The following is a 227,788-nucleotide window of genomic DNA, read 5'->3' as shown; positions in this document are numbered from 1 at the left end:
GGCGCGGTGCGGAAGGGGCGGCGAGGGAGGGGCGGCACAGCCAGGGAGGCGCGGTGCGGAAGGTGCAGCCCGGGCGGCACAGCCCAGGAGGCGCGGTGCGGGAGGTGCAGCCCGGGCGGCACAGCCCAGGAGGCGCGGTGCGGTCGGGCGGTCAGCCCACCTGCACGGGTGGCCCCGCGATCAGCAGCACCACGAAGACGACGACCACGGCGACGACCAGCAGCACGAGGGCGAGGACGAGGTGCCCGAGCATCCAGCGCAACAGGCGGTCGAGGGGGCGTCGGTCGCGCGGGTCGTCGGTCGCCGTGCGGCGCCAGGCGCCGGCGAGGAGGCCGCGGCGGTCGATCCAGCGCTCGACGGGCAACGAGGCGAACGGCACGACGGCGCTGGCGAGGGCGGCCAGGGTCACCCCGCCCGACCAGCGCTGGTTCACCGCGACGACGACGCCCGCGACGAGGTACGCGAGGAACACGAAGCCGTGGATCGGCCCGGCCACGCTGACCGGCCAGTCGCCGACCCCCACGGCGTACTTGAGGATCATGCCGGCGATGAGCAGCGACCAGGTCACCACCTCGGCGACGGCGAACGAGCGGAAGAGGGTGCGAGGCGACACGAGCTGCTCCTGATGAGGGGCCGACGGGGACGCGTCCATGCTCGCAGCCCCCTGCTGAGCGCCGGCCCTGGCCGGTCGATTCGGCGACCCGGCCACGCGGCCACGCGGCCACGCGGCCACGCGGCCACGCGGTCACGCGGTCACGCGGTCACGCGGTCACGCGGCCCGCGTACCCCTCCGGCTGGGTGCCGCCCCGCGCCTCCTCGGTTGGATGGGTCCCATGACGACACTCGCGATCATCGGTGCAGGCAAGGGGCTCGGCGCTGCCGTGGCCCGACGATTCGGCGCGGAGGGCTTCAGCGTGGCCCTCATCTCCCGCCACCAGGGCAGGCTCGACGCCCTCGCGGCCGAACTCGAGGCCGACGGCGTCACGGCCCAGGGCTTCACCGCCGACGTGCGCGACCCGGCGAGCATCGCCGCCGCGCTCGAGCAGGCGACCGAGCAGCTCGGACCGATCCAGGTCATGCAGTACAGCCCGCTGCCGCAGAAGGACTTCATGCGTCCCGTGCTCGAGACCATGCCCGCCGACCTGGTCGGTCCGGTCGAGTTCTCGATCTACGGACCGGTCGCGGCCGTGCACCAGGTGCTGCCCGGCATGCGGTTCCTGCCCGACGGCGGCGGGACCATCCTCTTCGTCAACGGCGGCTCGGCCGTCACGCCCGGCGCGAAGGTGACGGGCACCTCCATCGCCTTCGCCGGGCTGACCGCCTACGCGCAGCTGCTCCACGACGAGCTCGCCGGCGAGGGCATCCACGTCGGTCAGCTGATCATCCCCGGCGGCATCGAGCCCGAGAGCAGCGACAAGAGCCCTGAGGCGCTGGCCGAGTTGCTCTGGCAGCAGCACGTCACGCGCGGCGACTTCCGCACCACGGCGCCCGAGAAGGGCACGCCCGCCTGACTCCCGGCGTTCGGGTGGGGGCTGGTGCCTCCGCCGGACGGCAGGCGGCCTCAGACGCCGCCGAAGCGCTCGGTCCGGACGCGGGTCGGCGCGTGCCCGAGCTCGACCAGCCAGCCGGCGACGACCGCCACGAACGAGTTCGCCCCGCAGACGTAGACCAACGGATGCTCGGACGCGGGCAGCACGAGCCGCTCGAGTTCGTCGCGGGTGAGTCGGCCCGCCGGTCGCGCGTGCCCCTCGGGAGCCGTTCGGCTGAAGACCCAGTCGACCACGAGGGGCGCTCGAGGCCCCGTCGCGTCGCGAGCCGAGGAGGCGCGCGCGGCCTCGTCCAACTCGCCGACGTACCACCGCGAACCCGGGTCGCGCACCGAGGCGAGCAGACGCAACGGGGGTGCGTCCCGGCCTCGGGCCCGCACCATCGCCATCAGCGGTGCGACGCCCGACCCCCCACCGATCAACTGCACGGGGGCCGCCGTCGGCGGGGTCGCCCCCTCGGGCTCGGGCAGCACCGCGTGGACGGCCGAGTCGGGCTCGAACTCGGTCGGCGGCCAGACGAACCAGCCGCCGATCGGGCCGCGCACCTCGATCGAATCGCCGGGTTCGGCCGCGTCGACCAGGTAGGGCGAGACCTCGCCGTCGTCCAGGCGCTCGACGGTGACCTCGATCTGCGGGACCGGGCCCGCGCCTCCTGCGCCCCGCGCGCCGTCGGGGCCACCGGAGGCCCTGACGTCGCTCAGCGAGTACGACCGCACGGCCGTGTACCCGTCGTCCGCGGTCAGCCGCAGGTCGACGTGCTGGCCGGCTCGCGCGGGCCGAAGGCCGGGCACCGCGAGGGTGAGCGACCGGGCCCGCGGCGTCTGCGCGACCGACGACACGATCGTGGCGGGCAGCCAGGCGTACGGATCACCCGCGGGGTCGAGCCCGGCGACGCCGCCGACCCCGGGGTCGGGAACGTGGTCGCTCACGCGTACCGTTCTTCCTTCCACGGGTCGCCGTGCGGGTGGTAGCCCATGCTCTCCCAGAAGCCGCGGCGGTCGGTGGCCATGGTCTGGATGCCCTGCAGCCACTTGGCGCTCTTCCAGAAGTAGAGCCCGGGCACGAAGAGGCGCGCGGGCCCGCCGTGCTCGGCGTGCAACGGCTGGCCCTCGTAGGTGTCGACCACCCAGGCCTTGCCCCCGAGCAGCTCGCCGAGCGGCAGGTTGGTCGTGTACCCGCCGTGGCTGGTCGCCATCGCGAACTCGTGCGTGGTCTCGAGGCCGTCGAAGAGGGTGTCGAGCGAGACGCCCCGCCAGTGGGTGCCGAGCTTCGACCAGCTCGTGACGCAGTGGATGTCGGTCTCGATCGCCTCGTGCGGCAGGGCCTGGAAGTCGGCCCAGGTGAGGGAGCGCTGCCCGGTCTCGGTGGCGACCTGGAGCTCCCACCGCTTGATGTTCGGCGTGGGGCCGGCCGACAGGACCGGGAACCCGCTCTCGAGGTACTGCCCCGGGGGCAGTCGCGGGTCGGCCGCGCGTCGCCTGCCGAAGCCGGTGAATCCTGCCATGGTGCGCCTCCTCGGGGTGGAGCGGGGTCGTTCGCGGGTGCGTCGTACGCCCGTCAGCCTACGCACGACCCCCGACGGCGCCGGGCCCCGAGGCTGCGTCCGCGCTGGGAGAACGTTGACCCCGGCATGGGTGGAGGTCGTACGGTGGATGCAGGTCAATTCGAAAGGACCCCACATGGCTGAGTACACCCTGCCCGATCTGCCCTACGACTACTCCGCTCTGGCGCCGCACATCAGCGCGAAGATCATGGAGCTGCACCACTCCAAGCACCACAACACGTACGTCACCGGCGCGAACACGGCCAACGCCGCCCTCGCCGAGGCCCGCTCGACGGGTGACCTGGCGAACGTCAACAAGCTCGAGAAGGACCTCGCCTTCAACCTCGGTGGCCACGTCAACCACTCGATCTTCTGGACGAACCTCACCCCCGAGACCAGCGAGCCCACCGGCGACCTGCTCGAGGCCATCGGCCGCGACTTCGGCGACCTCGAGAAGTTCAAGGCCCACTTCACCGCCACCGCGCTCGGCGTGCAGGGCTCGGGTTGGTCCGTGCTCGCGTACGACGTGCTCGGCCAGCGCCTCAGCGTCTTCCAGCTCTTCGACCAGCAGGGCAACGTGCCGTTCGGCCTCGTCCCCCTGCTGATGCTCGACGTGTGGGAGCACGCCTACTACCTCGACTACCAGAACGTGCGCGCCGACTACGTCAAGGCCTTCTGGAACATCGTGAACTGGAGCAACGTCGAGGCCCGCCTCGCCGCCGCGACGACCAAGACCGACGGTCTGATCACGCTCTAGTCCCTCCCGGCACCACCACGCCGACGGCGCGTCCCCACCCGGGGGCGCGCCGTCGCCGCGTCCCCGGGGCCCGACGGCTCGTCCCCACCCCGGGCGCGTTCGTCCTCAAGGATGAAAACCCCGCAGGAGGCGCGCGCGGCCGGTCGACGACGCCTTACGGTCGTCGACATGGACACCATCCCCGACGACCTGCGCACCTGGGTGCCGCGCCTCGCGGCCCCCGTCGGTGCCGCGGTCTTCGTGCTGCTGTGGACGATCGCCGAGGCCGGCCGGGGCGAGATCGTCGAGAACGTCGTCCTGTTCGGGCTCTTCGGCCTGGCCGTCGGCCTCGCGGTCTGGATGCCGTGGACGTCGATCGGCCTGATGGTGACGATCCCGGCCCTGCAGCTCGCCGGCTGGGTGCAGCCCCCGACGGACACCACCTGGCCGACGTACCTCGCCCTCGCGTTCGTGGCGTTCTTCGCGGCGTTCGCCCGCTCGGTCGCCGTGCGGCTCGTCGCCCTCGCCGCCGCCGGCCTCGCGTCGGGACTCGCCGCGATCGCGATGGCCGTGCCCACCCTCGCGCGACCGTACGTGTGGTCGTCGTGGGTCGGCGGCGGCCAGGGCACGAAGACCGACGTGATCACCCTGGCGGCCTCGCTCTTCGGTGCCGCGGCCGCGGCCTGGGCGGTCGGCATCTTCCTCTCGAGCGTGCTGCGGGTCCGCCGCATCGGGCAGGTGCTCGAGCGCACCGAGACGCGCTTCCACGAGACGGACTTCGAGCTGCGCCTCGCCCACGACCGTGCCCGGATCTCCCGTGACGTGCACGACGCCCTCGCCCACTCGCTGGCGGTGATCGTGTCGCAGGCGCAGGGCGCCCTCGCGTTGTCGGCGACCCGTCCCGAGGTCGTCGAGCAGGCGCTGCGCACGATCGCCGACGTCGGCCGCACCTCGTTGGTCGACGTGCGGCACCTGGTCGAGCGCATCCAGCAGGACGCCGACGACGTGACGCCCCGCGAGACCCTCGCCGACCTCGACCGACTCGCGACGACGATGCGCGACGTGGGCATGACCGTCACCCTGCGGCACCTCGGCGACGCCTCCGAACTGTTGCCCTCGCAAGAACTCGCGGTCTTCCGCATCGTGCAGGAGAGCCTGACCAACGCCCTCAAGCACTCCGGCTCGTCGAGCACGGTCGACGTCGCCCTCGACTGGCGGGGGCCCGGCCTCGCCCTGCTGGTGACGTCCTCGGGCGACGACCCGCTCGTCGCCGCCCGCCGCGGCACCGGCCGGGGCACCGGCATCGCCAGCATGACCGAACGGGCCCGGCTCGCCGGTGGCTGGCTGACGGCCGAGCTCGGCGACGACGGCGTCTTCGTCGTCACCGCCTTCCTGCCGACTCCCGAACCGATCGGACTCCTGCAGTCCTGGACGGAGCAACCCGCATGACCGACGTGACGACCGCGACGAGGCGCACCGCGCCTCCCGCCCTCGTGAGGGTGGTCGTCGTCGACGACCAGCCGCTGTTCGCCTCCGGGCTGCAGATGCTGATCGAGGCGCAAGCCGACCTGGTCTGCGTGGGCACGGCCGTCGACGGGGCGGCCGGGGTCGCCCTGGTCGAGCGTGAGCGGCCCGACGTCGTGCTGATGGACCTGCGCATGCCCGTGATGAACGGTCTCGAGGCCACCACGCGCATCGTGGCGGCGGCCGGCACCGACCCCGACTCGGCCCCGCGCGTCGTCGCCCTGACCACGATCCAGCGCGACGAGGCCGTGTTCAGCGCGTTGAAGGCCGGGGCCTACGCGTTCCTCACGAAGGACGCCACGCCCGACGAGGTGCTGACGACGATCCGCGCGGCGGCGGCCGGCGAGCCCGTCCCGACCACGGCCGCCGCTCTCGACGTCGTGCACGCGTTCGCCGTGCCGACCCCGTCGCCGAAGCGGCGGACCGAACCGCTCGAGGTGCTCTCGCCCCGCGAGCGCGAGATCTTCCTGCTCGTGGCACGGGGCCTGAGCAACGCCGAGATCGCCGAGAGCGCGTGGCTGAGCGAGGCGACGGTCAAGAGCCACGTGCGCGCCGTGCTGCAGAAGCTCGGCATGCGCAACCGCGTGCAGATCGTCGTCTTCGCCTACGAGAACGACCTGGTGGGCCCGGCCCGCGACGACGAGGGGGCCACGCGATGACCGACGAGAAGAACGTCCCGACCCGCGACGTCCCGCCCGGCGGCGTCTCGCCTCGACAGCGACGCGCGAAGCGGGTGACGCTCGCAGCCGTGGTCGCGGTGGTCGCCGGCGTCGTCGCCTACGGCATCCCGGCCAATGCGGCCTACGCCCTGCCCGACCTCCCCGAGAAGGACGTCGACGCGTGGACGATGCCACTCGACCGGTACGTGCCGGTCGGCGAGACCTCGTCGTCCTACGCCCTCCTGCTCGTCGCGCAGCAGTGCATGGTCGCGGCCGGTCACGACGACTTCGTGGTGCCGTGGCGGGACGTGGCGGCGGGCGACCGGGCGGGCGAGCTGTCGATGAACGGCTCGCTGCGCCTCCGGGCCTTCGACCTGGCGACGGCCGAGACCCGCGGCTACCACGCCCTGTCGGTCATCGACGCGGGGGCGGCCGCCTGGTCCGAGTTCTCGTCGCAACCCTGGACGGACGAGAGGTCCGCCCGGTTCGACACCTGCGTGCAGCGCGCCCGCGGGACGATGCCGTCACTGGACGACTACTCGAACCGCACCCAGTCGCTCGTCCGCCTGAACAACGCCGCGTTCGAGGGGGCCCGTGACGACCCCACGGTGACGGCGACCTGGGACGACTGGCGCGGGTGCATGCAGGACGCCCGGGTGGGCGACGTGGCCTCCGACCCGTCGGGCATGCCGACCCTCGAGATGGCCGACCGGTTCGAGACGCTCGACTCGAGCACGTCGCCGACCGACGACGAGATCGAGATCGCGACGGCCGACGCCCGGTGCCGTGAGTCCTCCGGCTACCGCGACGCCCTCTACGAGGCCGAGTGGCAGCGACAACTCACCGTGCCGCACGACGACGGCGAGCTGCTCTCCGGGATCGACACGGCGGCCCTGGCCGCGGACAACGCGGAGATCCGGGGGGTGCTGGCCGAGCTCACCCCACCGCGGCCACCGTCCTGACCCGCCCCCTCCTCGAGGGACTGGGAAACCGGTCGGCCAGTATCTAAACTGGGTCCACAGAGGACACGTCGGGGGACGGGGGAACGTCCGACGGCCTGATCAGCGGGGGCAACGAGCTGGTCAGGCCTTCGTGCCCGGGGGCCACGACCGTCGGCAGCACGAACGCCCACATGTCGCGCAGCCGGTCGAAGAGGTCGGCGCGGGCGGTCAGGGCCTGCGACACGATGTGCACGCCGGCGTACGACCCGACGACGAAGCGGGCGACGCTCTCGACGTCGGTGTCGGCCCGGAAGTCGCCCTCGGCGACCGCGCGCTCGACGAGCCCCGAGATCTGGGCCTGCCAGTCGAGGTACGGGTGCTCGACCCGGAGGTCGCGGCTCGGCGACTGGGTGGTCAGACGGATGCCCGCCGTCACGAGCACCTCGGTGGTGAGCTGCGTGGCGAGCGACGCGCACGAGAGCATGAGCGCCTCGGCACCGCTGCCCGCGGTCTCGGACACCCGGTCGGCGTAGGCGCGCGAGAGCGCGTGCTGCTCGGCGATGACCGCGTTCGCGAGGTCGGCCTTCGAGCGGAAGTGGAAGTAGAGCGCACCCTTGGTCACCGTGGCGGTCTCGGCGACGAGGTCGAGCGAGGCCTCGCTGTAGCCGTGCTCGTCGAAGACGACGGCGGCCCCTCGGATGATGGCGGCGCGGGTCACCTGGGCGCGTTTCTGCTGGGGCATCGGGTGGGTCTCTCCTGCGGGTCGAGACGGTGCCCCTGCGAGGCACCGCACGGCCGCCCCCCGCCGGCCGCTGCACACGTTACCGGGACGACCTGCGCCCTCCGACCGTCGCCGGGGTACGCGTGGCGAAGCGTTTCGGGGTACGACCGACCGGTCCGCCTGCGGCTCGTGACGTCGCGTGCCGCGCATGGTCACGGCGCGCTAGCGTGCGGGCATGACGCTCAGCCTCGTGCCCATGCCCACCTCCCGCCTCGTGCCCTGGATGCGACGCTCGACCGCCGAGTACGAGAAGTCCCGCGTGCTCGCCGGCGAGACCCCCGAGCAGGCCGCCGAGGCCGCCCGACGCTCGATCGGCGAGGCCTTCCCCGACGGGGCACCGGCCGAGGGCCACCTCGTCTACGACGTCATCGACGACGCCCGACCGGGTGAGCCCGTCGGCATCCTCTGGATCGCACCCCGCGTGCCCGGCTCGTCGGACTGGTGGGTCTTCGACGTCGAGATCGACGAGGCCCACCGCGGCGCCGGACTCGGCCGGGCGACGATGCTCCTCGCCGAGCAGGCCGCCGCCCGTCACGGCGCCGAGACCCTCGGCCTGAATGTGTTCGGCTACAACGAGGTCGCCCGCCACCTCTACGAATCGCTCGGCTACGAGACGACCGCCGTGCAGATGAAGAAGCCCGTCACCGCCTGAGGGGCGACCCGGGAGGCGCGGTGTCGGTCTCGGGGACGGGCACCGGCTCGGGCGGGGCGACCTGCGCCTCCTCGGGGTCGCCGTCCGCGGCGCGGGCTCTCGGCACCCGGCTGGCGTAGAGCACGCCGCCGACCACCGCGACGCCGGCGACGAGCTCGACCAGGTCGGGCACCTCGCCGAACGCCAGCCACGAGGCCAGCACGCCGACCACGGGCACGAGCATCGAGAACGGTGCGACGGTGGCCGAGGGGTAGACCGAGAGCAGGCGCGTCCAGATGCCGTAGCCCACGACCGAGGCGATCAGCACGAGGTAGAGCAGGCAGAGCACCGACGGCAGCGCCTCGAGCGTGAGGACCGTGCCGAGGCTCTCACCGATGCGCTCGGGGCCCTCGACGACGAACGACAGGGCGAGCATCGGCACCGGCGCGACGATCGACATCCACAGCGTCAGGTGCATCGGGTCGGGCGGCGCGGCCCGTCGGACGGCCACGTTGCCGATCGCCCAGCCGAGCGCGCCGCACAGCGTCAGCACGACGGGGAGCAACGCGGCGACCTGCGACCGGTGCCCCGCGATGACGACGAGCCCCACCACCGCGATGCCGATGCCGATCGCCTGTCGGCGGGTGATGCGCTCTCGCAGCCAGAAGCCGGCGATCACGACCGTGAACGGCGCCGACGCCTGCAGGACGAGCGAGGCGAGACCCGAGGGCATGCCCGCCGCGATGCCGAGGTAGAGGAACGCGAACTGCAGCATGCCGAGCGTCGCCCCCACGAGCAGGAGGCGCGACCACGGGATCGCCGGACGCGGCACCAGCAGCACGGTCGGCACCGCGAGCAACGTGAAGCGCAACGCAACGAGCAGGAACGGCGGGAAGTGCTCGAGGGCGATCGCGGTCACGGGGAAGTTGATGCCCCAGCAGACGGCGACGACGAGGGCGAGGAGGCGGTCACGGACGGTCACGTCTCCATCGTGGCGTGCCGGACCGTTCAGGACCAGCGCAGATCCCCGCGTGCACTTTGTAGGCTGCCTTCATGGACCTGTCCCATCTCGACCTGCTGCGGGAACTCGCCGACCGCGGCAGCGTCACCGCCGTCGCGACCGCCACGCACCGGTCACCCAGCGCCGTGTCACAGCAGCTGAAGACGGTGCAGCGTCAACTCGGGGTCGAGCTCGTCCGTCGCGTCGGCCGGGGCGTCGTGCTCACGGAGGAGGGCCGGGCGCTGGCCCGGGCGTCGGTCGGGGTCGCGACCGCGGTCGCCGAGGCCGAGGCGGCGTTCGACGCCGTCCGCGGAGGCACGGGTGGCGTCGTGCGGGTGTCCGTGTTCGCCTCGGCGGCCGAGCTCCTGCTGCCCGGAGTGCTGCACCGCATGCGGTCGCACCCGGGCATCGAGCTCGACGTGGCCGACCGCGACGTCTCCGAGGACGAGTTCGCCCCGCTGACGGCGGACTTCGACGTGGTGCTCGCCCACCGGTCGGACGGCGTGCTGCCGCCGGGCCGAGGCTCGACGACCGTCGTGTCGCTGCTGCGCGAACCGCTCGAGGTCGCCCTCCCCCTCGGCCACCGACTGGCCGATCGCAGTCGGGTGGCCGTCGACGACGTCATCCGCGAGCCGTGGATCGGCGTGCCCGAGGGCTACCCGATCGACCGCGTGCTGGTGTCGATGGCCCTGCAGTCGGGCGTCGCACCCGAGGTCGTCCACCGCACGGTGCACCTGCCCCTGATCGAGAACCTCGTGGCGGCCGGCCACGGGGTCGCCCTCGTCCCGCGTCACACGTCGGCCTCGCGGGCGCCCGGTCGGTTCCACCTCGCGACGCTCGAGAACGTCCGCGCCGGGCGCCACCTCGAGGCGCTGATGCGAACCGACCGGGCGGCCCGGCCGGCCGTCCGCACCGTCGTCGACGAGATCCGGGCCGAAGCCGCGTCGATCTGACGAACCGATGGACGAGGCGCGCGAAGTCTCCTCGCCGTCTTGTGACACGGACCTCTCGGACGGACAATTTCCTGTACTCAGGAGGAACGATGAAGACACTCACCTATTCCGAGTCGCGGGCGAACTACGCAGCGACGCTCGACGCGGTCATCGACGATCGCGAAGAGGTCGTCATCACCCGCGCCGGGCACGATCCCGTCGTGCTCGTCGCGCTCGACGACTACGAGTCGTTGAAAGAGGCGGCCTACCTCTTGCGCAGCCCGGCCAACGCGCGGCGCCTGCTCGGCGCGATCGAGCGTCTGAGCGAGGGCGGCGGGAGCGAGCGAGAACTGCACGGATGAGGATCGTCTTCGACGACGACGCCTGGGACGACTACGTGTACTGGCAGACGCAAGACCGGAAGGTGCTGAAGCGCATCAACACCCTGATCCGCGACATCGAACGCAACGGGAACGAAGGCATCGGCAAGCCCGAGGCCCTGAAGCACGGCTTCCACGGATTCTGGTCTCGCCGCATCACCGACGAGCACAGGTTGGTCTACAGGGTGACCGAGACGGACGTCCTGATCGCGCAGTGCCGCTACCAGTACTCGAGCTGAACTCGGGTCGTCAGCGGACGCCCTTCGACGCGAGGAAGACCACGGGGTCGGTCGGGACGCCGCCCTGCCGCACCTCGAGGTGCAGGTGGCAGCCGGTCGAGCCGCCCGAGGTGCCGACGCCGGCGATGTTCTGGCCGGCCGCGACCTGCTGGCCGACCGAGACGTAGATGCCGTTGCGTTCCATGTGGGCGTAGGCGCTGCTGACCCCGCCGCCGTGGTCCACGACGATCAGGTTGCCGTAGCCGCTCGACGGCCCGGCGTAGCTGACGCGACCGGCCGAGACCGAGTAGATCGGCGTGCCGCAGGAGGCCCCGAAGTCGGCTCCGGCGTGCAGCTTGTACTCGCCCGTGATCGGGTGGATGCGGTAGCCGTAGGCCTGGTACGAGCCGAACGCGCGGATGGCGGCGACCCACCCGGTGCCCGGGTCGGGCACGGTGACGCCCGGGCCGGGACCGCCCGTGCCCGGCGCGACGGGGCCCGTGCCACCACCCGCGGCGGGGGCGGGACGCGCAGCGGCGGCGGCGGCCGCAGCCGCGGCCGCCTGTGCCTGCGCGTAGGCCTGCTCGAGCGTCATGCGGTCGTCCTCGAGCAGGGCGACCTGGGCGGCGAGGGTGGCCTTCTCGTCGTCGACGGCCGCGAGGTCGGCCTCGGCCGTCACGCTGGCCCCGGCCGCCTCGTCGAGTGCGGTCTGCGCGTCGGCCGCGAGCCGGTCGCGTTCGGCGAGCGCCACGGCGGCCTGGTCGGCCAGCGAGGTCGCGAGGTTGTCGGCGGCCTGGGCCCGCTCGCGGAGGCGACCGACGTTCTCGCCCAGCTTGCTCGACAGGCTCAGCCCCTTGAGCACCTCTTGGGCGCCGTCGCCGGCCGCGAGCAGGTCGCCCACCATGCCCCCGCTGCCGGGGCGGGCCAGCAGGGCGGCGGCCTGGCCGACGACCCGTCGTGAGGAGTCGGCGGTCTCGCGGGCCTCGGCCCGGCGCGTCTCGAGCCGCTCGTGCCGTGCGGTCGCCTCGTCGACGGCGGCCTGGGCCTCGCCCAGCACGCGTCCGGCCTCGTCCGCCGAGGTGCGGGCGGCCTCGGCACGGGCCGAGGCCGCGTCGAGCGCCGTCTGCAGGTCGGCGAGCGCCTTCTTCTTGGCGGACTCGTCGTCGCGGGCGGCGAGGACGGCCTGCCAGGTCGGGGCGGCGGCGATCGCTCGGTCGGGGACGAGGAGCGTGGCGAGCACGGCCAGCACGAGGGCGACGGTGGCTGCCGACGTCCGGCGGCGGAGGGGGCTCGAGAGGGGAACGGGGCGGACGGAGTGGGACATGGCTCTCTGTCTGTCTGGTGCACGCGTCGCGTGCGGTGGTGCAGGGGCGTCCGCGCTCGGGCCTCGCGGAGCACCCACACTACCGAGGCGCTCCGGGACGGAAGCGGCGCGCTCGCCCCGCACCGCGCCTCCTCGGGGCGGTCGCCGGGCTGGGGACGAGACGTCGACGCGGCGCCGTCAGCGATGCCGACGCCTCGGCGACGCGGCGCCGACCCGGCGCCCGCGAGGTACGGTCGTGTCCCCCTTTCGGCCCCTGTGCGTCGGCCGGCATCCGTGGTCGACTGTCCCTTCCACCACCGTCGGGGCAGCTCCCCGAGTGCGCCGAGAGAGGCGCAGATGGCATCGTCCCGACCGGCCCGCACCACCCTCGGCCTGATCGCCGCGGCCGCCGTCGTCCTGCTGACCGCGTGCTCGTCGGGCGACGCCACCCGTCCGACGCCGACGGGCGCACCGGCCACGCCGACGCCGACCCCGACGTCGCAGGCGACCCGGGTGACGCCCGAGACGATCCGCACGGCTCCGTCCGGCACGGTGTTCCACGGGGGCATCGCGCTCGAGCCGAACTCGCTGGCGATCCGGGCCGAGGCCACGCTGAGCGCCGACGGCAAGACGGACGCCGCGCGGGCCGCGGCCCTCATCGCGGAGCGCCCCGTGGCGATGTGGATCGGCGACGGCTACGACGACGCCCAGCTCGTGAAGGTGATCACCGACTACCTGGCCGCCGCCGAGGACCAGGGGGCGACGCCCGTGTTCGTCACCTACGCGATCCCCGACCGGGACTGCGGCAACTACTCGGCCGGCGGCTTGTCCGTCGAGCGCTACCCCGCCTGGAACGCGACCATCGCGGCCACCCTCGCCGGGCACCGGGCCGTCGTCATCGTCGAACCCGACTCGCTCGGCATCCTGAGCCGGTGTCCGCAGCTGGCCGACACGCGCCTCCCCCTGCTGAAGCAGGCCGTCGCCGACTTTGCGGCGGCCGGCGTGCCCGCCTACCTCGACGGCGGCAACTCGCACTGGGTGCCGCCCGAGGTGATGGCCGAGCGGCTCGAGGCGGCGGGCATCGAGCAGGCCCGCGGCTTCTTCACCAACGTCGCGGGCTTCTACCCCGTGGGCGACGAGCAGCCCTACGCCGAGGAGGTCGCGGCGATGACGGGCGGCAGCCGCTACGTGATCGACGTGTCCCGCAACGGCCGCGGCTGGAAGGGGACGTGGTGCAACCCCGAGGACGTCGGCCTCGGCCAGGACCCCCGCGTGGTGTCCGACGACGGCCGCCTCGACGCCCTGCTCTGGGTCAAGACGCCGGGCATCAGCGACGGCACCTGCAACGACGGCCCCCCGGCCGGTGAGTGGTACCCGTCGTACGCCGAGATGCTCGTCGACCGCCGCCCCGAGTGGGCCCGCAGCTGACGCACGGTCGGCCGGCCCGCCTGCCCCGCCACCGCGCCACGAGATGAACACGCCGCCACATCATCGAGTGGCGGCGTGTTTACTTCGTGGCGGCTTGAGCCGAGCGACCGGGCCGGGCCGGGCCGCGCCGGGCCGGGCCGGGCCGGCGGTTTCTAGCCCAGGCGGGCGCGCAGCAGCTCGAGGAACTCGTCCGCCATCGCGAGCTGACGCTCGAGCTTCGCGCGACGCTCGACGGTCTCGTCGATGAACGCCGCCAAGGAGGCGCGGGTCGCCTGACCGCGCCCGTCGCCCTCGGCGCCCGCCCCGCCGTCGTCGTCGACCGCGGCGGCCTCGTCACCCGCCCCGCCGTCGAGTGCGTCGACGACCCGCAGCAGTTCGGCCATCTCGTCGAGGCTGAACCCGAGCGGCTTCATGCGTCGGATCACCATGAGCCGCAGGTAGTCGTCGTGCGTGTAGAGCCGGAATCCGCCCTCGCTGCGGCCCGACGGCGTCAGCAGACCGACCTCGTCGTAGTGGCGGATCGTGCGCAGCGACATCTCGGTGCGCTCGGCCAGCTCGCCGATCTGCATCGTGGCGGTCTCGTCGGGCATGGGATCTCGTTTCATCTCTACCCTCACGTAAGGGTAGGGTTGCATCGTACGGCAGTGTCGCCGACTCCCCATTCTTCCGCACACCCCAGGAGTCCTCCGTGACCACTGCCCACGACTCCGACCGCGCGCGCCCTGAACCCGCCGCGCGGTCGGTCCTCCCCGTCCGCCCCACCGACACGGTGCTGTCCGTGTTGCGCAACCCGCGCCTCCTGACCCGCGAGGCCCTGGCCGGCGTCGTCACGACGCTCGCGCTCGTGCCCGAGGTCATCTCGTTCTCGGTGATCGCCGGGGTCGACCCGATGGTCAGCCTCGTCGCGTCGATCGTGCTCGCGCTCGTCATGTCGGTCCTCGGCGGCCGGCCGGCGATGGTGACCGCGGCCGCGGGCTCGGTCGCCCTCGTCATCGCGCCGCTGGTCCGCGAGCACGGCACCGACTACGTGCTGCCCACGGTCGTGCTGGCCGGGCTCGTGCAGCTCGCGTTCGGGCTCGCCGGCCTCGCCCGGCTGATGCGGTTCATCCCCCGCTCGGTCATGATCGGCTTCGTCAACGCGCTGGGAGTGCTGATCTTCGTGGCGCAGGTGCCGCACATCATCGACCAGCCGTGGGTCGTCTACCCGCTGTTCGCCCTGACCATCGCGATCGTCGTGCTGCTGCCGAAGGTGACGAAGGCCGTACCCGCGCCGCTCGTCGCCATCGTCGTCGTGACGGTCATCGCCGTGGCCGCCCGCCTCGACGTGCACACCGTCGGCGACGAGGGCCCGATGGGTGGCGGCCTGCCCGGCCTGACCCCGTGGCTCGCCCCGTTCACCCTCGAGACGTTGCAGATCATCTGGCCGACCGCCCTCAGCGTCGCCTTCGTCGGCCTGATGGAGACCCTGCTGACCGCGAAGCTCGTCGACGACCTCACCGAGACCCCGTCACACAAGGGCAAGGAGTCCTGGGCGCTCGGCGTCGCGAACATCACGGCGGGCTTCTACGGCGGCATCGCCGGCTGCGCCATGATCGGCCAGACCGTCGTCAACGTGAAGATCGGACGGGCCCGCACGCGGGTGTCGACCATCGCAGCCGGGCTCTTCCTGCTGTTGCTGGTCACCGGGCTGAGCGCCGTGATGTCGACGATCCCGATGGTGGCGCTGGCCGCGGTCATGATGATCGTCGCGATCACCACCGTCGACTGGCACTCGCTGAAGCCGTCGACCCTCCGCCGCATGCCCGTGCCCGAGACACTGGTCATGGTGGTCACGGTGGCGGTGGTCGTCGCGACGAACAACCTCGCCCTCGGCGTCGCGGTCGGCGTGCTCCTCGCGATGGTGCTGTTCGCGCGCCGCGTGGCCCATGTGATCACGGTCGAGCGGCACGTGACGCCGGCCCCCGCGGGCGCCACCGACTCCTCCGACACCTCCGGCACCTTAGGCACCGCCAGCGACACCGTCGGGGTCACCCCGAGCGCAGGAGGCGCGGGTGCCGTCGTCGACGGACCCCCGGCCCCCGAGACGGTGCGGTACGACGTCGTCGGCCCGCTGTTCTTCGGCAGCAGCAACGACCTCGTCGAGCACTTCTCCTACGGAGACGACCCCGCGACGGTCACCGTCGACCTGTCCCGCGCCCAGGTGTGGGACGCGTCGAGCGTCGCCGCCCTCGACTCGGTCGACGAGAAGTTCCGCGCACACGGCGTGACGGCGACGTTCGTCGGGCTGGACGACCGCAGCGAGGCGTTCCACGGCCGTCTCACCGGCCGCCTCGGGTAGCGGGTCCGGAGCACGCGCACGCGACACCGCGGCACGGTGCTTGCCGCAGGGCAGGCGGACGGCGGAGACCCGGAGGCGCGGGCCGTCAGATCAGGACGTCAGAGCGGCAGACGCAGCCGAGCCCGAGGGACGGCTCAGCCGTCGATGCGGACGAAGTGGTGCGCCTGGTTCCAGATCGGGCGGACGTCGACGAAGCCGCCGGGCTTCGGGGCGTCGAGGATCATGCCGTTGCCGGCGTAGATGCCGTCGTGGGCCAGGTTGTCGAACACGACGAGGTCGCCGGGAACCGCCTCGGACTCGGGGATGGTCCGGCCCTCGGTGTTCTGCGTCGGCACGTAGTGGGTCAGCTCGATGCCGAACTGCGCGTAGACGAACGTGATGAGGCCCGAGCAGTCGAACTTCGAGGGGTCTTCGCCGCCGTGCACGTACGGCGTGCCGATGTACTGCAGCGCGACCGCGAGCACCTGGTCGCGGTCGAGTTCGGGGTAGAGCGGGTTCGCGAGGTAGTCGGCCGTGGTCGGCCCCTCGTAGGTCGTGTTCGCCGCGGCCTTGCGGTTCTGCAGGTTCTGCGTCACGACGTCGACCATCGACGTGGCCGAGTAGGCGTCGCGGGCGGTCTCGTCGGACTCGTCGGACAGCGAGGCGGTGTCGACCGACAGCGTCTGCGAACCGAGCGACGACCGCGCCGTCGCACCCGCGGCGACGGCCTGGGCCTCGTCGCCGGTGGTCGCGAGCAGGGGGAGGACGCCGCTGGCGGCGAAACCGACGATCGCGGTGACGATGGAGAGCTTCTTGACGGCGGTGCCGACGCTGCGCGCCGCACCGGGGCGGCCGGCGGCCGCACGGGTCGGCGAGGCGGGACGTGCGGCCACGGCCGCGGCACGGCGAGAGCGGCGTGACAGACGGGCAGGCGCCGGGTGGCCGGTCGGTGAGGAGGCGCGGGCCGCGTCCTCGGGACGAGCGGCGGCGCTGGCCGTGGCGGCGGACTCTTCGAGACCGAGCAGGGGGCCGGCCTGAACCGGCGCGTCGGCGCGTCGGGGTCGGACGCGCGGGGCGACCGAGGCCTCGGCGGCACCGACGAGGGCGGGGCACTCGACGAAGGACTCACGGTGCGAGGTGGGGAGGACGTCCCGTCGGGCACGGCGTTCGCGACGCTCGAGGGCGAGGCGGGCCGAACGCTCTCCGAGCGGACGGACGCCGGTCGGACCAGCCTGACGCTGACCAGCACTTTCGACGTGACCAGCCGTCGCGCCACCCTGATCCGGAGAGGTCGGGGAGGCGGGCTTCGTCACGCGTGCGGTCCTCTCGTCTGGGGGTGGTGCGAACACTCGACCCTAGCGCGCATCATCCTCGAGGTGTAGTTCTCACCCGAAAAAGATCACGAACAGGTCACGAGGCCAGGCGGGCATCACTCGTCGGATGACGGCGGCTCACCCGACCCGGACGACGAGCCCGGGTCGCCTCGGCGCCGCTTGAGCTCGCGTCGCAGGGCCCGCCGTTCGCGCCAGCTCGGGGGTGGTGGCGGCACGGCGGCGGCCTCGGCAGCCCGGCGCGCCTGCCGCCTCTCGTGCCAGAGCAGGACCTCGCCGTCAACGTCCCGCGTGGGCGTCACGACCGGGGGTCCACCGGACAGCTGGCGCCTGGCCTCGACGATGCGCGCGTTGAAGTCCTCGAGGTGCGACCGCACGGCGGCCTCGGAGCGCAGCCGGTCGAGCTCGGCGTGCAGACCCGTGCTCTCGGCGCGCAGCGACAGGGCCGGAGGGGCGAGCCCGGTGAGCCCCTCGCGCTCGATCAGACCGCGGAGCCACCAGTCGGGGTCGACCGTGCCGCCGGCCAGGCCGGGCAGCGGCTTGCCGGCGAGCGGCAGGTCGTCGAACTCGCCACGGGCGATCGCCTGGTCGATGGCGGTGCGGGCCCAGGCCCGCATCTCGGCGGCCGTGCGGGTGTCGCGGGGCGCGTCGTCGCTCGGCACGTCGCCGTCGACCCGGTAGCGGGCCGCGTCGACGCGGTGGTCGCGACCCTGCGGTCGTCGTTCGGGTTCTCGGTCCATGCGCCGCGCCTCCTGCGCTCGTCGTGGGGCGGCGGACGGTGCCCGGCCGTCGCTCCTGCTCGTTCGTGCTCTTCGGGGTTCGTGGCGTCGAGGGTACGCCGCACCACCGACGGTGGCCGGGCCTACCCTGGAGGCCCCGCCCGCCGATCGAGGAGGCCCGATGCGCGACGCCGCCCCACCCGCCCCCCGCACGATCTCGGCGGCGTACGCCCTGTGGATCGCCGTCGTCGCCCTGGGCGTCGTCGGTGCCGTCCTGCTGATGCTGTTCGGCGGGCCGGCCCGGGTGTCGACGTCCGGCGGGGCCCTGGCCGACCCACGCGGAGCCGACATCGCCGGCGGCGTGTTCGCGATCGTGGTCGCCCTGGTGCAGCTCGCGGTCGTGCGGTCGATGCGCGACGGGCGCCGCTGGGCACGCACCGTGCTGCTCGTGCTGACGATCCTGCAGGTGCTGGGTGGCGTGAGCGGGGCGAGCGGCGGTGGGGTGCTCGAATGGGCGTCCGTGATCTGCGCGCTGATCGCCTGCCTGCTGATGCTGCTGCCGCCGTCGACGGCGTTCTTCGAGCGGCACGCCCGCTAGGCGCGTCGGCTGCACGACGCCCCGAGGAGGCGCGGCTCGCCCGGCGAGGAGGCGCGGGTCGCCCGGCGAGGACGCGCCGCTCGTCAGCGGAGGCGCGGGTCGTCCGGTGAGGACGCGCCGCCCGTCAGACCGAGCGGCCCCGACCCCGGGCGCGCAGCACGTCGACGACGACCGCTCCGACCACGGCCCCGGCGCCGATCAGGGCGAGCACGGTGCTCGACCGGACGAAGTCCGAGCGGCGACCGCGGGGCAGGCGACCGGCCGCGAGGTCGTGCAGCAGCTGGCCGGACGCGGCGAGGCAGGCGGACTCGGCCTCGGCGTCGTGCAGCGACCAGTCCGGCACGGAGACGTCGCCGATCACGCTGACGTCCCCGTCGTCCGCGTCGAACCAGACGTCGATCGGCGCCCGCCGTGGGCCCGTGATCGTCAGCACGCGCGACTGCCAGCCAGCACGACGGATCGCACCACCCGGCACCTCGTCGCCGACCCACGAGTGGACGACCCGCAGGCGCCCGCTCTCCTCGGCGGCGGCCAGGTCGAGCGCCCGTCGCAGCCGATCGACGAACGGCGGACGCTCGGGTTCGGGCAACGAGATGGTCGGCAGGCCTCGGTACATGCCGACAGTGTGCCCCGCCCGCCTGGACGCCGCCGCACCTGCACCCGCACCCGCACCCGCCGGCCCGCCAGCCCGCCAGCCCGCCGGCCCGCCAGCCCGCCACGAACTAAACATTCCGCCACGCAAAAAGATGGCGGCTTGTTTACTTCGTGGCGTGATGTCCACTTCGTGGCGGCGAGGGCAGGGAGGCGCGGCGAGCGACGGACGGCTGGGCTCAGCCGGCGTTCGGCAGCCGCACCTCCAGCGTGCCGTCGACGACGCGGGTCTCGAAGCGCGGCTGGGGCGAGGTCGCCGGCCCGTGGACGACTTCGCCCGTCGCGAGCGAGAAGACGCTGTCGTGCCACGGGCAGGTGACGCAGGCCTCGCCGCGTACCGTGCCGACGCGGCCGTCGGCGAGGGACGCCGACAGGTGGCTGCAGGTGTCCGACAGCACCTCGACGCGGTCGCCGTGGCGATACGCCACCACGGGCTGGCCCGACACCTCGAGGGCGGTGAGTTCGCGGTCGGGCAGCTCGTCGACCCGGGCGATCTCGTGCCAGCCGGGCGCGACCAGGTGCGGGACGTCCTCGGCGTGGTTCGCGCCGACGGCCTGACGATAGGCGAGGTGTCCGCCGATGAAGCCGCCGGCCGAGACGGCACCGAGCCCCGCGAAGCCGAGCAGCTTGGCGCTGAGCGACCGTCCTCGCACGCGCTGCAGGTACGAGGCCCCGTACAGGGCCGTCGCGACGAGGTTGGCCGCCGAGTGGACGAGGCCGACGCGCTTCTGCTGCTCGTGCGTCGCGGCCCAGTCGGCGAAGCCGGCGAGCGCGGACGGCGCCACGGCCAGCACGCCCACGCCGACGAGGGTCCGGGCGGCCCGGTCCTGGCCGGGCAGCAGGTCGAGCACGGCCGCGCTGATCCAGGCGCCGGTCGGGACGAGCACCATCACGGGGTGCAACGGGTGGCCGGCGGGGACGCCGTGCAGCACGTCGCGCAGGCTGCGCGGCGCGAGGACCCGGTCGACGACGCCGGCGACGCGGTCGACGAGCGGGTCCAGCCGCTCGGCGTTCTCGAGGGCGGTCAGGGTCCTGACGATTCCGAGTTCTCGCATGACGTGCCTCCAGTGCTGGTCCGGGCCGTGGATTCGTGTTGTCCCGAGCAAACACCCGTTGCGCCCGACCCGCCGTCTCGCCCACCACCACCGCCGCAGCCCGCCGGCCCGCCAGCCCGCCAGCCGTCGCCGCCAGCCCGCCACGAACTGAACACTCCGCCACGAGAAAAAGTGTCGGCATGTTCACTTCGTGGCGGCGAGAGCAGGGAGGTCTGGTGCAGCCCGCCAACCCGCCACGATGTGGTCACGGCGCCACGACCAGTCCTGGCGCTGTGGCCATCTCGTGGCGTGGAAGGCAGGAGGCGCGGTGTCGGCCGGGCGCGGCGAGCACAAGAGGCGCGGCGAGCGCAGGAGGCGCGGTGCCTGCCGGCGACGGAGTCCGCCCCCCGTCACACGCTTGGCACGGAGCCCCGCAGGCAGTTGACTATGTCCACCCGTCCGGCCCGCACCGCCGGCACCCCCACAGCACACCCCTTCCCGGAGGTCCCGCCTCATGTCCGTCCGCCCCGCCACGTCCGCACGCCCGTCCGCACGCCCGGCCGCACACCCCGCACCCGCCCGCCTCGGGGACCGCCCGTCGTCCCGCCTCCGTCACCCGCGCCTCCTCGGGGTCGCCGGGGGCCTCGCCGGTCTCGCCCTGCTCGCCGGCTGTGCCAGCGCTCCCGCCGAGGGAGGCGGCAGCACCTCCGCCGCGGGCGAGGACTGCGCCCGGATGGTGACGAACTCGGGCGGGCTCGACGACCGCTCGTTCAACCAGTCGAGCTGGGCCGGCCTGCAGAAGGCCGAGAAGGAGGACGGCATCCAGGCCCGCGTGCTCGTCTCGACGACCGAGAACGACCTGGCCCCGAACGTCGCGCAGGCCGTCGACTCGGGCTGCGGCTTCGTGCTGACGGTCGGCTACGAGCTCGCCCCCGCCACCGAGGAGCAGGCGGCGGCCAACCCCGACATCGACTTCGCCATCGTCGACGAGACCGTCGAGGCCCCCAACGTCAAGCCGATCCTGTTCGACACCGCGCAGGCCTCGTACCTCGCCGGCTACCTCGCGGCGGGCGTGAGCAAGACGGGCAAGGTGGCGACCTTCGGCGGCGGCAACCAGCCCCCGGTCACCCTGTTCATGGACGGCTTCGCGGACGGCGTCGACGCCTACAACGCCGCGCACGGCACGAGCGTGCAGCTGCTCGGCTGGTCGAAGGAGGCGCAGGACGGCTCGTTCACCGGCGACTTCGAGGACGTCAACAAGGGCAAGCAGCTCGCCCAGGCGCTGATCGACCAGGGTGCCGACGTGATCATGCCGGTGGCTGGGCAGGTCGGCGAGGGGGCGGCGTCGGCCGCGCTCGCCACGGGCGGCGTCGACGTGATCTGGGTCGACAACGACGGCTACGACACGCTGCCCGCCGAGTACCGGCCGATCGTGCTGACCAGCGTCATCAAGGACACCGAGAAGGCCGTCCAGCAGATCGCCGTCTCGTCGACCGACGACTCGTTCACCAACGAGCCCTACGTCGGCACGCTCGACAACGGCGGCGTCGGCCTCGCGCCGTTCCACGACCTGGCGTCGTCGGTCAGCCCCGAGCTGTCGGACGAGCTCGACGCCCTGCGCGACCAGATCGCCAGCGGAGCCGTGACGGTCACCTCGCCCAGCCAGCCGTAGGCCGGTCCCGGGCTCGGGCCCGGCAGCGACCCCTGCCGCCCCGCCGAGTGGGCAGAAGATGCTCTTCAGCGCGAGCCGAGCAGCACCTTCTGCCCACTCGCGGGCCAGGACGAGGAGGCGCGGGTCAGGAAGCGCCGGAGGTCGCCGCCCGGGCGGCCGCGGCCCGGGCGGCAGCCCCGCGAACGGCGGCGACGACGCGGTCGGTCGTCATGCCGCGCTCGCGCAGCGCGTCGGCCGCGGGGGCCGACAGGCCGAACTCGTCGATGCCGACGACCACGCCGTCGGGGCCGGCGACGCCCTCCCAGCCGAAGCTCGCGGCCGCCTCGACCACGACCCGGGCCGTCACCGCGCGGGGCAGCACCTGCTCGCGGTACTCGGCGGGCTCGGCGTCGAACCATTCGCGGCAGGGCATCGACACGACGCGCACGGCGAGGTCGTCGATCTGCGCGACGGCCTCCAGCACGAGGGCGACCTCGCTGCCCGTGGCGACGACGACCACGTCGGGCGCGCCGGCATCGGCCGCGTCGGCATCGGGCGCGCCGGCGTCGGGCGCACCGGCGTCGGTCGTGTCGGCGCCCGCAGCCGCAGCCGCGGCCGCAGCACCGCCGTCCTGCACCACGTAGGCCCCGCGGCGCACACCCGCACGCACCACGTCGGCGGGCGTCGCCGCGACCGGCAGCGGCTGTCGGGCCAGGACCAGACCAGCCGGACCGTCCTTCTCGAGGATCGCCAGCCAGGCGGCGGCGGTCTCGGCACCGTCGGCCGGACGCACGACCGAGAACCCGGGCATCGCGCGCAGGCTCGCCAGGTGCTCGATCGGCTGGTGGGTCGGCCCGTCGGCGCCGAGGGCGACCGAGTCGTGCGACCAGAGGTAGGTGACCGGCAGCTGCATCAGCGCCGCCAGCCGGATCGCCGGGCGCTGGTAGTCGCTGAACACGAGGAACGTGCCGGCGAAGAACCGCGAGCCCTCGATCAGCGCGATGCCGTTCATGGCCGAGGCCATCGCCCCCTCGCGCACGCCCCAGTGGACGTTGCGACCGGCGCGGCCGGTGCCGGGGGCCTCCTCGGGGAGGTACGACGCGCCTCCTGCGATCGCCGTGCGGTTGGGCTCGGCGAGGTCGGCCGAACCGCCCCACAGCTCGGGCAGCGCCTCGGCGAGCGCCTGGATGACCGTGCCCGACGCGTCGCGGGTGGCGAGCGTGTCGCCGGGAGAGAAGACGGGGAGGCGCGACCCGAGGTCCGCGGGCAGGGTGCGCGACCGCGAGCGGTGCAGCTCGGCGGCGGCCGCGGGGTGGGCAGCCTCCCAGGCGTGGGCGGCGACCTGCCAGGCCTCGCGGGCGGCCCGGCCCCGCTCGAGCACGGACCGGGTGTGGGCGAGCACGGCGTCGTCCACGGTGAAGGGCTCGGAGTCGACGCCGAGCTCGACCCGGGTCGCGGCGACCTCGGCGGCACCGAGCGGGGCGCCGTGCGAGCCCGAGGTGTTGCGGGCGTTCGGGGCGGGCCAGGCGATCTGCGACTTCAGCACGACGAGGTGCGGGCGGTCGCCCCGGCGGTCGGTCGTCGAGAGCACCTCGTCGAGGGCCTCGACGTCGACGTCGCCGTCCGGGGCGAGTCCGACGTGGTCGACGCGCCAGCCCTGCGCGGCGAACCGGGCGCCGACGTTCTCGCTCGAGGTGAGGCTCGTGTCGCCCTCGATCTGGATGTCGTTGTCGTCGTAGACCACCGTCAGGTTGCCGAGGCGGTGACGTCCGGCGAGCGCACCGGCCTCGTACGAGAGGCCCTCCTGCAGGTCGCCGTCGGACGCGAGCACGAAAACGCGGCGGTCGAAGACGGACTCGCCCGGGGCGGCGTCGGGGTCGTTGACGGCACGCTCGTGCAGCATCGCCATCGCCATGCCGACGGCTGTGGCGAGGCCCTGCCCGAGCGGCCCGGTCGTGGTCTCGACGCCGGGGGTGTGGCCGAGCTCGGGGTGGCCGGGGGTGCGCGACCCGAACGACCGGAACGCCTTGAGGTCGTCGAGCGACACGTCGTAGCCGGTGAGGAACAGCTGCGTGTAGAGCAGGACGCTCGCGTGCCCGCAGCTCAGCACGAACCGGTCGCGGCCGGCCCAGTCGGGTGCCTGCGGGTCGTGCCGCAGGTGCTTCTGGAAGAGGAGGTGCGCGACGGGGGCCAGCGCGGCCGCCGTCCCCGGGTGGCCGGACCCGGCGCGCTCGACGGCGTCGAGGGCGAGCAGGCGGGCGGTGGTGACGGCGGCGGCGTCGAGAGTGGCCTGATTGAGAGCATGGGTCACGTGGGGGGCTCCGGTTCGGGGAGGGGCGGGCTGGGTCTCCGACGACCGTAGCGTCGGTCATCAGGACGTCATGATGAATCAAGACGACTGTCGACTTGCACCGGTGGTCGGCGAGACGTACCCTCGTCGAAGTCATCATGACGACTTGACGACCTGACGACTCGACGACCTGGCGTCGTCGGGCGGGCACCACCCACTTCAGCAACGGCGCGGAGGCACCAGATGAGCACCACGAGCGGCACGAGCAAGTACGTGGCCGTGCGCGAGCACCTGCTGTCCCGCATCCAGAAGCTCGAGCCCGGGTCGCAGCTGCCCGCCGAGCCCGTCCTCTGCGACGAGTACGGCGTCAGCCGCATCACGCTGCGGCACGCGGTCGACGGCCTCATCGCGGACGGCCACCTGGTGCGCGAGCACGGCCGGGGCACCTTCGTCACCGAGCCGCAGTACCGCCTGCACTACCGCGAGCGCTTCGCCGACGAGGTCAAGGGCTTCCACGCGCAGCAGACGGGCGAGGGCTTCGCGGTCAGCACCCGCGTGCTCGACCAGAAGGTCGTCCGGGCCGGCGAGACGGTGGCGAGCCACCTCGACATCAACTCGGCCGACGAGGTCGTCGAGCTGACCCGCCTGCGCTTCGTCAACGGCTCGCTGCACCACCTCGTCGTGACCTGGTTGCCGTACGCGCTCTTCCCCGAGACGGCGACCGTCGACTTCACCGACGGCTCGCTCTACGGGCACCTCGACCGCGAGCACGGCGTCACGCTCGCCCGACAGGACCTGCTCGTCTCGCTCGACGGGGCCAGCACCCTCCACGCCGATGAGCTCGACGTCCCCCTCGGGACGACCCTGCTGAAGATCGCGTCGACCGTGTTCGACGGCGACGAGCGGGCCGTCGCGTACGGGACCAGCCACTTCACCCCGCAGAACAGCGAGATCTTCTTCGGCCTGCACGGCTGACCGACCGGGCGCGCCTCGTCCGCCGAGCCGCGCCTCCTGAACCCCCTCCCGACCCCCACGACCACCGACGCCCGTCCCGACGCCGACGTCACCGACCCCCACCAGGAACGACAGTGCTGACCGACCTCCTCACCCCCGAGACCATCCTCTTCGCCGACCGCGTCGACGGCTGGCGCGACGCCGTCGAACGCGTCGCGCAGCCCCTGCTCGACAGCGGCGCCATCAGCAGCCACTACGTCGCGGCCATGACCGACTCGATCGCCGCGGGCGGCACCTACATCGACCTGGGCTTCGGCATCGCCCTCGCGCACAGCCGGCCCGAGAACGGCGTCGAGCGCACCGGGCTCTCGAGCCTGCGCGTCGGCGAGACCGTGCTGCTGAACGACGACGCGGCGCACCCGATCGACCTCTTCTTCTGCCTCGCCGCGACCGACCCCCAGAGCCACCTCGACACGATGATGGCCCTCGCCACCCTGCTCTCCGACGAGACGCTCCGCGCCGAGCTGCTCGCCTCCTCCACCCCCGCCGACACCCTGGCGGTCCTCACCAAGATCGGACAGAACGCATGAAATTCCTCGCCGTCTGCAGCTCGGGCCTCGGTTCGAGCTTCATGGTCCACATGAACATCGAGAAGGTCCTCAAAGAGCAGGGCATCACCGGGGTCGACGTCGACCACGCCGACCTCGGCTCGGTCGGCCCGGGTGCCGCCGACGTGATCTTCGTCGGCGCCGACCTGGCCGACTCCGTCGGCGGCCTCGGCGACGTCGTGGTGCTCGACAGCATCATCGACCTGGCCGAGCTGCGCACCAAGGTGCGCGAGACCGCCGTGCGCAAGGGCGTGACCGTGCCCGACGCCGGGGCCAACTGATGGAGGGCGTGCTCTCCGTCCTGCTGGACGTCTTCCGCCAGCCCGCGATCATCGTCGCGCTGATCTCGCTCGTCGGGCTGCTGCTGCAGCGCAAGGCGTTCAGCGACGTGCTCAAGGGCACCGTGCGCACCCTCGTCGGGTTCCTCGTGCTGGCCGCCGGAGCCGGCGTGGTCGTCGCCTCGCTCGACCCGTTCGGCGCCATGTTCCAAGAGGCCTTCAACGTCCAGGGCGTCGTGCCGAACAACGAGGCCATCGTCGGCCAGGTGCTGCTCGACTACGGCTCGGCCGCCGCGCTGATCTTCTTCTTCGGGTTCATCGTCAACGTGCTGCTGGCCGCGACGACGCACTTCAAGTACATCTACCTCTCGGGCCACGTCGCCTTCTACATGGCGGCGATGATCGCCGTGATCCTCGGCGTCGCCGGGTTCCCGGTCTGGGGCGTCGTGCTCTGGGGTGCTCTGCTGCAGGGTCTCGTCACGACGCTGTCGCCGGCGATCGTGCAGCCCTTCATGCGCAAGGTCACCGGCTCGAACGACGTCGCCCTCGGCCACACCGGCGGTGCCGGCGTCGCCCTAAGCGGCCTGGTCGCGACGCTGACCCGCGGCAAGGGCACCCGGTCGAAGTCCACGGAAGACATCACGTTCCCGAAGGGGCTCGGGTTCCTGCGCGACACCACGGTGATCGTGGCCCTGTCGATGGCCGTGATCTACGTGATCGTCGCCCTGTTCGCCGGGTCGGCCTTCGTCGAGACCGAGCTGAGCGACGGCCAGAACTACATCGTCTACGTCGTCATGCAGGCCGCGACCTTCTCGGCGGGCGTCTTCGTGATCCTCGCCGGCGTGCGCGTCGTGCTGGCCGAGATCGTGCCCGCGTTCAAGGGCATCAGCGAGCGCCTGGTCAAGAACGCGATCCCCGCACTCGACGTCCCGATCACGTTCACGTTCGCCCCGAACGCCGTGCTGATCGGGTTCCTCGCGAGCTTCGTCGGCGGCATCGTCGGCATGTCGGTGATGATCTTCGCCGGCACCGCCATCGTGATCCCCGGCGTCGTCGCGCACTTCATGACCGGAGCCGCCTCGGGCGTCATCGGCAACGCCGCGGGCGGTCGACGCGGTGCCGTGCTCGGTGCCTTCGCCAACGGTCTCGCGATCACGTTCCTGCCGCTGTTCCTGCTGCCGGTGCTCGGCGACATCGGACTGTCGAACTCGACGTTCTCCGACTCGGACTACGGCGTCGTCGGCATCCTGTTCGGCCAGATCAGCCTGGCCGGCGGTCAGATCGCCGTCATCGTCGCGATCCTCGCCTCGCTCGTGCTGGTCTACGCGTCGAGCCTGTTCGTGCGGGCCCGTGCCCGCCGGGCCGGTGGCCGCGACGGCGGTGCCGGCGACGGCTCCGCCGATGCTCCGACGGACGCCGACGGCACGCGCGTCGGCGAGACCGCCTCGGCCCGCTAGGCCGACCGGCCGATCTCCTGCCAGGACGGGCGGGTCCGGTGTGAGCGGGCGTCTCCGGACGCCCGCCTCCCCCGGGCCCGCCCGTCCTGCACGTCCGGGCCGCGCCGCTCGTGTCCGGGCCCTCCGTCGGACGCCTGCACCGCGCCTCCTCGTCCCGACTGCTCGGTCGAGTGGTCCCAGATCGTCCTTCCCGGCGGGGTGGAGGACGATCCGGGACCACTCGACGGGAGCGTCAGGGCGTCAAGGCTCGAGGTGTGCGTAGTCGGGCAGGTCGAGCGCGTCGGCCGGCGGGGTGGAGAAGCGCGCGCCGAGCCGACCCGCGACCCGGGTCGACGCGAGCCGCACCCCGGCGTGGAACACCACGACGCCCGCGCGGGACCTCGGGTTGGCGACCCGCGGCACCCCCGGCGGCAGCTGCTGCGCCTGCTCGACGTAGGGCCGCATCAGCCGCTCGTACCCGGCGAAGGCGTCGCGGTGGTGTCGGTGCGAGGCGAGCTCGCCGGCCAGCACGTACGCCCCGGCCAGCGACAGGCTCGTGCCCATGCCGCTCACCGGCGAGGCGCAGTACGCGGCGTCGCCGAGCAGAACGACCCGGCCCGACGACCAGCGCGGCGCCTGCACCTGCCCGATCGACTCGAAGTAGAGGTCGTCCGCGTGGTCGAAGCCGTCGAGCACGCGTCGGGCCTCCCAGCCCGCGTCGTCGAAGATCTCGTGCAGTCGGGCCCGCTGCTCTGCGACGGTGCGGCGCTCGGCCCCGCCCCGCTCACGGGTGCGGTCGGTGACGAACGACATCGCGGCGCGGATCGTGCCGTGTGGGTCGGGCCGCAGGGTGATCGAGCGACCCCCGGCGGCGTTGTACCAGCGCCACCAGTCGTCGTCTGCGGCCGTGCGCGGGATCGTCGCGTACGAGGTCTCGAGCCCCAGCGACCGGATCGTCGGCTCGTCGCCGAACACCAGGCGCCGCGTCGACGAGCCGATGCCGTCGGCGGCGACCACGAGGTCGAAGCGTTCGTCGGGAGCGTGCTCGAACGAGACGACGACGCGCCGCGAGCCGGATCCGGGAGGCGCGGTGCCGGCGAGCGCGGAGGCCGCGGTGGTCGTCGGGTCGCCTCCCGTGGCGGCATCAGCGGCGGCGCCGGCGGCCCCCACCCCGCCGCCGACCCCGACCCCGCCGTCCTCCCGGATGCCGGTGATGCGGTCGCCGAAGCGGTACGTGGTGCCACGACCCCGGCCGTCGCTCGTGGTGCGCCCGACGAGGAGCCGCGCGAGGTCCCCCCGCAGGATCTCGAGTTCGGCGGTCGCGCCTCCGGAGTCCGAGGTGCCGGCCGGGAACTCGGCGACCGTGCGGCCCGTCGGCCCGACGAACCGGGTGCCGACCTCACCCGTGGTGGCGGCGCGGACGTCGTCCTCGAGGCCCGTGCGGCGCACGACCTCGCGGCCCGCACCGCGGACGTCGACGTTCTGCCCGCCGGTCCGCAGCTCGGGGGCCCGTTCGACGATCGTCGTCTCGAAGCCGTAGCGGTCGAGCCAGTAGGCGAGGGCAGGCCCCGCGATGCTGGCACCCGAGACGAGGACGCGGGTGCGCGTGGTGGGGATGGTCACTAATTGCTCCCTGGATTGATTATCAACGATATTGGCAATCTACACGGCTATCGTTGAGTGGTGACCGACATCGACCCCCACGACCGCCCCGATCGCGACGACCGCACCCGGGCCCGGCGTGACGGTCGCGAGCTGCCCGCCGACGACATCCGTGCCCGCGTGCAGCAGGTGGCCGTCCGGCAGCAGCGCTTCGAGCGGCACCTGGCCGAGCGTCTCGGCGTCGACCGGGCCGGGCTCGACGCCATGGACCACCTGATCACGACCGGCCCGGCGACCCCGAGCGAGCTGGCGCGCCGCGTCGAGGTGTCGACGGCCGCGATGACCCTGGTCTTGAACCGCCTCGAGTCGGCCGGTCACGTGCGGCGCGAGCGACACCCCTCCGACGGCCGCAAGCTGATCGTCACGGCCGAGCAAGCCTCGGCCGACCGGGCCTACGAGCAGGTGCTGCCGATGATCGACGGCATCGAGCACCTCGTCGACGGCATGGACGAGGCCGAGCGGGCGGTCGTGCAGGGCTTCCTCGACCGACTGATCGCCGTGTACGACGACGCGACGCCCTGAGGCCGCCCTGAGCTCGTCGACGAGACGTCACGACGTACCGAGGCGCGCGGCCGTGCGCTCAGTGCCCTGCGCCTCCTGACGCACCGTGATCCGCCAGCCACTCGTGGGCCGCCGCGACGAGTGCGTCCACGCCGTTCGTCAGGGTCGGCTCGACGACCGGCGCATAGAGGGGCGAGTGGTTCGACGGCAGCTGAGCCACGATCCGCGGCACGTCCGCGGCCGACGTCGCCTCGGCGAACGACGCGGGGTCGGCACCCCCGAGCAGCCAGAAGCTGCACGGCGCACCGGCCGCGGTGGCGAGGATGCCGACGTCCTCGCTGCCCGTCACCGGCCCGGGAGCGATGACCTGCTGCTCGCCGAAACGACGCACCAAGGAGGCGCGGGTGCGGTCCGCCGCGGACGGGTCGTTCACGACGGCCGGAAAGCTCTCGTAGTGCTCGACGGTGGGCGGCTGCGGTGCGCCGGCCGCCGCGGCCTCGCCCTCGGCGATTCGCGTGACGGCGGCGAGCGCCCGCTCTCGGACGTGCTCGTCGAACGACCGCATGCTGATCAGGATCTCGGCGGTGTCGGGGATCACGTTGTTCTTGGTGCCCGCGTGGATCGACCCGACGGTGATGACGAGCCGATCAGCGGCAGCGGTCTCGCGCGAGACGATCGTCTGCAATCGCAGCACCGCGGCCGCGGCCATGACGATCGGGTCCACCGTCGTGTCGGGGCGTGATCCGTGGCCGCCCCGGCCGTGGAACGTGATGCGGATGCCGTCCTGCGCGGCGAAGGCGGGGCCGGACTGCAGGGCGACGAGACCGGCCGGGAACGGCGCGACGTGCTGGCCGAGGACGACGTCGGGGGTGGGGACGCGGTCGAGCAGCCCGTCGGCGACGAGCGCGCGGGCGCCGGCACCGAGCTCTTCGGCGGGCTGGAAGAGCACCTCGAGGGTGCCCGACCAGGTGTCGCCGGTCGCCAGTCGGCGTGCGGCACCGACGAGGCAGGTCACGTGCACGTCGTGACCGCAGGCGTGCATCACCGGCACGTCGCGCCCGTCGGGGTCGGTGCCTCGGGCCGTGCTGGCGTAGTCCAGGCCGGTGGCCTCGGCGACGGGCAGTCCGTCCATGTCGGCGCGCAGCAGCACGGTCGGGCCGTCCCCGCGGCGCAACACGCCGACCACACCCGTGCCCCCGACGCCGGTGTGCACCTCGAAGCCGAGGGCGGTGAGCTCGGCCGCGACGATCGCGGCCGTCGCGTCCTCGTGGAACGACAACTCGGGGTGTCGGTGGAGATGCCGGTACAACTCGTCGAGCGGGGCGCCCACGGCGGGCGGCCGGACGTCGTCGGGGAGGGGGCGCGGCTGGTCGGTGCCGGTCGAGGTCATGAGGTGCTCCTCTGGTGGTGCGTGGGTGGTTCGTGGCGACGACGCTACCCACCACCCCCGTCACTCGCCACGTGCCACGTGCCCGCCGCCCTCTCGCCGCCCCTCGTGGTCGCCGACCCGGCCTACGCTCGAGGGGTGATCGAGACGACCGACGGCCTCATCCCGCTCGTCGACCGGTGGGTCGAGGGCTGGGCGCTCTCGCGTGGCGCCGCCCGTCACCGCGACGGCGACGCCTGGCGGGTCGACGTCGCCGCCGCGACCCGCGCCGTCGAACGGATCGTGGGCCGGCCGACCCCGGACGAGCTCACCCGCCTCGTCGACGAGACGACCGCGCCCGACGTCTGGCTGTCGGTGATCGGCCCCCTCGACGACGTCGCCCGCGCGACCCTGGCCCGGCTCGACGCCGTGACGCACGCCGAGCGGATGATGACGAGCCAGGTGTCGGCGCGGCCGCTGCCCGCGGGCGTGATCGTCGACGGCGACGGCGACGGTCGGGTCGTGCACGTCCGGGTCGAGGTCGACGGCGTCGTCGCCGCCCGCGGCCAGGCGGCGGTCGTCGGCGAGGACGTCGTCTTCGACCGCATCGCGACCGAACCCGACTTCCGGAGGCGCGGGCTGGGCAGCCGCGTCATGGCCGGCCTCGAGCACGGGGCCGCCGCCCGAGGAGCGACGACGGGTCTGCTCTTCGCGAGCGTCGACGGTCGCCGCCTCTACGAGAGCCTCGGCTGGCGCGAGGTCGCCGAGCTGGGGACCTGGCGGGGTCGCGGCCTCCCGGGGTGACGACCCGCGCCTCCTCGCGAGTGGCTTCGTGGCCGCGGTACCGCGCGGGGCGGCCACCTGCCACGATGACCTCGTGACCGAGCGCGCACCCGATCCGACGGCCCGACCCGAGAAGCCGTCGAGCCGCAGCGCGGCCCGGGTGCGTGAGGTGCTGGCGGCGTTCTCGGTGCTCGGGGTCACGTCGTTCGGCGGCCCGGTCGCGCACCTCGGGTACTTCCGGGCCGAGGCCGTGAGCAGGCGACGCTGGCTCGGCGAGACCGCGTACGGCGACCTCGTCGCGATCGCGCAGTTCCTGCCGGGCCCGGCGTCGAGCCAGGTCGGGTTCGGGCTCGGCCTGCTCCGGGCGGGGCCCGTCGGAGCGCTCGTCGCCTTCGTGGCCTTCACCCTGCCGTCGGCACTCGTGATGTTCGTCATCGCCACCGGCGTCGGCCTGTTCGAGGGTCCGGTGGGCTCGGCGATCGTCACGGGGCTGGGGATCGGCGCGGTCGCGATCGTCGCCCATGCCGTGATCGGCATGTCCCGCGCGCTGGCACCGGACCCGACGCGGGCGAGCATCGCGGTGGCCGCGGCCGTCCTCGCGCTGGCGCTGGCCGGCCCGGCCGGGCAGCTCTCGGCGATCGCGCTGGGGGTGTTGGCCGGGCTCGCCTTCTGTCGGGGGTCCGACCCGACGATCGGAGCGGCGGTGCGCGCCGTCCATCCCGAGCCCCTCCGGTTCCCCGTCTCGCGGGCCGCGGGCGTCGTCTGCCTCGTGGCCTTCGCCTCCCTGTTGGTCGGCCTTCCCGCCGTCGCCGCCGCGACGGGGTCGGGGTCGATCGCGCTCGTCGACGTCTTCTACCGGGCAGGCGCCCTGGTCTTCGGCGGAGGGCACGTCGTCCTGCCGCTGTTGCACGCCGGCCTGGTCGAGCCGGGTTTCGTCGACGACGACACCTTCTTGACGGGTTACGCAGCCGCCCAGGCCGTCCCGGGCCCGCTGTTCACCTTCGCGACCTACCTCGGCACCGTGGCCGACATCGGGCCGGGAGGCGCGCTCGGGGCCGCGCTCGCGACCGTCGCCATCTTCGCGCCCGGGTTCCTCCTGCTCGTCGGGGTGCTGCCGTTCTGGAACGCCCTGGGGAGCCGGGCACCGGTCCGGGCCCTGATGCGCGGGGCCAACGCGGCGGTCGTGGGCCTGCTGGTCGCCGCCCTCTACGACCCCGTCGTCACGACCGCGATCACCGGGGTGGCGCCGTTCTGCCTGGCGCTCGTCTGCTTCGTGCTGCTGGTCGTGTGGCGGACCCCGCCGTGGGCCGTCGTCGCGGTGGCGGCGGCCGGCGGGCTGCTGCTCGGGGCCCTGCCCGCCTGACCCCCCGACCGGGCGGGACCCGGCGAGGCACCCTCGCGCCGCCCGCACCCCGTGTTCTGCTGGAGGCATGCCGTTCGACCAGAGCCTCGTCCCGTGGATCATCGCCGCCGTTCTGCTCGTCGCCCTGATCGTCGTCGCCGTCGTGCTGCGGGCGCGGGCGAAGCGGGCCCTGGCCGCCGCGAAGGCGGCCGCGGACGAGCAGGCCCGGGCCGCCCGCGAGCAGCACGAGGCCCTCGCCGCGGCCCACGACGACGCCCTCGCCCAGGCCGCCGCCGACCACGCCCGCGAGCGCGACGCCCTGGGCGCCGAGCGTCAGGCCGCCCTCACCGAGGCGAAGCAGGCCCGCGACCTCGTGGCGTCCGGCCTCAAGTGGGAGGCCACCTCGCGCGACGACATCGCCGACGCCTGCCGCCAGCTGGGCGTGGACGCGGTGTTGCTGACCAACGTGGTCTTCGTTCCCGTGGCGACCGGCGCCTCCTCGCGGTTCGTCGCGCAGGTCGACCACGTCCTGCTCGCCGAGACCGGCGTGATGGTGATCGAGAACAAGGGCTGGAACGGCATCGTCTTCGACGGCCTGACCCCGAGCAGCGTGTTCCCGGCGTTCGCGGGCCTGTTCGACGAGAGCACCATGACGCCGCCGTTCGCGCTGCAGGTCGTCAAGGACTCGCCCACCGTGCTGACCGTGCGCACCCACCTCGGCCGCGAGGCCCCCGCGTCGCAGGTGCGGCGCCAGGCGCAGCGGCTGTCCGACCGGGTGCAGGCCGAGACCGGCGTCCGGCTCTGGTTCGACACCTGCGTCTTCTACTCGCACCGCGACGCGACGGTCTTCGCGACCGAGCGCGACGCCACCGACGGAGGTGCGGCCACGGTGATCGTGTCGCACCGGTCCCAGCTGGCGGGCGTCGTCCGCGAACTGACCTCGCGTCCGACGAAGAAGCTGTCCCGGGCACGGGTCGACGACCTCGCCCGGCTGTTCGCGTCGTACGGCGCCGACGTGCTGCGCTTCGGCGCCCACGCCCAGGAGGCGCGGGTCGCGTCGGCGCCGGAGGCCACGGCTCCCGAGGCGGCGGCCCCAGCCCGCGAGCCGGAGGCCACCGCCACCGCGACCGCCGCCGCCGCCGCCGCCCAGGATGCCCAGGGGTCCGACCGGACCGAGTGAGTCAGGCGTCGCCTGTGGACGACGCCTCGCCCCCAGGAGGCACGGTGCCGGTTCCGCCCACACCGCGCCTCCCCGGGTCCGCGGCCCGTCGGCCGCACCCTGTAGCGTCGTCAGGAAGACGAGACAAGACGACACCTGTGGTCGACGGGCGATCCAGGGGCGAGGGGACCGGCATGGGACGCGTGACGGAGGGCGCCGACGCGATCGGACGGGCACTCAACACGGCCCTGCGACGCGTGCCCGTCGAGAAGGTGCCGCTGTTCCGGCAGTCGTTCATCGCCCTGCTGATCGCGCTGGCCGCGGTGCTCAGCGCCACCCTGCCCTGGCTGATCGTCACCGACGCGGTCACGATGTGGCTCAGCGTGGCGGTCGCCGTCGCGGCCCTGGCGTTCGCCGCCACGATGGCCCGCCACACCCGGCTCCGGCGGTGGGAGCTGCTGGTGCCCGCGGCCGACTTCGTCGCCGTGGGGCTGCTGCGGTACGGCACGGGTGACCAGCGATCGGTCTTCCTGCCGATCGTGCTGCTCGCGGTCGTCTGGGTCGCGTCCTGGCCCGGTCGGCGGAACGTCTTGCTGCCCCTGGTCGGAACGTCCGTCACCCTGCTGCTGCCGTACCTGTTCACCGCGGACGGTCGGGGCCCGAGCGAGTTGATCCGGCTGGCGTTCGCCCTGGTCGTCTACGCGACCGTCGCCGCGGCGGTCAACGAACTCGCCCGGCAGGCGAAGGCCCGACTCGAGCGGGCGCGAGCCCAGCAGCACGCCCTCGAGCGCGAGCTCAACCGGGCCGCCGTGGTGCAGCAGTCGCTGCTGCCGCCGGACGCCTCGACCCTGCCCGACGCCTTCGCGGTGTTCGGGGCCTGCGTGCCGGCCCGCGAGGTCGGCGGCGACTTCTTCGACTGGTACCCGACCTCGACCGGCATCGCCGTGACCGTCGGCGACGTCATGGGCAAGGGCGTCGGCGCGGGCATGATCGCGGCGGCGGTGCGCTCGGTGATCCGCAGCAGCGTCGACGACGGCGACCCGGCCGAGGCCTTCCACCGCGCCTCCGTGGGGTTGACGACGAGCGCGTACGACACCGAGACGCAGTTCACGACGTCGTTCCACGCGCGCATCGACGCCGACGGCGGCGTGCTCTGGGCCGACGCGGGGCACGGCCTGGCCTTCATCCGTCGGGCCTCGGGGGCCGTCGACCGCCTGAACTCGGCCGACCTGCCCATCGGGGTGGGCACCGGTTGGCACCGGCACCGCTCACAGCTCGACGACGGCGACGTGTTCGTCTGTGTCAGCGACGGCGTGCTCGACCTGTTCCCCGTCGAACTCGAGGCGCTGCACGACCTCGAGCGACTGCTCGCCGCGACGCCCGAGCCGGCGCGCATCGTCGAGGTCGTCGAGCGGCTCGCCCTCGAGCGCGACCGCAGCGACGACGTGACCGTGGTCGCGACGACGCTCGTGCCGACGTCGGTGCCGGCGCGTCCCTGAGCCCCGCGGCCTGGCATGCTGGCCCGATGACCCGCGCCCTGCTCATCGTCGACATCCAGCTGGACTACTTCCCCGGGGGCGCGTTCCCGCTCGTCGAGCCCGAGGCGGCCGCCGCTGCCGCCGGTGACGTGCTCGAGGCGTTCCGGGCGTCGGGTGAGCCCGTCGTCCACGTCTTCCACGTCTCGACCGGCGAGGGCGCGACGTTCTTCCGGCCCGGGACCGACGGCCTCGCGTTCCACCCGGCCGTCGAACCCCACGACGGCGAGCTGGTCGTCGAGAAACACGTGCCGAACAGCTTCGTGGGCACAGGACTCGAGGCCAGCCTCCGCGAGCGCGACGTGACCGAACTCGTGATCGTCGGGATGATGAGCAGCATGTGCGTCGACTCGACCACGCGGGCCGCGCACGAGCTCGGTTTCGCCTGCACCGTCGTCACCGACGCCTGCGCGGCCCCCGACCTCGTGCACGCAGGGACGACCGTCGCCGGCCGCGACGTGCACGCCGCCTTCATGGCCGCCCTCGACGGCAGCTTCGCGACCGTCGTCACGAGCGAGGTGCTGCTCGCCGCCTGAGCGGCCTGGGTGACGCGGGACACCGCGTGACGCTCCCGTCCGTCCCGCCCGCCGTCCGGGCGCCGGACGCCGGACGCCGGACGCCGAGCACCGGGCGCCAGACGCCGGACGCCGGACGCCGGACGCCGAGCGCCGTTCCGTGCCGCTCCGGGTCTTCCCGCCACGAAGTGAACACCCCGCCATCTTTTTGCGTGGCGGGGTGTTCACTTCGTGGCGGGGTGGCGGGGTGGCGGGCCGGCCGGACTGCGGGACGGCAGGCCAGCGGTGCCGGCGGGCCGGCAGCTCGGCGGCGGCGCCGGTGCCGACGCCTGCTACCCCCGACGCCTGCTCGCCACCAGCGCGACCACGAGCCCGGTGATGACGGTGGCGCCGACGGCGTTGGTGACGCGGGCCCGGCGGCGGTAGCGCTGGTGGGCCTGGTCGGTGGCCTCCATCGCGGCGATCGTGACGGTCTCGGCGACGTCGCGCACGGTCTTCTCGGCCCGGTCGGCGATCACCTCGGCGCGGTCGACCAGGTCGTGGGCCGACGACCCGGCCCGGTCGGTGACGTCGCGCACCACGGTCTCGGCCCGGCCCGCGAGGTCGTGCAGGGCACCGCGTGCCACGGGCGGCACGACGTCGGAGGTGTCGATGAGTTCACGGGCCCGTCGTGCGGCGCGGGTGACGAAGTCGTCGGGGTCGGTGGTGCTCATGCGGCTCTCTCCGTTCGCCCGTGCACGGGCGCCACGGGTCCCCGCCATCGTGCTCCCCTCCGGGTGATGAGGGTGCGCACGACCGGCACCGCCGGGCCGCAGGAGGCGCGGGTCGCGTCCCCGAGGACGTCCCCTCCCCCACGCACCACGCACCACGCATCACGCATCACGCATCACGCACCACGCACCACGCACCACGCCAGGATGTGAGCACAGCGCCAGCCCTTGTCCTGGCGTCGTGCCCACAACCTGGCGTCGTGCCCACAACCTGGCGTGGTGCCCACGTCCCGGCGCCGGGCGATCCGCAGCACCCGACCCCACCAGCCGCACCGCACCGCACCGCACCGCCGTCGAGCGCGCAGACTGGCCTCTGACCCTCCGACGGAACGAGCCACTCCCCCATGACCACCACCGTCCTCCTCGCCGGCGCGACCGGCGACCTCGGCCAGCGCATCGCCCGCGAACTGCTCCGCGACACCACGGACGACGTGCGCCTGCGCGTCCTGACCCGCCCCGGCAGCACCGGCGCGACCACGCTGTTCGCTGACGACGACCGGGTCGAGGTGACCCGCGCCTCCTACACGGACGTGCCCGCCCTGACCGACGCCGCCCGCGGCGCCGACGTCGTCGTGTCCGCCGTCAGCGGCACCCGCGCCGTGATCGTCGACGCGCAGCGCGCCCTCCTGAAGGCCGCCGTCGCGGCGGGTGTGCCCCGGTTCGTGCCCTCCGACTACTCGGCCGACTACCGCAGCATCCCGCCGGGCAGCAACCGCAACTTCGAACTGCGTCGCGAGTTCGCGGCCGACGTCGACGCGGCCCCGATCCGGGCGACGTCGGTGCTGAACGGCATGTTCACCGACCTGTTGACCGGGGACGCACCCCTGGTCCTCTTCGACCGCAAGCGGGTGCTGTTCTGGTCGTCGGCCGACCAGGTGCTCGACTTCACGACCAAGGACGACGTCGCCCACGTCGTCGCCCGGGTCGCGCTCGACCCCGAGGCGCCGCGCGTCGTGGAGGTCGCCGGCGACCGGGTCACGGCCCGCCAGGTCGCCCGCACGATGAGCGAGCTCACCGGCACGTCCTTCAAGCCGCAGTGGGCCGGCACGACCGGGACCCTGTCGGCGATGGCGGCCGTCATGCGTCGCACGTCGAAGGGCGACGACACCTTCCCCGCCTGGCAGGGCATGCAGTACTTCGTCAACATGTTCAGCGGCGACGCGCAGCTGAGGCACGTCGACAACGATCGCTACGGTCCCGCACGCTGGACGACCGTGCGCGACGTCCTCGCGACACGGACCGGTGCCGCGCCGCGTTCTTCGGTGTCGACTCCCGCCTGACCAGGGGACGAGGAGGCGCGGGTCGCCGACCCGGGACGCCGCCCGCGCCTGCCCGCCTGCGCCTGCCTGCCCGCCCGCGCCTGCCCGCGCGAGCTTGCCCGCCCGCCCGCGCCTGCCTGTCCGCCCGCGCCTGCCCGCCCGAGCCTTCCCGCGCCGAGAAAACGGTGGCCCTTCCCCCCGACGGGTAGGGCCACCGTTCATCGCCGAGTGGTGAGCAACGGCGGACCTCCACGGTAGGCAGCGACCGAGCCGGGCCACCATCCGCCGGACGCGGGGTCCCGGCCGATTCGCGCGAGGGGCTGTTCTGCCCGCCCCCGAGGGTCGGTAGCGTCGAAAGATGCTCGCGGAGGGTCCAGAAGTGTTCGCCGGACACCGCGTCGCCACGTGTCACGGCGTCGACGAGGCACGACGCGTCCTCGGCGAGGCCTTCCTCCCCGTCGAGTTCCCGACGGCGAGCCCCTCCGGCCACCTCGGGCTCGAACTGAACGCCGTGAGCACGGGCCGGTTGACGCTCGGCTACATGAGGTTCGACCGGGCCGTCCGCCTCCGGACGGCCGAGCCGGACAACTACCACGTCGACATCCCCACGGCGGGTCGGGCCGTCCTGCGCGCAGCCGGCGGGCGGCGGGTCGACGCGACACCCCGGTCCGGAGGCGTCTTCATGCCCGGCCGACCGGTCGACCTCGACTGCGGCGACGGCTTCGCGCAGATCGCCCTGATGATCCCCCGCGCCGAACTGCAGCGCGAGCTCGAGGACCTGCTCGAGTCGACGTCCGTCGCCCGGCTCGAATTCGACGCGGAGCTCGACCTGGCGACGGGCGGACAGGTCGTGCTGCAGGCGGTACGAGTCGTCGACGAGGCGTCCCGGCGAGAGGACGGCGTCCTCCAGCACCCGCTCGCCGTCCGCAACCTCGAACGATCGCTCGTCCACGCCCTGCTCCTCTCGCAGGGCCACAACCACTCCGAGGCGTTGCGGGCTCCCGTGCCGCAGTCGGGCGGCCGGGCGGTCGCCCGCGCGATCGAGCTGCTGCGCGCCGATCCGGGCCGCGACTGGAGCGTGGCCGACCTGGCGGCGGCGACCGCCACGAGCGTCCGCAGCCTGCAGGAAGGCTTCCGCCGGGCCCTCGACACGACCCCGACGGCCTACCTCCGACGGCTGCGGCTCGAACGTGTGCGCACCGACCTGGTCGCCGCGGGACCCGGGGACTCGAGCGTCACCGACGTCTCGGCCCGCTGGGGGTTCACGCACCACGGCCGCTTCGCCGCGGCCTACGCGGAACGGTTCGGCGAGCGCCCCTCCGACACGCTCCGCGCCTCGTCCGGTCGCTGAGCGGGGACGAGGAGGCGCGGGTCGCTACCGAGGGCTGCGTGCAGGCTCGACGACCGTGAGAGACACGGGATCGACCAACCCGACGCCGGGCCGGGTCACCCCGCGGGTCCGACGTTCTCAACCCTCGGGTGGATGCCGGCCCCGGCCCTCGGTCGCCACGATGGCGTGTGCCGTTCACCCCCAGCCATGCCGTCGTCGCCCTGCCGTTCCTCCGCACGCCCCTGCCGTTCGGGGCGGTCGCGGTCGGCTCCATGGCGCCGGACGTGCCGCTGTTCTTCCCCGTCGGCGTGACCTACGAGCAGACCCACGGGTTCCCGAGCCTGCTGCTGTTCTCGGTGCCGGTCGCGGTGCTGCTGTACCTCGTCTGGCGCGTGCTGCTGCGGCCGGCGGCGCGGGCCCTGCTGCCGACGTCGATCGGATCGCGCCTGCCGACGTCGTGGGACTCGCACGGTCCCGTGCCCGGCGACGGGAGCGACCCCGGCACCGGCTCGGGGGCCGGACTCGCCCGCACCGCCCCGTGGACCCTCCTCGCCCTCGTCCTCGGCGTCGTCACCCACGTGCTCTGGGACGCGTTCACGCACCCGGACCGGTTCGGCAGCACGTTGGTCCCGGCCCTGGCCGAACGGTGGGGGCCACTGGTCGGGACGCAGTGGGCGCAGTACGCCTCGTCGCTCGGCGGGCTCGTCGTGCTGGCGATCGCCGCCGCCCGGTACCTCCGGCGCACTCCGCCGGCGCCGCCGAGCAGCAGACCGGCCACCGTCTCGACCCGGCGGATCCGCCTCGCCTTCTGGGTCTCGCTCATCGCGGCCCTCGTCGCCGGCGTCGTGGTCGTCGCCTCGACCCGGGGACTGCCGACCGACGTCCACACGGTGAAGTCGTTCACGTTCTTCGCCGGCACCCTCGCGGGCGCTCTCGTCCTGGTCGCGACGGCCGTCGCGGCCGTCGCCGTGCACCTGATCCGCGCTCGCGCACACCCCCGACGAGCCTGACGCGGTCGGCCTTCACCCCTGCATCCGCCGCCGCGACCCCCGAGGAGGCCGGGCTACCCTCCGATCATGCACTGGCGGCCGCGACGGCACCGAGCAGGGACGCAGGAGGCGCGGGGCGGCCGACCCGCGCCTCCTGCGTCCCTGCTCACCCGGCCCGGCCGCCCGCGGTCGAGGCGATGTCGCGTGGCAGCACGATCCGCGCGGTCAGCCCGCCACCGGGAGTGTCGACCAGGTCGACCGATCCGCCGTCGTGCTGGACGAGTTCTCGGGCGATGGCGAGTCCGAGGCCGGAACCGCCCGGCGTGGTGCTCCAGAAGCGGTCGAACGCGCGGGCCCGGTCGGCCGCCGACATGCCGGGCCCGCGGTCGATGACCTCGACGAGGACCCCGTCCGACTCCGGAGGCGCCGTCGCTCGCAGGGTCACCGCCTCGCCGGTCGGGCACACCCGCAACGCGTTGTCGATGAGGTTGTCGAGCGCCTGCTCGAGCTGCCCCGACGAGGCCAGCGCGACCAACCCTGGCCCGCCCGACCCTGGCCCGACCAACCCCGGCCCGCGCGACCCCGGCCCGCCGAGCCCCGGTCCCCCGAGCTCCACCACGATCCGCGCCCCGACGTCCTCGGCCGACGACGACCAGACCTCGGCCCGCGCCTCCAGGACCGCACCGACGTCGACGGGTACCGGTGTGGCCGAGGCGCCCTGGCTGCGGGCGAGCACGAGCAGGTCAGAGACGAGCCGGCTCAGCCGACCGGACTCGCTCAGGGCGCGATCGACGGCGGCCACGTCGGCGGGGTCGTCGAGCCGGTCCTGCAGGTTCTCGAGGCCGAGGCGCAGGGCGGTGAGGGGTGTGCGGAGCTGGTGCGACGCGTCCGCGGTGAAGGCCCGCTGGGCCGAGAGCAGCACCTCGATGCGTCGGGTGCCGTCGTTCAGGGTGCTCGCGAGACGACGCATCTCGGGCGGGCCCATCGCGTCGAGGTCGGCGCGGGCGGTGAGGTCGCCGCGAGAGATGCGGTCGGCCATCGCGTCGAGCAACCGCAGCGGGCGCAGCAGCGACGTGGCGACGACGGCGCTGGCGATCACCGAGAGCACCAGGACGACCACACCGGCCGCGAGCCGGAAGAGCCAGATGCCTCGCACCTCCTCGTCCACCGGAGCCGTGGGCACCGTGACCCGGACGGCGCCGTCCACCCGGCCGTCGTCGGTCGTCGCGGGCACCGTCACCTGCAGGCCCCGCTCACCGAGCACGGAGTCGTCGAGTGACCGCACGCGCTCCTGCCCCGACAGGGCGGCACCGAAGTCGTCGTCGTCCGCCCCGACGACCGGCCGACCGAGGGCGGGTGACCGGTCGACCTCGATCAGCTCGACACGGCCGTCGGTCTGCTCCTCCATCTCGTCGCGCAGCTGCAGCAGCGCCACCCGGGCGCCGCGGGCCGTGGCGTCGTCCGCTTCGGTGGCGGTGGCGAGCAGGACGGCGATGGTGCGTGCCTCGCGCAGGGCCACCTCGCGTTGATCGCTGCGCAGCAGGTCGGTCAACTGAAGGCCGACCGGCACGGTGAAGGCGACGAGGGCGAGCCCGACGATCACGAGGTACGAGGCGATGAGCCTACGGCGCATCGGCGTGCTCCAACCGGAACCCGACCCCGCGCACGGTCGTGATGGCGATCTCGGGCCCGAGCTTCTGCCGCAGGGCCGACACGTGCACGTCGAGGGTGCGCGTCGATCCGAACCAGTGGCTGTCCCAGACCTCGTCGATCCGCGCCTCGCGGGTGACGACCGACCCGACGCGACGGGTCAGGGCGACGAGCAGGTCGAACTCCTTCGGCGCGAGGGCGACCTCGGCGTCGTGTCGGCGCACCCGCCTCGCCGCGACGTCGACGCTCACGGCGCCGAGGGCCACGGCAGGAGGCGCGGGTTCGGTGGCCTCGGCCGTCGCGTCGCCCGCGTGGCGCCGGGTCACCGCGCGGATGCGTGCCACGATCTCGCGGACGCCGAACGGTTTCGCGACGTAGTCGTCGGCACCGACCTCGAGCCCGGCGACGGTGTCGACCTCGTCACCTCGGGCGGTGATGACGATGATCGGCACGTTCGACCGGGCTCGGAGCCGCCGGCAGACGTCGAGGCCGTCCATGTCGGGCAGGCCGAGGTCGAGCAGGACGACGCCGGGTGGGTCGGCGTCGAGCGCCTCGCCCCCGGTCGTCACCCACTCGACGTCGTAGCCGAAGCGAGCGAGGCCCTCGCGGAGCGAGGCGGCGATGGCGGGATCGTCTTCCACGAGCAGAACGAGCACGGTCGACGATCTCACCCTCGACTGGACGGACGGCGAACGCAGGAGGCGCGCCCCGGCCGACGTGCCACGGTCGCCTAGCCCTTCACCGGCTCCTTCGACGAGTGGTGCTCGACGATCTGCCACTCGCCGTCGTCCTCGGCGTAGACGAACGTGAACCGGGCCGGCACCACGTCGCCGCTCGCACCCATCGTGAACGTGTAGAGGCCGGAGTGCGAGACGTAACCGTCGCCGAGGTCGCGGACGACGCTCTCGGTGATCTCGCCCTGCGGTTCGTTGAGCAGGAAGCCCTCGAAGTACTCGAGGCGCTCGGCGGGGGTGTCGTGGATGCCGGGCGAGACCGTCGGCAGCAGGACCGCGTCGTCGGCGTAGTGCTCGGCGACCTGGGTGGGGTCACCGGTGGCGAGTGAGGCGTTCCAGTCGTCGAAGAGGGCCTGGACCTCGGCCTCGGTCGGGGCGTCGGCCGTCGGGGGTGTCTTCTTGGCCGACGACGAGTCGCGGGCCGGGTCGGGGGCGGCGGCGGTCGCGGCCGTGAAGCCCGTGATGCCGAGGACGGCGGCGGCGGAGACGGCGATGACGGGGAGGGCGATTCGGCGGCGGGTCATGTGCGTGTTCCTTCGCTAGGGGGCCGGTGTGCCGGCCCGTGGTGTGCGGTGGATCAAGCCTCTCGAGAGGCCCGTCAGCACTCGGTCAGCAGGAGGTCAACGCGGGGACAAGATCCCGGTCGGGTGTCGCTGGGGAGGAGACGCGGCTCACGCCGAGGGGGCGCGGCTCACCCCGCCCGCTACCGTGGCCCCATGAGCACCGATGCCTGGGAAGACCGCGTCGCCGCCCTCTGGGCCGACGAGACCGTCGACGACGAGCAGCGCATCGAGCGCATGGCGGCCCTCGCCGCCGACGCTCCGCACCCTGCGCTGGGCGAGTTCGAACTCGGGGGTGCGCACGACTCCGGGGGCCGCGAGGCCGAGGCCCACGTGCACTATGCGGCGGCGACCGAGGCCGGTCTCGACGCCGTCGACCCGACCCGGGCTGCGCAGATGGTCGTGCAGCACGCCTCGACGCTGCGCAACCTCGGCCGGGTCGACGAGGCCATCGCCATGCTGCGCGACGCTCCCGAGCACCCCGCCACCGGAGCCGCGCCGAGGGTCTTCCTCGCGCTCGCCCTGCACAGCGCCGGCCGCTCCGACGAGGCCCTGCGGGTCGCGATCGAGGCCGTCGAGCCGACCCTCCCCCGCTACCACCGCTCGGTCCGCGCCTACGCGGCCGCGCTCACCGGGGACTGACCCGTCCACGGACCGGCCGAGGCACCGACCCGGCGCCGAGATGGCCACCGGCCCGTGCCGCCCGTAAGGTTGTCACGACATACGTTCGGCTGAGGGGACCACATGACCGACGCGAAGCTTCCGGCCGACCACTTCGCCGACCTCGACCGCAGCAGCCCCATCCCGTTGTGGTTCCAGATGTCCACGCGGCTCGAGGCGGCGATCCTCGGGGGCCAGCTGCCGGCGGGCGCTCGGCTCGAGAACGAGGTCGGACTCGGCGAACGTCTCGGCCTGTCGAGGCCCACCGTCCGGCGAGCCATCCAGGAGCTGGTCGACAAGGGGCTCGTCGTCCGGAGGCGCGGGATCGGCACCCAGGTCGTCCACGGACCCGTGACCCGCAACGTCGAGCTGACCAGCCTGTTCGAAGACCTGACCGACAGCGGCAAGGCCCCGACGACACGTCTGCTCGCCCATCAGGTCGTCGCGGCCGACGAGAAGACCGCCCTGGCTCTCGGCATCGAGGTCGGCGACCGCGTCAGCCACGTGCGGCGCCTCCGCCTGGCGGACGGTGTCCCCGTCGCGGTGCTCGAGAACTACCTGCCCCTCGACCTCGCTCCGTTCTCGGACGCCGACCTCGCCGCCCAGGGCCTGTACCAACTGCTCCGGGCCCTCGGCGTCACCATCCGGGTGGCGAAGCAGCGGATCGGGGCCCGGGCCGCCCACGCCGACGAGGCCCAGCTGCTCGAGATCGAGCCGCGCGGGGCCGTGCTGACCATGACCCGCACGGCCTACGACGCGTCGGGTCGGGCCGTCGAGGTCGGGCACCACTGCTACCGGCCCGACCTCTACTCGTTCTCGATCACCCTCGTCGACAAGTAGCCGCCGGGCACCGCGCGCCGCGCACCCGACGGCGGGCGTCAGCGGTTGCGCGGTCCGGGACCCTGCCGCTCAGCCGGCCTGTCCCGCGGCCGAGGGCACCGTCAGTTCACCGGTCACGTACTGGGCCACCCCGAAGCCGAACGACCAGTCCTGCGGACCGTTCTCGACGTAGCCGATGAAGACGTCCTCGCCGGCCACGCCCACGGCCTCGAGGCCTGAGGCGATGCGGGCGTACAGGGCCTGTTTCGCGTCGTCGGTGCGTCCCCGCTGGGTGAAGATCTGGATCATCACGACTCCGCCGGAGCGTTCGAAGCCGAGCCCGGCGTCCTGGGCGATGATGCGACCGGCCGGCAGTTCGTTGATCACCTGGAAGCGGTCGCGAGGCGGGATGCCGTAGACGTCGACGATCGCGTCGTGGACGGCGTCGGCGATCGCGGTGATCTGATCGGGGCTGCGACCGGGCAGGAGGTCGATGCGGACGAGGGGCATGGGCTCTTCTTTCGTCGGGTGTGGTCGGGGATGGTCAGGTGCCGCGGGTGCCGCAGGGGCCGCAGGTGCCGCAGGTGCCGCAGGGGCCGGGCGGATCGGCGGCTCAGGCGCGTGACGCGGCGTCGATGCGCGCCAGGATCTGCTCTCGTTGGTAGCGACTGACGCCGTCGACGGCTTCGTCCTCGGCGAAGACGCTCGAGACGGCGATCGTGTCGTCGCGATCGAAGAAGCCCAGCCCCTGCAGGCCGCCGAAGAAGCCGTCCCAGTCGACGTCACCGTCCCCGATCTTCAGGTGCTGGTGGACGCGGGCCGCGTTGCCGGGCGGATTGCTGATGTACCTCAGCCCGTGCGAGCGGCGGTGGTCGAACGTGTCGGCGATGTGGACGAGGCCGAGTGACTGCCCCGCGGCGGCCATGATCCCGGCCATGTCGCCGCCGTAGTGGAAGGTGTGGCACGCGACGTAGGCGAGACCGACCTGCTTCGTGTTGAGGCCGCGGATGACCCGGAGGGCCTCGAGTCCGTCCTCGACGAAGTCGTCCGGGTGCGGGTCGATGAACACGCGGATGCCCTCGCGTTCGAGGACGGGCAGCAACTCTTCCATCGACCAGTAGAACTGACGCTCGGATTCTTCGGACAGCTCGGGACGACCACTGAACTCGGTGTTGATCACCTCGACGCCGAGGCGGGCGGTGATCTCGATCACGCGCTTCCAGTGCTTGACGGCGGCCCGACGGGACTCCTCGTCGGGACCGGACCAGCGCAGGACGGGCAGGACGGACGCGATCTCCACGCGTGCCTCTCGACACGCCGCCGCGAAGGCGTCGACGAGGTCGTCGTCGGCCTTCGGGTGCCGGAAGAACGGGATGAAGTCGCGGTGCGGGGTCAACTGCAGGTGGTCGTAGCCCAGTTCGGCGACCTTGGCGGGCAGTTCGAGCAGCGAGTGGCTGTGGTGCAGCGGGGTGGGGTCGAGGGCGATCTTCACCATCGGTCACTCCCCCGGCTAGACGACGCCGGGCAGGTCGTAGAACGACGGCTTGGGCATCGCGTAGTCGACCTCGACGCGCCGACCGGTCTTCTGGGCCTCGACGCCGGCGGTGGCGACGACGCTCGCCAGGTAGCCGTCCCAGGCGCTCGGACCGTCGATGGTGCCGCGGTGCGCGGCGTCGACCCAGCGCTGCACCTGCGTGTCGTAGGCGGCGCCGAAGCGCTCCTTGAACGTCGGCGGCACGGCCACGGCCGACCGGGCGGCCGTGGTGAGCTGGAGCCCGGTCTCGCGCCCGATGGAGGCGACGCCGCTCTCGAAGACGGCGTCCGTGGTGACCTGGTATCCGAACTGGACGTTGACGTTGATCTCGACGATCGCCATCGTGCCCGACTCGGTCTCGAGGATCACGAACTGCGGCTCTCGGAGCCCCTCTGGCGCGAGCGAGTTGCGGCGAGGCTTCTTGACCTCGACCGCGACGATCGGCTCACCGGCGATGAAGGGGACGGCGTCGATCTCGTGGATGACGGAGTCGAGGATGAGCATCTCTTCTGAGTAGCTCGGCGGGGTCGTGGCGTTGCGGTGGGCGCAGTGCAGCGCGAGCAGGGCACCGTGCTCGCCGGACGCGACGAGGGCCCGGAGGTCTCGGTACCCCTGGTCGAAGCGACGCATGAAGCCGACCTGGATGTGCGGCCGGTCGAGCTTCTGCTCGGCCTCGAGCACGCGGAGCGAGGCGGCCTCGTCCGTGGTGAGGGGCTTCTCGCAGAGGATCGCCAGCCCGCGGTCGAGTGCGGGGAGGAGGACGGCTTCGTGGAGGAAGCCCGGGGTGGCGATGATGACGGCGTCGATCTCGGTGGCGGCGAGCGCCTCGTCGAAGTCGGCCGCGGTGATCGCGCCGGGGGCGGTCGCCGCCGCGGCGTCGGCACGAGCGGTGTCGGGGTCGACGACGGCGACGACGGTGGCCCCGCTGATGGTGGACGTGATGCGGGCGACGTGGTCGGCGCCCATCATGCCGGCACCGACGACGGCGACGCGGAGGTCGGGGGTTGTGGTGGTCACGGGTGTTCTCCTTCGGGGCGGGGGTGTCAGCGGCGGGACGTCAGACGAGACGGGAGCGAGGCGAGCAGCTCATGATGTGCTCACGCGTGCGGGTCGCGATCCCGAGGGGCAGGTCGAACGATTCGACCGGGAACATGTCCTGCTCGACGATGGCGAAGATCTCGGGGTCGATGCGACTGACCGCGTCGAGCACCGGGGCCAGCTCGGGTACGCCTCGGGGCGGCTCGACCATGACCCCCTGCGCGACCGCGTCCCCGAAGGGCACGTCGTTCTTGAGCACGGTGAACCGCAGGTCGGAGTCGACCTGCTTGAGGTGCAGGTAACCGATGCGGTCGGGGTACTCCTCGACGAGGCGCACGGAGTCACCGCCGTAGTAGGCGAAGTGCCCGGTGTCGAGGCACAGGTTCGTGTAGCGCACGTCGGTCTCGGCCAGGAACCGCTCGGTCTCTCGGTACGTGCCGACGTGGCTGTCCGCGTGGGTGTGGAACTGCTGCTTGACGCCGAATTCTTCGAGGAGCGCCTTGCCGAGCTTGTCGTGGCCGGCGCCGAGCGCCGCCCACTGGTCGTCGGTGAGCGTACGGGCCTCGAGGACCTCGCTCGTGGCGTCGCTGCGCCAGAGGTCGGGGATGACGACGAGGTGCTCGGCACCGAGCTCCGAGGCGAGGCCTGCGACGGCGAGCGCTTGGTCCCAGGCGCGTCGCCACTGGTCGTCACTCTTGTGGAACCCGGTGAAGACCGTCCCCGCCGAGAGCTTCAGGTCGCGCCGACCGAGCTCGTCCTCGAGCTGGTGGGGGTCGGTCGGCAGGTACCCGTAGGGGCCCAGTTCGATCCAGTGGTAGCCCGCCTGCTGCACCTCGTCGAGGAACCGCGGCCAGGGGATCTGACCGGGGTGCTCGGGGAACCAGACGCCCCACGAGTCGGGTGCGGTCCCGATGCGGAGCCCGCGCCCGCCCGGGCCGGTGGGCGTGGCGTCGGGGTCGGTGACGGTGTCGGTCATGGCGGCGGTGCCTTTCGAGAGGGTGCGGGTGAGGTGTGGCGGTGTCAGCCGAGCAGCGGGCGCTGCGCGGCCCGCTGCTCGCGGTAGTCGGCCAGGGCGGCCTCGGTGCTGTCGAGGGTCGAGACCTGCGCGACCGGCACGTCCCACCAGCCCTCGCCGTCCGGGGCGTACACGAGCGGATCGCTGTTCACGTGGATGAGCGTGCTCGTCGACGACGCCTTGGCCGCGGTGAGGGCTGCGGAGAGGTCGGCGACCGCGTTCGGCGTCGGTTCCACCTCGACGACGTCGAGCCCGTAGCTGCGGGCGTTCATCGCGAGGTCGACCGGCAGCACCTCGGTGCCCTGGAAGTCGAGGGAGTCGGGATCGAGCTTGCGGTAGAGCGTGCCGAAGCGTTCGGCCCCGACGGTCTCGGAGAGGTGGCCGATCGAGGCGTAGCCGTGGTTCTGGACGAGCACCACGATGATCTTGATGCCCTCGGCGACGGCGGTGACCAGCTCGGTGTGCAGCATGAGGTACGAGCCGTCACCGACCATGACGATGACGTCGCGGTCGGGGGCACCCCTCTTGACGCCGAGGCCACCGGCGATCTCGTAGCCCATGCACGAGAACGCGTACTCGACGTGGTAGCCGAGCGCGTCGCGCACCCGCCACAGCTTGTGCAGGTCGCCGGGCAACGACCCGGCCGCCTGGACCACGACGTCGGTGGGGTCGCTGGCCGCCTGGACGGCGCCGATGATCTCGGGCTGGCCGGGCAGGGCCAGCCCGGACGGCTGGAAGGCCTCGTCGACGAGGGCGTCCCAGCTCGCCTTCTCGGTGGCCACGCGAGCGGCGTGCTCGTCGGGTACCCGGTGCCCGGCGAGCGCCTCGGCGAGGGCGTCGAGCGTCTCGCGGGCGTCGGCGACGACGGGCAGTTGCGAGCCGTGCTTGTAGGCGTCGAACGACGTCACGTTGACGTTGACGAACCGCACGTCGGAGTCCTGGAAGGCCGTCCGGGAGGCGGTGGTGAAGTCGCTGTACCGCGTGCCGATGCCGATGACGAGGTCCGCCTCGGCGGCGATGCGGTTCGCGGCCGTCGTGCCGGTGGCACCGATGCCCCCGAGGTACTGCGGGTGGTCCCAGGCGAGGGACCCTCCGCCGGCCTGCGTCGTGCCGACGGGGATGCCGGTCGCCCGGGCGAAGGCGTCGAGCTGCTGCTCGGCGCCCGAGTAGAGGACTCCGCCGCCGGCGACGACGACGGGGCGCTTCGCGGCCTTGATGGCGGCGACGGCGCGTTCGAGCGGTCCTCGCTCGGGGACGGGGCGCCTGACGTGCCACTCGCGGGGTTGCAGGAACTCGTCGGGCACGTCGAGCCACTCGGCCTGGACGTCCTCGGGCAGGGCGATCGTGACGGCGCCGGTCTCGGCCGGGTCGGTCAGCACGCGCATCGCGGCGAGCGCGATCGAGAAGAGCTGCTCGGGCCGGTCGACGCGGTCGAAGAACCGCGACAGCGGCCGGAACGCGTCGGTCACCTGCAGGGACGTGTCGTGGGGCAGCTCGATCTGCTGCAGCACCGGGTCGCTGACCCGGGTGGCGAAGGTGTCGCTCGGCAACAGCAGGGCCGGCAGCCGGTTCGTCGTCGCGAGCGCGGCCGCGGTGAGCATGTTGGCGGCACCGGGACCGACGGAGGCGGTGCTGGCGTAGGTCGCGCGCCTCCGGTGCATGCGGGCGTAGCCCACGGCCTGGTGGACCATCGCCTGTTCGTTGCGGGCCTGCAGGTACGGCATGAGCCCCGGGCGGTCCACGTGGTACTGCTTGAGCGCCTGGCCGACCCCGGCCACGTTGCCGTGGCCGAAGATGCCGAACATGCCCGGGATCGTGCGCTCTCGCACGTCGCCGTCGACGGTCCACTGGTTGGCGAGGAACTCGACGAGTGCCTGGCCGACGGTGAGTCTCTTCGTCGTCATCGACGCGGTCCTTTCGAGGGTGCGGTGGGGAGGTAGGGCAGCCGAGGGTCGGGGGCCTGGGATTCCCAGCCGGCTCGGACCCACCCGTGGGCGGGGTCGTCGGTGATCAGCCAGGCGCGCTCGGGGTCGGGCCCCGCCATGACGTTGAGGTAGTAGAGGTCGTAGCCCGGGGCGGCGACGGCGGGGCCGTGGTACCCGTAGGGGACGAGGGCGACGTCGCCGGTGCGGACGAGGGCGTTCACGTCGATCTGCCCCGCGGGTGAGCTGTAGGTGGCGAACATGCCGAACGGGTCGGCCTGCGAGGGGGCGTCGAGGCCGCGGCCGACGGCGGATTCGAAGTAGTAGATCTCTTCGAGGCGGGACTCGGTACCGGGCACCCCGTCGTCGTGCTTGTGCGGAGGGTACGACGACCAGTTCTCGGCGGGCGTCACGACCTCGCACACGATGAGCTTCTGGGCGTGCAACCCGTCCGGGGTGCCGAAGTTGTGCACCTGGCGGGTCGATCGACCGGCTCCGCGGATCTCGACGGGGATGTCGTCACGACGGAGCACCTGCACGTCGAGCACCTGGTCGGCGGGTGCCTCGGCGATCGCGACCCGACCGCGCCCGGTGACCACCGCCTCCGTCCGGACGCCGAGGTAGGCGACGTCGGCCGGCCCGTCGAAGACGGACGCCCGCCCGGCGAGCTCGACGGTGCCCGACCCACCTCGGCCATCACTCCACTCGACCACGACGTCGCCGACCAGCGGCACCACCATGCGCTCGACCCCACCGGCGGCGAGGGGCAACGAGACACCGTCACCGAGCTCGCCGACACGCAGGCCGGTGTGCTGCCAACCGTCGAAGTCGCCGTCGACGACGGTCTGCCAGCCGTCGCGGGTCAGGTCGCCGCGGGGGAAGAACCAGCGGGGGTCGTCGTTCATGTCGTCCACCTCATCATCGAGCGGGCGGCCCGGGGGCCACGGGGGTACTGCCTGGGGACAGATCGGGCGGGCGGTCAGTTCTGGGGGAAGCCCAGGTCGACGCCGCCGTGGCTGGGGTCCAGCCAGCGCGACGTGATCGCCTTCTCGCGGGTGTAGAACTCGAAGCCCTGAAGTCCGTAGGCCTTGTCCGAACCGAAGATGCTGTCCTTGAAGCCGCCGAACGAGTAGTACGCGACGGGCACCGGGATGGGCACGTTGATGCCGATCATGCCGACCTCGATCTCTGCCTGGAAACGCCGCGCCGCGCCTCCGTCGTTGGTGAAGATCGCCGTTCCGTTGCCGTAGGCACCGGCGTTGATGAGGGCGACGCCCTCGTCGTACGACGCGACGCGCACGATCGACAGCACCGGCCCGAAGATCTCTTCGGTGTAGACGCGGCTGGTGAGCGGCACCTTGTCGATCAGGGTGGGCCCGAGCCAGAAGCCGTCGGCCTCACCGTCGACCTCGACGCCCCGGCCGTCGACGACGACGTCGGCTCCGTCGGCGAGGGCGATGTCGATGTAGCTCGCGACCTTGTCCCGGTGCTGCTCGGTGACGAGAGGGCCCATGTCGCAGCTGCGGCGACCGTCGCCGACGGTGAGGCCGGCCATGCGTGAGGTGATCTTCTCGATCAGTTCGTCGGCCACGGGTTCGACCGCGACGACCACGCTGATCGCCATGCAGCGCTCGCCCGCCGAGCCGAATCCGGCGTTGATCGCACTGTCGGCGACGAGGTCGAGGTCGGCGTCGGGCAGGACGAGCATGTGGTTCTTGGCACCGCCGAGGGCCTGGACGCGCTTGCCGTGCCGGGCGGCGGTCTCGTAGATGTACCGGGCGATGGGCGTCGACCCGACGAACGAAATGGCCTTCACGTCGGGGTGCTCGAGCAGGCCGTCGACGGCCTCCTTGTCGCCGTGGAGGACGTTGAACACGCCCTCGGGCAAGCCGGCCTCGGCGAAGAGGCGGGCGAGGAACATGGCACTGGACGGGTCTTTCTCGGACGGCTTCAACACGACGGTGTTGCCGACCGCGATCGCGATCGGGAAGAACCACATCGGCACCATGGCCGGGAAGTTGAAGGGACTGATGACGCCGACCACGCCGAGGGGCGCCTTGGTCGAGTACACGTCGACCCCGGTGGACACCTGCTGCGAGAACTCGCCCTTGATCAGGTGGGGGAACCCGGTCGCCAACTCGACGACCTCGAGGCCGCGGGTGATCTCGCCGAGGGCGTCGCTCAACACCTTGCCGTGCTCGCTCGTGAGGATCTCGGCGAGCTCGCCCTTGCGCTCGTTGAGCAGCTCACGGAAACGGAACATGATCTGCTGGCGCTTCGTGATCGAGAGGTCGCGCCAGGCGGGGAACGCGCGGTGGGCCGAGGCGACGGCGGCCTCGATCTCGGAGGCGTCGGCGAGCGAGACGTCCTTCGTCGCGACGCCGAGGGCCGGGTCGTAGACGGGCGCGGTGCGGCCGCTCGTGCCGGGCACCTCGACGTTGTCGATCCAGTGCGCGACCAGGGGGCGATCGGTGGCGGTGGTGCCGGTGTGCGTGCTGGTGGTGCTGGTCATCGTTCTGCCGATCCGTTCGTGGTCGAGGGTGGGTGGACGAGCCCGGCCGCGTGGTCCACGGCTGCGGCGACGTCGTCGTCGCTCGGGTAGAGCAGGGTGCGCCCGACGACGAGCCCACGGACGCCCGGGAGCGCGAGGGCCGCGGCCCAGCGGGCGTAGGTGTCGGCCGGGTCGACGGCGGGGTCACCGCCCAGCAGCAGGGTGGGCAGGGTCGTCGCCGCCATGACGCGTTCCATGTCGTCGACGACGGGCAGCTTGAGCCAGCTGTAGGCGGAGGATTCGCCCAGGCCCGACGCGATGGCGACCGACTTGATGACGGCGTCGGCCGTCAGGTCGTTCGTCACCCGTCCGTCGACCCACGAACTCATGAAGGGCTCGAGCATGATCGGGAGGCGCAGCCTGGCCGACTCGGTCACCGCGCGTGCCGTCGCGGCCAGCGTGGAGGCCGTGCCGGGGTCGTCGAGGGCGACGCGCACGAGCAGCTTGGCGAAGTCGAACCGGGAGTCGGCGATCGACGCGGCCGAGTACGCGGTGAACCGGTCGTCCAGCTCGAACGTGGCGCCCTGGAGACCACCGCGGTTCATGCTGCCGACGACGACCTTGCCGTCGAGCGCGCCGAGCAGGGCGAGGTCCTCGAGGATGTCGGGCGTCCCGAGCACCCCGTCGACGCCGGGTCGGCCGAGGGCGACGACCAGGCGACGGAGGAGGTCGTACCGGTCGGCCATGGCGCTCGAGTCGCCTCGGACGCCGAGGGCACCCCGGGCGGGGTGGTCCGCCGCGACGATGAAGAGGCGTCCGTCCGCACCCAGCGGTGCGGGTCGCGTCCGGGCGGCGAGGATCTCGGCCACCCGGTGCGGCTCGGCGGCCCGGAGGGTTCGGAGGCGCTCGAAGTCGAGGACCGGGGCGATGCGATCAGACATGGTGCGCCTCCTGGAGGACGGCCTCGACCTCGGCGGTGGTGGGCATGGCGGTGGAGCACTCGAACCGGGTGGCGACGATGCCGCCGGCCGCGTTGGCGAAGCGCAGGGTGCGATCGAGCGACCACCCCTCGATCAGGCCGTGGCAGAGGGCGCCCCCGAACCCGTCGCCCGACCCCAGGCCGTTGATGACCTGGACGACGTGCGCCGGCACCTCGATCCGCTCGTCACGCGTCTTGGCGAGGACGCCCTTGGGGCCCTGCTTGACGACGGCGAGTTCGACGCCCCGGTCGAGGAGGGCGTCGGCCGCCCGCTCGGGCTCGGTCTCGCCGACGGCGATCTCGCACTCTTCGCGGTTGCCGACGGCGACGGTGACGTGCTCGAGAGCGCGGCCGACCTCTCGGGTGGCGACCTCCGGGCTCTTCCAGAACATGGGGCGGTAGTCCAGGTCGAGGATGGTCAGGGGCCGACGACCCCGGGCCTGCCAGGCCACGTGATGCGCCTGTCTGCTCGGTTCTTCGCTGAGGCCGGTGACCGTGGCCCAGAAGACCGTGGCCTTCTCGACGGCGGCGAGGTCGAGCGAGCCCGCGGTGATCATGAGGTCGGGTGCCTTCGGCTGCCGGTAGAAGTACAGCGGGAAGTCGTCGGGCGGGAAGATCTCGCAGAACGTGACGGGGGTGTTGAGCCCGTCGACGGTCGAGACGAGCCGGGTCGAGACGCCGAGCCGCTCGAGCTCTCGGACGATGTAGCGACCGAAGGGATCGTCGCCGGTGCGGGTGACCACCGCGGACCGCCGGCCGTGACGGGCGGCCGCGATGGCGACGTTGGTCGCGCTGCCACCGACGGATTTGCTGAAGGTCTCGACCTCTTCGAGCGGGACGCCGGACTGCTGCGGGTAGATGTCGACGCCCACGCGGCCCATGGTGAGGACGTCGTACGGAGCGGTGTCGTTGTCGGTGTGGTCGGTCATGACGTGGTCGTCCTCTCGAGAGCGTGGCGTGCGGTCGCGGTCACTTCTTGCCGTTCTTCACGACGTAGATGGCACCGGTGCTGAAGTCCTCTTCGAGCTGCTCGAGCGACCGCCCGTTCGTCTCGGGCACCTTCTTCACGGCGAAGAGGAACGACCCGGCGTTGAGCACGGCGAAGATGAAGAACGTCGTCGAGATGCCGATGCCGGCGACGAGGATCGGGAACAGCAGGCTGACGGCGAAGTTGGTCAACCAGAGGATGAGCACCGTGAGCCCCATCCCGACGCCGCGCAGCTTGAGGGGGAAGATCTCGCTGAGCATCAGCCAGACGAGAGGGCCGATGGTGCCCTGCATGGTCCCGACGAAGCCGATGACGAAGATCAGGACGACGATCGCGCGGCCGAGCCCCTCGGGGATCAGCAGCGACGACAGGCCGATCAGCAGGTGGAAGATCGTGACGCCGGCGAAGCCGGCCATGAGCATGGTGCGCCGTCCGACCTTGTTGATGATGCGCAGGGCGACGAGCATCGCGACGACGGCGATGACGCCTGCCCCGACGTTGGCGATCAGGGCCCCGCTCTGCGAGAAACCGGACTGCTGCAGCACCTGGGTGCCGTAGTACATGATCGAGTTGATGCCGGTCAGCTGCTGAGCGACGGCCAGGCCGATGCCGATGAACAGGATCTTGCGGAGCCAGGGCTCGGCGATGAGGTCGGCGAGGCGGGCGCTCTTGGCCTCTTTCTCCTCGTCGGCCAGGAGGCGCACCTCGGCCATCTCGGCCACCGCGCGGTCGTCGGCCCGGATCTGCTTGAGCACGGCGAGCGCGTCGTCGTCGCGGCCCTTGGCGATGAGCCAGCGAGGGCTCTCGGGGACACGGAACATGCCGATGAAGAGGGCGATGGCGGGCAGCACCGCGACGGAGAGCATGTAGCGCCACACGTTGTCGTGTTCGCCCCAGACGCTGCCGATGACGGCGTTGATGGTGAAGGCGGCGAGCTGCCCCGAGACGATCATGAGCTCGTTGCGACTGACGAGTCCGCCGCGTTGCTCGGTGGGGGCGAGTTCGGCTAGGAACACCGGCACGGTGACCGAGGCCCCGCCGACCGCGATGCCGAGGAAGAACCGCGCCCCGGTGAGGAACTCCCACGTGGGGGCGAGCACGCAGGCGAGCGCGGCGAAGAAGAACAGGATGGCCAGGGTGTTGATGGTCGGCTTCCGCCCGAAGGCGTCCGAGATGCGCCCGATGAAGAACGCCCCGACCGCGGCCCCGATGAGGATGGCCGAGACCATGATGCCCTCGCTGGCCGGCGTGAGCCCGAGGCTCTCCTCCATCGAGTCGAGCGCGCCGTTGATCACGCCCGTGTCGTACCCGAAGAGCAGGCCACCGAAGGTGGCGATGACCGCGACGGTGCCGAGACGCTTGGTGTGCGGGCCCGAGACCAGGGCGGGAAGAGCTACTCGGGGCGAACTGCCCGATGTGTCGGTGACCACGATTCCTCCATTGGTTGTGGTTACAGCTTCCCGCGTCGGTGCGGGTCGTCGCCCTGCAACGGCGACAGGACGAGGCTAGCCATGTCCTTATGTCCTGTCAATCGGTCATGCACGGACCACCCCCTCGATTCGGACAAGAGAGGGACTCGCGCATCCCTAGACTCGGAGCATGCCTTTCGACGAGTGGTACGACGACGAGACGCGAGAGGCCGCGACGGCCCGCGTGCTGCAGCGTCGGATGACCAACCCGACCGACCGCAACGTGCTCACCGTCGTCGCGGAAGAGTTCAACGTCCCGCGGCAGACCCTCAGCGACTGGGTCGACGAGGTCTCGCCCGAGTCCGCCAAGCCGAAGCGGAAGCCCCGCCCCAAGTTCTCGCAGGTCGTCAAGACCACCAAGGAGGCGCGGGTCGAGTCCCCCACGGACGACGAACCGATCGACGCGCCGCAGCCCGCCGCACCTCCGGAGCCCGCGCGCGAGCCCGAGCCCGACGCCGAGTCCGACGCACAGACAGGGTCCGTGCCGCAGGCCGAGGCCGTTCCGCAGACCGAGGCCGCGTCCGACCCGGAGTCCGACCCGCAGCCTGAGCCGGAGGCCGAACCCGAGCAGGACCCCTGGGTGGCGTCCGATCCTGCCCCCGAGCCCGAGCCCGAGCCGACGCCCGAGAGCCAACCCGACCTGCAGCCCGAGCCGGCATCCGTGCCCGCACCCGCACCCGCACCTGCACCCACACCCGCACCCGCCGCACCCGCCGACAGCCGCCTCACCACCCTCGAGGCCGAGGTCGGGGCTCTCCGCGCCGGCAACCGCGCGCTCGTCGAAGCCCTCCGCATCCTGGTCGACTGACGACGCCGGTCGGCGCCTGGCCGAGCCGGGCGACGGCCACGAGGCCGTCCGGTCACCGTCGTCGTGGTGACGGCCTCGACCTCGTGAACCGGGCCTGGCGCCGGTCGGCCGCGCGCGCCTCCCGGGGGAGGCGGTAGCCGTCGCGGTAGACGCCGACGACGTCGAGGGCGACGCCCACGAGGGAGCGGACGGCGGTGCGGCGCTCGCGCGAGCCGTACCAGTTGCGGTGGAGACGCCACAGCTCGACGATCCCCCGCACGAGCAGTCCCCCGCCGAAGAAGACGGCGGCGATCCAGGCGATGCCGGTCGAGCCGAACGCGACGACCGCCCCGATGCAGACGACCAGCGTCACCACCAGGGTGATCATCAGCGTGCGCGGGCTCGGCAGCTGTCGGCCGTGCTCGCCGGTCCAGTAGGACGACAGCAGGTAGAGGGCGTCCTCGCGGGAGCGTCCGCCCTCGCGCAGCCGGTCGACGGCGGCGTCGGTGCGCGCGAGTCGGTCGGGCCCGTCGGCCTGGCGCACCGCGGCGCTGGTCGACGCGACGATGCGGATGACGGGAGGTTCGCGTCGAGCCACCAGGCCATCTTGCCGCACGCCGGACGCCCGCCGCCCGCCGCCCGCCGCCCGACGCCGTCCGCCGCACGACGCCGCCCGCCGCCCGCCGTCCGCCGGACAGGCCCGCGCTGTCCCCCCGCCTGGCCGCTTCGCGAGTGCCCGTCGACCCGAGTCTGCAAGCTCGCTGGAGGTCGATGACGGGTGGGCTGCCGCTCGCGTCCGAATGGTGTGTCACCGAGACACAGCGCGTCCGCACCGCGGCACCGCGATCCCCGGCCACCCACGAGTGGCCGCGCCGAGAGAAGGACGACCACCATGAGCGACGACGACAAGCAGGCCGACTCGGGCTTCGCCGGCAGGTTCCGCGACCAGCTCGGCAGCCGGGCGATCGAGCCCATCATCAAGGCCGTGCGCGCCGAACTGAGGTCGGCCCGCGACGAGGTCGCCGGTCGGGCTCGGGACGCGCGGTCCGGCGCCGTGCTGCTCGCCGTCGGAGCCGTCCTCGCGATCATGACCGTGATCCTCCTGGCCGGCACCGCCGTCGCCCTGCTGGCCCTGGCCCTGCCCCTCTGGGCCGCCGCGCTCATCACGTTCGCCGTCTTCGCGGTCGTCACCGCGGTGCTCGTCGCCGTCGGCCTGAAGGGCGTCAAGCGAGGCATCCCGCCGGTGCCCTCCGACACGGTGAAGAACCTCACCTCGTCGACCGACTAGCCGCCGCCCCCTCCGAACCGGGCCCCCTCGGAACCGGGCCCCCTCCGAACTCGTCCCGGCCCGGCCCCACCCGGCCCCACCCGACCCCGTCCCAACTCGTCCCAACCCGACACCAGGGAGTCCCCATGCCTCGCACCACACCCGCCAGCCGGTCCACGAAAGAACAGCGCACGCAGCACGCCGAGACCTACGCGCCCCTCGCGCGGTACGCCTCCGAGGCGTTCGGGGCGTTCCTCCTCGTCATCGGAGGCGTGGGCACGGCCGTGTTCGCGTCGTCGTTCCCGGACGACGGCAACGCGCTCGGGGTCGGCTTCCTCGGCGTGGCCCTGGCGTTCGGCCTGAGCGTGACGGCCGGCATCTACGCCGTCGGCCACATCTCGGGCGGCCACTTCAACCCGGCCGTGACGGTCGGCTTCGCCTTGGCCCGTCGGACCCCGTGGTCGAGCGTGCCCGGCTACGTCGTCGCGCAGCTCGTCGGGGCCGCCGCCGGAGCCAGCGTCGTGGCGCTCGTCGCCGCCGACGGCCCCGCCGGCTACTTCGCCGCGGCCCGGGACTCGGGCTTCGCCTCGAACGGCTTCGGCGCATCGTCGCCCGGCGGTTTCGGCCTCGGAGCCGTCCTCGTCACCGAGATCGTGCTGACGGCCGTGTTCGTCGGCGTAATCTTGTCGGTAACCGCCAAGGGTGAGTACAAGGCCCTGGCACCCTTGGCGATCGGCCTGACCCTGACGCTGATCCACCTGATCAGCATCCCCGTGAGCAACACGTCGGTGAACCCTGCCCGCTCGCTGGCGGCCGCCCTCTACGGCGGCCCCGACGCCCTGGCCCAGGTCTGGGTCTTCTTCGTGGCACCCCTGGTCGGCGGCGCCCTGGCGGGCCTGGCCCACCGCGTCCTGCGCCGTCGCGCCTGACGGCCATCCGAGCGGCAGGGAACGCAGGAGGCGCGGGTCGCGTGACCCGCGCCTCCTGCGTCCTCGTGCGGTGACGCCGGTGCCGACCGACGCTCGAGCGGAGGCGACGACGTCGCCCCGCCCGTCGGGGGCGACGACCTAGACGACCGTGGCGCTCCGGACCCGGTCGGCGGCGGTGGCCATGTGGTCGCGCATCGCGGCGAGCGCGGCGTCGGGATCGCGTGCCTCGATCGCGCGGAAGACGGCGCAGTGTTCGCGGTACGCGGCCTCGGCCTGGTCCTTCTCGGTGAGCCCGCGTTCGACCCAGAGGCGCAGCAGCGACCGGGTGCTCTGCAGGAGGTCCTTGAGCACGACGTTGTCGGCGCTGACGGCGATCTGCAGGTGGAACCGGATGTCGGCCTGGAGGAACGCGTCGAGGTCCTCGAGCGAGTCGGCCATCACCTCGATGTACCCCCGCAGGGCGTCGACGTCGGCGTCCGTGGCCCGCTCGGCGGCGTAGGCGGCGGCCTGGATCTCGAGCCCGCCCCGGACCTCGATGAGCTCGCGCGTGCGTGCCGCGTTCAGCATGAGACCCCAGCTGAGCGTGGTCGGCAGCAACTCCGAGGTCTGGTCGCGCAGGTAGGTGCCCGAGCCCGGGCGCACCGTGACGATGCCGAGGATCTCGAGGGCGGCCAGGGCCTCGCGGACGGCCGACCGCCCGACGCCGAGACGTTCGGCGAGCTGCCGCTCGGGTGGGAGGCGCGACCCGGGGGTCAGTTCGCCGGCCGTCAGGAGGGCCACGAGCTGCTTGACGACCTCGCTGACCGCGGTGCCGCGCGGGACCATCTCGAGCTCGAGATCGAGGCTCGTGGGGTCGCTCTCTGGGTATGCCGGCACGGTGCGAGCTTAGTCAGCGGGGCCCACGGGTCCAGCTCTCGGGGCCCACGGGTCCAGCTCGCGGGGCCCACGGGTCCAGCTCGCGGGGCCCACGGGTCCACCTTTCGAGGCACTCGCGCCGCTCCGTCCCGCCGCTGAATTGGTCAACCGGTTGACAGATATCGGCGAAAAAGGCACGATGGTCCCTGCGCGCCACCGGCATCGGTCGAAGGCGTCATCCAACAACGTCGTTAGATCCGAAGGAGTCGATGTGGACACCACCACCCGAACGAGCGCGCCACAGAGCGCGGTCGAGAAGTCCGCGATCAAGAAAGTCGCCGTCCGGCTCGTCCCGTTCGTGGCGTTGATGTTCTTCATCAACTACCTCGACCGCACCGCCATCGGCTTCGCGGCGCCGAACGGCATGGAGTCCGACCTCGCCCTGTCGGCGGCCCAGTTCGGCTTCGCCTCCGGCGTGTTCTTCATCGGCTACATCCTGTTGGAGGTGCCGTCGAACCTCGCCCTGCACAAGTTCGGTGCCCGCAAGTGGCTCGCCCGCATCATGGTGACCTGGGGCATCGTGGCGTTGCTCTTCACCTGGGTGCAGAACTTCGAGCAGCTCGTCGCGCTGCGCTTCCTGCTCGGCGTCATGGAGGCCGGCTTCTTCCCCGGCGCGATCCTCTTCCTGAGCCTGTGGGTGCCGGCCGCCCACCGCAGCAAGATCCTCGCCCTCTTCTACCTGGCGCAGCCCCTCACCACCGTCATCGGTGCCCCGCTCGCCGGCTGGTTGATCAGCCACGACGGCGTCTTCTTCGGCCTCGAGGGCTGGCGCTTCATGTTCATGGGCGTCGCCATCCCCGCGATCGTCGTCGGGATCGTCGCCTGGTTCTACCTCAAGGACAAGCCTGCCGACGCCAAGTGGCTCACCAAGGAAGAGCAGGTCTGGCTGACCCAGGCGCTGGTGAAGGAGGCCTCGACGAAGACGGGTGCCGTCTCGACCACCGGCAAGCACCCGGGCCTCGGCGTCGTCTTCAAGAACGGCCGCGTCTGGATGCTCTCGTTCATCTACTTCGGCTTCATCTACGGCCTCTACGCGCTCGCGTTCTTCCTGCCCACCATCATCGGCGGCTTCCAGGAGCAGTTCGGCACCGAGTTCACCGTCACCCAGCGCGGCTTCATCACGGCCATCCCCTACGTCCCCGCGGCCATCGCCCTGTACTTCTGGTCGCGTGACGCCTCGCGTCGCGGCCTCAAGACCTGGCACATCGTCATCCCCGCCGTCGTGGGCGGTCTGAGCATCCCGCTGGCGCTCTACGCACAGTCCCCCGCCCTCACCATCGCGGTGATCGCGGTCACCGCCATGGCGATCTTCGCGGCCCTGCCCAACTTCTGGACCCTGCCCACGCAGTTCCTGACCGGGGCCGCGGCGGCCGCGGGCATCGCGCTCATCAACACGGTCGGCAACCTCGCCGGCTTCAGCGCCCCGTACATCACGGGCCTGGTCACCGACGTCACCGGCGACTACCGGGTGCCGATGTTCATCGTCGGGTTCTTCATGCTGCTGTCGGCCGCGCTGATGATCGCGCTCAGCCGGATGAAGAAGCCCGAGGGCACCCTCAGCCCCCGCGAGCAGGCCGACCTGGCGGCGACCGCCGGGCTCGACTGACCGACGCTCACCCCCTCCCCCCGCGGGGCCCGGACGATCACCGACCCGGGCCCCGCCCCCTCCGCACCCCGTCGCCGTGCCGTCGCGCCGTCGACCGGACCACCGCCTCCTGGAGTTCTCATGACACGCCTCTTCAACGATCCGGGCGACTTCGCCGACGAGATGATCGACGGCTTCGTGGCCGCCAACCAGCGCTGGGTGCGACGGGTGCACGGCGGCGTGGTCCGGGCGACCCGCTCGGCCCCCGGCAGCGTCGCGCTCGTCGTCGGCGGTGGCTCGGGTCACTACCCGGCCTTCGGCGGACTCGTCGGGCAGGGGCTCGCCCACGGCGCGGCCCTCGGCAACCTCTTCGCCTCGCCCTCGTGGCAGCAGGTCAGGTCGGTCGCGAAGTCGGCGCAGAACGGCGGGGGCGTCCTGCTGAGCTACGGCAACTACGCCGGTGACGTCCTCAACTTCGACAAGGCCCAGCAGAAGCTGATCGACGAGGGCATCGAGACCCGCACGGTCGCCGTCACCGACGACATCTCGAGCGCGTCGATCGCCGACAAGCACAAGCGTCGCGGCATCGCCGGCGACCTCACCGTCTTCAAGTCCGCCGCGGCCGCCGCCGAGGAGGGCGCCGACCTCGACGACGTCGTCCGCGTCGCCGTCAAGGCGAACGAACGCACCCGCAGCGTCGGCGTGGCGTTCTCGGGCTGCTCGCTGCCCGGGGCCGACGAACCGCTCTTCACCGTGCCCGAGGGCCGCATGGCCGTCGGCATGGGCATCCACGGCGAGCCCGGCATCGGCGAGACCGACGTCCCCACGGCGGACGGCCTCGCCGAGCTGCTCGTCGAGGCGTTGCTCGCGAGCGACGAACTGCCCGACGGGGTCGACGAGGCGCGCGGGCGCAAGGTGGCCGTGCTGCTCAACGGACTCGGCTCGGTCAAGTACGAAGAGCTCTTCGTGGTCTACGCCCGGGTCGACGCCCTGCTCCGCGAGGCGGGCGTCGAGGTCGTCGAGCCCGAGGTCGGCGAGCTCGTCACGAGCTTCGACATGGCCGGCGTCTCGCTGACCCTGTTCTGGCTCGACGACGAGCTCGAGCGCCTCTGGGCGGCCCCGGTCGACGCACCCGCCTACAAGAAGGGCTCCGTCGACGTCGCGTCGCGGGCGGACGACGCCGAGCAGGAGGCGCGGGTCGCCATCGCGATCCCGCCCGCGACCCCGGCGTCCCGGCAGGCCGCCCAGCTGGTGCTGAGCGCCCTCGAGGCGGTGCAGGCCACGGTCGAGGAGAACGTCGACGAGCTCGGACGCATCGACGCCGTCGCCGGGGACGGCGACCACGGCATCGGCATGCAGCGCGGGGTCCACGCCGCCGTCGCCGCCGCCCGCGAGGCCGTGCTCGCCGGTGCGGGGGCGGGCACCGTCCTCGACCTCGCCGGCGACGCCTGGTCCGATCGGGCCGGGGGCACCTCCGGAGCCCTCTGGGGTGCCGCCCTCGCGAGCCTCGGCGCGGCCGTGGGCGACGAGGCGGCCCCGGACCGCGCCTCCGTGTCCCGCGGCGTCTCCGCCGCGACCGAGGCGATCCTCGAGTTCGGCGCCACGGTCGGCGACAAGACCATGGTCGACGTGCTCGTCCCCTTCGACGCGGCCCTCTCCGCGGCGGTCGACGACGGGGCCGACCTCGCCACGGCCTGGGCCACCGCGGCCGAGGTCGCCGTGACGGCGGCCGCGGCGACGGCCGACCTCCTGCCCAAGATGGGCCGCGCCCGGCCGCACGCCGAGAAGAGCCTCGGCACGCCCGACGCCGGCGCCACCTCGCTCGGGCTCATCACGCGGGCCGTCGGACGCGTCCTCGCGCCGCAGCCCGCCGCGTGACCCCTCCCCCTCACACCCTCCACGAAAGGCACCACCATGGCTGACCAGCTGCGCATCGTCGTCGGATCGGACGACGCCGGGTACGACTACAAAGAGGTCCTCAAGAAGGACCTCGAGGCGAACGACGGCGTGGCGAGCGTCACCGACGTCGGGGTCGCCGCCGACGGCCACACCGCCTACCCGCACGTCGCCGTCGAGGCGGCCCGCATGGTCGCCGACGGCCGCGCCGACCGCGCGATCCTGATCTGCGGCACCGGGCTCGGCGTCGCCATCGCGGCCAACAAGGTGCCCGGCATCCGGGCGGTGACCGCGCACGACACGTTCTCGGTCGAACGCGCCGTCCTCTCGAACGACGCCCAGGTGCTCTGCATGGGCCAGCGCGTGATCGGCGTCGAGCTCATGCGCCGCCTGGCGAAGGAGTTCCTCACCTACCGCTTCGACACCTCGAGCGCCTCGGCCGAGAAGGTCGCGGCCATCTGTGGCTACGACGGGTCGGGCGAGCGCGTCGGCATCGACGCGGCGTGAGCGATCCGGTGACCGCCCCCGTCCGGCCCTCCCCGGCCCGCTTCACGATCGGGGTGAGCCTCAAGATGTACTTCTCGCACGCGAGGACCCTCGCGTGGAGCACCGAGGTGGCCGAGATCGCGCGGCGCCACCCGGCCGTCCGGCGGGGCGTCGTCGACCTGTTCGTCGTGCCGACGTTCCCGTCGCTCGTCCCCGTGCAGGAGGCGCTGGCCGGCACCTCGGTCCGCCTCGGTGCCCAGGACCTCGCGACCGACGACTCGGGCGCCTTCACGGGCGAGGTGAGCGGCGCCGAGCTGGCCGAGATCGGCTGCACCCTCGCCGAGATCGGCCACGCCGAACGGCGGACGCTCTTCCACGAGGACGACGCGGTCGTCGCGGCCAAGACGGCGGCGGCGCTGCGCCACGGCATCACTCCGCTGCTCTGCGTGGGCGAGGCCGACGAGACGTCGCCCGCCCTCGCCGCGCTCGAGGTGACGCAGCAGATCGACCTCGCCCTGGCGGCAGCCGACGAGGCCCGCCTCCCGGGTGCCCTCGTCGTGGCGTACGAGCCGCTCTGGGCGATCGGCGCACCGGTGCCGGCGTCCGCGGGCCACATCACCGCGGTGGTCGCGGCCGTCGAGGACCACCTCGCCGGGCTGGCCGATCGCGCCGGCAGCCGGGTGATCTACGGCGGCAGCGCCGGTCCGGGGCTGCTGACCGGTCTGGGCGGCCAGGTCCGTGGGCTGTTCCTCGGTCGCTTCGCCCACGACGCCTCCGCGGTGGAGCGCATCCTCGACGAGGCGCTCGCACTCGCGCTCGATGAGGCACCCGCACTCGACGAGACGCCGGCCCCCGACGCCGCACGCCGGGACGAGGTGGCCTCGTGATCGGCCTCAGCACCTACGCGTACTTCTGGCGGGGCAGCGACCTCGTCCCGCAGCCGATGACGCTCGACGACATGCTGCGTGACACGGCCGCGCAGGGCGTCCGGCTGTTCCAGATCTGCGACCACGAGGCCCTGACCGGCTACACCGACGAGCAGCTCGCCGCGCTGCGCGACCTCGCCGACGAGCTCGGGCTGACGCTCGAACTCGGCACCCGGGGCACCGGGCCGACCGTCCTGCGGACGTGGCTGCGCCTCGCCGTCGCGCTGCGCGCCTCCTTGGTCCGCGGCATGTGGACGGCGGGCGACGACCGTCCCGACGCGGCCGAGACCGAGCGCCGGCTGCGCGAGGTGCTGCCCGAGTACGAGGAGGCGGGGGTCACCCTCGCCCTCGAGACCTACGAGCAGGTCGGTTCGACCGAGCTCGTGGCCGTCGTGCGGGCGGTCGCCAGCCCGCGGCTCGGCATCGTGCTCGACCCGGCCAACACCGTCGCGAACCTGGAGCACCCGGCCGACGTGACCGCGCGCTGCCTGCCGTTCGTCGCCAACTGGCACGTCAAGGACTTCGCCTTCTCACGGAAGGACGGCTGGGTCGGCTTCGCGCTCACCAGCACGCCCCTCGGCGAGGGCCGCCTCGACTACGACGGCATCCGTGCCGCGCTCGACGCCCGCGACGGCGGCACCAGCCCCGTCAACCAGGTCGTCGAGCACTGGCTGCCCTGGCAGGGCGATCCCGAGACCACCACGCGGCTCGAAGCCGAGTGGACGACACGAACCATCTCTGAACTAAGGAGCAAGAACAATGACTGACACCCTCGACACGACCGCCCCCGAGAGCACCGTCACGTACGCCGACGGCCAGGGCTCGTCCGACGTCACCGTCGCCGTCATCGGCGCCGGCGGCAAGATGGGCCAGCGCGTCTCGAACAACCTCGCCAAGAGCGCGTACACGACCCTCTACAGCGAGGCGTCGCCCGCCGGCGTCGAGCTGATCGAGTCGCTCGGCCGCTCGGTCACCGCGACCGACGTGGCCGTGGCGGACGCCGACGTGGTCATCCTGGCCGTGCCCGACGTGGTGCTCGGCAAGGTCTCCGAGCAGGTCGTCCCGGCGATGAAGACCGGCGCCGTCATCCTCACCCTCGACCCCGCGGCCGCGTACGCGGGCCTGCTCGCCGTGCGCGAGGACATCCACTACGCGGTGGCGCACCCCTGCCACCCCAGCGTGTTCCTCGAGCGCACCACGAAGGAGGAGTGGGCCGACACCTTCGGTGGCGTGGCCGCCCCGCAGGAGGTCGTCGCCGCGCTCGAGGGCGTGGCCGAGGACTCGCCCGTCCGCGAGCTCATGACGCAGGTCATCTCGACGATCTACGCACCCGTCATCGCCGTGCACTACGTGACGGTCAAGCAGCTGGCCGTGCTCGAGCCGACGCTGGTCGAGACGATGGCCTGCATGATCGGGGCGTTCCTGAAGGAGGCGCTCGAGGAGACCGTCGACGGCGTCGGGGTCCCCTACGAGGCCGCTCGCGCGATGCTCTACGGCCACACCTGGATCGCGCTGACGAACGGCCTGCGCGGCTCGAACCCGTTCAGCGACGCCTGCCACATCGCCATGGACTACGGCCGCGAGTCGATCGTCCGCGACGACTGGAAGAAGATCTTCGACGACAGCCAGCTCGACTCGGTCATCGCGCGCATGCTGAAGATCGACGCCGTCCGCCGCTAGGCCGCGACGCCGGGAACGCAGGAGGCGCGGGTCGCGTGACCCGCGCCTCCTGCGTTCTCGCGTGGTGCGGTGGTCGCCCGGGCCGACCGCCGGGACGACGCCCGTGTCAGGATCGGGTGACCTGCCGCGGCGAGCGGCGACGACGAGGGGATGCGCGGATGGCCGACACGGACGAGATCGTGCACGTGGTGTTGGTCGAGTGGGCCGAGGGGGCCCCGGCCGACGTGGCCGAGCAGGCGACGCGGCTGTCGACCGAGCACCTGACCGGCATCGACGGCGTGCTGTCGGTGTCGAGTGGCGAGAGCTTCAGCCCCGAGCAGCTCGAGGCCGGCTTCGACTGGATGCTCGTGGTGCGCTTCCGTGACGCCGCGGCCCGCGACGGCTACCTGCCGCACCCCTCGCACCAGCCGGTGGCGAGCTACCTCGGCGACGCGTCCGCCCGGGTCGTCGTCTTCGACGTCGCGGCCTGACGCCTGGCCCAGGAGGCGCGGTTCGGCTGACCGGCGCCCGTGCCGACGAGGAACGCCGAGGCGAGGGCGGCCACGATCAGGAGCATCCCGACGGTGTGGTCGGCCGTGAAGAAGACGACCAGGGCGATCGTGGTCAGGGCGAGCGGGGCGAGGGCGCGGAGCCAGTTCGTCACGAGAAGCACTGCTCCTTCATCTCGGTACTGATTGGTCGGGAAAACGCTAGGACGCTCGCGCCGGTCGATGCCAGTCGATTGACGTGATGCCCAGGAACACCGCTCCATTCGCGATCGCACGACGTCGATCCGGCGGTAGGTTCACCTCATGAAGGTCCTCGCCGGCATCGTCACCGCGCTGCTCGTGGTGTCGGTGCTGCTGGTGCTCGCGGTGCGGGCCGACCCGGACGTGCCGCTCGTGCTGTCGGGGTCCGACGCGCGCCTCCCGTACTGCACGACCTACGAGCCGGTGATCGTGGCCGACCTCACGACGGAGACCCTCCCGGCCTGTGCACCGCACGGGGTCGAGCTGCGCTTCCCCGACGGCTTCGTCATCGACCTGCCCGACGAGCCCGGCGCCGGCGGACGCCCCTCGGATCGCTACGACTACGGCTACGTCGACGTCGGGGCGTTCGGCATGTACGCGTCCCGGGCCGACCACGCCTGCGAGGACGTCGAGCAGTGGGGCACACCCGAAGCCATCCGCCGCGTCACCGAGGCCTTCGGCGACGACTACGCCTGCGTGCCCGACAACGACTGACCCCCTCCTTACTGGGGGTACCGGGCCGATTGTCGCGCCCTCGACCATCTCGATACTGTTCGGTATCCAGATGAACCACCGTGTGGAGGTGGTGCCGGGCTCACCCGTCGTCTCCGTCTGGCGCGCTCCCGAAGCGCTCGACCGTCGAGGACACCCCCGCCATGGCTTCATCCTTCCCTGCCCGCCTGCGCCCGCTCGGCACCCGTGCCCGCGCGGTCCTCCGCCCCCGCCTCCTGCTCCGGGCAGTCGTCCTCGCCCTGGTCGTCGTCACCGCGGCCGTCCTGCTCGAACTGCTCGCCCTGCTCATCGTCGGTCTGATCACCGGCGACGTCACCCAGGCCTCGGGTTCGGCCCTGGTCACGACGTCGTTCGTGGTGCGAGCCGTCCAGTACGGCGTCGCCGCACTCACCGTCGTCACGGCCGTCCTGGCGGTCTCGTCGACGATCTCGCAGTCGACCGCCGGGGGTCGACGCACCCTGCGTCGGGGTCTGACGCACGCGCTCCGGTCGCTGCCGCGCCTCCTCGCGGTCGAGCTGCTGCTCGTGCTCGCCGTCCTGGTCGGGGCGCTCGTCGCCCTGCCCCTCAGCCTGGGCGCCCTGGTCACGGCGGGGGTGCTGCGACTGCGGTCCGCCCCGCGTCGGACGATCCGCCGCACGCTGCTCCTCGCGATCCCCTTCGCGCCGGTGCTCGTCGCGGTGGGCCTGACGATCACGGCCCTGCCGGCGTCCCTGTCGCACCCGGACTCGCTGCGGTCGCTGCTCCGCCGGGCGGTCACCACGCTCCGGACCCGCACCGCAGCCGTGGTGGGACTCGTCGTCGCGGTCGGCGCGGTGTCGACCGCCCTGACCGCCCTCGGGGAGGTGGTCCTCGCGGCCCCCACCGCCACGACGGCGCAGACCTCACTCGGCACGCTCGCCCTCGTCGGCCTCGTCGCCCTGTTCCTCGTCGTCGTCGGCAGCGTCTTCGCCGTCCTGCTCCCCCTCGACGACGTGCGCGTCGACCGACGCGGCGGTCCTCGGGTCCCCGGGCGCCTGACCGGCGTCCTGCGTCACCCGTGGACGAAGGCGAGCCCGATCGCCGTCGTCACGATCGTCGCCCTGATGGTGCCGTTCATGCCCGCCGTCAGCGCCTCCGCGGCCGAGGCCCCCGTCACCTCGTCGACCGGTCCGGCCGACCTGCCGACCACCGCTCCCGCCGTCACCCCGCAGCCGACGTCGGGACCCGCCGCCGCGGCGACGAGCCCCGCCGACACCGAGGCACCCGCACCCGCATCCGCGCCTGCTGCCGCACCGACGGTCCCCACCCCGGCCGCGCCTCCTGCACCGGCCGCGGCGCCGACACCGGCACCGGCACCCGCACCGGCCCCGTCGGTCGCCCGGGCCGCCCCGGCCCCGATCGCCACCACCGTCGACGTGCTGCAGCTGGGCGTGGCCACGCTCGGCGAGGACCAGGAGTTCGCGATCGACGTCGCGGCCGAGGGCACGACCGACGAACCCACCGGCACCGTCGAGGTCTTCCGCGACGACCACGACCCCGCGACAGAAGACGTGGAGGTCACGGACTTCGACCTGGCCGACTCGGCCTTCCCCTTCTTCCTCCCGACCAAGGAGCTCGGGAGCACCTCGGTCGACCTGCGCTTCGTGTACGTCCCGGCCGACGCGACCTACGCCGGCAGCGAGCAGACCGTCACCGCCGACTTCCAGCGCGCGCGTCTCGACTACGACTACCGGGCGGTCCACTCGCCGTCGGACTCGATCACGTTCGGTGACGAGCACACCGTGACCTTCTCGTTCACCAGCGACGCCGACGGCGACGGCTTCGTGCTCGAGATGATCGACCAGCGCTCCGGCCCCGTCGCGTCGACCCCGTTCTCGGTCGTCGACGGGAAGGCGACCGTCGTCGTCGACCTCACGGGCAAGCTCAAGGCCGGCCACCACGACTTCATCTTCGAGGTGCCCGACACCGACAGCCACTACGGCACCGGGTCCGAGTTCTCGGGCGTCGACGTCGCCCTCGCCGACACCGTCACCGACCTGACGCTGCAGACGCCCTCGCCCGTGGTCGGCGACCCCGTCGGACTCGTCGCCGACGTGCGCACCGCCGACGGCTCGAAGGTCACCGGAGGCGCGGTGACCTTCTCCCTCGACGGGCGCGTCGTCCGCAGCGTCGACGTCACGAACGGGCAGGCGTACCTGAGCTACACCGGGGCCACGGTCGCCGGGACGTACGACTGGCGGGCCGAGTACAGCGGCCTCGCGGGCTCGGCCCGCTCGTCGAAGGACTCCGACTCGCAGGTCGTCGCGAAGCGCTGGCCGCAACACCAGCCCTGGACCTGGTCGGGTGACCCCGCCGCCGGGACGGCCCACCTCGACTCCTCCTACGTGCCCGTCCGCGGTCTGCCCGCGCCGACCGGTGCGATCACGGTGACGAGCGAGGACCAGGTCGTCGGGCGCGGCACCGTCGCCGCCGACGGCAGTGCCCACGTCCCGGTGGCCGTGCTCGAGGGCATCCACTCGTACCGGATCGAGTACGCCGGCGACCAGACCTGGCTCGGGGTGACCTACGTGGTCGCGCAGCCCACCGCCCCCGTCCTCGACCCGACGGTGACCCTCACGGCACCGACGACCGCCACCCTGGACTCGACCATCCGGCTCACCGCGACCATCGGCGGCGCCCCCGCCTACGCGGTGGACAGCCTCTCGGTCTACCGGGCCCTGCCCGGTGGCACGGCCGAGCTCGTCGACCGGGTCGACCTCGCCGGCGGCCTGACGGGCACCCTCGACGTCGTCGAGCGGCAGCCCGGCGCGTGGCGGTACACGGCCGTCGCACGCTTCGCCTCGGTGGTGGGCGTCGAGCCGATCACGTCCGCGCCGGCCGTCACGACCTGGTCGGCACCGCCCGCCCCGCAGCTCGCCCTGACCGTCGGTGACGGCCCCCACGTCGCCGGGGTCGCCGTCCCGGTGACCGTCACCGCGAGCGCCCTTCCCGGCGGTGGCTTCGGCATCCCGGCCGGGACCGAGGCCACGGTGGCCGTGGTGGCCGGTGACAGCCGGACCCGGCTCGGCACCGTGACGCTGTCCCCCGTGGGCACGGTCCTGTCGGGCACGCTCGACGTCACCCGCCCGTTCGGCGGACGGGTCGACCTAGTCGCGTCGGTCTCGTACGGCTCGCGCCCGTGGACCGCGTCGAGCGCTCCGGTCACGCTGACGACGGCGCCCGCCCCCGCGGCGCTCGAGATCGCCGCGACCGGTCGCATGCAGGTCGGCACCCGCGCGACCTTCGAGGTGCGCCTCCGTCCGGCCGACCGCTCGCTGACCCCGCTGATGCTCGCCCCGGCCACCGTCACCATCGGCGGCGTGCAGTCGACGCTGCTGCTCGAGCGGGCCACCTTCCCGGCCACGTCGCCCTACCTGACCGGACGCGTGACGACCGAGGTGCTCAGCGCCGCGGACCTCACCGCCAGCGTCTCGGTGGCCGGTGACGGCGTGCTCTACGGGCCCACCTCGGCCTCGACGACCGTCTCGGTGCTGAAGGCCCGCACGACCGTCCGGCTCGACCTGCCCGGCACGGTCTTCGCGAGCGGGCGACCGCTGACGGTGTCGCCGTCGGTGTCGAACGTCACCCCGGACGTCGCCCCGAACCCGTCGGGCACCATCACCGTCACGGCCTCGCCGTCCGGCCTCAGCTGCACCGTTCCGGCCGCGGGTGGCCTCTGCGCCCTGCCCGCCGAGACGATCGTCACGGGGCGCAACACGCTCGACGTCCGGTACTCGGGCGACGCGGACCACGAGGGCGCCGTCGACGGCGTGACCGTCACGGGTTCGGCCCGTCAGACGACGCTCGACTGGTCGAGCTCCCCCGACCTGTCGGCCGTCGTCTCGGGCACCCCCGTCACGTTCGGCTGGAAGGTGGGCACCGGTAGCTCGCTGGCGCCGAAGGGGTCGGTCGAGGTGCGCCTCGGCTCCGCGAGTTGCTCGGCCGACGTGTCGGTGGGTCGCTGCACCCTGACCGTCCCGCTGCCCACCAGCTCGTCGCTGTCGACGAAGCTCGACGTGTCGGTGCGCTTCACCTCCGCGGACGACGCGCCCAGCGCCTCCGTGGTCTCGTCGGTCACGCCGAAGGACTGCATCGTGATCACGGCCTACCAGAGCACGGTGACGGGCGACCCGTCGACCGCCTGCCGACGGGGCGACCGTGCCGGGTTCGTCACGGGTGCGTCGGTGACGGCGCGTCACGAGCCCGTCGCCGCCCCGTATCGGTTCGCCGGGTGGTACCTCGACGGCCAGGGGGTCGCGACCAGCGACGAGTACCGCTTCACGGTGACGGCGTTCCAGTCCCTCTCGTTCACGACCCGGTACGCACCGGTCTGCCACACGCTCCAGGTCACGCCGCGGGGCGACATCGTGGCGAAGACCGACCCGGCCTTCGCCTACACCGAGCAGTACTACGCCAAGGGCACGGTCAAGGCCCTGACGAAGCCCAACTGCACCGACCCCCGCACGCCGACCGCCGACGAGCTCGAGCAGCTCGCGAACGGCGAACCGCGCTACGCGGTGGGCACGGTCGTCGACCTGGCCATCACGCCCGTGACGACGGTCGGCCAGGCCCGCCGCAACGGCGGCACACCCTACGTCGTCGACACGGTCGACGGGGCGACGGCGGACGAGCTCGGTCGTGGCTTCTACACGACCACCGTCACCGGCGACCAGAAGGTCAGTGCCACGTTCAAGGCGGCCGAGTGCAGCGTCGTCGACATCCGTCCCGGCGACGGTGGCACGCAGGCGATCATCGCGTCGGAGCGCCCCGGCGAGAGCCGCTACCTGAAGCCCTACGACGGCACCTGCACGACGGGCGACGGCACGGCGGGCTACGTGCCCGGCTCGACGGTGACGGTCAGGGCGACGCCCGACGACGGCACCTACCTCCTCGACTGGCGCACGAGCGACTTCGGTCCGGTGAAGCGCACCGGCGAGGACCCGCTCGCCCTCACGACCCTTGGTGACGCCCCGGCCGGTGGACGGTCGGGTGCCGCGGGCACCGCGACGCGCACCTTCGTCGTGCCGACCCCCGCGGAGGCGCAGCTCGTCATCGGCGTGAACTACGGCGTCGTGCGCTGCGTCGCCGTCACGACGAGCACGGCGTTGCCGATCAGCGCCGACAAGACGGTGCCGGCCTACACGCCGACGACCTTCACCAACGTGGCCGACGGCGACTCGACCTCGATCGACGAGCTGCGTTGCGGCAGCCGTGGCCCGTCGGTGGACCGGGCGGTGACGAAGGGCTTCAAGTCCGTCGTCACCCAGACGGACTGGTTCATCGGGACAGCCATCGTCCGCGCCGAGCGGGCCGACAAGGTCGAGTACGGGTCGCTGCAGGTGAACCGCAACACGGACTACGTCGCACCGGCGACCACGGTCGCCGAGATCCGGTGGTCACTGGTCGACGGCCTCGAGGCCGTCGCCGACGCGGGGACCGACGGCTCGTCACGGGGCCCGGTCCTCTACATGGAGTTCGCCCCCGCAGACCGCGTGTCGATCGCCGCCGACTACTGGTCGGACACGTGCCGCCCGATCCAGTTCAGCTACCCGCAGGGTGGCACGACGCAGACGTCGTTCGACTACTCGGCCAAGTACTCGAGCCGGGTCGTCTGCCCGAACAACTCCGGGGTCTGGGGTGAGACGGTCGTCCTCCGGTCGACGACCCCGACGCCGTCCTCCGTCCGGGCGATCGCCTCGGTCGGCCGGCCGACGTCCGAGGACACGGTGCGGTGGCCCCAGGGAGTCCGGGCAGCCGACGGCCGCCTCTACACGATGCTGAGCCGCGACGGATCGGTCATCGGGACCCCGATGTCCGACGTCCGGATCGAGTACTGCGTCCCCCTGGCCGTCTACGTCCACGTCCAGAAGCCCGACGGGCGGTACGACAACGTGCTCCGCACGGGCAACCGCTTCGGTGACCTCTCCGACCTCGACGACGGTGGTTGGGCCGACATCATCGCGCACGACGGCGGCTGCCCGCCGTTGTGGGGTCGCCCCGGCAGCACCGTCACGATCGGGTTGACCGACTACGGCTCGCTCGGGTACGACCTGCCGGTGGGCCCGCAGACGGTGACGATCCCCACCGACGGCTCCTCCCCCGTGGTCGGCATCTTCCTGCGGACCAAGTGCGCGACGCTCTCGCTGGGCGCCCGGGTGGCGGCCGCCAACGGTCCGAACTGCGACAACGACCCGTCGAAGTACGTCCTCGGAACGGTGGTGCAGATGCAGGCCGACGTGCCGGCGGGTGGCCACCTGAACAGCTGGTCGGGCACCGACCAGACCGAGAACGAGACGTCCTGGGTCGTCATGACGGGCGACCGGTCGGTCACGGCCGACGTCCACACGCCGAGCGTCGGCGAGAAGATCGTGAACGGCCTGTCGAGCGTCGCCCAGCGGACGATCGCCCTGGGGGCCGTGGTGCTCACCGGCATCATGTTGATGGAGGCGACGCTGCTCAAGGTGCTCGGGACGGCGATGTCGCTCGTGTCGACGGGGCTGAAGGCCGTCGGCGTCTCGGGCAAGGGTCTCGACGAGTACGACCGGGTGACCGCGATCGTCACGGCGACCACCGGGATCCCGGCCATGTACGCCGACTGCATCTCGAGCTGGGCGCACGGGCCGAAGCTGACCGAGAGCAGCATCGCCGCGAAGTTCGGGACGAAGGGCGGGGCGGCCCTGGCGAACAAGGCCATCAACTTCGCCTACCCGAAGCTCAAGGCCGAGAAGAGCGTCGCCGGCAGTCAGGGCGTCCAGTGGGTGGTCGACTCGATCGACGCCTTCGGGTCGGGGTCGTACCTCAACGACGCCCGCGACCAGTGGTCGAGCATGGGCTCCACGCTCGGCACGTGCATGGTCGACGGCATGAAGAAGCAGGTGGACCCGATCATCAAGCGGTGACGTAGCGGGCGGAGCCCGGACCGATCGCAGGAGGCGCGGTGCGCGATCGTCGCGCACCGCGCCTCCTCGTGTCGGTCCCGACGGCGGTCTAGCCGTTGGGGGCGACGAGCACCTTCGCGTGCTGCGTCTCGCCGCCGTCGAGCTCGACGAGCAGGGCCGGCAGCTCGTCGAGGCCGACCGTCCCCGTGATGAGCGGCCCCGCTTCGACCGAACCGTCGGCGAGTGCGCGCATCGCGCCGACGAAGTCGGAGTGCGTGTAGGCGAGGCTGCCGATGACCGTCAGCTCGCGGCTCTGCCAGTCGCCGTACGAGACCTCCGAGGTGGTCATCGGGTAGCCCAGCAGCGCGAGCGTGCCGCCGCGGCGGACCAGCTCGGCGCTCGACTGGAACAGCGAGGAGGCGCCGGTGCACTCGTAGAGGACGTCCGCCCCGAGTCCGTCGGTCAGCTCGAGCACGCGGGCGCGGAAGGCCTCGCCGGGTTCGTGGACGTCGGCGAAGCCGAGGCGGCGGGCGGTCTCGCGCCGCGCCTCCATGGGCTCGACGATGACGACGGCTCCGGCGCCGGCGTGGCGGGCGTGCTGAGCGGTGAGCAGGCCGATGGGGCCGGCGCCCTGGACCACGACGACGCCGCCGAGGCGCTGGCCGGCACGGCGCACGGCATGGAAGGTGACGGCGGTGGGTTCGACGAAGCCGAGCTGCTCGTCGGTGAGGCCGTCGAGGGCACGTTGGACGCGGCGTTCGTGGACGGTGACGTGTTGGGCGAAGGCTCCGTGGGTGGGGGCGTCGGGCGAGACACCGTTGGCCTCGGCGAAGGCGGTGTCGCAGTGGTCGGGGTGTCCGGCGCGGCACATGGCGCAGGTGCCGCAGGGCGGGCCGACGCTGGCGACGACGCGGTCCCCCACGGCGACGGTCGTGACCCGGCTGCCGGCGGCGACGACGGTGCCGGTCCACTCGTGGCCGAACACGGCGGCGGGGATGAGCCCGCCGGACGCCCACCCGTGCGTGTCCGTCGCGCACACGCCCGTGTAGCGGATGCGCACGACGACCTGCGACTCACCCGGAGCCTCGAGGTCGGCCTCTGCGAAGGCGACCGAGCGCTCGGCGTCGACGGTGGCGAAACGGGTACGGGCAGGGACGTCGGTCATGTGGACCAGGGTAGGCGTGGACGACAGGTGTCGCCCAGCTTGGGGAGCGAGCACGGCCTGCTTTCTCGTGGCGCTCACTCGCTGTTCCCGGATGCCTCATCGGGCTCGGGCCGCGAGGCTTTCGCGGGACGTTCGGGCCGTGTCGCCTGGACGATCTGCCCGATCATGAGCGCGACGAAGAGGAGCCCCCAGAAGACCGACCCCTCGGGATCGACAGCGTGGACGCCGGCGAAGAGAGCGATGACGGAGCAGTTCAAGACGACCGCCCATTGCAGTTCATAGCGCGACACGGCCTACTCACCTGATCCCGTGGAATTCGTTGTCGACCATCGACGCCTCTCCTCCGATCAGAGCCCGCCCATCACGAGCTACGCCCACCGTAGATCAAACCAACATGTCACGCATCTCATGGTGCACGAACCCTGCCCTTAGTGATCATCGCGGGTGACCCGCTCGTGCCGCTCGACCCCGCGGACACCCGTCTCGAGGCTCCGGCCGGAGCGACGGTGGATGCCGACGGCACGGTCGTCGTGGTCCCCGGTGAGGGACGCTATGAGCTCGACCGCACCGCCGGCACCGTGCTCTTCACGCCCGAGCCCGCCTTCACGGGAACGGCGACGCCGGTGCCCTACGTGGTGAGCGACGCGGCCGGAGCGACCGCCGCCTCCACCCTGACGCCCTCGGTGACCGAGGTCGCGAGGCCCGACACCTCGACCGGCGAGCAGGGCGTCCCCCAGCGTCTCGCAGTGACAGAAAACGACGGAGGCGCGGTGCCGGTCTCCCCCGCCACCCTCCGTCTCGTAGACCCCTCCGGTGTCGACGCCGCCACCGTGGTGGTGCCCGGCGAGGGCACCTGGACGGTCGACGGTGAGGTGCTGGTCTTCACGCCCGAGCCCGCCTTCGTCGGCACGGCGACGCCGGTCTCGTACCGGGTGGACACCACCGCGGGTGACACCGTCGCGTCGACAGCGACCCCGACGGTGACCGCGGCGGCCGTCGTGCCGCCGACGCCGGTCGTGACGCTGCCGGACGTCGCCCTGACGGCCCCTGCGGGCGCCCCGGCAGTCTTCGACCTGCCCGCGGCTGTGCCCGACCTCGTGCCCGAGTCGGTCGTGTTGATCCAGCCGAACGAGACGCCCGCCACCGAGGTCACGACCGACGACGGCACGTGGCAGGTCCAGCCCACCACCGGCCAGGTCACCTTCGCGCCCTCCCCCACCCTCGTCGGCGACCCGACCCCACTCACCTTCGCCGCCGAGCGCGCCGACGGCACCGCTGTGACCGGCCGCCTCGTAGTCGACTACGTCGCAGCGGCGGCGGGTACGGCCCCGACGCCCGCAGCAGACCCTTACGCAACGGCTGCCAGCGGCCCCCTCGCCTGGACGGGTTCGAGCAAAGACGCAACGTCGATTGCCGCACTCATTGGCTTTGCTGCCCTACTCGCCGGCCTTGGCCTAACCATCGCAAGTCGACGCCGACTGTACCGACGTTGGACATCGTCGCCTGCACGGGCTGGGGGCAGGCATGCAGATTAATAGGCCACACCGGAGGAATTGCCCCTAGTCCCGGAGCGTATCGTGTCCCAATTCTGGCGCTGCAGGATTGGCCGAGGACCAGTCATCGAAGAGCAACTGACCCATTGTGTTTTGCGACGGTGCATTCGTCTTATCATCGACGCCAGAAAGGTTTCGGGCCAGGAGTGCGATGTCTGCGACGAGTGCCTGTATCTCGGGCCGCGAAGCAATCGGAACTACGCCCCCATTTTGCGTAATATCCCGCGCGAAGGCGAACCAGCGGTTCATTAGATTAAGCAAATCAGATGAACCCCACGCAGCAAGCTCAGAACGACGTGCAGTTTCATCTGCTGGCGTGCCACCAAACTGAGTCAATATGGTCTGCAGGAGGCGCTCGTAACGGTTCTGTTGTGCAGCACGCAACTCCCGTTGTTGTTGGGCAAGCACCGCCGCGCGGCGCTCGCCTGCGGACTCGTTGAGTCTTAGAGCGACAAGGGCAGCCGACGACGCGGCGGTCACAGTCGCAGCAGGTCCAAGCCAGGCCTCGGGCTTCGAATCCACGAATGCAACGCCGAGACCAATCGTCGCTCCCAACAGCAGAACAGAGAACGCGACGGCGAGTGTTGCCGTCAAACGCGAGCCGCCAGTCATGATCGTCCCCCAGTGACACGGCAACGCAAGCATTGACCGGTTACGAAATTTAGCATCAGCTTGCCTGCTCGTCGATCCGAAGGAGCTCAGTCGCCAACGCCCACGTCCCAGCCACGCACGCCTCGGCCTCCTCACTTGCAAGCTCGGCATGAACTCCTTTGCTAGCAAGGTCGTCGAGCGACTTTAGCCGCATGCCCAGAACTGTGAGGTTCGAAGTGACTAGGTCCGCATAATGGGAACGTCCTCGGCTGTCGAGCACAAATTGAGTCAGGCGATTGCGGTAGTGCTTGTCATCCATTTCTCGTGTCACTCCCTTGTCATCCGTGACCGAGGTGCCCGGGGGATACAACGCGTCTGCCAACGCCTTAATCGCGCGCCTACAGCACGTCGCAGCCATACTTCCAGCCTCGACGCCCCCGATCGCGACATTCGTCTCAGCCATGTCTAAGGCGGCCAGCGCGTCGGGCGCCCGCTTCGCAAGTTCGCCCTCAGCAAAGGCACGCCCTTTCGCGACAACGGAGGGCACCACGCCCGACAGGGTGTCCACTTCAGCCTCGAGCACGTAGGTGTGAGCTGCGTTTCGCAAACGCTCAAGAATGGATCGGATCTCGAGGACTTGCATAGCTAGTTCCGAGACATCCTTCTCACCATGCTGTTGGGGTCCCCTAAGCGCCATTGGTGATGATTCCTGATCAACGATGTTATCAAGCATTACTTGAAGGGAATCTGCGAATAGTTCAAGATCGACGGCACTATGTCCCATGACTGCATCCGCTTTGCGTTTTATGGTTCGGCGGGATATCGCAGCCTCAAGCGCCTCCGTCCAAGCCCGACGCGCCTCGGCCTCTCCGACAAGAGCAATCAAGCGAGCCTGCAGCGGTCGACGCCGCGCCGCTGATTCCTCCATTGTTCGCACGCCCTCTAATTCCAGCCTGAGCCAGAACTGTGCGACGAAGTCCTCCCTCAGCATGGCAACACGTAGCGCATTGCGCGCAAGCACACTGGCGGCTGCGTTTGATGCAGCCACCGTCAAGGCCTCATCGATTGCGGAAAGGAGACGTGCGTTCGGATTCACACCGACACGCTAGCCAGAACGATCCAGGTTTGGTTGCGCAGCGGAACGGGATAAAAATTGGAGATACTCGCATTCAGGGTCCTTCTTCAAGGAAGTCGCCCCAGCATCGCGGACGTGATTTCACCCTGGCTAGCTCGCAGAGGAACCTTCAGCACCTTCGGCCATGCCACGATCAGCGAAAGCCTCACTGAGGCGGCCATCAAGAAGTCGGACGACCTGAATTGCCTCAATCAACTCTTCTCGTGAAAGTTGCTCGGCATGCGCGACTGAGTTTCGTGCTTCACGAACGCTGCTCACTTGGGGTTGGTAATCGGCAATGAATGCCTGGCGGGCCCGATAGAGCTCACGCGTGGCCTCCGAAGGCCGTCCTACCGGTCTCGTCCGAGCAATGCCGAGACGCACCGCGAGGTCCTGATACTCACGGAGCAATTGAAGAGACAACTCAGCAAGAGACTGCTGCGCCTCAGCCCCGGCAAGCGGTTTGACTTGAGCTTTGACATCAACATACGCGTCCCTAAGTTCAGCCGCGCGCGCCGGAGTCCATGCCGGATCAAAAATGACGTTGGTGTGGTTCTCAGCGGAGGCACTGGCCGCCGAGTAAGTGGCGACTACCTGATTAATCTGGGCTTGCAAAGCGACAGTCGCTGCCGCCGCCTTCGCTGACTCCTGGGCGGCACTTGCGGCGGTGCGTTCCGCCTCGGCCAGGCGCCGTTTGAGGGACACACCTAAAATACTAATCTCGGCTATTTCGGGCCAGATTAGGGCGATCAAGAGCAGGATCGCGGCTACTACGGGCGCGCTGTCCAAGGATGCCGGCTGACACACGTTGCCGTCGGAACTCGCGCTTCCCGAAGTCACCACGCACTCTCGATAAAATAGTGCTGAAATAATCAGGTAGGCTATAATGAGCACTATAGCCGTTAGGTAGCGGACTAGTTTACCTCGGGCGTTACGCGAATTGTTGCCGCGAGGAGTTCTCATGGATTTCATTCTGGCCTTGATCACACGGCTAGGGCAACTCGAAGTTGAGGCTGCCGCCGGACAAGTTCACCCCAATAGATTCGGCATGCACTAATCCATACAGACATTTGTTATCACTACAGTGTCTGTCTTTAATTTGATTTCAGAGAGATGCGACAGATTCATCCCCAGAGGGAATCTTCGAGCGACCGGGGCCACAGGCCGTGCCTTCGCATGAGGTGGCTGAGGAAGTACTACATCCCTTGCTGCGTTCGTCGAACGTGTCTGACCGTCCGGTCTTATCCTGGTCAAACAACGAGGTGGAACTCGTCCTTAAACGCCTCCAGTGAGAATGCCTGCGACTGTGTCCATCCAGGAACGCCTAGGGACACCATTTTTTTATCTCAACTTTTGAAACAGAAGGGACCAAGACAGCGAGAATAGAAATTGAATAATGCCACATCAGCACTTAGTCTCGAGTTGCTCAATATTCTCTACTTGCTACTAACGGCGTCGGCTTTTCATGCGAGGGTGCCACCCCACTTTAAGCTCGAATACAGATGCAACATTAGAAAAATATGTTTTTGGACGTCTCAGTTTGCACCCGCGGCGGATTCGTTGCAGGTGCAACCGTATTGACCACAGTCGGTCACACCGGCAGTGTGCTTCTTAGTGGGCGAGTGCACGTTCCAAATGACCCCCATATCCACGACCTGCATGGCCGCTTTCATCTTCACGAGCGCCTGGTCGGAGAAACGCACATGTTTCTGCTTCGAGAACGTGAAGGTATGGCAGATGTTGGGGTCGTTGTTAATGCCCAGATGGGTTCTAAGCGCCGTCCCGCGAGGCCGAGAGATGCCGAGGGCATCGGCCAGCGCGAAGGCAGTCCAGTGATATTTTTTCTGCTGATCGACTGTCCGGATAGCCGCGGCATCGATCTCCTCGTCATTCGTGAATCTCACAGCAAGCGCGTCTTGGTGCTTGACGAAGCGAACCTGAACTTCAAGGCCCTCGCCGCTGATCGAGGCCCCGACCTTGCTCAGCCGAGGAAACACCTGCGTGCGTTCTTTTCCCTCGCGGATACCAGCCTCAACGCGCGTCACATCTTTATCTGAAACGATTGTTTCGGGCTCGGCGTGAGCCTCCATCGCTAGAAGAGTGCGTATACGAGCCCGGGCCTCTGCGCCCGCACGACGCCCCGGCTTTAGGAGCTCGATGATCTTCGTGTACTCGGAGTCCACCAGTACCTGAAAGTCTTTCGGGGGCTCAGTCGAGATCGGAAGGATACGCCGAGGCAGGTGATCAGCCAGGTGTTCACTGAACACGCGTTGCAAGAGATCATCAAATAGGGTGACCGCTGCGCGTAAGTGGACGTAGAGCAACGCTTCATCTACGTCGTTGTACCAGTGTTGTTCGTCGTCCCGCAGAGCGTCGATGGCCCTAAGTGTCCCGGCTTCTTCGTCGGTGAGTTTGATCCCTACGGTCTGAGCGGCCTGACGAAGGACCTGCTCGAAGCCGATTGAACGACCGGTGGACTTATCAAAGACGTTCACCTGCTTTTGATTAAGCGCGGCCTTGAGGAGCATCTCGAATGAATGCTGGGCGTGAAGCAACACCGTCGTCATGCGGCCGTTGTCATCGACGCTGTTAAATGCATCGACAGACCTCTTGAACGAAGACACTGCCTTCTTCTTGAGGATGCGCGCACTTGCTCGGAGCTTCATCTCGCCATTGTTGCGCACGCCCCGGTCATCGCCACCCGACGCACGCGACCCTGACGCTTTAGGACCGTTGTGAGCGAGGGTTTGAACCGTCGAGAGTGGGCGGCTTGAATTCGGGCAGTGCGTAGACGCTGTCACTATCGAGAACGGCGAGTTCTTGGCCGATGTCTTGGTGTAGTCGATCGATACGGTGCGTGAGCGAGGCAATCTGCCCTTCGCACAGGTGGTTCAATTTCTCTGCGGGCACCCGAGCCAGCCGCGACAGGCTTCTGTGTAATTCTCCCACTTGGAGTATCCGCACTGGAGACGTTTCGCGGTCGCTTAGGTCCGCGAAAACAACGCTTTTCTCGAATCCATTCACGGCGTGAGCAATGTATTTGTTGCGCAAATCCACGAAGTACTCGTGGTCGGCAGTTTCGGTTGGTGTTAGGTGGGCAGTCTCGGCATGAGCTGAGTGCCGCATCCCGGAAGAAAACCCTCGTCCGTACATCGTGATGGCTGAAATCCAGAGCGCGTCGAGTCGGGACGGAATGTCCTCATCACCCTCAATGTCTGCCCCGAGGTAGAACTCCAAAAACCCGTGGGCCAATGCAAAATCCCGCCGAAGGCTCGCGAGGTCACGAAGTTCGACCGCAGCTGGCGTGCTGACCACCACGCGATGCACGCCCGGCTCGAGTCGGATGGGTTCCGAGTCGGCTCTAGCTGAATTTTGGTTCGCCATGTCAGGATCATACGGTTCCGGGAATGCAAAGGCCCGTTCTCGGCAGCGTGCTAATTAAGCAGGGAAGACCGCAGGCCTCTCGATCTCATGCATAACTGTAAGGGCCCCTATTACCGTTCATGTTTGGCCCCATTGACGTCACTCGTACGTGTTAGCGGCGCTCATTCACTCTTGCCGTCAAGGCGAGTGGGGGAGATCGACGCTTCTCAGGGAGAGCCCATGCGTCGCGTACGGCAAACAAAGTCGAGAAGTAGCCGGTCCCGGTGAGAAATCACAGACAGCTCACTCGCTAGCTGGGCATGTCGACGAAGCGGGAGAACATTCCGTGGAAGGCGACCGTGATGGTGTCGGTGGGGCCGTTGCGGTGCTTGGCGACGATGAAGTCGGCCTCGCCCTGACGGGGGTTGTCTTTCTCGTAGGCGGACTCGCGGTGCAACAGGATGACCATGTCGGCGTCCTGCTCGAGCGAACCGGACTCTCGCAGGTCGCTGATCGCGGGCTTCTTGTCGGCACGCTGCTCGGGACCACGGTTCAGCTGCGACAGCGCGATCACCGGCACCTGCAGCTCTTTCGCCATCAGCTTCAGGGCACGCGAGAACTCTGACACCTCTTGCTGACGGCTCTCGACCCGCTTGCCCGACGTCATCAGCTGCAGGTAGTCGATCACCACGAGCTTGAGGTTGTGCTGCTGCTTCAGGCGACGGCACTTCGCCCGGATCTCGACCAACGTCATGTTGGGCGAGTCGTCGATGAAGAGCGGCGCATCGTTGATCCGCCCACGCACCTGCGCGATGTTCGTCCAGTCCCGCGCGTCGACCGTTCCTTTACGCATGTTCTGGAGCGGCACGCTCGACTCGGCCGACATGAGACGCATCGCGATCTCGCTGCGCCCCATCTCGAGTGAGAAGAACACCGACGCCTGCCCGTGCTTGATCGACGCCGCCCGCGCCAGGTCGAGCGCCAACGTCGACTTACCCAGCGCCGGTCGCGCCGCCACGATGATCAGCTGGCCCGGGTGGAACCCGTTCGTCAGCGCGTCGAGCTGCGCGAACCCCGTCGGCACGCCCGTCATCTGACCGTCGCGACCCTTGGCCGCCTCGATCTCGTCGATCGCGACCGTCACCGCCTCGTTCAGCGGCACGTAGTCCTCGGTCTGCACGCCACCGGCCACGTTGTAGACCTCGGCCTGCGCGTTGTTGACCAGGTCGACGACCTCGCCCTCGCTCGCGTACCCCATCTGCACGATGCGCGTGCCGGCCTCGACCAGACGGCGCAGCACCGCCTTCTCGGCGACGATCGACGCGTAGTAGCCCGCGTTCGCCGCGGTGGGCACGACGCCGGTGAGGGTGTGGAGGTACTCCGCTCCCCCGGCCCGCGACAGGTCGGCGGACTTCATCAGCTCGTCGCTGACCGTGATGACGTCGGTGGGCTCGCCGTGCGAGTACAGCCCCAGGATCGCGTCGTAGATGACCTCGTGCTTGGGCACGTAGAAGTCCATGCCGCGGACCGTCTCGATCACGTCGGCCACGGCGTCCTTGCTGAGCAGCATGCCGCCGAGCGCGCTCTGCTCGGCGAGCAGGTCGTGAGGCGGGACGCGGTCCATGTTGACGGGGCCACCACGGTCTCGATCGCGGGCGTTCGACGCATCGGGAGCGAGACCGAGATGGGCGATCGACATGGGTCCTCCAGCGAGAAATCGGGTGGGTGCGGGGCAGCACCGAAGACGCTTGGGGCAGTTCTACGACAGACCCCCGACATCCCCCTGCCGAACCGCCGTGACCCACCCCTGACGAGCGCGGGTACACCTTATGGACACCGAGTTCTCCACAGCAAATGCACCTGTGGATAACTCTGGGGAGAACAGGTGAGCAACGCCGGACAACCCTGGGGAGAACTGTGGATCACGCTGTGGACAACGAGATACTTCAGTTCGATTACCTGCCTTTGACCAGGGTTTTCTCAATTCCACAGTCGTGTGGAGAAAATTGTCTAAACCGGGGGTTGAGACATCCGATTTGACTTCTGCCTGTGCACAAGGGATTTGACTTTCGGCCCATTCGACCGATAGCGACGCAGCCTGCGTTCAGCTTTCCGTAACCCCCGAAGGGGGGCCTGCGAAGAGCCTGGTCAGGACGGTATCGGGGACCGGCACCGCGCCTCCTGGGCTCGATCACGGCCGGTGAGAGGGCGGCCGGGAGGTCGCACCACGCGCGGGTCGGCCCGCAAGCCGAAGAACCCCGTTTCCGAAGAAGAACCACCCGGAATCGGGGTTCGTCTTCGGAAACGGGGTTCGAGGGGGAGCAGGTGCCTCAGAAGGGGACGCCGCAGCGCAGCACGACGTTGGCGTACGGGGTCGCCTCGCCCGTCCGGACGAGGAGGCGCGCCCCACCCGACAGCCGCTTGAGCTCGTCGTGCGAGACGTACGCGACGTCGTCGAAGCGGGACGTGATCTGCGCACCGGCGGGGGAGTCGTGGCTCTCGTCCGCGGCCGTGCAGGCCTCGAACACCACGTCGGCGGTGAGGGCGTCCAGCACGTCGGCGAAGGCCGGCAGGCCGTGGACGACGGCGAGGTCGACCACGGGGACTCCGGCAGGCAGGGGGAGTCCGCAGTCGGCGACGACCACGAGGTCGCCGTGGCCGAGGCCGCTGACGGCGTGGTTCAGCTGGGCGTTGAGCAGGCCTCCGCGCTTCATGAGGTCACTCCGTCCGCTGAGTCGGCATCCGCCGACCCCTCCGTCGGGGTGGCAGGCGCCGCCGCAGGCAGCTCGTCCTCGAGCGTCGGGTACGACGCCTGCGTGCCGACGCCCGTCACCGAGAACGCCCCGACGCGCACGGCGTCCCGAGCGGCCTCGAGGAGCGACGCACCAGCGGCCAGTCCGGCGGCGAGGGCGCCGACGAAGGCGTCTCCGGCTCCGGAAGAGTCGACGGCCGCGACGCGAGGCGAGGCCACCAGCACGGTGCCCGACGCATCGGAGACGATCGCCCCGGCGGCACCGCGGGTCATCACGACCGACGTGACTCCCTGGGCGCGCAGGGAGGCGACGACCGACTCGTCGTCGACCCGCGCCTCCTCGGCTTCAGAAGCCGCAGCAGAACCAGAAGCGCCCCACGCAGTCAGCAGCAGCCGACCCTCGTGCTCGTTGACGACCAGCGGATCCGCGGCCTTCACCACGTCCGCCGGCACGTCGATCACCGGGGCGAGGTTGAACACCACGCGCCCTCCGGCGTGCTGCACGGCGGCGGCGATGCCGGCCACGGGGATCTCTCCCTGGAGGACGACCACCGCGGCCTCCGCCAACGCGCCCGCGTGCCCGCCGACGAACGACGCCGAGACGGCACCGTTCGCCCCGGGGACGACGACGATCGTGTTCTCGCTGTCGCCTCCGACGCTGACGATCGCCAGGCCGGTGGGCCCGGGGACGGTGTCGACGCCGCTGACGTCGACACCGCTCGAGCGGAGGTGGGGCAGGGCGTCGTCGGCCCGTCCGTCGTCGCCGACCGCGCCGATCATCACGGTGCGGGCGCCGCGACGAGCAGCCGCGACGGCTTGGTTCGCGCCCTTGCCGCCGGGGGAGAGGGTCATCGACGAGCCGATCAGCGTCTCGCCGGGCAGGGGCAGGCGGTCGACGGTCACGACCTGGTCGACGTTGATCGACCCGACCACGACGACCGTGCCGGCCGAGCCGGCCGGAACCGGACCGTCCGCGCCGACCGCACCCGCGCCTCCTGCAGTCCCGACGACGCCTGGACCGCTCACATCAGGACCACTCATTCGGTGAAGTCACCCACGTTCTCCTTCGTGACGGTGATGACCTCGACGGCCTGGTCCGAGGGGCCCTCGTCGCCGCTGCCACCGTTGACGGCCTTGACGGCCTGGTCGACCGCGAGGGCGCCGAGCTCGGCGGGCTGCTGCGCGATCGTGCTCGAGAGCGTACCGGCCTCGATGGCCTTGAGGCCGTCCTCGGTGCCGTCGAACGCTGCCACCTGGACGTCGGTGCCGGCGCGCGAGCCGAGCGCCTGGATCGCTCCGAGGCCCATCTCGTCGTTCTCGGCGAAGACGCCCACGGCGTTCGGGTGCGCCTGCAGCAGGTTCGTGGTCACGTCGAGCGCGGTGGCGCGGTCGAAGTTCGCGGTCTGCTGCGCGACGACGGTGATGTCGGGGTAGGCCGAGATGCCCTTGGTGAAGCCCTCACCGCGGTCGCGGCTGGCCGAGGTACCCGCGACGCCCTGGAGCACGATGACCTCGCCCTTCTCGCCGATCGCCTCGGCGAGAGCCTTGGCGGCCTGCTCGCCACCGGCGACGTTGTCGCTCGCGACGAACGAGGCGACGTCGGCACCGTTCACCGCGCGGTCGACGGCGACGATGGGCACGTCGGCCTCGTTGAGCGCCTTGGCGGCAGGGCCCGCGGCGTCGCTGTCGACGGCGTTCAGGATGACGGCGTCGGCGGTCGAGGCCGCGGTCGCCAGCTGGTTGGCCTGGGTGGCCGAGTCGTTCTGGGCGTCCACGATCTCGAGGTCGACGTTCTGCTTCTTCGCCTCGGCGGTGGCGCCGTCGCGCAGCTCGACGAAGAACGGGTTGTTCAGGGTGCTGAGCGACAGGACCACCGTGGGGCGGTCCGCCTCTCCGGCGGGGGTGCGGTTGCAGCCGGCGGTGCCGGTCGCGACCAGGGCGGCGATCGCCGTGACGGTGGCGGCCTTGCGGAACGAGGTCAACTTCATCGTGTGTCCTTCGGGTTGGGTTGGGTGGAGGGATTCAGCTGCTGCGCGTCTTGCGCCGCAGCACGTCGACGCCCACGGCGAGGGCGATGACGAGGCCGATGACGACCTGCTGCCAGAACGAGGTGACGTTCAGCAGGTTGAGGCCGTTGCGGATGACGACGAGCACGAGGGCGCCGATGATGGTGCCCGAGATGCGGCCGACGCCGCCAGCCAGGCTCGCACCGCCGATGACGACCGCGGCGATGGCGTCGAGCTCGTAGCCCGAGGCCGCCTGCGGCTGGGCCGAGTCGAGGCGACCGGCGAGCAGCAGTCCGGCGAGGGCCGCGAACAGCCCGGCCAGGCCGAAGACCGTGACGACGATGCGCTTGACCGGCAGGCCCGAGAGGCGAGCGGCCTCGGCGTTGCCGCCGACGGCGTACATCGAGCGGCCGATGACGGTGCGGTTGAGGATGAACGACGCGACGATCGCGGCCAGCACGAGCACGATGATCGGCACGGGCACCGGGCCGATGTTGCCCCCGAGGAACGACACGGCCGGGGGAGTCGCGATCGGGCGACCGTCCGACACGACGAGGGTCAGGCCGCGCGCCACGCTGAGCATGGCGAGCGTGGCGATGAACGACGGCAGCTTGCCGTACGCGCTGGCGAACCCGTTGACCAGGCCGGCCACGAGGCCCGTGCCGAGCCCGAGGGCGAGCGCCAGGCCGCCGGGCAGACCCGCCGTGGCGAAGAACCAGCCCGAGACCATCGCCGACAGCGCGGCGACCGAGCCGACCGAGAGGTCGATGCCGCCCGCAACGATGACGAAGGTCATGCCGAACGCCAGCACGGCGACGGTCGACACCTGGATGCCGATGTTGAGCAGGTTGCGCCCGGTCAGGAAGTCCGGCGTCGCGATGAAGAGGGCCAGGCACAGCACGAAGAGCCCGACGAGGGCTCCGTTGGCGGCCAGGAAGGTCTTGATGTCGAAGGAGCGTCGCTGCGCCTTCACGGTGGTGGTGGTCATGGGTGTCGTCCTCGGGTCAGTTCGTCGGGGGGACGTCGCGTGCCGCGAGCGTCATCAAGGTGTCCTGGGTGGCGTCGGCCGCGGCGACCTCGCCGGCGACGACTCCGTCACGCATCACGAGGATGCGGTCGCTCATGCCCATCACCTCGGGCAGTTCGCTGCTGACCATCACGACCGCGCCTCCTGCGTCGGTGATGCGGTTCACCAGCTCGTAGATCTCGACCTTCGCGCCGACGTCGACGCCGCGGGTCGGCTCGTCGAGCAGCAGCACCGTCGAGCCGGCGATGATCCAGCGGCCGAACACGGCCTTCTGCTGGTTGCCGCCGGACAGCGAGCCGATCTCCTGGTCGATGTCGCGCATGCGGATCCGCAGGGTCGAGGCGACCTCGTCGGCCTTCGCACGCTGGCCGGCGAAGTCGACCAGGCCGCCCTTCGCGCTGCTGGCGAGCGTCGCGTAGCCGAGGTTGTCGTTGACGGAGGCGCCCAGCACGAGCCCCTGCGCCTTCCTGTCCTCGGGAACGTGGCCGACGCCCGCGGCGATGGCTCCGGCGACGTCGCCTTTCTTGAGGCGCTTGCCGCGCACGGTCACGCTGCCCGAGTCGTACTTGTCGACCCCGGCGATCGCGCGGACGACCTCGGTGCGACCGGCGCCGACGAGCCCGGCGATGCCGAGCACCTCGCCCGCCCGCACGTCGAACGAGACGTCGCGGAAGACCGACCCGGTCAGGCCGCGGACCTCGAGCACGACGGGGGCGTCGCCCTCGCTGCCCGGCGTGCGCGGGTACTGGTGCTCGATGTCGCGGCCGACCATCAGGCGGACGAGTTCGTCCTCGCCGGTCGACGCGGGCACCTCGGCGACGAACGCACCGTCACGCAGCACGGCCACGGTGTCGCCGATCTCGGCGATCTCGTCGAGGTGGTGGCTGATGAACAGCATGCCGACGCCGCGGGCGCGCAGCTGCTCGACGACGCGGAAGAGGATCTCGGTCTCGTGCCGGGTCAGCGCCGCGGTCGGCTCGTCGAGGATCAGGATGCGCGCGTCGATGCTCAGCGCCTTCGCGATCTCGACCAGCTGTTGACGGGCGATGCCGAGCTCGCCGACCTTCTGGTCGACGTCGACGTCGAGCCCGATCAGGTCGAGGGCCGCACGGGCCCGCTTCTTGAGCTCCTTGCGGTCGACCAGGCCGAATCGCGTCGGGAACCGCCCCATCATCACGTTCTCGGCGACGCTGAGCGACGCGACGAGGTTGAGCTCTTGGTGGATCGTCGCGATGCCGAGCTTCTCGGCGGCGTGCGTGTTCGGCAGGTGGACGGCCTCGCCGTCGACCAGCACGCGGCCGGCGTCGGGCTGGTACACGCCCGACATCATCTTGATCAGGGTGGACTTGCCGGCGCCGTTCTCGCCCAGCAGCACCTGCACGCGGCCGGGCCGGACGTGCACGGTGACGTCGTCGATGACCCGCACGGGGCCGAACGACTTGCTGACGTTCTCGAGCGTGAGCAGGGGGCGATCGCCGTCGATCGAATGGGGCATGGGTCAGTTCCTGCCGAGGGGTCGGGGTGGGGTGGGGTCGGTCGGGTCCGTGGGGGACGAGGAGGCGCGGGTCGTCGACTCGCGGACGATCAGTTCGCTGGGCAGCACGACCGAGTCGGGCGTGCGCCCGTCGATGACCTCGTGCAGCAGCTGGACGGCGATGCGGCCCATCTCCTCGACGCTGTGCGCGATGACGGTGAGGGCCGGGTCGAGCAGCGAGAACCACTCGATGTCGTCGAACGCGACGACCGAGACGTCGGTGCCCATGCGCATGCCGAGCCGGTTCAGCATGGCGATGGCGCCGACGGCCATGAGGCTGTCGGCCGCGAGCAGGGCTGTCGGCGGCTCGTCGAGCTCGAACAGGGCGTGCACGGCGGCCGAGCCACTGGCGGACTGGAAGTCGCCGACGTAGACCAGGTCGGGGTCGGTGCTGAGGCCGAGTTCGGCGGCGGCCGCGGTCCAGGCCTCGAGTCGCTCGCGCCCGGTGGAGACGCTCTGCGGGCCCGCGACGTACCCGACGCGCTCGTGACCGAGGTCGACCAGGTGCTGCACGGCGGCGCGGATGCCGGGGACGCTGTCGGTCGTCACGCTCGGCACGTCGACGCCGGGGATCGTGCGGTCGACGAACACCGTCGGCACCTCACGGGCGAGCAGCGAGTCGATGCTGGCGGAGTCGGTGCCCTGCGGGGCGACGATGACGCCGTCGACGCGTCGCGAGATGAGGGTGTCGAGGTAGCGGTCCTGCTGTTCGCGGTTCTCGTTGGCGTTGCCGAGGAGGGTGACGTAGCCGAGCTCGAGCAGCGACTGCTCGATGGTGTGGGCGAGGTCGGCGAAGAACGGGTTGCGGACGTCGGACACGAGCAGGCCGACCGTGTCGGAGCGGGTCGAGCGCAGGGCACGAGCCTGGGCGTTCGGCCGGAAGTCGAGCTCGCGCACGGCCCGTTCGACCTGGGCCCGGGACTCGGCGGAGGTGGCCGGGTTGCCCGACAGCACGCGCGAGGCCGTCGCCGCCGAGACGCCGGCGCGCTGCGCCACGTCCCTGATCGTCACGGTGTTCATCGGGCTCTACCTCGTCGTAGTGGTGCGTGTCGCAGGGTGTTCGCCCGGCGTGGAATCGATTCCATGGAACCGATTCCACGACAGTAGACGAGCCGCCCCCTCCTGTCAACGCGAGCCCCCGCCGACCTGTGATGCCTGCCGCTGCACCCGGTTTCGAGCCGAACACCCGGTTGCAACCGGGTGCATCGTTCGGGACCGGGTGCATCACAACACAGGGCGCCCCCCGAGGAGGCGCGGTGCCCGACCCAGCCGCCCCGCGCCTCCTCGTCCCCCCGCTCTCCCCACCCCCTCCCGGCGAGCCCATGAACCCCGTTTCCGACGATGAACCACGGTGCACCGGGGTTCATCGTCGGAAACGGGGTTCATGGCGCCCCCCGGCCGAAGCCCGCACCCCCGAGCACGCAGAAGAGCGGCGGCCCCCGAGGGGGACCGCCGCTCTCGCGTACAGCAGGCGCCGCAGCGCCGGGGTGCTACTTGGCCGAGACGACCGTCAGCGTGATCGTCGCGATGACGTCCTCGCGCAGGCGGAGGGTGGCTTCGTGCTCACCCGTCACCTTGATGGTCGTGGGGATCTCGACCTTGCGCTTGTCGATCGTCGCGACGCCCTGGGCGGTGACCGCGTCGGCGACGTCGGCCGGGCGGACCGAGCCGAACAGACGGCCGTCGGCACCGGTCTTCACCGTGAGACGGATCTTCTGGGCCTCGAGGCGCTGCTTGAGGTCGTGGGCCTCTTCGATCGTCTTGAGCTCGCGGGTCTCGCGGGCCGTACGGATCTGAGCGACCTGCTTCTCGCCACCGCGGCTCCACGCCACGGCGAAGCCCTGGGGCACCAGGTAGTTGCGGGCGTAGCCGTTCTTGACGTCGACGACGTCACCGGCGGAACCGAGGCCGGAGACCTCGTGGGTCAGGATTACCTTCGACATGGTGGTCCTTCCGATCAGCGGCCGGAGCCGGCGTAGGGGAGGAGCGCCATCTCACGGGCGTTCTTCACGGCACGGGCGATGAGGCGCTGCTCCTGGACGGAGACGCCGGTGATGCGGCGGGCGCGGATCTTTCCACGCTCCGAGATGAACTTGCGCAGGGTCGCGACGTCTTTGTAGTCGATGACACCGACGCGGATCGACTTCGCGGGTGCGGCGTTCTTGCCGCCCTTACCGCGGAGGGGCTTGCGGCGGTCGCCGCTGCTCTTTCCAGCCATTGGTTTCTACTTTCGATGAATGAAGAAGTACTAAAAGGGGAACGGCGAGGCCTAGAAGGGCGTCTCGTCGTTGTAGGTGCCGTTGCCACCGGGGGTGTTCCACACGTCGCCGCCAGAGGTGTTGCCACCCTGCTGGCCGCCGGCGGGCTGACCCCACGGCTCTTGCGCCTGACCGCCGCCGACCTGAGCCGGCTGGCCACCACGGTTGCCACCGCCGTTGCCGCCCCCGAAGGAGCCGCCACCGGCAGCGCCGTCGCGGGAGGACGCGGCGCGCGTCACCTGAGCGGTCGCGTAACGCAGCGAGGGGCCGATCTCGTCGATCTCGAGCTCCATGCTGGTGCGCTTCTCGCCCTCTTTGGTCTCGTACGAGCGCTGCTTGAGTCGGCCCTGAGCGATGACCCGGCTGCCCTTGGTGAGGCTGCTGGCCACGTGCTCGCCGAACTCGCGCCACACGCTGGCACGAAGGAAGAGCGCCTCGCCGTCCTTCCACTCGTTCGACGCGCGGTCGAACGTGCGGGGGGTCGACGCGATGGTGAAGTTCGCGACCGCGAGCCCGTTCTGCGTGTACCGCAACTCGGGGTCACTGGTGAGGTTTCCCACCACTGTGATGACGGTCTCGCCAGCCATCGGACTACTCGGCAGCCTTCTCGGCGGCGGGAGCAGCCGGGGCGGCAGCGGCGTTGGCGGCCTTGCGGGCGGCCTTCTCGTCGCTGACCTTCTTGGCGGCGGCGACCATGGCGATCGCCTCTTCGGCACGCAGGACCTTGGTGCGCAGCACGGCCTCGGAGAGACCCAGCTGGCGGTCGAGCTCGACCGTGGCGGCCGAGTTCGAGGTCAGGTTGACGACGGCGTAGATGCCCTCGGTCTTCTTGTTGATCTCGTAGGCCAGGCGACGACGTCCCCAGATGTCCACGTTGTCGATCGTTCCGCCATCGTTGCGGATGACGTTGAGGAACTTGTCCAAGCTCGGGGCGACGGTGCGCTCATCGATCTCGGGGTCCAGGATGACCATCAGTTCGTACTGGTGCATGACTAACCCACCTCCTTCGGACTTAACGGTCACAGACGGTCTGTGACAGGAGGGTGTTCATGACGTGGCGCCGCCGTGAGGCAGACGCAACCTTCCCAGCGTAGCCGAGCGCGCCTCCTGAATCAATGCCGGGGCAGCGGTCGCCGGCCCCCGAGAGCCGAGGAGGCGCGGGTCGACACCCGTAGGGCTGGTTACGCCCCTGCGCTCTCGCGTGCGTTCCACCAGGCCAGCAGGCGCTCGGTGGCGACCTCGGCCCCCAGCGGCCCCTCTTCGGTCCGCAGCTCGAGGAGGAAGCGGTAGGCCTCGCCGACCTCGCGGCTCGGGCCGATGCCGAGGACGCGCTGGATCTCGTCGCCGTCGAGGTCGGGCCGCAGCGAGTCGATCTCTTCACGCTCTCGCAGCTCGGCGATCCGCGCCTCGAGGTCGTCGTAGGCGAAGCCGAGCCGGTCGGCCTTGCGGCGGTTGCGCGTGGTCACGTCGGCCCGGGTCAGCATGTGCAACCGCTCGAGCTGGTCACCGGCGTCGCGGACGTAGCGGCGCACGGCCGAGTCGGTCCAGCCTCCCTCCGTGTAACCGAAGAACCGGAGGTGCAGCTCGATCAGCCGGGACACGGCACCGATGGTGTCGTTGTCGAAGCGCAGCGCCTTCAACCGCTTCTTGGCGAGCTTGGCGCCGACGACGTCGTGGTGGTGGAAGGTGACGACGCCGCCCGGCTCGAGGCGCCGCGTAGCGGGCTTGCCGCAGTCGTGCAGCAGGGCCGCCAGGCGCAGCGTGAGGTCGGGTGCCTCGCCCGGGTGCCGCTCGCGCTCGTAGCCGATGGCCTGGTCGAGCACGGTGAGGCTGTGCTCGTAGACGTCCTTGTGGTGGTGGTGCTCGTCGACCTCGAGGCGCATGGCCGCGAGCTCGGGCATGACGTGGTCGGCGAGCCCGGTGTCGACCAGGAGTCGGACACCGTCTCGGGGGGTTTCGGTCCTGAGCAGCTTCGACAGCTCGTCGGCGACCCGCTCGACCGAGACGATCGAGAGGGTCTCGGCCCGGGCGGTCATCGCCTCGCGCACCTCGGCGGACACCGTGAAGCCGAGCTGCGCCGTGAACCGGGCGGCCCGCATCATGCGCAGGGGGTCGTCGCGGAACGAGTCGACCGCGGTGCCCGGGGTGGCGAGCCGCGCCTCCAGCAGGTCGTCGACACCACCGGACGGGTCGACGAGCACGCGCTGGGGCAGACGCAACGCCATCGAGTTGACCGTGAAGTCGCGACGGACCAGGTCGCCCTCGAGGGTGTCGCCGAACTCGACGACGGGCTTGCGGGTCTCGCCGTCGTAGACGTCGCTGCGGTACGTGGTGATCTCGACGGTCTCGCCGTCGACGCGGGCGGCGATCGTGCCGAACGCGCGGCCGACGTCCCAGTGCGCCTCGGCCAGGGGGACGACGATCGCCAGGATCTCGTCGGGGTCGGCGTCGGTCGTGAAGTCGAGGTCGTTGACCAGGCGGCCGATGAAGGCGTCGCGCACCGGACCGCCGACGAGGGCGAGCTCGTGACCGGCCGCGGCGAACGCGGAGGCGAGCTTCTCGATGCGGGGGGTGGCGGCCAGATCGTCCAGTCGCTGCAGGGCCCGTGCGACGCTGTCCATGACGAAAGAGCTTGCCACAGCCGAGGAGGCGCGGGCTGAGTCCCCGACGGCGCCTCGCGACCCCGTCGTCCCCCTCGCAGGCGCTTCGCCGCTGCTTCTTGGTCGGCGTTGCCTAGACTCGGCATGCTCGAACGGCCCCTGTCGCCGTCGACACCTGACGCCTATGAGACTCTTCTTCGCCGTGATCGCCGCCCTGTTGGCGGTGTTCGTCGTGTCGGCGGGACTGCCGTCGACGGCGGCACGAGCGGCGTCCGCCCCTGCGGGCGACGGCGTCACGATGACCGTCGAGCCGGCCTCCGACGGCGTGCTGCGACCCGACGACGACCTCACCCTCGGGGTCACCGTGACGAACGACGGCGACAGCGACCTCGCGGCGACGAAGGCCCGGATCTACCTCGACCGCGAACCGTTCACCACGCGGTCCAAGCTCGCCTCGTGGCTCGATCCCGACGACGTCTCGGGTGACGACTACCTGGGGCGTCAGCTCGTCCAGGTCGACGTGCCGGCGGTCTCCGCCGGGTCGTCCGTGGCGCTCGACACCGTGGTGGTGCCCGCCGACCGCCTCTCCCTGACCGGCCGCGCCTTCGGGGCACGCGCGCTCGGGGCCCGCGTGCTCGACGCCTCGGGCAGCCAGGTGGCGCAGACCCGCAGCAGCGTGGTCTGGTACCCCGCCGACAGCTTCCAGCCGACCCGCGTCGCGGTCGCCGTGCCGATCACGACGCCCGAGAGCGAGACCGGCGTCCTCGACGCCTCCGCCCTCGCCGCCTACACCTCCGACGGCGGGGTGCTGCGACGCGAGCTCGACGCCGTGTCGGGCACGGGTGCGACCCTCGGCGTCGACCCGATGATCGTCGCGTCGATCCGCCTGCTCGGCACCGAGGCCCCGCAGTCCGCCGTCGACTGGCTCGCCGAACTGCAGGCCCTGCCGAACGACATGTTCCCCCTGGCCTACGCCGACGCCGACGTCGCGGGGCTGCGTCAGGCCGGCGCCACGTCCGTCCCGGCCGTGACCTCGCTCGACACCCTGGTCGACCCCGCCCGCTTCGAGGGCATGCCGGCAGCGACCGACACGCCCACCGAGGCCCCGAGCCAGGGCACGGACGACGGCTCGGGCACGGGCGTCGCCGGGTCCGACCCCTCGGCCCTGCCGAGCGACGGGTCCACCGCCGAGCCGACCGCCGAGCCCACGCCCGGCGACGGCGTGGTGCTGCCGACCACCGCTCAACTGCTCGACTTCCCGTGGACCCAGCGCGACGTCGTCTGGCCGCGGGAGTCGTCCGTCGTGTCCGCCGACCTCACGACGTTCGCCGCCGGGCCGTACACGTCGACCATCGTCTCCAGCGGCAACGTGGACGTCGACGGCGACTCGACCGAGAACGCCGCGGTCACGGTCGGTGGCGTCCCGGCCGTCGTCTCGGACGACCCCTTGTCGACGCTGGTCACCCAGGCGGCCGAGGCGACCTCCCTCGCCGAGTGGCAGTCCACGATGGCCCGGCTGTCCGCCACCGTCGCCACCGTCGCCTACGAGCGACCGAGCGACGCCCGCACCCTCCTGACGACGCTCGAGCGGGAGTGGCCGTCGACCGGCCAGTTCCTCACCCGCACCCTCCAGGCCGTCGACGGCCTGCCCTGGGTCAGCGGCGCGACCCTGACCGACGCGTTGGCGAGCACCCCCTCGACGGCGACCGTCGTCGACAGCCCCGAGAGCGACGCCCGACTGGACCAGTTGAGCGAACTCGTCTCCGCCGACCAGAAGGTCGTCGACTTCTCGACGGCCCTCGCCGAACCGCAGTTCGTCACCGAGACGGCCCGGCTGCGGACGATGGCCCTGGCGTCGCACGCCTGGCGCGACAACGTCGACGGGTTCCCCGCCGAGGTCGCCTCGGCCGTGGCCGACGCGACGGCGACGTCGGGTCTCGTGGCGGTGGTCCAGGGCTCGCCGATCGCCATCCTCGGGGACCGCTCGGCCCTGCCCCTCTACCTCGAGAACCGGACCGACTCCGTCGCGACGGTCATGCTGAACCTGACGCCGTCGAACTCCATCCTCTCGATCGAGCGCAGCCCCATCGAGGTGACGATCCAACCGCAGTCCCAGACCCGGGTCAGCGTTCCCGTGCAGTCCGTCGCCAACGGCACGGTGTCCGTGCAGCTGCAGCTGGTCAGCCTCTCGGGCGTGGCGATCGCGACCCCGGTCGACGTCCCGCTCTCGGTCCAGGCCGGGTGGGAGACCGCCATCACCTGGATCTTCGGCGTCGCCTTCGCCGCACTCTTCCTCGGCGGCCTGTACCGCACCTTCCGCAAGCGCCGCAGGGCGCGCGACGAGGCCCGGTCCTCCGGCGACGGCCCGTCACCCGATGCGGCCGTCTCGCCGCCCGTCCAGGAGTCCATGTGAGCAACCAGGGCGGTCTCGGTCGCGCCAGCATCCTCCTCGCGTCCGGGACGATGGTCTCGCGCGTCCTCGGCTTCGTGAAGGCGGCCGTGCTGGCCGCGGCGATCGGGCAGTCGGCGAGCCGGGCGGCGGACTCGTTCGCCCTCGCGAACCAGCTCCCGAACAACATCTACGCGCTGATCGCGGGCGGCCTCCTCAGCGCCGTCCTCGTGCCCCAGATCGTGCGGGCGGCGACGTCCGACGACGGGGGCCAGCGGTTCATCAACAAGATCGTGACGCTCGGCACGATCGTCTTCGCGGCCGTCGGCCTGGCCGGCACGCTGCTCGCCCCCGTGCTCGTCCGCCTGTACGCGCAGCAGAGCTCGGACGGCGGGGCGGGGTTCACCTCGGACCAACTCGCCCTCGCGACGGCCTTCGCGTACTGGTGCCTGCCGCAGATCTTCTTCTACGCCATGTACTCGTTGCTGAGCGAGGTGCTCAACGCCCGGCAGGTGTTCGGGCCCTTCACCTGGGCTCCCGTGCTCAACAACGTCGTGGCCATCGCCGGCCTGGTCGTCTTCATCGTGATGTTCGGCGGCGCCGTCGAGAACTCCGCGGTCGACGTCTGGACCGGCGACCGGATCTTCGTCATCGCGGCCACGGCCACCCTCGGCGTCCTGGCCCAGGCGGCGTTCCTGTTGCTCTTCTGGCGCCGCGCGGGTCTGACCTTCCGCCCCGACTTCCGCTGGCGCGGCGTCGGCCTCGGAGCCACCGGCAAGGCCGCCGGCTGGCTGTTCGGCATGGTCCTCGTCACCCAGCTGGCCGGGCTGGTGCAGAGCCGCGTCGCCACCCTGGGCAGCGAGGTGGGGGCGTCGAACGCGGTCCTCGCGAACGCCTGGCTGCTCTTCATGCTGCCGCACGGCATCATCGCCGTGTCGATCGGCACCGCCTACTTCACGCGCATGAGCGGCCACGCCTCGCGTGGCGACCTGCGGGCCGTCCGCACCGACATGTCGCAGTCCCTCCGCGCCATCGGCATGTTCATGGTGTTCGCCGCCGTCGCCATGTGCGTCGTGGCCTACCCGTTCGCGCGGTTCTTCGAGGTCGACTTCGCCGGGTCGACCCGCACCGCCGAGGTCATCCTCGGCTACATGCCCGGCCTCGTCCTGTTCAGCGTCCTGTTCATCGTGCAGCGGGTGTTCTACTCGATGCACGACCAGCGCACGCCGTTCTTCCTGCAGCTCGTCCAGTCGGGCATCTTCGTCGCGGGCGTCGCGATCTCGGCCGCCGTGGTGCCGCCCGAGCGCATCGCGATGGCGATCGCCATCACCACCTCGATCGCGGGCTCGAGCCAGGCCGTGGTCGCGCTCGTCGTCGTCAAGAAGCGGCTGGGCGGCATCGACGGCCGCTGGGTGCTGCGCCGCTACGTCCAGTTCTTCGTCTTCTCGCTCGTCGCCGGTGCCGTGGGCCTCGTCGTCGTGACCGTCCTGGGTGGTTTCGCCGCCGACGGGTTCGCGCAGTCCGGTCGCGTGCCGGGCGTGCTGACGGTCGTCGTGGCCGGGGCCGTCATGGGGCTGGTCTACGGCGCCCTGCTCTGGTTCGCCCGCATCCCCGAGTTGCGGGTGCTGACCACGCCGGTGACCGCTCGTCTCGCACCCGCCGTCTCGCGCCTCCTGCGTCGCTGACCCGTCACGGCGGCCGCCGCAGCCCCGCGGCCCCGCGTCCGCTGCCAGGCCGGCGGGAATGCCCCGTCGGTAGGATGCGTTCCACCAGACGATCGAGGGATCCGACCGCACGAGCCATCGCTCGCGGGTCGTCTTCCCGCTCGTGAAGTTCTCCCCCCAGGAAGGTGCCCATGCGCCAGGTCATCATCATCGGTTCCGGCCCCGCCGGCTACACGGCCGGCATCTACGCCGCCCGGGCCGGTCTGCGCCCCCTCATCGTCGCGAGCTCGGTCGAGGCCGGTGGCGAACTCATGAAGACCACCGAGGTCGAGAACTTCCCCGGCTTCCCCGGCGGCATCCAGGGCCCCGAGCTCATGTTCAAGATGCAGGAGCAGGCCGAGAAGTTCGGCGCCGAAGTGCTGCTCGACGACGTGACCGCCGTCGACCTGACCGGTGACGTCAAGAAGGTCACGCTCGGCAACGGCACCGTCGAGGAGAGCCTCACGGTGATCTTCGCCACGGGCAGCGCGTACCGGAAGCTCGGCCTCGCCGACGAAGAGCGCCTGAGCGGACGCGGCGTCAGCTGGTGCGCCACCTGCGACGGCTTCTTCTTCAAGGAGAAGGCGATCGCCGTCGTCGGCGGCGGCGACTCCGCGATGGAGGAAGCGACGTTCCTGACCCGCTTCGCCTCGAAGGTCTACGTCATCCACCGCTCGAGCAGCCTGCGCGCGTCGAAGATCATGCAAGACCGGGCTCACGCCAACGACAAGATCGAGTTCCTCTTCGACAAGCAGGTCACGGCCATCCTCGGTGGCGAGAAGGCCACCGGCGTCACCCTGACCGACACGGTCGACGGCAGCACGACCGACCTCGACCTCGACGGCCTCTTCATCGCCATCGGCAACGACCCGCGCGTGCACCTCGTCCACGGCCAGGTCGACCTGACCTCGGACGGCACGATCGCCGTCCAGGGGCGCAGCTCGAAGACCAACCTGACCGGCGTCTTCGCCGCGGGCGACGTCATCGACGCCACCTACCGGCAGGCGGCCACCGCCGCGGCCTCGGGCACCGTCGCCGCGCTCGACGTCGAGCACTACCTGGCCTCGCTCGACCAGACCTTCCTGGCCGAGCAGACCGTCGGGTCGGCCGAGGGCGTCGAGACGTCCGAGTCCGTGGTCGCCTGACCCGCGCCTCCTGAAGCCAACCCAGATCACCCTGACGAAAGGAACACCATGAGCAGCGCCAAAGCAGTGACCGACGCGTCCTTCGAGGCCGACGTCCTCAATTCCGACAAGACGATCCTCGTCGACTTCTGGGCCGAGTGGTGCGGCCCGTGCCGCGCCGTCTCGCCGATCCTCGACCAGATCGCCGCCGAGCACGGCGACAAGATCGAGATCGTCAAGCTCAACGTCGACGACAACCCCCAGACCGCCATGAAGTACCAGATCACCTCGATCCCGGCCATGAAGGTCTACCGCGGTGGCGAGGTCGTCAAGACCGTCATCGGCGCCAAGCCCAAGCCGGCCCTCGAGGCCGACCTGGCGGAGTTCATCGCGTAGTCGACACCGACACCACGACGAGAGCCCGCCCAGCACACGCTGGGCGGGCTCTCGTCGTCCCCGGTCGGGACGGGCATAGTCTTGACCGATTCACCCTCTGACAGAACAGGGACACCGATGAGCGACAAGGGCACCAACCTCGACCCGTGGTACGACTCGTACGCCGACCGTACGGCCGGCCTCAGCGCCTCCGAGGTCCGAGCCCTGTTCGCCGTCGCCTCGCGCCCCGAGGTCGTCTCGCTGGCCGGCGGCATGCCGTACGTCTCCGCCCTGCCCCGAGAGCTCGTCACGGGGGCCATCGACCGCGTCATGGCCGACGGGGGAGCGATGGCGATGCAGTACGGCAGCGGCCAGGGCACCCCGGCCATCCGCGAGCACATCATGCAGATCATGGCGATGGAGGGCATCCGCGGCAGCGCCGACGACGTCGTCGTCACCACGGGCTCGCAGCAGGCCCTCGACCTCGTCACCCGCCTCTTCGTGAACCCGGGCGACGTCGTGCTCGCCGAGTCGCCGAGCTACGTGGGTGCCCTGGGGGTCTTCAAGGCGTACCAGGCCGACGTCGTGCACGTCCCGATGGACGAGCACGGGCTCGTGCCCGAGGCCCTGCGAGAGGCCATCGCGGCCGTCACCGCTCGTGGGGGTCGCATCAAGTTCCTCTACACGATCCCGAACTTCCACAACCCGGCCGGTGTCACCCTCACGTGGGCCCGACGCGTCGAGATCCTCGAGATCTGCCGCTCGGCCGGCATCCTCGTCCTCGAGGACAACCCCTACGGGCTGCTCTACTTCGACCAGCCGGCCCCGCAGGCGATGCGCTCGATCGACGACGAAGGCGTCATCTACCTCGGGTCGTTCTCGAAGACGCTGGCACCCGGCTTCCGGGTGGGTTGGGCACTCGCCCCGCACGCCATCCGCGAGAAGCTCATCCTCGCCAACGAGTCCGCCACGCTCTCGCCGAACTCCTTCGGGCAGTTCGTCATCACCGAGTACCTCGACCAGGCCGACTGGCGTGGGCAGATCGAGACCTTCCGTGGCCTGTACCGCGAACGGCGTGACGCGATGATCTCCGCGCTGGGCGAGTACCTGCCGTCGCTCACGTGGAACGTCCCCGACGGCGGCTTCTTCGTCTGGGTCGGACTCCCGGACGAACTCGACTCGAAGGCCATGCTGCCCCGCGCGGTGAAGGAACTCGTGGCCTACACCCCCGGTACGGCGTTCTTCGCCGACGGCGACGGGCGTCAGAACATCCGCCTGTCGTTCTGCTACCCGACGCCCGCGTCCATCCGCACCGGTGTCGCGCGCCTGGCGAACGTCGTCAACGGAGAACTCGACCTGCTGCGCACGTTCTCGACAGCCAGCCTGTCGAACCGGGCCGCGCGCCCGCAGAGCGTCGTGGTGCCGCCGCCGAACACCATTTGACCAGCATTTTCATCGTCTCGTAGCCGTCCGGACCACGAGACGGTCCTGCGTCGTGACACGAAGAAGAGGTTCCACCATGGCATCGAGCGAACTGCGTACCGTCACCGTCCTCGCCGGCGGCATCTCGCACGAACGTGACGTCTCCCTCCGATCGGGGAGGCGCGTGGTCGACAGCCTCGTCACCCACGGCATCGAGGTCGAACTCCGCGACCCGGACGCCTCGTTGCTCGGACACCTCACCGCGTCACGTCCCGACGTCGTGTGGCCGGCCCTGCACGGAGCGAGTGGTGAGGACGGCGCCCTCCGGGGACTGCTCGAGGCGCTCGACGTGCCGTTCGTCGGCAGCACGGCGGCGGCCGCGCGACTGGCCTGGGACAAGCCGACCGCGAAGGAGCTCGCACGTCGCGCCGGTGTGTCCACACCGCGCGGCATCACGCTGTCCCACGACGCCTTCCGCGAGCTCGGCGCCGTCGGTGTGTTGGAGGCGATCGCCGACGAACACCCGGTGCCCGTCGTCGTGAAGCCCGCACGGGGTGGCTCGGCCCAGGGCGTCACGGTCGTCGACGACATCGGGGCGTTGCCCAGGGCCATGGTCGACGCGTACACGTACTGCGACGACGTCATCGTCGAACAGAAAATCACGGGCACCGAGATCGCCGTCGGGGTCATCGACACCGGTGACGGACCCCTCGCCCTGCCTGCCGTGGAGATCGTTCCTCGCCAGGGGTTCTACGGCTTCGAGGCGCGCTACAACGCGGGGGAGACGACGTTCTTCACGCCCGCACGGATCGACGCCGTCGCGTCGGAGTCGGCGGCGCGGGCTGCCGTGGCCGTCCACGAGGCCCTCGGGCTGCGCCACTTGTCGAGGGTGGACCTGATCGTGGATGCCGCAGGGACCCCGTGGTTCCTGGAGGTCAACGTCCTGCCCGGACTGACCGAGACGTCGCTCGTCCCGATGGCCCTGGAGTCCGCCGGCTACGAACTGGGCATGTTCTACGCCGCTCTGGCTGAAAAGGCCGTCACCGACCATCTCCGCTGACGACACGTGGTCGACGTTTCACGTGAAACGTCGGGCGGTCGGCGGGGCTAGTGCGAGCTCATGATCGGCCTTCTGGGCCCACAAATGCACTGATTGGACGCATCCAGGATCATCGACGATCCCTGCACCTTGGTTGTCGTCTGCCCGTGGTCTGGACACAGAAGTAGCCCGTGAACTCTATGTTTTATTGGACCTCGACGGCTCCCTAGAAGCCACGACGAACCATCAAACGTCGAGTCTGACGAACCCGTCGGTGGTCATCAGGCCCGAGTTGGAACGTTGCCGCAGACGAAGTGCGACCGCCGCCAAGAGCGCCGTCATACAGGCACAGAGCCATGCATCCGGGCCTCCATGTCGAACCGCTCGAGGAAGATGTAGCATCGTCGACCACTCTGGCCCAGGTTCCAGAGTCCACTTTGCGTCACCATATGCCCAGGAAGTGCAGCTGACGGCGCGCGCATCCTATGCCTGCACTGCCCTGGAGGTGGGTCTGGACCCGCGTCGACACGGTGTCTCTATCTCCACAGGGCCTGAACCTGCATCTGTCCGTGCATGAGAACCTCCGTTCGCCCCCGCGGCAGTCCATTCGCCCCTACTGGCAGTCATGCAACCACCTGCGCCCGCACCTCGGCGTACCCCTGCCATCGCACTGCACCTGCGCGTGCGCGTGCGCGTGCAGTTCGCGCCTGCTACGCCCTCAGCACTTCACCTGCCGTGCGCGTGCGCGTGTAGTTTGCGCCGACGACCGCACCCTCCGCCCTGCACCTGCGCGCGTCGAACGCCTGCACCTGCACCTGCACCTGTACCTGCGCCTGCGCCGTCCGCCTGGCCCTGTGCCTGCGGCCTCCGCCCTCGGCCATAGGCAACCGCCACGTATCTGCACCTGCACTTATACCGCAAGCCTCTGGTGCTGCTTCGAAGACACCGGTTCACGGCCAAAAACAGCACCGGTCCACTCCAGCAGGAACCCTGCCTGCCGTTACCGCCAAAAAAGCCGCTCACCAACACCCTCTGGAGAGAACCCCTGCCAGATCCTCGCGCCGGAGAGGCCGATTGCGACAAGATTGGCAGCACTGTTTCACGTGAAACACCTCACCTCAACGCCCTCACGTGACGTTCCCGTCCAACAAACACGAACCGCCCCTACCGGCAAAGGCAGGGGCGGTCGATGTTTCACGTGAAACCGATGCCGGTCAACGCTGAGGGCAATCAATCACGACTCCTGGTCGTGTCCCAACCGGCCGAGGATGCGATTCAGGTCCTGCATCGACGCGAAATCGATGGTGATCGACCCCTTTCGAGCGCCCAAGGACACCTTGACCCGCGTCTCGAACCGGTCACCGAGGGTCTCTGCCACCTCGTCCAGATGAGCCTGATGCTTGCCGGGAGTGGCCGTGCGCGTCGACTTCGGCTTCGCGCTGCCACCTGCAGCGATGGCCTCAGCAGCTCGCACACTGAGGTCCTCGTTGACGATGCGATCCGCAAGACGAGCCATGAGGACCGGGTCACCCGTGCTCAGGATCGCCCGAGCGTGGCCTGCAGTGAGGACGCCGGAGGCGACTCGCCGTTGGACGGCTGCCGGCAACCTCAGCAGCCTCAGGGTGTTCGTGATCTGGGGGCGGCTCCGACCGATGCGGGTCGCCAATTCATCCTGGGTGATGCCGAAGTCGGCAAGAAGTTGCTGATAAGCAGAGGCTTCTTCTAGGGGGTTGAGCTCAGCGCGATGCAGATTCTCCAGCAGGGCATCCCGCAGCATCGCGTCGTCGGCGGTGTCTTTGACGATGGCGGGGATCGTCGCGAGCCCCAGCTCTTTGGTCGCTCGCAGGCGCCGCTCACCCATGACCAGCTCGTACTGTGCTGCTCCCTTGCCGCCGTTCTTGATCGGGCGGACGACGATGGGCTGCAGTACGCCCACCTCTCGGATCGAGGTCACCAACTCAGCGAGCTCTTCAGCGCGGAACTCGGCCCGAGGCTGCTGCGCGTTCGGAGTGATGTCCAGCGGATTCAGGTTGGCGAGACGAGCGCCCGGCACGGCGATGAGTTCGTCGGCCGTCTGCTGTGCCGTCGGGAAGAAGACGTCGACCGGGCGGTCCTGGCTCTCGTCGGAGACGGGGATGAGGGCGCCGATGCCGCGCCCGAGACCGGTTCGCTTGGTTGCCATTACTGGGGTGCTCCTCGACGTGCTAGTTCGGCGGCCGCCTCGAGGTACGAGATCGACCCGGGGGAGTTGGTGTCGTAGCTGATGACGGTCTGCCCGTAACCGGGGGCCTCACTGATCCTGACGGACCGGGGTATGAGAGTGTTCAGTGCCTCATCAGGAAAATGCTCGCGAACGTCGGCGACGACCTGCTGAGCGAGGTTCGTCCGGCCGTCGTACATCGTCAGCAGGATGCTCGACACCTTGAGCTTGGGGTTCAGGTGCTTCTCGATCAACTGGATGTTGCGCAGCAGCTGGCTCAACCCCTCTAGTGCGTAGTACTCGCACTGGATGGGGATGAGTACTTCACTGGCTGCGACGAACGCGTTGATCGTGAGCAACCCGAGCGACGGAGGGCAATCGATGAAGACGTAGTCGTAACGATCGCCGGCGTTCTCGGTCTTGCTGAGGTACTCGGACAACGCCCTGCTCAGTCGTTGCTCTCGAGCGACGAGTGAGACGAGTTCGATCTCGGCGCCGGCGAGATGGATGGTCGCGGGGATGCAGAAAAGCGTGTCGAACTCCGGGCTCTTCTGGACGACGTCCGCTACCTCGCCGTCGTTCACCACGACGTCGTAGACACTCGGGGTCTCTGCCCGGTGTTCCACACCGAGGGCCGTGGAGGCGTTGCCCTGGGGATCGAGATCGATGACCAGAACCTTGGCCCCACTCCGCGCAAGGGCGGCGGAGAGATTGACGGTGGTCGTGGTCTTGCCGACACCGCCTTTCTGGTTCGAGACGGTGATCACTCGGGTCGAGGCGGGCGACGGGAGCGGTTCGCGAGACAGGGCCTTCTTACGACGGTTCAGGTCGGCAAGCTCTCGAGCCAGGGGAGTGCTTCTGTCGTCGTCAGCCGAGGAACTCACTGAGGGTCTCCGTATCGCCATGTTTCACGTGAAACGACCTACCCGGAGGTGTGATCACGCCGCTGCGAGGCGGCACGGTGATCATCGGGGATCGGAGACCGAGTCTATCGGCAGGCCCCGACAAAGACGGGGACCCGAGGTCCGCGTGCCTGCCTAACCACTTCGGTCGACACGGAGCGCAAACCCCCGAGTAGTCGAACATGGCCTGGTCAAAGCCACATTACCGTCACTCACTTGGACCAGTCAGTCCAAGGTGGCGATGAACACCCGGGTCGTCTCGTCGACGAGCCCCACACCCAGTTCACGAGCCTCGACGTCGATGAGGTGATGGCGGGCGATCACCTTGCGTGCGGCGGCGATCTCGTCGTCGACCCGAGCGCCCTTCATCAACAGCAGCTGCCCCCCGGTCTTCACCAGCGGCGCCGTCAGCGGGATCAACTTGGAGAGGGCCGACACGGCCCGAGCGGTCGCCTGGTCGAGCCACCCGTCCAGCTGCACGTCCTCGGCACGGGCACGGACGACCTCGACGTTGTCGAGCCCCATGCGATCGGCTTCAGCCGTCAGCCAGTCGACGCGCCGTTCCATCGGCTCGATCAGGACGAGCGTGGCGTCCGGACGAGCAGCAGCGAGCACGAGTCCCGGGAGGCCGGCACCCGACCCGATGTCCCCGACGCGACCCGCGACCAGCAGAGGTGCCAGCAAGCCACAGTTGACGACGTGGCGGGTCCAGAGACGCGGCAGCTCGAGCGGTCCGATCAGGCCGAGTTCTTCGCCGTGCTGGGCTAGGTCGGCCACATAGCGGCGAACGACGTCGAGCCGGTCGCCGAAGATCGTCGCCGCGACGGCGGGCTCGACCTCGAGGGTCGACGTGTCGGTCATGTCGCCCGGCTCAGGGACGCGTGATGACGGTGTGACGGTCGCGGCCTTCGCCCTCGGACTCCGAGGTGAATCCCCGCGCCGCGACGATGTCGTGCACGAGTTTGCGCTCGTAGGAGGACATGGGGGGCAGGGCCGCCGAGGTGGCACCGTCCTCGAGCTTCGAGACCGCGTGGTCGACCAGGCGGCCGAGTTCCGTCTCGCGAGTGGCGCGGGATCCCCCGATGTCGAGGATGAGGCGGGAGAACTCACCCGTCTTGGTCTGCACCGCGATGCGGGTCAGCTCTTGGAGGGCGTTGACGGTGTCGGGCTTCGACAGGACGCGCAGCTTCTGCTCACCACTCGAGTCGACCGAGATGTACGAACGACCACCGCGGACCTCGATGTCGATGTCGCCGTCGAAGTCGCAGATGTCGAGCAGCTCTTCGATGTAGTCGGCTGCGATGTCGCCCTCGTCGAGGACGTCGGCGGCGTCGTCCGAGGCGACCTGCGCCTCCTCGGTGTCGTTCGAGACGACGGCGTCGTCGTTCTCGGCGTCGGGCTCGACGATGTCGGTCGTGGAATCGTCAGAGGTCATTTCTTGGGGCCGTTCTGCTTCTTGGAGCGGTTCTTGCCGACGGGTTGGGTCCGCTGGGTCGTCTTCGGCACGGCAGGCGCCGACTCGATCTCGGTCACGGTGATGCTCGGGAGTCCCTTGCGCTGCTGCTTGCGCGCGAGGCGCTCTTCACGCGCCAGGGCGGCCTCGCTGCCGGGGGTGGGCATGTTGCGGATGACCAGGAACTGCTGGGCCATGGTCCAGACGTTCGAGGTGAGCCAGTAGAACATGACGCCGAGGGGGAACGACAGGCCCGAGAAGACGAACACGAGGGGGAGGAAGTACAAGAGCATGCGCTGCTGCTTGAACATGGGGCTCGCCTTGGTCTCGGGCGACATGTTCTTCGAGACGATCTGCAGCTGCGTGATGAACTGCGAGGCGGTCATGATGACCACCATCGCTCCGGCCATCAGGCGGACCTCCCATGTGGTGGCACCCAGGAAGGTCTCTTTCAGGGGGGCGCCGAAGAGAGCCGACTCACCGAACGAGTTCGAGAGCGCCGCGTTCAGCAGGCCGATGCCCACCTTCTCTTGCTGCGCGTTGTGCAGCACGGTGTAGAGGCTGAAGAAGATCGGCATCTGGATCAGCAGGGGCAGGCACGAGCTGAGCGGGTTCGTCCCCGTGTCCTTGTAGAGCGCCATGGTCTCGCGCGACATGGCCTCGCGGCTGAACTGGTCGCGCTTGCCCTTGTACTTGTCCTGGATCTTCTTGAGCCGGGGCGCGATCTCCATCATGCGTCGCTGGCTCTTGATCTGGCGGACGAAGATCGGGATGAGGCACGCCCGGACGACGAGGACCAGGCCGACGATCGAGAGCACCCACGTGCTGCCGGCCGCGGTGTCCATGCCGAACGCCGTGAGGACGTTGTGGAAGCCGACGAGGATCGCCTCGACGACCCATCTCAGGGGCCAGAGGATGGTGCCGATGAAGTCCATGGTGTTCGGGTCAGCCCTTTCCGTGGCTCTGTGCGGCGATGCGGCCCGTCCCGAGGAGGTCGGGGGCGGTGGTGCCGGATCGCGGTGTCACGAAGCCGGACTTCGTGACGCGGTACTTCTGTGTACGGGGCTCGGGGACGTCGTCGACGCCTCCGGCTGCCCAGGGGTGACACCGGGCGATGCGCCAGCTGCCCATGGCCACGCCCCGCACGACGCCGTGCAGCTGGATGGCCTCGAGGGCGTACCGGGAACACGACGGGTAGTAGCGACAGACGTCGCCGTAGAGCGGGGAGACGACGGCGCGGTAGACGCGGAGGATGAGGACGCACGCGTTGCGGGGAAGCAACGCGACGAACTGCACCGCTCTTGTCACGCTCTCACGCCCCTGTCGACCACCTCGGAGATGTCCGACAGCAGGGTAGACCACGCAACGTCGGGGCTGCCTGGCAAGGCTCTGATCACGACGTCGAGCCCGCCGGGGATCGTCGGCAGGAGTTCGTGGCACACCCCCTTGAGCCGGCGCCGGACCGTGTTGCGGACGACCGCGTTGCCCACGGTCTTCGCCACGATGAAACCGAACCGGACCAGCTCGTCGTCACGACGCCGCACGTAGACGACCGAATGCGCCGTGCCCGACTTGCGGCCACGGCGCACGGTGGTTCGGTAGTCGTCTGCGCGGACGATCCGGTTGGCCCGGGCCAACACGGAAGTGGCTACGCCGAGAGCTCGGTGCGGCCCTTGCCACGACGGGCGGCGAGGATAGCGCGGCCGGCACGCGTACGCATGCGAGCACGGAAACCGTGCTTCTTGGCCCGACGACGGTTGTTCGGCTGGAACGTTCTCTTGCTCATGGTGGTCCTCCAGGAAAGCGGACCAGGCCTGTTGCCACGATCCGAGAAGTCTTGTACAGCCAACGCGGCTGAAATCAACTGATTAAAAGTACGCGTGATCGGAGCCCGGGTCAAACGGCCGCTTCCCAGGAGGTTTGTCCACAGTGTTGAAAACTCTGATTGCGGACTCCACACCCCGTCGAACTAAGGTGGGTACTTCTCGCGGTACTTCCGCGTGACGACGGGGAACACGCAGCGATCCCGGCCCGAACGGCGCCAACCGATCGGTGGAGAAAGCTGTGCATAACTCGTCCCGCACTCGTACCCTTCGAACACCGTCGGGTGAACGCGACCCGCACGCGGAGGCGGCCGGATCCGTCCGCTGCCGAACCGCGAGAAAGAGACTCCAGTGGCGCACACCGTCGACCCGGTCCAGGACCTGTGGCGTTCCGTCCTCGCGACGCTGACGACCGACGACCGCATCACGCCGCAGCTGCACGGCTTCATCAGCCTCGTGGAGCCCAAGGGCGTGCTGGGCGGCACCCTCTACCTCGAGGTGCCCAACGACCTGACCCGCGGCATGCTCGAACAACGGATCCGTGAGCCCCTCCTCGAGTCCATCGCCGGATTGGGCGACACCTCGGTCTCGAGCTTCGCCATCACCGTCAACCCCGACATCACCCCCGACACCCTCACGCAGCAGGTCGAGCAGTCGGAGCCGGTCCACTACATCGAGGCACCCTTCGTTCCGGCGCCGGTCGAGACGAGCGCGAGCGGGAAACGCAACGACTCCCGCCTGAACCCGAAGTACAGCTTCGACAACTTCGTCATCGGTGCGTCGAACCGGTTCGCCCACGCCGCGGCCGTCGCCGTCGCCGAGGCTCCGGCCAAGGCCTACAACCCGCTCTTCGTCTACGGGGAGTCGGGGCTGGGCAAGACCCACCTGCTGCACGCCATCGGCCACTACGCCGAGACCATGTACCCGGGGATCCGGGTGAGGTACGTCAGCAGCGAGGAGTTCACGAACGACTTCATCAACTCGATCGCCAACAACCGGTCGAGCCTCTTCCAGCAGAGGTACCGAGAGATCGACATCCTGCTGATCGACGACATCCAGTTCCTGCAGGGCAAGGACAGCACCCAAGAGGCGTTCTTCCACACCTTCAACACCCTGCACGACCACGACAAGCAGCTGGTGATCACCAGCGACCTGCCGCCGAAGCACCTCACCGGCTTCGAGGACCGCATGCGTTCGCGCTTCGAGTGGGGCCTGATCACCGACGTCCAGGCTCCCGACCTCGAGACCCGCATCGCCATCCTGCGCAAGAAGGCCCAGAGCGAGAAGCTGCAGATCCGCGACGAGGTCCTCGAGTTCATCGCGACCAAGGTGTCGAGCAACATCCGTGAGCTCGAGGGCACCCTCATCAGGGTCACGGCATTCGCCAGCCTGAACCGCACCGCCGTCGACCTGGCCCTCGTCCAGACCGTCCTCAAGGATCTGATCACGCTCGACGAGGACAACATCATCGCGCCGGTCGACATCATCAACCACACCGCGGACTACTTCAAGCTGACGGTCGACGACCTCTACGGATCGTCGCGCTCACAGGCCATCGCCACGGCCCGCCAGATCGCCATGTACCTGTGCCGCGAACTCACGAGCCTGTCACTGCCGAAGATCGGACAGCTGTTCGGCAACCGCGACCACACGACGGTCATGTACGCCAACAAGAAGATCAGCGAACTGATGAAGGAACGCCGGTCGATCTACAACCAGGTGACCGAACTCACCAGCCGCATCAAACAGGACACCCGCTACAAGTGACGGGACGGCGGGCCAGGCCGGCCCGTCCTCCACGACCGTCCCGTCCGGGCGCCGACCACGTGTCGGCGCCCGTTCGTCGTCCCAGGGGGCGCTCGACGGGTCTGAGGGGGCCCTGGGGAGTCACGTTCCACACAGTGTGGATAACTTGTGGAAACTCGTGGATAACCGTGTCGACCTTGTTCACGGATCCGAGGGACCTGTGGGATCCCACTCGGAGCGACCGCCAGACCCCGAGCATTCTTGTCATTCGGTTCCACACGCCGTCCACAAGTCACACGCGTGTAGTTCCGCCGAGCCCCGGGGTTTTAAACAGGTTATCCACACTGTGCACAACGGTTAAGACTGTTAATCCTGGTTACAAGAAATTGATGGAGAGACAACCTTGTGGATCGATCCGGGCCCGGAGCTTCGGCTTTCGCCTCCCGGAAGGGCGGACCCCGATGCTGTGCCACTATTAACCGGCCATCCACGAGAGCGAAGTCGATAGGGGTCCCCGCGTGAAGTTCCAGGTCAACCGTGACGTCTTCAGCGATGCGGTCTCCTTCGCCGTCAAGCTGCTGCCCCAGCGCACCACCTTGCCGATCCTCAGCGGTGTCCTGATCGAGGCCGACGCCGACGGGCTCACCCTGTCGTCCTTCGACTACGAGGTCTCGGCCCAGACGAGCATCCCCGCCGAGATCGACGAACCGGGCACGATCCTGGTCTCCGGCCGACTGCTCGCCGACATCGCCAGCCGTCTGCCGAACGCGCCGGTCACCTTCTCCACCGAGGAGAACCGCATCTCGGTCAGCTGCGGATCCGCGAACTTCTCCCTGCTGAGCATGCCGGTCGAGGAGTACCCGACCCTGCCGACAGTCGGCGACCGTTCGGGCGTCGTGCCCGGCGATTCCTTCGCCCTCGCCGTCTCCCAGGTCGCGGTGGCGGCATCCCGCGACGACGTCACCCCGGTCATCACCGGCGTCCAGCTCGAGGTCACCGAGAACGCCCTCTCGCTCGTCGCCACCGATCGTTACCGCGTTGCCGTCCGAGGCATCGAATTCGATCCCGGCACCGTGGCGAGCACGACCACGACGACGGCACTCGTCCCGGCACGCACGCTGCAAGAGGTCGGCAAGACCTTCGGCAACGCCGGCACCGTCTCGGTCTCGATCACCGGATCCGACGAGCGCGAGCTCATCGCGTTCCAGGCGGACAACAAGACCGTCACCTCGTTGCTCATCAAGGGGAACTTCCCTCCGGTGAAGCGTCTCTTCCCCGACACCGTCGAGAACTACGCCGTGATCAACACGGCCGAGCTCGTCGAGTCGGTCCGCCGCGTCTCGCTCGTCCTCGAGCGCGAGGCGGCCCTCAGGTTCACGTTCACGATCGACGGCCTCACCCTCGAGGCCATCGGAAGCGAACAAGCGCAGGCGTCAGAGTCGATCGATGCGTTGTTGACGGGAGAGGACACGGTGGTCTCGTTGAAACCGCAGTTCCTCCTCGACGGTCTCGGAGCGGTTCATTCCGAGTTCGTCCGCATCTCCTTCACCAAGACGGAGAACCCGAACAAGCCCGGTCCCGTGCTGATCACCAGTCAGTCCTCGAAAGACCAGGCCGGTGCTGACAGCTACAAGTACCTGCTGCAGCCCAACCTCCTCCTGCGCTAAGAGCGCTCTGCCAGCAACGGTGCCGCCTCCGGGCCCCACCGCCACGAACAAAGGAACCTCATGCACATCGGCCTCGTCGGTCTCGGCAAAATGGGCAACAACATGCGCGCCCGCCTGCGCGACAGCGGCATCGAGGTGACCGGTTACGACGCGAACCCCGCCGTCTCCGACGTCGCCAGCCTCGCCGAGCTCGCCACCACGCTCCCCGCCCCCCGCATCGTCTGGGTCATGGTTCCCGCGGGCGACATCACCGCCGGCGTCATCGAAGAGCTCTCGAACGAACTCTCCGAAGGCGACCTGGTCATCGACGGCGGCAACTCGAAGTTCACCAGCGACTTCGCCAACGAGAAGCTCCTCGGCGGCAAGGGCATCAAGTACGTCGACGCCGGTGTCTCGGGCGGCGTCTGGGGCAAGGACAACGGCTACGGCCTCATGGTCGGCGGTTCCGCCGAGAACGTCGCCCTGGCGCAGCCGATCTTCGACGCCCTGCGTCCCGAGGGTCCTCGTGAAGAGGGCTTCGTCCACGCGGGCGACACCGGCGCAGGTCACTACGCGAAGATGGTCCACAACGGCATCGAGTACGCGATCATGCAGGCCTACGGCGAAGGCTACGAGCTGCTCGAGGCCCGAAGCGACCTCATCAAGGACGTCACCGGCACCTTCAAGGCCTGGCAGCGCGGCACCGTCGTGCGTTCCTGGCTGCTCGAGCTCATGGTCCTCGCCCTCGAGGCCGACCCCAAGCTCGCCGAGATCTCGGGTTACGTCGAGGACAGCGGCGAGGGTCGCTGGACCCTCGAAGAAGCCATCAACCACGCCGTGCCGATGCCGACGATCAGCGCGTCGATCTTCGCGCGCTTCGTCTCGCGTCAGGGCGAGGGTTCGCCGACGATGAAGGCCGTCGCCGCTCTCCGCAACCAGTTCGGCGGCCACGCCGTCAAGAAGGCCTAGCGCCTCCACCGGCCCGCGTGCGAGTACTGCATCTCAGCCTGACGGACTTCCGCAACTACACGTCTGCCGAAGTCAGCCTCGCGCGCGGGCCGAACCTCTTCGTCGGCAGCAACGGCCAGGGGAAGACCAACCTGGTCGAGTCCCTCGGCTACCTGTCGAGTCTCGGATCCCACCGGGTGTCGTCGGATTCGGCTCTCATCCGCCAGGGACGCGACTCGGCCGTCGTCCGGGCGCGACTACTCGCCGACGAGCGCGAACTGCTGGCCGAGGTGCAGATCAACCGGTCGTCGCCGAACCGGGCGCAGGTCAACCGTGGGGCCATCAAGCCTCGCGAGTTGCCGCGGTACTTCACGAGCGTCCTCTTCGCTCCCGAGGACCTCGCGCTCGTCCGGGGCGAGCCGTCCGGTCGTCGACGCTTCCTCGACGAACTCCTGGTGGCCCGGTCGCCCCGGTTCGCCGGCGTGCAGACCGACTACGACCGGGTGCTCAGACAACGCAACACGCTCCTGAAGTCGGCCCGCGCCTCCGGGGTGAAGGCCGGCCAGCTCGGCACGCTCGACATCTGGGACGAACGTCTCGTGGCCCTCGGCAGCGAACTCGTCGTCGCGCGTGACCGGCTCGCGGCCGACCTGGCCCCCGAGGTGGCCCGTGCCTACGCCGCGGTGGCGGGAGCGGACCACGCCGCACACCTCTCGACGGTGCTGAGCATCCGGGGCGCGACACCCGACGACGAGACGACCGCGGCCGAGGGGCCGACCGAGTCCATCCCCGCCGACCAGGTGCCCGACGTCTTCCGTCAGGCACTGGCCCGTGTCCGACCGACCGAGCTCGAGCGGGGACTGACGCTCGTCGGGCCGCACCGCGACGACCTCTTCCTCTCGCTCAACGGGCTCCCCGCGCGCGGTTACGCCAGCCACGGCGAGTCCTGGTCGTTCGCCCTCGCGCTGAAGCTGGCCTCGGCCGCCGTGGTGCGGGTCGACTCGCCGACGGGCGACCCGGTGATCGTGCTCGACGACGTCTTCGCCGAACTCGACGGATCCCGTCGCGAACGTCTGGCCGACGCCGTCGCCGACTACGAGCAGGTGCTCATCACGGCAGCGGTCGAGGGCGACGTCCCCTCACGACTCAAGGCCCACACGGTCCGGATCGCCAAGGGGACGATCCTCGACGACGCCCCCGTCGTCGACGGTCCGGGTGACGACGCTGTGGTCACCGCGGCGGCCGGTGACCAGGAGCCCGGTGACCAGGGGGCCGGCGACGAGGGGCCCGGCGACGCCGTCGCCGAGGAGGCGCGGTGAGCGTCGACGACGCACCGCAGCCTCCGGCGTCCACGCCACCCGCGCCTCCTGAGCCCGAGGCGCAGCCCGACAGCGAGGCCCAACGGGTCTATCTGCGGTTCCGCCGGGTGTTCGGCGACCCCAACTCGCGGTCGCGCGACGCCCGGAAGCGCAAGTCGATCAAGTTGGGCTCCCCGAGCCAGCCGTTCGGCACGGGACGCGAGCCCCGGGGCATCGCCGACGTCCTCTCGGCCGTCACCAACGAACTCGGCTGGAACAGCCCGTTGGCCCAGTCCGAGCTGATGACCGCCTGGCCCGACATGGTGGGGGCGGAGCTGGCCGCGCACTCGGATCCGGTCTCGATCGACGACGGCACGTTGACCGTCCAGTGCGACTCGACGGCGTGGGCGACGCAACTGCGGCTGATGCGCACGCAGGTCACGACGACCATCGTGAAGAGGTACCCGGACGCGGGCATCCAGTCGGTGCGTTTCCTGGCACCCAACGCCCCGACCTGGAAACGCGGCCCCAGATCGGTTCCAGGGCGGGGCCCTCGCGATACTTATGGTTGACGAGGGTGAATCGTCCAAGTGCGGTGGGAAAATCCGTCTGAGGGCGGATTTCGCCCCGCGGCGGACAGGCCTGCGGTAGACTCGGAAGGTCGTCCGAGGGCCGCCCAGACAGCGGTCGCGACCGGTCGGCACATCTTCGTCCCGTCCGGCAGGAGCCCCCACGCACATGTCAGCTGATCCCACCGACGCCCAGCCCGACGACACCTACGGCGCCAGTGCGATCCAGGTCCTCGAGGGTCTCGAGGCCGTGCGCAAGCGTCCCGGCATGTACATCGGCTCGACGGGGCCCCGTGGTCTGCACCACCTGGTCTACGAGATCGTCGACAACTCCGTCGACGAGGCCCTCGCCGGCCACTGCGACCACATCGAGATCACCATGCGCGAGGACGGCGGCGTCCGCGTCGTCGACAACGGTCGCGGCATCCCGGTGGACGTCCACCCCGTCGAGGGTCGGTCGACCGTCGAGGTCGTCCTCACCGTGCTGCACGCCGGCGGCAAGTTCGGCGGTGGCGGTTACGCCGTGTCGGGCGGCCTGCACGGCGTCGGCAGCTCGGTCGTCAACGCCCTGTCCAGCGAACTCGACGTCGAGGTCCGCCGACAGGGCAACGTCTACCGCCAGAGCTTCACCGACGGCGTGCCCGTCGCGCCGCTGGCCAAGGGCGAAGAGGACGACACCACCGGCACGACGATCACGTTCTGGCCCAACTCCGAGATCTTCGAGACCGTCGAGTTCGACTACGAGACGCTGCGCACCCGGTTCCAGCAGATGGCGTTCCTCAACAAGGGCCTCCGCATCGAGCTCAGCGACGAGCGCGTGCAAGAGGACGACGCCGAGCCCCGCCACGACGTCTTCCACTACGAGAAGGGCCTCGTCGACTACGTCGAGTACCTGAACACGACCAAGAAGGTCGAGACCGTCCACGACGACATCATCGCCTTCGAGCAGGAAGACACCGAGAAGAAGATCTCGCTCGAGGTCGCGATGCAGTGGAACACCTCGTACCAAGAGAGCGTCCACACCTACGCGAACACGATCAACACCCACGAGGGCGGCACGCACGAAGAGGGCTTCCGTGCAGCGCTGACCACGCTGATCAACCGTTACGCGCGCGAGAAGAACTTCCTCAAGGAGAAGGACGACAACCTCTCGGGCGACGACGTCCGCGAGGGCCTGACGGCCGTCATCTCGATCAAGCTCGGCGAGCCGCAGTTCGAGGGCCAGACGAAGACCAAGCTCGGCAACACCGAGGCCAAGTCGTTCGTGCAGAAGGTCGCCGGGTCGCAGCTGAACGACTGGTTCGACCGCAACCCCAAGCAGGCCGCCGAGATCGTCCGCAAGGGCATCCTCGCGTCGCAGGCCCGTCTGGCAGCGCGCAAGGCCCGTGAGCAGACCCGCCGCAAGGGCGTGCTCGAGTCGAACGGCATGCCCGGCAAGCTCAAGGACTGCCAGAGCAAGGACCCCTCGCGCAGCGAGATCTTCATCGTCGAGGGCGACTCGGCCGGTGGCTCGGCCGTCCAGGGGCGCAACCCCGAGACCCAGGCGATCCTCCCCCTGCGGGGCAAGATCCTCAACGTCGAGAAGGCCCGTCTCGACCGTGCCCTCGGCAACAACGAGGTGCAGGCCATGATCAAGGCCTTCGGCGCCGACATCGGAGAAGACTTCGATCCCGACAAGGCGAGGTACCACAAGATCGTCCTGATGGCCGACGCCGATGTCGACGGCCAGCACATCACGACGCTGTTGCTCACCCTGCTCTTCCGCTACATGCGGCCGCTGATCGACCTCGGCTACGTCTACCTGGCGCAGCCGCCGCTTTACAAGCTCAAGTGGAGCAACGCCAGCCACGAGTACGTGTACAGCGACGCCGAGCGCGACGCGGTGCTCGTGTCGGGTCGCGCAGCCGGCAAGCGCATCCCGAAGGAGAACGCGATCCAGCGTTACAAGGGCCTCGGCGAGATGGATTACAAAGAGCTGTGGGAGACCACGATGGACCCCGACACCCGCACGCTGCTGCAGGTGACGCTCGAGGACGCCGTGGCCGCGGACACCATCTTCGACACCCTGATGGGCGAGAACGTCGAGTCGCGCCGCAACTTCATCCAGCAGAACGCGAAAGACGTCCGCTTCCTCGACATCTGATGCGCGCCTCCGGCTGATCCGGAGCACGCCCGCGCCCCGACGAGCACCACGGGGCAGACCACGACAAACGGAGAATCATGGCCGACGAGCCGACAGACACCCCCGAGGGCACCGACGCCGAGGGTGCCCAGACCTTCGCCGAGGCACCGAAGCGCGACAGCATCGAGCAGGTCGACCTCCAGCTCGAGATGCAGCGTTCGTACCTCGACTACGCGATGAGCGTCATCGTCGGCCGGGCCCTGCCCGAGGTGCGTGACGGCCTCAAGCCCGTGCACCGCCGCGTCATCTACGCGATGTACGACGGTGGCTACCGCCCCGATCGCGCGTTCTCGAAGTGCTCGCGCGTGGTCGGCGACGTCATGGGTCAGTTCCACCCGCACGGTGACACGGCGATCTACGACGCGCTGGTGCGTCTCGTCCAGCCGTGGAGCCTGCGCTACCCGCTGGCGCTCGGCCAGGGCAACTTCGGCTCGCCCGGCAACGACGGCGCCGCCGCCCCGCGGTACACCGAGACCAAGATGGCCCCGCTCGCGCTCGAGATGGTGCGCGACATCGACGAGGACACCGTCGACTTCCAGGACAACTACGACGGTCGCACCCGCGAGCCGGCCATCCTGCCCAGCAGGTTCCCCAACCTGCTGGTCAACGGCTCGGTCGGCATCGCCGTCGGCATGGCGACCAACATCCCGCCGCACAACCTCCGCGAGGTCGCCTCGGGCGCACAGTGGTACCTCGAGAACCCCACCGCGACGCGTGAAGAGCTGCTCGAGGCGCTCATGCAGCGCGTCAAGGGCCCCGACTTCCCGACGGGGGCACAGATCCTCGGGGTCCGGGGCATCCAGGACGCCTACCGCACGGGCCGCGGTTCGATCACGATGCGTGCCGTCGTCAACGTCGAGGAGATCCAGGGTCGTACCTGCCTCGTCGTCACCGAGCTGCCCTACCAGGTCAACCCCGACAACCTCGCGATCAAGATCGCCGAGCTGGTCAAGGACGGCCGCATCGGCGGCATCGCCGACATCCGCGACGAGACCTCCGGTCGCACGGGTCAGCGCCTGGTCATCGTGCTGAAGCGCGACGCCGTCGCCAAGGTCGTGCTGAACAACCTCTACAAGCACACGAGCCTGCAAGAGAACTTCGGCGCGAACATGCTCGCGATCGTCGACGGCGTTCCCCGCACGCTCGCGCTCGACGGCTTCATCTCGGCGTGGGTCGACCACCAGATCGACGTCATCCAGCGCCGCACGCGTTTCCGCCTGAAGAAGGCCGAAGCCGACGCGCACATCCTGCGCGGCTACCTCAAGGCGCTCGACGCCCTCGACGAGGTCATCGCGCTCATCCGCCGGTCGCCGACCGTCGAGGAGGCGCGCGCGGGTCTCATGGACCTCCTCGACGTCGACGAGGTCCAGGCCTCGGCCATCCTCAACCTGCAGCTGCGTCGCCTGGCCGCCCTCGAGCGTCAGAAGATCCAGGACGACGCCGACAAGCTCGAGCGTGAGATCGCCGACTACCAGGACATCCTGGCCAAGCCGGAGCGTCAGCGCACCATCGTCAGCGACGAGCTCGCCGAGATCACCGACAAGTACGGCGACGACCGTCGCACCGAGATCATGTTCGGCTTCGACGGCGACATGAGCGTCGAAGACCTCATCCCCGAAGAAGAGATGGTCGTCACCATCACCCGGGGTGGCTACGTCAAGCGCACCCGCAGCGACAACTACCGCAGCCAGCACCGGGGCGGCAAGGGCGTCCGCGGAGCACAGCTGCGAGCCGACGACGTCGTGGACCACTTCTTCGTGACGACCACCCACCACTGGCTGCTGTTCCTCACGAACAAGGGTCGGGTCTACCGCGCCAAGACCTACGAGCTGCAGGAGGCCGGACGCGACGCCAAGGGCCAGCACGTGGCCAACCTGCTCGCCATGCAGCCCGACGAACAGATCTCGCAGGTGCTCGACATCCGCGACTACGAGGTCGCGGACTACCTCGTGCTCGCCACCCGCGACGGCCTGATCAAGAAGACCTCGCTGACCGAGTACGACACGAACCGCACCGGCGGCATCATCGCGATCAACCTGCGCGACGACGACGAACTCGTCTCGGCTCTGCTGGTCGACGAGCACGACGACCTGTTGCTCGTCTCGCGTCACGGCATGTCGCTGCGCTTCACGGCCACCAACGAGTCGCTGCGCCCCATGGGTAGGTCGACCTCGGGCGTGAAGGGCATGACCTTCCGTGACGACGACACGCTGCTCAGCGCCTCCGTCGTCGGTGAAGAGGGCTACGTCTTCGTCGTCACCGAGGGCGGCTACGCCAAGCGCACGGCCGCCGACCAGTACCGCGTCCAGAACCGTGGCGGTCTCGGCATCAAGGTGGCGAAGCTCGCGGAGGCGCGGGGAGACCTCGCCGGTGCCCTGATCGTCGGCGAGGACGACGAGGTGCTCGTGGTGCTGTCCGGCGGCAAGGTGGTCCGCTCCGCCGTCTCCGAGGTGCCGGCCAAGGGCCGTGACACGATGGGCGTCGTCTTCGCCCGCTTCGCGAGCGACGATCGCATCATCGCCGTGGCCCGCAACAGTGAGCGCAATCTCGCGGCCGAGGTCGACGAGAGTGCGGACGCCGTGGCCGAGGCCGTAGTGTCTGTCGAGTCCGTCGAGTCCGTCGACGCCGACACCGAGATCCCCACGACCGACGTCACGTCGGTCGATGCCGAGTCGACCGACGACGAGGCCCCCGGAACCGCCGGAGAGGAAACGAACAATGAGTAGTGTCGCCGAGAGACTGCAGAAGAAGGCGAAACGACCGTCCGGCACCAAGCAGGTCCGCCTCAAGCTGGTCTACATCGACTTCTGGTCGGTCGTGAAGCTGGCCTTCCTGATCTCGGTCGCGATCGGCATCATCACGGTCGTCGCCACCTTCCTCATCTGGGCGATCCTGAACCAGACCGGCATCTTCGACGACCTCGACGCCCTGCTGCGGGACATCCTCGGCGACTCGAGCTTCTCGATCCAGGACACCTTCAACGTCGGCCAGATCATGCTCTTCTCGATCGTGGTGGCCATCCTCAACGTGGTCGTCGGCACGGTCCTCGGGGCCATCGTCGCCGTCCTCTACAACCTGAGCGTGCGCATCACCGGCGGTCTCCTCGTCGGATTCACCAACAACTGATCCACCATTCGAGTCGGTTGAACCCGCCGATTCGAGTTCGCCGTCGTGGTGCTGTAGGCTTTACGACGGTCCGGGGGCTATAGCTCAGGCGGTTAGAGCGCTTCGCTGATAACGAAGAGGTCATAGGTTCAAGTCCTATTAGCCCCACGCAGTACCGGTCTCACATCACGCTCGTCTCCTGACGCGCAGGGTGGTGAGATCGTGCTCGTTCCCCCGGTGACCGGGGGGTCGGGGCCTTAGCTCAGTTGGTAGAGCGCCTGCTTTGCAAGCAGGATGTCGGGAGTTCGATTCTCCCAGGCTCCACTGGATCGCCTTGCCCCTGTCCGCTGACTCCGTCAGCGGACAGGGGCAATTCTCTTGTGCTGGTCTGGGGGCCCTCCGGGCCCGTGTCGGCTTCGCCGACGTGCGTGCAACGTTGGGCCTTAGGCAGTGTCTGTGCTGGTGCTGGTCTGGTGCTGGTGCTGGGGCCGGATCAGCGTCGAATGCTGCAGTCGTCGGGGGCAGGGACGACGAAGGGCCCGCCTCCGGGGAGGCGGGCCCTTCGTGGGGGTGTGAGGGACTACGCCTTGGTGTCGGCGTCGTCGTCGGCGACCCAGAGCTCGTCGTCGGCACGAAGCGTCTGCACGGCCGCGAACACGAGGGCACCGAGAGCGATGACGCCCACGCCGATCAGCAGGACGCCGCCGACGCCGAGGCCCGACTTCTGCTGGCGCGGCACGTACTTCGCCGCGGCCTTCTTGCCCTGCTTCTTGGCGTTCTTCACGGCCTTCGCGACCTTCGGGTCGTTCGCGAGGTCGAGGTTGCCGAGAGCCGACGAGAACGCCGGGTAGACGTCGTGCTTCAGGCGGTCCTGAGCGACCGACGCGTAGTGCGACCCGGTCGAGAGGCCCTGCGAGACCACGGGGCGGACGTTCGAGTCCACCGCGTGCTTGATCTGGGGGACGACCTTCTTGTTCGCGATCTTGACGGCGTCGTCGCGGTAGCCGCCGATGACCTTGCCGGCGTGGTCGATCACGCCGCGCTGCTCACCCCACACCGCCACAGCGTGCTTCTTGAACTTCTTGAGTTCTTTCTTCTGCTTGCGTGACAGGGCCATGAACGTTCCTCCAACGAGTAGGCAGTGGAGCCAGAGTTGCTGGCCCGTCCCAGTGTGGCACGGAGGTTCCTGACAGGTCACGGAACGGTGCCTGGGGAGTCGCTGGTGCGCAGAGGTGGCTGTGGAAGAATGACGACATGTCAACGCACACCGCTGTCGCCACCCTCACCACCAACCACGGCACCATCAAGGTGAACCTCTTCGGCGACCACGCCCCGAAGACCGTCGCCAACTTCGTCGGCCTCGCCACCGGCACCAAAGAGTGGACCCACCCGGCCACCGGCAAGGTCAGCACCGACAAGCTCTACGACGGCGTCGTCTTCCACCGCATCATCAAGGACTTCATGCTGCAGGGCGGCGACCCGCTCGGCCAGGGCGTCGGCGGGCCCGGCTACCAGTTCGACGACGAGATCCACCCCGAGCTGAACTTCAACGCCCCCTACATCTTCGCGATGGCCAACGCCGGCTCGCGCGGCGGCAAGGGCACCAACGGTTCGCAGTTCTTCATCACGACGGTTCCGACCCCGTGGCTGCAGGGCAAGCACACCATCTTCGGCGAGGTCGCCGACGACGAGTCCAAGAAGGTCGTCGACGCGATCGAGGCCGTCAAGACCGACGCCCGCGACAAGCCCCTCGAGGACGTGGTGCTCGAGAGCGTCACCATCGACGAGGTCTAGGTGACCGATCCGCACGACCGCTCGAACTTCTGCTATCGGCACCCCGACCGGCAGAGCTTCGTCCTCTGCCAGAGGTGCGGTCGCACCATCTGTGGCGAGTGCCAGACGCCCGCCGCGGTGGGGGTCCACTGCCCGGAGTGCGTGAAGGAGGCGCGGGGCAACGCACCGCGCCTCCAACCGCAGGTGGTCGGTCGGGTCCGTAGCGCGTCTCGGCGAGGCGCCCCCGTCGTCACCTACGGCATCATCGGCGTGACCGTAGCGGTGTTCCTCTTGCAGCTCGTGACCGGTACGGGCAACGGCGTGGTCACGCGGGCCCTGGCGTTCTACCCGCCGCTCGAGATCGTGCAGCCCTGGCGCGCCGTCACGACGATGTTCGTGCACGGGAGCATCCTGCACATCCTCTTCAACATGTACTCGCTGTACATCTTCGGGGCAGAACTCGAACGTCAGTTGGGGCGAGGTCGGTTCGCCGCCCTCTACTTCCTCTCGGGGATCGGCGGTTCGGCCGCTGTCGCCCTCCTGGCACCCGGAAGCTTCGTGGTCGGTGCCTCCGGGGCCATCTTCGGCCTCATGGCGGCGTTCTTCGTCATCGCCCGCAGCCTCGGTGGTCGCAGCATCCAACTCCTGGTGCTGGTCGGCATCAACCTCGCGATCGGGTTCATCGTGCCCGGCATCGCGTGGCAGGCCCACCTCGGGGGCATCGTCGTGGGCGGGGCGATCGCGTTCCTGTTCTCGAAGACCCGTCACCGCTCGAAGCACGCCGTGCAGATCGCCGTGCTCGTCGCGATCGGCGTGGTCGTCGTCGCGGTGCTCCTGGCCAGATCGGCCCAGCTGGTCGGGCTGTTCTAGACCACCCGGACGGTGAACGACGAGAGGCGGCTCCCCATCGGGGAGCCGCCTCTTCTCGTCGGCCGACGCGATCTCACCCGCCCGAGTTATCCACAGGAAAGTTATCCACAGGGTTTCCCACAATGGGGATAGTTACAGGCGTGTAAGTTCGAAGGTGCGTTCTAGCGCCACCGGGTGGTCATCAAGAACCCGATGAACATGATCCCGAAGCCGACCAAGATGTTCCACGAGCCGAGCGAAGCCACCGGGAGGGTGCTCTGGCTGACGTAGAACACCACGATCCAGGCGAGACCGACGAGCATGAAGCCGAACATGACCGGCTTGAACCACACGGGGTTCGGCGCGTCCTCTGCGGTGCGGGCGGGCTTCGTGCTGCGGTTCGTGTCTTTGGCCATGGCGCACAGTGTACCGTGAGGCCCTTTTCGGTCCTGGGAGGGTCGCCACGTCCGTCCCCGGGTACGCCCGCGTTCTCCACATGCTCTCCACACGTTGTCCACCGGTGGCCGCCACAGTCTCCGGGGGAGCGGAGCCCGCCTAGAATCGAGTCATGACGGACCACGGGGGCGAGGCCCAGCTCTCGAGACGCACGAAGCGTCGCCGTCGATCCCGCGCCTCCTTCGTCAGCGTCCTCGGAGAACTGCTCATCACGGCCGGCGTCCTGGTGCTGCTCTTCATCGGGTGGCAGCAGTGGTTCAACGACCTCGTCGTCGCCGACGCCCACAAGGGCGAGGCGGCACGGCTGAGCGAGCAGTTCGACCAGGCGGCGACTGCAGCCCCCGAGCCGTCGCCCGACGGCTCGTACGGTGAGCCACCCGTGGGGGCGGCGCCCGGCGAGGCCGAGGAGTTCGCCAACTTCTACGTCCCACGGTTCGGCGCCGACTACGCGGTCCCGATCGCCGGGGGGACGAGCACCGTGCGAACACTCAACAAGATCGGCATCGGCCACTACGACGAGACGCAGATGCCCGGCCAGGTCGGCAACTTCGGCATCGCCGCCCACCGGACCACCTACGGGGCGCCGTTCAACGAGATCGCCGACCTGCAAGAGGGCGACAAGATGTACGTCCAGACCCAGGACGGCTGGTTCACGTACTCGTTCCGCAACCTGCAGTACGTCCAGGCCACGCAGGTCTCGGTGCTGCAGCAGGTGCCCGACGCTCCCGACGTGTCGGCGACCTCGGGCGACCGCCTGATCACCCTGACGAGCTGCAATCCGATGTTCACCGCCCAAGAACGCATCGTCGCCTACGGTGTGTTCGACTCGTGGCAGCCGCTGTCGGCCGGCGCACCCGCCGAGCTCGCCGCTGCCGGAATCGGAGGCTAACCGTGTACGCCGCCCTCTGGCGCATCCTGCCCGGACCCTGGTGGGTCAGGCTCGTGCTCGTGCTCGTCCTGATCGCCGCCGTGCTGTTCGCCCTCGTCGAGTGGGTCTTCCCCTACGTCAACGAACTCCTGCCCACCCCCGACGTCACCGTGGAGCAACCATGACGCGCATCCTCGTCCTCGACAACTACGACAGCTTCGTCTACACACTGAACGGGTACCTCCAGCAGTTGGGCGCCGAGACGGACGTCGTCCGCAACGACGCGTTCGACGCGGCCGACACCGCCGACCGCATCGCCGAGTACGACGCCGTGCTGCTGTCGCCCGGCCCGGGGACCCCCGCTGCCGCCGGTGTCTCCATCGACGTCGTGCACGCCGCCCTGGCGGTCGACAAGCCGCTGCTGGGCGTCTGCCTCGGGCACCAGGCCATCGCCGAGGCGCTGGGGGCCACCGTGACGCACGCCGACGAACTGATGCACGGCAAGACGTCGAAGGTCGAACACGACGACAGCGCGTTCTACGACGGGGTCCCGCAGCCGTTCACCGCCACGCGGTACCACTCGCTCGCCGTGGTGGACGAGACGGTGCCCGAGACGCTCGAGGTGACCTCGCGCACCACGGGCGGCGTCATCATGGGCCTGCAGCACCGTTCCGCGCCGGTCTACGGCGTGCAGTTCCACCCCGAGTCGGTGCTGACCCAGGGCGGTTACCAGATGATCGGCAACTGGTTGTCGGTCGCCGGCTTGCCGGGGGCAGCCGTGACGGCCCGGGGGCTCGACCCGCTCGTCGACCTGGGCTGAACGTCCGAGCCCGTCGTCCGGACCTCGAAGTCCGAGCGTCGTGCTCTCGGCGTCTCGCTCCGAGCGACGAACTGGCTTCGTCGGACCTCGGCGTCGCTCCGTGGCTTCTGCGAGGGCTCAGCCGGTGCAGATGCGCAGGGTGACCGCCGAGCCCTGAGCCACGTCGCCGGGCGGGACGCTCATGCCCGACACCGTCTCACCGGTGCAGCCGGGGTCGGCCTGCGGGGTGACCGCCAGACCGAGCTGGTCGCGCAGGGTCGTGATGGCTTCTTCTGAGGGCTGGCGGGTGACGTCAGGAAGCTGCACGAGACCGTTGGACACCACGATGTCGACACCCGAGCCGAGGGCGACCTGCGCAGCCGCTGCCGGATCGGACGAGAGGACGGACCCCTCGGGAACGGTGGGCGAGTAGTCGGAGCTCTGCTGGCCCCGTTCGAGACCAGCATCGGTGATGGCCTGCCAAGCGGCGTCGACGGTCTGACCGGTGACCGACGGCATGGCGACGAGTTGGGGCCCCGACGAGACGGTCACCGTGACGGCGAATTCTTTCGGGACGGACGTGCCGGGCTCCGGATCGGTCGACACGATGTCGCCGGCGTCGATCGTCGGGCTGGTGGCGTCGGCACGGACGACCGTCAGGCCCAGGTCGTCGAGGCGGGCGGATCCGGTCTCGAAGCTGACCCCGACGAGGTCGGGGATGCGGGACGACTGGGCGTTGTCGACGGTGGGAGGCGTCAGGTTGACCACCCAGAAGACGACGGCGACGATGACGACGGCCACGAGCACGATGCCCGCCCAGATCCAGGCGACGGGCGGCCGGGTCTGCGTTCGTTGGGGCCGTCCGGTGTCGTCCGACTGCAGCTCTTTCAGCGCGGCCTCGCTGCCCGCATTCGCGTGCGGGTTGACGCCGAAGAGCGTGGAGCCGGCGTCGACCGCGTGCGGCCGGCGGGCCGGAGCACGACCGGCGCCCGCGGCTTCGAGGTCGTCGCGGAACTCGGCGGCGCTCTGGAAGCGGTCGAAGCGGTCTTTGGTGAGCGCGTGCAGGACGACGGCGTCGAGCGCCGGACTGACCTGCCGCTCGAGCGTGCTCGGGGGTACGGGAGGCTCGCTGACGTGACGGTAGGCGACCGCGACGGCACTGTCGCCGGTGAAGGGCGGCTTGCCCGTGAGCAACTCGAAGAGCATGACGCCGGTCGAGTAGAGGTCGGTGCGGGCGTCGACGGTCTCGCCGCGCGCCTGCTCGGGGCTGAAGTACTGCGCGGTGCCGAGGATGGCCGTCGTCTGCGCGACGGTGGCCGCCGAGTCGCTGATGGCGCGGGCGATGCCGAAGTCCATCACCTTGACCTGGCCCGAGTTGGTCAACATGACGTTGCCGGGCTTGATGTCGCGGTGGACCACGCCCGCCCGGTGCGAGTACTCGAGGGCCGTCAGCACGCCCGAGGTGACCCGCACGGCCTCGTCGGGGTCGAGTGGGCCTTCGGCGACGATGTCCTTGAGCAGACGCCCCTCGACGTACTCCATGACGATGAACGGGACGACCACGTCGAGCCCGCGGCGGTCGCGGACGACCTCTTCGCCGGCGTCGAAGACCCGGACGATGGTCGGGTGGGCCATGCGGGCGGCGGCCTGGGCCTCTTGGCGGAACCTCGACCGGAAGGCCGGATCGGTCGCGAGGCTGGGCTTCATAAGCTTGACGGCGATCTTGCGGCCGAGTCGGGCGTCGGTGCCGACGTGGACGTCGGCCATGCCACCGCGGCCGATCAGGTCACCGATCTGGTACCGGTTGGCGAGGAGATGGATGCTCTCTCTCACACCTTCAGCCACGCCTGTTCTCCCAACGACCCACCCCTGTCTGGCGACACGGTCGGAGCCAGTGTACCGGGGCGGTAGCCCCCGGACTGGGTACGGACCTAGGCCGAAGGGATGATTGTCAGGGCTTCGTGACCCCGGTCGTCTGCACGACCGGGGTCACGATCGGACCTACTGAGGGTCGGTGCCCTCCGAGGGGCTCGGCGCCGGTGACGTGGCCGGGGCCGTCACCGTGATGGTGACTCCCGGCGACGGCTCGGACGCGATCTGACCGCAGTTGGCCACGTAGCTGACCGTGAGGTTGCCGGCAGCCGAGGCGGTCACCGTGAGGGACGTCGCGTTGGCACCGAGGCCCCCGGCCGACTGACCCGAGGTGTCGGTCCCGCCGGTGATCGTGTACGAGTAGCCCGTCAGCGAGTAACCGGTCGGGCACCCCGTGTAGGCGGGCCAGTTGATGGTGGCGGTGTCGCCGGCCTCGATCTGGCCCGGGGTGGCGGTGGGCGTCGAGGGCTGGGCAGGGGTCGGGGCCGCGCGGTAGATGTAGATCGTCACCGACGAGCCCTTCTCGAGGGCACCCGTCGGGTCGATGCTGGCGACGGTGCCGACCTGGTCGGGGCTCGGGGCGCTCGACCCGGCGTCGGCCGAGTCGACCTGCAGGCCGAGTTCTTCGAGGGAGGCGCGGGCAGCGGCCTCGGTCAGCCCCACGTAGTCGCCCGAGGACACCGTCACGGACGTCGGGGTCGGGGTGGGCGTCGGAGTCGTCCGGGTCGGCGTCGGCGTGCTGCTCGAGGTCGTCGGCGCGGGTGCGGGATCGTCGGTGTTGCCGACCGCGAAGACGATGCCGACGACGAGGGCGATGACGGCCAGGACGGCGAGGACGATCAGCGGCCAGAACCACGGACTGCGCTTCTTCTCGTCGGGTTCGTCGTCGCCGTCGCGCAGGGCGTCGGGATCGGCCGAACCGGCCACGTAGCCCGCGGCAGCTCCGCCGGCGGCGCTCTGGGCACGGGTGGCCATCGGATCGAACAGTTGCGTCGTGGCGTCCTGGGCGTTGAAGGCCTGGGTCGCCGTGTCGGCGGGCGTGGCGGCGACGGCGCCGATCGCCGGGACGGCGACGGTCGCCGCGGCCACGTCGCCGCGGCGGAGGGCCCGAGCGGCCTGGGCGAGGGCCGAGGCCGTCGCCGGCCGTTCGCCCGGCTTCTTGGCGATGCAGGACAGGACGAGACGACGAACGGGTTCGGAGACCGTCGACGGGAGGTCGGGCGGCTGTTCGTTGATCTGTGCCATCGCGATGGCGACCTGGGACTCGCCCGTGAACGGTCGACGACCGGCCAGGGCCTCGTAGGCGACGATGCCGAGCGAGTAGATGTCGGTGCTGGGGGACGCCGGGTGGCCGCTCGCCTGCTCGGGCGAGAGGTACTGCACGGTGCCCATGACCTGGCCCGTGGCCGTCAGCGGAACCTGGTCGGCGATGCGTGCGATGCCGAAGTCGGTGATCTTCACCCGGCCGTCCGGGGTGACGAGCAGGTTGCCGGGCTTGATGTCGCGGTGCACGAGACCTGCGGCGTGGGCGGCCTGGAGGGCCGAGGCGGTCTGCGCGACGATGTCGAGGACCTTGTCGGTCGGCAGGACGCGGTCGCGCTCGAGGACCGTCGACATGGCCTCGCCGGGGACGAGCTCCATCACCAGGTAGGCGCTGCCCTCTTCTTCGCCGTAGTCGAAGACGTTCGCGATGCCCTCGTGGTTGACCAGGGCCGCGTGACGGGCCTCGGCACGGAAGCGCTCGAGGAATCCGGGATCGCCCAGGTACTCGTCCTTGAGGATCTTGATGGCGACCGTGCGGCCGATGACGAGGTCGGTGGCTTCCCAGACCTCGCCCATGCCGCCGATGGCGACTCGGGTCGACAGCTGGTAACGCCCACCGAAGGTGACTCCGCCGGATGGTCTCATTTGTTCAGCACCGCCTCTAGTACTTTCTTCGCGATCGGTGACGCGACACTGTTGCCGAATGCGGACTGGCCCTGTCCGCCGCCGTTCTCGACGACGACCGCGACCGCGACCTCGGGGTCAGCAGCAGGCGCGAACCCGGTGAACCAGAGGGTGTACGGCTCGCCGGGGCCGTTCTCGGCCGTTCCTGTCTTGCCGGCGACGTCGACGCCGTCAATTCTTGCATTGCTCGCCGCACCGTTCGCGACGTCCTGCACCATCATGTCGGTCATCGTGGCCGCAGTCTGGGAGCTGATGGGCTTGCCGTACTCCGAGGGCGAGAAATCCTCGACCGGGCTCAGGTCGGGGTTCAGGACGCTCTCGATCAAGGTCGGGTTCATCTCGGTGCCGCCGTTGGCGATGGCGGACGAGACCATGGCCATCTGCAGGGGCGTCACGCGGTCGGAGCCCTGCCCGAAGGACTGCAGCATGAGGGTGGCGTCGTTGATGGCCTGGCCCTTGGAGTCCTCGATGGGGAACTGGCTCGGCGTGACGGCCTGGGGGACGCCGATGGAGTCGTCGCCGAAGCCGAACTTCTCGGCCTGCTCTTGCAGGGCCTTGGCACCGAGGGCCTGGCCGAGCTGCGCCATGGGGATGTTGCACGACAGGCGGAGGGCCGTCGCGATGGTGGCCGTCTCGCCGCCGCCGCAGCTCCCGCCCTCGGCGTTGTTGATGTTCGTGCTGGTGCCGGGCAGCGTCAGGGTCGACGGGTTGGGGAAGGCGCTGTCGGGCGTGTAGTCGCCGCTCTCGAGCGCAGCCGCCGTCGTGATCAGCTTGAAGGTCGAGCCCGGTGCGTACAGGTCGCCCTGGATCGCCCGGTTCTGCAGCGGAGCCGAGGGGTCGGCGATCAGCGAGTCGTAGGCGTCGGTGACGGTCTGACGGTCGTGGCTGGCGAGCGGGTTGGGGTCGTAGCTGGGCTTCGAGACCATCGCGAGGATCTTGCCGGTCTTCGGGTCCATCGCGACGACCGAGCCCGAGTTCGAGCCGAGGGCGTCGTAGGCCGCCTGCTGGACGGTGGGGTCGAGGGTGAGGTTGACCGTGGCTCCCTCGGGGTCCTGACCCGTGAGCAGCGAGTTGACCTGGTCGAAGAACTGCGAGTTCGCGTTGCCCGTGAGGTACCGGTTCATGGCGTCCTCGATGCCTCGGGATCCCTGACCCAGCGTGTAGTAGCCGGCGACGGGTGCGTAGAGGTCGGGCTGCGAGTAGGTGCGCTGGAACTCGTACTGGTCGTCGACGGGGGTCGACTGCGCGATCGCCTGGCCGCCGACCAGGATGGGGCCGCGCTGCGCCGAGTAGCTGGCGAGCAGGGCCCGCGAGTTGCGGGCGTCGGCGTTCAGCGCGTCGGCCTGGAACGCCGTGATGTAGGTCGTCGAGAGGAAGAGCGCGACGAACATGGCGAGCACCACGTAGCTCACGCGTCGGAGTTCTTTGTTCATCAGCCGATCACCAGCCTCGGTTGGTTGCGCACGGAGTCGGAGAGTCGCAGCAGCAGGGCCACGATGATCCAGTTGGCCACGAGCGACGAGCCGCCCGCGGCGAGGAAGGGAGCGGTGAGGCCCGTGAGCGGGATCACCCTCGTCACGCCACCCATGACCACGAAGACCTGCAGGGCCACGACGAAGGCGACGCCGACCCCGAGCATGCGACCGAAGTCGTCCTGACCCACGAAGCCGATGCGGAACCCGCGGGAGACGAGCAGGAGGTAGAGCGCCAAGATGGCGAAGAGCCCGGTGAGGCCGAGTTCTTCGCCGAGCGACGCGAAGATGTAGTCGCTCTCGGCGAGCGGAGTGGTCTGCGGACGTCCCTGACCGAGCCCCGTGCCGATCAGTCCGCCGTTCGCCAGGCCGAACAGGCCTTGGACGAGCTGGAAGGACCCGCCGACGGCGTCGTACTCGGACTGGGCGAAGGGATTGAGCCAGGCGGCGAAACGGCCCTGCACGTACCCCAGGAAGGTGCTGGCGATCAGGGCCCCTCCGAGGAAGAGGCCGACGCCGAGCACGATCCAGCTCGCGCGCCCCGTGCCCACGTAGATCATGACGAGGAACAACCCGAAGTAGAGCAACGAGGTGCCGAGGTCGCGCTGGAAGATCAGGACGCCCATGGCGACGAGCCAGACGATGAGGATCGGCCCGAGGTCGCGCGGCCGGGGGAACCGCATGCCCAGGATCTTCGGCCCCATGAGCGAGAGGTTGTCGCGGGCGGTGACGAGGTAGCCGGCGAAGAAGATGGCCAGCGTGATCTTGGCGATCTCGCCCGGCTGGAACGAGAACGGTCCGATGTCGATCCAGACGCGGGCGTTCAACCCCTCGCGGCCGATGCCCGGCAGGAGGGGCAGCAGCAGCAGCACGATCGACACGAACATCGCGATGTAGCGGTACCGCGACAGCACCCGGTAGTTGCGGATCACGAGCAGCACGGCGAGGGCGATCACCATCGCGAGGACGGTCCAGACCATCTGCTTGATGCCCAGCGCGCCCCAGCCCTCACGCCCCTCGGCCAGGTCGAGGCGGTAGATCATCGCGATGCCGATGCCGTTCAGGGTGACGGCGATCGGCATGACGAACGGGTCGGCCTCGCGGGCGACGACCCGCAGGACGACGTGGAAGATCAGGGCCAGGCCCAGCACCATCGAGCCGGCCATCAGCACGGTCGGGTCGACCTCGCCGGTCGCACCGAGCTGGACCAGCACCATCGCTCCGGCGGCGACGCCGCAGGCGATCAGCAGCATGAGCAGTTCGAGGTTGCGGAGGCGCGCGGGTTCGCGCAGGCGCAGCGAGATCGCCTGCGTCATGTTCGTGGGACGCGAGGCCTTCGCGGACGGCTTGCGCGCGCCTCCTACGCGACCGATGACCTCGGTCGCGTCACCACCGGGTGCGTCAGGGGTTGCTGGCATCGGCCAACCTCTCGACGATGGCCCTGGCGTCCGCGAGGGAACCGGCGTTGATGGTGTCCTCCACGGTGGTCTGCGTGTAGTTCGGCAGGTCGTCGACCTGGACGTCGGTGGTCTCGTAGACGCTCGAGAGGCCGATGGGCCCGAGGCTCTGTTGCACGCCCTTGTAGATGACGACCGTGCCGCGCTCTTCGCCCACGTAGTAGTGGTCTTGCGTCCACTGGTAGGTCAGCACGAGCCCGGCGACGAGCGCGGCGATCGCCACGACGAGGGCGGTCAGCCAGGTGATGCGGCGACGGCGACGGCGACGTTTGTCTTCGGCGATGAGCTCGGCGAGGTACTCGTCGCTCTCGGGCTCGAAGTGGCTGTCTTCCGGCGTCGTGGCGACCTTGAGCGGGTGCAGCAGGATCGTCGGCAGACGGAGCTGCTTGCGCCCGACGTCGCTGTCGAAGCTGAGGGGTGCGGCGGCCGACCCGACCGTGACGGGTTCGTCGAGTGCCGAGTCGCCCGACTCGTCGACGTCGACGATGACGACGGTCACGTTGTCGGGGGCGCCGTGGTCGAGGGTCTCCTTCACGAGGCGCCGGGCCGTCTGCTCGGCGTCGAGGCCCATGGCCATGGCCTTCTTGATGCGCTCCTCGGCGAGGTAGCTGCTGAGGCCGTCCGAGCAGATCAGCCAGCGGTCGCCGGGCTGCGTGCCGAGGGTCGCCGTGTCGATCTCGGGTGCCGCGTCGACGTCGCCGAGCACGCGCATCAGCACGCTGCGTCGCGGGTGCACCGCCGCTTCTTCTGGCGTGATGCGACCGCTGTCGACCAGGCGCTGCACGAAGGTGTGGTCGGCGGTGATCTGGCTGAGCTCGCCCTCGCGGAACAGGTAGATGCGCGAGTCGCCGATGTGGGCGATCGCCATGCTGTCACCGACGCGCAGCATGGCGCTGACGGTGGTGCCCATGCCCGTGAGTTCTTGGTGTTCGAAGACGGTCTCGGCCAGCAACTGGTTCGCGGCGATCAACGACGACTGCAGTGCGAACTCGGCGTCACCCGGCGAGGTGTAGACGCGGTCGGTCTCGCGGATCCGTCGGATCGCGATGGCCGAGGCCACGTCGCCGCCCGCGTGCCCGCCCATGCCGTCGGCGACGACGAAGAGTTGCGTGCCGGCGTAGCCGCTGTCTTGGTTGTTGGACCGGATCTTGCCCACGTTGGACAGAGCGGCACTCTTGGCGTGCGTCGTCATGAGGGCCTACCGCCGGAGCTCGAAGCTCGTCTGCCCGATCGTCACGGTCGCGCCCGTGGGCACGGGGGTGGGGACCGACACGCGCTCACCGGCGAGGAACGTGCCGTTGGTGGAGTCGAGGTCTTGCACGACCCAGCGGCCGTTCCAGAGCATGAGGCGCGCGTGGTGGGTCGAGGTGTAGTCGTCGCGGATCACGAGGTTGCTCTCTTGGGATCGCCCGATGGTGAGCGGCCCGTCGCCGAGGGGCATCTCGAGGCCGGCCTTGGCGCCCTTGGTGATGACCAGGCGCGTGGCGCGCCCGTCACCCTGCGGCGTCGGTGCCGGCGCGGCGGGCGCGGGACGCGGGGCGGGGGCAGGAGGCGCGGTGGCGGTCGAGCTCGCCTTGCCGGGTGTGGCGTCGGCGGGCATCTTGCGCGCCCGCTGCCCGAAGAGGTCGCTCCGCAGCGCGAACACGATCACGAAGACGAACAGCCACAGGACGGCCAGGAAGCCGAAGTGGAGCACCAGCAGGGTGAGGGCTGAGGTCATCGTCGGCCACCCGTGGAGTCGGGCCCGTCGAAGGGGTCGGGCGTCGATGACTGGGGGAGCACGCGGAACACGATACGCGTACGACCGATCTGGATCACCGAATCGGGCTGCAGCGGCGCCTTGGTGAGGGGGTTGCCGTTGAGCTTCGAGCCGTTCGTCGAGCCGAGGTCGCGGACCTGGGCGCGTGACCCGTCCCACAGGATCTCGACGTGCTGACGGGAGGTACCGGTGTCTTGAACGGTGATGTCGGCGTCGCTGCCGCGGCCGATGATGGTGCGGGCTCCGCTGAGCTCACGGCGCTTGCCGTCGATCTCGACGAACGGCTTCCACTGCACCTCGCCGCGCAGGTTGCGCGAGTCGACCGACATGATGCCGACGCTCAGCGAGTCGTCCTCGCGGAGGCGGATGCCGAGGGGCCCGGCGAACTGGTACCCCTGGGCGGTGGCGTGCCGCTGGGTGAGCTGCGTGAGCTCGTCGATCAGGGCCGGACCGATGCCGGACATCTTCTCGTAGTCGATGGGGGCGAGGCGCACCTGGAGCTCGTTGGGCACGAGGATGCGGTCACGCGAGACCACCGCGGCCTTGGTGTCGAGCTCACGGCGCAGCGCGTTCGTGATCTCGAGTGGTTGCACGCCCGAACGGAACGTCTTGGCGAAGGCGCCGTTGACGGCGCGCTCCAGCCCGCGTTCGAAGTTGTCGAGCAGTCCCATGGGTCTCCAGGTTCGGGGTCTCTGGTCGCCCGATCTTAGCCCGAACGAGTGAAAGGGACTCACCGGTGCTCTTTCGGGCGTCCCACGCATGCTAAAGTCTACGAGTTCGCGCGAGTGGCGGAATTGGCAGACGCGCTGGCTTCAGGTGCCAGTGCTCGAAAGGGCGTGGGGGTTCAAGTCCCCCCTCGCGCACGAACGTGAAGGCTCACCTCCGGGTGGGCCTTCTCTCTTTCCCGGCTCTGGTCCCACCCGTCGCCGTCGCCGTCGGCCCGTGCAGTGGTTGTCTGGTGCGATGAGCCAGCAGAGCGCGGTCGTGTTCGAGTTCGACGAGGTGCTCTTCGACGAGTTCCCGAAGGCCCCGTGGGTGCCTCGCAACCAGCGCATCGTCGTCGACTCCGACCGCCGCGTCGTGGGTCGCCGCGACGGCATCGTCGTCAGCGTCACCGACCTGCCCCCGGTGTACGCGCACGCCGACATCGGGCCGAGGATCAGCAGCATGCAGTCCTTCGTCACCGTCGGCGACCACGTCTCGTGGATCGTCCGGACCGTCGAGGGCACGCGCTTCACCTCGTCCGCCGACGGCCTCGACGAGGAGGCGCGGCTCGAGATCGCGAGGGACGCCACCCTCCACGGGTTCCTCGACGACCTCGAGTGCATGGTCATCACCGACCTGTCGGAGATGCGATTCGGACAGGACCGCGAACTGACGCGCTGCCGTCTCGAGGTGACCCGCGCCTCCGGGGGTCCGGTCGCCTGGGCGCTCGTCGTCGAGGGCACGGGGCACCGGATCGAGTCGGACACGGTCGAGGCCGCGGAGTTCGTCGGCCGGCAGCTCAACGACATCGCGATCGACGGCGACCCGCTCGCCCTCGAGGCCGTGCTGCCGCTCTGAGGCGTCTCGGCCCGCAGGGCCTCATCGTCCTCGGTCGTCACCGTGGTCGCGGCCGACCAGGTCGTGGCGGGTCGGGGCGTCGGCGAGGATGGCAGCCAGCCAATGCGGGGTGTTCTCGGGGGTGCGGGGGAATCGATCGAGATCGGCCCTGTAGGCATCTGCGGAGAAGTGCCCCAACTCCGGTTCGTGGTCGTAGTCGTACGACGCGCTCATCTTGCCGGCCGCCGTGACCGTGAACACCGCGGTGAACCAGGTCCCCGCATCTCGACGGTGCATGGCGTCGCGGAGGACTTCGGCCGCCTCGAACGCATCGACAGGCCCGATGATCGATTCGAGCGAACCGTCGAAGCGATGGACACGGGTCCGGCCAGCGAGGACGCCGCCAGCCACGCTGACCTGCATCTCGACACGATCGTGTTCTGAGTTCAGAGTCGGATACAGCAGACGACCGATGGCGCGCAGTTGGACGCGTTCGGCTTCGAGTCCTGTCGCTTGCCCGTCGGAAGAAACGGAGCGGCTCTCGTCAGCGCCGGTCATCGTGTCCGAGGCGAACGAGGTCGTGGCGGGTCGGGGCGCCGGCGAGGATGGCGGCCAGCCAGTCGGGGGTGTTCTTCGGCGTGCGGGGGAACTCATCGAAGTCGGCGCGATAGGCCTCGGCGGCGAAAGACCCGAGCTCGGGCTCGTGGTCGTCGTCGTACCTCGCACTGAGCTTCCCCCCGGCGGTGACGGTGAACACGCCCGTGAACCACGTCCCGGTTTCGGGTTTGCTCATGACCCTCCGGAGATCGCGGGCCGCCTGGAAGACGCCACGACCGGACGAGAGAGAGGTCGAGCTGCCGTCGGCGGCATGCAGCTCGATCGTGCCGGCTGTCACTCCGCCGACCACGCTGATCCGGGCGATCACTCGATCGTGGTCGCGCGGGATGACGGCATGGAGCGCTTTGCCGAGGATGCGGAGTGCGTCCCTCTCGGCAGGCATGCCGTGGGGCTCCGAGTCGTGAGCGGACGGCACGGGCCCGAGTACTCCTGAGTCCGCCAGTTCTCTCGAGGTCGTGAGGCATGCCTCGAGGTAGGCATCGGGCGATGTGCCGCCTCCGACGAGGATCAGGGTCCCGCCCGTCGTCGACTGCGCTGTCGCGACCGACGGCCCCACCTCACGTGCACGTGGATGCGAGCATGCGGCGTCTGTGCCGCTGGCGTGAGTCACGGCAGTGGGCCCGCGACGGAGGAGATCAGGAGGACGTGCTCGCGCATGTCGACGACCTCGAGGGACGCAGCAGATCGTCGGCCTCCGAGGGCGAGCAGCGGGCTGAAACCGAAGCATTCGTCGGAGCGGGGCACCCCGAGACGCTCCCGCGCCTCCGGGAAGGGGCTCCAGTCGAAGTAGTCGGGGTCGGCCAGGAACGACTCGTAGCCGAGGATGACGAGGAGCGTCGAGAGCCTGTTGGCGATGATCCGGCTCGTGCCCCGTCGAAATTCGAGGAGGTGCGCTCGGCCGTCGAGCCAGACGACCAGGTCTCCGAGGGCGGACGACATCAGGGGCGTGGCCGCCGCGAATCGAGGTGCGACCTCGGCGAGGACGTCCTGCCACGCGGTGGGGTCGACGATGCGCAGGTACCCGTCAGCCGTCGCGCCCAGCCCGTGGTCACGCCACAGGGCCACGACGTCGTCGGGCAGACGCTCGACGGCGGCGTCGAGGCTGGCGGAGGACGGTGGAGGTCCTGGCACGAACGGCGACGGCTGCGTCACGCGACTCCACCCTTGTTGCGCGAGTCCATGTCTCGACTCTCAGACGGGACCCTCGTCACGGCCGACGAGGTCGTGCCGGGTGGGCGCACCCGCGAGGATCGCGGCGAGCCACTCGGGCGTGTTCTCGGCAGTCCGGGGAAAATCCTCGAAGTCGGCACGATATTCCTCGGCACCGAAGTGACCTAGTTCGGGTTCGTTGTCGTAGTCGTACTGTGCGCTGAGTTTTCCGGCGGCCGTCACGGTGAAGACGGCGGTGAACCACGTGCCTGCCCCTGGCTTGTACATCAGGCGCCTCAGTCGACGAGCCGCTTCGAACGTGCGTCGCGCGGGAGCAGCCGACTCCTGGGAGCCGTCGGCTGCGAAGAGCGATGTCTCGCCGGCCATCACGCCCCGAGCCATGCTGGTCGTCATGACGATCCGGTCGAAGCCGGACGGGAGCAGCCCGTACAGCTGCTCGCCGATCTCTTGCAGGACCGCGCGTTCAGCCTCGACGCCCGTCGTTAGCTGGTCGTCGGACATGTGTCTTCCTCTCTCATCGTTGATCCGATGGCGGGCGAGATGTGTCGTGATCAGTCGCCCTCCGCGCCCACATGACGAGTCGTCGAGACGAGGACATCAGCGAGGGAGAGCCAGCCCCGGTGATCACCAAGTCAACGAGCCAGCAGGTCTGCCAGCCATCGTGGTGTCGCGTCAGTCGATCGGGGATACGTCGCGTGATCGTCCACGAAAGCTTGATCGTCGATCCAGCTGTACGGAGGACGTTCGTCATAGTCGAAGGACGTGCTGAGCCTGCCGGCCGACGAGACCCTGAACTGTGCGCTGAACCACGTACCGGTCCCCGGGCGGAACATCACCCGACGAAGTTCTGACGCCGCGGCGCTCGCCGCATCGGTCTCGGGCGTAGAAGATTCATTACCCTGTGCGTCATAGAGCCCGACAGAGCCGACCCTTACGCCTCCCACTTCCGAGTAATCGAACTCCGCGCGTTCGATACCAGCGGGGATGAGCTCGTAGACGGCGAGACCAGCCCGCCGTAGTGCCTCTCGCTCGGCTTCGAGGCCCGACGCTTCAGGATCTGGCGTTGGGGAATTGGACATTGATCCACCTTCCGTTGTTGACCGCGTAGCGCACGTCTACCTGTCGAGGCACAGCTGAGGAGTCCTCGAACTGCGGCTTGACCTGCAGGCGCACATTTTCCGGTGACTCACCGGAGACCAGACGTTGCAAGGCTTTCTCGAGGTTACCGAAGGATTTGTCCGCTCCGCGGTTCACATCTTTGAGCATCGGCACGATGTTGATCTTCTCGCCGCCGCCGCCGAACATGTTGGCCAGGAGGTGGCCTCCCTCGTACCCGACACCGCCCTCCTTGCCGATGCGCTTCTGCACCGACTCGGACCGGTCGGCATCGCCGAGCTGGAGGTCGTCGAACTCGGCGAGCACCGTGCGGCTGGCATGGTCGGTGACGTAGACGTGCTTGCCACCGACGACGTAGGTCGTATCCGCGGCGGGCTGCATGAGGTCGTAGTTCAGGTTGCCCTTGCCGCCGTATTCGGTCTCGACGTGGACGATGCGACCTGTCGCGTCGGTCGAGAACACGCCCCGGCCGGGCACCGTGTACGCCGTGTCCGGGGCGAGGACCTGACCGTGGGCGAACGGCTTCTCCTTCGTCGGCAGGTCGGAGCCCGAGACCGTCACGTGGTGCTCGACGGTCGGCGTGGGGTGCGGCGTCGGACCGGTTCCCGGGGTGTCCGTTCGCGGACCGGGCGTCTTGTCCGGGCCGAGCAGGTCGAGGTCGTCGACCTCGGCACCGCGGCCACCGTCTGCTGGCCGGTCCGGGGTGGCGTCGCCACCGTCGACAGGGCCGTCGGCCCGACCTGCATCGCTCGATCCGGCACCGTCGGCCCGACCGGCATCGGACGCCCCGCCGCCGTCGCCACGTTCGAGCAGCGTCGTGCCGCCCGATCCGGGGTCGGCGGCGCGGGCGGCACCGGCGGCCTGGTCGGAGCCGGTGCCACCACCCGCGTGGGCGGACGCGTCGGCGTGCGTGGGGGACGCGGCCCGCGCCTCCTCGGCTGCTCGACCGAGGTCGCCGTAGTCGGCGAAGTCCTCGAGCTTCGACAGCGAGCCGAAGTCGACCTCCTCGCCCGCCTTGAGGGCGCCGGTCAAGCCCTCGAACTCGACGTCGGTCATGCGGTCGAGGGCTGCCATCGTGTCGGACAGACCGTCGAGATCGTCGAGCTTCGACAGGCCGCCGGCGTGGTCGCCGAACTCGGCGACGAGGTCCTCGACCCGCGACAGGCCCTTCGGCAGGTGCGACGCGTCCTCCGCCACCTCGGCCAGCCGACCGGTGAGGGTCGCCGCCCGGGCCGCGCCCGACCCGACCTTGAGGCCCGCTCCGACCTGGCCCGCGCCCGGGATGAAGAACGAGGCGACGTTCGCCACCGCGAAGGTGCCGGCCGCGACCGGGTCCTCTTCCCACTGCTCGGGCGTGCCGACGATTCCGCCGACCATGCCGTCCATCGTCTGCTTGTAGTTGTCGCGCAGGCCGCGCAGCGACTCGGGGACGGCTGAGTCGGGCAGGTTCGCCAGCGCGGGCGCTGCCGGGAAGACCGCCGTGATGGCGAGGGCGCCGAGACCGGTCAGCATGCCGGTCCACGCCTCGCCGGCGAACGACCAGTCGTGCTTCCAGCCGTTCGCGGCGTCGAAGCCGACGAGCGACACGGTGCCCTCGACGAAGCTGGTGCCGAACTCGACGAGTCCGTCGCCGACCGACTCCTGGCACGACCGCTCGCCCTTGCCCTGGGCACCCCACGGGTTGTCCTCGGCGAGGTCGAGCTGCTCACCCGTCACGGCGGTCTGCGGAGCCACGCAGAGGTCGTCACGCAGGGCGTTGACGCCGTTCTCGAACTCGACCCGGGCCGCGTCGATCTTCGCGATCTCGGCGTTGTACTGCGACTGCAGCTCGTTGTTGCGCTCGACCGACGGTGTGTGCTCGTTCCACGGGATGGTCGTCTCGCCCTGGCCCTCGGGCACGATCGGCACCCCGCCGCCGCTCATCTGGCTGGCCTGGAAGAGCGGGTTGTCGGGGTCGTAGAAGTCGAGGGTCACGCCGCCGGCCACCGACGCGCGGAAGGCGTTCGCCTCGGTCACGAGCTCTTTGATGCGCGCGACCGGTGCTGTGACCGACTCGGCGAGCGTCTCGAGGAGGTCGGCCACCGTCGAGAGCTTGCCGGCGACGGCCTCGGCGTCGGTGCGCACCGGGTCCATCGAGGCGAACAACTGCGGCCCCTCGGGTGCGGTGTACGACGCGGACAGCCCCGACCAGTCGGTCATCACGGCCTCGGCGTTCGTCGTGACCGCGGTCGACGTGGTCTTGTAGCCCGCCGCCGCCGACGCGATCGACTCGGGCACGATGTCGAGACCGTAGAACTCGGACGGTGCGATCAGCGACCCCTTCGTGGCCATCAGCGACCCCCCTCGAAGAAGCTGAGGTCGCCCGACTCGGCGGCCTGCACGGCGGCGGACTGCGTCTGCGCGGCCATCTCCTCGTCGCCGTTCACGTAGGCCAGCGTCGCGTCACCCGCCCCGGTCGCGCAGGCGAGGATGCGCGCGTTGATGCCCTGCACACGGTTCGTCTCGGACGAGATCAGGTCGACGACGGCCACGGCCGACGACACCAGGATGTCGCCGCCCACGCCGGCGTTCAACTCGGTCTGGGCCGTCTCGACGCCGGCGAAGGTGCCCGCGAACGTCTCGGCCGAGCCCTGCACCTTGGTGAGGACGGCCACCACGCCGTCGGGTTCGATGCTCCATGCGGTCATCGGTCGTCTCCTGTCGTCACGAGGGTGCCCTGCACGTCGTCGGCCAGGCGCCGGGCCAGCGCCTGGGTGAGCGGCCCGTCGAAGGGGCCGTAGGCCTCGGTCCACCAGCGGTCGGTGGCCGGGCCGTCGGTGGTTCGGTCCGTGGGCCGGTCGGGGGACGCCGGGTCGGTGACCGGCAGTCCCAGGCCGCGCCGCGCCTCCCGGGCGTCCTCGAGCTGCGTGCTGCGAAGCACGGCCAAGACCAGGCCGTCCTCCGACGCGATCTGTATGCCGCCGCCCTGCCAGAGGCGCCCGGCACCGAGGCCGCCGTCGACGGCCGCGGCCGCGGTCACGACCTCGACGGCCGTCACGGGCTCGGCGGAGAGGATCACGAACTCACGGGGCACGGCGCACCGCCGGGGGGAGGAGGGCGTCGGCGACGACACCCGGGCCGATCGCGTCGAGGGCCGCCGCGAAGCGCTGCCACCGGGTCGCGTCGGCACCGAACGGCACGACGAGCGAGGGGGTGCGGGCGTTGCCGGTCGTGGTCCCGCCGTGTTCGGCGGCGAAGGAGGTCGCGTCGAGCCCCAGGCGCCGCACGGCCCGCGCGCCGACCACCGCGGCGAGGGGCTGTGGCGTCGTCGGCCGGTAGGGCGTGATGGTCGCGTCGGCCGCGCCCCGCAGGCTCCACGCCGTCGCCAGCAGCACCTGCTGCTTCTCGGACAGGCTGCGGAGAGCCGAGGAGGCGCGGGTCGCGTCGTCGACGCCGGTCGCCTCGGGCAGCGCGAACAGCAGCCGGGTCTCCTCGGTCAGGCCGGTCTCGCTGCGGGCGATGCGGATCGTGCCGGTCCAGACCGTGCCGTCGGGCGCGGAGCCGGCGACGTGCACCCGGGAGTCCCGCGGCATGCGGGCCCGGGCCAGGGCCGTGATGCGACCGCGGTCCCAGACGGTGGCGGGGGGTTCGGAGGTGCCCCACACGGTGGGCGCGACGCCCGCGACGGCGGTGACCAGCGCCTCCGTCGTCGTGCCGGTCAGGGCCTCGGCCCTCGCCGCGTGGTGCACGGCCACGGAGAACTGCAGCCACGGGCGCGTGGTCTCGACCGCCGGCTGGGGCAGGAGGGCGAACTCGTCGGCGGGCGCGGTCGCCCGCGCCGATCCGTCGACCGGGTCGCCGAGGGGATCGAGCAGGGCCTCGTCGTACGACGCCACCCGGGCACCGCCGATGGCGTGGCGCAGGTGGCCGTCGGCGTCCCGCACCAGCCAGGCCCCGGCGACGAGGCGCAGGGCCTGGTAGAGCGCCCAGCTGAGCCGGGCGTCGTCGTGGGTCACGACGACGACGCGGACGCCGGCGCGGTTCGCGTCGGTGAGCAGGGCCTGCCGCCCCGAGGTCAGGCCGACGACGGGGGCGGTGCTGATCGTCGCGATCCACCCCGGCCCGTTCGCGTCGGCGAGCGGGTGGGGCAGGGTCGTCGCCCGTGAGTCGCTCACGGGCCGTGCCTAGATGCCGTCGACGGCGGCCTTGGCCCGCTGCATGGCGGTCTGGGCCGACTCGTCGTTCGACGCGAGCGACTGGCGGAGCGTGTTGATGATCGTGCGCACCTCGGTGGCGACGCGGTTCCAGCGCTGCTCCTTGCCCGCGTACTCCTCGCTGGAGCCGTCGGCCTGGTAGTCCGCCATGGCGGTCTTGACGTCGGAGTCGCGCTGCGTGATGAGCGCCTCGAGGCGGCTGGCGACGGCGTTGAAGTTGTCCTGGGCGTTGCCGGAAGCTCCGAGGTCGAAGTCGCGGCGGTCGGTTGCGTTGGCCATGGTCGTTCCCCCTTATGCGCGCGATCCGCCGAAGCGGGCGCTCTCGAATCCGGCACCGGACTGGGCCGAGGTGGTCTCGTCGGCGATCTGCTGCTCACCCTCGACGAAGGCACGGTTCTGGCCCGTGATGCCGGTCAGCACCGACGACAGGGCGGCGTTGAGCTCGACGGAGATGCCGTCGACCTCGCCCTTGAAGCGGTCGAAGGCGGCGCGGCCGGCTCCGTTGAAGCGGCCTTCGAGCGGCGCGGCCGCGTCGGCGAGCTGGCGGACGAGCGCGCCGAGGTCGTCGCCGGCCCCGCTCGTCTTCTGGCTCAGTTGCGTGAGGGTCTCGCTCCCCATGGCGAACTTCATCATGTCGTTCTCCCCTTGCTTCGATCTGATGGCGACCCGTCACGGGTCGACTCATGAGGAAATCACGATTCCGTCTCGATCGCCACCCGTCTGCGGGGTACATGTCGGGGGACCGAGGCGGGGGACGGGTGGGTGACGGCCCCGGAACGGGTGTCTCACCGGGGGACGTGGGGTCGGCTAGCCTGGGGCCGATCGTGCGCTCCGGGGACGCGGGCGGTCGCTCCTCGTCGGTCTCGACGACCTGGTCCGGCACCCCGCAGGCGAGAGGCGGAACCGTGGGCGCACTGGTCGGCGCGCGAAGCTGCGGACGCTGCGGACAACCGCTCGGTGCGGGCGCGACCTGGTGCTTCTGGTGCGGTGTGCGGATCGTCTCGGCGGCGACCGGCAGCGCCATCGGCACCTACTCGGGACTGCTCGCGGGCGTGCAGACGGCGACCCCGTCGCGGCGTCGCGGTGCGGTCGCCATCGACTGGGGCGTGCCCCTCGTCCTGTTCGGCGTCCTCGTCGTCGGTGTGGCCACGGGCGCCTCGTCCGCCACGGCCGGCGCGGCGCTCGTCCCCGTGCCCGTCGAGATCGCGGTGGTGGTGGTCGCCCTGGTCTTCGTGCTGCTCGACGTGGTGCTCTACGTGCGCGGAGGGCGCTCGGTAGGCCGGTTGGTCCTGTCCCTGCGCACGGTGGACGACCTGACCGGTCGCCCGCCGGCCGTGCTGAGGGTCGACCGCCGCGGGCGCTTCAGCATCCGTCGTCAGGCGGTGACGGTCGACCTGCGGCGTGGCCGGGACCCCATGACGTCGTCGCCCCCGCTCGTGCAGAGGCCCGCTCTCCCCGTCGCGGCCTCCGCCCCGCTGCCGCTCCACCCGACCGACCCGCTCGACGCCGCGGGACGACCCGACGAGAACACCTTCGGGCGCACGGGCCAGGGCCGACCCACGACCACCGCGCCGTCGATCGTCCTCGAGCTCGACAGCGGCGAACGCCTCGACCTCGAGTCGACCCTGCTGATCGGCCGCGCCCCGGTCAACCGCGAGGGCGAGGAGCACCCGGTCTTCGCCTGGGCGGACCTCGCCCGCAGCCTCACCAAGACCCACGCCCTCTTCGCGTGGGAGGGGGCCGTGCTGTGGGTGACCGACCTCGGGTCGACGAACGGGTCCTCGCTCGTCGCGCCCGACGGGACGCGGCAGCCGCTCGTGGCGGGCCTGCGCGGGCCGGCCGCACCGGGATACGTCGTCGAGCTCGGCGAACGGACCCTCACCGTCCAACCGTCCGGGGTGGTGGACGCATGAGCGGGGACCGCGACGTCGTCCTGCTCGAGACCGTCAAGACGCACCGCGCCCGCCTGGTCTCGGCCCTCCTGTTCGGCGAACTCGACGAGCGTCGGCTCGTCAACGACAACGTCCGTCGGCTGATCGTCAGCCTGGTCATCGCTGCGGTCGCCTGCGCGGGCTGCGCCGGCACGTCCTTCGTGCTCTCCGTGCTGGCCGACCAGCGCGCGACCCAGTCGCAGACCACCGGAGGGTCAGGAGGCGCGGTGCCGGTCACCGGCTCGCCGTCGCCCTCTCCCGCGTCGACCGACGTCCCCGACCCCACCCCCACGACGGAGCCCCGATGACCGACTACACCCGGCTGACCATCGTCGGCACGGCGCGCAAGGCCGAGATGGTCGTGCCCGCCGACGAGCCGATCGGTGGTCTGATCCCGCGCCTCATGGAGCTCCTCGACGAGCGTCCCGGTGCCGTGTCGCGCCCGCTGACCCTCGTCCGCTCGACGGGGGAGCAGCTCGACACCTCTCTGTCGGTCGCCGAACAGCGCATCGTCGACGGCGAACTGCTCCGGCTGCTGCGCGAGGACGCCGCGCCCCCGCCGCCCGAGGTCGCGGACGTCACCGACGTGCTCGCCGAGTCGCTCGCCAGCCGACCGGGCCTGTGGACGCGACGGTCGCGCACGGCGACGGCGGCCGTCGCGATCGGACTGCTCTCGCTGGCGCTCTCGACGGTCGTGGCCAGGGCGTCCGACGTCGAGCCCGTCGGCACGCTCGCGATCGTCTACGGGTTCGCCGTCGTGGTGGCCCTCGTGTCCGGCCGGTTCGACGGCCGCTGGCTCTCCGTCGCCGCGACCTCGGTCGCCCTGGGGTGCGCGGCCCCCCTGGCGGTCGTGCTCGGGGCCGTCCCGGCCCTCGAGCTGCCGCCGGTCGACGTGGCGCTCGCCGTGATCGTGCTCGCCTGGGTCGCGCTGGCGCTCGGAGCGGGCGCCGGTCTCGGCTCCCGGTCGGCGTGGTGGGGCGGCGTCCTCGGCGTCGTGCTCGGGGCCGTGCCGATCGTGCTGCGGTCCCTCGGCGTCCAGGACGCGGGGGCCGTGGGCGTCGGCGCCGTGCTCGCCGTCGTCGTCTGCGGCCTGCTGCCCTGGTTCGCCATGAGCGCCTCCGGCCTGACCGGTCTCGACGACCAGGTGGTCGACGGACGTCGGGGTCGCCGTGACGAGGTGCTGCTGACGGTCGGCGACGCCTACCGCACCCTGACCTGGTCGACCTTCGCGGTGGCGGGGCCCGTGGCCGTCACGGCCGTCTCGTCCGTCGGGTCGGCCGATCTCTGGCAGGTCGGTCTCGGGGTCGCCGTGGTGCTCGTCGTCGCGGCCCGCACCCGGGCCCTGCCGATCGCCGCCCAGGGCTGGGTGCTCTGGGCCGCCGCCCTGATCGGCCTGCTCGGCGGTCTGCTCGTGCAGCCGCTCGCTCCCGGGTGGCTCGTGGTCGTCCTGTTCGCGGCCGGGGTCGTGGTCGCGGTCGTGGCCGGCGGCGTCGACCCGGTCGCCCACCAACGCGCCTCGCTGCGCCGCGTGGGCAACGCCGTCGAGGCCCTCGGCGTCGTGGCCCTGCTCCCCGTCCTGCTCGGGGTGTTCGGCGTCTACGCCGACCTGCTCGGGGCCTTCTCGTGAGCGCCTTCGACGCGTTCGTCCGGTCGGCGCCGCTGGCCCTGCTCGGCAGCGTGAGCGCCCGGGTGCACGAGGTGACGACGGTCGACGAGATCGTCCGGCGCCCGCTCCCGGTGTCGCGCCGCATCGGCTTCGTGCAGGCACGGGGCGGAGCCGGGGCGAGCTCGACCGCCGGCTACGTCGCCGCCCTGCTCGCCCGTCGCCGCCCCGGGCTCGTCCTCGGCGTGGACGCGTCGCGCGGCCCCCGCGGCATGCTGTGGCAGGCCGGCGCGCCGGTCGGTTCGAGCGCGGCACCGAGCTCGCGGAGGCGCACGGCACGCCGGTCGGTCGACGCCGTCGACGGTCTGCCCCGCACGCCCTCGGGCCTTTACGCCCTCTCGCTCGACCCCCGGGGCGAGTCCCGTGCCGTGGCCGCCGCGGCGGGCTGGTTCGACGAGGTCACCCCGATCAGCCGCTTCTTCGACCTGGTCGTGACCGACTGGGGAGTGCGCGACTGGCGTGCCGACCTCACCGACGTGGTGTCGGCCAGCCGGACGGTCTGCATCGTGGCCCGCGCCGACCGCCACGCCGCCGAGGAGGCCGCTGCCCTCGTGCCCGCGATCAAGGACCACCCCGACCGGCCCGACGTGGTCATCGCCCTGGTCGACGTCGGCGACGCCGGTCGCGCGGCCCCCGTCACGGTCGGCGACGACCCCACCGTGCCCGTCGTGCGCGTGCCCTACGACGCGGCCCGTTCCGGCGGTCGGCCGGTGTCGAGCGCCGCACTGGGCACGCGCACCCGCATCGCCTACGCCCGCCTCGCCGCCGCCCTGCTGCCCCTCGACGCCGCGTCGGTCCCGAGGGGCGCCCCGCCCGTCGGGGATCCCGGCCCGGCCCCGTCGGCGGCCGATCCCGGCCCGTCGGAACGTCGCCCCTCGGAACGCCGCCAGGCCCGCGGGCGGGACGCCCGCCCGGCGATCGCCGACGACCAGGAGGCGCGACGATGACCGTCAAGCTCGTCCACCGGCCCACGCGCATCACGCGACCCGTCCAGCCCGCCGAGCACGAGGACATCACCCCGCCGCCCCAGCTGGCCGACGGCAAGGTCGGCGGCGTGCCCGTGCAGGCCCTGCTCCCCGTCGTGGGCGCCCTCTCGAGCGTCGTGATGATCGTCGTCTACCGCGGCAGTTCGAACCCGCTCTTCCTGCTGGTCGGCGCCGTGCTGCTCATCGTCGCCCTGGTCGGCGGACTCGCGGTCACCCTCAGCCAGCGGGGCAACGCGGCGCGGCAGCGACGCCTGCAGCGCGAGCGCTACCTCGACTTCCTCGAGCGGCTGCGCTCGCGGATGCGCACGAAGGCCCGGGCCGTCCGGGCGACGGCGGCCGTGCTCGACCCCGAACCCGCCGCCCTGCTCGAGCTGGTGCGCGACCCCGCGCGACTCTGGGAACGCCGCCGCCAGCACGACGACTTCCTCTCGGTGCGGATCGGCGAGGGGGACCTGACCTGGTTCCCGATGTCCGTCCCCGAGGACCCGAACCCCGTGCAGCCGTTCGACCCGATCATGGCCAGCGAGGCCGAGTCCGTGGTCGAGCACCTCTCGACCGTCCGGGGCATGCCCATCACGGTCGACCTCGACCGAGCCGGATCGGTCGCCGTGCTGGGCGACCGCGAGTCCGCGCTGCGGGTCGCGCGCTCGATGATCCTGCAGCTCGCCGCCCTGCACTCGCCCGACGACGTGCACCTGGCCGCGGCGTTCCCCGAGAGCGCGGCCGACGACTGGCGCGGCTTCGACCTCGTCCCGCACGCCGTGGACGACTCGCTCTACGACGGACCGGTGCCGGCGCGACGGGTCGCGACCAGCGCCTCCTCGTTGCTCTCGGTCATCGGCGGCGAACTGGGCGACCGGGCACAAGAGGCCGCCACGACGAAGCGCTCGATCGGCACCACGGCGCGCACCGAGGGATCGCGCCTCGTCGTCTTCGTCGACGACTGGGGGCACGTCGCCTCGAGCATCCCGGTGCCCGACGCCGACCTCTCGCTGACCGACCTCGGCGTCACGACCGTCCACCTGCTGAGCGACCGCCTGCACGAGCCGTCGGACGTCACCCTGCGCATCACCGTCGAGGGCGACGAGGCGGTCGTGACGGACGCCCGCGTCGAGGACGACGGCCAGGTCCGCGTGCAGACGGCGACGATCGACGCCACGACCCCGCAGCTGTTCGAGGCCGTCGCCCGCACGCTCACCCCCCTGCGGCTGAGCCTCAGCAGGCAGGACGAGGTCGACTCGGCCCAGGCCGTCGAGATCACCGACCTGCTCGGCATCGACGACGTGACGACGCTGACGCCGGCGACCGCGTGGACGCCGCGCTCGCCGCGGGACTTCCTGCGCGTTCCGATCGGCATCGACGACTTCGGGGCGCCGGTCCTGCTCGACCTCAAGGAGTCCGCGCAGCTCGGCATGGGCCCGCACGGCATCTGCATCGGCGCGACCGGTTCGGGCAAGAGCGAGCTGCTGCGCACGCTCGTGCTCGGCCTCGCCCTGTCGCACTCGCCCGACGACCTCAGCATGGTCCTCGTCGACTACAAAGGAGGCGCGGCGTTCGCTCCGTTCGCGGGGTTGCCGCACGTCGCCGGGCTGATCGACAACCTGGCCGACGACGCGCAGCTCACCGAACGTGCCCGCGTCAGCATCCAGGGCGAGGTCGTCCGGCGTCAGGAGCAGCTGCGCGACGCCGGGGGCGCGTCGTCCATCAGCCACTACCGCGAGATGCGCGTCGGTCGCCCGGAGCTGCCGCCGATGCCGCACCTGTTCGTCGTCATCGACGAGTTCGGCGAGTTGCTCACGGCGGAGCCCGAGTTCGTGGACCTGCTGCTCACCATCGGTCGGATCGGGCGGTCGATCGGCGTGCACCTGCTGCTCTCGAGCCAGCGCATCGAGGCGGGCAAGCTGCGGGGCCTCGACACCTACCTCTCGTACCGGATCGGCTTGCGGACCTTCTCCGAGGCCGAGAGCTCGATCGTGCTCGACCGGCCGGACGCGTTCCACCTCCCCGCGGTCCCGGGGTTCGGCTTCCTCAAGGTCGACACCTCGGTGTACCGGAGGTTCCGCGCGGGTTACGTGTCGGGCCCCCTGCCGACCGAGGCCGCCCGCTCGCTGGCGGGCGACGACGTGCGGCCGACCGCGCTCCTGCTGCCGACCTTCAACGGCATCGCGGGCGGCGACGACGACGGCGGCGAGGACGAGCTCTCGCGGCCCGACGTCGGTCGCGCCGTCATCGACGAGGCCGTCGACCGCCTGATGGGCGGCGGCACCGACGTCGACCCCGTCTGGCTGCCGCCCCTGCCCGACCGGCTCGCGCTCTCGCGGGTGGTCGGAGCGGACCAGGCCGGCGGCCTGCGGGTGCCGATGGGACTGCTCGACGACCCGGCGCGGCAGCGGCAGGACCCGTGGCTGCTCGACCTCGCCCGGGCCGGCGGGCACGTCGCCGTGATCGGGGCGCCGCAGACCGGACGCAGCACGTTCCTCCGCACCCTCGTCGCCTCGCTGGCCCTGACCCACACCCCGCAGGAGGTCGGCATCTACGGCATGGACCTCACGGGCGGGGGGCTCGGCCGGATCGAGGGCTTCCCGCACGTCGGTGGCGTGGCCACGCGGGCGAGCAAGGACCGCCTCCTGCGCCTGCTCGAAGAACTGGCGGCCATGCTGACGACCCGGGAGCGCGTGTTCCGCGACCACGGCATCGACTCGCTGGCCATGCTGCGTCGGTTGCACGCCGCGGGCGAGGTGCCCGAGCTGATCTCGGCCGACGTGGTGCTCGTCGTCGACGGCACCGGCCAGCTGCGCGGGGACTTCGTCGAGCTCGAGACGGCGTTCGGCGACCTGCTGCTGCGCGGCGGCAGCTACGGACTGCACGTCGTGCTCGGGATGACGCGGTGGAACGAACTGCGGATGGCGCAGCAACCGCTGGTCGGCACCCGGGTCGAGTTGCACCTGAACGATCCCGCGGACTCGGTGATCGGTCGCAAGCTGGCCCAGACCATCCGGGCCGACCAGGCCGGTCGGGCCCTGACCGACGACAACCTGTTCGCGCAGGTGGCGCTGCCGGTGCTGGACGACACGGACGACGACGAGGTCGGCGACGCCCTCGAGGCCCTCGCCCGCCGGTCGGCGTCGAGCTGGAACGGCCCCGCGGCGGCACCGATCCGCCTCCTGCCCACCGAGCTCTCGCCGGACGAGCTGCCCGACGCGCTGGACGAGCCCGAGGCGATCCCGTTCGGCCTGCGGCAGGACACGATGCAGCCGGTCGCCCTCGATCCGGGTGCCGACCAGCACCTGCTCGTGTTCGGCGACTCGAAGGCCGGCAAGTCGACCCTGCTGCGCGGACTGGTGCGCGGCTTCGTCGACCGGGCGACCCCGGACGAGCTCGTCGTGGCCCTGATGGACCTCCGCGGCGACCTGGTCGCCGAGGTGCCCGACGACTACCTCGGCGGTCATGCCTCGACCAGCACGGACGCCCGCGCGCTCGCCGTCGCCGTGGCCGACGAGCTCGCCAAGCGCCAGGCCGGCGACCGCGACGCCGGTCCGCGCATCGTGGTGGTGATCGACGACTACGACATCGTCGCCTCGGGGGGCACCGAGCCCCTCAAGCCGCTGCTGCCCTTCCTGCCCTCGGCCCGCGACCTCCGGCTGCACGTGTTGATCAGCAGGCCGGTGGCCGGCTCGGCGCGAGCGCTCTACGACCCGGCGCTGCAGACGCTGCGCGACACGGGTGGGTCGTCGTTCATCATGTCGGGCGAACGCAGCGAGGGACCGATCGTGCCGCAGGTCTACGCCGAGCAGATGACCGCCGGTCGAGGCCGCCTGGTCCGTCGCGGCCAGGCGCCGCGCATCGTCCAGGTGGCCCGGTTCGAGGCCGACGGACGAGCCGACGTCGCCGGAGCGGGCTCGTGACCGGCCGGACGGTCGTCGTCGCGGGCGTCGCCGGGGGCGTCGGGACCACGACGGTCACGGCCCTGCTCTTCACCCAGCTCTCGGGGGAGTCGGTGCCCCGGCTGATCGACCACTCGGGCGGGGACCTCGGGACCCGGCTGACCGGGGGCGACGACGCGCCGCGGGTCGACCACGAGCTGACCCTGCACGACCTCGGCGCCCACGCCGACGGCGCACTCCTCGACCTGCTCGACGACGCGAGCGTCTTCGGGGTCGTCGTGGCCCCGACGACCCCGGTCGGCTTCGCCGACGCCCAACGGGTCCTCGCCCGCATCCGCGAGCGGCACGGGGTCGGCGGCCTGCGCCGGGTGATGCTCGTGGTCGTCGGCGTCTTCGGCGAGCACCGGACCACGCGCTCGAGCGAGGCGCTGCAGAACGAGTTCGGCCGTCGCTCGCTCGTCGTCGTCCCGCGCGACCCCGCCCTCGCGGCGGGCGGGCGCGTTCCGCTCAACCGGCTGACGCGGGAGTCCCGACGGGCCCAGGGCGAACTCGTGTCGTACCTGCGCGAACGCCTGGCGAGCCACCGCGACGCGCGCTGAGGCGCCGGTCCGCGCCTCCGGCCGGGACGCGAGCCGTGCCTCCTCGTCCGAGGGGCGTCAGCGCAGGGGCTCGATGAGGTGAGGGCCGTTGTTGCGGACGTTGTTCGCGTCGCGGCTCACCTCGTGCTGCACGAGGTCGTGGGCGACCTCGAACGAGTCCCGGTCGAGCAGCGAGAGCAGCTCGTCGGCGTCGAGGCCCTCGCCCAGCCAGTCGTCGTACGAGTCGGGGGTGAGGCAGGCCGGCATCCGGTCGTGCACCTCGCCTGGTGCCACGTGGGCGTCGCGCGTGATGATCGTCGTCGAGAGCACCCAACGGTCGGGGTCGTCCTCGTCCTTCGCGGGATCGGGCCACGCGGTGACGAGGCCGGCCATGGCGAGCCCGGCGTCGGGCTGGTGCACGTAGTGCGGCTGCTTGCCGGTCTCGGTCACGACCCACTCGTAGTACCCCTGTGCGGGCACGATGCACCGGCTGGTCGCGAATGCCCGACGGAACATGCCGCTGGTCGCCACGGTCTCGATGCGGGCGTTGATCGGCTGCGGACGCTTCTTCAGGTCGGGGTACCACGACGGCACGAAGCCCCACCGGGCACCGGGCAGCTGCCTCTCGCCGTGCCGCTCCCGGACGACCGGCACGACGGTCGTCGGCGCGACGTTGAAGTCGTCGGGCAGGGGCCCCAGGCCGTCGAGCAGGCTCGGCAGCAGATCGGACGTGGCCCGGGCAACGACGTAGCGACCGCACATGCCGACAGTCTGCTCTTCCGCGGAGGGGTGTGACGGTGGTTCACTGTGCCCGTGGCGCCGCGTGGGACGGCGACACGGTGAGAGGGTGGTGACCATGTCCGACGAGCAGAACCCCGCGCGCGGCTTCGTCGTCGCGGGCGTCGTGGCGAACTCGGGTGAGGCCGTCGTGGAGACCGCGGCCGACCTGGCGGCACGGTACGGCACCGGTCTGCTCTGCGTCTCGGTCGAGCCCGACCGGCTCGCCTTCGCCGAGGGCATCGACGGCACCGTCCTGTCGTACCCCCTCGACCCCGACGACTACACCGAGACGCTGTCCTTCGACGCCGACCTGGAGGCGCGGCTGCGGCCGGTCGCCTCGGCTCGCGGCGTCGAGCTGCGCACCTCGATCGTCGCCGGCGACCCCGCCCGGTGCCTGTCGCACCTGGCCGAGCAGCTCGACGCCCCGCTGATCGTCGTCGGCAGCCGCGAGGCCGGCCTGCGGGGCAGCGTCCGAGAGTTCTTCGCCGGCTCGGTCGCCCTGCACCTCAGCCACCGTCAGCACCGGCCGGTCGTCGTCGTGCCGCTCGCCCCCGTCCCCCGCAGCCAGACGCTGCCGTGGGAGGACGAACTGTGACGCGAGGCCGCCGGTGACGGGTGCCGCGCGCCCTCGTGCCCCGCACCTCCGTCCGTCCCTGATCGCCCTCGTCGCCCTGGGCGGCGCCCTCGGGACGGCCGCACGGGTCGGGATCACGCTCGTGGTGCCGTCGTGGGGGGCGTTCGACACGGCGATCTTCGCGATCAACGTGGTCGGGGCGTTCGTGCTCGGCGTCCTGCTCGAGCGGTTGCTGCGCTCCGGGCCCGACGAGGGCGGGCGTCGAAGGCTGCGACTCCTCGTGGGGACGGGCGTCCTCGGGGGGTTCACGACCTACAGCTCGCTCGCGACCGAGACCGCGGCGCTCGCCGGGGCGGGTGGGGGCGACCTCGCCGTCGCCGGGCTCTACGGGCTGATGAGCCTGGTACTCGGGGTGCTCGCCGCCGCGGCCGGCATCCGGGTCGGCGCACGTCTCGCGGGGCGCGCCTCGTGAGCCCGTTGATCGTCGTCGCCGTCGCGGTGGCCGGCGGGGTCGGTGCCGCCACCCGGTTCGTCGTCGACGGGCTCGTCAAGGACCGCCTCGGCTCCGCCTACCCGTGGGGCACGACCGTCATCAACGTGTCGGGCTCGTTCGCGCTGGGGCTGCTGACCGGCCTCGCCCTGCAGGCGGTCGTCGCGCCCGAGTGGAAGGCCGTGCTCGGCACCGGGCTGCTCGGCGGGTACACGACGTTCAGCACCGCGAGCGTCGAGACGGTGCGACTGCTGGCGGCCGGGCGACGCGGAGCCGCGGTCGCGAACGGCCTCGGCATGCTCGTCGCGTGCGTGGGTGCCGCCTCCCTCGGGCTGTGGCTCGGCTCGCTCGCCTGACGGGCTCGTCGCCCGGCCCTCAGGCGCGCCGAGTGGGCAGATCTTGTCCTTCCGCGGCTGGTGAGGGACCCGTTCTGCCCACTCGACCCGCCACTCCGGGGAAGGGGGCCCGGTCAGGCGTGCGTCTCGCGCTCGTGCCCGGCGTGGTCGGCCGGCTCGAGCTGGAACGTCGCGTGCTCGACCGAGAAGTGGGCGGCGAGGCACCGGTCGAGGGCGTCCAGGGTCTCGTCGACCTTCATGTCGCAGAACACCTCGCGCTCGACGACGACGTGCGCCGAGAAGACGGTCGCCCCGCTGGTGATCTGCCAGGCGTGGACGTCGTGTGCCGAGACGACGCCCGGGGTGTCGCCGATGTGCGTGCGGACCGACTCGAGGTCGATGTCGCCCGGAGCCGAGCCGAACAGCACCCGGATCGCCTCGCGCAGCAGCGACCAGGCCCTCGGCACGATCATCGCCGCGATGATCAGCGACCCGACCGAGTCGGCCTGCGTGAAGCCCGTGGTCAGCACGACGACGGCGGCCACGACGACGGCCGCCGAGCCGAGCAGGTCGCCGAGCACCTCGAGGTAGGCGCCGCGCATGTTGATCGAGTGCGTCGCCCCGCCCCGCAGCACGAGCAGCGCCGCGACGTTCGTCGCCCCGCCGACCAGGCCGACGACCAGCATCGGCAGCCCGAGCACCTCGTGCCCGTCGACCGCCACGAGACGGGAGACGGCGGCGACGGCGACCGAGAGCGACACGGCGAGCAGCACGAGGCCGTTGACGAAGGCGGCGAAGACCTCGGCCCGGCGGTAGCCGTAGGTCTGTCGGCCGCTCGCGGGTCGGGCGGCGACGATCGTGGCCACGAGGGCGATGACCAACCCGGCCAGGTCGGAGAGCATGTGCCCCGAGTCGGCCAACAGCGCCAGAGAGCCCGAGAGCCAGGCGCCGACCAGCTGGGCGACGAGACCGAGGGCGACGATCGCGATCGCGAGGCGAAGCCGTCGTCCGTCGGCGGCGACGTGTCCGTGTCCGTGGTCGTGGCCCATGGGCGCCTCTCGTCGGGATGGAGGGGTGGGGTGGGGATCGGGGCCCTGATCCGGCCCGGCGGGTCGGTCCGCCGGCGTTCCGGGCCGGCGTCGAATCTACCGGCGCCCGTCGGCGACGGCCACCGATCCGAGCAGTCGATAACGAGTCTCGATCCCTGCAACGACGCCGATCGGGGCCCACCGGGCGGACGAGGAGGCGCGGGTCGGCCCCGCCTGGGAGCCGCCCCCACCGCGCATGGTTCAGTGAGGCATGACCGACTCGACCGAGACCTCCTCCGCCTCCCTCGGGGAACCCGCCCGCGCCTCCTCGTCCCTCGTCGCCGTGACGGGTGCGACGGGCGCCGTGGGCGGCATCGTGGCCGCGCACCTGTCCGAGCGGGGCGTCCCGCTGCGGCTCGTCTTGCGCGACGCCACCCGGGCACCCCGACTCGACGGGGCCGAGGCCGAGGTCGCCGTCGCCACGTACGGCGACCGGGCGGCCTCCGTCGAGGCCCTGCGCGGGGTCGAGACGCTGTTCATGGTGTCGGCGGCCGAGGCCCCCGACCGCGTCGACCAGCACCGCGCCTTCGTCGACGCCGCCGTCGAGGCGGGCGTGCGGCACGTGGTCTACACGTCGTTCGCCGGTGCGTCGGCCGAGTCGGTGTTCACGCTCGGGCGGGACCACTTCGCGACCGAGCAGCACATCCGCGAGTCGGGGCTGGCCTTCACGTTCCTGCGGGACAACTTCTACCTGGACTTCATCCCGCTGTTCGCGGACGAGCAGGGCGTGATCCGCGGCCCGGCCGGTGACGGGCGCGTGGCGGCGGTGGCCCGGGCCGACGTCGCGGCGGTGGCGGCCGTCGTGCTGCTCGACCACGAGTCGCACGCCGGGGCGACCTACGACCTCACCGGGTCGGAGGCGTTCACCCTGACCGAGGCGGCTGCACGCCTCACCGCGCTCGGCGGACGGTCGTTCACCTTCGTGGACGAGACGGTCGACGAGGCCTACGAGTCACGCCGCGTCTTCGAGCCGGAGCCCTTCCAGGCGGACGCCTGGGTCAGCACCTACACGTCCATGGCCTCGGGCGAGGTGGCGCAGGTGACGTCGTCCGTGCGCGACCTGACCGGACGCGACCCGTTGACGCTCGAGGTGCTCTTCGCCGGAGGCGTCCAGCACTGACCCGGCCCGGGAGGCCGCCCGGTCGTCGGCCCGGCTGGCGGCCCGGCCGGCTCAGGGCACGCGTCGCGACGACAGCACGCCGCTGACGCCGAGCACGACGACCGCCGCGGCGACGCCGATCATCGGTATCTGCCAGTTGCCGCTGACGTCGTGCAGTCCGCCGATCGCGAGCGGCCCGAGCGCGGCGATCGCGTAACCGCCGCCCTGCACCAGGGCCGACAGCCGTCGTGCCTCGACGTCGGTAGACGCCATGCGCACGATGACGATGAAGATGATCGTGATGCCGCCGCCCTGCGCGGCCCCACCGAAGATCGACCAGAGCAGCCAGTGCTCGGGAGCGAAGAGCAGGCCGAGCGGCATGGCCGACCAGAAGACGGCGATCAGCCCGATGACGACCGCCGGCCGCACGCGCAGGGCGAGGAACGGCACCCCGAGCGCACCCACGACCGCGAGGATCTGGAAGACCGACGAACTCGCCCCGGCCGCCTCGCGGGTGAGGCCGACCTCGTCGCGCAGCAGCGTGGGCATCCAGGCCGTGAGCCCGTAGTAGCCGAACGCCTGCCCCGAGAAGGCCAGCGTCAGGCCCCAGGTCGTCCACCGACGCAGCAGCGGGGTCGCGCTGCGTCGGCGCTCGCGCGCGTCGACCTCGGCCTCGCCGGGCTCGACGACGTCGATGCCGCCCGTGAAGACGTCGGTCGCCGAGGAGGCGCGGTGCCGGTCGTCGACGTCGGCCTGCGACCCCGGCACCACGGCCACGCTGCCGCCCCGCACCGCGACGCGGGGGCCGACGGCGATCGACCAGACGACGGCGGCCAGGACGGCGAGCAGCCCCCAGGTCACGAGGGCGAGGGGCCAGCCGACGACCGAGGCGATCGGGGCCGTCGCGAGCGAGGTGATCATCGACCCGACGTTGAGGGCCGAGGTGTAGATGCCGGTCACGAAGCCGGCCCGCTCGGGGCTGAAGTCACGACGGATGACGACGGGCAGCACGACGTTGCCGATCGTGATGGCGACGCCGATCACGATCGTGCCCACGTAGAGCCAGACCGTGCCGCCGGCCGTGCGCAGCAGCGTGCCGAGGAGCACGCCGCCGAGCCCCAGCGTGACGGCGCGCTCGGCGCCGATCCGGCCGATCAGGGCCGAGGCGAACGGGCTCGCCACGGCGAAGCAGAGCACGGGGATGCTGGTGAGCAGCCCGGCGACGACCGCCGTGAGGCCGAGGTCGGCGCTCATCTGGTCGAGCACGGGGGCCGGGGCCACGATCGGCCCGCGCATGTTGAGGGCGATCAGCACGATCGCGAGGGTGAGCAACCAGGCGGCGGGCGACCGCACCGCGGCCGCGGCCCGGGTCACGCGGCGCCGCGCAGCAGGGAGACGCCCAACAGGTCGGCCACCTCGTCGACGTCCGCCGCCACGGCGACCGCGCCGACGTACTCCTCGGGCTCGCCGTAGCCCCAGCCGACGAGGATGGTGGGCACGCCGTGCACGGCCGCGCCCTCGACGTCGTGGTGGCGGTCGCCGAGCAGGACGGGCCGCGAGAGGTCGGCCCCGCGGGCGCGCAGGCGCTTCAGGGCCTCCTCGACGACGTCGGCCTTGGTGTTGCGCACCTCGTCGTCGGACGCGCCGGTGATGACGTCGAGGTAGCGGTCGAGGCCGTGGGCCCGGAGGATGGCCGTGGCCGGGGTCTCGGGCTTCGAGGTCGCGGTCGAGGTGGGGATGCCGGCCGCGTGCACGGCCGCCATGAGGTCGGGCACCCCCGGGAACACCTCGCCCTCGAGGGCGCCGTGGGCCAGGTAGTGCGCGCGGTAGAGCCGCATGGCGTCGACGAGGCGCTCGCCGTCGAGGCCGAGGCGCACCTCGAAGCTCTGCGGCAGGGGCGGTCCGACCCAGGCCATGAGGTCGGCGGGCGAGGGCACCGGCAGGCCGAGTTCGCCGATCGTGTGGGCGAGGCTGGCGGTGATCGCGGGCGCCGAGTCGGCGATGGTGCCGTCGAGGTCGTAGAGGACGGCCGTGTAGGGGAGAGTCATCACCCCCAGCTTACGGATCGGGGGTCAGCAGGGGACCGCTCGGAGCGGCCAGGTCGCGACGGCCGACACGGCGTCCCGGATCGCCGTCGCGTTCGCACCCGCACTCGTCGTGCTCGTCTTCGCGGTCGCGTGCGGGGTCGGGCTCCGTCGCGTCGCGTCGAACGGGCGGTGGGGGGCGTCGGGCCTGCTCGCGAGGGACCGGAAGACGGGGGTCGCCTCGCGTTCGGCGGCCAGGGTGTCGAAGATCGGTGAGGTCACGGGTTGCTCCTGCGGTCGATGGGGGTCCTAGCAGAAATATAACCCTGAAATGTGAGTGTCACAAGGGTTCGTGCGCCCACACCCGCGCGGCCCCGCCCCCACGGCGCTCGGCGTCAGAAGAGGCGGGAGTGCGAGTCGTCCAGCCCGCGCATGGCGTCGTAGTCGAGCAGGAGGGTGCGGATGCCCCGGTCGTGGGCCAGCGTGCGGGCCTGCGGTTTGATCTCTTGCGCGGCGAACACCCCGGTCACGGGGGCGAGGTGTGGGTCGCGGTTCATCAGCTCGAGGTACCTCGTGAGCTGCTCGACCCCGTCGATGTCGCCTCGCCGCTTCAGCTCGACGGCCACCGCGGCGCCCTTCGCGTCGCGGGCCAGGATGTCGACCGGCCCGATGGCGGTCATGTACTCGCGGCGGACGAGGGTGTGGCCCTCGCCGAGCAGTTCGATCTGTTCGGCCAGCAACTTCTGCAGGTCGGCCTCGACGCCGTCCTTGGTCAACCCCGGATCGACGCCCATCTCGTGGGACGAGTCGTGCAACACCTCGTGGATCGACACCACCAGGAGGTCGGCCGTCTTGGCCTGGGTCACCTTCCACAGCTCGACGACGCCGGCCTCGCGTTGGTCGTCGTCGGGTTCGACCGTGCGGATGGTGCAGGGCGGGCTCATCCAGTTCAGGGGCTTGTAGCTGCCCCCGTCGGAGTGGACGAGCAGGCTGCCGTCGCTCTTGACCATCAGGAGGCGCGTGGCCAGGGGCAGGTGGGCGGACAGTCGACCGGCGTAGTCGACCGAGCAACGGGCAATGACGAGGCGCACCCGACGATCCTACGGGGCGGCGTGAACGCGGCACGGGCCCCTCGTTGACAAGTATGCATATGTGAAATACATTCATGACAGATGGTCGGCAGGACGGCCACCGAGACGCCTCCAGGAGGAACGATGCCCCACCCGATGCCCGCCACGACCCGGCCGCTGCGGACGACGACCCACGACACGGCCGAGCTGCTGCTCGTCGACCTGGCGACGGCGCGCTACGCGCCCGGCGACTCCCTCGACGTCGACACCATCGTGCGCGAGCACCGGGTCACCGCCGGCGAGGTGCACCTCGCCCTCTTCGAGCTGAGGCGCATGAAGGTCGTGGTGCGCGCCCCGTTCAGCGGTGCGCACGTCGTCGTCTGGCACCGGCGGTTCAACGAGGTGCTGCTGCGCGACCTGGTCCGCATGGTCTCCGTGGCGTCGACGACGGCGACGTCGCTCGAGGACGTCCCCGAGCCCGCCGTGCGCCGACCGGCCTGCACGGCCCACGGGCTGGCCCTGCCCGCGGACGTCGCCCACTTCCTCGACCTCGTCCGGGCGATCGTGCAGGTGCTCTCGCCGGCGGCCCGTCAGCACGTGCGGGACGACCTGCTGCTGCCGCTCGAGATCCTCTGCAGCGCGAGGGCCGTCGCGGTGCACGACATGCGGCCCGCCCTCGGCGAGACCGTCCGCGGCGCGATCGTCGACCTGATGGAGGCCGCCGCGCACTACGGCGACTGGACACAGCTGCCCGGTCTCGCGTCCGACTACGTCACGGCCCTGGGCGTCGACGAACCACCCGTGCGACCCGTCGACTGACGCCGCACCGACCGTCACCGCTCACCCGGAGGCCGTCCGGCCCCGTCGGCTAGGCTGCGGCAGCATGAGCCGGGCAGAGGGCGACGTCGCCGCGAGGCCGACCCTCGCGTCGGTGGCGCGGGTCGCCGGGGTGAGCGCGAGCACCGCCTCCTTGGCCTTCAGCGGGACCGGCCCCGTCTCGGACGAGACCCGCGCGCGGGTGCTCGCCGCCGCCGACGAACTCGGCTACGCCGGGCCCGACCCCCGCGCGAGGTCGCTGCGGCGTGGGCGTTCCGGCATCGTCGGCGCCGTCCTCGAGTCCACCCTCAGCACGGCCTTCCGCGACCCGATCAACGTGGCCATGCTCGACGGCATCGCCGACGTCACGGGGCCGGCCGACAACTCGCTGCTGCTGCTGACCGAGACCGCGGGCGAGCGCTCCCGCCTGCTCGACGCCCCCGTGGACGCCGTCGTGCTGTTCGGCTGCAGCACCCGCCTCGACCAGTCCGTGTCGATCATGCGTCGGCGCGGCATCCCGGTGGTCTCGATCGAGGCCCCGCCGACCGAGGGCGTGCTCGACATCGCCGAGGACAACGTGGGCTCGTCCCGCCTGTTGGCGCAGCACCTGCACGACCTCGGCCACCGACGGGTCGCCGTCGTCGCGCTCGAGCTCGGCCCCGGTCGGTCGAGCGGCGACGGGGACGACGAGCTCACCGACGCGCGCGTGGCCCGGGGCACCTCCTGGCCGACCCTCGAGCGGCTGCGCGGCACCCGCGAGGTCTTCCCGGGCGTGGGCGGCCTGGCCACCCGCGGCAGCTGGACGAGCGAGGGGCACCGCGCCGGCCTGCGCCTGCTCGACGTGCCCGAGGCCGAGCGGCCGACGGCGATCGTCGCCCAGAGCGACCTGCTCGCGTCGGGCGTCATCGCGGCGGCGGACGACCTGGGGCTGTCGGTGCCGGGCGACCTGAGCGTCGTCGGCTACGACGGCGTGCGCCTCGACGACCCGCGCGCCGCCGACCTCACGACGGTCGTCCAGCCCGCCGTCGAGAAGGGCCGCGCGGCCGGTCGTGCGGTGCTCGCACTCCTCGCCGGCGACCCCGTCGAGGGCACGACGTTCACGAGCGTCTTCCGGCCGGGGTCGACCACGGGTCCGCCCGCGCGCTGACGCCCGACCCCGCCGCCTCCTCCTCGCCGAGGCCGAGGCCGAGGCCGGTGCCGGTGCCGGTGCCGGTGCCGGTGCCGACTCCACGACCCCGGGTTCAGCCGGCGCCGACGACCATCCAGCGGTCCGACCGCGCCCGGAGGCCCAGCGTCACGGCGCGGATGCCGATGTAGCCCAGGCCGAAGGCCAGCCACAGGGCGACCGTGCCCCGCGCGTCCGGCCCGACCCGCGCCTCCAGCGGGATCAGGATCGCGAGGTAGACGACCGTGTTGACCACGCCGGCGAGGGCGAGGTAGCGGGCGTCGCCGGCGCCGAGGAGCACGCCGTCGAGCACGAAGACGAAGCCGGCCAGCGGGATGCCCACGGCCATCGCCAGCACGACCCGGGGCAGCAGGTCGCGCACCGCGTCGTCGCCGCTGAAGACGGGTGCGAGCAGCGGCGAGACCGCGGCCAGCAGCACGCCGAGCAGCAGACCGCCGCCGACCCCGAACAGCATCAGCCGACGGGTGACGGCGCGCACCGCCTCGCGATCGCCCTGACCGAGCGCGTGGCCGACGAGGGCCTGGCCGGCGATGGCCAGCGCGTCGAGGGCGAACGCCAGCGTGCTGAACAGGGTGAGCGCGACCTGGATCGTCGCGAGCCCGGTCACCCCCGAGGAGGCGGCGGCCCAGACGGTCGCGATCATCGCGATCCGCAGGGACGCGTTGCGCACGAGCAGCCACGCGCCGGAGCGTGCCGTGCGACCGACGCCGGCCAGCCCCGGGCGCAGCGGAGCCCCGACGGCCCGCGCGGCACGGACGGCGATCACCACGTACACGGCGGCCATGCCCCACTGCGCGACGACGGTCCCCGCGGCCGAGCCGGCGATGCCCCAGCCGAAGCCGTAGAGGAAGAGCGCGTTCAGGCCCGCGTTCGCCGCGAAGCCGACCGTCGCGACGACCAGTGGCGTCCTGGTGTCCTGCAGGCCGCGCAGCAGTCCGGTCGCCGCGATCACGAGCAGCATGCCGGGCAGGCCGAGCATCGACACGGTCAGGTAGGTCGCCGCGGCGTCGACGACGGCCGGGTCGGTGCCGAACAGGCCGACGAGGGGGCGGGCGACGAGTGCCCCGACCCCGGCGAGCACCACCCCGACCAGCAGCGCGAACCAGAGCCCGTCGACGCCGGCGCGGATCGCTCCGGGCCGGTCACCCGCGCCGAGCCGTCGGGCCACGGTCGGCGTCGTGGCGTAGGCCAGGAAGACCAGCAGGCCGAGGGCGGTCTGCAGCACGACGCTCGCGATGCCGAGCCCGGCGAGGGGCACCGTGCCCAGGTGCCCGACCATCGCGGTGTCGGTAAGGAGGAAGAGCGGTTCGGCGATCAGCGCGCCGAGCGCCGGCGCCGCGAGGGCGACGATGCGTCGGTCCCAGGGCGAACGGAGGCGCGAGGTCGTCACCGGGGACGGCTCGCCGCGGCGGCGTCCCACCGTCAGTCGGTGCCCCGGGCCCGACCCACGGCCGACATGAGGTGGTAGACGACGATGGCCGCGACCGTGCCGAGGATGATGCCGCCGAAGCTCGCGCCCCCGAGGGCCAGGGTGAAGTCGGCGATGCCCATGATGAGCGCGACGCCGGCGGTCAGCTGGTTCTTCGGGCGGCTGAAGTCGACCCTGTTCTCGACCCAGATGCGGATGCCGATCACGCCGATGAGCCCGTAGAGCGCCGTCGTGACGCCGCCGAGCACCCCCGGCGGGATGGTGAAGATGACGGCGCCGATCTTGGGCGACAGCCCGAGCAGGATCGCCACGACGCCGGCGACCCAGTACGCGGCCGTCGAGAAGATGCGGGTGGCGCTCATCACGCCGATGTTCTCGCCGTAGGTGGTCGTCGCCGAGCCGCCGCCGAGGCCGGCGAGCACCGTGCTGAGGCCGTCGGCGAAGAGTGCCCGGCCGGTCAGCGGGTCGAGGTTGCGCTTCGTGAGCTGGCCGACGCCCTTGACGTGGCCGACGTTCTCGGCGATCAGGGCGAGCACGACGGGCAGGAAGCCGAGGTAGATCGGCAGCTGCCCGAGGTCGAAGGCGGGGGCCGTGAAGGTCGGCAGGCCCACCCACGGCGCGGCCGCGACGGCGCTGTAGTCGACGGCGCCCGCGATCACGGCGGCGACGTAGCCGACGACGACGCCGACGAAGATCGACAGGCGGCCGAGCAGGCCCTTGAAGAGCACGGCGCTCAGCACGACCGCGGCGAGCGTGATCAGGGCGATGCCCGGCGAGAGCGCGAAGTTGTCGCGGGCGGCCGGGGCCAGGTTGAAGCCGATGAGGGCGACGATCGAGCCGCTGACCACCGGGGGCAGCAGGGCGTCGATCCAGCGGGTGCCCGCGAGGTTCACGACCAGGCCGATCACCGCGAGCAGGGCGCCGACGACGATGATGCCGCTGAGCGCGAGGGGGATGCCGCCCACGTCGGTGGCGGCCGCGATCGGGGCGAGGAAGGCGAACGACGAGCCCAGGTAGCTGGGCAGGCGGTTCTTCGTGATGATGAGGAAGAGCAGGGTGCCGATGCCCGAGAAGAACAGCGTCGTACTCGGCGGGAACCCGGTGATGATCGGCACGAGGAAGGTCGCGCCGAACATCGCGACGACGTGCTGGCCGCCGAGGCCGATGGTGCGCGGCCAGCTGAGCCGCTCCTCCGGGGCCACGATCTCGGTCGGGTCGACCGTCTTGCCGTCGCCGTGCAGTGCCCAGGGGAGTGCCATGTCGAGAACTGTACTGGGGGTGCCGTTTCCTCCGTGTTTCCTGGGACGGCCTCGTCAGCCCGGGTCGCAGCGGGTCCGGCCCGGCCCGTCGTCGGGGGCCTCACCTAGGCTGACGGGCATGACCAGCGACGCACTGAGCAGCGGAATCCAGACCGACGAACTCGACCCGGCGGTCCGCCCGCAGGACGACCTCTTCCGGCACGTCAACGGCGCGTGGATCGACCGCACCGAGATCCCCGACGACAAGGCGCGCTACGGCTCCTTCTACCTGCTCGCCGAGGAGGCCGAGAAGGCCGTCCGCGAGATCGTGGTCGAGTCCCAGTCCGCCGAACCCGGCACGGAGGCCCGCAAGGTCGGCGACCTCTTCACCAGCTTCACCGACGAGGAGCGCATCGAGGCGCTCGGCGCCGCACCCCTCGAACCGCTCCTGGCCGAGGTCGAGACGGTCACCGACGTGACCTCGTTCACGCGCCTCCTGGGCTCGCTCGAGAAGCAGGGCATGCCGAGCTTCGTCCAGCTCTTCGTCGACAACGACCCGGGCGACCCCGAGCGGTACGTCGTCTTCGTCGAGCAGGGCGGCCTCGGCCTGCCCGACGAGTCCTACTACCGCGACGAGAAGTTCGAGTCGGTGCGGACCGCCTACCGGGCGTTCGTCGAGCAGATGCTCGGGCTCGCCGGCCTCGACGACGCCTCGGCCCGCGCCGACCGCGTGGTCGGGCTCGAGACCGCCCTCGCCACGCACCACTGGAGCAACGTCGCCACCCGCGACAGCGACAAGACCTACAACCTGCTGCCCTGGGCCGAGTTCGACGCGCTCGCCGAGGGTGTCGACCTCACGGCCTGGCGGGACGCCGTGGGCGGCCCGGCCGGCGTCTTCGACGAGCTCGTCGTGCGCGAGCCGTCGTTCGTGACCGGACTGGCCTCGCTGCTGACCGACGACCGCCTCGACGCCTGGAGCGACTGGCTGCGCTGGCAGATCGTCCGCTCCATGGCCGCCTACCTGTCGACGCCCTTCGTCGAGGCGAACTTCGGCTTCTACGGTCGTACCCTCACCGGCACCCCCGTGCAGCGCGCCCGCTGGAAGCGCGGTGTCTCGCTGGTCGAGGGCGCCCTCGGCGAGGCCGTCGGGCGCATCTACGTCGAGCGGCACTTCGCGCCCGAGGCCAAGACCGCGATGGACGTCCTCGTCGGGCACCTGGTCGAGGCCTACCGACAGAGCATCACGGGCCTCGAGTGGATGACCGACGAAACCCGAGCCCGGGCCCTCGACAAGCTCGAGAAGTTCACGCCCAAGATCGGTTTCCCCGAGAAATGGCGCGACTACTCGGCCCTGTCGATCGACCCCGCCGACCTGGTCGGCAACGTGCGGGCCACCGCCGCCTTCGGCTTCGACCGCGAGCTGGGCAAGATCGGCCAGCCGCTCGACCGCGACGAGTGGTTCATGACGCCGCAGACCATCAACGCGTACTACAACCCGGGCATGAACGAGATCGTGTTCCCCGCGGCGATCCTGCAGTTCCCGTTCTTCGACGAGACCCGCGACGCCGCGGCCAACTACGGAGCCATCGGCGCCGTCATCGGCCACGAGATCGGCCACGGCTTCGACGACCAGGGCTCGAAGTACGACGGCGACGGCAAGCTGACCGACTGGTGGACCCCCGCCGACCGCGAGGCGTTCGAGGAGCTGACCTCGTCGCTCATCGCGCAGTACGACGCCCTCGCCCCGAAGCAGGTGCCCGACCACCACGTCAACGGCGCCCTCACCATCGGCGAGAACATCGGCGACCTCGGCGGGCTCTCGATCGCCTGGAAGGCCTACCTCATCTCGCTCGACGGCAGCGAGCCGCCCGTGATCGACGGCCTGACCGGCGCCGAGCGGTTCTTCCTGAGCTGGGCCCAGGCCTGGCAGATCAAGCTGCGCGACGAAGAGGCGATCCGTCTCGTCTCGATCGACCCGCACTCGCCGAACGAGTTCCGGTGCAACCAGATCGTGCGCAACATCGACGAGTTCTACGAGACGTTCGGCGTCACCGAGAGCGACGCGCTGTGGCTGCCGGCCGAGGAGCGCGTCACCATTTGGTAGGTCAGGTGCCCGGCCGTCGGGCCCGACGGGAGAACGGCGACGGCGCCGACCACGAGCCGCGCCACGGTGGCGGGCGCGCGCTCGAGTCGTTCTCGACGTCCTTCGCCGCCCTGGGCGACCTGGCGCTCGCGGGTGGGCAGGTCTCGGCCTCGGTCAGGGACCTCGACGCGGGGGCCGACCTGCTGAGCGTCGACGAGCACGTGGCGCTGCCGGTGGGCCAGCTCGGTTCCGTCCTGCTCCTGGTCGAGGTCTCGGCCCGCATCGAGGACGGCACGCTCCGCCCCCTCGACGAACTCGACCGGCCGGGCGACCCCGGCGACCAGGGGCCCGGTGGCCTCTGGCCCTACCTCCGCCGGACGAGCCTCCCGGTGACCGACGCGGCGACGCTCGTCGGGGCCTTCCGCGACGGGGCGGCGATCGACGCGCTCATCGGCCGGGTGGGCCTGGCCGCCGTGCGGGCGCGAGGTGAGTCGCTCGGTCTCACGAAGACGGCCCTCCTCGACGTCACCCGGTCGTCCCGCGGCCCCGACGACGCGCCTGCGCTCGCCGTGGGCACGGCTCACGAACTCGGCGGCCTCATGGTGTCCCTCGCCCGCGGCGAAGTCGTCGACCGGGCCGTGTCGAACCGGGTGCTCGGCTGGCTGTCGCTGGGCGCCGACACGTCGCTCGTCGCGGCGCCGTTCGGTCTCGATCCGCTCGGGCACCGGCGGCTCGACCACGACCTGCAGATCGTCCACACGACCGGTGGCGACCCGGGCGTGCGCTCCGAGCTCGGGGTGCTCCGCGGGCCGCGCCGCAGCGTCGCGTACTGCGTGATCGTCACGTTCGACGACCTGACGCTCGCCCACCGCCTCCGGGCGCTCGAGGCCCTGCGGGCCGTGGGCACCGACGCCCTCGAGTACGTGCACTGAGCCGGGTGCCGCATCGAGCCGGCTGCCGCGCCGAGCCGAGCGCCGCACCGAGCCGCGGCCCGGCCTTGCCCCCGCGCCGACTCAGTCGACCAGGTCGAGCCCCCGGAGGCGCTCGAGCGTCGCGACACCGGCCGGCGGGCACCGGCCCGCGTCGGCCGAGGTGACCCAGTGGACCGCGCCGACCTCGGCGGCGGGCGCCGGCTCGGGGCTCGTCGCCGAGAGCTCGGCCGCGAAGACCGTCATGGCGACCTGCCGACCCTCGGGCTCGCCGTGCGCCTGCGTCACGACGGTGAAGAGCTCGGCCACGGTCGTCGGGTCGAGTTCGACGCCGACCTCTTCGCGCGACTCCCGGACCAGCGCCTCGGCCGCGGTCTCGCCGGCCTCGAGCTTGCCGCCGGGCAGGTACAGCACGTCACGGCCGCGGGCGGTCACCATCAGCATCCGACGGTCACGGACGAGGGCGAGTGCGCTGACGACGATGGTGTCCATCAGGCCATCCTCGGGCACGACGACGTCGGCCCGGTGCGCCGGCGTCCGGGGGCGATCAGCCCGCCGAGGCCTGACGCTCGTCGTCGACCGCGCGCAACGGCGACGACGAGGAGGCGCGGCGCCCGTCGGTCACGCCGAAGAGCGCCTCGAGGCCGTCGCGGAACTCGTCGCCCCGGCCCTCTCGGGCCAGCTCGCGCGCCCGGACGGAGGGGGTGTGCAGCAGCACGCCGGCGAGGTGTCGCAGGGCCGATTCGGTGCGGTCGGACGAGTCCCCGCGCGACCGCGCGCGCTCGATCTCGGCGTCGAGCAGGTCGAAGACGTGCTTGCGCAGCGCGACGACGGACGGCGTGAGCGACTGTTCGGCGGCGACGGCCTGGAACTCGGCGGCCGCGGACGAGACTAGGGCGCGGGCGTCGTCGGCCGCGCTGAGCTGGGGCAGCGGCGCGTGCAGGCTGATGGTCTCGAGGTCGAGCAGCTCGACGCCCTCGACGCCGGCGACGAGCGGGTCGACGTTGCGGGGCAGCCCGAGGTCGATCACGAGGCGGCGGCCGCCGGGGAGGACGACGTCGCGGGTGACGACCGGCTCGGTGGTCGAGGTGCAGGTGATCAGCACGTCGCTCCAGGCGACGGCGGTGGCGAGGTCGTCGTACGGCGTCGCGGCGTGCTTGAGGCCGAACCACTCGGCGCGGCCCGAACCCGAGTAGACGGCGAGCTGGTCGGCGCCACGGTCGCGGAGAGCCGCGACGGTGGTGGCCGCGTACTGGCCGGTGCCCACGATGAGGACGCGCGCCTCGGACCAGTCGGTCACCCGTGAGGACGCCAGCTCGAGCGCGAGGCGCACGAGTGACCGGCCCGCGCCTCCGACGTTGGTCTGGTTCTTGATGCCCCGGGAGGTCTGCGACGCCTTCTGGAAGAGGCGCTCGAGGTCGCGCGAGGTGGTGCCGTCGTGGCGGGCGCGCTCGAGCGAACGGCGCACCTGGCCCGAGATCTCGTCCTCGCCGACGACGACGGACTCGAGGCCCGAGCTGACGGCGAACAGGTGCTCGACGACCTCGTCGCCCGTGATGACCCGGACGCTGTCGCGCAGGTCGTCGGGCTCGACGCCGCTGGCGGTGCTCATGGTCTCGATCGTGGCCTCGACGGCCAGGGCGCTGCCGGCGGTGAGGGGCTCGTCGACGTCGAGGTAGGCCTCGAACCGGTTGCAGGTCGCGAGCACGACCGCGCCGCTGACGAAGTCGCTGCCGTCGACCAGGGTGCCCGCCGCCGAGGGTGCGCCGATGCTCAGCCTCTCGAGGAGGTCGAAGCTGGCGTTCTGGTGGGACGCCGTGAGGCAGATGAGCACTGAGTGATCCTAACTCTGATCGGCGTTTTCGGCTGGGCGTTGACTCGACGTCGAGTGGCCGGGAATGCCACACGACGGTTGCAGCTTGCAACAACGGAGCCCGGGGCCGCATTCCGGCCGCCGGCCCGCACCGCATCGAACCAAGGAGACACCATGACCTCGACCACCAGCATCCAGTGGCAGCTCGTCGCCCGCCCGCACGGCGAGCCCACCCCCGACGACGTCGCCCGCGTCGAGGTGACCCTGCCCGAGCTCGGCGACGGCGAGGTCCGCGTGCAGAACGAGTTCCTGTCGGTCGACCCCTACATGCGCGGTCGCATGAACGACGTGAAGTCGTACGTCCCGCCCTTCGCCCTCGGCGAGACCATGACCGGCGGGGCCGTCGGCCGCGTCGTCGAGTCGCGTTCGGACGACCTGCCGGTCGGCACCGTCGTGCTGCACGAGCAGGGCTGGCGCGACGTGGCCCAGGGAGGCGCGGCCACGTTCCGTGCCGTGCAGCCCGTCGACGGCGTCCCCCTGTCGGCGTACCTGGGCGTGCTCGGCCTCACCGGCCTGACGGCGTACGTCGGCCTCACCGAGATCGCCGGCATCCGCGAGGGCGACGTCGTCTTCGTGTCGGGTGCCGCCGGGGCCGTCGGCACCATGGTCGGCCAGATCGCCCGCCTCAAGGGAGCCTCGCGCGTGATCGGCAGCGCCGGTTCGGCCGAGAAGGTCGAGCTGTTGACCTCGAAGTACGGCTTCGACGCCGCGTTCAACTACAAGGACGGTGACGTCTCCGAGCTGCTCGCCGAGGCCGCTCCCGACGGCATCGACCTCTACTTCGACAACGTCGGCGGCGACCACCTGTCGGCCGCCCTCGCCTCGTTCCGCACCGGCGGTCGTGCCGCACTCTGCGGCTCGATCGCGAACTACAACTCCACGGGCGCCCCGGTCGGCATCACGGGCATGACCAACATGGTCACCCGCGGTCTGACGATGAAGGGCTTCACGTTGGGCGACTACCGCCACCTCGCACCCGCGTTCCAGGCCGAGATGGGCCCCTGGCTCTCCGCCGGCGACGTCGTGTACGACGAGACCGTCGTCGAGGGCGTCGACAACGCGTTCGACGCCTTCACCGGGCTGATGCGCGGCGACAACGTCGGGAAGATGGTCGTCGCGGTCTCCTGACCCGCGCCTCCTCGTCCGCTCGCGCGTTCGAGGCGATCCGACCGGGACGGTCCCGCCGTGGCGGGGCCGGCCGCGGGTCGCCTCGACGCGACGTCCAGCGGGCGATGGGACAATCGACCACGTGACCCAGACCTCCGCCCTGCCCGAGCAGCACCCGCTGGCCGCCGGCCTCACGACGCGTTCACCGCTGGTCCGTGCCCTGCGCGGCGACCGGCCCGAGACGCTGCCGGTGTGGTTCATGCGCCAGGCGGGGCGCTCGCTTCCCGAGTACCGCGAGCTGCGCGTCGGCACCGCCATGCTCGACGCCTGCCTCACGCCCGACCTGGCGAGCGAGATCACGCTGCAGCCGGTCCGCCGTCACGGCGTCGACGCGGGCATCTTCTTCAGCGACATCGTCGTGCCGATCAAGCTGGCCGGCGTCTCGGTCGACATCGTCCCGGGTCGTGGTCCGGTGCTCGAGACGCCGATCCGCACGGCGGCCGACGTCGCGGCCCTGCGGCCGATCGACCCGGAGGCGCTGGCCCCGATCGCCGCGGGCGTCGCCCAGACCGTCGCGCAGCTGGGCAGCACGCCGCTGATCGGGTTCGCCGGCGCCCCCTTCACCCTCGCCGCCTACCTCGTCGAGGGCGGGCCGTCGAAGGACCACATCCGCGCCCGTGCCCTCATGCACGGCGATCCCGAGACCTGGGACGCCCTGCTCACCTGGGCCGCGGACGTGACCGGTGCCTTCCTGCGGGCGCAGGTGCTCGCGGGGGCGAGCGCCGCCCAGTTGTTCGACTCGTGGGTCGGGTCGCTCTCGCTGGCCGACTACACCGCGCACGTCGCCCGCCACTCGGCCCGTGCCCTCTCGCACGTCGCCGACCTCGACGTGCCCCGCATCCACTTCGGAGTGGGCAGCGGCGAGGTGCTGGCCGCCATGCGCGACGTCGGCACCGACGCCGTCGGGGTCGACTGGCGCATCCCGCTCGACGAGGCCTCGCGTCGCCTCGGTGGCTCCACCCCGGTGCAGGGCAACATCGACCCCGCCATGCTCCAGGCGCCGTGGGCCGTGCTCGAGGCGCACGTCCGCGACGTGGTCGAGCGTGGTCGGGCGGCCCCGGCGCACGTGCTCAACCTCGGCCACGGCGTCAGCCCCGACACCGACCCCGACGTGCTCACCCGCATCGTCGAGCTCGCGCACACGCTGTGACCCCGCCCGTCGTCACCCCGAGCGGCGTCGTCGACGTCGCCGTGGTGGGCGGCGGCATGGGCGGCATCGTGCTCGCCCGTGACCTGGCCGCCGCCGGGTTGGGCGTCGTGCTGTTCGAGGCATCCGAACGACTGGGCGGCGAGGTCTCGCGACACGTGGTCGCCGGCATCGCACTCGACGCCGGGGCCGAGAGCTTCGCGACCCGGGGCGACACGGTCGCCGGTTTCGCCACCGAACTCGGCCTCGGCGACGACATCGTCCTGCCCGATCCCCGCGGGGCCTGGCTGCACGAAGCCGACGGCGAGTCCTTTCCCATCCCGCGCACGGGGCTGCTCGGCATCCCCGGCGACCCGTCCGCCGCCGACGTGCGAGCCGTCGTCGGCGAGGCCGGCGTGACCCGCGCGCTCGCGGACGCCAACCTGCCCGCGGAGATCGGGGCCGAAGAAACCACCCTGGGGGGTCTCGTCCGGGCGCGCATGGGCGACGAGGTCGTCGACCGGCTCGTCAGTCCCATCGTCTCGGGCGTCCACTCGCTCCACCCCGACCTGCTCGCCGTCGATCGCGTGGCCCCCGGGCTGCGCTCGGCCCTCCAGCGCGAGGGCAGCCTCGCCGCCGCCGTGCTCGGACTGCGCGCCCTCGCCCCGGCCGGCTCGGCGGTGGCGGGCATCCGCGGCGGCCTCGCCCGGCTGGTCGACCCGATCGTCGCCGACCTCCAGCGGCACGGCGTCGACGTCCGCCTCGGCACCCGCGTCCGCTCGATCGACGAGACCGGCGTCGAGACCGCGGGCGGTGAGCACGTCCGGGCGAGACAGGTCGTGCTGGCCGTCGGGGACCACGACGCGGTGGCCCTGACGACCCGCGCCTCCTCGGTGCCGCCCGGAGCGATCACCCTCGCGACCCTCGTCGTCGACCGGCCGGAGCTCGACGCGGCGCCCCGGGGCACGGGCGTCCTCGTCGCCCCCGGCTCGACCGGACTCCGGGCCAAGGCCCTCACCCACGCGACCGTCAAATGGAGCTGGCTGGCCGAGCTCGCCGGGGGACGCCACGTGCTCCGGCTCAGCTTCGACTCGCCCGTCGTCGACCGCGACACACCCGACGCCGAGGTGCGCGACGCGGCGCTCGCCGACGCCTCGACCCTGCTCGGCGTCGACCTCGCCGCGCGCCACCTGGTCGGCTTCGGCCGGGCCACCTGGGACGCCCCGCGCCGGGCCGAGGCGGCGGTCGTCACCGAGCCCGTGGTCGAGGTCGTCCAGGCAGGAGGCGCGGTGGCGGGACGGGGGCTGGCCGCGATCATCGCCCACTCGCGTCGTCAGGCCGCCACCCTCGTGGCGGCGCTGTCGGCGCCCCCGTCCCGCGACTGAGGTCCCGGGCTCGGACCGCTTCGGTCCGGCGCGGGCGTCGGGCACCCGCCTCGGGCTACATTGGAGGGACGTGTGCGGCACATGCCGTCGCGCGTACGACCACGAATGGAGTCCCCCGTGCGAGGCAAACTGATCTTCGTCGCCGGAGCCGCTGTCGGATTCGTGCTGGGCGCCCGCGCCGGCCACGACCGGTACGAGCAGATCACCGAGAGGGCGTCCAAGGTCTGGAACAGCCGGGCCGTGCAGCGCCAGGTCGCCAAGGGCCAGGACTTCGCCGGTGCCAAGACGGCCGACGGCGTGGACGCCGTCGTCACCGGCATCACCCGGGGCATCTTCAAGGCCTTCGGCGGCGGCCGCAAGAAATGACCGACTCGACGCGCAGCGACAAGGTGCGGCACAAGACCAGGCCGCGGTCGCTCTTCGCCCTGGTGCAGGACGTCCCGACGCTGGTCACCGACCTGGTCAAGGGCGAGTTGGCCCTGCTCAAGTACGAGGTCATCGGCACGCTCAAGGCCTTCGGCATCGGTGCCGGCTTCCTGGTCGGGGCCCTGGTCTTCGTCTTCGCGATGCTCGGCGTCCTCCTGACCGGCATCGTCCTGCTGCTCGCCATCTGGCTTCCCGGCTGGGCGTCGGCCCTCATCGTCGCCGGCGTGCTGTTGCTCGTCGCCGCCCTGCTCGCGTTCCTCGGGTACAAGGCGATCAAGAAGGGGCTCCCGGCGGTCCCCGAGAAGACCATCGCGAGCCTCAAGGCCGACCTCAAGGCCGTCAAGGGCGTGGGGTCGATCCCCGGCGCCCGCCTCGACGAGCGCTGACGCGCCTCCTCGACACCCCCACCCTTCCCGTTCCCGACAGGAGCACCGTGAGCGACAGCAGCGACATCCAGGCCCACATCGACCGCACGCGCGCCGAGCTCGCCGCGACCCTCAACGAACTCGAGGACAAGCTGAACGTGCCCAAGCAGTTGGGCATCGCCGGGCACCGCGCCAAGGCCTCGTTCGACCGCGACAAGACCCCGTGGCTCGCCGCCGCCGGGGCAGGAGCGTTGGCCGTCGCGGGCGTCGTCGTCGCGGTCGTCAAGCGCCGCTGACCGCTCGCCCGGCTCGCCGGTCGGCTCGACCGCCGGCGGGCACCGGGTGCCGTTCGCTCGACCGGGAGCAACCTGGTTGGGCTCCCAGCGTGCCGAGAGGGAGAATGGCTGCATGAGTTCCAGCGCCGACGCGGCAGCGCCCGTACTGCCGACGTCCGATTCATCCGCCGCACCCGTCCAGACCGAGTCCGACGACGCCGCGGCGAGCACACCGCCACCCGTCGAACGCCTCGGCTACACGCTCTGGGCCGTGCTGCGACGCGACCCGCAGAACCCCTACGCCCCCGAGCTCGACGACGTCCCGCAGCTCGACGCGGTCGTCGACGCCCTGGCGGGTCTCGGCGTGACCGTCCGTGGCTTCTACGACGTCAGCGCCCTGCGGGCCGACGCCGACATCATGATCTGGCTGCACGGCGAGGTGCCCGAGGCCGTCCAGTCGGCCTACCGGCAGCTGTTGCGCACCGACGTGCTGGGCGGCCTGCTGCCCACCTGGAACGCCATGGGCATGCACCGCGAGGCCGAGTTCTCGCGCAACCACAGCCCGGCCTTCATGCGGGGCAAGGCACCCGAGACCTGGTTGACGGTGTACCCGTTCGTGCGCAGCTACGAGTGGTACCTGCTGCCCGAGGCCGAGCGCCGTCAGATGCTCGCCGAGCACGGCAAGCAGGGCTCCGAGCACCGCGCGGTGCTGACGAACACCGTCGCCAGCTTCTCGCTCGGCGACTACGAGTGGATCCTCGCCCTCGAGGCTCCCGAGCTCGTCCAACTGGTCGACCTCATGCGCGACCTGCGCTACACCGAGGCCCGCCGCCACGTCCGCGAAGAGATCCCGTTCTTCACGGGCCGACGCATCCCCACCACCGACATCATCGAGGTCTTGTCGTGACCGACACCAGCAACATCACCAACGGGCAGCTCGTCCGCAACGCCACCCCCGCCGCGGCCTCCGGCCCCGAGCACGTCTCCGAGCCGACCGACTACGACGCCATCCTGCTGGCCGGCTTCGGCGGACCCGAGGGGCAGGACGACGTCATCCCGTTCCTGCGCAACGTCACGCGCGGTCGGGGCATCCCCGAAGAGCGGCTCGAAGAGGTCGCGACGCACTACCGCCACTTCGGCGGCGTCAGCCCGATCAACGAGCACAACCGCGAGCTCAAGGCCGCCCTCGAGGCCGAGCTCGAGCGTCGCGGCATCGACCTGCCGGTCATCTGGGGCAACCGCAACTGGCAGCCCTACATGGCCGACGCCGTGCGCGAGGCCGACGAGCGCGGGTTCCGCAAGCTCATCGCGGTCGCGACCAGCGCCTACTCGTCCTACAGCTCGTGCCGCCAGTACCGCGAGGACTTCGCCATGGCGCTCGACGCCACCGGCCTCGAGGGCACCATGCAGATCGACAAGGTCCGCCAGTTCTTCGACCACCCCGGTTTCGTCCAGCCGTTCATCGACGGCGTGCGCGACGCGCTCGTCGCGGCTCGCGCCGAGAACGAGGGGCTCGACCTCGCGACCGAGGTCCAGGTGCTCTTCGCGACGCACTCGATCCCGTCGACCGACGCGGCCAAGAGCGGCCCCCAGGCGCGCGGCTTCGACGCCGACGGCGCCTACGCCGCCCAGCACAAGGCCGTCGCCGAGGTCGTCATGGCCGCGGCCGAGGCCGCCCTCGACCTCGACCTGCCCGAAGGGGGCGGCACCACCGTCCCCTGGCAGCTCGTCTACCAGTCGCGCAGCGGCCCGCCCTCGATGCCATGGCTCGAGCCCGACATCAACGACGCCATCGACGACCTGGCCGGCGGTCCGACCCGCGCCGTCGTCATCGTGCCGCTCGGGTTCGTCAGCGACCACATGGAGGTCATGTGGGACCTCGACAACGAGGCGATGGAGACCAGCGAGAAGAACGGTTTCTGGGCGACGCGCACCCCGACGCCGGGCATCGACCCGAACTACGTCACCGGGCTCGTCGACCTCGTGCTCGAGCGTCGTGACGGCGTCCCCGCCGAGGACCGCCCCCACGTGACCGACCTCGGGCCCTGGTACGACGTCTGCCGTCCCGGCTGCTGCGAGAACGTGCGACTGGGCTTCAAGCCCGCCTTGTCCGGCCTGGTCCCCTGACCCCGTGGCGACCATCCGCATCGGAACTCGGGGCAGCGCGCTGGCCGTCGCCCAGTCGACCACCGTCGCCGACCGCATCGCGGCCGCGACCGGCCACGACGTCGAACTCGTCCGCATCAAGACCGAGGGGGACCGCTCGCAGGGCACCGGCGAGTCGCTGGCGTCGCTCGGGGGCACCGGCGTGTTCGCCAGCGCCCTGCGCGAAGCGCTCCTCGCGGACGAGTGCGACGCCCTCGTGCACTCGCTCAAAGACCTCCCCACCGCCACGCACCCCGGTCTCGTCATCGGGGCGACGCCCGGTCGGGCGGATGCCCGCGACGCCCTCTGCGCGCGCGACGGGCTGACCCTCGAAGGACTGCCCCAGGGTGCCCGCGTCGGCACGGGATCGCCGCGTCGTGCTGCCCAGCTGCTCTCGCGACGTCCCGACCTCGAGGTCGTCGACATCCGCGGCAACGTCGACACGCGGCTCGGTCGCGTCGGCGTCGACCTCGACGCCGTCCTGCTCAGCGCGGCGGGTCTCGGCCGCCTGGGACGCCTCGACGCCGCGACCGAACTGCTGGGGCTCGGCTTCTGGCCCAGTGCGCCCGGCCAGGGCTCGCTCGCCGTCGAGGTCCGCGAAGGCGACCCCGACGAGGCACTCGCCCGCGGACTGGCCGCCATCGAGGACGAAGAGACCCGCCTCGTGGTGACGGCCGAGCGAGCCGTGCTGGCCGGGCTCGAGGCCGGTTGCGCGGCACCCGTCGGTGCCAGTGCCGTCGTCGACGCCGGGTTGCTGCTGCTCAGCGCGACCGTCTACAGCCCCGACGGCGGCCGTCGCCTCAGCTCGTCGCACGCCGTCTCCCTCGACGACGGTCCCCTCGTCGCGCGCCTCGCCGACGTCCACGAGGTCGCCGGCCGTGTCGTCGACGAGCTGCTCGACTCCGGTGCGGCCGAGTTCGCCCCGTTGGGCGGCGGACCGGCCGGCGGTGACCCCCTGGGCAGCGCCACGTGACCGCCGACAAGCCGCTCAAGGGCGTGCGCGTCCTGGTGCCGCGCGGTGGCAAGTGGGGCGACGGGGTCGCGGCCTCGCTCCGGTCGCGCGGTGCCGCCCCGGTGATCGCCCCCCTCATCAACTTCGCCCCGGCCGAGACGCCCGAGCTGCTCGCCGCGGCCCTGGCCCGCCTCGAGTCCGGCGTCTACGAGTGGCTCGTCGTCACGAGTGCCACCACGGTCGACGTCCTGGTCGGCAACGGCATCCGGCCCCCTGCCTCGACCCGGGTCGCCGCGGTCGGCGAGACCACCGCCGCCGCCCTGAGCCTGGCGGGCATCCGCGTCGACTTCGTCCCCGAGGGCGACAACTCGGCCCGCGGACTCGTGAAGGAGTGGCCGGCCGACGAGGTCACCGGTCGCGTGCTCGTCCCGCAGTCCGACCTCGCCGAGCCGACACTCGTCGCCGGACTGTCGGCCCGCGGGTTCGACGCCGAGTTCGTCTCGGCGTACCGCACGGTGGGCGTTCCCGTCTCGGCCGAGGTGCGCGACGGCGTCGCCGACGGCTCGATCGGCGTCCTCCTCGTGACCTCGGGCAGCGTCGCCCGCCAGATCGCCGCCCAGCTGGCGCCCCTGCCCCCGCAGACCCTCGTCGCGTGCATCGGCCCGCGCACCGCCTTCGACGCCCGTGCCGCGGGGCTGCCCGTGCACCTGATCGCCGAGACCCGATCGGCGGCCGCCCTCGTCGAGGCCGTGGTGGACCACGCCCTCGACGGCCCGTCCGCCGGAACGCCCCCCACCGAGAAGGACTGATGTCCGAATTCCCCCGAGTGCGGCCCCGCCGCCTCCGCGCCACCCCCGCCCTGCGTCGTCTGACCGCCGAGACGCGCCTGCACCCCGCCGACCTCGTCCTGCCGATGTTCGTCCGCGAGGGCATCGACGAGCCCACCCCGATCTCGTCCATGCCGGGCGTCGTCCACCACAGCCTGTCGAGCCTGCCCCGGGCCGTCGAGCAGGCCGCCGAGGCCGGTGTGGGCGGCGTCATGCTCTTCGGGGTGCCCCTCGAGAAGGACGCCGTCGGGTCGGGCGCGACCGACCCCGAGGGCATCCTCAACGTGGCCACCCGCGTGGCCGTCGACGCCGCCCAGGGCGCGCTGGTCGTGCAGACCGACCTCTGCCTCGACGAGTTCACCGACCACGGCCACTGCGGCGTCCTCGCCGCCGACGGCTCGGTCGACAACGACGCCACCCTGGTCCGCTACGACGAGATGGCGGTCGTCCAGGCCGAGGCCGGGTCCCAGCTGATCGGCATGAGCGGCATGATGGACGGTCAGATCGGCTCGGCCCGCGACGCCCTCGACGCGGCCGGCTTCGGCGGCACGGCACTGCTCGCCTACGCCGCCAAGTACGCGTCGGCCTTCTACGGCCCCTTCCGCGAGGCCGTCCAGTCGACGCTGGTCGGAGACCGCCGCACGTACCAGATGGACGCCGCCAACGGGCGCGAGGGCCTGCGCGAGGTCGACCTCGACATCGCCGAGGGTGCCGACGTCGTCATGGTCAAGCCGGCGATGAGCTACCTCGACGTCCTCGCCGAGACGGCCGCGACGAGCACCGTCCCGGTGTGGGCGTACCAGATCAGCGGTGAGTACGCGATGATCCACGCGGCCGCCGCGAACGGCTGGATCGACCTCGACGCGGCCTCGTACGAGAGCGTCCTGTCGATCAAGCGGGCGGGTGCGGACGCGATCCTGACGTACTGGGCCACCGAACTGGCCACGCGCCTCCAGAAGGAGCGGTTCTGATGACCGAGCAGAGCAACGACACCTACTTCACCCGGGCCAAGCGGTCCATTCCGGGCGGCGTCAACTCGCCCGTCCGTGCGTACGGCTCCGTCGGCGGGACGCCACGGTTCCTCGTGGGTGCCAAGGGCGCCTACGTCACCGACGCCGAGGGACGCGACTACGTCGACCTCGTCGCCTCGTGGGGTCCGGCGATCCTCGGGCACACCCACCCCGAGGTGCTCGAGGCCGTCCAGCAGGCGGCCTCGCGCGGTCTGTCGTTCGGGGCGTCGACGCCCGCCGAGACCGAACTCGCCGAGCTGGTCCGCGAACGCGTCGCCGTCGGCGACCAGCGACCGATCGGCAAGCTGCGCATGGTGTCCACCGGCACCGAGGCGACCATGACGGCCATCCGCCTCGCCCGCGGCTACACCGGTCGCGACCTGCTCGTGAAGTTCGCCGGGCACTACCACGGGCACTCCGACTCGCTGCTGGCCGAGGCCGGCTCGGGCGTCGCGACCCTGTCGATGCCCGGCTCGGCCGGCATCACGGCCGAGACCGCCGCCCAGACGCTCGTCCTTCCCTACAACGACCTCGACGCCGTGCGTGCGGCCTTCGACGAGCACGGCCCGCGCATCGCCGCCGTCATCGTCGAGGCCGCCGCCGCCAACATGGGCGTGCTCGCGCCGCAGCGGGGCTTCAACCGCAGCCTGTCCGAGATCACGCGACGCCACGGTTCGCTGCTGATCGTCGACGAGGTGCTCACCGGCTTCCGCGTGGGACGCGCGGGCTGGTGGGGTCTCGAGGCCGCTCGGGTCGTCCCGGACGGCGCCGGGTGGGAGCCCGACCTCATCACGTTCGGCAAGGTCATCGGCGGGGGCATGCCGCTCGCCGCCCTGGGCGGTCGCGCCGAGGTGATGGACTTCCTCGCCCCGCTGGGGCCGGTCTACCAGGCAGGCACGCTCAGCGGCAACCCGGTGGCCGTCGCCGCCGGCATCGCCACGCTGAGGCTCGCCACGCCCGAGGTCTACGCCCGGCTCGACACCGTCGCCGACCAGTTGTCGGCCGGCGTCTCGGCCGCCCTGTCCGCCGAGGGCGTCGAGCACAGCGTCCAGCGCGCCGGGTCGCTCTTCTCGTTCGCCTTCACGCCGACGGCACCGAACGACTACGACGACGTCCGCGCCCAGCAGTCCTGGCGCTACCCGCCGTTCTTCCACGCCATGCTCGACGCCGGGGTCAACCTGCCCCCGTCGGTGTTCGAGGCGTGGTTCGTCACGGCGGCCCACGACGACGACGTGGTGTCGCGCATCCTCGACGCCGTGCCCGCCGCGGCCAAGGCCGCCGCAGCAGCCGAGGCGCCGCACTAGCCACCCCGGCCGGCCCACCGGGGCCGGGCCGGCTGGGCCGGCTCTTTGGCCCGGCCCGGCTCTTCGGCCCGGCCCGGCCCGGCTGGGCCCGGCCCGGCGTGCCGGCACGGCCGGAGGTCAGCGGCGGCGGGCGCGGGCCGACCAGCGGCCGTCGGCCCGATCGACGACGAGCGGGTGGTCGAACGCGCCCGACACGAGCTCGGACGTCAGCACGTCGTCGGCCCGTCCGGTGGCGAAGACCCGGCCGTCGCGCAGCAGCAGGGCGTGCGACGTGCTGCTCGGCAGGTCCTCGAGGTGATGGGTCACCGTCACGGAGGACATCGTGCGGTGGGTCGTGCGCAGCTCGTCGACGGTGTCGAGCAGGTGTTCCCGTGCCGCGACGTCGAGTCCCGTCGCCGGTTCGTCGAGCAGCAGCAGGGCCGGCTGCGACACCAGGGCGCGGGCGATCAGCGCCCGACCGCGTTCGCCCTGGGACAGCACGCTCCACCGTGCCGAGAGGCGGGACGAGAGACCGACGCTCGCGACGAGGTCGACGACCCTCGCCTCCTGCTCGTCGGTGGGAACCCAGCGGGGCGCCGGGTCGCTGCTGCCCGTGAAGCCGGTCAGCGCGACCTCGCGGACGGTGGCGTCGCCGACCATGCGGTGGCGGGGATCGACGTGGCCGATGTGGCGACGCAGTTCGCTCAGCTCGACCCGTCCGAGGCGGCGGCCGAGGACGTCGACCGTGCCCGCGGTCGGGTGGCCGAGCGCACCGCACAACGTCAGCAGCGTCGTCTTGCCGGCTCCGTTGGGGCCGATCAGCGCCCAGTGCTGACCGGAGTCGACGCGCAACGACACGTCGTGCAGCAGATCACGACCGCCCCGGGTCACCCGCGCAGCGACGACGTCGAGCACGGGCGGCACCGGGGCGGCCACGGAGGGGGCGACGGTCACGCGCGGTAGACGCCCGCCTCGCGCACCTGGTCGAACAGGCCCTGCAGGCGTGCGGGCTGCTCGCGCACGACGGCGGCGGCCGCCGCGGCGTCGTCCGCCTTGACGGCGTCGCGGAACGCCACGGTGAAGGCGTGCGCCTGCGGGAAGTCGAAGATGCCGTTGGCCGACGGACGACGCAGGAGCAGCAGGAGGCGCGGGCCGGTGTTCGACCACAGTCGCGTCAGGGACTCGCTGTCGGCCGCGGCCAGCAGGATCTCGTTGGCCCGCACGAGGCCCGCGATGTCTTCTTCCTTCTTCGCCTTGAAGGCCTTGGCCCGGGTGTCGAGGAGGCCGACGACCTCGGCACGCTGAGCCTTGTCGAGCTTGGGCACGGCCCGCTCGACGAAGAGGGACCAGACGGCGTAACCGACGTCGACGGTGTCGACGAACTCGCCGTAGGACGGGTCGACGATGCGCGTGTAGCGGTTGGCCTCGATGTCGACCAGGGCCTGGTCGGCGAGCTTGGCGATCGCCTCGCGGACGGGCGTGCGGGAGACGCCCAGCCAGGCCACGAGCTGGTCGTCGTTCAGGCGCTCACCGAACTCGAGGGTGCCGTCGATGATCGCGGCGAACATCTTGTCGTAGACGACGTCGCGCAACAGGCGGCGCGGGGCGGGCGTCTGGTCGTCGTTCTGGGGGATCGGCATCGGGGGCCTCCGTCGTGTCTGCGGTCAGGTGCCGACGGTCGACGGCGCTCGGCACCGCGGTCGGTCGGTTCGTCGACCCGGCCCTGAACCGGTCGCCGACATGTCGAGCATAAACCCGAGGGCTGAGTACGTATGGGTGATCCGGAGTTCTAGATGTGCGATCCGCCGACGCGCACGACCGTCCGGCCCCGGGTCCGGCCCGCCAGGATCGCCTCGCCGGCGCCCACCACGTCGGCCAGGGCGACCTCGCCGGTCATCGAGTCGAGGAGGTCGAGGTCGAGGTCTCGTGCCAGTCGGTCCCAGGCGCGCCGGCGCAGGTCGAGCGGTGCCTCCACCGAGTCTACGCCGGCCAGGGTCACGCCCCGCAGGATGAACGGCAGCACCGTCGTCGGCAGGTCGGCGCCCTGGGCGAGCCCGCAGGCCGTGACGGTGCCACCCCAGCGGGTCTGGGCCAGGACGGTGGCGAGGGTGTGGCTCCCGACCGAGTCGACGCCGCCGGCCCAGCGGGCCCGCTGCATCGGCTTCCCCGCCCCGGACAGTTCGTCGCGGTCGACCAGGGCCGAGGCCCCGAGCGAGCGGAGGTAGTCGCCTTGCTCGGCGAGGCGACCCGAGGAGGCGCTGACCGAGTACCCGAGGCGGCTCAACACCGCGATCGCCACCGACCCGACGCCTCCGGCCGCACCGGTCACCACGACGTCACCGTCGTCGGGGCCGACGTCGCGTTCGAGCCGGAGGACGCTCAGCATCGCCGTGAAACCCGCCGTGCCGATGGCGGCGGCGCGCCGCCCGTCGATGCCCGGGGGGACCAGGACGGCGCTGCCCGGGTCGACCACGACGCGTTCGGCGAAGCCGCCCGCCTTCGTCTCGCCGTGGCCCGCACCGTTGACCAGCACCTCGTCGCCCGGTGCGAAACGTGACGACCCCGAGGACGCCACGACGCCGACCAGGTCGATGCCGGGCACGAGAGGATCGACCCGGGCGACCCCGGGGTCACCGCGCAGGGCGAGACCGTCCTTGTAGTTGACGCCGGACCAGGTGACGTCGACGACGACGTCACCTGGTCCGGCGACCGGCTCGTCGAGCTCTCGGAGCTCGGCGGCCCTGCCCTTCTCGACCACGATCGCACGCATGCGACCGAGGTTACGCGGGTGCGGTCAGACGCGATCGACGGGGCCGGACGCCCCCGCCTTGCCCCCGAGGAACCCGCCCAGCGCACTGACGAGGTCGAGTCCCGTCGTGGCCTTCACGACGTCCTGCAGCTGCGTCATGTTGTTGGCGACCGACTTGGTCAGCTCGTTGGCACCGTCGGTCGACACCACCGTCAGGGCGTCGATGTTGCCCATCGGCGCCGCCATCTCGCGGGCGATCTCGGGCAGGCGCGAGATGACCTGCGAGGCGAGTGCCGCCTGGCCGAACTTGCCCTGAGCCTCGGCCAGCGCGTCCACGGCCTCGGCCTCGGCGAGACCCTTGGCCTTGATCGCCGCGGCCTCGGCGCGACCGGCGGCCTCGACGGCCGCGGCCTCGTTCTCGGCCGCGTTGCGGGCGGCGTCGGCGAGCTGGGTGCGGCGGAACGCCTCGGCCTCGACGGCGGCGTTGGCGGCGTCGCGCTCGGCCTCGGCGTTCTGCACGGACGCGTAGGCCGCGGCCTCGGCGGGCTGGCGCACCTCGATGTTGAGTCGCTCCTGGTTGACCTTGGCCTGCTCGGCCACGGCGATGCTCTCTTGTTCGGCGACCAGCTTGTCTTGCATGGCCCGGGCGAGCTCACCGGCGGCGGCGGCCTCGGCCTGGGCCCGGTCGGTCTCGGCCTTGATCTGGGCCTGGCGGACGTCGAGCTGCAGCTGACGCTCGGCAGTCTGCTGCGTGTTGCCGATGCGGGCCAGGGCGGCGATGCGCTCGGCCTCGGCCTCGGCCACGTCGGCGTTCTGCTTGGCGACGGCCGCCTCGGCGCGACCACGGTCGGCGAGGTAGGTGCTGCCCGGCGTCTCGATCTCGCGGATGTTCATGGTCTCGATCTGGAGGCCGAGCTCGGCGAGCTCGCCCTTCGTCTCGTTCACGGCGTCGGCCGCGAGGCGCGAGAAGTTCTTGACCAGGTCGTCGACCGGCTGGCCGCCGATGAGACCGCGGATCGACCCCTCGAGCGACTGCTGCACGATGACCGGGAGCTGCTGCTGCTGCAGCAGGTAGCGCTGGGCCGCGCGGCGCACCCCGTCTTCGGTGCCGGTCACCTTGAAGTTGACCGTGGCCTTCACGGCGGTGCGGATGTAGTTGGCGTCGATCGCCTGCACCTCGACCGGGGTCTGGTACTGCTCGAGCGACAGTTTGAAGCCCTCTTGGAAGATCGGCCAGACGAAGGTGCGGCCACCGATGATGACCTTCTGCGGGCTGGAGATGCCGCCGCCCTCGGACCGTTCGGCGCCACGGCCGACCACGATCAGGGCCTCGTTCGGCGGGACGCGTCGGACGCGGCTGGCGACGAACGACAGCAGGGCGAGCACGATGACGACGGCGACGACGATGGCGACGACGCTGACGTTGGAGGAGATGAAGTCCACGGGGCTTCCTTTCAGTTGGTCTGGGGATCACGTGACGCGGAGGTCTCGCCGGCGTCGAGCGCCTCGACCTGCACGCGCGGGCCGTTCTCGGCCACGACGCGGACGCGGACGCCGCGCTCGATGCGCGCGTCGCTGGTCGCGAGCCGCCGCTCGAGCTCGCGGACGTCGTCGAGCCGGACCTCGCCGCCGGCCGGGCCGGTGGCCTCGGTCGTGACGCCGACGAACCCGACGGGCGACCAGTGACCCCCGCTCTCGCGGCGCGTCACGCGGCGGACGACGAGCTGGATCAGCACGAGGGCGACGAGGGCCATGCCGACGGCGACGGCGTAGGTCCACCCCGCGGCGAGGTCGGTCTGCGACGTGACGACCCCGGCGAGCCCGAAGATGGCCAGGGCCGCGCCCAGGGCGACGCCCGAGACGAGCCCGTCGCCGATGTCGACGACGTCGAGCAGGTCGCCCACGACGATGCTGACGAGCAGGAGCAGGAGTCCGATCGCCCCCACCACGATGAACGTGATCATGCGTCGAGCCTGTCAGACTCCGGCCGGGTGCACATCGCCTGTGCGACGGACCCCGCGCCACCGCCCACCGGCGGCCGCCCCTCAGCCGAAGAGGATCGCGGCCTCGTCGTAGCGGTGCTGCGGGACGACCTTGAGGCTGTCGAGGGCCTCCTCGAACGAGACGTGGACGATCTCGGTGCCCCGCAGGGCGACCATGCGCCCCCAGCGACCCTCGACCACCGCGTCGCTCGCCGCCATGCCGAGTCGCGTGGCGAGCACGCGGTCGTAGGACGTGGGCGTACCGCCGCGTTGGATGTGCCCCAACGTCGTGGCGCGGGTCTCGATGCCCGTGCGCTCCTCGATGACGGGGGCGAGTCGCTCGCCGATCCCGCCGAGGCGCGGGCGGCCGAAGGCGTCCAGGCCGCGCTCGGAGTGCACGTCGCTCTCGTGGTCGGGTACGAAGCCCTCGGCGACGACCACCAGCGGTGCGCGACCCCGGTCGTAGGCCGACTGCACCCATTCGACGATCTGGTCCATGCTGGTCGCCTGCTCGGGGATGAGGATCGCGTGGGCACCGGCGGCCATGCCCGAGTGCAGGGCGATCCAGCCCACGTGCCGGCCCATGACCTCGGCGACCATGCAGCGGCTGTGCGAGTCGCCGGTGGTGCGCAGGCGGTCCATGGCGTCGGTGGCGATCTGGACCGCGGTGTCGAAGCCGAAGGTGTAGTCGGTCGCCCCGAGGTCGTTGTCGACGGTCTTGGGCACGCCGACGATCTTGAGCCCCGCGTCCGTCAGGCGCTTGGCGGCGGCCAGGGTGCCCTCGCCGCCGATGGCGATCATGGCGTCGATGCCGAAGCGCTCCATGTTCTCGGCGATGCGGTCGACGCCGCCGTCGCCCTCGAACGGGTTCGTGCGGCTCGTCCCGAGGATCGTGCCGCCCTGTTTCGCGATGCCCTGGATCTCTTTGCGGGTGAGGGGCATCACGTCGCCGTCGACGACGCCTCGCCAGCCGTCGCGGAAGCCGACGAACTCTTGTCCGTGGATCTGCGTGCCCTTGAGCACGGCACCGCGGATGACCGCGTTGAGACCGGGGCAGTCGCCACCGCTGGTGAGGATTCCGATTCGCATCGAGGGGCTCCATCGCATCGAAGGGCCCGATCGACGGGCCGAGGTCGAGACCCATCATGGACCACGAGGAGGCGCGGCACCTGTCCACGGGCCCGGTCACCGCCCTGCCGGTCGCGCAGGCGGCCGTACTACCCTCGCCTGCATGAGCAACGAGCAGCCGGGGCGTCCGCCGTCGCCGTGGGCCCGGTTCGCCCGGCCCGCGCCGACCGAGCCCGACCGGGGCGAGTTCCCGTTCGGTCCGCCTCGCCCGGTGCACCCCGAGGCGGGCGTGGCCGACCGCGGTTGGCCGCTCGACCCCTCCGGCGCATCGTCGATGCCCGCCGCGCGACAGCAGCAGCCGTTCTTCCCCCAGCCCGCGGCGTCGCAGCCCCTCGCGTCGCAGCCCGTCGGCCAGCAGGCCGCCGCGCCGACGTGGGACTCCGACGGTCGTCAGGTCTGGGCGCCGCCGCCCGGTCCCGTGCCCGAGACCGGCTCCGCACCCGGCGCCCGGGCCGAGAACGCAGGCCTCGGCTCGTACTTCTTCCCCGCCGACGACGACTGGTCGTCGGCACCGCCCCGCACCGACGACGAGGGCCGCGGTCTCGCGATCGCGTCGATCGTCTTCGGTGTCTTCTTCGCGCCCCTCGGCCTGGTGTTCGGCATCGTGGCGGCGCGACGCGCTCGGGCCGCCGGCCGCCCGGCCACCCTCGCGCTGACCGGCATGGTCGTCGCCTCGATCGTCATCGTCCTGAGCCTCGTGTACGCGATCGCGGCACTCGACTACTACTCGCAACTCGCGACGACCTGTGCCCAGCTCGGTCCCGGCGACTACGTGAACGGCGACGGTCGGACCGTCACCTGCGGGTGACCGGGGCGGGCACGGACCAGCACGGGGCGCGAGCCACCGGGGGCGCGGGCCGTCGAGGACGACCCGCGCCGCGCCTCCTCGGCTAGAGCGAGACGGTGCCGGTGTCGGCGACGTTCTTCGGGTGTCCGCCGGTCACGGCGGCCTTGGCGTACTTGAACAGGGTGACGGCCTTGGGCTCGTTGCTGACCCAGTACTCGGCCGTGTCGACGTCGACCTCGAGCAGTGCGACGGTCGGGTCCTCGCGGCCCTTGTCGAACCAGGCCTCGGCCCCGGTCGTCCACAGTTCGTCGATCAGCCCGGAGTCCTTGACGATCGAGGCCTTGCCCGCGAGCGACAGGTAGCCCTTGCCGGTCTCGACGGCGACGTTCACCTGCGGGTGCGCCTTGACGTCGTCGACCTTGGGGGAGGGGTCGCGCGTGAAGAAGTACACCTTGCCGTCGAAGTCGCGATCGACGATCGCGAGGGGTCGGCTCACGAGGTGGCCGTGGCTGCTCTGCGTGGTGAGGATGCCGATGCGGCCCGCGTCGAGGACCTCGCCGATCTTCTTGATGTCGTTGGTCTCAGTCATGCCGGGGACCCTACGCCGGAGCCTCGACCGAGGTCACAGCACCGGAGGTCCGCCGCCGGTCACGGACGAGGAGGCGCGGTGCCGGTCGCAGGTCACGTCGCCTCGTGCACCGCACCCGTCGCAGGCGACCAGTTGCCGTCGGCACTGCACCTCGACGCAGTTCTGCATGCGGCTGGTCGCGGTGCCGCAGACCTCGCAGCGACCGATCACGGCCGCGTGGTCGCTGAACTCGACCGAGCCGCGACCGTCGAAGACGTAGAGCGAACCGTCCCACAGGCCGTCGTCGCCGAAGCGCTCGCCGTAGCGCACGACACCCCCGTCGAGTTGGTAGACCCGCGAGAACCCACGCGACGTCATGAGGGACGACAGCACCTCGCAGCGCACGCCGCCCGTGCAGTAGGTGACGACGGGCTCGTCCTTGAGGTGGTCGTAGCGCCCGCTGTCGAGTTCGGCCACGAAGTCGCGGGTCGTGGCCACGTCGGGCACCACGGCGCCTCGGAACCGACCGATGCGTGACTCGTACTCGTTGCGCCCGTCGAAGAAGGTGACCTGCTCACGGTCGACGAGTTCGTGGAGTTCGTCGGGGGACAGCCGCTCACCGGTGCCCACCACGCCGGACCCGTCGACCTGCAGTTCGTCGGGCGCGCCGAACGTCACGATCTCGTCGCGCACCTTGACCGACAGGCGGGGGAAGTCGTCGCCGGTGCCCTCGCTCCACTTGACGTCGAGCCCGGCCAGGGCCGGGTGCTGCCGGGTCTTCTTGAGCCAGCGCTTGACGTCGGGCAGGTCGCCTCCGAGCGTGCCGTTGAGGCCCTGGTGGGACACGAGGACGCGCCCGCGCAGGTGCAGGGACTCGGCGAGGTCGCGCTGCCACAGACGCATCGCCTCGGGATCGCCGAGCGGTGTGAAGGCATAGAACAACACGATCTTCGGGGTCGCCACCAGGAGATCCTAGGGGCAGGCCGGTCGGGGAGCGTCGTACGCCTGAGGCATGCATGCCTTATGCTGGTACCCGGAATTCCAGACACCGACGAAAGGCGACGATGCCCGTCCCGACCCCCGCCCGTCCGGTCATCCCTCGGCGCCTGCAGAAGGACGCCGTCTTCGAGTACCTGGTCGCGGCGATCCTCGACGGCACGCTGCGACCGGGCGAGCGTCTGCGAGACGCCGACTGCGAGACGTGGCTCGGTGTCTCGCGGACGCCGATCCGGGTCGCCATCGCGAAGCTCGAGCAGGTGCGACTGGCCGAGATCTCGGCCCGGAGGGCGACGAGCGTCGTGGTCCCTCGCCGCGAGGTCGCCGTCGACCTCCTGGCGGTCGGGTGCGCCCTGCTCGCGGCCGTCGTGGCGTCGGCGGGTCACGACGAACGAACCGGGCTCGATCGACGCCTGTCGGGCCTCGTCGACGACTGCCGCGCCCGTTCCTCCTCGGCGGACGGTTCCGTCGAGGAGGTCGACGCGGTCGGCGACTCCTGGGCGGCGGTGTGGTCGGCCGTCGACGACAACGTGTTCGGCCGCCTCGCCGTCCGACACGCGCGTCGTCTGACGCTGCCCCTGCGCCATCACCTCCGAGAGCTGTCCGCCGACGATCTCGACGTCGTCGCCGACGTGTTCGTCGAGGTTCGTCGGTCACTCGGCGGCGGGCTGGTCGACGCCGCGGCCGAGGCGTGCGAACGGGTCACCTCGAGGCTCGACCTTCCCGACGTCGCCCGGGTCGGGTCGTCCGATCCGCGCGGGGCGTCCGCCGTCGTCGAGGGCCGTCGCGTCCTCGCCCGGGGTGACGACGTCGCGAGGGCCGGCGCCCGTGCGACCCTCGTCCGACCACGCCTGAGCGACGACGTCTACCGGATGATCCTCGTCGCGATCCTGGACGGCACCCTGACGCCCGGCGAGAGGCTCGCCGACGACGAACTCACCACCTGGCTGGGCGTCTCGCGGACTCCCGTCCGTTCCGCTCTCGAGCGGCTCGACGAGAGGGGCCTCGTCGACATGGCTCCGAACCGCTACACGCGGGTCGCTCGCCCCGAGCTCGCCGACGTCGTCGCCGCCCGCGATCTGTACGCCCGGCTCGTGTCGTGGTCGGCCGATCGACACCCGGCGGGCGGCAGCGCCGACCGGGCCGAGATCGCGGCGGTGACGAGCCGACTGCTCCCCCTCGCGACGAGGTCCGAAGGGGCCCCGGCGACCCTGACGACCCTGACCTGCCTGGGCACCGCGGTCAGACGACTCGCCTCGGTCGAACGATCACCGGCGCTGTCCCGCGAACTCGACATCCTCGAGCCCCGTCTGGCCCACGGGGTGATCTCGTGCGGATTCGGACTGCCGCCGAGCTCGTGGCGGACGTTCTCGGATGCCGTGCGGGTGCCGCCCGGTGCGACGGGCGGGGGCTGGGGCCCGGCAACAGCCGCTCTGATCCGTTCGCTCAGCCCGCAGGGGGGCTGAGCGACTCGAGGTCGTCGTCGGCGAACGCGCGGCGGAGGTCGTCGAGCATCGAGTCGTCGACGACGACGATCGACTGCCCGTCGGGTGACGTGCCGGTGCCCGAGACGGGCATCGTGAAGGACGTCACGTCGGACGGTCGGAGCTGCCTCAGCGAGAGGCCGAGGCCGATCATGTCGCTCGTGGTCCACGAGCTGTCCACCCCGACGTGACCGGCGGTGGTCTCGACGAACGCCGAGATGCGCGCCGGATCGGTCAGGGTGCGCGTGCTGACCAGGCGGTCGGTGATGCCGGCCACCAGGGCGCGTTGATTGCGCATGCGCTGGAAGTCGCCGTCGGCGAAGGCGTAGCGCTCGCGCACGTACTCGAGAGCGCTCGGACCGTCGAGGGTGACGGCTCCCTCGGCGAAGACGCGATCTCCTCGACGGAACTCGACGTCGTTCTGCACGGTCACGGCACCCAACGTCGCGACGATCGATTCGACGCCACCGAAGTCGACGACGGCGGCGTGGTCGATGCGTGCGCCCGTCAGCGCCTCGATCGTCCGGGTCTGGAGCGGGACGCCGCCCCAGGCCAGGGCGGCGTTGACCTTGGCCTGGCCGTGGCCCGGCACCTCGACCCAGGTGTCGCGAGGGATCGACACGAGCTCGACGGAGTGACGGTCCGCGGCGATGTGGGCGACCATGATCGTGTCCGCCCGTCGAGGCCCGGAGTCCGCGAGGTCGCGTTCGTCGACGGGCTCGCGGCTGTCCGACCCGAGGAGCAGCAGGTTGACGGAGCCGTCGGTGGCGGGGGCGGGGCGGCCCGCGTAGTCGGTCAGGGTACCGACGTCGTCGAGGGCGTCCTCGGCCGACCGGATCGTGGTGAGACCGAAGATCGCCAGGGCCCCGACCCCCGTGATCACGACGCCGACCAGCACGAGCAGGCTCGTCATGGCGAGACGGTGGCGTCGGAAGAACGAGCGGCGTCGTCGGCGGGCACGGTGGTCGGTCATGGTGGCTCCGCTTCGGGGGTCTGGTCGGCGGTCGGGTCCGGGGAACGCGTGCCGCGTCTCGCTCAGTACGCGCCGGAGGGCCGGACGACGGCGCCGATCGTCTGCACGAGCAGCCGCGCATCGGTCGTCGGCGTCCAGCCGTGGACGTAGCCGAGGTCGAGGTCGAGCCCGGCGTCCCAGTCGAGGTCGGAGCGGCCCCCCACCTGCCACGGGCCGGTCAGCCCCGGCAGCACCGTCAAGCGCTGGCGGGCGCGGCTGCAGTACTGGGCGACCTCTCGCGGCAGGGCCGGGCGCGGCCCGACCAGGCTCATCTCGCCCCGCAGCACGTTCACCAGCTGCGGCAGCTCGTCGAGCGAGTGCCTGCGGAGCACGCGGCCGACCCGGGTCACACGCGGATCGATGCGGAGCTTGAACAGCGGCCCGTCGGCGTCGTTCGCCTCGGGCATGATCGCGACGGCCCGATCGGAGTCGGCCATCGATCGGAACTTCAGCATCTCGAAGGTCCGGCCGTCGAGCCCACAGCGTTCTTGGCGGTAGAGGACCGGGCCGCGGCTGTCGAGTCGCACCGCCAGGGCGACGAGGGCGAGCGCGGGAGCGAGGGTGGTCAGAGCGGCGACGGCCCCGACCACGTCGATCGCCCGCTTGGCCCGACGGGCGGCGGCCCGCCGGACCGGGGGAGCGGCCGGGGCGACGTCGGGACCGTGGGCATCGCCCTGGTGGTGGCGGTTCGGTCGGCCGGGCGCGGAGGAGGTGACGCGTGCATCTGCGGGTGCGGACAGGGGTCTCGTGGTGATCGTCATCGGGTCTGCTCGGTGTCTCTCGTCTCATGCACGGGCGGCGGATGGCCGACGCATAAAATATCACACAGACATGAACCATGACGCAAGAGGGGTTGTCGGCGGGAGCGTCTACCATCGCGACATGGATCAGCTCGAGCGCACGGGGGCCGCTCCCGACGCGGACGACCGACGGCTCGGGACGGTCTACTCGTCGGCACGCCCGGTGGACGTCCGGGCCACCCTGCGGCCCCTGGGTCGCGGCTCGGGCGATCCCTCGTTCCGGGTCGACGGCGACCGGACGTGGCTCGCCCTGCGCACCCCGGCGGGCGAGGCGACGCTCTGCGTGTCGGCGAGCCGCGCCTCCTCGTCCGTCCGCGCCGACGCGTGGGGGCCGGGAGCCGCCTGGGCGATCGAGCACGTGCCCGAGCTGCTGGGCCGCGGCGACGACTGGTCGGGGCTCGACGTCACGACGAACGCGTTCCTGGCCGACGCCCGTCGGCGGCAACCGGGGCTCCGCCTGACCCGCACCAACCTCGTGCTGCAGGCCGTCGTCCCGGCGATCCTCGAGCAGAAGGTCACGAGCGTCGAGGCCTGGCGTGCGTGGCGGCAGCTCGTGCGTCGACACGGCACGCCGGCGCCGGGTCCGGCACCCGAGGGGCTCGTCGTGCCGCCGGACGCCCAGGGCTGGCGCCGCATCCCCAGCTGGGAGTGGCACCGGACCGGCGTCGGGCCGCAGCGATCGGCGACCGTCATGAGGGTCTGTGCGGTGGCGCCGGCACTAGAACGCACGCTCGCCGTCGGTCGGGGTGGCGACGAGGTCGCGACGCGCCTCCGGTCGATCCCCGGCGTGGGCGTCTGGACCGCCGCCGAGACGACGCAGCGTGCGCACGGCGATCCCGACAGCCCCAGCGTGGGCGACTACCACCTACCCGCCGTGGTCGGATGGGCGCTCATCGGCCGTCCCGTGGACGACGACGGCATGCTCGAGCTGCTCGAGCCGTGGCGCGGCCACCGTGAACGCGTCATGCGGTTGATCACGGGCAGCGGCTTCTCGAAGCCGAGGTTCGGCCCGCGCATGACCATCCAGGACCACCGCTTCCACTGACGCGGCCGGCACGGCCGGCACGGCCGAGACGGCCGAGATGACCGAGGTGGCCGCGACGACCGCGCGTCCGCGTCGGGACGCAGAGGAGGCGCGGGTCAGGCCTGGGCGTCGGGCGACGCGTCCGTGCCGATCGCCTCGAGCACGCGACCCGAGAACGCCCGGACGACCTCGGCGTCCGTCTCGAGCACGTCCGTGAAGTACCTCTTGATGGCGGCCGTGTGCCCCCGGGTCGCCGCGAGCATGGCCCGGCGGCCGTCGGGCGTCAGCTCGACCCAGGTGCCCCGCGCGTCGGACGCGCACTCGGTGCGGCGCACCAGCCCCCGGCGCTCCATGCGGGTGACCTGGTGGCTGACCCGGCTCTTCTCCCAGCCGATCTGCTCGGCGATGTCCCGCACGCGCGAGCGTCGGTCGCTGCTCCGGCCCAGGCCGACGAGGATCTCGTACTCGGGGGCGGACACGCCCGAATCGCTCTGCAGACGGAGCTCGAGGGCCCGGTCGAGGCGCCGTCTCATGGCGTAGAAGGAGTCCCAGACGACCCACTCCTCGTCGGTGAGTTCGTCGGCCATTCGCCCAGTGTAGGGACGGTGGCGCGGCATATCCTCGACCCATGTCCGATGTGCACGCCGACGAAGTCACGCAGCAGACCGTCGAGACAGCCCGCCGCTGGTGGGACGCCGCGCGTGCCGTCCCGGTGCAGGGTCCGGCCGCCCGTCTGACCGAGGTGCTGCGCGACCCCCGCGGCCTGGACTTCGCCCGCGACTTCGCCGACCGCGTCGTCCGCCCCGGGGACGACCGGGCGGGCGCATCGGCCCTCGAGTCGCTCAGCCGACGCACGCCGGCCCTGCTGCCCTGGCACCTCCGGGCGGCCATCTCGTTCGGTGGGGGCTTCGGCCCGATCGCACCCAAGCCGATCATGCCGGTCGCGCGGCGGACGCTGCGCCACATGGTCGGGCACCTGCTCGTCGACGCGCCACCCGAGAAGCTCGCGCAGGCCCTCACGGGTCTGCGCGGCGACGGTGTCCGGCTCGACGTCACCGCCTGGGGGCCCACGGTGTCGGGGCCGACCCAGGCCGAGCGCCGGGTCGCCGCGGTCCGGGCCCTGATCGAGCGGCCCGACGTCGAGCGCGTCACGACGACCGTCCGCGAGCTCGTCGGCCCGACCTCGCCCTGGGCCTTCGACGAGACGAGCGACCTCGCCGAGTCGAGGCTCCGGCCCCTGGTCGAGCTGGCGGCGTCGACGGGCACGCTCCTCACCCTCGGCGTCGACCGGCACGCCGACGTCGACCTCACGATCGACGTCTTCACGCGACTGCTCGACCGACCCGGGCTCGAGGCGGTGACGGCGGGCATCGTCGTCCAGTCGTACGTCCCCGAGGCGCTCGACTCGCTGCGGTTGCTCACCGACTGGGCCCGTGACCGCGTCGACCGGGGCGGCGCGCCGATCTCGGTCCGGCTGGTGAAGGGCGGGTCGCGACTCGACGAGATCGTCGACGCCCGCCTGCACGACTGGCCCGTCGTCACCTTCGAGGCCAAGCACGAGACCGACGCGAGTCACCTCCGGCTGGTCGAGTTCGCGCTGAGGCCCGAGAACGCCGCGGTCGCCCGGGTCGGCCTCGCCGGGCACGACGTCTTCGACCTGGCCCATGCCGTCACGGTCGCCCGTCGCCACGGCACCGACCACCTGCTCGACGTCGAGATGTGGCTGGGGGCCGCACCCGGGCTCGCCGAGGTCGTTCGCTCCGAGCTCGGGTCGCTCGTCCTCCTGGTGCCGGTGACCGTCTCCGGCGAGTTCGACTCCGCCGTGCGACACCTGGTCGGCCGACTCGACGCGCTCGCCGACCCCGAGGGATTCTTCTCGAGTGCCCTCGACGTCGACCACGAGGCGGCGTTCGCGCGAGAGGCTCGTCGGCACGACCGCGCCGTGGCGGCCGTCGGCGATCTGCCCTCCGTGCCCCGCCGCCGTCGAGACCGGTCGGGCCCGCTCGACGAGGGCCCCGACCACGTCGTCGACTTCGTGGCCGAGGCCGACACCGATCCTTCGCTCGACGGCAACCGGAGGTGGGCCCGAGGTGTGCTCGGGCGCGCCCGTCGGTCGGTCGCCGGCATCGAGACCGCCGACGCGGCCCCCTCCCTCGGGGCCGCCTCCTCGGACGACGGCGCCCTCGACGACGACTCCCTCGTGGCGATGGTGACCCGCGCCTCCTCGGCCGGCGAGGCCTGGGGCGGCCAAGACCCCGAGACCCGCGCCGAGCTGCTCGACCTGGCGGGCCGCGAGCTCGCCCTGCGGCGTTCGCGCCTGGTCGAGGTGTCCGTCAGCGAGTCCGGTTCGACCCTGTCCGAGGCCGACCACGAGGTCGGTGCGGCCGTCGACTCGGCCCACCGTCTGGCCGTCCTGACCCGAGGGCTCGCGGCGGTCGACACGGCCGAGCACCGGCCCCCGCGGCTGACGGTCGTCGTGCCCGACCTCGTCACGCCCGTCGCCGGAACGGTCGAAGGGGTGCTCGCGGCGTTCGGCGCCGGCAGCGCGGTCGTCGTCTTGTTGCCCCGGAGCCGGCGGCGGGCGGTCGCCGTCGTCGCGGAGGCGCTCTGGGCGGTCGGCGTCCCGGACTCGCTCCTGGCCCTCGTCGTCGCGGACGACCCCGACCACGAACGCGCCCTGCTGACGCACCCGCTGGTCGACCGGGTGGTCGCCCACGGGGCGGTCGAGACGGCCGTCGGCCTCCGCGACGTGCGCCCCGACCTCGACCTCGCCGTGCGGACCCGGGGGGTCACCTCGCTCGTCGTCACCCCGTCGGCCGACCTCGAGCTCGCCGCCGCCGACGTCGTCGCCAGCGTCGTCGACCACGCCGGCCGTGGTCACGGAGCACTCGACCTGGTGCTGGCCGTCGGGTCCGTCGGTCACGGTGAGACGTTCCGTCGCCTGCTGCGCGAGGCCTTCGAGGCCGTCGTCGTGGGTCCGGCCGACGACGTCGCCACCGTGATGGGCCCGCTCGCCTCCACCCCGACCGGGTCCGAGCTCGACGTCCTGACCGTGCTCGGCCCCCGCGAGTCGTGGCTGCTCGAGCCGCGTCCCCTCGACGAGACCGGGGCCCTCTGCTCGCCGGGCGTGCGCGACGGCGTGGACGCCCGCGGCGCCTTCGCCTCCCGCTCGCACGAGGTCCCCGTCGTCGGCCTCGTCCCGGTCGAGACCCTGGCCGAGGCGATCGCGGTGCAGAACGCCGAGAACGGCGGTGACGTGGCGGGTCTGCACTCCCTCGACGTCGACGAGATCGACGAGTGGCTGCACACCGTGCGCGCCGGAGACCTCGTCGTCGGCGGTCCGACGACGGGCGCCCGGGTCCGGCGCAGACCCCCCGGCGGGTGGGGTGGACGGGCCATCGGTCGGGGTCTCAAGCCCGGCGGCCCGAACGCCCTGATCGGCCAGGGGGCCTGGCGCCACCGTCCCCACGAGCCGCGCCCCTCCCTGCGCCTGCACGACGTCTCCGAGGGGGTCACCCGTCTCGTCGACGCGGCCCGACCCACCCTGTCGTTCGAGCAGTTCGACTCGCTGCGGACGGCCGTCGAGAGCGACCAGCGCGCCTGGCAGTCCGAGTTCGGCCTGGCCCGTGACGTCACCGGCCTCGTCGTCCAGCGCAACGTGCTCCGCTACCGTCCGCACCCCGTCACGCTGCGACTCTCCGCGGGGGCCGATCCGACGGCTCTCGTCCGGCTCGTCGCCGCCGGGGCACGGGCGGGGTCGACCCTGACCATCAGTTCGGCCGTGCCGCTGCCGGCGGGTCTCGTGCACCTGTGGCGCGCCTCCTCGTCGCCGGTGCGGGTGCGAGACGTCGTCGTCGAGAGCGACGAGGCGTTCGTCGCGCGGGCGGCCGCGGGGGCGCTGCAGGGCCCCACGGCCGAGGTGGCCGGCCCGGACGTGCTCGACCTGCTGGCCGAGGCCGCCGGGGGCGAGCGGGCCTCCACCGAGGAGGTGCGGGTCGACGACTCGAGACCGGCTCCGTCACCCGAGGCGGTCGCGGCCTACCGCGGCCTGCGCATCCGGACGATCGGCGGAGACCCCGCCGCGCTGGCCCGGGCCCTGCGGGGCAGCCCCGACGTCACGATCTCGTCTGGCGAGGTGACCGAGGAGGGGCGGATCGAACTCCTGACGTTCCTGCGAGAGCAGTCGGTCTCGCTGACGGCGCACCGGTACGGACGCCTCGACCCCACGCTGGCCGACCTGCGACTCTGACCGGCCTGCGGGTCGGGCCGATCTGCGGGTCGGGCCGGCCTGCGGCATCGAGCTGCGAGTCGGGACGGCCCGCGACACAAACCGACCTGCGAGCCGCCCGACCTGAGCCTCCGACCGCAGGGCCGTGCCTCAGGCCGAGCGGCGGCTGATAAGTTTCGAGAGCACGATCGCGCTGCGGGTGTGGTCGACGTTCGGGGCGTTGCGCACGCGTTCGAGGGCCTCCTCGAGCGACGGGATGTCGCGGCTGCGCATGTGGACGATGGCGTCGGCGCTGCCGGTCACCGTACCGGCGTCGACGACCTCGGGGACCGTGCCGAGGATGCGCTGCAGTTCTTGGGGCGATACGGTGCCACGGCAGAACAGCTCGACGTAGGCCTCGGTGCCGAGCCCGTCGACGGCGGGGTCGACCTGGACGGTGAACCCCTTGATGACCCCGTCGGCGACGAGGCGGTCGACGCGGCGTTTCACCGCCGAGGCGCTGAGGCCGACCGAGGCGCCGATGTCGCCGTACCCTGCGCGGGCGTTCTGGCGCAGGAGGTCGATGATGCCGTAGTCGAGATTGTCCACCACGGCATCGTACGCCCGAATGCTGCACCAGAGCTGACAAATACGCAAGAAAAGTGCGTGAGAGCTCGGCCTCGTGCGCGCCCACGATGTGACACTGATCCGGTGAGCCTGACGATCGAACCCACCGACCTGCCCGATGCGACCGCCGTGGGGGCCTCGACCCGCGTGGCCAGCCACCGCACCATCTTGATGTGTCGGCCCGAGCACTTCACCGTCAGCTACAAGATCAACCCGTGGATGGACCCCACCACGCCGACCGACACCTCGCTGGCGCTGGCCCAGTGGCAGACCCTCTACGACACCTACGTCGGCCTGGGGTTCGACGTCGAGCTTATCGACCCCGAACCGGGTCTGCCGGACATGGTCTACGCGGCCAACGGCGGCTTCGTCCTCGACGGCGTCGCCTACGGCGCGCGCTTCACCTACCCCGAGCGCCAGGCCGAGGGCCCGGCCTACATGCGGTGGTTCGCCTCGGCGGGCTTCGAGGTCGCCGAGCCCTCCGAGACCAACGAGGGCGAAGGGGACTTCCTGCTGGTCGGCGACGTCATCCTGGCCGGCACGGGCTTCCGCAGCGACTCGAGCTCGCACGACGAGATCGGTCGCGTCTTCGGGCGCGAGGTCGTCAGCCTCACCCTGGTGAACCCGAGCTTCTACCACCTCGACACCGCCATCGCCGTGCTCGACCCCGAGCCGGTGGACGGCCGCCACACCATCGCGTACCTCGAGAGCGCCTTCGACGACGCGTCGCTCGCGATCCTGCGGCAGCGCTTCCCCGACGCGATCCTCGTCAGCGAGGAGGACGCCGCCATCCTCGGCCTGAACTCGTACTCCGACGGCCACAACGTCGTGATCGCCGCCCGGGCGACCGGCTTCGAACGTCAGCTGCGCGAGCGCGGCTACAACCCGATCGGCGTCGACCTCTCCGAGCTGCTGCTCGGCGGCGGCGGCGTCAAGTGCTGCACCCTCGAGCTGCGTCGCTGAGGGTCGAGCCTGACCACCAGGCCTGACCGTCGAGCCTGACCACCAGGCCTGGCCGTCAGGCCGGCGGTCGCGCGAAGAGGTAGACGACGCTCCGACCGGTGCGGTGCTCCTGTCTGATCTCGTACCCCTGGTCGCGGAGCTGCCGCAGGTCGGCCTCGCTGAGGACGTCGACGGAGAGCCGTGCGATCCAGAGGCGGTCGACCGACGACAGCCGGTCGGCCAGTTCGACGGCGTCGTCCTCGTCGTCGAGACGCAGGGTGACGTCCGAGTACGAGCCCGACGGCAGGCCCGAGCGGACGTAGGCCACGTCGTCGAGCTCGGCGAATCGATCCGGGTAGGCGTACATCGCCTGGCGGGGTCGCGTCGACACGGTGCCGGTCGCGTCGAGCAGGAACGCGTCGCCCGGGCGCGCCTGGCTCTCGATGTAGCTCGAGAGCTGCGAGAGGTCGCTGCCGCCGCCCTTGCCGGTGGGCAGTCGCTGCAGCACGTACGTCGGCACCGAGGCCGCCACCAGCAGGGCGACGAGGGCGATGCTGATCCAGCGCCGGCGGAAGCCGGTGACGGCCACGGCCAGCAGCAGGCACATGCCGGGTGCCGAGAAGGTCACCAGCCTCGACGTGTACACGGGCGACAGGACTAGTCCCAGTGCGAGCAGCAGTCCGGCGGGCAACGCGACCCAGAGCGCGCCGAGCAAGACCACGCTGCCGGGCGTCCGCGAGCGGTCGCGGAGACGGGTGCCGAGCAGGATGAGCAGGACCGCCGAGACCACGGCGAAGGCCAGGCCCGTGACGAACCACGGTTCGACCAGGACCGTCCACCAGGTGACGTCGGCTCCCGTCGACGGATCGGCCACCCCCAGGAGGCGCGAGCGCTCGGCGAGGACCGTCCCGATGACCGGCGAGGTCACGAACAACGCCGCCCCGGTCGAGACGGACCAGCCGAGGAGGCGGTGGCGGGCTCCGCGACGCCGGCGCTGTGCCGGCGCCAGCAGCAGGAACACGCCGTGCACCACGATGATCAGGCCGAGGGGGACGAAGGTCGCGATCGACCCGGCGAGGACCGCGCCGTACCCGATCCACCAGCGTCGGCGGTGACGCCGGGAGGCCACGAGCAGCAGCACGGTCACCCAGACGGCCAGGGCGACCGACAGGGCGTAGGGCCGGGCCTCGGCGGCCTCGAGCGTGAAGCGGGGCAGCACCGCGAAGACCGCGGCGGCCAGCAGCGCGGTGCGACGGGTCGTCAGCATCCGCGTCAGGACGAGCACTCCGGCCGCCCCGGCCCCGACGAAGACGGCCGACGGGAACCTCGTGGCCACCTCGGCCTCGCCGAAGGCGCCGACCCAGAAGTGCATGAAGAGGTAGTAGACCGTGTGCACCGCGTCGCGCTGGTGCACGAAGGCCAGCAACTCGCCGAGGGGGAGGCGCGCCACCTGCAGCGTCGTCGCCTCGTCGCTCCAGTACGAGGGCACCCAGCTGAACGCGGCCCCGAGCAGCAGTGCCGCGAGTCCGGCGACGAGCGGGTCGAGCCAGCGGCTGCGGAGGGAGACGACCGCGGGGTCGTGGCCGATGCTCACGAGACGGTCCCACCAACGGCCATGCCGCGGTGCCCACCACCGGCCATGCCGTTAAACGAGTCAGGCCCCGCCTGAGCGGGGCCTTCTGTGGCTGGACACGGCATCGATCCGTGGACCTTTCGATTTTCAGTCGAACGCTCTACCAACTGAGCTACCCAGCCGTGAGGGCCCGAAGCCCCCAGGCGATGAACTCGCCTTGGCGACCCTGACCGGACTTGAACCGGCGACCTCCGCCGTGACAGGGCGGCGCGCTAACCAACTGCGCTACAGGGCCAAACTTGCTGCTGTGACACAGCGTACTCGATGTTCTGTTGTGATTGGTGCAGGTGCTGCCTCGGTGCTGTCTTGCAGTGGTGCTGGTGACCCCAACGGGATTCGAACCCGTGCTGCCGCCGTGAAAGGGCGGTGTCCTAGGCCACTAAACGATGGGGCCGTGTCCGAGGACGTCATAGCAACCGATCACAGAGCATACGGATGATCGCGGGGAAAAGCAAAACGAGGGTGACGGCGGGTGCTGCGCGCGCCTCCTCGTCCCCTGTCGTGGTCGGGCGACACGCTCGCCACTCCGTCTCGGCTGCCCCGCGTTCACCGACTCGACGGCTAGTTTCAAGTCGTTCTTGAGAGTTCGGGGTCGACCGCCGGTCGACCGCCCGGCGGCGTCGCGTCCGCGGCGCTGTACGGGACCGGGCGTCGGCGATACCGTGTCCTGCACGGCGACCCCGGCGCGACCGGCCGGGCTCGATGCCGTCACGACGAATCGGAACCACTCGATGACCTCCACCCGCCGCACCGGGCGCCCGCGCCTCGTGAGCCTCACCTCGGGCCCGCTCGCTCCGTCGTCGCGCCTGGCCCGCATCGTCGTGACCGTGGCGGCCGCGTCCCTGCTGCTCACCGCCGGCGTCGTCGGACTGCCCGCGTCGTCGGCCACGGCCGCGTCCTACCCGTCGTGGGAGGACGTCCAGAAGGCTCGCGGCGACGAGACCGCGAAGCAGGCCGAGATCACCAACCTCGAGGGCATCCTCACCCAGATGCAGGCCGACCTCGACGCCGCCAACACCGAGGCCGAGAAGCGCGGTGACGAGCTGCAGAAGGCCCAGTCCGCCTACGACGACGCCCAGTACAAGACCGCCCAGCTGCAGTCGCAGGCCGACTCCGCCGACCAGGTGGCCGCGGCCAGCGAGGAGCGGGCGGGTCAACTCGCCGCGCAGCTCGGTCGCTCCGGTGGCACCAACGGCGTCAGCGGCACCCTGATCGCCGACCCGGGTGAGGCCGGGCAGCTGCTCTACAAGCTCGGTGCGATGAGCAAGCTCACCGAGCAGGCCGACGGCATCTACGCGCAGGCCACGCAGGACCGCAACACCGCACAGGGGCTCAGCGACCAGGCCGCCGTGGCCGAGGCCGCCCTCGCCGTGCTGGCCGACGAGGCACAGCAGGCCCTCGCCGACGCGAACGACGCCGCCCAGGCCGCGAGCGACGCCCTCGCCGCACAGCAGGAGAACCAGGCGCGGCTCCAGGCCCAGCTCGAGACCCTGAAGACCAACGTCGACCACACCGAGGCCGAGTACCAGAAGGGCGTCGAGGAGTCACGTGCCGCCGCGGCCGCCGCGGCGGCGGCGACCAACGGCACGGCCCTCGGGGTCGTCTCGCCCCAGGGCTGGACGCGCCCCGCCGGCGGCAACATCTCGAGCGGCTTCGGCATGCGCGTCAACCCCGTGACGCACGCGTACATCCTTCACGCCGGCACCGACCTCGCCGCAGGCTGCAACACGCCCATCTACGCCGCCACCGCGGGCGTCGTCAGCTACGCCGGCTGGTACGGCGGCTACGGCAACTTCGTGCTGATCGACCACGGCAACGGCGTCACGACCGGGTACGGCCACCAGCCGAACGGCGGCATCATGGTCAGCGTCGGGCAGGCGGTCGGCACCGGCCAGCAGATCGGGCACGTCGGCTCGACCGGCAACTCGACCGGCTGCCACCTGCACTTCGAGACCCGCGTCGGCGGCGTCGCGCAGAACCCCCAGCCGTTCATGGCGGACCGCGGCATCCGCCTCTAGGCGCCGTCCNCCCCGGTACGACGAAGGGCCCGACACCACGTGGTGTCGGGCCCTTCGTCGTACCGGGGTGCGGAGAGGTCAGTGCCCCTCGTCGGCCAGCTTCGTGATGCCGGCCTCGACGATGGCCTCGGCCTCGGCGGCGTCGCCCCAGCCCTCGGTCTTGACCCACTTGCCGGGCTCGAGGTCTTTGTAGTGCTCGAAGAAGTGCTCGATCTCCTTGCGGAGGTACTCGGGCACGTCGGTGACGTCCTGGATGTGCTCCCAGCGCGGGTCCTTCGCGGGGACGGCGATGACCTTGGCGTCGCTGCCGCCGTCGTCGGTCATGTTGAAGACGCCGACAGGGCGCACCTTGACCCCGACGCCCGGGAAGAGCGGGTAGTCGAGCAGCACGAGCACGTCGACGGGGTCGCCGTCGAGGCCGAGCGTGTTCTCGAAGAAGCCGTAGTCGGTCGGGTAGACGAACCCGGTGAACAGGACGCGGTCGAGGTAGACGCGACCGGTCTCGTGGTCGACCTCGTACTTGTTGCGGCTGCCTTTGGGGATCTCGATCACGGCGTCGTACGCGGCCATGGGTGTGCTCCTTGCGATGCGTCGTTGGGGGGTCCGACCCGACGGGTCGGCGGTGTCGCTAACGTTACAAGATGCCCGACAGACCCCGCCTGACCCCCGCGACGGCCGACGTCCGACGAGCCGTGCGCGCCTCCTTGTCCGGTCACGACGAGGGCGACCTCGTGCTCGTGGCCCTCAGCGGCGGGCCCGACTCCCTCGCGCTCGCCGCGGGGCTCGCGTTCGAGGCGCCGCGTGCGGGATTGCGCGCCGGGGCGGTCGTCGTCGACCACGACCTGCAGGGCGACTCGCGCACCGTCGCGGCGCGCGCGGCCGAGCAGGCTCGCGGCCTCGGACTCGACCCCGTCGTCGTCGTCCGGGTCTCGGTGGGCACCGAGGGCGGTCCCGAGGCGGCGGCCCGCACGGCCCGCTACGACGCGCTGTCGTCCGTCGCCGCCGAGCAGGGTGCCCGCACCGTGCTGCTCGGCCACACCCGCGACGACCAGGCCGAGACGGTGCTGCTCGGCCTCACCCGGGGCAGCGGTGCGACGAGCCTGAGCGGCATGGAGGCGCGCTCGGGCCTGTACGCCCGCCCCCTGTTGGTCGTCGGTCGCTCGACCACGGCGGCGGCCTGCACCGACGCCGGCCTCGAGGCCTGGGCCGATCCGCACAACGACGACCCGACCTTCACGCGGGTGCGACTGCGGCGGACCGTCCTGCCGATGCTCGAGCGCGAGCTGGGCCCGGGCATCACCGAGGCGCTCGCGCGGACGGCGGACGCGCTGCGCGAGGACTCGTCCGCCCTCGACCACTTCGCCGACGAACTGGCCGAGGAGCTGGCCGACCACGCCGAGGCGGGCATCTCGCTCGACGTCCGGGGGCTCGCCGCGAACCCGGCGGCCCTGCGTCAGCGACTGATCCGGCTCGCGGTGCAGAGCGAGTTCGGCGTCTCGCTGAGCCGCGTCCAGACCCTCGAGGTCGCCCGGCTGGTGACCGACTGGCACGGGCAGGGGGCGGTGTCGCTGCCGGGCATTACAGTGGAACGCACCGGAGGCGCGCTGCACTTCTCGGCGACCGGCGCCTCCTGAGATCCCCCTCGGCACCCCACGACCCCAGGAGCACGACACCACCATGGAACTCAGCGACATCGAGGCCGACCTGACCAGCGTGCTCTACACCGAAGAGCAGATCCACGCCAAGATCGCCGAGGTCGCCCGGCAGGTCGAGGCCGACTACGCCGGTCGCGAGCCGCTTCTGGTGGGCGTCCTCAAGGGCGCGGTCATGGTCATGGCCGACTTCTCGCGCGAGCTCAAGCTGGCCTCGGCGATGGACTGGATGGCCGTCTCGTCGTACGGCTCCGGCACCAAGTCGTCGGGCGTCGTGCGCATCCTCAAAGACCTCGACAGCGACCTGCACGGCCGCGACGTCATCATCGTCGAGGACATCATCGACTCGGGCCTCACGCTGTCGTGGCTGCTCGAGAACCTGCAGAAGCGCGGCGCGGCGTCGGTCGAGATCTTCGCGCTCTTCCGCAAGCCGGCCGCCGCCAAGGTCGCCGTCGACGTCAAGTACGTCGGCTTCGAGATCCCGAACGACTTCGTCATCGGCTACGGCCTCGACTACGACGAGAAGTACCGCAACCTCCGCGGTGTCGGGGTGCTCGCCCCGCACGTCTACAGCTAGCGGTCCGCTCCCGGGCGGGGCCGATCAAGCCCTCGGCGAACACCCATCCAGGGCATAGCAGCCCCGATGTACCCTTTTGCTCACGTTCTTCCTGCAGAAAGGTGTCGGGCGTCGCCCGTACTGACATGGACTTCAAGAAACTCTTCCGCGGTCCGATCATCTACATCGTGATCGCGGTCATCGGCATCGGCATCGGGTGGAGCCTCATCAGCGGGGCGGGCACGACGCAGATCTCGACCCAGAAGGGCCTCGAGGCGATCCAGGCCGACAAGGTCAAGTCGGCGACGATCTTCAGCAACGAGCAGCGCGTCGACCTCGTCCTGAAGGACGGCGACAAGGCCGAGCAGTTCTACTACGCGACGCCGCGTGGCTCCGAGGTCGTCGACGCCGTCACCGACGCGAACCTCGAGAACTTCGACGACACCGTCACGCAGACCAGCTGGTTCATGTCGCTGCTCAGCATCCTGCTGCCGTTCTTGATCATCGGCGTCATCTTCTGGTTCTTGCTCTCGTCCATGCAGGGCGGCGGCAGCAAGGTCATGCAGTTCGGCAAGTCCAAGGCCAAGCTCGCCTCGAAAGAGACCCCGCAGGTGATGTTCACCGACGTCGCCGGGGCCGACGAGGCCATCGAAGAGCTCGAAGAGATCAAAGAGTTCCTGAAAGAGCCCGCCAAGTTCCAGGCCGTCGGCGCCCGCATCCCGAAGGGCGTGCTGCTCTACGGCCCTCCCGGCACCGGCAAGACCCTGCTCGCCCGCGCCGTCGCCGGCGAGGCCGGCGTCCCCTTCTTCTCGATCTCGGGGTCCGACTTCGTCGAGATGTTCGTCGGCGTCGGCGCCAGCCGCGTCCGCGACCTCTTCGAGCAGGCCAAGCAGAACAGCCCGGCGATCATCTTCGTCGACGAGATCGACGCCGTCGGTCGTCACCGCGGCGCCGGCATCGGCGGCGGCAACGACGAGCGCGAGCAGACCCTCAACCAGCTGCTGGTCGAGATGGACGGCTTCGACGTCAAGACCAACGTCATCCTGATCGCGGCGACCAACCGCCCCGACGTGCTCGACCCGGCCCTGCTGCGCCCCGGCCGCTTCGACCGCCAGATCGGCGTCGACGCTCCGGGTCTCGACGGCCGCAGGCAGATCCTCGAGGTGCACGGCAAGGGCAAGCCCCTCGCCGCCTCGGTCAACCTCGAGGTGCTGGCCCGCAAGACCCCCGGGTTCACGGGTGCCGACCTGGCCAACGTCCTCAACGAGGCCGCCCTGCTCACCGCCCGTTCCAACGCGCAGCTGATCGACAACCGTGCCCTCGACGAGGCGGTCGACCGCGTCATGGCCGGCCCGCAGCGCCGCAGCCGCATCATGAACGACCACGAGAAGCTCATCACCGCGTACCACGAGGGTGGCCACGCCCTCGCCGCCGCGGCCATGCGCCACACCGACCCCGTGACCAAGATCACGATCCTGCCCCGCGGTCGGGCCCTGGGCTACACGATGGTCCTGCCCCTCGAGGACAAGTACTCGGTCACCCGCAACGAGCTGCTCGACCAGCTCACGTACGCCATGGGCGGCCGTGTCGCCGAAGAGCTGGTCTTCCACGACCCGACCACCGGTGCCTCGAACGACATCGAGAAGGCCACGGCGACCGCCCGCAAGATGGTCACCGAGTACGGCATGAGCAACAAGGTGGGCTCGGTCAAGCTCGGCCAGGCCTCCGGCGAGATGATGATGGGCCGCGACGGAAGCTCGCGCGACTACTCGGAGAACATCGCCGAGACGGTCGACGCCGAGGTCCGCGTGCTGCTCGAGCAGGCGCACGACGAGGCGTGGGAGGTCATCAACGACAACCGCGACGTGCTCGACTTCCTCGCCCGCGAGTTGCTCGAGAAAGAGACCCTCGACCACGACGAGCTCGCGGAGATCTTCAAGGACGTCCGCAAGCTGCCCGAGCGCCCGCAGTGGCTCTCGAGCGACAAGCGTCCGGTGTCCGACCGCCCGGCGATCCCGATGCCGACGAAGTCGCCCGTCGACGCCGAAGCCGTCGACGGGGGCGTCGACTCCGAGCCGACGACCAAGCCGGCCCGCACGCGCCCACCCCGCACGACGCCCGGCATCGCCACGGCCTGACGCACGATCGGCCCGACCGGCTGCGCCCAGGCGCAGCCGGTCGATAGCCTGAGGGCTCGTCCCGAGCACCGAACGGAGGTACCGCTTCGTGACCGACCCGTCCCGCGGCACCCCCGCCACGTCCGGTGACGACGGACGTCCGCCCGCTGCGGCTCACGAGGGCGGCGCCGTGCCGTCGAAGCGACCTCGCGGTCGGGAGCGCTACCCGGCCGACGTCGTCGTGGACGCGCCCCCGGCCTCCGCCCGGGCAGCCGCCGACGAGCTCGCCGTGGGCCCGATCACGCAAGGACGTCTCGTCCTGGCGCAGAACGAGACCGCGGCCGTCCGTCCCCCGGCCCAGCTGCCGCCCGTCACGCACACGCCGGCGACCACGTCCGCGACGAGCCTCCCCGCCGAGGCGCCGGTCCCCGCGGTCCGCTCCGGACGTCGGCTGGTGGCCGGCGGTCGGTTCGAGGGGCCGCTGCACGAGCGGTCGTTCGACGACGCCGACGCCGTGCTCGAGGCCCGGCCACGACCCGATCGGCAGCGCGCCGGCTCGCACGCGGCACCCGCGGTGCGTGACCGGGTCGCGACCGGCCCGGGGTCGCACGCCGCGCCTCCTGCACCGGTTCTCCGCCGGTCGCGCGACCGATCCGGTGCTCGCCGGCCCGGCCCGCAGGTGATGGGCGTGCTCAACGTGACGCCCGACTCGTTCAGCGACGGCGGTCGTCACCTCGACCTGGACGCCGCCCTGGCCCATGCCCGCGCCCTCGTCGCGCAGGGGGCCGACATCGTCGACGTGGGCGGCGAATCGACCCGGCCCGGTGCCTCTCGGGTCGAGCCCGCGGACGAGCTGCGCCGCGTGCTGCCGGTCGTGCGAGAACTCGCGGCCGAGGGGGTGCGCGTCAGCATCGACACGATGAACGCGTCGACCGCCGCCGCCGCGCTCGAGGCCGGTGCCGAGATCGTCAACGACGTGTCGGGGGGCCTCGCCGACGTCGACATGGCCCGGGTCGCCGCCGAGAGCGGCCGCACCTTCGTGGTCATGCACTGGCGAGGTCGACTCGACGGCTCGGGCCAGGCACCCGCCGCCGCGTCACGCGACTACGACGGTGACGTCGTCGGCACCGTCGCCGACGAGCTCGCCGCGCGGGTCGACGACCTCGTGGCCCGCGGCGTCGACCCGTCCGCGATCGTGCTCGACCCCGGGCTGGGGTTCTCCAAGGACGCCACCCAGAACTGGCAGCTGCTCGCCCACCTCGACGTGGTCGGCCGGCTCGGCCTGCCCGTGCTCGTCGCCGCGTCGCGCAAGCGGTTCCTGGCCGACCTCCTGCCCGAGGGGGCGCCGCCCACCGACCGCGACCCCGCGACCGCCGTGATCAGCGTGCTGGCGGCCCAGGCCGACGTCTGGGGCGTGCGCGTCCACGACGTCGCCGGCACCCGCGTCGCCCTCGACGTGCTGCAGGCCTGGACCGAGGCCGCGGTGGCTCCCCGCCGACCGGCGAGGCACGCGTGACCGGCGTCGAGAGCGGGCCCGACGGCCTGCCCGCGCGCGAGCCCGAGTCGGTCCCCGAGCACGAGACGGTCGGCGGGCCCGTGCCGGTCCTCCGCGCGACCGGCCTCGACGTGCTGCGCCTCAGCGGGGTCCGGGCGACCGGCCACCACGGCGTCTTCGACCACGAGCGCCGCGACGGGCAGGAGTTCGTCGTCGACGTCGTCGTGCACCTCGACACCTCCCCGGCGGCGTCCGGGGACGACCTCGGCGAGACCGTGCACTACGGCGTCCTGGCCGAAGAACTCGTGGCCGCCGTCGAGCGCGACCCGGTCGACCTGATCGAGACCCTCGCCGAGCGCCTCGCCGGCGTCGTGCTCGCGCACCGTGCGGCGGTATCCACCGAGGTGACCGTGCACAAGCCGGGCGCCCCGATCACCGTGCCCTTCGGCGACGTGTCGATCACCATCAGCCGGGAGCGCGCGTGAGCGGCCCGAGCACGTTCGGCCCGAGGACGGGTGGCTCGAGCGCGGGTGCGCCGGGCACGGGCGCGCCGAGCACGGCCGCGCCGCGCGTCCGGCGTGCGGTGATCGCCCTCGGCTCGAACCTCGGCGACCGTGACACCCTGCTGCGCGAGGCCGTCCGGGCCGTCGACGCGACCCCCGGCATCACGGTCGTCGCGGCCTCCGCGCCCGTGTCGTCGACCGCCGTCACGCTCGACGGCCTCGATCCGGGCAAGCCGACCTACCTCAACGCCGTGCTGCTCGCCGACGTCACGCTCGACGACGACGCCCTGCTCGACGCGCTGCAGGCGATCGAGGCCACGCACGGGCGCACCCGCGAGGTGCGCTGGGGCGACCGGACCCTCGACCTCGACGTCGTCGCCCTCGACGACGAGCGCATCGACACCGAGCGCCTGCAGGTGCCGCACCCCCGCGCCGCCGAGCGCGCGTTCGTGCTCGAGCCCTGGCTCGAGCTGGACCCGGAGGCGCGGCTCGCCGGAGCCGGGCGGGTCGCCGACCTGGCGTCCCGGCTCACCGAGCGCACCCGTCCCGTGCCGGGAGCGACCTCGCTGTTCGACCCCGCGTCCGAGCCCCCGCTGCTCGACCCCGCGTCCGAGCCTCCGCTGCTCGACCCCACGTCCGACCACGGGTCCGCGCACGACCCGACCACCGACCCCAGCCCAGGAGCCCCGTGAAGCACACCCGCCCCTCCACCCTGGTCGGCCTGATCATCGTGGCCGTGGCCGCCGGCTTCGTCCTCGACTCGGTGTTGGTCGCCATGCGTCAGCCCTCGATCGTGCTGCCCTTCGCGCTCGGCCTCGTGCTGCTCGGCATCGGCGGCGTCGTCGTCTCGATGGCCGTGCCCGTGCACCGGGTCGCGACCGGGTCGAGCAAGGAACGCGTCGACCCCTACTACGCGACCCGCGTGCTGCTGCTGGCCAAGGCGAGCAGCCTGGCCGGCGCCCTGTTCGGCGGCTTCGCCGGGGGAGTCCTGCTGTTCGTCCTGTCCCGTGGCGTGGGGGTCGCTGTAGGCTCGCTCGTGCCCGCGATCGTCGCCGTCGTCGGCGGTGCGGGGCTGCTGGTGGCCGGCATCGTCGCCGAGCGCATGTGCACCGTCCCGCCCGCCGACGACGAGCACGGCCAGGGCTCGGGCACACAGGCGGTCTGACCGCCTGCGGTCCCACCACCGCCGACCGACCGCTGCCGACCGGAAGAGACGCCGACATGGACCGACTCGACATCCCCGACGCCGAGTGGAACCGCGTCTCGCCCAAGTACGTCTGGCCCGAGCTGATCGGCTACCTCGTCACCGGCCTGATCGTGGCCGGTGCCACCGTGCCGCTCTGGCTGATCGGTCAGTGGTGGACCTACGCGATCACCGCCGTCGTGGTGGTCGTCACCGTCGTGGTCGCCGCCCTGACCCCCCGTCGCGTCCGGGCGATCGGCTACCAGCTTCGCGAGGACGACCTGCTGCTGCGCAAGGGCATCCTGTACCTGCGCGTCGTGGCCGTGCCCTACGGGCGCATGCAGCTCATCGACATCAACCGGGGCCCGGTCGTCCGGGCGCTCGGCCTCAGCGACCTGAAGTTCGTCACCGCGGCCGCGGCGTCGGCCGTGACGATCCCGGGCGTCCCCGCCGACGAGGCCGAGCGGCTGCGCGACCGCCTCGTCGAGCTGGCCGAATCGCGTCGGGCCGGCCTGTGAGCGACCCCCGCACCGGGGCGGACGGCGGCGGGGGCCGACCCGCGCCTCCGGACGTCGCCGCGCTCACCGACGGCGAGTGGCACCGTCTGCACCCGGCCACCCCGCTGCTCAAGGGCGGCATCGCCCTGGCCGCGGTGCTCGTCATCCTGTTCAACAACGCGCGCGAGTACGTGGTCGAACTGTTCGTGCCCGGCGGTCGGCGGGGTGACGAGGGCGACCCGTTCGGGTACGTCGTCGACAAGGGCTGGCTGGGCCTGCTGCTGCTCGCCGTGGTCGTGGTGATCGCCCTGTTCGTGGGCGGGTTCTGGTTGTCGTGGCGCATGCACACCTTCCGGGTGGGCGAGGACGTCGTCGAGGTCCGCAGCGGCATCGTGTTCCGCACGAACCGGCGGGCGCGGCTCGACCGCATCCAGGGCATCAACATCCAGCGTCCCCTGCTGGCCCGCGTCTTCGGCGCCGCCAAGCTCGAGGTCACCCAGGCCGGGCAGGACGCCAACGTCACCCTCGCCTACCTGCGGTCGGCGTCCGCGGACGACCTGCGCCGCGAGATCCTGCGGCGCGCGGGCGGGGCGCAGCAGACGCACGCCCCGGCCCCGAGCGCGCCCGGTGCACCGGTCGATGCGCGAGGCGCGGGCACGGGCGATGCGACCGACCCGGCCGCCGTCGCCGGGACCTCGACCCCCGGTCGGACCGGCGCCCCCGCCCCGCACCGGCAGGGCTTCGGCGGTCTGGTCGAGCAGCGCGCCCACGAGTTCCTCGCACCCGAGCTCGACCCCGACGAGGCACCGCCCCGGTCGGTCGTGGCCCTCTCGCCCGGTCGCCTCATCGGTTCGACCGTCCTGAGCGGTTACACGCTGTTCCTCCTGGCAGCCGTCGTGGCGATCGTGATCAGCGTGGTCACGACGGGCGAGTGGTTCCTGCTCTTCGTGCTGCTGCCGGCCGTGCTCGGCTCGGGCGGGTTCTACGTCAACCGCATCACGAAGTCGCTGCGCTACACGATCGCCGGCACGCGCGACGGGGTCCGCATCGGCTACGGCCTCTTCTCGACCTCGAACGAGACGCTGCCGCCCGGCCGCATCCACTCGATCAAGGTCAGCCAACCGCTGCTCTGGCGCCCGTTCGGCTGGTGGGACGTCAAGATCAACCGCGCCTCGCGTTCGAGCACGAAGGGTGCCGCCGGGCAGGAGAACACGACGATCCTGCCGGTCGGCGACGAGGACGACGTCCGCCGCGTCCTCGAACTCGTCCTGCCCGAGCTGGTCGGCGTGGCCGCCGTCGGCGTCGCCGCCGAGGAGGCGCGGGCCGGGTCGCCCGCACCGGCCGACGCCCCCGAGGCGGTCGCCTCCGCGACGGTCCCGGTTGCCGACGCCTCCTCGACCGGCGAGGCCGCGCCTCCTGCCGTCGGGGGTGAGGGGGTCGCCGACGAGACGTCCGTGACCGGCGCTGCCGCGCCTCCTGCCGTCCGCGACGCCGTCGAGGCGACGACCGAGCACACCCTGTCGCTCGTCGAGGGCGGGCTCAGGTCGAGCGGTACGGACGGCGGTTTCACCGTGTCTCCGCGCCGGGCCGCCGTGCTGCGCTGGTTCTCGTGGCGGCGCAACGGGTTCCGCTCAGCGCCGGGTGCGCTGTTGCTGCGCAAGGGCGCGATCTGGCGCCAGCTCGTCATCGTGCCGCTGCCCCGGGTGCAGAGCGTCGGCCTGGTGCAGGGTCCGTTGCGCCGCCGGCTCCGCCTCGCGACCGTGCACCTGCACACCGTCCAGGGGCCGATCGTCGCCGAGATCGGCGCCCTCGACCAGGACGACGCCCTCGGCTTCTTCACGACCGCCGGTCGCGAGGCCGTCGCCGCCGCCCACGCCGACCGCACCCACCGCTGGAGCGAGGAGACCCCGTGACCGACCCGTCGACCGGCGGCCCCTCCCTCGGCGGCTCGTCCCTCGGTGGCCCACGCGACGCACCGCGCGACCCCCGGCCGACCGCGCGCGGCTCCGACCGCCGCAGCGGTCGCCTCGGCGTCGGCATCGTCGGCGCCGGCCGGGTCGGACCCGTGCTCGGTGCCGCGCTCGCCGCCGCCGGTCACGCGATCGTCGGCATCTCGGCCGTGTCCGAGCGCAGCCGCGACCGGGCCGAGGCGATCCTGCCGGGCGTGCCCCTGTTGACCGTGCCCGAGATCGTCGAGCGCAGCGAACTCGTCCTGCTCGCCGTCCCCGACGACCAGCTGGCCGACCTCGTGCAGGGCCTGGCGGCGACCGGCACCTGGCAGCCCGGCCAGCTCGTCGTGCACACCTCGCCCCGGCACGGGCTCGAGGTGCTGCGGCCCGCCCTCTCGTCGGGGGCGATCCCCCTGGCGATCCACCCGGCCCTCGCCTTCACCGGCACGACCATCGACCTCGTACGGCTGCGCGACGCCTGGTGCGCCGTCACCGCGCCGACCCCCGTCCAGCCGATCGGCCAGGCGCTCGTCGTCGAGATGGGAGCCGAGCCCGTCATCGTGGCCGAGGCCGACCGGCCGCGTTACGCCGAGGCCATCGCGACGGCCACCGAGTTCTCTGCCGCGATCGTCGCGCAGTCGGTCGGACTGCTGACCGAGCTGGGCCTGCCCGAGCCGGGCCGGCTGCTCGCGCCGCTGATGCGGTCGGCCATGGACGCCGCCCTCGGCGAGGCCGGGGGCGCGGCCGGCCCCGGTACCATCGACATGGCCTCGTTCGACGACGGCCCCACCGCGTTCGGTGACCCGCGCGCCTGACCCGGCCCGCGCCTCCCGCCCCCTCCACCACCCCAGGAGCACCTGACACATGACCGCCGCGCCCGACCCGACCACCACCCCCGACGACGAGGCGGCCACCGCCGCGCGCGAGGCGTCGGAGCAGAAGCAGGTGCGGCTCGACAAGCGTGCCCGCCTGCTCGAGGCCGGCGTCGAGGCGTACCCGGTCGGCGTGCCGATCACCGACACGATCGGTGCGGTCCGCGCCCGGTACGCCGAGCTCGAGACCGACAGCCGCTCGGGTGACGTCGTCGGGCTGGCCGGTCGCGTCGTGCACGCCCGCAACACGGGCAAGCTCTGCTTCGCCGCGCTCCAGGCGGGCGACGGCAGCCGCATCCAGGCCATGGTCTCGCTCGCCGAGGTCGGCGAGCAGCGCCTCGCCGACTGGAAAGAGCTCGTCGACCTGGGCGACCACGTCTTCGTGAAGGGCGAGGTCATCTCGTCCCGTCGCGGCGAGCTGTCGATCATGGTCGGCGAGTGGTCGATCGCGGCCAAGGCGATCCTGCCGCTGCCGAACCTGCACTCCGAGCTCAGCGAGGAGACGCGCGTGCGTCAGCGCTACCTCGACCTGATCGTGCGCGACCAGGCCCGCGCCACCGTCCGCGCCCGGGCCGCCGCGGTCTCGTCGCTGCGCCGCACCTTCGACTCGTACGAGTACCTCGAGGTCGAGACGCCCATGCTGCAGACCATGCACGGCGGCGCCGCGGCCCGACCGTTCCAGACGCACAGCAATGCCTTCGACACCGAGCTGTACCTGCGCATCGCGCCCGAGCTGTTCCTCAAGAGGGCCGTCGTCGGTGGCATCGACCGCGTCTTCGAGATCAACCGCAACTTCCGCAACGAGGGCGCCGACTCGACGCACTCGCCCGAGTTCGCGATGGTCGAGGCGTACCAGGCCTACGGCGACTACGACCAGATGGCCCGCCTCACGCAAGAGCTCGTGCAGAACGCCGCCATGGCCGTCTCCGGCTCGCACCTCGTCACCCTCGCCGACGGCACCGAGTACGACCTCGGCGGCGAGTGGGCCCGCGTGCCGATGTACGAGTCGCTCAGCGAGGCCGCCGGAGTCGAGATCACCCCGTCGACCACCGTCGCCGACCTGCAGGCGCTCGCCGCCACCGTCGACCTGGTCGTGCCGCACGAGACCCACGGCAAGCTCGTCGAAGAGCTCTGGGAGCACTTCGTCAAGCCGTCGCTCGACCGCCCGACCTTCGTGGTCGACTTCCCGGTCGACACGAGCCCTCTCGTCCGCCAGCACCGCTCGAAGCCCGGCGTCGTCGAGAAGTGGGACCTCTACGTCCGCGGCTTCGAGCTCGCCACCGCGTACTCCGAGCTGGTCGACCCCGTGATCCAGCGCGAGCGCTTCGTCGAGCAGGCCGCTCTCTCGGCCCGCGGCGACGCCGAGGCCATGCGCCTCGACGACGACTTCCTCACCGCGCTCGAGCACGGCATGCCGCCGAGCGGCGGCATGGGCATGGGCATCGACCGCCTCCTGATGGCGATCACGGGCCTCGGCATCCGCGAGACGATCCTCTTCCCGCTGGTCAAGTAGCGCCCGCGCCCGCGCCCGCGTTCGCGCGGGGGTGCGGACGCTCGCGCGTCGGGTGCAGGAGGCGCGGTGCCGGTCGGGCACCGCGCCTCCGTCGTCTCGGCGTCGAGAGGTGCACGTGGTTTTCCCCGGGAGGGCGACGTACCCTGGTCGGGTGCCTGAGTCCCTTGCCGGAGCCATCGTCTTCTCCGTGACGCCCACCATCCTCGTGGGCCTCATCTTCTGGTTCATCGTCCGGGCACTGCTGCGCTCCGACCGCACCGAGCGGGCCGCCTACGCCAAGGTCGAGGCCGAAGAGCGCGCCCGGGCAGAGGCGGAAGAGCGCGCCGAGTCGCGTGAGCTGTCCGGCCGCGCCGGCGCTACCGGCACCTCTGGCCTGTCCGACCGGTCGGACCTGTCCGACCGCTCGGGCCGCCGCACGGTCTAGTCCGGCCTCTCCCGCCACCGGGTGGGTCGCCGAGGGGTGCGCCCGTGACGGGTGCGCCCGTGACGGGCGCGCCGGTGACGCGGGCGTCCTCAGGTCACGGCACCGCGCCTCCTGGGCTCGCGGTGCCGTTCGTCGTACCCCGACAGATCGGCCGCCGAGTTTCCGGTGAGCGACCTGGGAATGTGTACCCCCGGCGTGATAGCGACCGCCTATACCCGTTCCGGGCTGCTGTCAAACGTCGTTCGCCTTCGTACCCCGTCGGCGTCGAAACTCTGGACGTGCGCTCGGAGTAGTCCCGTCAGGGCCTGCACCAGCTTTTTTCCGCACGCCCCCGCACGCCAGACTCGAAGTACGCCGACGAGCTTCACGAACTAATCGACGCGACACCAGGTCAGTACTCGAGCAGGGAGAGAACGATGACGACCACTTCCGTCACCACGCGCAACACCACCACAGCCACCGACGACACCGAGGTCGAGGTCCTGTCGCAGGTCCGAGGGGCCTCCACCGACCAGGTCGGCGACTACCTCCGCCACATCGGCCGCATGCCGTTGCTCGACGCAGCGGAAGAGACCGAGATCGCCCGCCGCATCGAGGTCGGCCTGTTCGCCGGCGAGAAGCTCAAAGAGCTGCAGGCGGCCGACGCGGTCAAGAAGAACCGCACCAAGGCCCACGCCGAGATGCTCCGCGACCTCCGCTGGCTGCAGCACGACGGCGAGCGTGCGAAGGACCGCATGATCACCGCGAACCTCCGCCTCGTCGTCAGCATCGCCAAGCGCTACACGCAGCGCGGCCTGCCCTTCATGGACGTCATCCAGGAGGGCAACCTCGGCCTCGTCCGTGCCGTCGAGAAGTTCGACTACACGCAGGGCTACAAGTTCTCGACCTACGCCACGTGGTGGATCCGTCAGGCCATCGCCCGCGGCCTCGCCGACAAGGCGCGCGCCATCCGCATCCCGGTGCACACGGTCGAGCGCATCAACCGCATCTCGCGGGCCGAGCGTGACCTGACCGTCGACCTGGGCCGTGCGCCCACCGTCGACGAGGTGGCCGAAGAGGTCGCCATGGACGTCGCCGACCTCATCGAGCTGAAGTCCCGTTCGCACGAGCCGGTGTCGATCCACACCGTCGTCGGCGATGCCGAAGACAGCGAACTGGGTGACTTCATCGAGGACGAAGAGACCCCGTCGCCCACGCAGGCCACCGAGAGCTCGCTGCTCAACCGCGACATGCACGCCCTCGTGGCGACGCTGCCCGAAGACGAGGCGCGCGTCATCCGCATGCGCTTCGGCCTCGACGACGACCAGCCGATGACCCTCGACGAGATCTCGAAGCGCGTCCACTCGTCGCGCCAGGCCGTCTCGCGCGTCGAGAGCCGTGCCCGCCTCCGCATGTTCGCGAAGGCCGTCAGCCAGGACCTCCAGCTCTACCTGCAGTAGGTCGCAGGCCGCACCACGTCAGGGCCGTCGCCCGGGTCACCCCGGGCGGCGGCCCTTCGTCGTGCCCGGGGGTCGCGTCGTGACTCGTGCCGTGCCGTGGTGTCCCGCACCGATCCTCCTCGGAGCCGCGAGTGGGCAGAAGATGCTCTTCGGGGTTCCCCGAGCAGCATCTTCTGCCCACTCGTCGCCGATCGGTCTCGTCAGCCGGAGGCCACTTCCGCCGAGTGGGCAGATCTTGCCCTTCGCGGGGTCGGGAGCAGCATCTTCTGCCCGTTCGGGCCGTGCGGCGTCTGGTCCCCAGAGGCGACGCGTTCGCACGGATCCCGAAGCGACGACATCAGGAGGTGCGGGTCGCGTTCCGGCGGGCACTCTCGACGAGTGCCGCGCATCGTCGTCCCCCTCCCGCTCGCCGATCGCCCCTTCGCCGTCGACGAGGCCCACCGTGCCGGTCTCGGCATCGGGCGACTCCGAGGGCCGGATCTCGCGGCCCCGCACCGCGGTGTGCGGTACGTCGTCGACGGGCACCCCGATCCCGACGACGTCCCGCGCGACATCGCGGTCAGGGCCCGCGACGTGCTGCCCGTCATGCTCGACGACTGGCGGTTCACCCGCGTGACGGCTCTGGGCCTGTGGGGTCTTCCCGTGCCGTGGTGGGTCCGCGACGGCAGAGAACCACTCCACGTCACCTCGATCGAGGGGCGTGGCCCGCGACGGCCTGGTGTCGCCACGCATCGGGCAGGGGCGGCCGCCTCCCGGGCCGACCCGACGGACCGTCGTGCAGGACTCGGTCCGTCCGACCGGCCCCCGATGTCGCGGGTCGACGGTCTGCCGGTCGACGAGCCGGTCACGGCGTGGGTGGAGTGCGGTTCGCTGCTGTCGCTCACCGACCTCGTCCGGGCCGGAGATGCGTTGGCCGGCTGCTGGTCCCCCCACGTGGCTGCTCGGGAACGACCGGTCGCGCAACTCGAGCGTGCGCTCCACGATGCCCGGGGTCGGCGTGGCGTCGCCCGTGTCCGAGAGGCCTTCGCACTCGTCCGACCCGGGGTCGAGTCGCCGAAGGAGACCGAGCTCCGCCTGCTCCTGACCCGGGCCGGGCTCCCGGAGCCCGAGATCAACGTGCGCACGTACGACGACCGTGGGCGCTACCTCGGCAAGCCGGACCTTCGGTACGCGTGGTGCGGGGTGGCCGTCGAGTACGAGGGTGACGAGCACCGCCGCGACCCCGGGCGCTTCCGACAGGACATCCTGCGCCGGGAGAGGTTCGCCGACGCCGGTTGGCGCACCGTCCGGTGCACGGACGACGATCTCCGCGGCCGCCGGGCCGACGAACTCGTCGCCCGCGTGCGTCGCCTGCTGTCGTGACTCGGCCGAGTGGGCAGAAGATGCGCTTCGTTTCCGTCCGAAGAGCATCTTCTGCCCACTCGACCGGCGGGGGACCGAGAGAAACGACCGTCGACAGGGGAGGCGCGGGGAGGTACCGTGGGCGGACCAGGGCCACGAGGTGGCCGGGCCACGAGACACTCCACGAGAGGGGTGATGAGCATGACTGCCGTCAACGCATGCCACGCGTACCCCACTCACCCCGAGACCCTCCGCCCGTAGCGACAGCCGCGCGACGCTCGTCGCGCCCGCCGGGCCGGTCTCACGCCTCCCCTGGAGCACCGCTTGTCCTTCTCCGACGATTTCGTCGTCCCCACCTTCTCCACCGTCGACCCCGACTCCGACGCCGACCAGCGCTGGTCCACCTGGCCGGCCGCCACCCCCACCGAACGCGGGCCCCGGCCCTGGCCCGCCTGGGTCGTGACCTCCGCGGCCGCGATCGACACCGAGCTCGGCGTCGTCAAGACCGGCAAGGAGGCCGACGTCCACCTGATCGACCGAGCCGTGCCGACGGACGTCGTGCTGGGCGCCGGTGACGGAGCCCGCGCCTCCTTGCTGGCCGCGAAGCGGTACCGCGGGCCCGAGCAGAGCGACTTCCACCGTTCGTCGGAGTACCGGGAGGGCCGACGGGTCCGCAACACCCGCGACGGCCGGGCGATGGCTCGCGGCTCGGCGCACGGTCGCCGCGTGCAGGCCGGGCTCTGGGCCGCGGCCGAGTTCGACGCGCTCTGCCGCTTGCACTCCCTCGGCGTCGCCGTGCCGTATCCGGTGCAGATCAGCGGCACCGAGATCCTGATGGAGTTCGTCGGGCACGGCGCCGAGGCCGCCCCACGCCTCGCCCAGATCAAGGACGACGGTGCCATGCTGTGGCCGCTGTTCGAGCAGGTGCACGAGATCGTGATCGGCTTCGCCCGGGCCGGCTTCGCGCACGGGGACCTCTCGCCGTACAACCTGCTCGTGCACGACGGGCGCGTGGTCGCCATCGACGTGCCCCAGCTGGTCGACGTCGCGAGCAACCCGACCGGCGTCGAGCTGCTCGAACGCGACTGCCGCAACGTCTGCGCCTGGTTCGCCCGACGCGGGTTCGTCCGCGACCCCGAGCAGGTCTTCGCCGAGGCGCTGGGCGAGGTCTACTAGGCCGGGGCCGCGCCGGGCTGGACGGCCGAGCCGGGGCCGGGTCCGGGCGGGGGCAGCGTGGGCGTGTTCGTGGGACTCGGGCGCCCACGACCGCCCGCCGTGGCCGAACCCGCCCGCGTTCGTGACGACTGCCCCGGGCCGCACGACGTCGGCAGAGTGCAGGAGGCGCGGCGCGCGATCACCGCGCACCGCGCCTCCTGAAGGCCGGCGCGTCGGCGCCCGGGGCTGATCCCCCTGGGAGGCGGCCGCGTCAGTGCAGGGGGCTGATGCCGGTGACGGCGGTGTCGTCGTCGTGCGCGACGCCGGCGAGGCCGCCGGCGCGTTCGGCTCGCTCGCGGAAGCGGGCCCGGACGTCGGTGGGGACGAGCTCGAGCAGTTGATCCTCACGCAACGGCAGGTCGAGCAGGCTGAGCTTCAGGCGGCCCTTGCGACCGTGTCGGTCGGCGTCGAGCCGGATGACCTGGCCGGCGTCGCGCCGCAGCACGAGCCTGATGACGCAGCCCTCGCTGACGTCGGCGACCACGCGCCCGTCGACCTCGAGCGCGGCCGAGTGCGTGCCGTCGCCGATCTCGAAGCGCAACTTCTCTCGCGGGCCGAGGACGACCGAGCGGTCGATGCCCGACATCGGCGCCACCGGGGTGACCACGACGGCCGCGATCGCGGGGGACAGGATCGGCCCGCCCGCGGCGTAGTTGTAGGCGGTCGACCCGGCAGGAGTCGCCGCGACGATCGCGTCGGCCTTGTAGTAGCCGTAGGGCGTCTCGTCGAGCACGAGGTCGGCCGAGACGACGCCCTCGCCCGGACGGCGGGCCACCGAGACGTCGTTGAAGGCCAGGTAGGTGTTCTCGAAGCCGGATGCCGAGTGCGTGACCTCGAGGGCGTGGTGCGCCTCGAGCGAGAACTGCTTCTGGCCGACGCGGTCGAGCGCCTCGGGCAGTTCGTGCGGCTCGACCTCGACCAGGAACCCCACGTTGCCGTAGTTGACCCCGAGCACGGGCACGGGACGTTCGGCGACGAGCCGCATCGCGCCCAACATCGTGCCGTCGCCGCCGAGGGCCACCACGACGGTGACGCGCTCGCGGAAGGTGCGCTCGTCGACCAGCTCGACGCCGTCGCCGACCCGTGCCGCGTCGGAGGTCATGGCGACGAGGTGCGCCTGTGAGCGGGTCGTCCAGCCGCGGATGATCTCGACGCTGTCGAGCACCGACTTCGTGGGGTGCGGAACGAGGCCGACCGTGAACTTGCCCATGGACGCGAGGCTAGCCGCCACCCCTGTCAGCGCGCCCCGTCAGCCCGCCTGCGCACTGCTCTATGCCCCCAGCGAACAGGGGCAGATTAAGCCGCGGGGCCTGGTTACTCTCTCTGTAAACCGGTGCCGAACCCTGCGGGCGCCAGATGCACATTCGGTGGCGACAACCACCCCGCCACCTAGGGAGCAAAGAAGATGTTCGAGAGATTCACCGACCGTGCCCGTCGCGTCGTCGTCCTCGCCCAAGAAGAGGCGAAGATGCTGAACCACAACTACATCGGCACCGAGCACATCCTGCTCGGTCTGATCCACGAGGGCGAAGGCGTCGCCGCCAAGGCCCTCGAGTCGCTGGGCATCTCGCTCGACGCCGTGCGCGAGCAGGTGCAAGACATCATCGGCCAGGGCCAGCAGCAGCCGACCGGCCACATCCCCTTCACGCCTCGTGCGAAGAAGGTCCTCGAGCTGAGCCTGCGCGAGGCGCTGCAGCTCGGCCACAACTACATCGGCACCGAGCACATCCTGCTCGGCCTCATCCGCGAGGGTGAAGGAGTCGCCGCCCAGGTGCTCGTGAAGCTCGGCGCCGACCTCAACCGGGTCCGCCAGCAGGTCATCCAGCTCCTCTCCGGCTACCAGGGGAAAGAGGCGGTGGCCGTGGGCGGCGAACAGACCCAGGGCGCGCAGGGCGGCAGCCAGGTGCTCGACCAGTTCGGTCGCAACCTGACGCAGGCCGCGCGCGACAACAAGCTCGACCCGGTCATCGGGCGCGAGAAAGAGATGGAGCGGGTCATGCAGATCCTCTCCCGTCGCTCGAAGAACAACCCCGTGCTGATCGGTGAGCCCGGCGTCGGCAAGACCGCCGTCGTCGAGGGCCTGGCCCAGGCGATCGTCAAGGGCGAGGTGCCCGAGACGCTGAAGGACAAGCAGCTCTACTCGCTCGACCTCGGCTCGCTCATCGCTGGCAGCCGCTACCGCGGTGACTTCGAGGAGCGCCTGAAGAAGGTCACCAAAGAGATCCGCACGCGCGGCGACATCATCGTCTTCATCGACGAGATCCACACCCTCGTGGGTGCGGGTGCCGCCGAGGGCGCCATCGACGCCGCGTCGATCCTCAAGCCGCTGCTCGCCCGTGGTGAGCTGCAGACGATCGGTGCGACCACGCTCGACGAGTACCGCAAGCACTTCGAGAAGGACGCCGCCCTCGAGCGCCGCTTCCAGCCCGTCCAGGTCAACGAGCCCTCGCTGCCCCACGCGATCAACATCCTCAAGGGGCTGCGCGACAAGTACGAGGCCTTCCACAAGGTCTCCATCACCGACGGCGCCATCGTCGCGGCGGCGAACCTCGCCGACCGCTACGTCAGCGACCGCTTCCTGCCCGACAAGGCCATCGACCTGATCGACGAGGCCGGCGCCCGCCTGCGTCTGTCGATCCTGTCCGCACCGCCCGAGCTGCGCGAGTTCGACGAGCGCATCGCCGGCGTCCGCGGCCAGAAAGAGGGCGCGATCGAGGACCAGGACTTCGAGAAGGCCGCCTCGCTGCGCGACGAAGAGAAGAAGCTGCTCGGTGAGCGCCTCCGTCTCGAGAAGACGTGGCGTTCGGGCGAGGCCGGAGCCGGCGGAACCGTCGACGAGGGCATCATCGCCGAGGTCCTGGCCCAGGCCACGGGCATCCCGGTCTTCAAGCTCACCGAAGAAGAGACCTCGCGTCTCGTCTTCATGGAGAAGGCTCTGCACCAGCGCGTCATCGGACAAGAGCAGGCCATCGCGGCCCTCTCGAAGACCATCCGCCGCACGCGTGCCGGCCTGAAGGACCCCAAGCGTCCCTCCGGTTCGTTCATCTTCGCCGGGCCCACGGGCGTCGGCAAGACCGAGCTGGCCAAGGCGCTCGCCGAGTTCCTGTTCGACGACGAGGGCGCGCTGATCTCGCTCGACATGTCCGAGTACGGCGAGAAGCACACCGTCTCGCGTCTGTTCGGTGCCCCTCCCGGGTTCGTCGGCTTCGAAGAGGGCGGGCAGCTGACCGAGAAGGTCCGCCGCAAGCCGTTCTCCGTGGTGCTGTTCGACGAGATCGAGAAGGCCCACCCCGACATCTTCAACTCGCTGTTGCAGGTGCTCGAAGAGGGTCGTCTCACCGACGGTCAAGGTCGTGTCGTCGACTTCAAGAACACGGTCATCATCATGACGACCAACCTCGGCACGAAGGACATCACCGGCGGCCCCGTCGGCTTCCAGATCGAGGGCGACACGGCGACCTCCTACGAGCGCATGCGTTCGAAGGTCACCGAAGAGCTCAAGAAGCACTTCAAGCCCGAGTTCCTGAACCGCGTCGACGAGACGATCGTGTTCCCGCAGCTCAACCAAGAAGAGCTGCTGCAGATCGTCGACCTGTTCATCAAGCGCCTGTCCGACCGTCTGCTCGACCGCGACATGACGGCCGTCCTCTCGCAGTCCGCAAAAGAGCGGCTCATCGAGATCGGGTTCGACCCGTCGCTCGGTGCCCGGCCGCTGCGTCGTGCCATCCAGCACGAGGTCGAGGACCGTCTCTCCGAGCGCATCCTGCAGGGTGAACTCAACGCGGGCGACCACGTCCAGGTCGACTTCGTCGACGGAGAGTTCACCTTCGCCACCTCGCGTCAGCCGGGTCGCGAAGAGGTCCTCGTGGGCGACGCCCCCGAGATCGAGAGCTAGGCGCGACACCAGCACGACGGCAACACCGGCACGACAGCAACACCGAAGGAGGCGCGGGTCGCCTTCGACGCCCGGGGCGGTCTTCCACGACGGAGGCCGCCCTTCGGCGTACCCGGGGCCGGGTCGCGAACGCGTCGCTAGGCTGGGCGGCGGCCCGCGCCTCCTCGGGTCGTGGTCTTCGAGGGAGTCCCATGTCAGACGCGGCAGACGCGCCCACCGGTGTCGACGGTCCCGGCGGTGCCGACCAGCTCGGCGGGGCCGACCGACACGGCATCACGGTGCGGAACGCGGTCGTCAGCGACGTGCCGCACATCCAGCGGCTGTGCGAGCCGTTCGTGCAGAAGCGCATCCTGCTCGGCAAGGACCTCGTGACGCTGTACGGCGACGTCCAGGAGTTCCAAATCGCGGTCGGGCCCGACGGGGTGCCGATCGGTTGCGGTGCGCTGCACGTCATGTGGGACGACCTGGCCGAGGTGCGCACGCTCGCCCTCGACGCCGCATGGATCCGCAAGGGGGTCGGCCACCGCCTCCTCGAGTCGCTCGAAGGGGCGGCCCGTCGGCTCGAGATCGGCCGACTGTTCTGCCTGACGTTCGAGGTGGACTTCTTCGAGAAGCACGGCTACCTCAACGTGGGCGACGAGGGTCTCGTGCCGCCGGACGTCTACGGCGAGCTCGTGCGCTCGACCGACGAGGGTGTGGCGGAGTTCCTCGACCTGGCCCGGGTCAAGCCGAACACGCTCGGCAACTCGCGGATGCTGAAGGCGCTGCCCGCGTTGTAGTCGTCCGCGCGCGAACTCGCGTTCGCTGCGGCCGGTCGAGTGGTCCCGAATCGTCCCTCGTCGCGCTGGGGAGGACGATTCGGGACCACTCGACCCGCGCCTCCTGGGCTCGGGGGCTTCTCGCTAGCCGAGGGCCTTGAGGAGGTCTTCCGGGTTGGCGGCCATGGTGTGCGGGCCGGCGATGTCGAAGAAGACCTGCTCGATGACGTCGAGGTGGGCCTCGAGGAAGGCGCGCAGCGAGAGCGCGTCGTAGAGCATGACCTGGCGGTTCGGGTCGTCGGGGACCATCGCGGCGTAGGTGTCGTCCGACGAGAAGAGCAGCAGGATGCGCTTGTCGGTGTTCTCGCGACCGAAGACGCGGACCTGGTCGCCTTCGTCGGGGAGGGCTCCGTCGTCGGGGCCGCCGGTCGAGGGTGCGGCGTCGGCGGTGTCGTTCGTGGCGCTCGCGTCGCTCGGCAGGACGAGCTTCGGGACGACGACCACGTCGTGCCGCAGGGCGAAGGCGACGGCGGCGGCGTCCTGGGCGGCGAGGGCCAGCTCGAGCGACTCGGAGCGGAAGGTGCCGTTGCGGTCGTCCGGGTCGACGGGCTCGCGGGGGTCGACGGGCTCGGAGGAGGGGGTGGCTGCGTTCACGGGTGGGTCACTGTCAGTTCAGGATCATCTGGGCGGTGTCGGCGGAGGTGATGTCGCCGACCGAGACGGCGAGGCGGTAGGTCGCGCCGCCGGCGGTGACGGGTTCGCGCGAGGTCGACTCGCAGGTGTCGGCGGAGGAGCGCGTGCGGTCCCAGGCGATGGGGGGAGTGCTGAGGGTCTGACCGGCGGTGAGCGTGACGACCTGGTTGGTGCCGTTGACCTGGCAGTCCTTCGACGACCAGTACTGCTCTTCGCCGCTCGAGATGACGAGGGTCTGCTGGGCCGAGCCGAGGTCGATCGAGCAGTCCGAGCGACCCGAGTTGGTGATCGTCATCGAGATCTGCGGCAGCTCGGTGGCGGCGTAGCTCGTCTTGTCGGTGACGGGCTTCAGCTCGATGCTGCGGGTCGAGCAGGCCGGGGCGTCGGAGGCGCCCTCGGTCGAGGTGTCGGCCGGGTCGGCGGTGGCGTCGGCCGCGGGAGCGGTCTCGGTGGGGGCCGGTTCGCTGGGGGCGGTGTCGGCCGGGGGCGCGGAGGTCGTCGCGGCGGCACCGGGTTCTGCCGAGCCGGACCCGGGGCGGACGACGATCAACACGATGATGACCACGACCGCGATCAGACCGAGCGCGAGCACCGCGCGACGACGCCAGTAGACCGAGGGCGGTTGCGGCCCGACCGGGTTCTTGAACGTCGACATGGGCACAGGTTAAGGGCCGGTCAGGGGGTTGGCCGGGACCACCACGGCGTGTGGGCTGAGAATCCGCGTGGAGCGGGGTGCAGGTGCCTGGTGAGGCCGCCGACCGGGGTGTACCCCGGTGTGGGAGATGTCGGGTGGGGGTGGGTGCTCGGGTCGTCGGGACGTGGGGCCGAGTGGGCAGAAGATGCTCGTCGTGTGCGGGGGAGGAGCATCTTCTGCCCACTCGTGCCCTGGCCTCGTGCGGGTCGGGCCGGCTTGGGCAGCTCTCGTTCCGGAGGCGCGGGTCGAGTGGTCGCGGATCGTCCGCCGGGTGCGTCGGAAGGACGGTTCGGAACCACTCGACGGGCTGGTGCTCGTGTGCGGGCGTGCAGGTGCGGGTGCGGCCGTCGAGTGGGCAGAAGGTGCTCGTCGGGTTGGTGGGAGCAGCAACTTCTGCCCACTCGCACCCGGCGTCGGACGTGCGGGACCGTACGTCCGCCGGCCGGCCCGGGCCCGGCCCGGGGCCCGGGTCAGGAATCACGGGACGCGTCAGCACACCCGAGTCGGCCTCGGGTCACGAGGCGCGGGTCGGGCCGAGAGACGCGGCTGTCCCGGGTAAGGAGGCGCGGGCCGGGCCGGCTCAGAAAGCCCGGTCGAGCTCGCGGTCGCGTTCGGAGCCCGCGGCGCTGAAGGCCCGGCGGAGCGCTTCGCGTAGGTTGCCCGATTCGGCGTCGACGAGCTGGGTGAAGCCGAGGCGTCGTGCTTCGGAGGCGCGTTGTTTGGGGGAGGAGACGGGGCGGATCTCGCCGGCGAGGCTGATCTCGCCGACGGCGGCCATGGTCTGGGGGAAGGGTTTCTCGCGGCTGGCACTGGCGAGGGCGAGGGCGATGGCGAGGTCGGCGCCGGGTTCGGTGATCTTGATGCCGCCGACGGTGCTGACGTAGACGTCGGCGTCGCCGAGGCGGATGCCGGCGCGGCGTTCGAGCACGGCGAGCAGCATGGCGACGCGGGAGGAGTCGACTCCGTTGACGACGCGGCGGGGTTGAGGTGTCGAGCTGGCGACGATGAGTGCCTGGACCTCGACGGGCAGGGCGCGGCGGCCTTCCATGGCGACGGTGATGCAGGTGCCGCTGACGGGGGTGCCGTTGCGCGACATGAAGAGCCCGCTGGGATCGGCGACTTCGGCGATGCCGTCGCCGGTCATCTCGAAGCAGCCGACCTCGTCGGTGGGGCCGAAGCGGTTCTTGTGGGCGCGGATGAAGCGGAGCGCGGTCTGGCGGTCGCCTTCGAACTGGCAGACGACGTCGACGAGGTGTTCGAGCAGGCGGGGGCCGGCGATGGTGCCGTCCTTGGTGACGTGGCCGACGAGCAGGACGGGCAGGTTGCGGTCTTTGCTGACGCGGATGAGGGTCGAGGCGACTTCGCGCACCTGGGAGGTGCCACCCGCGATGCCGTCGATGGTCGAGGACGAGACGGTCTGCACCGAGTCGACGATGACGAGCTGGGGGTCGACCTGGTCGATCTGGCCGAGGATGACCGAGAGGTCGACCTCGGCGGCGAGGAACAGGTTGTCGTGCATGGCGCCGGTGCGCTGGGCGCGGAGGCGGACCTGCGAGGCGCTCTCTTCGGCGGTGACGTAGAGGACGCGGGCGCCGGTGGCGGCGGCGCGGGAGGCGACCTCGAGCAGCAGGGTCGACTTGCCGACGCCGGGTTCGCCGCTGAGCAGGATGGCGGCGCCGGGGACGATGCCTCCGCCGAGGACGCGGTCGAACTCCGCGATGCCACTGGGCCAGTAGGCGACGCTGTTGGCTTCGACCTGGGTGATGGGTCGTGCGACGCGGTCGCCTTCGACGCGGACCGAGGCGGTGCCGCGGGCGCTGACGAGGGCCGAGGTGACGTCGACGACGGTGCCCCACTTCTGGCACTCGCCGCAGCGCCCCGCCCACTTGAGCGACGTCCACCCGCACTCGGTGCAGCGGAACGGGGGAGTGGTGGTGCGAGCCATGCCGTCAGCCTAGGAGGCGCCCCCGACATCGGCGGGGGCGTCCGTCGGGGACGTGGTCGCGCCTCCTGCAGGGTCCGTCGTCGGGGTGTCGCTGCTGGTGCCGGCAGTCGGGGCCGCGGCTGCTGCGGCCGTGTGGGCCGCGACGGCTTCGGCCTCGCGGACCTCGTGGGTGGTGGCGGCTTCGTCGGCGGCGATGCGGGCGAGGCGGGCGGCGATGGCGGGTTCGAAGGCCGAGGCCCAGACGCGGTAGCCGCGGTCGTTGGGGTGGAAGAGATCGCCGGCCGAGTTGCGGTAGGTCCGGAAGAAGCCTTGGCTGCGGGTGGTCTCGTAGAGCGGGGCGACGGTGAGGCCGAACTCGCCGGCGACGCGGCGGACGATGGCGTTGGCCTCGACGAGCTTCTTCTCGCGGTCGGGAATCCACATGGCGGGCAGGTCGCCGACGATGGCGTGCGAGGGCAGGGCGCCGTAGATGACGCGGAGGTTCTTCTCGAACGACTCGGGGTTGAACTGGATGATGTCGTTGGCGCCGATGGCCACGGTGACGACGTCGGGTTCGTACTTCTCGAACTTCGGCAGCTGGTCTTTGCGGCAGAGCCAGGTGGTCGAGCCGCTGACGCTGAGGTTGACGACGCGTAGCGAGGTGTGACTCTGGCGGCGCATGTACGCGGAGAGGCGGCCGACGTAGCTGCGGGCCGGGCTCGAGGCGCCGATGCCCTGGGCGGCGGAGTCGCCCATCGCGACGTAGAGCAGCTTGCCCTTGCGGTCGAAGCGGTCGCGCCACCAGGCGGAGTGGACGGGCAGCAAGGCGTTGAGGTCGGCGGCGGCTGCGTTGCGGCGCTGCATGAAGCGGCTGACGCCGGCGCCGGCGGCGGCCGTGGTGGCGAGGGTGACGCCGACGCCCGAGAGGAAGGCGGTGACGGTGTGGCGTGAGGGCATGGGCCGAGGCTACGCCGGGCTCCGATGCCCGTGCCGGGCGCCCGCGCGCCCTGTGCACAACCCTGAGGAGGCGCGGTGCGGTGGACGAGCAATCCCCCGGTTTCGTCCCTGCCGCCGGATGTACTAAACTCGTCCTCGGTACCGTGTCCGAGCGGCCGAAGGATCATGTCTCGAAAACATGTGTGGGGGTT

At 71.3% G+C, this 227,788-nt stretch carries 217 protein-coding genes and 6 tRNA genes; 113 read left to right on the top strand and 110 right to left on the bottom strand.

What is annotated here, in order from left to right; all coding sequences use genetic code 11:
* Window positions 1-151 precede the first annotated feature (151 nt).
* Window positions 152-613, bottom strand: coding sequence for a DUF3817 domain-containing protein (locus ASL10_RS03640; protein ID WP_235452366.1), 462 nt, complete (start codon window positions 611-613; stop codon window positions 152-154).
* A 220-nt stretch (window positions 614-833) separates the two neighbouring features.
* On the opposite strand from ASL10_RS03640, the gene ASL10_RS03635 reads away from it, so the two are divergent.
* Window positions 834-1,511, top strand: coding sequence for an SDR family NAD(P)-dependent oxidoreductase (locus ASL10_RS03635; RefSeq protein WP_056044369.1), 678 nt, complete (start codon window positions 834-836; stop codon window positions 1,509-1,511).
* Window positions 1,512-1,561: 50 nt separating this feature from the next.
* On the opposite strand, the gene ASL10_RS03630 is transcribed toward ASL10_RS03635, so the two are convergent.
* Together ASL10_RS03630 and ASL10_RS03625 are read right to left on the bottom strand one after the other, a co-directional pair.
* Window positions 1,562-2,476, bottom strand: coding sequence for an oxidoreductase (locus tag ASL10_RS03630; RefSeq protein ID WP_235452364.1), 915 nt, complete (start codon window positions 2,474-2,476; stop codon window positions 1,562-1,564).
* Window positions 2,473-3,051, bottom strand: coding sequence for a molybdopterin-dependent oxidoreductase (locus tag ASL10_RS03625; RefSeq protein WP_056044367.1), 579 nt, complete (start codon window positions 3,049-3,051; stop codon window positions 2,473-2,475). Before ASL10_RS03625 ends, ASL10_RS03630 begins: the two co-directional genes overlap by 4 nt.
* Before the next feature lie 175 nt (window positions 3,052-3,226).
* Between ASL10_RS03625 and ASL10_RS03620 the strand changes: the two genes are divergently transcribed.
* The 4 genes from ASL10_RS03620 (at window position 3,227) to ASL10_RS03605 (ending at window position 6,971) form a co-directional block, all read left to right on the top strand.
* The gene (locus ASL10_RS03620; RefSeq protein WP_055976080.1) at window positions 3,227-3,847 is read left to right on the top strand and encodes a superoxide dismutase; all 621 of its coding nucleotides are present in this window, start codon (window positions 3,227-3,229) and stop codon (window positions 3,845-3,847) included.
* Between the two features lie 168 nt (window positions 3,848-4,015).
* Window positions 4,016-5,275 carry a sensor histidine kinase gene (locus ASL10_RS03615; RefSeq protein ID WP_056044365.1) on the top strand — a complete coding sequence of 420 codons (1,260 nt, stop codon included), beginning with the start codon at window positions 4,016-4,018 and terminating at the stop codon, window positions 5,273-5,275.
* Window positions 5,272-6,009, top strand: coding sequence for a response regulator transcription factor (locus ASL10_RS03610; protein WP_056044364.1), 738 nt, complete (start codon window positions 5,272-5,274; stop codon window positions 6,007-6,009). Before ASL10_RS03615 ends, ASL10_RS03610 begins: the two co-directional genes overlap by 4 nt.
* The gene (locus ASL10_RS03605) at window positions 6,006-6,971 is read left to right on the top strand and encodes a hypothetical protein (protein WP_056044362.1); all 966 of its coding nucleotides are present in this window, start codon (window positions 6,006-6,008) and stop codon (window positions 6,969-6,971) included. The genes ASL10_RS03610 and ASL10_RS03605 overlap by 4 nt, the downstream gene beginning before the upstream one ends.
* A gap of 43 nt (window positions 6,972-7,014) precedes the next feature.
* Here the strand turns inward: ASL10_RS03605 and ASL10_RS03600 are convergent, their stop codons facing one another.
* Window positions 7,015-7,692, bottom strand: coding sequence for a ScbR family autoregulator-binding transcription factor (locus tag ASL10_RS03600; RefSeq protein ID WP_056044360.1), 678 nt, complete (start codon window positions 7,690-7,692; stop codon window positions 7,015-7,017).
* Between the two features lie 214 nt (window positions 7,693-7,906).
* Between ASL10_RS03600 and ASL10_RS03595 the strand changes: the two genes are divergently transcribed.
* Entirely contained in the window at window positions 7,907-8,383 is a 477-nt protein-coding gene (locus ASL10_RS03595; RefSeq protein ID WP_056044358.1) for an N-acetyltransferase, read from the top strand.
* Here the strand turns inward: ASL10_RS03595 and ASL10_RS03590 are convergent.
* Window positions 8,373-9,344 carry an EamA family transporter gene (locus tag ASL10_RS03590; protein WP_056044357.1) on the bottom strand — a complete coding sequence of 324 codons (972 nt, stop codon included), beginning with the start codon at window positions 9,342-9,344 and terminating at the stop codon, window positions 8,373-8,375. The genes ASL10_RS03595 and ASL10_RS03590 overlap by 11 nt on opposite strands.
* A gap of 71 nt (window positions 9,345-9,415) precedes the next feature.
* Between ASL10_RS03590 and ASL10_RS03585 the strand changes: the two genes are divergently transcribed.
* The 3 genes from ASL10_RS03585 (at window position 9,416) to ASL10_RS03575 (ending at window position 10,913) form a co-directional block, all read left to right on the top strand.
* On the top strand, window positions 9,416-10,315 hold the full coding sequence (locus ASL10_RS03585) for a LysR family transcriptional regulator (protein ID WP_056044355.1): 900 nt from the start codon (window positions 9,416-9,418) through the stop codon (window positions 10,313-10,315).
* Between the two features lie 89 nt (window positions 10,316-10,404).
* A complete protein-coding gene (locus tag ASL10_RS03580; RefSeq protein ID WP_054145051.1) occupies window positions 10,405-10,656 on the top strand; it encodes a type II toxin-antitoxin system Phd/YefM family antitoxin in 252 nt (83 codons plus the stop codon).
* Window positions 10,653-10,913: a Txe/YoeB family addiction module toxin gene (locus ASL10_RS03575; protein ID WP_056044353.1), complete on the top strand. Its 261-nt coding sequence runs from the start codon at window positions 10,653-10,655 to the stop codon at window positions 10,911-10,913. The genes ASL10_RS03580 and ASL10_RS03575 overlap by 4 nt, the downstream gene beginning before the upstream one ends.
* 10 nt (window positions 10,914-10,923) lie before the next feature.
* Here ASL10_RS03575 and ASL10_RS03570 read toward each other — a convergent pair whose 3' ends face one another.
* Window positions 10,924-12,216 (bottom strand): M23 family metallopeptidase, encoded by a 1,293-nt coding sequence (locus ASL10_RS03570; RefSeq protein WP_056044351.1) that lies wholly within the window; start codon window positions 12,214-12,216, stop codon window positions 10,924-10,926.
* Window positions 12,217-12,552: 336 nt separating this feature from the next.
* On the opposite strand from ASL10_RS03570, the gene ASL10_RS03565 reads away from it, so the two are divergent.
* Window positions 12,553-13,623: a glycoside hydrolase family 6 protein gene (locus ASL10_RS03565; protein ID WP_056044350.1), complete on the top strand. Its 1,071-nt coding sequence runs from the start codon at window positions 12,553-12,555 to the stop codon at window positions 13,621-13,623.
* A gap of 152 nt (window positions 13,624-13,775) precedes the next feature.
* Here the strand turns inward: ASL10_RS03565 and ASL10_RS03560 are convergent, their stop codons facing one another.
* Complete coding sequence (locus ASL10_RS03560) at window positions 13,776-14,213, bottom strand: MerR family transcriptional regulator (RefSeq protein ID WP_157485217.1); 438 nt, start codon at window positions 14,211-14,213, stop codon at window positions 13,776-13,778.
* 98 nt (window positions 14,214-14,311) lie between these two features.
* Between ASL10_RS03560 and ASL10_RS03555 the strand changes: the two genes are divergently transcribed.
* Window positions 14,312-15,961: a SulP family inorganic anion transporter gene (locus ASL10_RS03555; protein ID WP_082460117.1), complete on the top strand. Its 1,650-nt coding sequence runs from the start codon at window positions 14,312-14,314 to the stop codon at window positions 15,959-15,961.
* A 134-nt stretch (window positions 15,962-16,095) separates the two neighbouring features.
* Here ASL10_RS03555 and ASL10_RS03550 read toward each other — a convergent pair whose 3' ends face one another.
* Both ASL10_RS03550 and ASL10_RS03545 read right to left on the bottom strand, forming a co-directional pair.
* Complete coding sequence (locus ASL10_RS03550; protein WP_056044346.1) at window positions 16,096-17,253, bottom strand: C40 family peptidase; 1,158 nt, start codon at window positions 17,251-17,253, stop codon at window positions 16,096-16,098.
* A 116-nt stretch (window positions 17,254-17,369) separates the two neighbouring features.
* Window positions 17,370-18,011 carry a DUF1992 domain-containing protein gene (locus tag ASL10_RS03545; protein ID WP_082460116.1) on the bottom strand — a complete coding sequence of 214 codons (642 nt, stop codon included), beginning with the start codon at window positions 18,009-18,011 and terminating at the stop codon, window positions 17,370-17,372.
* A gap of 160 nt (window positions 18,012-18,171) precedes the next feature.
* Here ASL10_RS03545 and ASL10_RS03540 point away from each other — a divergent pair, with 160 nt between their 5' ends.
* Window positions 18,172-18,588 carry a hypothetical protein gene (locus tag ASL10_RS03540; RefSeq protein ID WP_056044345.1) on the top strand — a complete coding sequence of 139 codons (417 nt, stop codon included), beginning with the start codon at window positions 18,172-18,174 and terminating at the stop codon, window positions 18,586-18,588.
* A gap of 124 nt (window positions 18,589-18,712) precedes the next feature.
* On the opposite strand, the gene ASL10_RS03535 is transcribed toward ASL10_RS03540, so the two are convergent.
* Window positions 18,713-19,204: a hypothetical protein gene (locus tag ASL10_RS03535; protein WP_056044343.1), complete on the bottom strand. Its 492-nt coding sequence runs from the start codon at window positions 19,202-19,204 to the stop codon at window positions 18,713-18,715.
* A gap of 214 nt (window positions 19,205-19,418) precedes the next feature.
* On the bottom strand, window positions 19,419-20,294 hold the full coding sequence (locus ASL10_RS03530) for a Rieske 2Fe-2S domain-containing protein (protein ID WP_056044341.1): 876 nt from the start codon (window positions 20,292-20,294) through the stop codon (window positions 19,419-19,421).
* Window positions 20,295-20,787: 493 nt separating this feature from the next.
* Here ASL10_RS03530 and ASL10_RS03525 point away from each other — a divergent pair, with 493 nt between their 5' ends.
* Window positions 20,788-21,945 carry a BMP family protein gene (locus tag ASL10_RS03525; RefSeq protein ID WP_082460115.1) on the top strand — a complete coding sequence of 386 codons (1,158 nt, stop codon included), beginning with the start codon at window positions 20,788-20,790 and terminating at the stop codon, window positions 21,943-21,945.
* Window positions 21,946-22,069: 124 nt separating this feature from the next.
* Here the strand turns inward: ASL10_RS03525 and ASL10_RS03520 are convergent, their stop codons facing one another.
* A complete protein-coding gene (locus ASL10_RS03520; RefSeq protein WP_056044339.1) occupies window positions 22,070-24,235 on the bottom strand; it encodes a transketolase in 2,166 nt (721 codons plus the stop codon).
* Window positions 24,236-24,457: 222 nt separating this feature from the next.
* Here ASL10_RS03520 and ASL10_RS03515 point away from each other — a divergent pair, with 222 nt between their 5' ends.
* The 4 genes from ASL10_RS03515 to ASL10_RS03500 all read left to right on the top strand — a co-directional run bounded on the left by ASL10_RS03515 (window position 24,458) and on the right by ASL10_RS03500 (window position 27,511).
* The gene (locus ASL10_RS03515; protein ID WP_043596597.1) at window positions 24,458-25,189 is read left to right on the top strand and encodes a GntR family transcriptional regulator; all 732 of its coding nucleotides are present in this window, start codon (window positions 24,458-24,460) and stop codon (window positions 25,187-25,189) included.
* Window positions 25,190-25,302: 113 nt separating this feature from the next.
* Window positions 25,303-25,758 carry a PTS sugar transporter subunit IIA gene (locus tag ASL10_RS03510; RefSeq protein ID WP_159829011.1) on the top strand — a complete coding sequence of 152 codons (456 nt, stop codon included), beginning with the start codon at window positions 25,303-25,305 and terminating at the stop codon, window positions 25,756-25,758.
* Window positions 25,755-26,057, top strand: coding sequence for a PTS sugar transporter subunit IIB (locus ASL10_RS03505; RefSeq protein WP_056044337.1), 303 nt, complete (start codon window positions 25,755-25,757; stop codon window positions 26,055-26,057). Before ASL10_RS03510 ends, ASL10_RS03505 begins: the two co-directional genes overlap by 4 nt.
* Before the next feature lie 8 nt (window positions 26,058-26,065).
* Complete coding sequence (locus ASL10_RS03500) at window positions 26,066-27,511, top strand: PTS ascorbate transporter subunit IIC (RefSeq protein WP_369794359.1); 1,446 nt, start codon at window positions 26,066-26,068, stop codon at window positions 27,509-27,511.
* A 240-nt stretch (window positions 27,512-27,751) separates the two neighbouring features.
* Here the strand turns inward: ASL10_RS03500 and ASL10_RS03495 are convergent, their stop codons facing one another.
* Entirely contained in the window at window positions 27,752-29,113 is a 1,362-nt protein-coding gene (locus ASL10_RS03495) for an FAD-dependent monooxygenase (RefSeq protein WP_235452362.1), read from the bottom strand.
* A gap of 60 nt (window positions 29,114-29,173) precedes the next feature.
* Here ASL10_RS03495 and ASL10_RS03490 point away from each other — a divergent pair, with 60 nt between their 5' ends.
* Window positions 29,174-29,674, top strand: coding sequence for a MarR family winged helix-turn-helix transcriptional regulator (locus tag ASL10_RS03490; protein ID WP_235452360.1), 501 nt, complete (start codon window positions 29,174-29,176; stop codon window positions 29,672-29,674).
* Between the two features lie 58 nt (window positions 29,675-29,732).
* On the opposite strand, the gene ASL10_RS03485 is transcribed toward ASL10_RS03490, so the two are convergent.
* Window positions 29,733-31,043, bottom strand: coding sequence for an amidohydrolase (locus tag ASL10_RS03485; RefSeq protein WP_082460113.1), 1,311 nt, complete (start codon window positions 31,041-31,043; stop codon window positions 29,733-29,735).
* Window positions 31,044-31,178: 135 nt separating this feature from the next.
* Between ASL10_RS03485 and ASL10_RS03480 the strand changes: the two genes are divergently transcribed.
* The 5 genes from ASL10_RS03480 to ASL10_RS03460 all read left to right on the top strand — a co-directional run bounded on the left by ASL10_RS03480 (window position 31,179) and on the right by ASL10_RS03460 (window position 36,374).
* Window positions 31,179-31,823 (top strand): GNAT family N-acetyltransferase, encoded by a 645-nt coding sequence (locus tag ASL10_RS03480; RefSeq protein ID WP_162234589.1) that lies wholly within the window; start codon window positions 31,179-31,181, stop codon window positions 31,821-31,823.
* 73 nt (window positions 31,824-31,896) lie between these two features.
* Complete coding sequence (gene chrA, locus ASL10_RS03475; RefSeq protein WP_369794358.1) at window positions 31,897-33,165, top strand: chromate efflux transporter; 1,269 nt, start codon at window positions 31,897-31,899, stop codon at window positions 33,163-33,165.
* 67 nt (window positions 33,166-33,232) lie between these two features.
* Complete coding sequence (locus tag ASL10_RS03470) at window positions 33,233-34,324, top strand: nuclease-related domain-containing protein (protein WP_056044332.1); 1,092 nt, start codon at window positions 33,233-33,235, stop codon at window positions 34,322-34,324.
* A gap of 173 nt (window positions 34,325-34,497) precedes the next feature.
* Entirely contained in the window at window positions 34,498-35,802 is a 1,305-nt protein-coding gene (locus ASL10_RS03465; RefSeq protein WP_056044329.1) for a PP2C family protein-serine/threonine phosphatase, read from the top strand.
* A gap of 26 nt (window positions 35,803-35,828) precedes the next feature.
* A complete protein-coding gene (locus ASL10_RS03460; RefSeq protein WP_056044326.1) occupies window positions 35,829-36,374 on the top strand; it encodes a cysteine hydrolase family protein in 546 nt (181 codons plus the stop codon).
* Between the two features lie 311 nt (window positions 36,375-36,685).
* Here the strand turns inward: ASL10_RS03460 and ASL10_RS03455 are convergent, their stop codons facing one another.
* Entirely contained in the window at window positions 36,686-37,066 is a 381-nt protein-coding gene (locus ASL10_RS03455; protein ID WP_043597691.1) for a hypothetical protein, read from the bottom strand.
* A gap of 401 nt (window positions 37,067-37,467) precedes the next feature.
* On the opposite strand from ASL10_RS03455, the gene ASL10_RS03450 reads away from it, so the two are divergent.
* The 3 genes from ASL10_RS03450 (at window position 37,468) to ASL10_RS03440 (ending at window position 40,722) form a co-directional block, all read left to right on the top strand.
* Entirely contained in the window at window positions 37,468-38,403 is a 936-nt protein-coding gene (locus ASL10_RS03450; RefSeq protein WP_056044323.1) for an NmrA family NAD(P)-binding protein, read from the top strand.
* A gap of 358 nt (window positions 38,404-38,761) precedes the next feature.
* A complete protein-coding gene (locus tag ASL10_RS03445; protein ID WP_235452359.1) occupies window positions 38,762-39,733 on the top strand; it encodes an AraC family transcriptional regulator in 972 nt (323 codons plus the stop codon).
* Window positions 39,734-39,900: 167 nt separating this feature from the next.
* Window positions 39,901-40,722, top strand: coding sequence for a DUF4184 family protein (locus ASL10_RS03440; protein WP_056044319.1), 822 nt, complete (start codon window positions 39,901-39,903; stop codon window positions 40,720-40,722).
* Between the two features lie 145 nt (window positions 40,723-40,867).
* On the opposite strand, the gene ASL10_RS03435 is transcribed toward ASL10_RS03440, so the two are convergent.
* The 3 genes from ASL10_RS03435 to ASL10_RS03425 all read right to left on the bottom strand — a co-directional run bounded on the left by ASL10_RS03435 (window position 40,868) and on the right by ASL10_RS03425 (window position 43,609).
* The gene (locus ASL10_RS03435; protein WP_056044317.1) at window positions 40,868-42,334 is read right to left on the bottom strand and encodes a HAMP domain-containing sensor histidine kinase; all 1,467 of its coding nucleotides are present in this window, start codon (window positions 42,332-42,334) and stop codon (window positions 40,868-40,870) included.
* Window positions 42,324-42,992, bottom strand: coding sequence for a response regulator transcription factor (locus ASL10_RS03430; RefSeq protein WP_235452357.1), 669 nt, complete (start codon window positions 42,990-42,992; stop codon window positions 42,324-42,326). The genes ASL10_RS03435 and ASL10_RS03430 overlap by 11 nt, the downstream gene beginning before the upstream one ends.
* 89 nt (window positions 42,993-43,081) lie before the next feature.
* On the bottom strand, window positions 43,082-43,609 hold the full coding sequence (locus tag ASL10_RS03425) for an SgcJ/EcaC family oxidoreductase (protein WP_082460111.1): 528 nt from the start codon (window positions 43,607-43,609) through the stop codon (window positions 43,082-43,084).
* Between the two features lie 192 nt (window positions 43,610-43,801).
* Between ASL10_RS03425 and ASL10_RS03420 the strand changes: the two genes are divergently transcribed.
* Together ASL10_RS03420 and ASL10_RS03415 are read left to right on the top strand one after the other, a co-directional pair.
* Window positions 43,802-44,287, top strand: a complete 486-nt coding sequence (locus ASL10_RS03420) for a tetratricopeptide repeat protein (protein ID WP_056044310.1) — start codon at window positions 43,802-43,804, stop codon at window positions 44,285-44,287.
* A gap of 102 nt (window positions 44,288-44,389) precedes the next feature.
* Window positions 44,390-45,145, top strand: coding sequence for a GntR family transcriptional regulator (locus ASL10_RS03415; RefSeq protein ID WP_056044308.1), 756 nt, complete (start codon window positions 44,390-44,392; stop codon window positions 45,143-45,145).
* A gap of 69 nt (window positions 45,146-45,214) precedes the next feature.
* Here ASL10_RS03415 and ASL10_RS03410 read toward each other — a convergent pair whose 3' ends face one another.
* From ASL10_RS03410 to ASL10_RS03365, 10 genes are all read right to left on the bottom strand, one after another.
* Window positions 45,215-45,634 carry a tautomerase family protein gene (locus tag ASL10_RS03410; protein WP_056044305.1) on the bottom strand — a complete coding sequence of 140 codons (420 nt, stop codon included), beginning with the start codon at window positions 45,632-45,634 and terminating at the stop codon, window positions 45,215-45,217.
* 103 nt (window positions 45,635-45,737) lie between these two features.
* Entirely contained in the window at window positions 45,738-46,616 is an 879-nt protein-coding gene (locus ASL10_RS03405) for a sugar phosphate isomerase/epimerase family protein (protein WP_056044604.1), read from the bottom strand.
* A gap of 18 nt (window positions 46,617-46,634) precedes the next feature.
* Window positions 46,635-47,675 (bottom strand): Gfo/Idh/MocA family protein, encoded by a 1,041-nt coding sequence (locus tag ASL10_RS03400; protein ID WP_255350774.1) that lies wholly within the window; start codon window positions 47,673-47,675, stop codon window positions 46,635-46,637.
* A gap of 40 nt (window positions 47,676-47,715) precedes the next feature.
* Window positions 47,716-48,672: a sugar phosphate isomerase/epimerase gene (locus ASL10_RS03395; RefSeq protein WP_056044303.1), complete on the bottom strand. Its 957-nt coding sequence runs from the start codon at window positions 48,670-48,672 to the stop codon at window positions 47,716-47,718.
* Between the two features lie 44 nt (window positions 48,673-48,716).
* Complete coding sequence (iolD, locus tag ASL10_RS03390) at window positions 48,717-50,615, bottom strand: 3D-(3,5/4)-trihydroxycyclohexane-1,2-dione acylhydrolase (decyclizing) (protein WP_056044302.1); 1,899 nt, start codon at window positions 50,613-50,615, stop codon at window positions 48,717-48,719.
* On the bottom strand, window positions 50,612-51,538 hold the full coding sequence (iolB, locus tag ASL10_RS03385) for a 5-deoxy-glucuronate isomerase (RefSeq protein ID WP_056044600.1): 927 nt from the start codon (window positions 51,536-51,538) through the stop codon (window positions 50,612-50,614). Before iolB ends, iolD begins: the two co-directional genes overlap by 4 nt.
* Window positions 51,539-51,612: 74 nt before the next feature.
* Window positions 51,613-53,145: a CoA-acylating methylmalonate-semialdehyde dehydrogenase gene (locus ASL10_RS03380; RefSeq protein WP_056044299.1), complete on the bottom strand. Its 1,533-nt coding sequence runs from the start codon at window positions 53,143-53,145 to the stop codon at window positions 51,613-51,615.
* A complete protein-coding gene (locus tag ASL10_RS03375) occupies window positions 53,142-54,065 on the bottom strand; it encodes a hypothetical protein (RefSeq protein WP_056044296.1) in 924 nt (307 codons plus the stop codon). The genes ASL10_RS03380 and ASL10_RS03375 overlap by 4 nt, the downstream gene beginning before the upstream one ends.
* Entirely contained in the window at window positions 54,058-55,032 is a 975-nt protein-coding gene (iolC, locus tag ASL10_RS03370) for a 5-dehydro-2-deoxygluconokinase (RefSeq protein ID WP_056044294.1), read from the bottom strand. Before iolC ends, ASL10_RS03375 begins: the two co-directional genes overlap by 8 nt.
* 40 nt (window positions 55,033-55,072) lie before the next feature.
* Window positions 55,073-56,521 carry a sugar porter family MFS transporter gene (locus tag ASL10_RS03365; protein ID WP_082460110.1) on the bottom strand — a complete coding sequence of 483 codons (1,449 nt, stop codon included), beginning with the start codon at window positions 56,519-56,521 and terminating at the stop codon, window positions 55,073-55,075.
* Between the two features lie 169 nt (window positions 56,522-56,690).
* Here ASL10_RS03365 and ASL10_RS03360 point away from each other — a divergent pair, with 169 nt between their 5' ends.
* Window positions 56,691-57,368 (top strand): hypothetical protein, encoded by a 678-nt coding sequence (locus ASL10_RS03360; RefSeq protein ID WP_056044290.1) that lies wholly within the window; start codon window positions 56,691-56,693, stop codon window positions 57,366-57,368.
* A gap of 52 nt (window positions 57,369-57,420) precedes the next feature.
* On the opposite strand, the gene ASL10_RS03355 is transcribed toward ASL10_RS03360, so the two are convergent.
* The gene (locus ASL10_RS03355) at window positions 57,421-57,945 is read right to left on the bottom strand and encodes a hypothetical protein (RefSeq protein ID WP_056044288.1); all 525 of its coding nucleotides are present in this window, start codon (window positions 57,943-57,945) and stop codon (window positions 57,421-57,423) included.
* Between the two features lie 294 nt (window positions 57,946-58,239).
* Here ASL10_RS03355 and ASL10_RS03350 point away from each other — a divergent pair, with 294 nt between their 5' ends.
* Window positions 58,240-58,635 (top strand): phage holin family protein, encoded by a 396-nt coding sequence (locus tag ASL10_RS03350; RefSeq protein WP_056044286.1) that lies wholly within the window; start codon window positions 58,240-58,242, stop codon window positions 58,633-58,635.
* Window positions 58,636-58,760: 125 nt separating this feature from the next.
* Entirely contained in the window at window positions 58,761-59,543 is a 783-nt protein-coding gene (gene aqpZ / locus ASL10_RS03345) for an aquaporin Z (RefSeq protein ID WP_082460109.1), read from the top strand.
* A gap of 138 nt (window positions 59,544-59,681) precedes the next feature.
* Here the strand turns inward: aqpZ and ASL10_RS03340 are convergent, their stop codons facing one another.
* Entirely contained in the window at window positions 59,682-60,419 is a 738-nt protein-coding gene (locus ASL10_RS03340; protein WP_235452355.1) for a FadR/GntR family transcriptional regulator, read from the bottom strand.
* A gap of 250 nt (window positions 60,420-60,669) precedes the next feature.
* On the opposite strand from ASL10_RS03340, the gene ASL10_RS03335 reads away from it, so the two are divergent.
* From ASL10_RS03335 to ASL10_RS03305, 7 genes are all read left to right on the top strand, one after another.
* Window positions 60,670-62,064 carry an MFS transporter gene (locus tag ASL10_RS03335; protein WP_056044281.1) on the top strand — a complete coding sequence of 465 codons (1,395 nt, stop codon included), beginning with the start codon at window positions 60,670-60,672 and terminating at the stop codon, window positions 62,062-62,064.
* Window positions 62,065-62,184: 120 nt separating this feature from the next.
* Entirely contained in the window at window positions 62,185-63,921 is a 1,737-nt protein-coding gene (locus ASL10_RS03330; protein WP_056044279.1) for a dihydroxyacetone kinase family protein, read from the top strand.
* 36 nt (window positions 63,922-63,957) lie between these two features.
* The gene (locus ASL10_RS03325) at window positions 63,958-64,446 is read left to right on the top strand and encodes a ribose-5-phosphate isomerase (RefSeq protein ID WP_056044276.1); all 489 of its coding nucleotides are present in this window, start codon (window positions 63,958-63,960) and stop codon (window positions 64,444-64,446) included.
* Window positions 64,443-65,312 (top strand): triose-phosphate isomerase family protein, encoded by an 870-nt coding sequence (locus tag ASL10_RS03320; RefSeq protein ID WP_235452353.1) that lies wholly within the window; start codon window positions 64,443-64,445, stop codon window positions 65,310-65,312. Before ASL10_RS03325 ends, ASL10_RS03320 begins: the two co-directional genes overlap by 4 nt.
* Window positions 65,309-66,118, top strand: a complete 810-nt coding sequence (locus tag ASL10_RS03315; RefSeq protein ID WP_056044273.1) for a sugar phosphate isomerase/epimerase — start codon at window positions 65,309-65,311, stop codon at window positions 66,116-66,118. Before ASL10_RS03320 ends, ASL10_RS03315 begins: the two co-directional genes overlap by 4 nt.
* On the top strand, window positions 66,111-67,031 hold the full coding sequence (locus tag ASL10_RS03310; RefSeq protein WP_082460107.1) for a phosphogluconate dehydrogenase C-terminal domain-containing protein: 921 nt from the start codon (window positions 66,111-66,113) through the stop codon (window positions 67,029-67,031). Before ASL10_RS03315 ends, ASL10_RS03310 begins: the two co-directional genes overlap by 8 nt.
* 158 nt (window positions 67,032-67,189) lie before the next feature.
* A complete protein-coding gene (locus tag ASL10_RS03305) occupies window positions 67,190-67,501 on the top strand; it encodes a Dabb family protein (RefSeq protein WP_056044272.1) in 312 nt (103 codons plus the stop codon).
* Here ASL10_RS03305 and ASL10_RS03300 read toward each other — a convergent pair.
* Entirely contained in the window at window positions 67,450-67,674 is a 225-nt protein-coding gene (locus ASL10_RS03300; RefSeq protein ID WP_056044269.1) for a hypothetical protein, read from the bottom strand. The genes ASL10_RS03305 and ASL10_RS03300 overlap by 52 nt on opposite strands.
* A gap of 148 nt (window positions 67,675-67,822) precedes the next feature.
* Between ASL10_RS03300 and ASL10_RS03295 the strand changes: the two genes are divergently transcribed.
* Window positions 67,823-68,254 carry a hypothetical protein gene (locus tag ASL10_RS03295; RefSeq protein ID WP_056044267.1) on the top strand — a complete coding sequence of 144 codons (432 nt, stop codon included), beginning with the start codon at window positions 67,823-67,825 and terminating at the stop codon, window positions 68,252-68,254.
* A gap of 161 nt (window positions 68,255-68,415) precedes the next feature.
* Window positions 68,416-75,189 (top strand): Ig-like domain repeat protein, encoded by a 6,774-nt coding sequence (locus ASL10_RS03290; RefSeq protein WP_056044266.1) that lies wholly within the window; start codon window positions 68,416-68,418, stop codon window positions 75,187-75,189.
* Between the two features lie 88 nt (window positions 75,190-75,277).
* On the opposite strand, the gene ASL10_RS03285 is transcribed toward ASL10_RS03290, so the two are convergent.
* Window positions 75,278-76,333: a zinc-binding dehydrogenase gene (locus tag ASL10_RS03285; protein ID WP_056044264.1), complete on the bottom strand. Its 1,056-nt coding sequence runs from the start codon at window positions 76,331-76,333 to the stop codon at window positions 75,278-75,280.
* 74 nt (window positions 76,334-76,407) lie between these two features.
* Window positions 76,408-76,623 carry a hypothetical protein gene (locus tag ASL10_RS03280; protein WP_056044262.1) on the bottom strand — a complete coding sequence of 72 codons (216 nt, stop codon included), beginning with the start codon at window positions 76,621-76,623 and terminating at the stop codon, window positions 76,408-76,410.
* Window positions 76,624-76,764: 141 nt separating this feature from the next.
* Here ASL10_RS03280 and ASL10_RS03275 point away from each other — a divergent pair, with 141 nt between their 5' ends.
* Entirely contained in the window at window positions 76,765-77,868 is a 1,104-nt protein-coding gene (locus tag ASL10_RS03275) for a hypothetical protein (protein WP_056044261.1), read from the top strand.
* 24 nt (window positions 77,869-77,892) lie between these two features.
* On the opposite strand, the gene ASL10_RS15900 is transcribed toward ASL10_RS03275, so the two are convergent.
* The 17 genes from ASL10_RS15900 to ASL10_RS03205 all read right to left on the bottom strand — a co-directional run bounded on the left by ASL10_RS15900 (window position 77,893) and on the right by ASL10_RS03205 (window position 95,152).
* Complete coding sequence (locus ASL10_RS15900) at window positions 77,893-78,498, bottom strand: hypothetical protein (protein WP_157485214.1); 606 nt, start codon at window positions 78,496-78,498, stop codon at window positions 77,893-77,895.
* Window positions 78,499-78,553: 55 nt separating this feature from the next.
* Window positions 78,554-79,573, bottom strand: coding sequence for a hypothetical protein (locus ASL10_RS15895; protein ID WP_157485213.1), 1,020 nt, complete (start codon window positions 79,571-79,573; stop codon window positions 78,554-78,556).
* Window positions 79,574-79,702: 129 nt separating this feature from the next.
* Window positions 79,703-80,485 (bottom strand): hypothetical protein, encoded by a 783-nt coding sequence (locus ASL10_RS15890; protein WP_157485212.1) that lies wholly within the window; start codon window positions 80,483-80,485, stop codon window positions 79,703-79,705.
* Between the two features lie 641 nt (window positions 80,486-81,126).
* The gene (locus ASL10_RS03265) at window positions 81,127-82,257 is read right to left on the bottom strand and encodes a DUF3644 domain-containing protein (RefSeq protein WP_200922557.1); all 1,131 of its coding nucleotides are present in this window, start codon (window positions 82,255-82,257) and stop codon (window positions 81,127-81,129) included.
* Window positions 82,258-82,315: 58 nt separating this feature from the next.
* Entirely contained in the window at window positions 82,316-82,975 is a 660-nt protein-coding gene (locus ASL10_RS15885) for a hypothetical protein (RefSeq protein WP_157485210.1), read from the bottom strand.
* 289 nt (window positions 82,976-83,264) lie between these two features.
* The gene (gene dnaB, locus ASL10_RS03260; RefSeq protein ID WP_043595340.1) at window positions 83,265-84,653 is read right to left on the bottom strand and encodes a replicative DNA helicase; all 1,389 of its coding nucleotides are present in this window, start codon (window positions 84,651-84,653) and stop codon (window positions 83,265-83,267) included.
* Between the two features lie 631 nt (window positions 84,654-85,284).
* Window positions 85,285-85,668 (bottom strand): D-ribose pyranase, encoded by a 384-nt coding sequence (gene rbsD / locus ASL10_RS03255; RefSeq protein WP_056044255.1) that lies wholly within the window; start codon window positions 85,666-85,668, stop codon window positions 85,285-85,287.
* Entirely contained in the window at window positions 85,665-86,732 is a 1,068-nt protein-coding gene (locus ASL10_RS03250; protein WP_369794357.1) for a ribokinase, read from the bottom strand. The genes rbsD and ASL10_RS03250 overlap by 4 nt, the downstream gene beginning before the upstream one ends.
* A gap of 11 nt (window positions 86,733-86,743) precedes the next feature.
* A complete protein-coding gene (locus ASL10_RS03245; protein ID WP_043595335.1) occupies window positions 86,744-87,694 on the bottom strand; it encodes a substrate-binding domain-containing protein in 951 nt (316 codons plus the stop codon).
* A 34-nt stretch (window positions 87,695-87,728) separates the two neighbouring features.
* On the bottom strand, window positions 87,729-88,700 hold the full coding sequence (locus ASL10_RS03240; protein WP_056044253.1) for an ABC transporter permease: 972 nt from the start codon (window positions 88,698-88,700) through the stop codon (window positions 87,729-87,731).
* A 16-nt stretch (window positions 88,701-88,716) separates the two neighbouring features.
* On the bottom strand, window positions 88,717-90,234 hold the full coding sequence (locus tag ASL10_RS03235) for a sugar ABC transporter ATP-binding protein (RefSeq protein WP_056044251.1): 1,518 nt from the start codon (window positions 90,232-90,234) through the stop codon (window positions 88,717-88,719).
* 3 nt (window positions 90,235-90,237) lie between these two features.
* Entirely contained in the window at window positions 90,238-91,293 is a 1,056-nt protein-coding gene (locus ASL10_RS03230) for a LacI family DNA-binding transcriptional regulator (RefSeq protein WP_056044249.1), read from the bottom strand.
* A 470-nt stretch (window positions 91,294-91,763) separates the two neighbouring features.
* The gene (gene rplI, locus ASL10_RS03225) at window positions 91,764-92,216 is read right to left on the bottom strand and encodes a 50S ribosomal protein L9 (RefSeq protein WP_043595329.1); all 453 of its coding nucleotides are present in this window, start codon (window positions 92,214-92,216) and stop codon (window positions 91,764-91,766) included.
* 14 nt (window positions 92,217-92,230) lie between these two features.
* Complete coding sequence (gene rpsR, locus ASL10_RS03220) at window positions 92,231-92,491, bottom strand: 30S ribosomal protein S18 (protein ID WP_043595327.1); 261 nt, start codon at window positions 92,489-92,491, stop codon at window positions 92,231-92,233.
* A 51-nt stretch (window positions 92,492-92,542) separates the two neighbouring features.
* Window positions 92,543-93,118, bottom strand: a complete 576-nt coding sequence (locus tag ASL10_RS03215) for a single-stranded DNA-binding protein (protein WP_043595325.1) — start codon at window positions 93,116-93,118, stop codon at window positions 92,543-92,545.
* Window positions 93,119-93,122: 4 nt separating this feature from the next.
* Entirely contained in the window at window positions 93,123-93,521 is a 399-nt protein-coding gene (gene rpsF, locus ASL10_RS03210) for a 30S ribosomal protein S6 (RefSeq protein ID WP_054145729.1), read from the bottom strand.
* A gap of 191 nt (window positions 93,522-93,712) precedes the next feature.
* Window positions 93,713-95,152, bottom strand: coding sequence for a CCA tRNA nucleotidyltransferase (locus tag ASL10_RS03205; protein ID WP_056044248.1), 1,440 nt, complete (start codon window positions 95,150-95,152; stop codon window positions 93,713-93,715).
* Window positions 95,153-95,315: 163 nt separating this feature from the next.
* On the opposite strand from ASL10_RS03205, the gene ASL10_RS03200 reads away from it, so the two are divergent.
* From ASL10_RS03200 to ASL10_RS03175, 6 genes are all read left to right on the top strand, one after another.
* Complete coding sequence (locus tag ASL10_RS03200) at window positions 95,316-97,544, top strand: DUF6049 family protein (protein WP_056044246.1); 2,229 nt, start codon at window positions 95,316-95,318, stop codon at window positions 97,542-97,544.
* On the top strand, window positions 97,541-99,205 hold the full coding sequence (gene murJ / locus ASL10_RS03195) for a murein biosynthesis integral membrane protein MurJ (RefSeq protein WP_056044245.1): 1,665 nt from the start codon (window positions 97,541-97,543) through the stop codon (window positions 99,203-99,205). Before ASL10_RS03200 ends, murJ begins: the two co-directional genes overlap by 4 nt.
* Window positions 99,206-99,375: 170 nt before the next feature.
* Window positions 99,376-100,368 (top strand): thioredoxin-disulfide reductase, encoded by a 993-nt coding sequence (gene trxB / locus ASL10_RS03190; protein ID WP_056044243.1) that lies wholly within the window; start codon window positions 99,376-99,378, stop codon window positions 100,366-100,368.
* Between the two features lie 48 nt (window positions 100,369-100,416).
* Window positions 100,417-100,743, top strand: coding sequence for a thioredoxin (trxA, locus tag ASL10_RS03185; RefSeq protein WP_043595317.1), 327 nt, complete (start codon window positions 100,417-100,419; stop codon window positions 100,741-100,743).
* A gap of 117 nt (window positions 100,744-100,860) precedes the next feature.
* Window positions 100,861-102,165, top strand: a complete 1,305-nt coding sequence (locus ASL10_RS03180; protein WP_056044240.1) for a PLP-dependent aminotransferase family protein — start codon at window positions 100,861-100,863, stop codon at window positions 102,163-102,165.
* A gap of 76 nt (window positions 102,166-102,241) precedes the next feature.
* Window positions 102,242-103,204 (top strand): D-alanine--D-alanine ligase, encoded by a 963-nt coding sequence (locus ASL10_RS03175; protein WP_056044238.1) that lies wholly within the window; start codon window positions 102,242-102,244, stop codon window positions 103,202-103,204.
* A 1,213-nt stretch (window positions 103,205-104,417) separates the two neighbouring features.
* Here ASL10_RS03175 and ASL10_RS03170 read toward each other — a convergent pair.
* The 8 genes from ASL10_RS03170 to rpmH all read right to left on the bottom strand — a co-directional run bounded on the left by ASL10_RS03170 (window position 104,418) and on the right by rpmH (window position 109,524).
* Window positions 104,418-105,365 (bottom strand): ParB/RepB/Spo0J family partition protein, encoded by a 948-nt coding sequence (locus tag ASL10_RS03170; protein ID WP_056044237.1) that lies wholly within the window; start codon window positions 105,363-105,365, stop codon window positions 104,418-104,420.
* Window positions 105,365-106,288, bottom strand: a complete 924-nt coding sequence (locus ASL10_RS03165) for a ParA family protein (RefSeq protein ID WP_056044235.1) — start codon at window positions 106,286-106,288, stop codon at window positions 105,365-105,367. The genes ASL10_RS03170 and ASL10_RS03165 overlap by 1 nt, the downstream gene beginning before the upstream one ends.
* A gap of 222 nt (window positions 106,289-106,510) precedes the next feature.
* Entirely contained in the window at window positions 106,511-107,146 is a 636-nt protein-coding gene (rsmG, locus tag ASL10_RS03160; RefSeq protein WP_056044233.1) for a 16S rRNA (guanine(527)-N(7))-methyltransferase RsmG, read from the bottom strand.
* Window positions 107,147-107,156: 10 nt separating this feature from the next.
* A complete protein-coding gene (locus tag ASL10_RS03155) occupies window positions 107,157-107,720 on the bottom strand; it encodes a R3H domain-containing nucleic acid-binding protein (RefSeq protein WP_056044232.1) in 564 nt (187 codons plus the stop codon).
* Window positions 107,717-108,673, bottom strand: coding sequence for a membrane protein insertase YidC (gene yidC / locus ASL10_RS03150; RefSeq protein WP_056044230.1), 957 nt, complete (start codon window positions 108,671-108,673; stop codon window positions 107,717-107,719). Before yidC ends, ASL10_RS03155 begins: the two co-directional genes overlap by 4 nt.
* Window positions 108,674-108,683: 10 nt before the next feature.
* The gene (gene yidD / locus ASL10_RS03145; protein ID WP_082460104.1) at window positions 108,684-109,046 is read right to left on the bottom strand and encodes a membrane protein insertion efficiency factor YidD; all 363 of its coding nucleotides are present in this window, start codon (window positions 109,044-109,046) and stop codon (window positions 108,684-108,686) included.
* Window positions 109,043-109,378, bottom strand: coding sequence for a ribonuclease P protein component (gene rnpA / locus ASL10_RS03140; RefSeq protein ID WP_056044228.1), 336 nt, complete (start codon window positions 109,376-109,378; stop codon window positions 109,043-109,045). The genes yidD and rnpA overlap by 4 nt, the downstream gene beginning before the upstream one ends.
* An 8-nt stretch (window positions 109,379-109,386) precedes the next feature.
* Window positions 109,387-109,524: a 50S ribosomal protein L34 gene (gene rpmH, locus ASL10_RS15470; RefSeq protein ID WP_043595303.1), complete on the bottom strand. Its 138-nt coding sequence runs from the start codon at window positions 109,522-109,524 to the stop codon at window positions 109,387-109,389.
* Between the two features lie 388 nt (window positions 109,525-109,912).
* Here rpmH and dnaA point away from each other — a divergent pair, with 388 nt between their 5' ends.
* The 10 genes from dnaA (at window position 109,913) to ASL10_RS03090 (ending at window position 121,379) form a co-directional block, all read left to right on the top strand.
* On the top strand, window positions 109,913-111,328 hold the full coding sequence (dnaA, locus tag ASL10_RS03135; RefSeq protein ID WP_056044226.1) for a chromosomal replication initiator protein DnaA: 1,416 nt from the start codon (window positions 109,913-109,915) through the stop codon (window positions 111,326-111,328).
* 497 nt (window positions 111,329-111,825) lie between these two features.
* Window positions 111,826-112,974, top strand: coding sequence for a DNA polymerase III subunit beta (gene dnaN / locus ASL10_RS03130; protein ID WP_056044224.1), 1,149 nt, complete (start codon window positions 111,826-111,828; stop codon window positions 112,972-112,974).
* 60 nt (window positions 112,975-113,034) lie between these two features.
* Window positions 113,035-113,922 (top strand): phosphogluconate dehydrogenase (NAD(+)-dependent, decarboxylating), encoded by an 888-nt coding sequence (gene gnd, locus ASL10_RS03125; RefSeq protein WP_056044222.1) that lies wholly within the window; start codon window positions 113,035-113,037, stop codon window positions 113,920-113,922.
* A 17-nt stretch (window positions 113,923-113,939) separates the two neighbouring features.
* Complete coding sequence (gene recF / locus ASL10_RS03120; protein ID WP_082460103.1) at window positions 113,940-115,220, top strand: DNA replication/repair protein RecF; 1,281 nt, start codon at window positions 113,940-113,942, stop codon at window positions 115,218-115,220.
* The gene (locus ASL10_RS15465) at window positions 115,217-115,771 is read left to right on the top strand and encodes a DUF721 domain-containing protein (protein ID WP_082460102.1); all 555 of its coding nucleotides are present in this window, start codon (window positions 115,217-115,219) and stop codon (window positions 115,769-115,771) included. Before recF ends, ASL10_RS15465 begins: the two co-directional genes overlap by 4 nt.
* Before the next feature lie 166 nt (window positions 115,772-115,937).
* Window positions 115,938-117,911 (top strand): DNA topoisomerase (ATP-hydrolyzing) subunit B, encoded by a 1,974-nt coding sequence (gene gyrB, locus ASL10_RS03110; protein ID WP_056044219.1) that lies wholly within the window; start codon window positions 115,938-115,940, stop codon window positions 117,909-117,911.
* Between the two features lie 77 nt (window positions 117,912-117,988).
* Complete coding sequence (gene gyrA / locus ASL10_RS03105) at window positions 117,989-120,676, top strand: DNA gyrase subunit A (RefSeq protein ID WP_056044217.1); 2,688 nt, start codon at window positions 117,989-117,991, stop codon at window positions 120,674-120,676.
* A complete protein-coding gene (locus ASL10_RS03100) occupies window positions 120,669-121,076 on the top strand; it encodes a DUF3566 domain-containing protein (protein WP_043595295.1) in 408 nt (135 codons plus the stop codon). Before gyrA ends, ASL10_RS03100 begins: the two co-directional genes overlap by 8 nt.
* A gap of 73 nt (window positions 121,077-121,149) precedes the next feature.
* Window positions 121,150-121,223: transfer RNA gene (locus tag ASL10_RS03095), tRNA-Ile, on the top strand.
* A gap of 83 nt (window positions 121,224-121,306) precedes the next feature.
* Window positions 121,307-121,379 (top strand) — tRNA-Ala (locus ASL10_RS03090).
* Between the two features lie 256 nt (window positions 121,380-121,635).
* On the opposite strand, the gene ASL10_RS03085 is transcribed toward ASL10_RS03090, so the two are convergent.
* Entirely contained in the window at window positions 121,636-122,172 is a 537-nt protein-coding gene (locus tag ASL10_RS03085; RefSeq protein WP_056044216.1) for a hypothetical protein, read from the bottom strand.
* 137 nt (window positions 122,173-122,309) lie between these two features.
* Between ASL10_RS03085 and ASL10_RS03080 the strand changes: the two genes are divergently transcribed.
* Both ASL10_RS03080 and ASL10_RS03075 read left to right on the top strand, forming a co-directional pair.
* Entirely contained in the window at window positions 122,310-122,849 is a 540-nt protein-coding gene (locus ASL10_RS03080; protein ID WP_056044214.1) for a peptidylprolyl isomerase, read from the top strand.
* A complete protein-coding gene (locus ASL10_RS03075) occupies window positions 122,850-123,698 on the top strand; it encodes a rhomboid family intramembrane serine protease (RefSeq protein WP_056044212.1) in 849 nt (282 codons plus the stop codon).
* A 161-nt stretch (window positions 123,699-123,859) separates the two neighbouring features.
* On the opposite strand, the gene ASL10_RS03070 is transcribed toward ASL10_RS03075, so the two are convergent.
* Window positions 123,860-124,093 carry a cell division protein CrgA gene (locus tag ASL10_RS03070; RefSeq protein ID WP_043595289.1) on the bottom strand — a complete coding sequence of 78 codons (234 nt, stop codon included), beginning with the start codon at window positions 124,091-124,093 and terminating at the stop codon, window positions 123,860-123,862.
* Between the two features lie 152 nt (window positions 124,094-124,245).
* On the opposite strand from ASL10_RS03070, the gene ASL10_RS03065 reads away from it, so the two are divergent.
* From ASL10_RS03065 to ASL10_RS03060, 3 genes are read left to right on the top strand one after another with little or no spacing between them, the layout of a single operon-like run.
* Entirely contained in the window at window positions 124,246-125,022 is a 777-nt protein-coding gene (locus ASL10_RS03065) for a class E sortase (protein WP_056044210.1), read from the top strand.
* Between the two features lie 2 nt (window positions 125,023-125,024).
* Window positions 125,025-125,186: a hypothetical protein gene (locus tag ASL10_RS16310; RefSeq protein WP_173154031.1), complete on the top strand. Its 162-nt coding sequence runs from the start codon at window positions 125,025-125,027 to the stop codon at window positions 125,184-125,186.
* Entirely contained in the window at window positions 125,183-125,821 is a 639-nt protein-coding gene (locus ASL10_RS03060) for an aminodeoxychorismate/anthranilate synthase component II (protein ID WP_056044208.1), read from the top strand. The genes ASL10_RS16310 and ASL10_RS03060 overlap by 4 nt, the downstream gene beginning before the upstream one ends.
* A 117-nt stretch (window positions 125,822-125,938) precedes the next feature.
* Here ASL10_RS03060 and pknB read toward each other — a convergent pair whose 3' ends face one another.
* The 7 genes from pknB to ASL10_RS03025 form a co-directional block, all read right to left on the bottom strand.
* Window positions 125,939-127,645, bottom strand: coding sequence for a Stk1 family PASTA domain-containing Ser/Thr kinase (gene pknB, locus ASL10_RS03055; protein ID WP_123571113.1), 1,707 nt, complete (start codon window positions 127,643-127,645; stop codon window positions 125,939-125,941).
* Window positions 127,646-127,801: 156 nt separating this feature from the next.
* The gene (locus ASL10_RS03050; protein ID WP_056044207.1) at window positions 127,802-129,580 is read right to left on the bottom strand and encodes a protein kinase; all 1,779 of its coding nucleotides are present in this window, start codon (window positions 129,578-129,580) and stop codon (window positions 127,802-127,804) included.
* On the bottom strand, window positions 129,577-131,052 hold the full coding sequence (locus tag ASL10_RS03045; RefSeq protein WP_056044205.1) for a penicillin-binding protein 2: 1,476 nt from the start codon (window positions 131,050-131,052) through the stop codon (window positions 129,577-129,579). The genes ASL10_RS03050 and ASL10_RS03045 overlap by 4 nt, the downstream gene beginning before the upstream one ends.
* Entirely contained in the window at window positions 131,052-132,407 is a 1,356-nt protein-coding gene (locus ASL10_RS03040) for an FtsW/RodA/SpoVE family cell cycle protein (RefSeq protein ID WP_056044204.1), read from the bottom strand. Before ASL10_RS03040 ends, ASL10_RS03045 begins: the two co-directional genes overlap by 1 nt.
* 85 nt (window positions 132,408-132,492) lie before the next feature.
* A complete protein-coding gene (locus tag ASL10_RS03035) occupies window positions 132,493-133,740 on the bottom strand; it encodes a PP2C family serine/threonine-protein phosphatase (RefSeq protein ID WP_056044202.1) in 1,248 nt (415 codons plus the stop codon).
* A 6-nt stretch (window positions 133,741-133,746) separates the two neighbouring features.
* Window positions 133,747-134,268, bottom strand: a complete 522-nt coding sequence (locus ASL10_RS03030; protein ID WP_043595274.1) for an FHA domain-containing protein — start codon at window positions 134,266-134,268, stop codon at window positions 133,747-133,749.
* Window positions 134,265-134,978, bottom strand: a complete 714-nt coding sequence (locus ASL10_RS03025) for a DUF3662 and FHA domain-containing protein (RefSeq protein WP_043595272.1) — start codon at window positions 134,976-134,978, stop codon at window positions 134,265-134,267. The genes ASL10_RS03030 and ASL10_RS03025 overlap by 4 nt, the downstream gene beginning before the upstream one ends.
* A gap of 108 nt (window positions 134,979-135,086) precedes the next feature.
* Here ASL10_RS03025 and ASL10_RS03020 point away from each other — a divergent pair.
* Window positions 135,087-135,170 (top strand) — tRNA-Leu (locus ASL10_RS03020).
* A 100-nt stretch (window positions 135,171-135,270) separates the two neighbouring features.
* Window positions 135,271-135,870, top strand: coding sequence for a hypothetical protein (locus ASL10_RS03015; RefSeq protein WP_056044199.1), 600 nt, complete (start codon window positions 135,271-135,273; stop codon window positions 135,868-135,870).
* A gap of 21 nt (window positions 135,871-135,891) precedes the next feature.
* Here ASL10_RS03015 and ASL10_RS15880 read toward each other — a convergent pair whose 3' ends face one another.
* From ASL10_RS15880 to ASL10_RS02965, 11 genes are all read right to left on the bottom strand, one after another.
* On the bottom strand, window positions 135,892-136,407 hold the full coding sequence (locus ASL10_RS15880; RefSeq protein WP_157485209.1) for a hypothetical protein: 516 nt from the start codon (window positions 136,405-136,407) through the stop codon (window positions 135,892-135,894).
* Window positions 136,394-136,849 carry a hypothetical protein gene (locus ASL10_RS03005; RefSeq protein WP_235452336.1) on the bottom strand — a complete coding sequence of 152 codons (456 nt, stop codon included), beginning with the start codon at window positions 136,847-136,849 and terminating at the stop codon, window positions 136,394-136,396. The genes ASL10_RS15880 and ASL10_RS03005 overlap by 14 nt, the downstream gene beginning before the upstream one ends.
* A gap of 224 nt (window positions 136,850-137,073) precedes the next feature.
* On the bottom strand, window positions 137,074-137,619 hold the full coding sequence (locus tag ASL10_RS03000) for a T6SS immunity protein Tdi1 domain-containing protein (RefSeq protein ID WP_056044192.1): 546 nt from the start codon (window positions 137,617-137,619) through the stop codon (window positions 137,074-137,076).
* Between the two features lie 39 nt (window positions 137,620-137,658).
* Window positions 137,659-138,138, bottom strand: a complete 480-nt coding sequence (locus ASL10_RS02995) for a hypothetical protein (RefSeq protein ID WP_056044190.1) — start codon at window positions 138,136-138,138, stop codon at window positions 137,659-137,661.
* A 131-nt stretch (window positions 138,139-138,269) separates the two neighbouring features.
* The gene (locus ASL10_RS15875; protein ID WP_157485207.1) at window positions 138,270-138,716 is read right to left on the bottom strand and encodes a hypothetical protein; all 447 of its coding nucleotides are present in this window, start codon (window positions 138,714-138,716) and stop codon (window positions 138,270-138,272) included.
* Window positions 138,688-141,084, bottom strand: coding sequence for a DNA/RNA non-specific endonuclease (locus ASL10_RS02990; protein ID WP_056044187.1), 2,397 nt, complete (start codon window positions 141,082-141,084; stop codon window positions 138,688-138,690). The genes ASL10_RS15875 and ASL10_RS02990 overlap by 29 nt, the downstream gene beginning before the upstream one ends.
* The gene (locus ASL10_RS02985; RefSeq protein WP_056044185.1) at window positions 141,084-141,440 is read right to left on the bottom strand and encodes a DUF6507 family protein; all 357 of its coding nucleotides are present in this window, start codon (window positions 141,438-141,440) and stop codon (window positions 141,084-141,086) included. Before ASL10_RS02985 ends, ASL10_RS02990 begins: the two co-directional genes overlap by 1 nt.
* Entirely contained in the window at window positions 141,437-141,811 is a 375-nt protein-coding gene (locus ASL10_RS02980; RefSeq protein WP_157485206.1) for a hypothetical protein, read from the bottom strand. Before ASL10_RS02980 ends, ASL10_RS02985 begins: the two co-directional genes overlap by 4 nt.
* Before the next feature lie 4 nt (window positions 141,812-141,815).
* Window positions 141,816-142,907, bottom strand: coding sequence for a DUF6177 family protein (locus ASL10_RS02975; protein WP_056044181.1), 1,092 nt, complete (start codon window positions 142,905-142,907; stop codon window positions 141,816-141,818).
* A 9-nt stretch (window positions 142,908-142,916) separates the two neighbouring features.
* A complete protein-coding gene (locus tag ASL10_RS02970; protein WP_043595262.1) occupies window positions 142,917-143,225 on the bottom strand; it encodes a pore-forming ESAT-6 family protein in 309 nt (102 codons plus the stop codon).
* A gap of 12 nt (window positions 143,226-143,237) precedes the next feature.
* Complete coding sequence (locus ASL10_RS02965) at window positions 143,238-143,579, bottom strand: WXG100 family type VII secretion target (protein WP_307785006.1); 342 nt, start codon at window positions 143,577-143,579, stop codon at window positions 143,238-143,240.
* 356 nt (window positions 143,580-143,935) lie between these two features.
* Here ASL10_RS02965 and ASL10_RS02960 point away from each other — a divergent pair, with 356 nt between their 5' ends.
* The 6 genes from ASL10_RS02960 to ASL10_RS02935 are packed head-to-tail and all read left to right on the top strand — an operon-like array spanning window position 143,936 to window position 152,009.
* Complete coding sequence (locus ASL10_RS02960) at window positions 143,936-144,859, top strand: FHA domain-containing protein (RefSeq protein WP_056044180.1); 924 nt, start codon at window positions 143,936-143,938, stop codon at window positions 144,857-144,859.
* A complete protein-coding gene (locus ASL10_RS02955; RefSeq protein ID WP_055975719.1) occupies window positions 144,856-145,185 on the top strand; it encodes a hypothetical protein in 330 nt (109 codons plus the stop codon). Before ASL10_RS02960 ends, ASL10_RS02955 begins: the two co-directional genes overlap by 4 nt.
* Window positions 145,182-146,504, top strand: coding sequence for an EsaB/YukD family protein (locus ASL10_RS02950; RefSeq protein ID WP_056044178.1), 1,323 nt, complete (start codon window positions 145,182-145,184; stop codon window positions 146,502-146,504). The genes ASL10_RS02955 and ASL10_RS02950 overlap by 4 nt, the downstream gene beginning before the upstream one ends.
* Window positions 146,501-147,487, top strand: coding sequence for a hypothetical protein (locus tag ASL10_RS02945; protein ID WP_056044176.1), 987 nt, complete (start codon window positions 146,501-146,503; stop codon window positions 147,485-147,487). Before ASL10_RS02950 ends, ASL10_RS02945 begins: the two co-directional genes overlap by 4 nt.
* The gene (eccCa, locus tag ASL10_RS02940; protein ID WP_056044173.1) at window positions 147,484-151,431 is read left to right on the top strand and encodes a type VII secretion protein EccCa; all 3,948 of its coding nucleotides are present in this window, start codon (window positions 147,484-147,486) and stop codon (window positions 151,429-151,431) included. The genes ASL10_RS02945 and eccCa overlap by 4 nt, the downstream gene beginning before the upstream one ends.
* Window positions 151,428-152,009, top strand: coding sequence for a hypothetical protein (locus ASL10_RS02935; protein ID WP_056044171.1), 582 nt, complete (start codon window positions 151,428-151,430; stop codon window positions 152,007-152,009). Before eccCa ends, ASL10_RS02935 begins: the two co-directional genes overlap by 4 nt.
* A 57-nt stretch (window positions 152,010-152,066) precedes the next feature.
* On the opposite strand, the gene ASL10_RS02930 is transcribed toward ASL10_RS02935, so the two are convergent.
* Window positions 152,067-152,750 carry an SOS response-associated peptidase gene (locus ASL10_RS02930; RefSeq protein WP_056044169.1) on the bottom strand — a complete coding sequence of 228 codons (684 nt, stop codon included), beginning with the start codon at window positions 152,748-152,750 and terminating at the stop codon, window positions 152,067-152,069.
* 94 nt (window positions 152,751-152,844) lie between these two features.
* On the opposite strand from ASL10_RS02930, the gene ASL10_RS02925 reads away from it, so the two are divergent.
* The 3 genes from ASL10_RS02925 to crcB are packed head-to-tail and all read left to right on the top strand — an operon-like array spanning window position 152,845 to window position 154,188.
* A complete protein-coding gene (locus ASL10_RS02925; RefSeq protein ID WP_056044590.1) occupies window positions 152,845-153,363 on the top strand; it encodes a universal stress protein in 519 nt (172 codons plus the stop codon).
* A 13-nt stretch (window positions 153,364-153,376) separates the two neighbouring features.
* Window positions 153,377-153,814, top strand: a complete 438-nt coding sequence (locus ASL10_RS02920; RefSeq protein ID WP_056044166.1) for a CrcB family protein — start codon at window positions 153,377-153,379, stop codon at window positions 153,812-153,814.
* A complete protein-coding gene (crcB, locus tag ASL10_RS02915; RefSeq protein ID WP_056044164.1) occupies window positions 153,811-154,188 on the top strand; it encodes a fluoride efflux transporter CrcB in 378 nt (125 codons plus the stop codon). The genes ASL10_RS02920 and crcB overlap by 4 nt, the downstream gene beginning before the upstream one ends.
* 113 nt (window positions 154,189-154,301) lie before the next feature.
* Here crcB and ASL10_RS02910 read toward each other — a convergent pair whose 3' ends face one another.
* On the bottom strand, window positions 154,302-155,216 hold the full coding sequence (locus tag ASL10_RS02910) for a cation diffusion facilitator family transporter (protein ID WP_056044161.1): 915 nt from the start codon (window positions 155,214-155,216) through the stop codon (window positions 154,302-154,304).
* A 250-nt stretch (window positions 155,217-155,466) separates the two neighbouring features.
* On the opposite strand from ASL10_RS02910, the gene ASL10_RS02905 reads away from it, so the two are divergent.
* Window positions 155,467-156,375 (top strand): SDR family oxidoreductase, encoded by a 909-nt coding sequence (locus ASL10_RS02905; RefSeq protein WP_056044159.1) that lies wholly within the window; start codon window positions 155,467-155,469, stop codon window positions 156,373-156,375.
* Between the two features lie 51 nt (window positions 156,376-156,426).
* Here ASL10_RS02905 and ASL10_RS02900 read toward each other — a convergent pair whose 3' ends face one another.
* From ASL10_RS02900 to nucS, 4 genes are all read right to left on the bottom strand, one after another.
* Window positions 156,427-157,728: a CynX/NimT family MFS transporter gene (locus tag ASL10_RS02900; protein WP_056044156.1), complete on the bottom strand. Its 1,302-nt coding sequence runs from the start codon at window positions 157,726-157,728 to the stop codon at window positions 156,427-156,429.
* Window positions 157,725-158,402, bottom strand: a complete 678-nt coding sequence (locus tag ASL10_RS02895; protein WP_056044155.1) for an HAD hydrolase-like protein — start codon at window positions 158,400-158,402, stop codon at window positions 157,725-157,727. Before ASL10_RS02895 ends, ASL10_RS02900 begins: the two co-directional genes overlap by 4 nt.
* Before the next feature lie 24 nt (window positions 158,403-158,426).
* Entirely contained in the window at window positions 158,427-158,660 is a 234-nt protein-coding gene (locus ASL10_RS02890; RefSeq protein WP_056044153.1) for a hypothetical protein, read from the bottom strand.
* Between the two features lie 113 nt (window positions 158,661-158,773).
* The gene (nucS, locus tag ASL10_RS02885) at window positions 158,774-159,469 is read right to left on the bottom strand and encodes an endonuclease NucS (RefSeq protein ID WP_056044151.1); all 696 of its coding nucleotides are present in this window, start codon (window positions 159,467-159,469) and stop codon (window positions 158,774-158,776) included.
* Window positions 159,470-159,604: 135 nt separating this feature from the next.
* Here nucS and ASL10_RS02880 point away from each other — a divergent pair, with 135 nt between their 5' ends.
* Window positions 159,605-160,267, top strand: a complete 663-nt coding sequence (locus ASL10_RS02880) for a hypothetical protein (protein WP_056044150.1) — start codon at window positions 159,605-159,607, stop codon at window positions 160,265-160,267.
* A 64-nt stretch (window positions 160,268-160,331) separates the two neighbouring features.
* The gene (locus tag ASL10_RS02875; protein ID WP_056044147.1) at window positions 160,332-161,411 is read left to right on the top strand and encodes a LacI family DNA-binding transcriptional regulator; all 1,080 of its coding nucleotides are present in this window, start codon (window positions 160,332-160,334) and stop codon (window positions 161,409-161,411) included.
* Window positions 161,412-161,505: 94 nt separating this feature from the next.
* On the opposite strand, the gene ASL10_RS02870 is transcribed toward ASL10_RS02875, so the two are convergent.
* Together ASL10_RS02870 and ASL10_RS02865 are read right to left on the bottom strand one after the other, a co-directional pair.
* Window positions 161,506-162,840 (bottom strand): MATE family efflux transporter, encoded by a 1,335-nt coding sequence (locus tag ASL10_RS02870; RefSeq protein ID WP_056044588.1) that lies wholly within the window; start codon window positions 162,838-162,840, stop codon window positions 161,506-161,508.
* 32 nt (window positions 162,841-162,872) lie between these two features.
* Window positions 162,873-164,138, bottom strand: a complete 1,266-nt coding sequence (locus ASL10_RS02865; protein ID WP_056044145.1) for a uracil-xanthine permease family protein — start codon at window positions 164,136-164,138, stop codon at window positions 162,873-162,875.
* A 118-nt stretch (window positions 164,139-164,256) separates the two neighbouring features.
* Here ASL10_RS02865 and ASL10_RS02860 point away from each other — a divergent pair, with 118 nt between their 5' ends.
* Both ASL10_RS02860 and ASL10_RS02855 read left to right on the top strand, forming a co-directional pair.
* Window positions 164,257-166,221 (top strand): M13 family metallopeptidase, encoded by a 1,965-nt coding sequence (locus ASL10_RS02860; protein ID WP_056044144.1) that lies wholly within the window; start codon window positions 164,257-164,259, stop codon window positions 166,219-166,221.
* A gap of 5 nt (window positions 166,222-166,226) precedes the next feature.
* Window positions 166,227-167,132 (top strand): serine hydrolase, encoded by a 906-nt coding sequence (locus ASL10_RS02855; protein WP_056044141.1) that lies wholly within the window; start codon window positions 166,227-166,229, stop codon window positions 167,130-167,132.
* A gap of 81 nt (window positions 167,133-167,213) precedes the next feature.
* Here the strand turns inward: ASL10_RS02855 and ASL10_RS02850 are convergent, their stop codons facing one another.
* Both ASL10_RS02850 and ASL10_RS02845 read right to left on the bottom strand, forming a co-directional pair.
* On the bottom strand, window positions 167,214-167,621 hold the full coding sequence (locus tag ASL10_RS02850; RefSeq protein WP_056044139.1) for an NUDIX domain-containing protein: 408 nt from the start codon (window positions 167,619-167,621) through the stop codon (window positions 167,214-167,216).
* Between the two features lie 55 nt (window positions 167,622-167,676).
* Window positions 167,677-168,963: a glutamyl-tRNA reductase gene (locus tag ASL10_RS02845; RefSeq protein ID WP_056044137.1), complete on the bottom strand. Its 1,287-nt coding sequence runs from the start codon at window positions 168,961-168,963 to the stop codon at window positions 167,677-167,679.
* Window positions 168,964-169,116: 153 nt separating this feature from the next.
* Between ASL10_RS02845 and ASL10_RS02840 the strand changes: the two genes are divergently transcribed.
* The 12 genes from ASL10_RS02840 to hemL all read left to right on the top strand — a co-directional run bounded on the left by ASL10_RS02840 (window position 169,117) and on the right by hemL (window position 179,984).
* Window positions 169,117-170,130, top strand: coding sequence for an NADP-dependent oxidoreductase (locus ASL10_RS02840; RefSeq protein WP_056044134.1), 1,014 nt, complete (start codon window positions 169,117-169,119; stop codon window positions 170,128-170,130).
* Window positions 170,131-170,251: 121 nt separating this feature from the next.
* Window positions 170,252-171,319, top strand: coding sequence for a uroporphyrinogen decarboxylase (hemE, locus tag ASL10_RS02835; RefSeq protein ID WP_056044132.1), 1,068 nt, complete (start codon window positions 170,252-170,254; stop codon window positions 171,317-171,319).
* Window positions 171,316-172,680 (top strand): NAD(P)/FAD-dependent oxidoreductase, encoded by a 1,365-nt coding sequence (locus tag ASL10_RS02830; protein ID WP_235452334.1) that lies wholly within the window; start codon window positions 171,316-171,318, stop codon window positions 172,678-172,680. The genes hemE and ASL10_RS02830 overlap by 4 nt, the downstream gene beginning before the upstream one ends.
* 117 nt (window positions 172,681-172,797) lie before the next feature.
* On the top strand, window positions 172,798-173,046 hold the full coding sequence (locus ASL10_RS02825) for a hypothetical protein (RefSeq protein WP_157485204.1): 249 nt from the start codon (window positions 172,798-172,800) through the stop codon (window positions 173,044-173,046).
* A complete protein-coding gene (locus ASL10_RS02820) occupies window positions 173,043-173,492 on the top strand; it encodes a phage holin family protein (RefSeq protein ID WP_054147459.1) in 450 nt (149 codons plus the stop codon). The genes ASL10_RS02825 and ASL10_RS02820 overlap by 4 nt, the downstream gene beginning before the upstream one ends.
* A gap of 47 nt (window positions 173,493-173,539) precedes the next feature.
* Complete coding sequence (locus ASL10_RS02815; protein ID WP_043595223.1) at window positions 173,540-173,767, top strand: DUF3618 domain-containing protein; 228 nt, start codon at window positions 173,540-173,542, stop codon at window positions 173,765-173,767.
* 112 nt (window positions 173,768-173,879) lie between these two features.
* Complete coding sequence (hemQ, locus tag ASL10_RS02810) at window positions 173,880-174,653, top strand: hydrogen peroxide-dependent heme synthase (protein WP_082460100.1); 774 nt, start codon at window positions 173,880-173,882, stop codon at window positions 174,651-174,653.
* Entirely contained in the window at window positions 174,650-175,873 is a 1,224-nt protein-coding gene (locus ASL10_RS02805) for a ferrochelatase (protein ID WP_082460099.1), read from the top strand. Before hemQ ends, ASL10_RS02805 begins: the two co-directional genes overlap by 4 nt.
* 4 nt (window positions 175,874-175,877) lie before the next feature.
* Entirely contained in the window at window positions 175,878-176,864 is a 987-nt protein-coding gene (gene hemC, locus ASL10_RS02800) for a hydroxymethylbilane synthase (RefSeq protein WP_056044128.1), read from the top strand.
* Window positions 176,861-177,652 (top strand): uroporphyrinogen-III synthase, encoded by a 792-nt coding sequence (locus ASL10_RS02795; RefSeq protein ID WP_043595220.1) that lies wholly within the window; start codon window positions 176,861-176,863, stop codon window positions 177,650-177,652. The genes hemC and ASL10_RS02795 overlap by 4 nt, the downstream gene beginning before the upstream one ends.
* The gene (gene hemB, locus ASL10_RS02790) at window positions 177,652-178,641 is read left to right on the top strand and encodes a porphobilinogen synthase (RefSeq protein ID WP_056044126.1); all 990 of its coding nucleotides are present in this window, start codon (window positions 177,652-177,654) and stop codon (window positions 178,639-178,641) included. Before ASL10_RS02795 ends, hemB begins: the two co-directional genes overlap by 1 nt.
* Window positions 178,641-179,984, top strand: a complete 1,344-nt coding sequence (hemL, locus tag ASL10_RS02785; RefSeq protein WP_056044125.1) for a glutamate-1-semialdehyde 2,1-aminomutase — start codon at window positions 178,641-178,643, stop codon at window positions 179,982-179,984. The genes hemB and hemL overlap by 1 nt, the downstream gene beginning before the upstream one ends.
* 117 nt (window positions 179,985-180,101) lie before the next feature.
* Here hemL and ASL10_RS02780 read toward each other — a convergent pair whose 3' ends face one another.
* The 6 genes from ASL10_RS02780 to ASL10_RS02755 form a co-directional block, all read right to left on the bottom strand.
* Complete coding sequence (locus ASL10_RS02780; RefSeq protein WP_235452324.1) at window positions 180,102-180,917, bottom strand: ABC transporter ATP-binding protein; 816 nt, start codon at window positions 180,915-180,917, stop codon at window positions 180,102-180,104.
* Complete coding sequence (locus ASL10_RS16475) at window positions 180,914-181,603, bottom strand: GntR family transcriptional regulator (RefSeq protein WP_056044123.1); 690 nt, start codon at window positions 181,601-181,603, stop codon at window positions 180,914-180,916. The genes ASL10_RS02780 and ASL10_RS16475 overlap by 4 nt, the downstream gene beginning before the upstream one ends.
* A gap of 149 nt (window positions 181,604-181,752) precedes the next feature.
* The gene (locus ASL10_RS02770) at window positions 181,753-182,733 is read right to left on the bottom strand and encodes an MDR family oxidoreductase (protein ID WP_056044122.1); all 981 of its coding nucleotides are present in this window, start codon (window positions 182,731-182,733) and stop codon (window positions 181,753-181,755) included.
* A 24-nt stretch (window positions 182,734-182,757) separates the two neighbouring features.
* Window positions 182,758-184,155 (bottom strand): SPFH domain-containing protein, encoded by a 1,398-nt coding sequence (locus ASL10_RS02765; protein ID WP_056044120.1) that lies wholly within the window; start codon window positions 184,153-184,155, stop codon window positions 182,758-182,760.
* 11 nt (window positions 184,156-184,166) lie between these two features.
* Window positions 184,167-184,676: a hypothetical protein gene (locus ASL10_RS02760; protein ID WP_056044118.1), complete on the bottom strand. Its 510-nt coding sequence runs from the start codon at window positions 184,674-184,676 to the stop codon at window positions 184,167-184,169.
* Window positions 184,677-184,757: 81 nt separating this feature from the next.
* Complete coding sequence (locus tag ASL10_RS02755; RefSeq protein WP_056044114.1) at window positions 184,758-185,783, bottom strand: 6-phosphofructokinase; 1,026 nt, start codon at window positions 185,781-185,783, stop codon at window positions 184,758-184,760.
* A 142-nt stretch (window positions 185,784-185,925) separates the two neighbouring features.
* Between ASL10_RS02755 and ASL10_RS02750 the strand changes: the two genes are divergently transcribed.
* The gene (locus ASL10_RS02750) at window positions 185,926-186,630 is read left to right on the top strand and encodes a hypothetical protein (protein WP_056044112.1); all 705 of its coding nucleotides are present in this window, start codon (window positions 185,926-185,928) and stop codon (window positions 186,628-186,630) included.
* An 82-nt stretch (window positions 186,631-186,712) separates the two neighbouring features.
* Here ASL10_RS02750 and ASL10_RS02745 read toward each other — a convergent pair whose 3' ends face one another.
* On the bottom strand, window positions 186,713-187,198 hold the full coding sequence (locus ASL10_RS02745; RefSeq protein WP_056044110.1) for a pyridoxamine 5'-phosphate oxidase family protein: 486 nt from the start codon (window positions 187,196-187,198) through the stop codon (window positions 186,713-186,715).
* A gap of 33 nt (window positions 187,199-187,231) precedes the next feature.
* Window positions 187,232-188,140, bottom strand: coding sequence for a rhodanese-related sulfurtransferase (locus ASL10_RS02740; RefSeq protein ID WP_056044108.1), 909 nt, complete (start codon window positions 188,138-188,140; stop codon window positions 187,232-187,234).
* A gap of 101 nt (window positions 188,141-188,241) precedes the next feature.
* Between ASL10_RS02740 and ASL10_RS16695 the strand changes: the two genes are divergently transcribed.
* Window positions 188,242-189,639, top strand: coding sequence for a GntR family transcriptional regulator (locus tag ASL10_RS16695; RefSeq protein ID WP_056044107.1), 1,398 nt, complete (start codon window positions 188,242-188,244; stop codon window positions 189,637-189,639).
* Here ASL10_RS16695 and ASL10_RS02730 read toward each other — a convergent pair.
* Together ASL10_RS02730 and ASL10_RS02725 are read right to left on the bottom strand one after the other, a co-directional pair.
* Window positions 189,620-190,630, bottom strand: a complete 1,011-nt coding sequence (locus ASL10_RS02730) for an LCP family protein (protein WP_056044104.1) — start codon at window positions 190,628-190,630, stop codon at window positions 189,620-189,622. The two genes, ASL10_RS16695 and ASL10_RS02730, sit on opposite strands and share 20 nt — an antisense overlap.
* A gap of 62 nt (window positions 190,631-190,692) precedes the next feature.
* Window positions 190,693-191,430 carry a sugar transferase gene (locus ASL10_RS02725; protein WP_056044102.1) on the bottom strand — a complete coding sequence of 246 codons (738 nt, stop codon included), beginning with the start codon at window positions 191,428-191,430 and terminating at the stop codon, window positions 190,693-190,695.
* A gap of 121 nt (window positions 191,431-191,551) precedes the next feature.
* Between ASL10_RS02725 and ASL10_RS02720 the strand changes: the two genes are divergently transcribed.
* Entirely contained in the window at window positions 191,552-192,514 is a 963-nt protein-coding gene (locus tag ASL10_RS02720) for a DNA-3-methyladenine glycosylase (RefSeq protein ID WP_056044098.1), read from the top strand.
* 95 nt (window positions 192,515-192,609) lie between these two features.
* Here ASL10_RS02720 and ASL10_RS02715 read toward each other — a convergent pair whose 3' ends face one another.
* Complete coding sequence (locus ASL10_RS02715; RefSeq protein WP_056044096.1) at window positions 192,610-193,080, bottom strand: MarR family winged helix-turn-helix transcriptional regulator; 471 nt, start codon at window positions 193,078-193,080, stop codon at window positions 192,610-192,612.
* Between the two features lie 41 nt (window positions 193,081-193,121).
* On the opposite strand from ASL10_RS02715, the gene ASL10_RS02710 reads away from it, so the two are divergent.
* On the top strand, window positions 193,122-196,742 hold the full coding sequence (locus tag ASL10_RS02710) for a proline dehydrogenase family protein (protein ID WP_082460096.1): 3,621 nt from the start codon (window positions 193,122-193,124) through the stop codon (window positions 196,740-196,742).
* A 129-nt stretch (window positions 196,743-196,871) separates the two neighbouring features.
* Here the strand turns inward: ASL10_RS02710 and ASL10_RS02705 are convergent, their stop codons facing one another.
* Window positions 196,872-197,309 carry an Lrp/AsnC family transcriptional regulator gene (locus ASL10_RS02705; protein ID WP_043593232.1) on the bottom strand — a complete coding sequence of 146 codons (438 nt, stop codon included), beginning with the start codon at window positions 197,307-197,309 and terminating at the stop codon, window positions 196,872-196,874.
* 102 nt (window positions 197,310-197,411) lie between these two features.
* Between ASL10_RS02705 and ddaH the strand changes: the two genes are divergently transcribed.
* Complete coding sequence (gene ddaH, locus ASL10_RS02700; protein ID WP_369794353.1) at window positions 197,412-198,290, top strand: dimethylargininase; 879 nt, start codon at window positions 197,412-197,414, stop codon at window positions 198,288-198,290.
* A gap of 55 nt (window positions 198,291-198,345) precedes the next feature.
* On the opposite strand, the gene ASL10_RS02695 is transcribed toward ddaH, so the two are convergent.
* The 4 genes from ASL10_RS02695 to ASL10_RS02680 all read right to left on the bottom strand — a co-directional run bounded on the left by ASL10_RS02695 (window position 198,346) and on the right by ASL10_RS02680 (window position 200,296).
* Window positions 198,346-199,863: a glycosyltransferase family 39 protein gene (locus ASL10_RS02695; RefSeq protein ID WP_056044092.1), complete on the bottom strand. Its 1,518-nt coding sequence runs from the start codon at window positions 199,861-199,863 to the stop codon at window positions 198,346-198,348.
* 88 nt (window positions 199,864-199,951) lie between these two features.
* Window positions 199,952-200,024: transfer RNA gene (locus ASL10_RS02690), tRNA-Phe, on the bottom strand.
* Window positions 200,025-200,060: 36 nt separating this feature from the next.
* Window positions 200,061-200,137: transfer RNA gene (locus ASL10_RS02685), tRNA-Asp, on the bottom strand.
* 83 nt (window positions 200,138-200,220) lie between these two features.
* Window positions 200,221-200,296, bottom strand: a tRNA-Glu gene (locus tag ASL10_RS02680).
* Between the two features lie 337 nt (window positions 200,297-200,633).
* Here ASL10_RS02680 and ASL10_RS02675 point away from each other — a divergent pair.
* Window positions 200,634-201,920 (top strand): M23 family metallopeptidase, encoded by a 1,287-nt coding sequence (locus ASL10_RS02675; protein WP_056044090.1) that lies wholly within the window; start codon window positions 200,634-200,636, stop codon window positions 201,918-201,920.
* Window positions 201,921-201,998: 78 nt separating this feature from the next.
* Here the strand turns inward: ASL10_RS02675 and ppa are convergent, their stop codons facing one another.
* On the bottom strand, window positions 201,999-202,490 hold the full coding sequence (gene ppa, locus ASL10_RS02670; RefSeq protein ID WP_043593233.1) for an inorganic diphosphatase: 492 nt from the start codon (window positions 202,488-202,490) through the stop codon (window positions 201,999-202,001).
* Window positions 202,491-202,561: 71 nt separating this feature from the next.
* Here ppa and tilS point away from each other — a divergent pair, with 71 nt between their 5' ends.
* From tilS to ASL10_RS02595, 15 genes are all read left to right on the top strand, one after another.
* Window positions 202,562-203,554: a tRNA lysidine(34) synthetase TilS gene (gene tilS, locus ASL10_RS02665; protein ID WP_056044087.1), complete on the top strand. Its 993-nt coding sequence runs from the start codon at window positions 202,562-202,564 to the stop codon at window positions 203,552-203,554.
* Between the two features lie 43 nt (window positions 203,555-203,597).
* Window positions 203,598-204,149, top strand: a complete 552-nt coding sequence (gene hpt / locus ASL10_RS02660) for a hypoxanthine phosphoribosyltransferase (protein ID WP_056044086.1) — start codon at window positions 203,598-203,600, stop codon at window positions 204,147-204,149.
* Window positions 204,150-204,274: 125 nt separating this feature from the next.
* Window positions 204,275-206,266 (top strand): ATP-dependent zinc metalloprotease FtsH, encoded by a 1,992-nt coding sequence (gene ftsH, locus ASL10_RS02655; RefSeq protein WP_056044084.1) that lies wholly within the window; start codon window positions 204,275-204,277, stop codon window positions 206,264-206,266.
* Window positions 206,267-206,927: 661 nt separating this feature from the next.
* Window positions 206,928-207,761 (top strand): dihydropteroate synthase, encoded by an 834-nt coding sequence (gene folP, locus ASL10_RS02650; RefSeq protein ID WP_056044577.1) that lies wholly within the window; start codon window positions 206,928-206,930, stop codon window positions 207,759-207,761.
* On the top strand, window positions 207,758-208,225 hold the full coding sequence (folB, locus tag ASL10_RS02645) for a dihydroneopterin aldolase (RefSeq protein ID WP_235452321.1): 468 nt from the start codon (window positions 207,758-207,760) through the stop codon (window positions 208,223-208,225). Before folP ends, folB begins: the two co-directional genes overlap by 4 nt.
* Entirely contained in the window at window positions 208,222-208,935 is a 714-nt protein-coding gene (gene folK, locus ASL10_RS02640; protein WP_200922556.1) for a 2-amino-4-hydroxy-6-hydroxymethyldihydropteridine diphosphokinase, read from the top strand. The genes folB and folK overlap by 4 nt, the downstream gene beginning before the upstream one ends.
* Window positions 208,932-209,408 carry a DUF3180 domain-containing protein gene (locus ASL10_RS02635; protein WP_056044083.1) on the top strand — a complete coding sequence of 159 codons (477 nt, stop codon included), beginning with the start codon at window positions 208,932-208,934 and terminating at the stop codon, window positions 209,406-209,408. Before folK ends, ASL10_RS02635 begins: the two co-directional genes overlap by 4 nt.
* A 56-nt stretch (window positions 209,409-209,464) precedes the next feature.
* Window positions 209,465-209,944 (top strand): PH domain-containing protein, encoded by a 480-nt coding sequence (locus tag ASL10_RS02630; protein WP_056044081.1) that lies wholly within the window; start codon window positions 209,465-209,467, stop codon window positions 209,942-209,944.
* Window positions 209,941-211,836: a PH domain-containing protein gene (locus ASL10_RS02625; protein ID WP_056044079.1), complete on the top strand. Its 1,896-nt coding sequence runs from the start codon at window positions 209,941-209,943 to the stop codon at window positions 211,834-211,836. Before ASL10_RS02630 ends, ASL10_RS02625 begins: the two co-directional genes overlap by 4 nt.
* Window positions 211,833-212,687, top strand: a complete 855-nt coding sequence (locus tag ASL10_RS02620; protein ID WP_082460095.1) for a Rossmann-like and DUF2520 domain-containing protein — start codon at window positions 211,833-211,835, stop codon at window positions 212,685-212,687. Before ASL10_RS02625 ends, ASL10_RS02620 begins: the two co-directional genes overlap by 4 nt.
* Before the next feature lie 49 nt (window positions 212,688-212,736).
* On the top strand, window positions 212,737-214,257 hold the full coding sequence (gene lysS, locus ASL10_RS02615) for a lysine--tRNA ligase (protein WP_056044078.1): 1,521 nt from the start codon (window positions 212,737-212,739) through the stop codon (window positions 214,255-214,257).
* A 151-nt stretch (window positions 214,258-214,408) separates the two neighbouring features.
* The gene (locus ASL10_RS15460; protein ID WP_082460094.1) at window positions 214,409-214,681 is read left to right on the top strand and encodes a hypothetical protein; all 273 of its coding nucleotides are present in this window, start codon (window positions 214,409-214,411) and stop codon (window positions 214,679-214,681) included.
* A gap of 416 nt (window positions 214,682-215,097) precedes the next feature.
* On the top strand, window positions 215,098-216,120 hold the full coding sequence (locus ASL10_RS02605; protein WP_056044073.1) for a sigma-70 family RNA polymerase sigma factor: 1,023 nt from the start codon (window positions 215,098-215,100) through the stop codon (window positions 216,118-216,120).
* 378 nt (window positions 216,121-216,498) lie between these two features.
* Window positions 216,499-217,482 carry a hypothetical protein gene (locus ASL10_RS02600; RefSeq protein WP_056044070.1) on the top strand — a complete coding sequence of 328 codons (984 nt, stop codon included), beginning with the start codon at window positions 216,499-216,501 and terminating at the stop codon, window positions 217,480-217,482.
* A 303-nt stretch (window positions 217,483-217,785) separates the two neighbouring features.
* A complete protein-coding gene (locus tag ASL10_RS02595) occupies window positions 217,786-218,637 on the top strand; it encodes a serine protein kinase RIO (protein ID WP_056044068.1) in 852 nt (283 codons plus the stop codon).
* A gap of 250 nt (window positions 218,638-218,887) precedes the next feature.
* Here ASL10_RS02595 and ASL10_RS02590 read toward each other — a convergent pair whose 3' ends face one another.
* Window positions 218,888-219,886, bottom strand: a complete 999-nt coding sequence (locus ASL10_RS02590; protein WP_082460093.1) for an NAD(+)/NADH kinase — start codon at window positions 219,884-219,886, stop codon at window positions 218,888-218,890.
* A 195-nt stretch (window positions 219,887-220,081) separates the two neighbouring features.
* Between ASL10_RS02590 and ASL10_RS02585 the strand changes: the two genes are divergently transcribed.
* Window positions 220,082-222,571: an ATP-dependent Clp protease ATP-binding subunit gene (locus ASL10_RS02585; protein WP_043594568.1), complete on the top strand. Its 2,490-nt coding sequence runs from the start codon at window positions 220,082-220,084 to the stop codon at window positions 222,569-222,571.
* Window positions 222,572-222,762: 191 nt separating this feature from the next.
* Entirely contained in the window at window positions 222,763-223,350 is a 588-nt protein-coding gene (locus tag ASL10_RS02580; RefSeq protein WP_082460092.1) for an amino-acid N-acetyltransferase, read from the top strand.
* A 123-nt stretch (window positions 223,351-223,473) separates the two neighbouring features.
* On the opposite strand, the gene ASL10_RS02575 is transcribed toward ASL10_RS02580, so the two are convergent.
* The 4 genes from ASL10_RS02575 to ASL10_RS02560 form a co-directional block, all read right to left on the bottom strand.
* Window positions 223,474-223,983, bottom strand: a complete 510-nt coding sequence (locus ASL10_RS02575; protein WP_082460091.1) for a hypothetical protein — start codon at window positions 223,981-223,983, stop codon at window positions 223,474-223,476.
* Window positions 223,984-223,996: 13 nt separating this feature from the next.
* On the bottom strand, window positions 223,997-224,677 hold the full coding sequence (locus ASL10_RS02570) for a hypothetical protein (protein WP_056044066.1): 681 nt from the start codon (window positions 224,675-224,677) through the stop codon (window positions 223,997-223,999).
* 619 nt (window positions 224,678-225,296) lie between these two features.
* Window positions 225,297-226,661, bottom strand: coding sequence for a DNA repair protein RadA (gene radA / locus ASL10_RS02565; protein ID WP_055975569.1), 1,365 nt, complete (start codon window positions 226,659-226,661; stop codon window positions 225,297-225,299).
* A gap of 9 nt (window positions 226,662-226,670) precedes the next feature.
* The gene (locus tag ASL10_RS02560) at window positions 226,671-227,597 is read right to left on the bottom strand and encodes an SGNH/GDSL hydrolase family protein (protein WP_157485202.1); all 927 of its coding nucleotides are present in this window, start codon (window positions 227,595-227,597) and stop codon (window positions 226,671-226,673) included.
* Between the last annotated feature and the right edge of the window lie 191 nt (window positions 227,598-227,788).

Origin of the sequence: Frigoribacterium sp. Leaf8 (assembly GCF_001421165.1) — a bacterium.
GTDB lineage: Bacteria > Actinomycetota > Actinomycetes > Actinomycetales > Microbacteriaceae > Frigoribacterium.
This window is presented reverse-complemented; position numbering and strand designations above follow the sequence as displayed.

Bases quoted from the DNA above. Each gene is read 5' to 3' on its own strand.
- ASL10_RS03635 (WP_056044369.1), top strand. From the start codon at position 834: ATGACGACACTCGCGATCATCGGTGCAGGCAAGGGGCTCGGCGCTGCC.
- ASL10_RS03625 (WP_056044367.1), bottom strand. From the start codon at position 3,051: ATGGCAGGATTCACCGGCTTCGGCAGGCGACGCGCGGCCGACCCGCGA.
- ASL10_RS03620 (WP_055976080.1), top strand. From the start codon at position 3,227: ATGGCTGAGTACACCCTGCCCGATCTGCCCTACGACTACTCCGCTCTG.
- ASL10_RS03615 (WP_056044365.1), top strand. From the start codon at position 4,016: ATGGACACCATCCCCGACGACCTGCGCACCTGGGTGCCGCGCCTCGCG.
- ASL10_RS03610 (WP_056044364.1), top strand. From the start codon at position 5,272: ATGACCGACGTGACGACCGCGACGAGGCGCACCGCGCCTCCCGCCCTC.
- ASL10_RS03605 (WP_056044362.1), top strand. From the start codon at position 6,006: ATGACCGACGAGAAGAACGTCCCGACCCGCGACGTCCCGCCCGGCGGC.
- ASL10_RS03600 (WP_056044360.1), bottom strand. From the start codon at position 7,692: ATGCCCCAGCAGAAACGCGCCCAGGTGACCCGCGCCGCCATCATCCGA.
- ASL10_RS03595 (WP_056044358.1), top strand. From the start codon at position 7,907: ATGACGCTCAGCCTCGTGCCCATGCCCACCTCCCGCCTCGTGCCCTGG.
- ASL10_RS03585 (WP_056044355.1), top strand. From the start codon at position 9,416: ATGGACCTGTCCCATCTCGACCTGCTGCGGGAACTCGCCGACCGCGGC.
- ASL10_RS03580 (WP_054145051.1), top strand. From the start codon at position 10,405: ATGAAGACACTCACCTATTCCGAGTCGCGGGCGAACTACGCAGCGACG.
- ASL10_RS03575 (WP_056044353.1), top strand. From the start codon at position 10,653: ATGAGGATCGTCTTCGACGACGACGCCTGGGACGACTACGTGTACTGG.
- ASL10_RS03570 (WP_056044351.1), bottom strand. From the start codon at position 12,216: ATGTCCCACTCCGTCCGCCCCGTTCCCCTCTCGAGCCCCCTCCGCCGC.
- ASL10_RS03565 (WP_056044350.1), top strand. From the start codon at position 12,553: ATGGCATCGTCCCGACCGGCCCGCACCACCCTCGGCCTGATCGCCGCG.
- ASL10_RS03560 (WP_157485217.1), bottom strand. From the start codon at position 14,213: ATGCCCGACGAGACCGCCACGATGCAGATCGGCGAGCTGGCCGAGCGC.
- ASL10_RS03545 (WP_082460116.1), bottom strand. From the start codon at position 18,011: ATGGACCGAGAACCCGAACGACGACCGCAGGGTCGCGACCACCGCGTC.
- ASL10_RS03540 (WP_056044345.1), top strand. From the start codon at position 18,172: ATGCGCGACGCCGCCCCACCCGCCCCCCGCACGATCTCGGCGGCGTAC.
- ASL10_RS03535 (WP_056044343.1), bottom strand. From the start codon at position 19,204: ATGTACCGAGGCCTGCCGACCATCTCGTTGCCCGAACCCGAGCGTCCG.
- ASL10_RS03530 (WP_056044341.1), bottom strand. From the start codon at position 20,294: ATGCGAGAACTCGGAATCGTCAGGACCCTGACCGCCCTCGAGAACGCC.
- ASL10_RS03525 (WP_082460115.1), top strand. From the start codon at position 20,788: ATGTCCGTCCGCCCCGCCACGTCCGCACGCCCGTCCGCACGCCCGGCC.
- ASL10_RS03515 (WP_043596597.1), top strand. From the start codon at position 24,458: ATGAGCACCACGAGCGGCACGAGCAAGTACGTGGCCGTGCGCGAGCAC.
- ASL10_RS03505 (WP_056044337.1), top strand. From the start codon at position 25,755: ATGAAATTCCTCGCCGTCTGCAGCTCGGGCCTCGGTTCGAGCTTCATG.
- ASL10_RS03485 (WP_082460113.1), bottom strand. From the start codon at position 31,043: ATGACCTCGACCGGCACCGACCAGCCGCGCCCCCTCCCCGACGACGTC.
- ASL10_RS03470 (WP_056044332.1), top strand. From the start codon at position 33,233: ATGCCGTTCGACCAGAGCCTCGTCCCGTGGATCATCGCCGCCGTTCTG.
- ASL10_RS03465 (WP_056044329.1), top strand. From the start codon at position 34,498: ATGGGACGCGTGACGGAGGGCGCCGACGCGATCGGACGGGCACTCAAC.
- ASL10_RS03460 (WP_056044326.1), top strand. From the start codon at position 35,829: ATGACCCGCGCCCTGCTCATCGTCGACATCCAGCTGGACTACTTCCCC.
- ASL10_RS03455 (WP_043597691.1), bottom strand. From the start codon at position 37,066: ATGAGCACCACCGACCCCGACGACTTCGTCACCCGCGCCGCACGACGG.
- ASL10_RS03450 (WP_056044323.1), top strand. From the start codon at position 37,468: ATGACCACCACCGTCCTCCTCGCCGGCGCGACCGGCGACCTCGGCCAG.
- ASL10_RS03435 (WP_056044317.1), bottom strand. From the start codon at position 42,334: ATGCGCCGTAGGCTCATCGCCTCGTACCTCGTGATCGTCGGGCTCGCC.
- ASL10_RS03425 (WP_082460111.1), bottom strand. From the start codon at position 43,609: ATGACCCGCCGCCGAATCGCCCTCCCCGTCATCGCCGTCTCCGCCGCC.
- ASL10_RS03420 (WP_056044310.1), top strand. From the start codon at position 43,802: ATGAGCACCGATGCCTGGGAAGACCGCGTCGCCGCCCTCTGGGCCGAC.
- ASL10_RS03415 (WP_056044308.1), top strand. From the start codon at position 44,390: ATGACCGACGCGAAGCTTCCGGCCGACCACTTCGCCGACCTCGACCGC.
- ASL10_RS03410 (WP_056044305.1), bottom strand. From the start codon at position 45,634: ATGCCCCTCGTCCGCATCGACCTCCTGCCCGGTCGCAGCCCCGATCAG.
- ASL10_RS03395 (WP_056044303.1), bottom strand. From the start codon at position 48,672: ATGACCGACACCGTCACCGACCCCGACGCCACGCCCACCGGCCCGGGC.
- iolD (WP_056044302.1), bottom strand. From the start codon at position 50,615: ATGACGACGAAGAGACTCACCGTCGGCCAGGCACTCGTCGAGTTCCTC.
- iolB (WP_056044600.1), bottom strand. From the start codon at position 51,538: ATGAACGACGACCCCCGCTGGTTCTTCCCCCGCGGCGACCTGACCCGC.
- ASL10_RS03380 (WP_056044299.1), bottom strand. From the start codon at position 53,145: ATGACCAGCACCACCAGCACGCACACCGGCACCACCGCCACCGATCGC.
- ASL10_RS03375 (WP_056044296.1), bottom strand. From the start codon at position 54,065: ATGTCTGATCGCATCGCCCCGGTCCTCGACTTCGAGCGCCTCCGAACC.
- iolC (WP_056044294.1), bottom strand. From the start codon at position 55,032: ATGACCGACCACACCGACAACGACACCGCTCCGTACGACGTCCTCACC.
- ASL10_RS03360 (WP_056044290.1), top strand. From the start codon at position 56,691: ATGCCTTTCGACGAGTGGTACGACGACGAGACGCGAGAGGCCGCGACG.
- ASL10_RS03350 (WP_056044286.1), top strand. From the start codon at position 58,240: ATGAGCGACGACGACAAGCAGGCCGACTCGGGCTTCGCCGGCAGGTTC.
- aqpZ (WP_082460109.1), top strand. From the start codon at position 58,761: ATGCCTCGCACCACACCCGCCAGCCGGTCCACGAAAGAACAGCGCACG.
- ASL10_RS03330 (WP_056044279.1), top strand. From the start codon at position 62,185: ATGACACGCCTCTTCAACGATCCGGGCGACTTCGCCGACGAGATGATC.
- ASL10_RS03325 (WP_056044276.1), top strand. From the start codon at position 63,958: ATGGCTGACCAGCTGCGCATCGTCGTCGGATCGGACGACGCCGGGTAC.
- ASL10_RS03310 (WP_082460107.1), top strand. From the start codon at position 66,111: ATGACTGACACCCTCGACACGACCGCCCCCGAGAGCACCGTCACGTAC.
- ASL10_RS03305 (WP_056044272.1), top strand. From the start codon at position 67,190: ATGGCCGACACGGACGAGATCGTGCACGTGGTGTTGGTCGAGTGGGCC.
- ASL10_RS03295 (WP_056044267.1), top strand. From the start codon at position 67,823: ATGAAGGTCCTCGCCGGCATCGTCACCGCGCTGCTCGTGGTGTCGGTG.
- ASL10_RS03290 (WP_056044266.1), top strand. From the start codon at position 68,416: ATGGCTTCATCCTTCCCTGCCCGCCTGCGCCCGCTCGGCACCCGTGCC.
- ASL10_RS03285 (WP_056044264.1), bottom strand. From the start codon at position 76,333: ATGACCGACGTCCCTGCCCGTACCCGTTTCGCCACCGTCGACGCCGAG.
- ASL10_RS15900 (WP_157485214.1), bottom strand. From the start codon at position 78,498: ATGACTGGCGGCTCGCGTTTGACGGCAACACTCGCCGTCGCGTTCTCT.
- ASL10_RS03265 (WP_200922557.1), bottom strand. From the start codon at position 82,257: ATGAAGCTCCGAGCAAGTGCGCGCATCCTCAAGAAGAAGGCAGTGTCT.
- ASL10_RS15885 (WP_157485210.1), bottom strand. From the start codon at position 82,975: ATGGCGAACCAAAATTCAGCTAGAGCCGACTCGGAACCCATCCGACTC.
- dnaB (WP_043595340.1), bottom strand. From the start codon at position 84,653: ATGTCGATCGCCCATCTCGGTCTCGCTCCCGATGCGTCGAACGCCCGC.
- rbsD (WP_056044255.1), bottom strand. From the start codon at position 85,668: ATGAAGCGCGGAGGCCTGCTCAACGCCCAGCTGAACCACGCCGTCAGC.
- ASL10_RS03245 (WP_043595335.1), bottom strand. From the start codon at position 87,694: ATGAAGTTGACCTCGTTCCGCAAGGCCGCCACCGTCACGGCGATCGCC.
- ASL10_RS03240 (WP_056044253.1), bottom strand. From the start codon at position 88,700: ATGACCACCACCACCGTGAAGGCGCAGCGACGCTCCTTCGACATCAAG.
- ASL10_RS03235 (WP_056044251.1), bottom strand. From the start codon at position 90,234: ATGCCCCATTCGATCGACGGCGATCGCCCCCTGCTCACGCTCGAGAAC.
- ASL10_RS03230 (WP_056044249.1), bottom strand. From the start codon at position 91,293: ATGAACACCGTGACGATCAGGGACGTGGCGCAGCGCGCCGGCGTCTCG.
- rplI (WP_043595329.1), bottom strand. From the start codon at position 92,216: ATGTCGAAGGTAATCCTGACCCACGAGGTCTCCGGCCTCGGTTCCGCC.
- rpsR (WP_043595327.1), bottom strand. From the start codon at position 92,491: ATGGCTGGAAAGAGCAGCGGCGACCGCCGCAAGCCCCTCCGCGGTAAG.
- ASL10_RS03215 (WP_043595325.1), bottom strand. From the start codon at position 93,118: ATGGCTGGCGAGACCGTCATCACAGTGGTGGGAAACCTCACCAGTGAC.
- rpsF (WP_054145729.1), bottom strand. From the start codon at position 93,521: ATGCACCAGTACGAACTGATGGTCATCCTGGACCCCGAGATCGATGAG.
- ASL10_RS03205 (WP_056044248.1), bottom strand. From the start codon at position 95,152: ATGGACAGCGTCGCACGGGCCCTGCAGCGACTGGACGATCTGGCCGCC.
- ASL10_RS03200 (WP_056044246.1), top strand. From the start codon at position 95,316: ATGAGACTCTTCTTCGCCGTGATCGCCGCCCTGTTGGCGGTGTTCGTC.
- trxB (WP_056044243.1), top strand. From the start codon at position 99,376: ATGCGCCAGGTCATCATCATCGGTTCCGGCCCCGCCGGCTACACGGCC.
- trxA (WP_043595317.1), top strand. From the start codon at position 100,417: ATGAGCAGCGCCAAAGCAGTGACCGACGCGTCCTTCGAGGCCGACGTC.
- ASL10_RS03180 (WP_056044240.1), top strand. From the start codon at position 100,861: ATGAGCGACAAGGGCACCAACCTCGACCCGTGGTACGACTCGTACGCC.
- ASL10_RS03175 (WP_056044238.1), top strand. From the start codon at position 102,242: ATGGCATCGAGCGAACTGCGTACCGTCACCGTCCTCGCCGGCGGCATC.
- ASL10_RS03170 (WP_056044237.1), bottom strand. From the start codon at position 105,365: ATGGCAACCAAGCGAACCGGTCTCGGGCGCGGCATCGGCGCCCTCATC.
- ASL10_RS03165 (WP_056044235.1), bottom strand. From the start codon at position 106,288: ATGGCGATACGGAGACCCTCAGTGAGTTCCTCGGCTGACGACGACAGA.
- rsmG (WP_056044233.1), bottom strand. From the start codon at position 107,146: ATGACCGACACGTCGACCCTCGAGGTCGAGCCCGCCGTCGCGGCGACG.
- ASL10_RS03155 (WP_056044232.1), bottom strand. From the start codon at position 107,720: ATGACCTCTGACGATTCCACGACCGACATCGTCGAGCCCGACGCCGAG.
- yidC (WP_056044230.1), bottom strand. From the start codon at position 108,673: ATGGACTTCATCGGCACCATCCTCTGGCCCCTGAGATGGGTCGTCGAG.
- rpmH (WP_043595303.1), bottom strand. From the start codon at position 109,524: ATGAGCAAGAGAACGTTCCAGCCGAACAACCGTCGTCGGGCCAAGAAG.
- gnd (WP_056044222.1), top strand. From the start codon at position 113,035: ATGCACATCGGCCTCGTCGGTCTCGGCAAAATGGGCAACAACATGCGC.
- gyrB (WP_056044219.1), top strand. From the start codon at position 115,938: ATGTCAGCTGATCCCACCGACGCCCAGCCCGACGACACCTACGGCGCC.
- gyrA (WP_056044217.1), top strand. From the start codon at position 117,989: ATGGCCGACGAGCCGACAGACACCCCCGAGGGCACCGACGCCGAGGGT.
- ASL10_RS03100 (WP_043595295.1), top strand. From the start codon at position 120,669: ATGAGTAGTGTCGCCGAGAGACTGCAGAAGAAGGCGAAACGACCGTCC.
- ASL10_RS03085 (WP_056044216.1), bottom strand. From the start codon at position 122,172: ATGGCCCTGTCACGCAAGCAGAAGAAAGAACTCAAGAAGTTCAAGAAG.
- ASL10_RS03080 (WP_056044214.1), top strand. From the start codon at position 122,310: ATGTCAACGCACACCGCTGTCGCCACCCTCACCACCAACCACGGCACC.
- ASL10_RS03070 (WP_043595289.1), bottom strand. From the start codon at position 124,093: ATGGCCAAAGACACGAACCGCAGCACGAAGCCCGCCCGCACCGCAGAG.
- ASL10_RS03065 (WP_056044210.1), top strand. From the start codon at position 124,246: ATGACGGACCACGGGGGCGAGGCCCAGCTCTCGAGACGCACGAAGCGT.
- ASL10_RS03060 (WP_056044208.1), top strand. From the start codon at position 125,183: ATGACGCGCATCCTCGTCCTCGACAACTACGACAGCTTCGTCTACACA.
- ASL10_RS03050 (WP_056044207.1), bottom strand. From the start codon at position 129,580: ATGAGACCATCCGGCGGAGTCACCTTCGGTGGGCGTTACCAGCTGTCG.
- ASL10_RS03045 (WP_056044205.1), bottom strand. From the start codon at position 131,052: ATGAACAAAGAACTCCGACGCGTGAGCTACGTGGTGCTCGCCATGTTC.
- ASL10_RS03040 (WP_056044204.1), bottom strand. From the start codon at position 132,407: ATGACGCAGGCGATCTCGCTGCGCCTGCGCGAACCCGCGCGCCTCCGC.
- ASL10_RS03035 (WP_056044202.1), bottom strand. From the start codon at position 133,740: ATGACGACGCACGCCAAGAGTGCCGCTCTGTCCAACGTGGGCAAGATC.
- ASL10_RS03030 (WP_043595274.1), bottom strand. From the start codon at position 134,268: ATGACCTCAGCCCTCACCCTGCTGGTGCTCCACTTCGGCTTCCTGGCC.
- ASL10_RS03025 (WP_043595272.1), bottom strand. From the start codon at position 134,978: ATGGGACTGCTCGACAACTTCGAACGCGGGCTGGAGCGCGCCGTCAAC.
- ASL10_RS03015 (WP_056044199.1), top strand. From the start codon at position 135,271: ATGAGCCAGCAGAGCGCGGTCGTGTTCGAGTTCGACGAGGTGCTCTTC.
- ASL10_RS15880 (WP_157485209.1), bottom strand. From the start codon at position 136,407: ATGACCGGCGCTGACGAGAGCCGCTCCGTTTCTTCCGACGGGCAAGCG.
- ASL10_RS03005 (WP_235452336.1), bottom strand. From the start codon at position 136,849: ATGCCTGCCGAGAGGGACGCACTCCGCATCCTCGGCAAAGCGCTCCAT.
- ASL10_RS02995 (WP_056044190.1), bottom strand. From the start codon at position 138,138: ATGTCCGACGACCAGCTAACGACGGGCGTCGAGGCTGAACGCGCGGTC.
- ASL10_RS15875 (WP_157485207.1), bottom strand. From the start codon at position 138,716: ATGTCCAATTCCCCAACGCCAGATCCTGAAGCGTCGGGCCTCGAAGCC.
- ASL10_RS02990 (WP_056044187.1), bottom strand. From the start codon at position 141,084: ATGGCCACGAAGGGGTCGCTGATCGCACCGTCCGAGTTCTACGGTCTC.
- ASL10_RS02985 (WP_056044185.1), bottom strand. From the start codon at position 141,440: ATGACCGCATGGAGCATCGAACCCGACGGCGTGGTGGCCGTCCTCACC.
- ASL10_RS02970 (WP_043595262.1), bottom strand. From the start codon at position 143,225: ATGGCCAACGCAACCGACCGCCGCGACTTCGACCTCGGAGCTTCCGGC.
- ASL10_RS02965 (WP_307785006.1), bottom strand. From the start codon at position 143,579: ATGATGAAGTTCGCCATGGGGAGCGAGACCCTCACGCAACTGAGCCAG.
- ASL10_RS02955 (WP_055975719.1), top strand. From the start codon at position 144,856: ATGAGCGGGGACCGCGACGTCGTCCTGCTCGAGACCGTCAAGACGCAC.
- ASL10_RS02950 (WP_056044178.1), top strand. From the start codon at position 145,182: ATGACCGACTACACCCGGCTGACCATCGTCGGCACGGCGCGCAAGGCC.
- eccCa (WP_056044173.1), top strand. From the start codon at position 147,484: ATGACCGTCAAGCTCGTCCACCGGCCCACGCGCATCACGCGACCCGTC.
- ASL10_RS02930 (WP_056044169.1), bottom strand. From the start codon at position 152,750: ATGTGCGGTCGCTACGTCGTTGCCCGGGCCACGTCCGATCTGCTGCCG.
- ASL10_RS02925 (WP_056044590.1), top strand. From the start codon at position 152,845: ATGTCCGACGAGCAGAACCCCGCGCGCGGCTTCGTCGTCGCGGGCGTC.
- ASL10_RS02910 (WP_056044161.1), bottom strand. From the start codon at position 155,216: ATGGGCCACGACCACGGACACGGACACGTCGCCGCCGACGGACGACGG.
- ASL10_RS02905 (WP_056044159.1), top strand. From the start codon at position 155,467: ATGACCGACTCGACCGAGACCTCCTCCGCCTCCCTCGGGGAACCCGCC.
- ASL10_RS02895 (WP_056044155.1), bottom strand. From the start codon at position 158,402: ATGACTCTCCCCTACACGGCCGTCCTCTACGACCTCGACGGCACCATC.
- ASL10_RS02880 (WP_056044150.1), top strand. From the start codon at position 159,605: ATGCCCGCCACGACCCGGCCGCTGCGGACGACGACCCACGACACGGCC.
- ASL10_RS02875 (WP_056044147.1), top strand. From the start codon at position 160,332: ATGAGCCGGGCAGAGGGCGACGTCGCCGCGAGGCCGACCCTCGCGTCG.
- ASL10_RS02865 (WP_056044145.1), bottom strand. From the start codon at position 164,138: ATGGCACTCCCCTGGGCACTGCACGGCGACGGCAAGACGGTCGACCCG.
- ASL10_RS02860 (WP_056044144.1), top strand. From the start codon at position 164,257: ATGACCAGCGACGCACTGAGCAGCGGAATCCAGACCGACGAACTCGAC.
- ASL10_RS02850 (WP_056044139.1), bottom strand. From the start codon at position 167,621: ATGGACACCATCGTCGTCAGCGCACTCGCCCTCGTCCGTGACCGTCGG.
- ASL10_RS02840 (WP_056044134.1), top strand. From the start codon at position 169,117: ATGACCTCGACCACCAGCATCCAGTGGCAGCTCGTCGCCCGCCCGCAC.
- ASL10_RS02820 (WP_054147459.1), top strand. From the start codon at position 173,043: ATGACCGACTCGACGCGCAGCGACAAGGTGCGGCACAAGACCAGGCCG.
- hemQ (WP_082460100.1), top strand. From the start codon at position 173,880: ATGAGTTCCAGCGCCGACGCGGCAGCGCCCGTACTGCCGACGTCCGAT.
- hemB (WP_056044126.1), top strand. From the start codon at position 177,652: ATGTCCGAATTCCCCCGAGTGCGGCCCCGCCGCCTCCGCGCCACCCCC.
- hemL (WP_056044125.1), top strand. From the start codon at position 178,641: ATGACCGAGCAGAGCAACGACACCTACTTCACCCGGGCCAAGCGGTCC.
- ASL10_RS16475 (WP_056044123.1), bottom strand. From the start codon at position 181,603: ATGCCGATCCCCCAGAACGACGACCAGACGCCCGCCCCGCGCCGCCTG.
- ASL10_RS02770 (WP_056044122.1), bottom strand. From the start codon at position 182,733: ATGCGTGCGATCGTGGTCGAGAAGGGCAGGGCCGCCGAGCTCCGAGAG.
- ASL10_RS02760 (WP_056044118.1), bottom strand. From the start codon at position 184,676: ATGATCACGTTCATCGTGGTGGGGGCGATCGGACTCCTGCTCCTGCTC.
- ASL10_RS02755 (WP_056044114.1), bottom strand. From the start codon at position 185,783: ATGCGAATCGGAATCCTCACCAGCGGTGGCGACTGCCCCGGTCTCAAC.
- ASL10_RS02750 (WP_056044112.1), top strand. From the start codon at position 185,926: ATGAGCAACGAGCAGCCGGGGCGTCCGCCGTCGCCGTGGGCCCGGTTC.
- ASL10_RS02745 (WP_056044110.1), bottom strand. From the start codon at position 187,198: ATGACTGAGACCAACGACATCAAGAAGATCGGCGAGGTCCTCGACGCG.
- ASL10_RS16695 (WP_056044107.1), top strand. From the start codon at position 188,242: ATGCCCGTCCCGACCCCCGCCCGTCCGGTCATCCCTCGGCGCCTGCAG.
- ASL10_RS02730 (WP_056044104.1), bottom strand. From the start codon at position 190,630: ATGACCGACCACCGTGCCCGCCGACGACGCCGCTCGTTCTTCCGACGC.
- ASL10_RS02725 (WP_056044102.1), bottom strand. From the start codon at position 191,430: ATGACGATCACCACGAGACCCCTGTCCGCACCCGCAGATGCACGCGTC.
- ASL10_RS02720 (WP_056044098.1), top strand. From the start codon at position 191,552: ATGGATCAGCTCGAGCGCACGGGGGCCGCTCCCGACGCGGACGACCGA.
- ASL10_RS02715 (WP_056044096.1), bottom strand. From the start codon at position 193,080: ATGGCCGACGAACTCACCGACGAGGAGTGGGTCGTCTGGGACTCCTTC.
- ASL10_RS02710 (WP_082460096.1), top strand. From the start codon at position 193,122: ATGTCCGATGTGCACGCCGACGAAGTCACGCAGCAGACCGTCGAGACA.
- ASL10_RS02675 (WP_056044090.1), top strand. From the start codon at position 200,634: ATGACCTCCACCCGCCGCACCGGGCGCCCGCGCCTCGTGAGCCTCACC.
- ppa (WP_043593233.1), bottom strand. From the start codon at position 202,490: ATGGCCGCGTACGACGCCGTGATCGAGATCCCCAAAGGCAGCCGCAAC.
- tilS (WP_056044087.1), top strand. From the start codon at position 202,562: ATGCCCGACAGACCCCGCCTGACCCCCGCGACGGCCGACGTCCGACGA.
- hpt (WP_056044086.1), top strand. From the start codon at position 203,598: ATGGAACTCAGCGACATCGAGGCCGACCTGACCAGCGTGCTCTACACC.
- ftsH (WP_056044084.1), top strand. From the start codon at position 204,275: ATGGACTTCAAGAAACTCTTCCGCGGTCCGATCATCTACATCGTGATC.
- folP (WP_056044577.1), top strand. From the start codon at position 206,928: ATGGGCGTGCTCAACGTGACGCCCGACTCGTTCAGCGACGGCGGTCGT.
- ASL10_RS02630 (WP_056044081.1), top strand. From the start codon at position 209,465: ATGGACCGACTCGACATCCCCGACGCCGAGTGGAACCGCGTCTCGCCC.
- lysS (WP_056044078.1), top strand. From the start codon at position 212,737: ATGACCGCCGCGCCCGACCCGACCACCACCCCCGACGACGAGGCGGCC.
- ASL10_RS02605 (WP_056044073.1), top strand. From the start codon at position 215,098: ATGACGACCACTTCCGTCACCACGCGCAACACCACCACAGCCACCGAC.
- ASL10_RS02590 (WP_082460093.1), bottom strand. From the start codon at position 219,886: ATGGGCAAGTTCACGGTCGGCCTCGTTCCGCACCCCACGAAGTCGGTG.
- ASL10_RS02585 (WP_043594568.1), top strand. From the start codon at position 220,082: ATGTTCGAGAGATTCACCGACCGTGCCCGTCGCGTCGTCGTCCTCGCC.
- ASL10_RS02580 (WP_082460092.1), top strand. From the start codon at position 222,763: ATGTCAGACGCGGCAGACGCGCCCACCGGTGTCGACGGTCCCGGCGGT.
- ASL10_RS02570 (WP_056044066.1), bottom strand. From the start codon at position 224,677: ATGTCGACGTTCAAGAACCCGGTCGGGCCGCAACCGCCCTCGGTCTAC.
- radA (WP_055975569.1), bottom strand. From the start codon at position 226,661: ATGGCTCGCACCACCACTCCCCCGTTCCGCTGCACCGAGTGCGGGTGG.
- ASL10_RS02560 (WP_157485202.1), bottom strand. From the start codon at position 227,597: ATGCCCTCACGCCACACCGTCACCGCCTTCCTCTCGGGCGTCGGCGTC.